At 60.6% G+C, this 229,472-nt stretch carries 216 protein-coding genes, 2 tRNA genes, 2 pseudogenes and 1 riboswitch (1 of these 221 running past the window's edge); of the genes and pseudogenes, 113 read left to right on the forward strand and 107 right to left on the reverse strand.

Going from position 1 to position 229,472, the window contains the following annotated elements:
* From QN413_RS10230 to hemP, 4 genes are all read left to right on the forward strand, one after another.
* The coding region (locus QN413_RS10230) for an energy transducer TonB (RefSeq protein WP_323496516.1) at positions 1-425 on the forward strand (425 nt) is incomplete at its 5' end.
* A gap of 12 nt (positions 426-437) precedes the next feature.
* Positions 438-1,154 carry a MotA/TolQ/ExbB proton channel family protein gene (locus QN413_RS10235; RefSeq protein ID WP_323496517.1) on the forward strand — a complete coding sequence of 239 codons (717 nt, stop codon included), beginning with the start codon at positions 438-440 and terminating at the stop codon, positions 1,152-1,154.
* A gap of 5 nt (positions 1,155-1,159) precedes the next feature.
* Positions 1,160-1,573, forward strand: coding sequence for a biopolymer transporter ExbD (locus tag QN413_RS10240; protein ID WP_323496518.1), 414 nt, complete (start codon positions 1,160-1,162; stop codon positions 1,571-1,573).
* A 135-nt stretch (positions 1,574-1,708) separates the two neighbouring features.
* Positions 1,709-1,924 (forward strand): hemin uptake protein HemP, encoded by a 216-nt coding sequence (gene hemP / locus QN413_RS10245; RefSeq protein WP_323496519.1) that lies wholly within the window; start codon positions 1,709-1,711, stop codon positions 1,922-1,924.
* Positions 1,925-2,120: 196 nt separating this feature from the next.
* Here hemP and QN413_RS10250 read toward each other — a convergent pair whose 3' ends face one another.
* A complete protein-coding gene (locus QN413_RS10250; RefSeq protein ID WP_323496520.1) occupies positions 2,121-2,528 on the reverse strand; it encodes a heme-binding protein in 408 nt (135 codons plus the stop codon).
* A 162-nt stretch (positions 2,529-2,690) separates the two neighbouring features.
* Between QN413_RS10250 and QN413_RS10255 the strand changes: the two genes are divergently transcribed.
* Positions 2,691-3,401, forward strand: coding sequence for a Bax inhibitor-1/YccA family protein (locus QN413_RS10255; RefSeq protein ID WP_323496521.1), 711 nt, complete (start codon positions 2,691-2,693; stop codon positions 3,399-3,401).
* 81 nt (positions 3,402-3,482) lie between these two features.
* Here the strand turns inward: QN413_RS10255 and rlmD are convergent, their stop codons facing one another.
* Genes rlmD through surE form a run of 4 tightly spaced genes read right to left on the reverse strand, consistent with a single transcriptional unit; the run spans position 3,483 to position 7,486 of the window.
* Positions 3,483-4,916, reverse strand: a complete 1,434-nt coding sequence (rlmD, locus tag QN413_RS10260) for a 23S rRNA (uracil(1939)-C(5))-methyltransferase RlmD (RefSeq protein ID WP_323496522.1) — start codon at positions 4,914-4,916, stop codon at positions 3,483-3,485.
* A gap of 46 nt (positions 4,917-4,962) precedes the next feature.
* Entirely contained in the window at positions 4,963-5,916 is a 954-nt protein-coding gene (locus tag QN413_RS10265; protein WP_323496523.1) for a peptidoglycan DD-metalloendopeptidase family protein, read from the reverse strand.
* 10 nt (positions 5,917-5,926) lie between these two features.
* Entirely contained in the window at positions 5,927-6,709 is a 783-nt protein-coding gene (locus tag QN413_RS10270) for a protein-L-isoaspartate(D-aspartate) O-methyltransferase (RefSeq protein ID WP_323496524.1), read from the reverse strand.
* Between the two features lie 9 nt (positions 6,710-6,718).
* The gene (surE, locus tag QN413_RS10275) at positions 6,719-7,486 is read right to left on the reverse strand and encodes a 5'/3'-nucleotidase SurE (RefSeq protein WP_323496525.1); all 768 of its coding nucleotides are present in this window, start codon (positions 7,484-7,486) and stop codon (positions 6,719-6,721) included.
* 126 nt (positions 7,487-7,612) lie between these two features.
* On the opposite strand from surE, the gene QN413_RS10280 reads away from it, so the two are divergent.
* On the forward strand, positions 7,613-8,599 hold the full coding sequence (locus tag QN413_RS10280; protein ID WP_323496526.1) for an NADPH:quinone oxidoreductase family protein: 987 nt from the start codon (positions 7,613-7,615) through the stop codon (positions 8,597-8,599).
* A 157-nt stretch (positions 8,600-8,756) separates the two neighbouring features.
* On the opposite strand, the gene QN413_RS10285 is transcribed toward QN413_RS10280, so the two are convergent.
* The 10 genes from QN413_RS10285 to uvrC all read right to left on the reverse strand — a co-directional run bounded on the left by QN413_RS10285 (position 8,757) and on the right by uvrC (position 17,508).
* Positions 8,757-9,095 (reverse strand): H-NS histone family protein, encoded by a 339-nt coding sequence (locus QN413_RS10285; RefSeq protein ID WP_323496527.1) that lies wholly within the window; start codon positions 9,093-9,095, stop codon positions 8,757-8,759.
* Between the two features lie 140 nt (positions 9,096-9,235).
* A tRNA-His gene (locus QN413_RS10290) sits at positions 9,236-9,311 on the reverse strand.
* 30 nt (positions 9,312-9,341) lie between these two features.
* Complete coding sequence (locus QN413_RS10295) at positions 9,342-11,255, reverse strand: SurA N-terminal domain-containing protein (protein WP_323496528.1); 1,914 nt, start codon at positions 11,253-11,255, stop codon at positions 9,342-9,344.
* 87 nt (positions 11,256-11,342) lie between these two features.
* Positions 11,343-11,418 (reverse strand) — tRNA-Val (locus QN413_RS10300).
* 16 nt (positions 11,419-11,434) lie between these two features.
* Positions 11,435-11,707: an HU family DNA-binding protein gene (locus tag QN413_RS10305; RefSeq protein WP_187052611.1), complete on the reverse strand. Its 273-nt coding sequence runs from the start codon at positions 11,705-11,707 to the stop codon at positions 11,435-11,437.
* A gap of 251 nt (positions 11,708-11,958) precedes the next feature.
* Positions 11,959-13,044 (reverse strand): tartrate dehydrogenase, encoded by a 1,086-nt coding sequence (locus QN413_RS10310; protein ID WP_323496529.1) that lies wholly within the window; start codon positions 13,042-13,044, stop codon positions 11,959-11,961.
* 22 nt (positions 13,045-13,066) lie between these two features.
* Positions 13,067-13,954, reverse strand: a complete 888-nt coding sequence (locus QN413_RS10315) for an alpha/beta hydrolase (RefSeq protein ID WP_323496530.1) — start codon at positions 13,952-13,954, stop codon at positions 13,067-13,069.
* 62 nt (positions 13,955-14,016) lie between these two features.
* The gene (locus tag QN413_RS10320) at positions 14,017-14,892 is read right to left on the reverse strand and encodes a DMT family transporter (protein ID WP_323496531.1); all 876 of its coding nucleotides are present in this window, start codon (positions 14,890-14,892) and stop codon (positions 14,017-14,019) included.
* A gap of 13 nt (positions 14,893-14,905) precedes the next feature.
* Positions 14,906-15,472 carry a CDP-diacylglycerol--glycerol-3-phosphate 3-phosphatidyltransferase gene (pgsA, locus tag QN413_RS10325; protein WP_187052614.1) on the reverse strand — a complete coding sequence of 189 codons (567 nt, stop codon included), beginning with the start codon at positions 15,470-15,472 and terminating at the stop codon, positions 14,906-14,908.
* Positions 15,473-15,528: 56 nt separating this feature from the next.
* The gene (uvrC, locus tag QN413_RS10330; RefSeq protein ID WP_323496532.1) at positions 15,529-17,508 is read right to left on the reverse strand and encodes an excinuclease ABC subunit UvrC; all 1,980 of its coding nucleotides are present in this window, start codon (positions 17,506-17,508) and stop codon (positions 15,529-15,531) included.
* Between the two features lie 74 nt (positions 17,509-17,582).
* Here uvrC and earP point away from each other — a divergent pair, with 74 nt between their 5' ends.
* From earP to QN413_RS10345, 3 genes are all read left to right on the forward strand, one after another.
* Complete coding sequence (earP, locus tag QN413_RS10335; RefSeq protein WP_323496533.1) at positions 17,583-18,707, forward strand: elongation factor P maturation arginine rhamnosyltransferase EarP; 1,125 nt, start codon at positions 17,583-17,585, stop codon at positions 18,705-18,707.
* A gap of 128 nt (positions 18,708-18,835) precedes the next feature.
* The gene (efp, locus tag QN413_RS10340) at positions 18,836-19,390 is read left to right on the forward strand and encodes an elongation factor P (RefSeq protein ID WP_068632364.1); all 555 of its coding nucleotides are present in this window, start codon (positions 18,836-18,838) and stop codon (positions 19,388-19,390) included.
* 189 nt (positions 19,391-19,579) lie between these two features.
* Complete coding sequence (locus QN413_RS10345; RefSeq protein ID WP_323496534.1) at positions 19,580-20,443, forward strand: TIGR00730 family Rossman fold protein; 864 nt, start codon at positions 19,580-19,582, stop codon at positions 20,441-20,443.
* Here the strand turns inward: QN413_RS10345 and QN413_RS10350 are convergent.
* From QN413_RS10350 to pncB, 5 genes are read right to left on the reverse strand one after another with little or no spacing between them, the layout of a single operon-like run.
* Positions 20,431-21,639: an MFS transporter gene (locus QN413_RS10350; RefSeq protein WP_323496536.1), complete on the reverse strand. Its 1,209-nt coding sequence runs from the start codon at positions 21,637-21,639 to the stop codon at positions 20,431-20,433. The genes QN413_RS10345 and QN413_RS10350 overlap by 13 nt on opposite strands.
* Entirely contained in the window at positions 21,636-22,997 is a 1,362-nt protein-coding gene (locus QN413_RS10355) for a DNA recombination protein RmuC (RefSeq protein ID WP_323496537.1), read from the reverse strand. The genes QN413_RS10350 and QN413_RS10355 overlap by 4 nt, the downstream gene beginning before the upstream one ends.
* Positions 22,998-23,006: 9 nt before the next feature.
* Positions 23,007-23,993 carry a D-glycerate dehydrogenase gene (locus QN413_RS10360; protein WP_323496538.1) on the reverse strand — a complete coding sequence of 329 codons (987 nt, stop codon included), beginning with the start codon at positions 23,991-23,993 and terminating at the stop codon, positions 23,007-23,009.
* A 21-nt stretch (positions 23,994-24,014) separates the two neighbouring features.
* The gene (locus QN413_RS10365; protein WP_323496539.1) at positions 24,015-25,352 is read right to left on the reverse strand and encodes a sodium:proton antiporter; all 1,338 of its coding nucleotides are present in this window, start codon (positions 25,350-25,352) and stop codon (positions 24,015-24,017) included.
* 25 nt (positions 25,353-25,377) lie between these two features.
* Positions 25,378-26,586, reverse strand: a complete 1,209-nt coding sequence (pncB, locus tag QN413_RS10370; protein WP_323496540.1) for a nicotinate phosphoribosyltransferase — start codon at positions 26,584-26,586, stop codon at positions 25,378-25,380.
* A gap of 213 nt (positions 26,587-26,799) precedes the next feature.
* Between pncB and QN413_RS10375 the strand changes: the two genes are divergently transcribed.
* On the forward strand, positions 26,800-27,033 hold the full coding sequence (locus QN413_RS10375) for a CsbD family protein (protein WP_187052622.1): 234 nt from the start codon (positions 26,800-26,802) through the stop codon (positions 27,031-27,033).
* A gap of 43 nt (positions 27,034-27,076) precedes the next feature.
* Positions 27,077-27,481, forward strand: coding sequence for a hypothetical protein (locus QN413_RS10380; RefSeq protein WP_323496541.1), 405 nt, complete (start codon positions 27,077-27,079; stop codon positions 27,479-27,481).
* 68 nt (positions 27,482-27,549) lie between these two features.
* Here QN413_RS10380 and QN413_RS10385 read toward each other — a convergent pair whose 3' ends face one another.
* Complete coding sequence (locus tag QN413_RS10385) at positions 27,550-28,014, reverse strand: thioesterase family protein (protein WP_323496542.1); 465 nt, start codon at positions 28,012-28,014, stop codon at positions 27,550-27,552.
* A 186-nt stretch (positions 28,015-28,200) separates the two neighbouring features.
* Between QN413_RS10385 and QN413_RS10390 the strand changes: the two genes are divergently transcribed.
* Positions 28,201-28,752 (forward strand): phasin family protein, encoded by a 552-nt coding sequence (locus QN413_RS10390; RefSeq protein ID WP_187052625.1) that lies wholly within the window; start codon positions 28,201-28,203, stop codon positions 28,750-28,752.
* Between the two features lie 142 nt (positions 28,753-28,894).
* A complete protein-coding gene (locus tag QN413_RS10395) occupies positions 28,895-29,650 on the forward strand; it encodes a 3-hydroxyacyl-CoA dehydrogenase (protein ID WP_323496543.1) in 756 nt (251 codons plus the stop codon).
* A 24-nt stretch (positions 29,651-29,674) separates the two neighbouring features.
* Here the strand turns inward: QN413_RS10395 and QN413_RS10400 are convergent, their stop codons facing one another.
* Positions 29,675-30,601, reverse strand: coding sequence for a YihY/virulence factor BrkB family protein (locus QN413_RS10400; RefSeq protein ID WP_323496544.1), 927 nt, complete (start codon positions 30,599-30,601; stop codon positions 29,675-29,677).
* 86 nt (positions 30,602-30,687) lie between these two features.
* On the opposite strand from QN413_RS10400, the gene dnaG reads away from it, so the two are divergent.
* Positions 30,688-32,619 carry a DNA primase gene (gene dnaG / locus QN413_RS10405; protein ID WP_323496545.1) on the forward strand — a complete coding sequence of 644 codons (1,932 nt, stop codon included), beginning with the start codon at positions 30,688-30,690 and terminating at the stop codon, positions 32,617-32,619.
* Between the two features lie 193 nt (positions 32,620-32,812).
* On the opposite strand, the gene QN413_RS10410 is transcribed toward dnaG, so the two are convergent.
* The gene (locus QN413_RS10410; protein WP_323496546.1) at positions 32,813-33,055 is read right to left on the reverse strand and encodes a hypothetical protein; all 243 of its coding nucleotides are present in this window, start codon (positions 33,053-33,055) and stop codon (positions 32,813-32,815) included.
* On the opposite strand from QN413_RS10410, the gene rpoD reads away from it, so the two are divergent.
* Positions 33,048-35,276 carry an RNA polymerase sigma factor RpoD gene (rpoD, locus tag QN413_RS10415; protein ID WP_323496547.1) on the forward strand — a complete coding sequence of 743 codons (2,229 nt, stop codon included), beginning with the start codon at positions 33,048-33,050 and terminating at the stop codon, positions 35,274-35,276. The genes QN413_RS10410 and rpoD overlap by 8 nt on opposite strands.
* Positions 35,277-35,379: 103 nt before the next feature.
* Positions 35,380-36,609, forward strand: a complete 1,230-nt coding sequence (locus QN413_RS10420; RefSeq protein WP_323496548.1) for a multidrug effflux MFS transporter — start codon at positions 35,380-35,382, stop codon at positions 36,607-36,609.
* A gap of 25 nt (positions 36,610-36,634) precedes the next feature.
* On the opposite strand, the gene QN413_RS10425 is transcribed toward QN413_RS10420, so the two are convergent.
* Positions 36,635-37,573 (reverse strand): LysR family transcriptional regulator, encoded by a 939-nt coding sequence (locus tag QN413_RS10425; protein WP_323496549.1) that lies wholly within the window; start codon positions 37,571-37,573, stop codon positions 36,635-36,637.
* A 107-nt stretch (positions 37,574-37,680) separates the two neighbouring features.
* Between QN413_RS10425 and hpaH the strand changes: the two genes are divergently transcribed.
* From hpaH to QN413_RS10445, 4 genes are read left to right on the forward strand one after another with little or no spacing between them, the layout of a single operon-like run.
* Entirely contained in the window at positions 37,681-38,484 is an 804-nt protein-coding gene (gene hpaH, locus QN413_RS10430; RefSeq protein WP_323496550.1) for a 2-oxo-hept-4-ene-1,7-dioate hydratase, read from the forward strand.
* A 7-nt stretch (positions 38,485-38,491) separates the two neighbouring features.
* Complete coding sequence (locus tag QN413_RS10435) at positions 38,492-39,964, forward strand: aldehyde dehydrogenase family protein (protein WP_323496551.1); 1,473 nt, start codon at positions 38,492-38,494, stop codon at positions 39,962-39,964.
* Positions 39,965-39,976: 12 nt separating this feature from the next.
* A complete protein-coding gene (locus tag QN413_RS10440; protein WP_323496552.1) occupies positions 39,977-40,885 on the forward strand; it encodes an extradiol ring-cleavage dioxygenase in 909 nt (302 codons plus the stop codon).
* Positions 40,882-41,832, forward strand: a complete 951-nt coding sequence (locus tag QN413_RS10445) for a fumarylacetoacetate hydrolase family protein (protein ID WP_323496553.1) — start codon at positions 40,882-40,884, stop codon at positions 41,830-41,832. Before QN413_RS10440 ends, QN413_RS10445 begins: the two co-directional genes overlap by 4 nt.
* Here QN413_RS10445 and QN413_RS10450 read toward each other — a convergent pair.
* The 5 genes from QN413_RS10450 to thiC are packed head-to-tail and all read right to left on the reverse strand — an operon-like array spanning position 41,789 to position 47,574.
* Positions 41,789-43,477, reverse strand: coding sequence for a bifunctional hydroxymethylpyrimidine kinase/phosphomethylpyrimidine kinase (locus QN413_RS10450; RefSeq protein ID WP_323496555.1), 1,689 nt, complete (start codon positions 43,475-43,477; stop codon positions 41,789-41,791). The two genes, QN413_RS10445 and QN413_RS10450, sit on opposite strands and share 44 nt — an antisense overlap.
* Positions 43,474-44,328 carry a thiazole synthase gene (locus tag QN413_RS10455; protein ID WP_323496556.1) on the reverse strand — a complete coding sequence of 285 codons (855 nt, stop codon included), beginning with the start codon at positions 44,326-44,328 and terminating at the stop codon, positions 43,474-43,476. The genes QN413_RS10450 and QN413_RS10455 overlap by 4 nt, the downstream gene beginning before the upstream one ends.
* Positions 44,329-44,344: 16 nt before the next feature.
* Entirely contained in the window at positions 44,345-44,632 is a 288-nt protein-coding gene (gene thiS / locus QN413_RS10460; RefSeq protein WP_323496557.1) for a sulfur carrier protein ThiS, read from the reverse strand.
* Positions 44,629-45,666, reverse strand: coding sequence for an FAD-dependent oxidoreductase (locus QN413_RS10465; RefSeq protein WP_323496558.1), 1,038 nt, complete (start codon positions 45,664-45,666; stop codon positions 44,629-44,631). The genes thiS and QN413_RS10465 overlap by 4 nt, the downstream gene beginning before the upstream one ends.
* A gap of 12 nt (positions 45,667-45,678) precedes the next feature.
* Positions 45,679-47,574 carry a phosphomethylpyrimidine synthase ThiC gene (gene thiC / locus QN413_RS10470; protein WP_323496559.1) on the reverse strand — a complete coding sequence of 632 codons (1,896 nt, stop codon included), beginning with the start codon at positions 47,572-47,574 and terminating at the stop codon, positions 45,679-45,681.
* A 79-nt stretch (positions 47,575-47,653) separates the two neighbouring features.
* A riboswitch (TPP riboswitch) is annotated at positions 47,654-47,756 on the reverse strand.
* A 169-nt stretch (positions 47,757-47,925) separates the two neighbouring features.
* Between thiC and QN413_RS10475 the strand changes: the two genes are divergently transcribed.
* The 3 genes from QN413_RS10475 to QN413_RS10485 all read left to right on the forward strand — a co-directional run bounded on the left by QN413_RS10475 (position 47,926) and on the right by QN413_RS10485 (position 49,658).
* The gene (locus tag QN413_RS10475; RefSeq protein WP_323496560.1) at positions 47,926-48,654 is read left to right on the forward strand and encodes a Coq4 family protein; all 729 of its coding nucleotides are present in this window, start codon (positions 47,926-47,928) and stop codon (positions 48,652-48,654) included.
* Between the two features lie 22 nt (positions 48,655-48,676).
* Positions 48,677-49,150: a C40 family peptidase gene (locus tag QN413_RS10480; RefSeq protein ID WP_323496710.1), complete on the forward strand. Its 474-nt coding sequence runs from the start codon at positions 48,677-48,679 to the stop codon at positions 49,148-49,150.
* Between the two features lie 64 nt (positions 49,151-49,214).
* A complete protein-coding gene (locus tag QN413_RS10485; RefSeq protein WP_323496561.1) occupies positions 49,215-49,658 on the forward strand; it encodes a universal stress protein in 444 nt (147 codons plus the stop codon).
* Positions 49,659-49,672: 14 nt separating this feature from the next.
* Here QN413_RS10485 and QN413_RS10490 read toward each other — a convergent pair whose 3' ends face one another.
* Complete coding sequence (locus QN413_RS10490; RefSeq protein WP_187052642.1) at positions 49,673-49,888, reverse strand: hypothetical protein; 216 nt, start codon at positions 49,886-49,888, stop codon at positions 49,673-49,675.
* Positions 49,889-49,971: 83 nt separating this feature from the next.
* Entirely contained in the window at positions 49,972-50,934 is a 963-nt protein-coding gene (locus tag QN413_RS10495; RefSeq protein ID WP_323496562.1) for a helix-turn-helix domain-containing protein, read from the reverse strand.
* Positions 50,935-51,126: 192 nt separating this feature from the next.
* Between QN413_RS10495 and QN413_RS10500 the strand changes: the two genes are divergently transcribed.
* Together QN413_RS10500 and QN413_RS10505 are read left to right on the forward strand one after the other, a co-directional pair.
* Entirely contained in the window at positions 51,127-52,197 is a 1,071-nt protein-coding gene (locus tag QN413_RS10500) for a carbon-nitrogen hydrolase family protein (protein ID WP_323496711.1), read from the forward strand.
* 143 nt (positions 52,198-52,340) lie between these two features.
* Positions 52,341-52,973 (forward strand): annotated as a pseudogene (locus QN413_RS10505) (phenylacetaldoxime dehydratase family protein).
* A 76-nt stretch (positions 52,974-53,049) separates the two neighbouring features.
* On the opposite strand, the gene QN413_RS10510 reads toward QN413_RS10505, so the two are convergent.
* Both QN413_RS10510 and orn read right to left on the reverse strand, forming a co-directional pair.
* Positions 53,050-55,020, reverse strand: coding sequence for a DEAD/DEAH box helicase (locus QN413_RS10510; RefSeq protein ID WP_323496563.1), 1,971 nt, complete (start codon positions 55,018-55,020; stop codon positions 53,050-53,052).
* Positions 55,021-55,284: 264 nt separating this feature from the next.
* Positions 55,285-55,917 (reverse strand): oligoribonuclease, encoded by a 633-nt coding sequence (gene orn, locus QN413_RS10515; protein ID WP_323496564.1) that lies wholly within the window; start codon positions 55,915-55,917, stop codon positions 55,285-55,287.
* A 58-nt stretch (positions 55,918-55,975) separates the two neighbouring features.
* Between orn and QN413_RS10520 the strand changes: the two genes are divergently transcribed.
* The 3 genes from QN413_RS10520 to rsgA are packed head-to-tail and all read left to right on the forward strand — an operon-like array spanning position 55,976 to position 58,593.
* Entirely contained in the window at positions 55,976-57,247 is a 1,272-nt protein-coding gene (locus QN413_RS10520; protein ID WP_323496565.1) for a M48 family metallopeptidase, read from the forward strand.
* 27 nt (positions 57,248-57,274) lie between these two features.
* Positions 57,275-57,616, forward strand: coding sequence for a 4a-hydroxytetrahydrobiopterin dehydratase (locus tag QN413_RS10525; protein ID WP_323496566.1), 342 nt, complete (start codon positions 57,275-57,277; stop codon positions 57,614-57,616).
* A 26-nt stretch (positions 57,617-57,642) separates the two neighbouring features.
* A complete protein-coding gene (rsgA, locus tag QN413_RS10530) occupies positions 57,643-58,593 on the forward strand; it encodes a ribosome small subunit-dependent GTPase A (RefSeq protein WP_323496712.1) in 951 nt (316 codons plus the stop codon).
* Here rsgA and QN413_RS10535 read toward each other — a convergent pair.
* The 8 genes from QN413_RS10535 to rpsP form a co-directional block, all read right to left on the reverse strand.
* Positions 58,587-59,624, reverse strand: a complete 1,038-nt coding sequence (locus QN413_RS10535; protein ID WP_323496567.1) for a TraB/GumN family protein — start codon at positions 59,622-59,624, stop codon at positions 58,587-58,589. The two genes, rsgA and QN413_RS10535, sit on opposite strands and share 7 nt — an antisense overlap.
* Entirely contained in the window at positions 59,624-60,712 is a 1,089-nt protein-coding gene (gene hisC / locus QN413_RS10540) for a histidinol-phosphate transaminase (RefSeq protein WP_323496713.1), read from the reverse strand. Before hisC ends, QN413_RS10535 begins: the two co-directional genes overlap by 1 nt.
* 5 nt (positions 60,713-60,717) lie before the next feature.
* A complete protein-coding gene (locus QN413_RS10545; RefSeq protein ID WP_323496568.1) occupies positions 60,718-61,719 on the reverse strand; it encodes a CobD/CbiB family protein in 1,002 nt (333 codons plus the stop codon).
* A gap of 40 nt (positions 61,720-61,759) precedes the next feature.
* On the reverse strand, positions 61,760-62,488 hold the full coding sequence (locus QN413_RS10550; RefSeq protein ID WP_323496569.1) for a CoA pyrophosphatase: 729 nt from the start codon (positions 62,486-62,488) through the stop codon (positions 61,760-61,762).
* Positions 62,489-62,679: 191 nt separating this feature from the next.
* Positions 62,680-63,072 carry a 50S ribosomal protein L19 gene (gene rplS, locus QN413_RS10555; RefSeq protein ID WP_187052653.1) on the reverse strand — a complete coding sequence of 131 codons (393 nt, stop codon included), beginning with the start codon at positions 63,070-63,072 and terminating at the stop codon, positions 62,680-62,682.
* 113 nt (positions 63,073-63,185) lie between these two features.
* Positions 63,186-63,941: a tRNA (guanosine(37)-N1)-methyltransferase TrmD gene (gene trmD, locus QN413_RS10560; protein WP_323496570.1), complete on the reverse strand. Its 756-nt coding sequence runs from the start codon at positions 63,939-63,941 to the stop codon at positions 63,186-63,188.
* A gap of 31 nt (positions 63,942-63,972) precedes the next feature.
* A complete protein-coding gene (gene rimM, locus QN413_RS10565) occupies positions 63,973-64,524 on the reverse strand; it encodes a ribosome maturation factor RimM (RefSeq protein WP_323496571.1) in 552 nt (183 codons plus the stop codon).
* Positions 64,525-64,537: 13 nt separating this feature from the next.
* Positions 64,538-64,801, reverse strand: coding sequence for a 30S ribosomal protein S16 (gene rpsP / locus QN413_RS10570; RefSeq protein ID WP_187052656.1), 264 nt, complete (start codon positions 64,799-64,801; stop codon positions 64,538-64,540).
* A gap of 206 nt (positions 64,802-65,007) precedes the next feature.
* Between rpsP and QN413_RS10575 the strand changes: the two genes are divergently transcribed.
* Positions 65,008-65,532 (forward strand): GNAT family N-acetyltransferase, encoded by a 525-nt coding sequence (locus QN413_RS10575; RefSeq protein ID WP_323496572.1) that lies wholly within the window; start codon positions 65,008-65,010, stop codon positions 65,530-65,532.
* A 9-nt stretch (positions 65,533-65,541) separates the two neighbouring features.
* Complete coding sequence (locus QN413_RS10580) at positions 65,542-65,988, forward strand: hypothetical protein (RefSeq protein ID WP_323496573.1); 447 nt, start codon at positions 65,542-65,544, stop codon at positions 65,986-65,988.
* A gap of 36 nt (positions 65,989-66,024) precedes the next feature.
* Here QN413_RS10580 and QN413_RS10585 read toward each other — a convergent pair whose 3' ends face one another.
* The 5 genes from QN413_RS10585 to hda all read right to left on the reverse strand — a co-directional run bounded on the left by QN413_RS10585 (position 66,025) and on the right by hda (position 70,760).
* Entirely contained in the window at positions 66,025-67,035 is a 1,011-nt protein-coding gene (locus QN413_RS10585; protein WP_323496574.1) for an anion permease, read from the reverse strand.
* 14 nt (positions 67,036-67,049) lie between these two features.
* The gene (locus QN413_RS10590) at positions 67,050-67,694 is read right to left on the reverse strand and encodes a DUF47 domain-containing protein (RefSeq protein ID WP_187052660.1); all 645 of its coding nucleotides are present in this window, start codon (positions 67,692-67,694) and stop codon (positions 67,050-67,052) included.
* Positions 67,695-67,788: 94 nt separating this feature from the next.
* A complete protein-coding gene (folK, locus tag QN413_RS10595; protein ID WP_187052661.1) occupies positions 67,789-68,391 on the reverse strand; it encodes a 2-amino-4-hydroxy-6-hydroxymethyldihydropteridine diphosphokinase in 603 nt (200 codons plus the stop codon).
* A complete protein-coding gene (gene pcnB, locus QN413_RS10600) occupies positions 68,388-70,058 on the reverse strand; it encodes a polynucleotide adenylyltransferase PcnB (RefSeq protein WP_323496575.1) in 1,671 nt (556 codons plus the stop codon). The genes folK and pcnB overlap by 4 nt, the downstream gene beginning before the upstream one ends.
* A gap of 15 nt (positions 70,059-70,073) precedes the next feature.
* Positions 70,074-70,760, reverse strand: a complete 687-nt coding sequence (hda, locus tag QN413_RS10605; protein WP_323496576.1) for a DnaA regulatory inactivator Hda — start codon at positions 70,758-70,760, stop codon at positions 70,074-70,076.
* A gap of 133 nt (positions 70,761-70,893) precedes the next feature.
* Here hda and purM point away from each other — a divergent pair, with 133 nt between their 5' ends.
* Both purM and QN413_RS10615 read left to right on the forward strand, forming a co-directional pair.
* Positions 70,894-71,946 carry a phosphoribosylformylglycinamidine cyclo-ligase gene (purM, locus tag QN413_RS10610; protein ID WP_323496577.1) on the forward strand — a complete coding sequence of 351 codons (1,053 nt, stop codon included), beginning with the start codon at positions 70,894-70,896 and terminating at the stop codon, positions 71,944-71,946.
* 51 nt (positions 71,947-71,997) lie between these two features.
* Positions 71,998-73,113, forward strand: a complete 1,116-nt coding sequence (locus QN413_RS10615; protein WP_323496578.1) for an AI-2E family transporter — start codon at positions 71,998-72,000, stop codon at positions 73,111-73,113.
* Positions 73,114-73,128: 15 nt separating this feature from the next.
* Here QN413_RS10615 and yccS read toward each other — a convergent pair whose 3' ends face one another.
* The 4 genes from yccS to murJ all read right to left on the reverse strand — a co-directional run bounded on the left by yccS (position 73,129) and on the right by murJ (position 78,444).
* Positions 73,129-75,405: a YccS family putative transporter gene (gene yccS / locus QN413_RS10620; RefSeq protein ID WP_323496579.1), complete on the reverse strand. Its 2,277-nt coding sequence runs from the start codon at positions 75,403-75,405 to the stop codon at positions 73,129-73,131.
* Between the two features lie 128 nt (positions 75,406-75,533).
* Positions 75,534-75,962, reverse strand: a complete 429-nt coding sequence (locus QN413_RS10625) for a VOC family protein (RefSeq protein WP_323496580.1) — start codon at positions 75,960-75,962, stop codon at positions 75,534-75,536.
* Positions 75,959-76,807: a transglutaminase-like domain-containing protein gene (locus QN413_RS10630; RefSeq protein ID WP_323496581.1), complete on the reverse strand. Its 849-nt coding sequence runs from the start codon at positions 76,805-76,807 to the stop codon at positions 75,959-75,961. Before QN413_RS10630 ends, QN413_RS10625 begins: the two co-directional genes overlap by 4 nt.
* A 74-nt stretch (positions 76,808-76,881) precedes the next feature.
* A complete protein-coding gene (gene murJ, locus QN413_RS10635) occupies positions 76,882-78,444 on the reverse strand; it encodes a murein biosynthesis integral membrane protein MurJ (protein ID WP_323496582.1) in 1,563 nt (520 codons plus the stop codon).
* Between the two features lie 108 nt (positions 78,445-78,552).
* On the opposite strand from murJ, the gene rpsT reads away from it, so the two are divergent.
* Positions 78,553-78,867: a 30S ribosomal protein S20 gene (gene rpsT / locus QN413_RS10640; protein WP_187052670.1), complete on the forward strand. Its 315-nt coding sequence runs from the start codon at positions 78,553-78,555 to the stop codon at positions 78,865-78,867.
* Positions 78,868-78,993: 126 nt separating this feature from the next.
* Here rpsT and QN413_RS10645 read toward each other — a convergent pair whose 3' ends face one another.
* The gene (locus QN413_RS10645) at positions 78,994-79,311 is read right to left on the reverse strand and encodes a DUF3579 domain-containing protein (RefSeq protein WP_323496583.1); all 318 of its coding nucleotides are present in this window, start codon (positions 79,309-79,311) and stop codon (positions 78,994-78,996) included.
* 157 nt (positions 79,312-79,468) lie between these two features.
* Between QN413_RS10645 and QN413_RS10650 the strand changes: the two genes are divergently transcribed.
* The 5 genes from QN413_RS10650 to kynA all read left to right on the forward strand — a co-directional run bounded on the left by QN413_RS10650 (position 79,469) and on the right by kynA (position 84,634).
* Complete coding sequence (locus tag QN413_RS10650; protein WP_323496584.1) at positions 79,469-80,674, forward strand: aspartate aminotransferase family protein; 1,206 nt, start codon at positions 79,469-79,471, stop codon at positions 80,672-80,674.
* Complete coding sequence (gene argF / locus QN413_RS10655; protein WP_323496585.1) at positions 80,671-81,603, forward strand: ornithine carbamoyltransferase; 933 nt, start codon at positions 80,671-80,673, stop codon at positions 81,601-81,603. The genes QN413_RS10650 and argF overlap by 4 nt, the downstream gene beginning before the upstream one ends.
* 207 nt (positions 81,604-81,810) lie before the next feature.
* Positions 81,811-82,461, forward strand: coding sequence for an arylformamidase (kynB, locus tag QN413_RS10660; RefSeq protein ID WP_323496586.1), 651 nt, complete (start codon positions 81,811-81,813; stop codon positions 82,459-82,461).
* Positions 82,458-83,771: a kynureninase gene (kynU, locus tag QN413_RS10665; RefSeq protein ID WP_323496587.1), complete on the forward strand. Its 1,314-nt coding sequence runs from the start codon at positions 82,458-82,460 to the stop codon at positions 83,769-83,771. Before kynB ends, kynU begins: the two co-directional genes overlap by 4 nt.
* 26 nt (positions 83,772-83,797) lie before the next feature.
* Positions 83,798-84,634, forward strand: a complete 837-nt coding sequence (kynA, locus tag QN413_RS10670; protein WP_323496588.1) for a tryptophan 2,3-dioxygenase — start codon at positions 83,798-83,800, stop codon at positions 84,632-84,634.
* Between the two features lie 7 nt (positions 84,635-84,641).
* Here kynA and QN413_RS10675 read toward each other — a convergent pair whose 3' ends face one another.
* The 15 genes from QN413_RS10675 to QN413_RS10745 all read right to left on the reverse strand — a co-directional run bounded on the left by QN413_RS10675 (position 84,642) and on the right by QN413_RS10745 (position 115,544).
* Positions 84,642-85,814 (reverse strand): Wadjet anti-phage system protein JetD domain-containing protein, encoded by a 1,173-nt coding sequence (locus QN413_RS10675; protein ID WP_323496589.1) that lies wholly within the window; start codon positions 85,812-85,814, stop codon positions 84,642-84,644.
* On the reverse strand, positions 85,811-89,185 hold the full coding sequence (locus QN413_RS10680) for an ATP-binding protein (protein WP_323496590.1): 3,375 nt from the start codon (positions 89,183-89,185) through the stop codon (positions 85,811-85,813). Before QN413_RS10680 ends, QN413_RS10675 begins: the two co-directional genes overlap by 4 nt.
* Positions 89,178-89,858, reverse strand: a complete 681-nt coding sequence (locus QN413_RS10685) for a DUF4194 domain-containing protein (RefSeq protein WP_323496591.1) — start codon at positions 89,856-89,858, stop codon at positions 89,178-89,180. The genes QN413_RS10680 and QN413_RS10685 overlap by 8 nt, the downstream gene beginning before the upstream one ends.
* 17 nt (positions 89,859-89,875) lie before the next feature.
* Positions 89,876-91,324, reverse strand: a complete 1,449-nt coding sequence (locus QN413_RS10690; RefSeq protein WP_323496592.1) for a DUF3375 domain-containing protein — start codon at positions 91,322-91,324, stop codon at positions 89,876-89,878.
* A 2-nt stretch (positions 91,325-91,326) separates the two neighbouring features.
* Positions 91,327-92,388, reverse strand: a complete 1,062-nt coding sequence (locus QN413_RS10695; RefSeq protein ID WP_323496593.1) for a PDDEXK nuclease domain-containing protein — start codon at positions 92,386-92,388, stop codon at positions 91,327-91,329.
* A gap of 193 nt (positions 92,389-92,581) precedes the next feature.
* The gene (locus QN413_RS10700) at positions 92,582-93,766 is read right to left on the reverse strand and encodes an FAD-dependent monooxygenase (RefSeq protein ID WP_323496594.1); all 1,185 of its coding nucleotides are present in this window, start codon (positions 93,764-93,766) and stop codon (positions 92,582-92,584) included.
* Between the two features lie 5 nt (positions 93,767-93,771).
* Positions 93,772-94,023 (reverse strand): DUF6587 family protein, encoded by a 252-nt coding sequence (locus tag QN413_RS10705; protein ID WP_323496595.1) that lies wholly within the window; start codon positions 94,021-94,023, stop codon positions 93,772-93,774.
* Between the two features lie 15 nt (positions 94,024-94,038).
* Positions 94,039-95,934 carry a ferrous iron transporter B gene (feoB, locus tag QN413_RS10710; protein WP_323496596.1) on the reverse strand — a complete coding sequence of 632 codons (1,896 nt, stop codon included), beginning with the start codon at positions 95,932-95,934 and terminating at the stop codon, positions 94,039-94,041.
* Positions 95,927-96,238, reverse strand: coding sequence for a FeoA family protein (locus tag QN413_RS10715; protein ID WP_323496597.1), 312 nt, complete (start codon positions 96,236-96,238; stop codon positions 95,927-95,929). The genes feoB and QN413_RS10715 overlap by 8 nt, the downstream gene beginning before the upstream one ends.
* 100 nt (positions 96,239-96,338) lie before the next feature.
* Complete coding sequence (locus QN413_RS10720; protein ID WP_323496598.1) at positions 96,339-99,209, reverse strand: aconitate hydratase; 2,871 nt, start codon at positions 99,207-99,209, stop codon at positions 96,339-96,341.
* Positions 99,210-99,313: 104 nt separating this feature from the next.
* On the reverse strand, positions 99,314-101,392 hold the full coding sequence (locus QN413_RS10725) for an HlyD family efflux transporter periplasmic adaptor subunit (RefSeq protein WP_323496599.1): 2,079 nt from the start codon (positions 101,390-101,392) through the stop codon (positions 99,314-99,316).
* Positions 101,393-101,427: 35 nt separating this feature from the next.
* Positions 101,428-102,780, reverse strand: a complete 1,353-nt coding sequence (locus QN413_RS10730; RefSeq protein ID WP_323496600.1) for an efflux RND transporter periplasmic adaptor subunit — start codon at positions 102,778-102,780, stop codon at positions 101,428-101,430.
* A 34-nt stretch (positions 102,781-102,814) separates the two neighbouring features.
* Positions 102,815-103,600 (reverse strand): efflux RND transporter periplasmic adaptor subunit, encoded by a 786-nt coding sequence (locus tag QN413_RS10735; protein ID WP_323496601.1) that lies wholly within the window; start codon positions 103,598-103,600, stop codon positions 102,815-102,817.
* Entirely contained in the window at positions 103,597-105,498 is a 1,902-nt protein-coding gene (locus tag QN413_RS10740) for a TolC family protein (protein ID WP_323496602.1), read from the reverse strand. The genes QN413_RS10735 and QN413_RS10740 overlap by 4 nt, the downstream gene beginning before the upstream one ends.
* 35 nt (positions 105,499-105,533) lie before the next feature.
* Entirely contained in the window at positions 105,534-115,544 is a 10,011-nt protein-coding gene (locus QN413_RS10745) for a cadherin-like domain-containing protein (RefSeq protein WP_323496603.1), read from the reverse strand.
* Between the two features lie 299 nt (positions 115,545-115,843).
* Here QN413_RS10745 and QN413_RS10750 point away from each other — a divergent pair, with 299 nt between their 5' ends.
* A complete protein-coding gene (locus QN413_RS10750; RefSeq protein ID WP_323496604.1) occupies positions 115,844-116,344 on the forward strand; it encodes a pyridoxamine 5'-phosphate oxidase family protein in 501 nt (166 codons plus the stop codon).
* Between the two features lie 107 nt (positions 116,345-116,451).
* Here QN413_RS10750 and QN413_RS10755 read toward each other — a convergent pair whose 3' ends face one another.
* From QN413_RS10755 to QN413_RS10770, 4 genes are all read right to left on the reverse strand, one after another.
* Positions 116,452-119,061: a bifunctional aconitate hydratase 2/2-methylisocitrate dehydratase gene (locus QN413_RS10755; protein WP_323496605.1), complete on the reverse strand. Its 2,610-nt coding sequence runs from the start codon at positions 119,059-119,061 to the stop codon at positions 116,452-116,454.
* A gap of 118 nt (positions 119,062-119,179) precedes the next feature.
* Positions 119,180-119,818 (reverse strand): hypothetical protein, encoded by a 639-nt coding sequence (locus QN413_RS10760; protein ID WP_323496606.1) that lies wholly within the window; start codon positions 119,816-119,818, stop codon positions 119,180-119,182.
* 28 nt (positions 119,819-119,846) lie between these two features.
* A complete protein-coding gene (locus QN413_RS10765) occupies positions 119,847-120,842 on the reverse strand; it encodes an HpcH/HpaI aldolase/citrate lyase family protein (RefSeq protein ID WP_323496607.1) in 996 nt (331 codons plus the stop codon).
* 34 nt (positions 120,843-120,876) lie between these two features.
* Complete coding sequence (locus tag QN413_RS10770; RefSeq protein WP_187052692.1) at positions 120,877-121,863, reverse strand: malate dehydrogenase; 987 nt, start codon at positions 121,861-121,863, stop codon at positions 120,877-120,879.
* 331 nt (positions 121,864-122,194) lie between these two features.
* Here QN413_RS10770 and QN413_RS10775 point away from each other — a divergent pair, with 331 nt between their 5' ends.
* The 16 genes from QN413_RS10775 (at position 122,195) to QN413_RS10850 (ending at position 131,733) form a co-directional block, all read left to right on the forward strand.
* A complete protein-coding gene (locus QN413_RS10775; RefSeq protein ID WP_323496608.1) occupies positions 122,195-123,244 on the forward strand; it encodes a tyrosine-type recombinase/integrase in 1,050 nt (349 codons plus the stop codon).
* Positions 123,245-123,333: 89 nt separating this feature from the next.
* Entirely contained in the window at positions 123,334-123,549 is a 216-nt protein-coding gene (locus QN413_RS10780; RefSeq protein WP_323496609.1) for a hypothetical protein, read from the forward strand.
* Between the two features lie 4 nt (positions 123,550-123,553).
* Positions 123,554-123,964, forward strand: a complete 411-nt coding sequence (locus QN413_RS10785; protein WP_323496610.1) for a hypothetical protein — start codon at positions 123,554-123,556, stop codon at positions 123,962-123,964.
* A 203-nt stretch (positions 123,965-124,167) separates the two neighbouring features.
* A complete protein-coding gene (locus tag QN413_RS10790) occupies positions 124,168-125,535 on the forward strand; it encodes a hypothetical protein (RefSeq protein WP_323496611.1) in 1,368 nt (455 codons plus the stop codon).
* Positions 125,513-125,683 (forward strand): hypothetical protein, encoded by a 171-nt coding sequence (locus tag QN413_RS10795; protein WP_323496612.1) that lies wholly within the window; start codon positions 125,513-125,515, stop codon positions 125,681-125,683. The genes QN413_RS10790 and QN413_RS10795 overlap by 23 nt, the downstream gene beginning before the upstream one ends.
* Before the next feature lie 636 nt (positions 125,684-126,319).
* On the forward strand, positions 126,320-126,760 hold the full coding sequence (locus tag QN413_RS10800; protein ID WP_323496613.1) for a hypothetical protein: 441 nt from the start codon (positions 126,320-126,322) through the stop codon (positions 126,758-126,760).
* A 96-nt stretch (positions 126,761-126,856) separates the two neighbouring features.
* Positions 126,857-127,171 carry a hypothetical protein gene (locus QN413_RS10805; protein WP_323496614.1) on the forward strand — a complete coding sequence of 105 codons (315 nt, stop codon included), beginning with the start codon at positions 126,857-126,859 and terminating at the stop codon, positions 127,169-127,171.
* 109 nt (positions 127,172-127,280) lie between these two features.
* Entirely contained in the window at positions 127,281-127,547 is a 267-nt protein-coding gene (locus QN413_RS10810) for a hypothetical protein (RefSeq protein ID WP_323496615.1), read from the forward strand.
* A gap of 80 nt (positions 127,548-127,627) precedes the next feature.
* A complete protein-coding gene (locus tag QN413_RS10815; RefSeq protein WP_323496616.1) occupies positions 127,628-127,801 on the forward strand; it encodes a hypothetical protein in 174 nt (57 codons plus the stop codon).
* Entirely contained in the window at positions 127,798-127,995 is a 198-nt protein-coding gene (locus tag QN413_RS10820; RefSeq protein WP_323496617.1) for a hypothetical protein, read from the forward strand. The genes QN413_RS10815 and QN413_RS10820 overlap by 4 nt, the downstream gene beginning before the upstream one ends.
* Positions 127,996-128,072: 77 nt before the next feature.
* Positions 128,073-128,621 carry a hypothetical protein gene (locus QN413_RS10825; protein WP_323496618.1) on the forward strand — a complete coding sequence of 183 codons (549 nt, stop codon included), beginning with the start codon at positions 128,073-128,075 and terminating at the stop codon, positions 128,619-128,621.
* A gap of 1 nt (position 128,622) precedes the next feature.
* Positions 128,623-129,024, forward strand: a complete 402-nt coding sequence (locus tag QN413_RS10830) for a hypothetical protein (RefSeq protein WP_323496619.1) — start codon at positions 128,623-128,625, stop codon at positions 129,022-129,024.
* A 163-nt stretch (positions 129,025-129,187) separates the two neighbouring features.
* The gene (locus tag QN413_RS10835) at positions 129,188-129,631 is read left to right on the forward strand and encodes a hypothetical protein (RefSeq protein WP_323496620.1); all 444 of its coding nucleotides are present in this window, start codon (positions 129,188-129,190) and stop codon (positions 129,629-129,631) included.
* Positions 129,632-129,764: 133 nt separating this feature from the next.
* Positions 129,765-130,106, forward strand: a complete 342-nt coding sequence (locus QN413_RS10840) for a hypothetical protein (RefSeq protein ID WP_323496621.1) — start codon at positions 129,765-129,767, stop codon at positions 130,104-130,106.
* Between the two features lie 372 nt (positions 130,107-130,478).
* Complete coding sequence (locus QN413_RS10845; protein ID WP_323496622.1) at positions 130,479-130,685, forward strand: hypothetical protein; 207 nt, start codon at positions 130,479-130,481, stop codon at positions 130,683-130,685.
* Between the two features lie 754 nt (positions 130,686-131,439).
* On the forward strand, positions 131,440-131,733 hold the full coding sequence (locus QN413_RS10850; RefSeq protein WP_323496623.1) for a hypothetical protein: 294 nt from the start codon (positions 131,440-131,442) through the stop codon (positions 131,731-131,733).
* 680 nt (positions 131,734-132,413) lie between these two features.
* Here the strand turns inward: QN413_RS10850 and QN413_RS10855 are convergent.
* Positions 132,414-133,316 (reverse strand): hypothetical protein, encoded by a 903-nt coding sequence (locus tag QN413_RS10855; RefSeq protein ID WP_323496624.1) that lies wholly within the window; start codon positions 133,314-133,316, stop codon positions 132,414-132,416.
* Positions 133,317-134,105: 789 nt separating this feature from the next.
* Here QN413_RS10855 and QN413_RS10860 point away from each other — a divergent pair.
* The 22 genes from QN413_RS10860 to QN413_RS27330 all read left to right on the forward strand — a co-directional run bounded on the left by QN413_RS10860 (position 134,106) and on the right by QN413_RS27330 (position 156,289).
* A complete protein-coding gene (locus QN413_RS10860; protein ID WP_323496625.1) occupies positions 134,106-134,540 on the forward strand; it encodes a hypothetical protein in 435 nt (144 codons plus the stop codon).
* Positions 134,541-134,647: 107 nt separating this feature from the next.
* Positions 134,648-135,952: a terminase large subunit domain-containing protein gene (locus QN413_RS10865; RefSeq protein WP_323496626.1), complete on the forward strand. Its 1,305-nt coding sequence runs from the start codon at positions 134,648-134,650 to the stop codon at positions 135,950-135,952.
* A gap of 9 nt (positions 135,953-135,961) precedes the next feature.
* On the forward strand, positions 135,962-138,268 hold the full coding sequence (locus tag QN413_RS10870; RefSeq protein WP_323496627.1) for a hypothetical protein: 2,307 nt from the start codon (positions 135,962-135,964) through the stop codon (positions 138,266-138,268).
* 61 nt (positions 138,269-138,329) lie between these two features.
* Positions 138,330-138,728: a hypothetical protein gene (locus QN413_RS10875; protein WP_323496628.1), complete on the forward strand. Its 399-nt coding sequence runs from the start codon at positions 138,330-138,332 to the stop codon at positions 138,726-138,728.
* A 28-nt stretch (positions 138,729-138,756) separates the two neighbouring features.
* Positions 138,757-138,969 (forward strand): hypothetical protein, encoded by a 213-nt coding sequence (locus QN413_RS10880; protein ID WP_323496629.1) that lies wholly within the window; start codon positions 138,757-138,759, stop codon positions 138,967-138,969.
* A gap of 9 nt (positions 138,970-138,978) precedes the next feature.
* On the forward strand, positions 138,979-139,434 hold the full coding sequence (locus tag QN413_RS10885; RefSeq protein ID WP_323496630.1) for a hypothetical protein: 456 nt from the start codon (positions 138,979-138,981) through the stop codon (positions 139,432-139,434).
* 122 nt (positions 139,435-139,556) lie between these two features.
* Positions 139,557-141,533, forward strand: coding sequence for a hypothetical protein (locus QN413_RS10890; protein WP_323496631.1), 1,977 nt, complete (start codon positions 139,557-139,559; stop codon positions 141,531-141,533).
* A 42-nt stretch (positions 141,534-141,575) separates the two neighbouring features.
* Positions 141,576-141,938, forward strand: a complete 363-nt coding sequence (locus QN413_RS10895) for a hypothetical protein (RefSeq protein ID WP_323496632.1) — start codon at positions 141,576-141,578, stop codon at positions 141,936-141,938.
* 24 nt (positions 141,939-141,962) lie between these two features.
* The gene (locus QN413_RS10900) at positions 141,963-143,033 is read left to right on the forward strand and encodes a hypothetical protein (RefSeq protein ID WP_323496633.1); all 1,071 of its coding nucleotides are present in this window, start codon (positions 141,963-141,965) and stop codon (positions 143,031-143,033) included.
* Between the two features lie 168 nt (positions 143,034-143,201).
* Positions 143,202-144,167, forward strand: coding sequence for a phage major capsid protein (locus QN413_RS10905; RefSeq protein ID WP_323496634.1), 966 nt, complete (start codon positions 143,202-143,204; stop codon positions 144,165-144,167).
* 120 nt (positions 144,168-144,287) lie between these two features.
* On the forward strand, positions 144,288-144,851 hold the full coding sequence (locus QN413_RS10910; RefSeq protein ID WP_323496635.1) for a hypothetical protein: 564 nt from the start codon (positions 144,288-144,290) through the stop codon (positions 144,849-144,851).
* A gap of 18 nt (positions 144,852-144,869) precedes the next feature.
* Positions 144,870-145,571 carry a hypothetical protein gene (locus QN413_RS10915; RefSeq protein ID WP_323496636.1) on the forward strand — a complete coding sequence of 234 codons (702 nt, stop codon included), beginning with the start codon at positions 144,870-144,872 and terminating at the stop codon, positions 145,569-145,571.
* 5 nt (positions 145,572-145,576) lie between these two features.
* Positions 145,577-147,181, forward strand: coding sequence for a hypothetical protein (locus QN413_RS10920; protein ID WP_323496637.1), 1,605 nt, complete (start codon positions 145,577-145,579; stop codon positions 147,179-147,181).
* Complete coding sequence (locus tag QN413_RS10925; protein WP_323496638.1) at positions 147,181-147,738, forward strand: GNAT family protein; 558 nt, start codon at positions 147,181-147,183, stop codon at positions 147,736-147,738. Before QN413_RS10920 ends, QN413_RS10925 begins: the two co-directional genes overlap by 1 nt.
* Entirely contained in the window at positions 147,654-149,057 is a 1,404-nt protein-coding gene (locus QN413_RS10930) for a hypothetical protein (RefSeq protein WP_323496639.1), read from the forward strand. Before QN413_RS10925 ends, QN413_RS10930 begins: the two co-directional genes overlap by 85 nt.
* A gap of 4 nt (positions 149,058-149,061) precedes the next feature.
* Positions 149,062-149,667 (forward strand): hypothetical protein, encoded by a 606-nt coding sequence (locus QN413_RS10935; protein WP_323496640.1) that lies wholly within the window; start codon positions 149,062-149,064, stop codon positions 149,665-149,667.
* An 8-nt stretch (positions 149,668-149,675) separates the two neighbouring features.
* Complete coding sequence (locus QN413_RS10940) at positions 149,676-150,005, forward strand: hypothetical protein (RefSeq protein WP_323496641.1); 330 nt, start codon at positions 149,676-149,678, stop codon at positions 150,003-150,005.
* 8 nt (positions 150,006-150,013) lie between these two features.
* A complete protein-coding gene (locus tag QN413_RS10945) occupies positions 150,014-151,954 on the forward strand; it encodes a hypothetical protein (protein ID WP_323496642.1) in 1,941 nt (646 codons plus the stop codon).
* Entirely contained in the window at positions 151,954-154,134 is a 2,181-nt protein-coding gene (locus QN413_RS10950) for a lytic transglycosylase domain-containing protein (protein ID WP_323496643.1), read from the forward strand. The genes QN413_RS10945 and QN413_RS10950 overlap by 1 nt, the downstream gene beginning before the upstream one ends.
* Before the next feature lie 46 nt (positions 154,135-154,180).
* Complete coding sequence (locus QN413_RS10955; RefSeq protein ID WP_323496644.1) at positions 154,181-155,716, forward strand: tail fiber domain-containing protein; 1,536 nt, start codon at positions 154,181-154,183, stop codon at positions 155,714-155,716.
* 7 nt (positions 155,717-155,723) lie between these two features.
* Positions 155,724-155,963 (forward strand): hypothetical protein, encoded by a 240-nt coding sequence (locus QN413_RS10960; RefSeq protein WP_323496645.1) that lies wholly within the window; start codon positions 155,724-155,726, stop codon positions 155,961-155,963.
* A gap of 38 nt (positions 155,964-156,001) precedes the next feature.
* Positions 156,002-156,289, forward strand: coding sequence for a spike base protein, RCAP_Rcc01079 family (locus QN413_RS27330; protein ID WP_416352167.1), 288 nt, complete (start codon positions 156,002-156,004; stop codon positions 156,287-156,289).
* A gap of 52 nt (positions 156,290-156,341) precedes the next feature.
* On the opposite strand, the gene QN413_RS10965 is transcribed toward QN413_RS27330, so the two are convergent.
* Positions 156,342-156,806 carry a hypothetical protein gene (locus tag QN413_RS10965; protein ID WP_323496646.1) on the reverse strand — a complete coding sequence of 155 codons (465 nt, stop codon included), beginning with the start codon at positions 156,804-156,806 and terminating at the stop codon, positions 156,342-156,344.
* Positions 156,807-157,262: 456 nt separating this feature from the next.
* Between QN413_RS10965 and QN413_RS10970 the strand changes: the two genes are divergently transcribed.
* From QN413_RS10970 to accD, 19 genes are all read left to right on the forward strand, one after another.
* Positions 157,263-158,018 carry a GntR family transcriptional regulator gene (locus QN413_RS10970; protein ID WP_323496647.1) on the forward strand — a complete coding sequence of 252 codons (756 nt, stop codon included), beginning with the start codon at positions 157,263-157,265 and terminating at the stop codon, positions 158,016-158,018.
* A gap of 144 nt (positions 158,019-158,162) precedes the next feature.
* Entirely contained in the window at positions 158,163-158,609 is a 447-nt protein-coding gene (gene sdhC / locus QN413_RS10975; RefSeq protein ID WP_187052694.1) for a succinate dehydrogenase, cytochrome b556 subunit, read from the forward strand.
* Positions 158,610-158,619: 10 nt separating this feature from the next.
* Positions 158,620-158,985: a succinate dehydrogenase, hydrophobic membrane anchor protein gene (sdhD, locus tag QN413_RS10980; RefSeq protein WP_187052695.1), complete on the forward strand. Its 366-nt coding sequence runs from the start codon at positions 158,620-158,622 to the stop codon at positions 158,983-158,985.
* Between the two features lie 4 nt (positions 158,986-158,989).
* A complete protein-coding gene (gene sdhA / locus QN413_RS10985; protein WP_323496648.1) occupies positions 158,990-160,798 on the forward strand; it encodes a succinate dehydrogenase flavoprotein subunit in 1,809 nt (602 codons plus the stop codon).
* A gap of 48 nt (positions 160,799-160,846) precedes the next feature.
* Positions 160,847-161,548 (forward strand): succinate dehydrogenase iron-sulfur subunit, encoded by a 702-nt coding sequence (locus tag QN413_RS10990; RefSeq protein WP_187052697.1) that lies wholly within the window; start codon positions 160,847-160,849, stop codon positions 161,546-161,548.
* A gap of 10 nt (positions 161,549-161,558) precedes the next feature.
* On the forward strand, positions 161,559-161,873 hold the full coding sequence (locus QN413_RS10995; RefSeq protein ID WP_323496649.1) for a succinate dehydrogenase assembly factor 2: 315 nt from the start codon (positions 161,559-161,561) through the stop codon (positions 161,871-161,873).
* An 18-nt stretch (positions 161,874-161,891) separates the two neighbouring features.
* Complete coding sequence (gene gltA, locus QN413_RS11000; RefSeq protein ID WP_323496650.1) at positions 161,892-163,202, forward strand: citrate synthase; 1,311 nt, start codon at positions 161,892-161,894, stop codon at positions 163,200-163,202.
* Between the two features lie 176 nt (positions 163,203-163,378).
* A complete protein-coding gene (locus QN413_RS11005; protein WP_323496651.1) occupies positions 163,379-163,519 on the forward strand; it encodes an entericidin A/B family lipoprotein in 141 nt (46 codons plus the stop codon).
* A 161-nt stretch (positions 163,520-163,680) separates the two neighbouring features.
* The gene (locus QN413_RS11010; protein WP_323496652.1) at positions 163,681-164,649 is read left to right on the forward strand and encodes a LysR family transcriptional regulator; all 969 of its coding nucleotides are present in this window, start codon (positions 163,681-163,683) and stop codon (positions 164,647-164,649) included.
* A gap of 42 nt (positions 164,650-164,691) precedes the next feature.
* Complete coding sequence (leuC, locus tag QN413_RS11015; RefSeq protein ID WP_323496653.1) at positions 164,692-166,143, forward strand: 3-isopropylmalate dehydratase large subunit; 1,452 nt, start codon at positions 164,692-164,694, stop codon at positions 166,141-166,143.
* 36 nt (positions 166,144-166,179) lie between these two features.
* Entirely contained in the window at positions 166,180-166,845 is a 666-nt protein-coding gene (gene leuD, locus QN413_RS11020; protein ID WP_187052703.1) for a 3-isopropylmalate dehydratase small subunit, read from the forward strand.
* Positions 166,846-166,887: 42 nt separating this feature from the next.
* Positions 166,888-167,988 carry a 3-isopropylmalate dehydrogenase gene (leuB, locus tag QN413_RS11025; protein WP_187052704.1) on the forward strand — a complete coding sequence of 367 codons (1,101 nt, stop codon included), beginning with the start codon at positions 166,888-166,890 and terminating at the stop codon, positions 167,986-167,988.
* Positions 167,989-168,070: 82 nt separating this feature from the next.
* Complete coding sequence (gene asd / locus QN413_RS11030) at positions 168,071-169,243, forward strand: aspartate-semialdehyde dehydrogenase (RefSeq protein ID WP_323496654.1); 1,173 nt, start codon at positions 168,071-168,073, stop codon at positions 169,241-169,243.
* A 164-nt stretch (positions 169,244-169,407) separates the two neighbouring features.
* Positions 169,408-172,128 (forward strand): FimV/HubP family polar landmark protein, encoded by a 2,721-nt coding sequence (locus tag QN413_RS11035; RefSeq protein ID WP_323496655.1) that lies wholly within the window; start codon positions 169,408-169,410, stop codon positions 172,126-172,128.
* A gap of 27 nt (positions 172,129-172,155) precedes the next feature.
* Entirely contained in the window at positions 172,156-172,968 is an 813-nt protein-coding gene (gene truA, locus QN413_RS11040) for a tRNA pseudouridine(38-40) synthase TruA (RefSeq protein ID WP_323496656.1), read from the forward strand.
* Positions 172,965-173,654 (forward strand): phosphoribosylanthranilate isomerase, encoded by a 690-nt coding sequence (locus tag QN413_RS11045; protein WP_323496657.1) that lies wholly within the window; start codon positions 172,965-172,967, stop codon positions 173,652-173,654. The genes truA and QN413_RS11045 overlap by 4 nt, the downstream gene beginning before the upstream one ends.
* Before the next feature lie 54 nt (positions 173,655-173,708).
* Positions 173,709-174,989: a tryptophan synthase subunit beta gene (trpB, locus tag QN413_RS11050; RefSeq protein WP_323496658.1), complete on the forward strand. Its 1,281-nt coding sequence runs from the start codon at positions 173,709-173,711 to the stop codon at positions 174,987-174,989.
* A complete protein-coding gene (trpA, locus tag QN413_RS11055; protein ID WP_323496659.1) occupies positions 174,986-175,843 on the forward strand; it encodes a tryptophan synthase subunit alpha in 858 nt (285 codons plus the stop codon). Before trpB ends, trpA begins: the two co-directional genes overlap by 4 nt.
* Before the next feature lie 30 nt (positions 175,844-175,873).
* Entirely contained in the window at positions 175,874-176,746 is an 873-nt protein-coding gene (gene accD, locus QN413_RS11060; protein WP_187052711.1) for an acetyl-CoA carboxylase, carboxyltransferase subunit beta, read from the forward strand.
* A gap of 19 nt (positions 176,747-176,765) precedes the next feature.
* Here accD and QN413_RS11065 read toward each other — a convergent pair whose 3' ends face one another.
* Positions 176,766-177,326 carry a YggT family protein gene (locus tag QN413_RS11065; protein WP_323496660.1) on the reverse strand — a complete coding sequence of 187 codons (561 nt, stop codon included), beginning with the start codon at positions 177,324-177,326 and terminating at the stop codon, positions 176,766-176,768.
* A 49-nt stretch (positions 177,327-177,375) separates the two neighbouring features.
* Here QN413_RS11065 and QN413_RS11070 point away from each other — a divergent pair, with 49 nt between their 5' ends.
* From QN413_RS11070 to QN413_RS11085, 4 genes are all read left to right on the forward strand, one after another.
* Positions 177,376-178,023: an LON peptidase substrate-binding domain-containing protein gene (locus QN413_RS11070; protein ID WP_323496661.1), complete on the forward strand. Its 648-nt coding sequence runs from the start codon at positions 177,376-177,378 to the stop codon at positions 178,021-178,023.
* Positions 178,024-178,227: 204 nt separating this feature from the next.
* The gene (gene lysS, locus QN413_RS11075) at positions 178,228-179,793 is read left to right on the forward strand and encodes a lysine--tRNA ligase (RefSeq protein ID WP_323496662.1); all 1,566 of its coding nucleotides are present in this window, start codon (positions 178,228-178,230) and stop codon (positions 179,791-179,793) included.
* Complete coding sequence (locus QN413_RS11080) at positions 179,790-181,070, forward strand: Hsp70 family protein (protein ID WP_323496663.1); 1,281 nt, start codon at positions 179,790-179,792, stop codon at positions 181,068-181,070. The genes lysS and QN413_RS11080 overlap by 4 nt, the downstream gene beginning before the upstream one ends.
* Positions 181,071-181,099: 29 nt before the next feature.
* Positions 181,100-181,609, forward strand: coding sequence for a M48 family metallopeptidase (locus QN413_RS11085; RefSeq protein ID WP_323496664.1), 510 nt, complete (start codon positions 181,100-181,102; stop codon positions 181,607-181,609).
* Positions 181,610-181,611: 2 nt separating this feature from the next.
* Here QN413_RS11085 and nagZ read toward each other — a convergent pair whose 3' ends face one another.
* The 23 genes and pseudogenes from nagZ to QN413_RS11200 form a co-directional block, all read right to left on the reverse strand.
* On the reverse strand, positions 181,612-182,685 hold the full coding sequence (nagZ, locus tag QN413_RS11090) for a beta-N-acetylhexosaminidase (RefSeq protein WP_323496665.1): 1,074 nt from the start codon (positions 182,683-182,685) through the stop codon (positions 181,612-181,614).
* Positions 182,682-183,074, reverse strand: coding sequence for a holo-ACP synthase (gene acpS / locus QN413_RS11095; protein ID WP_323496666.1), 393 nt, complete (start codon positions 183,072-183,074; stop codon positions 182,682-182,684). Before acpS ends, nagZ begins: the two co-directional genes overlap by 4 nt.
* A gap of 13 nt (positions 183,075-183,087) precedes the next feature.
* The gene (locus QN413_RS11100) at positions 183,088-183,846 is read right to left on the reverse strand and encodes a pyridoxine 5'-phosphate synthase (protein ID WP_323496667.1); all 759 of its coding nucleotides are present in this window, start codon (positions 183,844-183,846) and stop codon (positions 183,088-183,090) included.
* Between the two features lie 21 nt (positions 183,847-183,867).
* Complete coding sequence (gene recO / locus QN413_RS11105; protein WP_323496668.1) at positions 183,868-184,641, reverse strand: DNA repair protein RecO; 774 nt, start codon at positions 184,639-184,641, stop codon at positions 183,868-183,870.
* 3 nt (positions 184,642-184,644) lie between these two features.
* A complete protein-coding gene (gene era / locus QN413_RS11110; protein ID WP_323496669.1) occupies positions 184,645-185,688 on the reverse strand; it encodes a GTPase Era in 1,044 nt (347 codons plus the stop codon).
* Positions 185,685-186,392, reverse strand: coding sequence for a ribonuclease III (gene rnc / locus QN413_RS11115; protein WP_323496670.1), 708 nt, complete (start codon positions 186,390-186,392; stop codon positions 185,685-185,687). Before rnc ends, era begins: the two co-directional genes overlap by 4 nt.
* 26 nt (positions 186,393-186,418) lie before the next feature.
* Positions 186,419-186,766 (reverse strand): DUF4845 domain-containing protein, encoded by a 348-nt coding sequence (locus QN413_RS11120; protein ID WP_323496671.1) that lies wholly within the window; start codon positions 186,764-186,766, stop codon positions 186,419-186,421.
* Between the two features lie 31 nt (positions 186,767-186,797).
* A complete protein-coding gene (lepB, locus tag QN413_RS11125; protein ID WP_323496672.1) occupies positions 186,798-187,769 on the reverse strand; it encodes a signal peptidase I in 972 nt (323 codons plus the stop codon).
* A gap of 5 nt (positions 187,770-187,774) precedes the next feature.
* A complete protein-coding gene (lepA, locus tag QN413_RS11130; protein ID WP_187052723.1) occupies positions 187,775-189,586 on the reverse strand; it encodes a translation elongation factor 4 in 1,812 nt (603 codons plus the stop codon).
* A gap of 532 nt (positions 189,587-190,118) precedes the next feature.
* A complete protein-coding gene (locus QN413_RS11135) occupies positions 190,119-191,648 on the reverse strand; it encodes a DegQ family serine endoprotease (RefSeq protein WP_323496714.1) in 1,530 nt (509 codons plus the stop codon).
* Positions 191,649-191,769: 121 nt separating this feature from the next.
* Positions 191,770-192,840, reverse strand: coding sequence for a MucB/RseB C-terminal domain-containing protein (locus QN413_RS11140; protein WP_323496673.1), 1,071 nt, complete (start codon positions 192,838-192,840; stop codon positions 191,770-191,772).
* Positions 192,841-192,861: 21 nt separating this feature from the next.
* Entirely contained in the window at positions 192,862-193,173 is a 312-nt protein-coding gene (locus tag QN413_RS11145) for a hypothetical protein (protein WP_323496717.1), read from the reverse strand.
* A 177-nt stretch (positions 193,174-193,350) separates the two neighbouring features.
* Positions 193,351-193,578, reverse strand: a pseudogene (locus QN413_RS11150) (sigma-E factor negative regulatory protein); the annotation flags it as partial.
* Between the two features lie 13 nt (positions 193,579-193,591).
* A complete protein-coding gene (gene rpoE / locus QN413_RS11155) occupies positions 193,592-194,284 on the reverse strand; it encodes an RNA polymerase sigma factor RpoE (RefSeq protein ID WP_323496674.1) in 693 nt (230 codons plus the stop codon).
* Positions 194,281-194,766 (reverse strand): hypothetical protein, encoded by a 486-nt coding sequence (locus QN413_RS11160; RefSeq protein WP_323496675.1) that lies wholly within the window; start codon positions 194,764-194,766, stop codon positions 194,281-194,283. Before QN413_RS11160 ends, rpoE begins: the two co-directional genes overlap by 4 nt.
* 13 nt (positions 194,767-194,779) lie before the next feature.
* Positions 194,780-196,024, reverse strand: a complete 1,245-nt coding sequence (gene fabF, locus QN413_RS11165; RefSeq protein ID WP_323496676.1) for a beta-ketoacyl-ACP synthase II — start codon at positions 196,022-196,024, stop codon at positions 194,780-194,782.
* A 58-nt stretch (positions 196,025-196,082) separates the two neighbouring features.
* The gene (gene acpP, locus QN413_RS11170) at positions 196,083-196,322 is read right to left on the reverse strand and encodes an acyl carrier protein (RefSeq protein ID WP_187052728.1); all 240 of its coding nucleotides are present in this window, start codon (positions 196,320-196,322) and stop codon (positions 196,083-196,085) included.
* 99 nt (positions 196,323-196,421) lie between these two features.
* Positions 196,422-197,165, reverse strand: coding sequence for a 3-oxoacyl-ACP reductase FabG (gene fabG, locus QN413_RS11175; RefSeq protein WP_323496677.1), 744 nt, complete (start codon positions 197,163-197,165; stop codon positions 196,422-196,424).
* 39 nt (positions 197,166-197,204) lie between these two features.
* On the reverse strand, positions 197,205-198,158 hold the full coding sequence (fabD, locus tag QN413_RS11180; RefSeq protein WP_323496678.1) for an ACP S-malonyltransferase: 954 nt from the start codon (positions 198,156-198,158) through the stop codon (positions 197,205-197,207).
* Positions 198,159-198,189: 31 nt separating this feature from the next.
* Positions 198,190-199,167, reverse strand: a complete 978-nt coding sequence (locus tag QN413_RS11185; protein WP_323496715.1) for a beta-ketoacyl-ACP synthase III — start codon at positions 199,165-199,167, stop codon at positions 198,190-198,192.
* Entirely contained in the window at positions 199,167-200,219 is a 1,053-nt protein-coding gene (plsX, locus tag QN413_RS11190; protein WP_323496679.1) for a phosphate acyltransferase PlsX, read from the reverse strand. Before plsX ends, QN413_RS11185 begins: the two co-directional genes overlap by 1 nt.
* A 97-nt stretch (positions 200,220-200,316) precedes the next feature.
* Positions 200,317-200,499 carry a 50S ribosomal protein L32 gene (rpmF, locus tag QN413_RS11195; protein ID WP_007830466.1) on the reverse strand — a complete coding sequence of 61 codons (183 nt, stop codon included), beginning with the start codon at positions 200,497-200,499 and terminating at the stop codon, positions 200,317-200,319.
* Positions 200,500-200,620: 121 nt separating this feature from the next.
* On the reverse strand, positions 200,621-201,169 hold the full coding sequence (locus tag QN413_RS11200) for a YceD family protein (RefSeq protein WP_323496681.1): 549 nt from the start codon (positions 201,167-201,169) through the stop codon (positions 200,621-200,623).
* A 36-nt stretch (positions 201,170-201,205) separates the two neighbouring features.
* Here QN413_RS11200 and QN413_RS11205 point away from each other — a divergent pair, with 36 nt between their 5' ends.
* Genes QN413_RS11205 through QN413_RS11215 form a run of 3 tightly spaced genes read left to right on the forward strand, consistent with a single transcriptional unit; the run spans position 201,206 to position 203,714 of the window.
* A complete protein-coding gene (locus tag QN413_RS11205; RefSeq protein WP_323496682.1) occupies positions 201,206-201,787 on the forward strand; it encodes a Maf family nucleotide pyrophosphatase in 582 nt (193 codons plus the stop codon).
* On the forward strand, positions 201,784-202,542 hold the full coding sequence (locus QN413_RS11210; RefSeq protein ID WP_323496683.1) for an SAM-dependent methyltransferase: 759 nt from the start codon (positions 201,784-201,786) through the stop codon (positions 202,540-202,542). Before QN413_RS11205 ends, QN413_RS11210 begins: the two co-directional genes overlap by 4 nt.
* A gap of 2 nt (positions 202,543-202,544) precedes the next feature.
* Positions 202,545-203,714 (forward strand): MFS transporter, encoded by a 1,170-nt coding sequence (locus tag QN413_RS11215; protein WP_323496684.1) that lies wholly within the window; start codon positions 202,545-202,547, stop codon positions 203,712-203,714.
* A gap of 45 nt (positions 203,715-203,759) precedes the next feature.
* Here the strand turns inward: QN413_RS11215 and QN413_RS11220 are convergent, their stop codons facing one another.
* Genes QN413_RS11220 through QN413_RS11235 form a run of 4 tightly spaced genes read right to left on the reverse strand, consistent with a single transcriptional unit; the run spans position 203,760 to position 206,934 of the window.
* Complete coding sequence (locus QN413_RS11220; protein ID WP_323496685.1) at positions 203,760-204,803, reverse strand: S49 family peptidase; 1,044 nt, start codon at positions 204,801-204,803, stop codon at positions 203,760-203,762.
* A 12-nt stretch (positions 204,804-204,815) separates the two neighbouring features.
* On the reverse strand, positions 204,816-205,181 hold the full coding sequence (locus QN413_RS11225; RefSeq protein WP_323496686.1) for a Rieske (2Fe-2S) protein: 366 nt from the start codon (positions 205,179-205,181) through the stop codon (positions 204,816-204,818).
* Positions 205,178-205,864 (reverse strand): HAD-IA family hydrolase, encoded by a 687-nt coding sequence (locus QN413_RS11230; protein ID WP_323496687.1) that lies wholly within the window; start codon positions 205,862-205,864, stop codon positions 205,178-205,180. Before QN413_RS11230 ends, QN413_RS11225 begins: the two co-directional genes overlap by 4 nt.
* A complete protein-coding gene (locus QN413_RS11235) occupies positions 205,861-206,934 on the reverse strand; it encodes an RluA family pseudouridine synthase (protein WP_416352168.1) in 1,074 nt (357 codons plus the stop codon). The genes QN413_RS11230 and QN413_RS11235 overlap by 4 nt, the downstream gene beginning before the upstream one ends.
* Positions 206,935-207,487: 553 nt before the next feature.
* On the opposite strand from QN413_RS11235, the gene QN413_RS11240 reads away from it, so the two are divergent.
* The 10 genes from QN413_RS11240 (at position 207,488) to QN413_RS11285 (ending at position 221,747) form a co-directional block, all read left to right on the forward strand.
* On the forward strand, positions 207,488-210,736 hold the full coding sequence (locus QN413_RS11240; protein ID WP_323496689.1) for an Rne/Rng family ribonuclease: 3,249 nt from the start codon (positions 207,488-207,490) through the stop codon (positions 210,734-210,736).
* Between the two features lie 536 nt (positions 210,737-211,272).
* Positions 211,273-211,995, forward strand: coding sequence for a sugar transferase (locus QN413_RS11245; RefSeq protein WP_187052740.1), 723 nt, complete (start codon positions 211,273-211,275; stop codon positions 211,993-211,995).
* A complete protein-coding gene (locus tag QN413_RS11250) occupies positions 211,992-213,434 on the forward strand; it encodes a mannose-1-phosphate guanylyltransferase/mannose-6-phosphate isomerase (RefSeq protein ID WP_323496690.1) in 1,443 nt (480 codons plus the stop codon). Before QN413_RS11245 ends, QN413_RS11250 begins: the two co-directional genes overlap by 4 nt.
* A gap of 20 nt (positions 213,435-213,454) precedes the next feature.
* Positions 213,455-214,441 carry a GDP-L-fucose synthase gene (fcl, locus tag QN413_RS11255; protein WP_187052742.1) on the forward strand — a complete coding sequence of 329 codons (987 nt, stop codon included), beginning with the start codon at positions 213,455-213,457 and terminating at the stop codon, positions 214,439-214,441.
* The gene (gene gmd, locus QN413_RS11260) at positions 214,438-215,562 is read left to right on the forward strand and encodes a GDP-mannose 4,6-dehydratase (RefSeq protein WP_323496691.1); all 1,125 of its coding nucleotides are present in this window, start codon (positions 214,438-214,440) and stop codon (positions 215,560-215,562) included. Before fcl ends, gmd begins: the two co-directional genes overlap by 4 nt.
* Positions 215,563-215,572: 10 nt before the next feature.
* Positions 215,573-217,084: an oligosaccharide flippase family protein gene (locus tag QN413_RS11265; protein ID WP_323496692.1), complete on the forward strand. Its 1,512-nt coding sequence runs from the start codon at positions 215,573-215,575 to the stop codon at positions 217,082-217,084.
* Complete coding sequence (locus QN413_RS11270; protein WP_323496693.1) at positions 217,081-218,355, forward strand: hypothetical protein; 1,275 nt, start codon at positions 217,081-217,083, stop codon at positions 218,353-218,355. The genes QN413_RS11265 and QN413_RS11270 overlap by 4 nt, the downstream gene beginning before the upstream one ends.
* Positions 218,352-219,575, forward strand: a complete 1,224-nt coding sequence (locus tag QN413_RS11275) for a glycosyltransferase (protein WP_323496694.1) — start codon at positions 218,352-218,354, stop codon at positions 219,573-219,575. The genes QN413_RS11270 and QN413_RS11275 overlap by 4 nt, the downstream gene beginning before the upstream one ends.
* Before the next feature lies 1 nt (position 219,576).
* A complete protein-coding gene (locus tag QN413_RS11280) occupies positions 219,577-220,527 on the forward strand; it encodes a glycosyltransferase family 2 protein (protein WP_323496695.1) in 951 nt (316 codons plus the stop codon).
* Entirely contained in the window at positions 220,524-221,747 is a 1,224-nt protein-coding gene (locus tag QN413_RS11285) for a glycosyltransferase WbuB (protein WP_323496696.1), read from the forward strand. Before QN413_RS11280 ends, QN413_RS11285 begins: the two co-directional genes overlap by 4 nt.
* Before the next feature lie 88 nt (positions 221,748-221,835).
* Here the strand turns inward: QN413_RS11285 and QN413_RS11290 are convergent, their stop codons facing one another.
* The 7 genes from QN413_RS11290 to hemC form a co-directional block, all read right to left on the reverse strand.
* Positions 221,836-224,100 (reverse strand): polysaccharide biosynthesis tyrosine autokinase, encoded by a 2,265-nt coding sequence (locus QN413_RS11290; RefSeq protein WP_323496697.1) that lies wholly within the window; start codon positions 224,098-224,100, stop codon positions 221,836-221,838.
* Positions 224,097-224,537, reverse strand: a complete 441-nt coding sequence (locus QN413_RS11295) for a low molecular weight protein-tyrosine-phosphatase (RefSeq protein WP_323496698.1) — start codon at positions 224,535-224,537, stop codon at positions 224,097-224,099. Before QN413_RS11295 ends, QN413_RS11290 begins: the two co-directional genes overlap by 4 nt.
* Positions 224,538-224,565: 28 nt before the next feature.
* Complete coding sequence (locus QN413_RS11300) at positions 224,566-225,624, reverse strand: polysaccharide biosynthesis/export family protein (RefSeq protein WP_261802438.1); 1,059 nt, start codon at positions 225,622-225,624, stop codon at positions 224,566-224,568.
* A 337-nt stretch (positions 225,625-225,961) separates the two neighbouring features.
* On the reverse strand, positions 225,962-227,245 hold the full coding sequence (locus QN413_RS11305) for a heme biosynthesis protein HemY (protein ID WP_323496699.1): 1,284 nt from the start codon (positions 227,243-227,245) through the stop codon (positions 225,962-225,964).
* Positions 227,246-227,252: 7 nt separating this feature from the next.
* Complete coding sequence (locus QN413_RS11310; RefSeq protein WP_323496700.1) at positions 227,253-228,356, reverse strand: uroporphyrinogen-III C-methyltransferase; 1,104 nt, start codon at positions 228,354-228,356, stop codon at positions 227,253-227,255.
* A complete protein-coding gene (locus QN413_RS11315; RefSeq protein WP_323496701.1) occupies positions 228,353-229,123 on the reverse strand; it encodes a uroporphyrinogen-III synthase in 771 nt (256 codons plus the stop codon). Before QN413_RS11315 ends, QN413_RS11310 begins: the two co-directional genes overlap by 4 nt.
* A 12-nt stretch (positions 229,124-229,135) precedes the next feature.
* A protein-coding gene (hemC, locus tag QN413_RS11320) for a hydroxymethylbilane synthase (RefSeq protein WP_323496702.1) crosses the window boundary here: on the reverse strand, positions 229,136-229,472 show its final stretch. Its footprint extends 569 nt past the window's final position; 337 of the gene's 906 nt are visible here — the last part of the coding sequence; the start codon falls outside the window, past its right edge — the gene reads right to left on this strand; the stop codon is at positions 229,136-229,138.

Here is a 229,472-nt window from a genome sequence, read left to right on the forward strand (position 1 = left end):
AGCCGCGGCCGGTGCCAACGCCGAATGCGCCGGTTGGTGTAGTGGAGCCGCCGCCGCCTGCACAGCCGCCGGCTCCAGCCGCGCCGCCTTTGCCTCCCGCCCCCCCAGCGCAGCCGCCCGCACCGCCGGCGCCCAAGCTGGTCGAACTGAGCGCGGGCCAAGTGCAATGGATACGCAAGCCGTCGCCCGGCTATCCCGCGATGAGTAAAAAGCTCAACGAGAGTGGGACCGTGATCATCGCGGCCTACTTCAGCAGCAACGGTTCGGCCAAACGCGCAGAGATTGCGAAATCGAGCGGCTTTGAGCGGCTCGATCGTGCTGCCGCCGACGCCGTGTTGCGCTCACAAATCACCCCTATCGTTAGCGGCAACTCAGAGACAGTTTTTCTGTTCAATGCGCCAATCAGTTTTACCCTTTCCGAATAGCCTGGACCCCGAATGAACAATCAATTTGGCCTGATGAACCTCTGGAATCAGGGCGACATCGTCACCAAGGCCGTCGCCGTGATGCTGATCGGCATGTCGCTCGCATCCTGGATCGTCATCATCATCAAAACGGTCGACGTCATCAAATACAAGCGACTGGCAAAGCACTCATCGGATTTTTGGCACAGCGAAGATTTTGCGACGGCGTTGCAAAAACTCGGCAAGGACGACAGCAATCCGTTTCGCGCGCTGGCACTCGAGGGCCGTGAAGCCACTGCGCACCATCGCAACACCAAGGCGCATCTCCACGACACGCTCGATGTGAGCGACTGGGTCACGCGCAGCTTGCGCAATGGCATCGACGAGTTCACCGCACGCCTTCAAACCGGCTTGGCGATCCTTGCATCTGTGGGGTCCACGGCGCCTTTCATCGGCCTGTTCGGTACGGTCTGGGGCATCTACCACGCGTTGATGAGTATCAGCACGGCGGGCCAGGCCACCATCGACAAGGTCGCCGGGCCGATCGGCGAAGCGCTGATCATGACGGCGCTGGGCCTGGCGGTCGCCATCCCGGCCGTACTCGGCTACAACGCACTGGTACGCGGCAACAAGTTCGTGCTGACCAAGCTCAACAGCTTCGCGCATGACTTGCATGCCTACTTCGTGACCGGTGCACGCGTCCAGAGTGGCGGCAACGAAGCCATCGTCGTGCCGCTCAAGAAAGGCTGATCGACATGGCTTTCGGAACCCAAGATGAACCCGATGAAGTGATGAACGAGATCAATATGACGCCGCTGGTCGACGTCATGCTGGTGCTCCTCATCATCTTCATCATCACCGTGCCGGTAATGAAGCACGCCGTGGCCATCGATCTGCCTCGCGCCACGAGCGAGCCCGAGCAGAGCAAGCCGCAGAACATACTGTTCAGCGTGGCGGCCGATGGCACCTATTACTGGAACGAACAGAAGATAGAAGACAGCGAGTTGCCGGGTCGACTGAGCGCCGAAGCGGCCAAGGAGCCACAGCCGGAGTTGCATATCCGTGGCGACAAGGCAGTGCGCTACGAGCGAGTCGCCAAGGCGATGTCGGAAGCACGTGAAGCAGGTGTGCGAAAGATTGGCTTTATCACTGAGCCGGATCAGAAATGAAGCGCTTCGCAAGTCAATTTAGTTGATCGCCACGATTGACTTTGTATTTGAGAATAGTTATCATTTACTTATCGATTCAGAAGCAGGCCTCAGACGCGGTTTCGTTAGTCAGCCTCACCCGTGCAAAGGATTCATATGCCAACCCCAGCCAAGGCGTTTACCGTTTTGAACCATCCATCGCTCGACAACTCGGGGCGCGGCACAAGTCAGACGACAGCTTCCAGTCCAGCAGCAGGCCTGGTCGAAAGCGCAGAACTTCTTCGCGGCAACAAAACAGTCGGCATCCTGCACAACGGTTCGCTTTACCGGCTGCAGGCCACCAAACTCGGCAAGTTGATCCTCACTAAATAGTTAGGGACCGACACGCCACTGCGCAAGTTTCATCGTGGGGCGACTCAAGGAGATTCATCTCCGAAGGGTCGTTTTTTGCTAGCCAACGGTTCGCCGACCAGCCAAGCTTTTTTTCACGCTGAACGTTCATGAAAAACGCCGACTCAAGAGTCGGCGTTTTGCCTTTGTCAGCGAGCGGAACTCGACGCCTGGAGGATCAAAGCCCCAAGGCGGCGATCCCGGCCTTCGCGATTTGCGCATCTTCATTCGACTTCACGCCGCTCACGCCGACAGCGCCGATCACGATGCCGTCTTTCACGATCGGAACGCCACCTTCGAGCAAAGCATGGACGCCGGGCACAGTCAAAAATGCAGTGCGACCGCCGTTGATAACGTCTTCATACCCTTTGCTCTCACGACGGCCTAACGCGGCCGTGTGGGCCTTGGCTGGCCCGATGTGCGAGGAAAGGGCTGCGGCGCCGTCCATACGCTGAAGCCACAGCAAATGTCCGCCGTCATCGACGATGGCAATAGTCACGGCCCAGTTGTTTTTGAGCGCTTCGGACTCCGCTGCGGCGGCAATGACCTTGACGTCGGCGAGTTCGAGGAATGATTTGGTTTTCATGGTCAAAAGCAGGATGTGAAAGGCGAAAGCATAACGGCGAGAGCCCGCCAGCTCTTACATTCCGTAGCTCTACGCGAATGTAGATTTTTGTCTCGCAACGCTCTTGCAGCCCCCTAGAATGCGCCCACCTGCTGGCTAGCAGCAATCCAAGGAGTTTCAGCAATGAACGACCGCGTCAAGACCCTCGAAACCGCCGCCGGCCAAGGGCCATTCGGCCAGACCTTGCCACAAGCCGACCGACAGCGCGTATTGCGCAACACTTACTGGTTGCTTGCGCTCAGCCTCATTCCAACCGTGCTCGGCGCCTGGTTCGGCGTGGCCACTGGTATTACTGGCGCACTTACCGGAGGGCTCGGCTTGATGGTGTTCCTCGGCGGTGCGTTCGGCTTCATGTTCGCCATCGAGAAGACCAAGAATTCCGCCGCCGGCGTGCCGGTACTGCTCGGTTTCACCTTCTTCATGGGCCTGATGTTGTCGCGGCTTATCGCGATGGTTCTCGGCTACAAAAACGGGTCCGAACTCATCATGACGGCCTTCGGCGGGACCGCCGGTGTGTTCTTCGTGATGGCCTCGCTGGCCACCGTCATCAAGCGCGACCTGTCGGGCATGAGCAAGTTTTTGTTCGTCGGCGTACTGGCGCTGTTGATCGGTGGCGTCATCAACGTCTTCGTCGGTTCGACCACCGGCATGCTGGTGATGTCGGTCGCGGCCATCGGAATCTTCTCGGCCTACATGCTGTATGACCTGAAGCAGATCATCGACGGTGGAGAGACGAACTACATCACCGCGACGCTGGCGCTATATCTGGACCTGTTCAACGTCTTTCAGAGCTTGCTCGCACTGCTCGGGATCTTCGGCGGGGAACGCGACTGACAGCGATGTCGGATTACGCGCAACAGCACAAGACGACGCGCCAATAGCGCAATGAATGAAAAGGGCCTTCGAGCCCTTTTTTCATGCAAGTTCGAAAACCGCGATCGACTCCACATGTGCCGTATGCGGGAACATGTTGACCACGCCAGAAAACGTGCATCGGTAGCCCGCCTGATTCACCAGCAGCCCCGCATCGCGTGCCAAGGTCGACGGATTGCAGCTCACGTAGACGATGCGTTGCGGCGGCGCCCAGCCATCGGTACGCAGTTCGGGATTTTCGTGCAGTTCGACCATCGCCTTGGCCAGTGCGAACGCGCCTTCACGCGGTGGGTCGATCAGCCATTTGTCAGCCGCACCGTCGGCCACCAGCATGGCAGCAGTCATCTCGAACAGATCGCGCGCAACGAACTTCGTCGCTGACAACGCGCGGCGGCTGGCCGTCGCGGGTCGATTCGCCTCGAAGTTGGCTGTGGCACGCGCCACCAGCGTGTCGCTCCCTTCGATGCCCAGCACCTCGCGCGCCACACTGGCAAGCGGCAACGTGAAATTTCCAAGGCCGCAGAACCAGTCGATCACGCGTTCGGTCGGCTGCACATCGAGGAGACGCAAAGCACGCCCGACCAGCGACCGATTGATGTGCGGATTAACCTGCGTGAAGTCGGTCGGCTTAAAGGGCATCGTGATGCCGAACGCCGGCAGGTCGTAAGCCAGCGGCGTGCCGCCCTCTTCCAATAGCTTCACGGTGTCCGGGCCTTTGGCTTGCAACCACCATTGGACGCCGCGGTGCTCGCTCGCGAATGCCTTGAGCCGCTCGACGTCTGCGGCCGAGAGAACGTGAAGGTGTCGCAGCACCAGCGCGATCACGCCGAGACCACCATCAGGTGCATCGCCGCAGGCCAACTCGATCTGAGGACAGGTCTCGCGCGCGTCCATCGAACCGATCAAGGCACGCAGTGGCATCAGCATGTCGCTCACCTGCTTCGGCAGCACGGGGCATATCTTCATATCCGCCAGATACCGGCTTTTTCGCTCATGAAAGCCGATGAGCACCGTGCCTTTCTTGACCACATGGCGCACCGACAAGCGTGCGCGATAACGGTAATGCCAGGCCGGTCCTTCGAGCGGACGGAGCATGGTCTCGGGCTTGACCTTGCCGAGGTGCCAAAGGTTGTCTTCCAGTGCGCGCTGCTTGACCGCCACTTGGGCAACCGCGTCGAGATGCTGCATCTTGCAGCCGCCACAAGCGCCGGTGTGCATGCCGAAGTGTGGGCAGCCCGGCCGCACCCGCTGCGACGACTCGCGACGAATGGCCGTCACCGTGCCCTGCTCCCAATTGTTCTTGCGGCGGTGCACATTGAACTGCACTTCTTCGAAAGGCAGTGCGCCTTCGATGAACACCACGATGCCGTCGGCGCGGTGCGCCACGCCCTGAGCTTCGAGGTCGAGCGACTCGACGTTCAGCCACTCGGGCTCGGGATAAATCTTCGTCTTCTTTTCTTCAGTCTGTTCCGTCATGCCGCGATTGTCTCAGTGAGGCATGCACAAACCGGCCGGAGCACGCTTAACGAGATGGCAAATACCGCGCCGGATCGACCGGCTTGCCCTGACGCCGAATCTCGAAGTGCAGCTTGACGCGGTCGGCGTCGCTGTTGCCCATCTCGGCGATCTTCTGTCCCTTTTGCACCGACTGGTCTTCCTTGACGAGCAAGGTCTGGTTATGAGCGTAAGCCGTCAAATAGGTGTTGTTGTGCTTCAGGATGATGAGGTTGCCGTAGCCGCGCAGGCCGGCGCCGGCGTATACGACACGTCCGTCGGCAGCCGCGATGATGGGCTCGCCCACCTTGCCGCCGATGTCGAGTCCCTTGTTCTTGGCTTCATCGAAACCGGCGATCAGCGAGCCTTGCGCCGGCCAGATCCAGCCGACGTCTTCATCGCCCGATGCGGCCGCAGCAGGCGTCACGGAGGACGTGGTGACGGGCGGCTTCGTGGGCGTAGCCGCAGCGCTTGCCTGGCCCGTTGCCGCCGGCGTTGGGGCCGTTGCGGATCCGGCCGCAGGCGCGGGCCCACTGATCGTCGATTGCGGCACCACGGGGCGTGTAATGACGCCTGATGCGTCGGTGCTACTCGGTCCGCCCGCGACTGCAGTGCTGCCCGGCGGAATCACGCGGAGCACCTGCCCAACTTCGATCAAGTCCGGGTTGTCGAGGTTGTTCCACTTCGCGACGTCTTGCCAGCGCTGACCGGTGTCGGTCCCGATGCGACGAATGGTGTCGCCCGGCCGCACGGCGTAGTAGCCCGGCTTGCCGTAGTTCTCGATACCCGCCAGCGGCTTGCCATTGGCATCGGTGGTGACGAGCGGGCCGCCAGGCGTTGTGGGCGTTGCCGATGGCGCCTTGCTCATCGTGCCGCGGTCTTCGACCGGTGCGGGTCCGCGCGGTGCGGCACAACCCGCGATCACGAGCGACAAGACCAGCGCAATGCCGGTAACCCAGCTCCGACTTCCAATACCCTGCATGTGTTCTTCCTTAAGCGATTCCGGATTTTAGGGGGACAAAGTTAACCGCCTCGAGAACGCGGCGCTCGATCCCCCGAGCCGTCTTGTCGATGACAACAAGGGCTTGACCTCCGCCCGCAGATTGCGTCGGCGCGACGATGCGGCCACCCACCGCGAGCTGTGCGATCCATGCCTCGGGCACGGCCTCGCCACCAGCCGCGGCGATGATCCCGGCATAGGGCGCGCCCCTGGCATATCCAACCATGCCGTCACCGAACAGCAAGTGCACTGTCGCGAGCCTGAAGTGCCGCAGATTGGTCCTCGCCTTCTCATGCAGACCGCGAAGCCGTTCGATGCTGTAGACCTCGATCGCGACGTGGCTCAGCACGGTCGCCTGGTAGCCGCAGCCGGTGCCGATTTCAAGCACACGGCCCAGCTTGTCGTTCGGCTTGCCGACCAGCGCCGGGGCACCGAGGAGCAGTTCGATCATTCGCGCCACGACGTTGGGCTTCGAAATGGTTTGGCCCAGCCCGATCGGCAAGCTGGTGTCTTCATACGCCTGGTTGACCAGCGCGCTGTCGACAAAGCGATGTCGCTCGACCGTACCCATGGCACGCAGCACCCGCGTATCGGCAATGCCCTGTGCAGCGAGCCGCTGCACCATGCGCGCCCTGATGGCATCTGAAGCCATCGACGGCGTGGCCGTGATTGTGGGTACCGTCGGCCTTGACGGTGCCGCAGGCAAGCGCCCGCGCGTGGCTGCGGCGGCGGTCGGCGTGAGCCGCACCGGAAAACTGGGGCGCTGCGTGGCCACGTGCGCGCTTCAGGCGTCCGCCGCGCTCAAACGCGATACAGAGTCGCGCCAGGCACCGAGTTCGGCATGGTCGGTCAGGTCTATTTGCAACGGCGTGAGCGCCACATGCCCTGCCGCAGTCGCATGAAAGTCGGTGCCCTCACCACTGTCTTTTGCACCACCTGCGCCGGCGATCCAATACATCGTTTCGCCACGCGGGCTGTCTTGAGTGATGACTTTTTCTGCCGAGTGACGTCGGCCCAAACGACACACCTTGAGCGGCTTGATTTCGTCGAGCGGCCGGTTCGGAATGTTGACGTTGAGCAAGAACGCGCCACCGTCGAGCATGCGTTCGCGCTCGATGCGTTGCACCAGCAAGCGGGCGATCTGTGCCGCTGCATCGATGTGTGCCCAGCCTTTTTCGATCTGCGAGAACGCTATCGCGGGAATGCCGAAGAGATAGGCTTCCATGGCCGCGCCGACGGTACCTGAATAGATCGTGTCGTCACCCATGTTGGCACCGTTGTTGATGCCGGAGACGACGAGGTCGGGCCTGTAATCCAGCAGTCCCTTCAGCGCGATGTGGACGCAATCGGCCGGCGTGCCGGTGACATAGCGAAAGCCGTTGTGCGCGTCGCGCACGTAGAGCGGCGCTGCGAGCGTGAGCGCGTTCGACTTCGCGCTGTTGTTGTGTTCGGGTGCGACGACTTCGACATCTGCGATGTCCTTGAGCGCGGCGTGCAATGCAACGATGCCCGGCGCCTGGAAGCCGTCGTCGTTGGAAATGAGTATTTTCATGACGTCGGAGAGTACGCTTTATTGTAAGTGGCGGCTGCGTCACGGCAGGGACAACGGCACTCCAACACGCCGCCTATCATCGCCCGCATTTGCCCCACCGATCCCCCGGACCTCAGGAGACACAACATGCATGCATGGCTTTGCGAAAACCCTATCGGCGTCGATGCGCTGACATGGAAAGAACTGCCGACGACGCCGCCCGGCCCCGGGCAGGTCCTGATAGAGATCAAGGCCGCCAGCCTGAATTTCCCCGATCTGCTGATCGTGCAGAACAAATACCAGATGAAGCCGCCGCTCCCATTTGTCCCCGGCTCCGAATACGCGGGCATAGTTCAGGCGGTGGGCGAAGGCGTCACGCATCTGAAGGTCGGCCAAAACGTGGCATGCCTGTCGGGCACCGGCGGCTTCGGCACGCACACCCTGGCACCTGCAGCGCTGTGCATGCCGCTGCCAGATGGATTCGGCTATGTCGACGCAGCGGCATTCATCATGATTTACGCCACCTCTTGGCACGCTCTGATAGATCGTGCGCAATTGAAGGCTGGCGAGACGGTGCTGGTGCTTGGTGCGGCTGGTGGTGTCGGCACCGCGGCCATTCAAATTGCCAAAGCTACGGGCGCCAAAGTGATTGCGGCCGCATCGACGGATGAGAAATGCGCGCTTTGCAAATCGATCGGCGCCGATGCGACGATCAACTACACCACGCACGCATTGCCCGGCGGCTTTCGCGATGCCGTTAAGACGGCCACCGAGGGCAAAGGCCCCGACGTTATTTACGATCCGGTCGGCGGCGATTTCGCCGAGCCCGCATTTCGATCGATCGCGTGGCGCGGTCGTTATCTGGTTGTCGGTTTTGCGTCTGGTCCGATCCCATCGTTGCCATTGAATTTGATGCTGCTCAAAGGTGCATCGTTGGTCGGCGTGTTCTGGGGCGATTTCGCCAAACGGGAGCCCAAAGCCAATGCTCAGATGATGGCCGAATTGGCGCAGTGGTACGGCGCGGGCAAGATCAAACCGGTTATCGACAGCACGATGCCGATGTCAGAACTCAAAGCCGCCTACGCGCACATGGGCTCACGTGGCGTCAAAGGCAAACTGGTGATGGTTAACTGATATGCCGGCGACGCCGTTCACGCGGCGCTGCAATAGCGACGGCCCTATAGTCTTTCGGCAATACCGCTGCGCCGCAGCATCGGCTGAAACCGTCCACCCATGAAAAAGCCCGCTGAAGCGGGCTTTTTATTACTTAACCGATTCCTCGGGTGAAGCGTCAGATCTCGAAATCCGAAAGCGATTTTCCGGCGGCCAGCGCTTCAGTCACCCAACGCGGCTTGCGCCCTCTTCCGCCCGACCATGTTTCACCGGCCGGGCCCCTGTATTTGGCAACGCCTTTAGCGGCAGGTACGACGTTCGGCCGTTTAGCCGGGCCACGCCCAGTCAGCTTTAGGTCAGCCGCCGAGATTCCGTATTCAGCGATCTTCTTGCGCAGCTCTTCGACAACGCCTGCACGTTCATGATTTCGCAGTTCTTCTGCTTGCTTGCGCAATTGGGCGATCTGTTCATCATGCTTCTGAATCTGAGAATTGAGATCGGCGAGGGTGGAAGCCATCAGAATATTCCTTGGATTGAATGAGTCAAGGCGAAAATTCTAATTCAATTTGCAATTGCGAAATCGATCGGCAATAAAAAAAACGCGCCGGTCACAGGAACCGGCGCGTTTTCGCAATTTTTTCAATTTTCACATAAATCTGGGGTGGCTGATGGGACTCGAACCCACGACGACCAGAATCACAATCTGGGACTCTACCAGCTGAGCTACAGCCACCGGAGAGCGCGCAATTGTAGCGTCAAAAGGCTATCGAATCGCTGGCAGCGCCGAATCGGCGGGCTTCTTCGCCACGATTTCCGCTTTGAACCTTTGCTTCAGCATGTCGTAGTACGCCGTGCTTTCGGCACTGGCAACCGCTTGGGCGATTTGTCCGGCCTCTTGTTGGGCGACCTCCGGCGTCGGGGCAGCGCGAGGAATGCTTTTGAGGACGTTCACCACCGCATAGCCTTCAGCGCCCAGATCGACACCCATCAACGCCGGCAGTTTGGTCGTGTCGGCGCGAAGTGCGGCCTCGACGACCGGGATCGGTTGCGACTGCACATCCAGCCGCGACACGGTAACCGGTGCGCCGAAGGTTGCAGCTTTGGCATCCGCTTGCCATGCCGCCAGCTTGGCAGCGCCCTCGGACTTGGCCAGGGCCGATGAACGCTCAGCCAGCAGTTGTGTACGCACCTTGTCTTTGACCTCGGCGAAAGGCAATGTGCGCGCCGTGGCGTACTGTGTCACACGGCCCGCAGCGAGCTGGTTGGCGCCGACCTCGATCGCGTCCGTGTTGTGCTTGCGTTCGAGCGAATCGGGCGTGAATAACGCGGCCAGGAAATTTCGGCTCGCCAGCGCGCCGGTCGCGCCCGGGGCGGGCGTGCGCTGCACGTCCGCAGCTTTCAGGATCAAGAGCTTGAGCTTGTCCGCTGCAGGTTTCAAGCTGTCCGGCTGCTGGTACACGAGATCCTTGAACGCATCAGCGGCCTTGGCAAACTCCACGGTGGCCTGCTGGGTACGCAAGTCGTTCTCGACGCCAGCACGGGCTTGTTCAAAGGGTTGAACCGACGATGGCTTGATGTCGGTCAGTTTGATGATGTGATAACCGAACTGCGTCTCGACCACATCGCTGATGTCGTTCTTCTTGAGCGCGAACATGGCATCTTCGAAGGGCTTGACCATGGCGCCGCGCATCACGAAATCGAGGTCGCCACCCTTCTCTGCCGAACCGGGATCCTGCGAGTTTTTGCGTGCAACTTCGGCGAAGCTGTTGGGCGCCTTCTTGACTTCGGCCAGCAGCTGCTCGGCCTTGGCCTTGGCCTTCTCGCGATCCGCGGCGGGCGCAGTGGCGGGTGCAGTGATGAGGATGTGGCTCGCGCGTCGCTCTTCCTTAGTGCCTAGCCGATCCTTGTTTTGCTCGTAGTAGCTCTTGACGTCGGCCTCATTGAGCACGATGTTCTTTTTTGCGGCGTCCATGTCGAGCACGATGTACTCGATGCTCGCCTGCTCGGGCCGCTGGAACTGAGTAGCGTGCTGGTCGTAATAGGCCTGCAAGTCGGCGTCGGTCACCGTCAATTTAGCTGCAAAGTCGGTCGGATTGAAGCGCGCCACCTGGACTTCACGCTTGTCATAGAACGCATTCAACGCCGCATCGGCCTGGCCTCGAGTCGCGAAGGCCGTACCCGATACGCCCAACAGCACTTGCTGGGTAGAGAGGTCCGAACGCACAGCTGCTTCGTACTGCTCCGGCGTGCGGCCAGTGGCACGCATGAACTGCGCGCGATCGAACTTGCCATCTGCACCGCGAAACGATGCCAGACCCGTGTCCTCGGCGAACAGGCGCGACAGGCGCTCTTCCGACACGGTCATGTTGCTCTTCGCCGCCGCGGCAGCGAGCACACGGTCTCGCACCATGCGCTCGAGCGTTGCATAGCGAGCAGCGCCAGTGTCGAGCAGCGCAGCATCGACGCTCGGGTTCTGCTGACGAATGCGATCGATCTCGTTGCGGTGTTCCTGGTCCCATTGAGGTTGCGTTATCGCCTGGCCATCGACCGTAGCGACCTTCTCGCCCTGACCGTCGCCCTGGTAGCGCTCCACTCCGAACAACACGAACGAAGGAATGATCAACAAGAACAAGAACACCATCACGAACTTGTTGTACTTGCGGAAGAAATCGAACATTGAAAACTCTCTTTCACGACCACGTGTGCCGGTCGGCTCTGCAATAAAAAAGGCGAACAACCTGTTCGCCTTTGCATCGGATCGTGGTGGTGGGTGCTGAGGGGCTCGAACCCCCGACCTACGCCTTGTAAGGGCGCCGCTCTACCAGCTGAGCTAAGCACCCCACCGGAAACGATGTCTCAGTTCAACGCGTCTTTCAACGCCTTGCCCGGACGGAACTTCGGAATCTTGGCGGCTTTGATTTTAATCGCCTCGCCGGTGCGCGGATTGCGGCCTATGCGGGCTGCTCGTTTGCCAACGGCAAAAGTGCCGAAACCAACGAGCGAAACGGAGCCGCCCTTCTTGAGCGTGGTGCGAATGGCGCCGATGGTGGATTCCAGCGCGCGGGTAGCGGCTGCTTTGGAAATGTCGGCGTTCTTCGCGATGTGCTCAATCAGTTCGGTCTTATTCACAAGGGCCCCTTGTAGGTATTGAAAATTGATCGGGTGTCGTCAGCGGCGCAGCCATCCTCTCGGCGACACGAATGCCGTTTCGTTCTGGCAAGAGAATGGGCTTTCTGACGAGTCGACAGCGCACTGCCGAAAAAGATTACAACCACTGCTGTACGGGGTGTCAATACGACACGACGCTGCTCAGCTCTGTGAGGGTCGCGATTTTAGGGGCGTTTTCGCGAACTGCTTTCAAGTCCTTTTGAACTGTTGTCTCAAAGCGCCGCGGCGATCGCTTTTCCCACGTCGGCGGTGCCGGCGTCGCCGCCGATGTCCGCTGTGCGCGGTGCGCCGCTCTGCGGTGCCAGCACCTTTTCGATGGCTGTGAGAATCGCGTCATGCGCGTTCTTGTGGCCGAGGAATTCGAGCATCATTGCACCGCACCAGATCTGGCCGATAGGATTGGCGATGCCTCTGCCGGCGATGTCCGGCGCCGAGCCGTGCACCGGCTCGAACAACGATGGCGTGGTGCGTTCGGGGTTGAGGTTGGCGCTCGGTGCAATACCGATGGTGCCGGTGCAAGCCGGACCCAGATCCGACAGGATGTCGCCGAACAGATTGCTCGCAACCACCACGTCGAAAAAGTCGGGGCGCTGCACGAAGTGCGCAGTCAGGATGTCGATGTGAAACTTATCCAGCGTTACTCCCGGGTAGTTCTTGGCCATCTCGACCACACGCTCGTCCCAGTAAGGCATGGTGATCGAGATACCGTTCGACTTGGTCGCGCTGGTGAGGTGCTTTTTGGGCCTCGACTGCGCCAGTTCGAAAGCGAACTTCAGCACGCGGTCCACGCCGACGCGTGACATCACGGTTTCCTGCACCACGATCTCGCGCTGCGTGCCTTCGTACATGCGCCCGCCGATGCTCGAGTACTCGCCCTCGGTGTTCTCGCGCACGATGTACATGTCGATCTCTCCGGGCAGCCGCGGCGAGCCGTCGCGGCGCACCACCGGCGCGATGATGCCGGGCATCAGCCGCGCGGGCCGCAGGTTGATGTACTGATCGAACTCTCGTCGGAACAGCAACAGCGAGCCCCACAGGGACACATGGTCCGCAATTTTTTGCGGCCAGCCAACGGCGCCGAAGAAGATCGCGTCATGCCCGCCGATCTGCTTCTTCCAGTCGTCCGGCAGCATCTTCCCGTGCTTCTCGAAATAGTCCCAGCTCGAAAAATCGAAGTGGTCGAACTTAAGATCGATGCCGAACTTGCGCGCAGCAGCATCGAGCACACGCAGGCCTTCGGGCATGGTCTCCTTGCCGATGCCGTCGCCGGCAATGACTGCGATTCTGTGACTGGTCATGATCTCTGTCCTTGTGGGTTGGTTATGTTTTGTTCAGGGGCGAAAAGAAGTCGAATGCTTCGGCGAGCACTGCATCGGGCGCTTCTTCAGGGACGTAATGGCCGCACGGTATCGAATGGCCCGACACGTGGTGCGCGACCTCGCGCCACAGCGCCAGCACATCGAAGCATTTGCCGACCGCGCCATGTTCGCCCCACAGCACGCGCAATGGCGACGCGAGCTTGCGGCCGGCAGCAACGTCCTCGCGATCGTGCACGAGGTCGATCGTGGCCGATGCCCGGTAGTCGGCGCAGATCGATTCGGCCGTGCCATCGATGCCGATGCAACGCTCATATTCCGCCATGACCTCCGGCGCGAAAGGTGCGAGCCCCGCGTGCCGCCCGCCCATCACGCTGCGCACATAACGGACCGGATCAGATGCGATGAGCGCCTCCGGCAAGGGCGGCGGCTGGATCAAGAAGAACCAGTGCCAATAGGCACGCGCGAACGCTTCCGAAGTGTTCGCGTACATCGACAGCGTCGGGGCGATGTCGAGCAGCAGCATGCGATCGACTGCCTCACCATGATCGGCGGCGAGCCGGTGCGCCACGCGCGCGCCGCGGTCGTGCGCCAGCACGCCGAAGCGTGAAAATCCGTGATGCGCCATCACGGCCATGGCATCGAGTGCCATTTCGCGTTTGCTGTAAGCGACATGGTTTGCATCGTCGGCCGGTCGCCCCGAATCGCCATAACCGCGCAGGTCCATCGCGATGACGGTGAAGCGCTCTGCCAGCGCAGGTGCCACACGGTGCCAGATGACATGCGTTTGTGGATGACCGTGAAGCAGGAGCAAGGGCGCACCGCTGCCGCCGATGCGGCCGTGCAGCACGACGCCTTCTCTCTGTACGTCGAAGGGTGTGAACTGAGTCATCGCGCTGAACATCATCGGATTGTGCGTCGCACGGTCACCTGCATGGAATCGTCAGCGCCGGTTCAGCGTTCCGCGCGCACTACCAGGCTGACACCGATGGCGGTCAGCGCGATACCTGCCAAGGTGACCGCGGTGATCGGCTCATCGAACAGCAGCCATGCCATGACGGCTGTGCAAGGCGGCACCAGATAAAGCAGGCTTGTTACGGCTGTCGCAGTGCCGCGCTGAATGAGGATGTAGAGCAACGAGCTGCCGCCCAATGTCAGTGCCAACACCGACCACGCCAAGGCGCCGATCGAATGCGAGTTCCACTGAATCGCCTCGGATTCGAGCATTGCGAAAGGCAAGGTCACGATCAGCGCCGCGCCGAGTTGCACCACGCTGGCGCTGCGCACATCGCATGGCGCCAAAAACCTCTTTTGGTACAGCGTGCCTGCGGTGATGCAGAGCAATGCGAGCAAGGCGAGGCTCATCGTGACGCCCGTCACCTCGCCGCCCTGCCCGACTTTGCGAGCCACGACAAGGACCAGTCCGGCGAAGCCGAGCAACAAACCCACCCATTGGCGGCGGCTGACGGCGCCGCCTCGCATCGACATCCAGATAGCCGTCAGCACAGGCTGGACCCCGACGAGCAATGCCACCAACCCCGAGCCCATGCCGAGCTTGACTGCAGCCCATACGCCCCCGAGATAACCCGCCTGAATGAGCGTGCCTGTCACCGCGAGATGTCCCCATTGGGAGCGCGATGCAGGCCAGGTCACGTGCGCCAGCCGGACCCATGCATAGAAGCAGACAAGCGACAGCGCGTAGCGCATAGCGAGAAACTTGAACGGCGGCGCGAAGGGCATGCCGTAGCGCGCAACGATGAAGCCGGTACTCCATATCAAGACGAACACGACCGGCATCGCTCGCAACCAGCCCGCGCCGCGGGCCGTCATGTTCTCGCGAAAGTCATTTGGCCCGCGCCCTGATCTCCGGAATGGCTTTCTGCAGGTAGTACACCATCGACCAGACCGTAAGCACGGCAGAAATCCAGATCAGCCAGTGACCCCACAACCCGGTGTCGATCAGGCCGAAGAGCCTTCCGTTGAACAGCAGGAACGGTATTGCGACCATCTGCACAACCGTCTTCACCTTGCCGAGCATGTGCACGGCGACGCTTTTTCCCGCCCCTATCTGCGCCATCCACTCGCGCAACGCAGAGATGGCGATCTCACGGCCGATGATGATGAGCGCGACGAACACATCGGCCCTTTGCAGATGTACCAGCACGAGCAGCGAAGCACAGACCAGAAACTTGTCGGCCACGGGATCGAGGAATGCACCGAAAGCCGATGTCTGGTTGAGCTTGCGTGCCAGGTAACCGTCGAGCCAATCGGTCAAGGCGAAGATGATGAACATCACCGTCGCGATCAAGTTGCGCATCGGCTCGGCGATGGGCAAATAGAACACGCCGACGATCAACGGGATCGCGACGATGCGCGTCCAGGTCATGATGGTCGGCAGAGTCCAGAACATCGGTCGATTGTGACGTGGTTCGATGACGGGGTTACGGCGCTTCTTGCAGACCTGTGTCAGTGAAGCGCCCGATAGATCTCTTCGGCCAGGTCCGTCGCAATGCCGTCGACCGACGCGATGTCTTCGACGCTCGCTGCCGCCACACCCCGAATGCCGCCAAAACGTTGCAGCAAACGCGCACGCCTCTTGGGACCGATGCCCGGAATGTCTTCGAGCTGACTGCCGCCCACACGCACCTTGGCGCGCTTGGCACGCATGCCTGTGATGGCGAAGCGATGCGCTTCATCGCGGATTTGCGCGACCAGCATGAGCGCGGCGGAATCGCGGCCCAGGTAGACCTTCTCGCGCCCATCGGCGAACACCAGTTCTTCCAGCCCGACCTTGCGCCCCTCGCCCTTTTCGACACCGACAATCAGCGAAAGTGGAAGCCCCAGCGCGCCGAAGACTTCGCGCGCCATCGACACCTGGCCTTTGCCGCCATCGACCAGCACCAGGTCGGGCATGCGCGCGGCACGGGTTTTGGCGGGCGCATCGGTGCCAGCGCCGCTCGCATCGCCCGCGGTCGGCGCATCCGTCTCTGCCGCCATGACTTCAGCCAGCTTGCTGTAACGACGGTGCAGAACTTGCCTCATGGCGGCGTAGTCGTCGCCCGGCGTGATGCCCTCGATGTTGTAGCGGCGGTATTCGCGGTTCTGCATTGTGTGATGCTCGAACACCACGCACGATGCCTGCGTGGCCTCGCCGGCCGTGTGCGAGATGTCGAAGCACTCGACGCGGAAGTTGTCGAGATCGTCAGGAGCGAGTTCGAGCGCATCGGTCAGTGCCCGCGTCCGCGCTTGCTGGGAGCCTTCTTCGGCCAGCAGGCGCGCCAGCTGCAGGCCGGCATTGGTCTGCGCCATTTCCAGCCAGCGCCGACGCTGCTCGCGCGGCTGGAACACGGCCGTGATCCGCGTGCCCGACTGCTGCGACACCGCCTCGATCAGCTCGCGGCTGACGAGTTCGCTCAACACCAGCGTGGCCGGCACCGGCACGTCGATGTAATGCTGTGCGATGAATGCCTCGAGCACCTGGACCTCGACCGAATCGACGGCAGCAGCCGGTGCGCCCGTATCGGCTACATCGGCTTGCTCGGCTTCGAAGTCATCGCTGTTGATGGCGGCCGCGTCTTCCACATGCACGGGGAAGTAGGGCCGGTCGCCGAGGTGCCGACCACCGCGCACCATCGCCAGGTTGACGCAGGCCTTGCCGCCCTGCACCTTCACCGCCAGGATGTCGACGTCCTTGTCCGAGGCGATCTCGATCGACTGCTGGTGCAACACGCGCGACAGCGCCGACATCTGGTTGCGCAGCTCGGCCGCCTGCTCGAACTCGAGCCGCTCCGCGTGGCTCGTCATGCGGCCTTCGAGCGCAGTCAGCACGAGGTGCGTGTCACCCATCAAAAAGGCTTCGGCGTTGGTCACGTCGTGCGCGTAGTCCTCGGGCGTGATGTTGCCGACGCACGGCCCGGTGCAACGCTTGATCTGATACAGCAGACACGGCCGCGTCCGGTTCGCATACACGGTGTCCTCGCAGGTGCGCAGCTTGAAAACCTTCTGCAGGAGCTGGATCGTTTCTTTCACCGCCCACGCGCTCGGATAGGGCCCGAAGTAGCGATGCTTGCGATCGGTTGCGCCGCGGTAGTAGGCGAGGCGCGGAAACGTGTGCGAAGCGATCTTCAGGTACGGATAGCTCTTGTCGTCGCGAAAGAGAATGTTGTAGCGCGGCTTGAGCGACTTGATCAGGTTGTTTTCGAGCAGCAACGCCTCGGCTTCCGAGCGCACCACGGTCGTCTCCATGCGCACGATCTTCGAGATCATGTGGCCGATGCGCGTGCCGCCGTGGCTCTTCTGGAAGTAGTTGGCGACCCTCTTCTTCAGGTTGCGCGCCTTGCCCACATAGAGCACGGCGCCCGCCGCATCGAAATAGCGGTACACGCCCGGCAATTGCGGCAGGGCCGCCACTTCACTCAACAGTTGATCGGAATGCACGTCTGACATGGCGGCTATTGTGGCGCGGCGGCACGGGCTACATCAGCCATGCCGCGCGTCGGCCCTGACGCTAAAGTGCCCGCATGCAATGGGACATCTTCTGCAAGGTCATCGACAATCACGGCGATCTGGGCGTGTGCTGGCGCCTGTGCTGCCAGCTTGCAATGCGCGGGCAACGTGTCCGCCTGTGGCTTGATGAGCGGTCAGCGCTGCAGTGGATGGCGCCGAAGGGACGCGCCGGCGTAACGGTCATCGACTGGAGTGATCCAGACGCAGTGAAGGCCGCCGCCTCGGACACCTCTTCCGACGTACTGATCGAGGCCTTCGGCTGCGACCCGGCGCCCGAACTGATCGAGCGTTTTGCAAACGCGCAAGACGCCACTGCATTGCCGCAAGGACGCCGGCCGTGGATCAATCTGGAATACCTCTCGGCCGAACCCTATGTCGAGCGTTTGCACAGTCTGCCCTCTCCTGTCTTTCGCGGTCCAGGCGCCGACCTGACCAAGCGCTTCTTCTATCCCGGCTTTACGGCAGGCACTGGCGGGTTGCTGCGTGAACCCGACCTCATGGCCGAACGCACACGATTCGATCGTGCAGCTTGGCTGGCGCAGCGACAGATCGACTGGCATGGCGAACGATTGATTTCTCTCTTCTGCTACGAGCCCCCCGCCCTCGCTGGTCTGCTGAACCAGTTGGCGACCGCGATGGAGCCGACGCGGCTGCTAGTGACTGCCGGCCGTGCGACCTTGGCAGTGCAAGCGTGCCTGTCGAGCAATGCCAAGCATGATGCCGCTTCAACAAGCGAAGGCGCCTTGTCCATCTCCTACCTGCCGCATCTCACGCAGCCAGATTTCGACAGGCTGCTGTGGTCTTGCGACCTCAACTTCGTACGAGGCGAAGACTCCTTCGTGCGCGCCCTCTGGGCCGGCGCGCCCATGGTCTGGCAGATTTATCCGCAGGACGACGACGCGCACCACGTCAAGCTCGGCGCATGGCTCGACTGGCTCGATGCTCCACCGTCGCTGCGAGCGTTTCATAGGACATGGAACGGCTTTGGCGGTGTCGATTCTGGCGAAGCGGCACTGCCCGCACTCGAAGCCGAAGCGCTCGCTGAATGGCAGGCCACGATCAACGCGGCGCGTGACCGCCTCCTCGCACAAGACGACCTCGTCACCCAACTGATGCAGATGTGCGCCGGGAAAAGCTAAAATAGCTGGCTTTGCGGTCAGACCGCCGAACCCGCCGCGGGAACCATGCATCACCAGGTCGCACTGGACAAAGACCGCCACACTGGCTTTCCGATGCACCGAGCGGCCCAACATCCAGAGACCCTGATATGAAAATCGCTCAAGAAATCCGCGCCGGCAACGTGATCATGCACGGCAAGGACCCCATGGTCGTCCTCAAGACCGAATACAGCCGCGGCGGCCGCAATTCCGCCACTGTCCGAATGAAGCTCAAGAGCTTGGTCGCCAACTTCAACACCGAGCAGGTTTTCAAGGCCGACGACAAGATCGACCAGATCGTGCTCGAGAAGAAAGAGTGCACCTACTCGTACTTTGCCGACCCGCTGTACGTCTGCATGGACACCGAGTTCAACCAGTATGAAGTCGAAGCCGAGAACATGGGCGACGCGCTCAACTACCTTGAAGACGGCATGACACTCGAAGTCGTGTTCTACGACGAGAAGGCCATTTCGGTCGAACTGCCGACCAGCGTCGAGCGCGAAATCACCTGGACCGAGCCTGCCGTCAAGGGCGACACGTCGGGCAAGGTGCTCAAGCCGGCCAAGATCTCGACCGGCTTCGAAGTACCGGTGCCGCTCTTCGTGGCGCAAGGCGACAAGATCGAAATCGACACACGCACCGGCGAATACCGCAAGCGCGTCTGAGCGCTCCTTTAGCGTTTCGCCCGCTGTCGAAAAAGCTCCCTCGGGAGCTTTTTTTATGTCTTACCCGACCTTCTCTCTTGCCCAGTCTCTGACCGTTCCCCAAGCTGCCGAGTGAGCTGGCCCGTATCCTGCTGTGGCCTCTCCTGCAGACGCAGCAAGCACAATCAGCAAGACTCCCGGAGCCAACGCATGAACAACACACACAACCTCCACGACAAACGCCTGGCCGACGCCTGGGCGACGCTGCAAACCCACTCCGACAAGGGCTTGCCGCTCGATCCGGACCCGTCCCGCCTTGCGTTCGCCGACCCGGAATTCCTGTTGCGCCGCGAGACCCGCGGCCTTCGCATGCAGCTGGAGCTGATGAAGCCCGACATCGAGATGCGAGCGCACGGCATCGAGAACACCGTGGTCGTATTCGGCAGCGCGCGCTTTCGGAGCGAAGAAGAATCCGGCGCGCTGATCGCCCAGGCGGAAGCGGCGGGTGACGACGTCGCCGTGGCTCGGCTGCGCCGTCTGGCACGCGGTTCGCACTACTACGAGCAGGCTCGAGCCTTCGGCAAGATGGTCGCGCAGTACAGCAACGACAAGGAACCGGAAGACAAGCTCTTTATCTGCACCGGCGGCGGCCCCGGCATCATGCAGGCCGCCAATCGAGGCTCTTACGAAGGCGGCGGTCTCAACATCGGCCTCGCCATCGCCCTGCCGATGGAAGAGGAACCCAACCCGTACGTCACGCCAGCGCTGAGCTTCAAGTTCCATTACTTCGCGATCCGCAAGATGCACTTCATGATGCGGGCGAAGGCACTGGTCGCGTTCCCCGGCGGCTTCGGCACGCTCGACGAGCTGTTCGAGGTCATCACGCTGGTCCAGACCAAGAAGTCGAAGCCGGTGCCGATCGTGCTGTTCGGCTCCGACTACTGGAAGCAGCTGCTCAACTTTGATTTTCTGGTGGACGAAGGCGTGATCTCGCCCAACGACGTCAAGCTCTTCGAATACGTCGACGCACCCGCCGATGCTTGGCAAGCCATCAAGGCTTTCTACAAGCTCTGAGCCGTCTGTGCCTCCGGTGCCGGTGCTTCGGGCGGCGGCACCTTGAGGCCCCATACAGAGCGCGTGCCGGCAGCCACCACGCCGCCGACGATCCAGAACACGCCCGCCACGCCGATCAAAGCGCCAGCCGCACCAAATAGCATCGGCATCGCCACGCTCGATGCGTTCAGCGTCATCAGGCGCAAGCCGAGTGCCTCGCCGTGACGTGAATGCGGCGTTGTCTGGTGCAGCATGCTCATCACCATCGGCTGCACTGCGCCCAGTGCCAGGCCGAGCGCGACCGAGCAGCAACCCATGCCGAAGGCCGTGGTCATGAATGGATAGACAGCGAACACGAGCGCTGTGACGACGTTCGATACGGTGATCACGCTGCGCTCGCTGGCACGTGATGCAATGGCCGGCAGCACCACGCGCACGACGGCTGCGGCCACCGCGAACGCACCGAGGATCGACCCGATGACCGAGGCACTCAGGCCGCGTTGGTGACCGAGAAGCGGCAGCACGAATGTGTGGACGTCCCACGACGCGGACTGCAGCCAATTGACGAACAACAGCCGACGGAACATCGGCTCCGACAACAGATCCCAGGCGCGCGGCTTCGTTGCGCCGAGGACCGACGGCGGCATCGGCAGGTCGCGTGCACTGCGCGCCAGCCACCAGCAGGCGAGCGGCAGCAGCGCCAGCAGTCCGAATGCCACACGGTAGCCGACGATGTCGCCGGGCGCGCCGCCCGCATGGTCGATCAGCAGACCGACGGCGAACGGACCGACAAAATTGGCGGCAGCCGGCGCGATGGCCAGCCAGCTGAAAACCTGCTTCAACTGAGCCGGACTTTGTGCAGCGCGGCCGACGTGTCGTTGCAATGCGATCACTGCGATGCCGGTTGCGCCACCGGTGAGAAGTGCGGCGACGCACAACGCCGGAAAGACCGGAAACGCCGCACACAAAGCAGCGCCCAGTGCCGCAGAGACAACAGCGATCAAGAGAGGCTTGCGCAAGCCATGCCGGTCTGCGAAACGCCCGGCCGGCAGCGCCAGAAAAACCTGCGTCAGCGCGAACAGCGCCAGCATGACGCCGACGGCCGCCGGGCTATAGCCCTGCTGCAGCGCGAGCAGCGGTGCGGCGAGACGCGTGCCGGTCATCACGGCATGCAGGCAGACCTGCGCCAGGATCAGGCGCAGCAGTTCAGCTGTCACGGCGTCTCATCATCTCCCTCGAGGGCCGGTGGCAGCAGCACCTGCGCCTGGGCTTCAGGCAACGCCTCTACCTGGCGCAGCGCGCGGTGCATGACATTGCTGCGCGTCTGCGCCTGGTCCAGCGTGTTGAGCACCGTCTGCGCCTGGTTCTTGACGCGCGCGAGCACATCGCCGAACTTGCCGAACTCGGCTTTGACCGCGCCGAGCACCTGCCACACCTCGCTGGAACGCTTTTCGAGCGCCAGCGTACGGAATCCCATCTGCAGCGAATTGAGGATGGCGAGCAAAGTCGTCGGACCCGCCAGCGTGATGCGATGCTTGCGCTGCAGCCCCTGCATGAGGTCAGGGCGGCGCAGCACCTCGGCATACAGCCCCTCGGTCGGCAAAAAGAGGATCGCGAAGTCGGTGGTGTGCGGCGGCGCGATGTACTTTTCTTCGATGGCCTTCGCCTCCAGCCAGATGCGTGCCTCCAAGGCACGGCCAGCCAGTTCTGCGGCGATCGGGTCGGCGCGCTGCTGCGCGTCGAGCAGGCGCTCATAGTCTTCGTTGGGAAACTTGGCATCGATCGGCAACCACAGCGCGTCTCCTTCTGCGGTGCGGCCCGGCAGCCGGATGGCGAAGTCCACCGTATGACGCGCACCGGGACGCGTCACGACCTGCGCGGCGTACTGGTCGACAGTGAACACCTGTTCCAGCAGCGCACCCAGTTGCGCCTCGCCGAAGATGCCGCGCGTCTTGACGTTGGTGAGCAAGTGCTTGAGATCGCCCACGCCCTGCGCCAGCGTCTGCATTTCGCCCAGACCCTTGTGCACCTGTTCGAGTCGGTCGGCCACCTGCTTGAAGCTTTCGCCGAGGCGCGCCTCCAGCGTGCTTTGCAGCTTCTCGTCGACGGTCTTGCGCATCTCTTCGAGCTTGGCGGTATTGCTCTGCTGAAGCTGCGCGAGCTGCGTTTCCATGGTGGTGCGCACCTCGGCCAAGCGCCGTGCGTTCGATTCCGAGAGGCCTTGCAACTGCGTGTTGAGCGTGTCGGCCAGGGTCTTTTGCAGCATTGCCAATTGCTGGCCGAACGCGTCGATCTGCGCGTTCTGCGTGCGGGTCGATTCGGCACCCTGCTGAAGCAAAGCATGCTGGAACGTCGCGAAGACCTGTGCCGTTTCCTGCCGCGTGCCACGCGCGTTCTCGCCGATCTCTCGGCGTAACTCGCGCTCGATGCGCTCGTTGCCAGCGCCGAGCGTCGCGATCAGTTCGGTGTGATCCTGCTTGGGCGCACGACGTGCCAGCAACCAGACGAGGAGCACCAGCTCGACAGCCGCCAGCACCATCGACACGAGAAGGATCAATGGGAAATCGAATGGCATGTCGACGGTTTATGTTCCTGCCGGGGCCAGGGGTGTGACTGGCGTCACCGGCCCCTTGCCCTCGAAGAACGCGATCAGGTTGTCCGCTGCCAATTCGGCCATGGCACGCCGCGTCGGTACCGTCGCACTGGCGATGTGCGGGGTCAGCACGACATTCGGCACGGTGAGCAGATCGGGATGCACTTCGGGCTCGCCTTCGAACACGTCGAGGCCCGCCGCGGCGATGCGCTTGTCGCGCAATGCAGCAGCCAGCGCCGCATCGTCGACGATGCCGCCGCGTGCGATGTTGACCAGCGTGGCGGTCGGCTTCATCAGCGCAAGTTCAGCGGCACCGATGGTGTGATGCGACGCTGGTGTGTAAGGCACCACCAGCACCACGTGATCGGCGGTCTTCAGCAATTCTTCCTTGCCCACATAGCTGGCCTTGCACTCGGCTTCGAGTGCAGCGTCGAGCCGCGAACGGTTGTGATAGATCACCTTCATGCCGAAGCCGTGCGCACCGCGTTTGGCGATGCCCTGTCCGATGCGACCCATGCCGATGATGCCGAGCGTGGCGCCATGGATGTCGGAGCCCGAAAACATGTCGTAGGCCCACTTCGTCCACTTGCCGGCGCGCAAGTAGTGCTCGCTCTCGGCGATGCGGCGCGCAGTGGCCATCAGCAGCGCGAAGCCGAAGTCGGCGGTGGTTTCGGTCAGCACGTCGGGTGCATTGGTGCCCGTGACGCCGCGAGAGACCATGGCCTCGATATCGAAGTTGTTGTAGCCGACGGCCATGTTGGCGCAGATCTTCAGCTCGGGGCAAGCGTCGAGCAACTCGCCATCGATGCGCTCGCTGCCGGTGGTGAACACGCCGGCTTTGCCCTTGAGTTTGTCGATAAGCCGGGCTTTCGACCACACGTCGTCGGCCTGATTGGATTCGACGTCGAAGTGCTGCGACAGGCGATCGATGGTCTCGGGAAATATGGCTCGCGCGATCAGGATTTTTGGTTTGCTCATGGTGATCCTTTCAGTGGACGTTCAGCGAAAAAACAGGAACGTGCAGACGACAAAAAGCGGCAGCAAGATGGTGCACGACCACGCGATGTAGCCGAAGAAGCCCGGCATGCGCACGCCCCGGCTCTCGGCGATGGCCTTGACCATCAAGTTCGGTGCATTCCCGATGTAGCTGACCGCCCCCATGAACACCGCGCCAGCCGAGATGGCGGCCAGGGTCGATGCGCGTGCGGTCATCAGCACGTCCGCGTCGCCGCCGGCGGTGTTGAAAAAGACAAGGTAGGTGGGTGCGTTGTCAAGAAACGCGCTCAGCAAACCGGTGGCCCAGAAATACATCGGCGGGTTCGGTTCACCACCGGGCAGCGTGACGGCTGCGACCACCGCGGCGAACGGCCCAGCCGCCCCTGCCTTGAGCATCATGATGACCGGCGCGATGGTCACGAAGATGCCGGCGAAGAGCTTGGCCACTTCGCGCATCGGCTCCCACTCGAACTGGTTGGCAGCGTGAACCGGGGCGGCGGTGAGCTTGAGCGAAATCAGCGTCAGCACCACCAGGCCCACATCGCGCACCAGTCCCGGCAGCCCGACCGACGTGCCGTACACATCGAACACCATGTCCGACTTCCACAGGCCGCTCATCAACACCAATCCGATCACGCCGGCCAGCAAAATGAAGTTGACGCCACCGTCGATGCCGATGCGCCCGGTGTCGGGCGTCGGGTCTTGCGGCAGCACGCCTTCTTTGCGGTACCAATGGCGGTCTAGCAAATAGAAGATGGCGAGCAACGCGGCGACCAGCAGCAGTGTCTCGGGCAGGATGTTGCGCGCAGTCCAGAAGAAATCCACGCCTTTCAAAAAGCCGAGGAACAGCGGCGGATCGCCCAGCGGCGTCAGCGAGCCACCGATGTTCGACACGATGAAGATAAAGAACACCACCGTATGCACTTTGTGCACCCGGTTGTCGTTGGCGCGGATCAGCGGACGTATCAACAACATCGAAGCGCCGGTGGTGCCCATGACGCTCGCCAGCAGCCCGCCGATAGCAAGGATGGCCGTGTTGGTCCGCGGGTCGCCGTGCAGATTGCCGCTGATATGAATGCCGCCCGATACCGTGAACAGCGCGACCAGTAACAGGATGAACGGAACGTACTCAGCGAGCAATGCATGCACAAGCTCATGCGCAGCCGACGAGGAGCCGAACACGGCCATCAACGGCAACAGAAACGAAAGCGCCCAACCCAACGCCACCTTGCCGTAATGCCCGTGCCAGAAGTGCGGCGCAATGAGTGGCAGCAATGCGATCGACAGCAGCAACCCGGCAAAGGGCAGCGCCCACATCACGGACAGCGTGGCTCCTTCCATCAGCGCTGTCCCGTCGTGCGGGCCGTCACGCGGGCTGCTCGATCTCAAACACCTGGCGCAGGTAGGCCAGATATTTCTCGTCTTCGCACATGTTCTTGGATGGTGTGTCCGACAGCTTGGCAACCGGCTGGTCATTGCAGCGGATCATCTTGATCACGATCTGCAGCGGCTCGTAGCCGAGGTCGTTTGTCAGGTTGGTGCCGATGCCGAAGGCGAGCAGGCACCGCCCGCGAAACTGCTGGTAGAGCTCGATGGTGCGCGGCACCGTGAGTCCGTCGCTGAAGATGAGCGTCTTGGTGCGCGGGTCGACACGGTTGGCCGTGTAGTGCGCCAGCATGCGCTCGCCCCACTGGAACGGGTCGCCGCTGTCGTGTCGCGAACCGTCGAACAGCTTGCAGAACAGCAGGTCGAAGTCGCGCAGGAAGGCGCTCATGCCATACACATCGGACAGTGCAATGCCGAGGTCGCCGCGGTATTCGCGCCCCCACATTTCGAAGCCGAAGACCTGGCTGTCGCGCAGCCGCGGGCCGAGCGCCTGACACGCCTGCAGGTACTCGTGCGCCATGGTCCCGAGCGGGATCAGGCCGAGCTTCATCGCGAAGAGGACATTGCTGGTGCCGGCGAACTGCGGCGGCTCGCCGGTGATTCTGGCGGGCACCAGTACCGGACCGAGCTTGGAGCTCAGCGTGCGCAACACCTCTTCATGCCATTCCTTGGAGAAGCGTCGGCGCGTGCCGTAGTCGGCGATCTTCAGATCGACCAGACCCTCGCCCTGCAGTTGCTCGATCTTGTTCTCCAGCCGGCGCCGCCCCTCGTCAACATCAGCCTGCGGCTGGGTGTTGCGAAAGTAGACCTCGTTGACGATGGCCAGCACCGGGACCTCGAACAGGATCGTGTGCAGCCACGGCCCCTTGATGCTGATCTCCAGTTCGCCCGACGGCTGCGGGACGATGTCGATGTACTTCTCATTGAGCTTGAACAGTCCGAGGAAGTCGACGAAGTCGCTTTTGATGTAGCGCATCGAACGCAAGTAGTCGAGCTCGGCGTCGAGAAACTGCAGGGAGCACAGCGAGCGCACTTCATCGCGAATCTCGTCGGCAAAGCGAGCCAGATCGACGCCGGGGTTGCGGCACTTGAAGCGGTATTCGACCTGCGCCCCAGGAAAGTGGTGCAGAACGACTTGCATCATCGTGAACTTGTAGAGGTCGGTGTCCAGCAGGCTTTGAATGATCATGGTGCAGCGCGTGTGTCTCTCTTCAAGGTGCAAGGCTTTGCGACTGGGCGTCGACGATGACGTCGCTAGGGGTGGCTCGATTATCACGGGGCGCGTCGGCATGTGCCTACGGTCGGTTGCCGGGGCGTCCTACCGGCTCGCAACCATGACGCTACGTACATTTTCTCCACGGCAACAAGGCACGCCGGACCATCCAAACCGAAGGAGAGAGTCATGAACAAAGACACCGTTGAAGGCAACTGGAAACAGCTCAAGGGCAAGCTCAAGGAGCAGTGGGGCAAGCTGACCGACGACGATTTCGACGTCATCGCCGGCAAGCGCGACCAGCTGCTCGGACGCATCCAGGAGCGTCACGGCATCAGCCGCGACGAGGCCGAAAAGCAGGTCAAGGATTGGGAGGGCCGCGATGGCCGTACGCCTGACGCACTCTGGTTCGAAAAAGTCTGAACCGCTGAATCTTCAATTTATCAACTCAACGAGGGAAACTCTCATGAAAAAACATCTGCTCATGCTGGCACTCGCATCGTCTTGCTTCGTGATGACGCACGCCAGTGCCATGACAAAGGACGAGTACAAAGTCGCCAAGCAAAAAATCGAATCCGACTACAAGGTCGCCAAGGCGCAATGCGACACGATGAAGGACAACGCCAAGGACGTGTGCATGAAGGAAGCCAAGGGCACGGAGAACGTCGCCAAGGCTGACCTCGAGCAGCAATACAAGCCGAGCGACAGCCATGCTCGCAAGGTCGCTGAAGAAAAGGCCACGATGACCTACGACGTCGCCAAGGAAAAGTGCGACGACCAGAAGGGCGACGCCAAGAGTGCATGCGTGAACCAGGCCAAGGCCGATCACGACAAGTCCAAGGCCGACATGAAGGCGATGAAGAAAGGCTGATCCAGCGGTCGTCCTTTGGGACGGCTTTTTGGCGATCAGCAAGAAAAAGGCGCTTAGTGCGCCGTTTTTTATTCCGCTCGGAGTTCTTCGACAACGCGCCGCAACGCCTCGGGCAAGGGCATGGGCCTCTGCGTCGAGCGGTCAACATACACATGCACCAGGTGCCCTTGTGCTGCAGCCATCTCGGCGCCCCGGGCGAACAGTGCGATCTCGTATCGAACACTGGAACTGCCGGCCTGTGCGACACGCAGGCCAGCTTCCACCGTTTGCGGAAACGCCAGCGGCGCGAAATAGTTGCATTGCGTCTCCACAACGAAGCCGATGATCTGGCCCGCGTGAATGTCCAGTACGCCGCGCTCGATGAGCTCCCCATTGACCACGGTGTCGAACCAGCCGTAGTACACGACGTTGTTCACGTGGCCGTACATGTCGTTGTCGGCCCAACGCGTGGGGATGGCCCTGAAAGTGCGGTAGGCGCTGCGACTCTGAGGTTGGGGACGGGCAATGACAGGAGGCAGTGGACGTTCGCTCATGGCACCGAATTCTGCCAGCCACTGCATCGGCAGGCGTTTTAGAAAGCCTGTTCTAAATTGCTGCACAGCAGCAAAAAACGCTTGAAAGCTTGAGTCAGCTGCCTATACTTCAGTCCATGCTGCACCGCAACATAGACGGCTCGGCAACGTACCAAGCACCCCTTTTCAACACTACTGGAGATCATCATGGCCCTCAACGCTGACCAACTCATCGCTTCGCAAAAAGCTTCGCTCGAAACCCTGTTCGGCCTGACCACCAAGGCATTCGAAGGCGTCGAGAAGCTGGTCGAACTGAACGTGACCGCCTCAAAGGCAGCACTGACCGAAGCTGCTGGCACCGCCAAAGCCGTGATGGGCGTCAAGGACGCGCAAGAACTTTTGGCTCTGCAAGCCAGCCTGTTCCAGCCTCTCGCCGAAAAGACCGCTGCCTACAGCCGTCACCTGTACGACATCGCTCAGGGCACCAGCGCCGAATTCACCAAGGCATTCGAAGCCAAGGCCGCCGAAACGCAAGCCACCATCGTCGGCATGGTCGACAGCGCTTCGAAGAACGCACCTGCAGGCTCTGAAACCGCCGTCGCCATGATGAAAAGCGCTGTGGCTGCCGCCAACAACGCATTCGAATCGGTGCAGAAGGCTGTCAAGCAAGCTTCCGACGTTGCCGAAGCAAACTTCACGGCCGTGTCGACGCAAGCCGTCAACGCTGCCAAGACCGCTACCGCCAAGACCAAGCGTTAATTCACAAGTTGTCTCCTTGGGTCCTCACGGATCCAATTCAGGGCCCTGTTTTCGGACAGGGCCCCTTTTTTTGTCCGATCGCTTTTGTGCACCCTGCAGGCGGCGTCTTCGATAATGCGACCCTCACTATTTGGAGATACGCATGCAGATCGAAGGCAAGGTTTTCATCGTCACCGGCGGCGCGTCGGGGTTGGGCGAGGGCACGGCGCGGATGCTGGCCGCCAACGGTGCCAAGGTCGTGATCGCCGACATGCAGGACAAGGGTGAAGCGGTCGCACAAGACATCGGCGGCGTGTTCGTCAAGTGCGACGTGAGTAAGGAAGCCGACGGGCAAGCCGCTGTTGCTGCCGCGCTCAAGCTCGGCAAGCTTTTCGGCCTCGTCAACTGCGCCGGCATCGCGCCGGCCGAAAAAACGGTGGGCAAGAACGGCGCGCACGCGCTGGCTGTTTTCAGTAAGACGGTGACGGTGAACCTCATCGGTAGCTTCAACATGATCCGCCTCGCGGCCGAAGCCATGGCCAAGAACGAGCCCGAGTCGACCGGCGAGCGCGGAGTGTTGATCTCGACGGCTTCCGTGGCCGCCTACGATGGGCAAATGGGCCAGGCCGCCTACGCTGCGTCGAAGGGCGGCGTGGTCGGCATGACACTCCCGATCGCGCGCGATCTTGCGCGCAACGGCATCCGCAACATGACGATCGCTCCCGGCATCTTCGGCACACCAATGCTGTTCGGCATGCCGCAAGACCTGCAGGATGCGCTGGCCGCCAGCGTGCCGTTTCCGTCGCGCCTCGGCACGCCGGAGGACTACGCCAAGCTCGCGAAGCACATCATCGAAAACGACATGCTCAACGGCGAAGTGATTCGCCTCGACGGGGCGATCCGGCTTCCGCCGCGGTAAGTGCCTCGCCCATGACTGTCCGCGTCAAGCGTCGTCTCCAACGCCGATGCGGCCTTCGATCGGCTCGGTGCTTCCGGTGCGCTCCAGCCGTTCATATTGCGAGATGACCTGGGCGCCGAAGAGCACCAGCGTCGCAGCGATTTCCAGGCTCAGAAGCACCACGATGGCCGTCGTCAGCGAGCCGTACACGACATTGACTTGCGACAGCGACGAAAAGTACCAGACCAGGATGCGTCGCGTGACTTCCCACAGCAATGCCGCAGTGATGCCGCCCAGCAGCGCGTGGTGCAGCGACAGCCGTCCGACCGGCATCACCAGATAGAGCGAGGTCAGCATGAAGATCTCGCCGCCGAGGCCAAGCAAGTACAGCAGCACGCCCGACACACCTGAGAGCGACCAGCTGCGCCCGAACAGGTCGACGCTCGATTGCCCGATGAGCTGCAGCGCGCCCGACACCAGCGTGACCAGCAGCAGCCCGACGCACAGGCACAGGATGTAGACGTAGGGCATGACCACCGACAACAGCGCATGGCGCCGATGAGTCGATTTTCGGTGATGGAAGATCACTGCCATCGCCGCTTCGAGCACAGTGAAGGCCAGCGAGCTGAAGAAGATCATCGTCACCAGCAGCACCGGCCCAAGCACGTCACGATGGTCGAGAAAATTCGACAGCTCCTGCACGACGGCCTTCGACTGGCCCGGCAGCAGCCATTCGAGATAGCGGCCGATCGTCATGAGCAACTCGCGCTGATCTATGAAATGCGACAGCGCGATGACGCTGACGATCAGGAGAGGGACGATCGACAACAGCGCGTAATAGGCGACCGCGCCCGCGAGCAGCAAGCCCTGGTTGGCGCGAAAAGCCTTGAGCGCGTCCCAGATGAAACGGAACGGATGGCGCAGCAGCGGCGCCGCATGACGGACTGCTTGTTGTAAAGGGCGAGGGGTCATGAGGCGGGGATGAACCGGATGAAGAAGTATGCCGGCTGAGCGCGGGGCCGCGAGCGCATGCGTATGATTTGGCGCTCCCGTCCCACATGACCATCCCCGCCTCTTTCATCCAGGAACTCATCGCACGGGCGGACGTGGTGGAGATCGTCGGACGCTATGTGCAGTTGAAGAAGGCCGGCGCCAATTTCATGGGGCTGTGTCCGTTCCACGGCGAAAAATCACCCTCGTTTTCAGTGAGCCCGACCAAGCAGTTCTATCACTGCTTCGGCTGCGGAGTGCATGGTAACGCGATCGGTTTTCTGATGGAACACGCTGGCATGGGCTTCGTTGAAGCGGTGCACGATCTGGCCGGCCAATACGGCCTGCAGGTGCCTGAAGACGATGCCTCGCCGGAGGAGCGCGCCCGCGCCGCCGGGCAGCGCCAAAAGCAGGCGACTTTGTTCGACGTGCTCGAAAAAGCCGGCGAGGCCTACCGCAAGCATTTGCGCAATGCACCGGGCGCCATCGACTACCTGAAGCGCCGCGGCGTCTCTGGCGAGGTCGCCAAACAGTTCGGCATCGGCTATGCGCCGGCCGGCTGGCGCGCGCTGGCCAGCGTCTTCCCCAACTACGACGATCCGTTGCTCGCAGAGAGCGGGTTGGTCATCGTCAGCGAAGGCACGCAAGGCGTGAACGCGGAGCAGGCCAGCGAAGGCGAAGCGCGACGCTACGACCGCTTTCGCGACCGCGTGATGTTCCCGATTCGCAACGTCAAAGGCGAGTGCATCGGCTTCGGCGGACGCGTGCTGGGCGACGAAAAACCCAAATACCTCAACTCGCCCGAGACGCCGGTATTCAGCAAAGGCCGCGAGCTCTACGGCTTGTACGAAGCACGCGCAGCCTTCCGGGAGCGCGGCTTCGCGCTGGTGACCGAGGGCTACATGGACGTGGTTGCGCTGGCGCAATTGGGCTTTCCGAACGCCGTCGCCACGCTCGGTACGGCCTGCACGCCGGAGCACGTGCAAAAGCTTTTTCGCTTTACCGAATCGGTCGTATTCAGCTTCGACGGCGACGCGGCCGGCCGGCGCGCAGCGCGCAAGGCGCTCGACGCTGCGCTGCCATATGCGAACGATGTCAGGAGCATGAAGTTCCTGTTCTTGCCGGCCGAGCACGACCCCGACAGCTTCATTCGCGAGTTCGGCGCCGACGCTTTTGCTCGCTTCATCGACGACGCGACACCCTTGTCGCGCTTCATGCTCGAAGCCACGCGCGAAGGTTGCGACCTGGCAACCGCCGAAGGGCGCGCTCACATGACCAGCAACGTGCGACCGCTGTGGGGCGCCCTGCCCGACGGCGCCTTCAAGCGCCAGTTGCTGGGCGACATTGCAGGCATGGTTCAGATGGGCGTCGAGGCGCTGAACGAACTTTGGGGTTCGACGGCAGGGCCTCGAAATGCGCCGCCATCCGCGTCCGCGCCGACAAGTCGTTACAGAAACGACGGCGACCGAACCGCATCCGATGGTCGATATGGCGGCAAGCCATCGCAAAGTCGGCCGCCGAGCCGCGGGCGCGTGCTGCCGCTCACCCGCCCCGACCTGGCGGTGCGGCTGCTGCTTTCGAACATGACCGAATGGGAAGGCCTCTCGCATGAACAGCACGCCATGCTGTGCGACCTGCCCGGTGAACACGGCCGTTTGTTTGCGTGGCTCGACAGCCAACTGCACGAGCACGGAGCTCAGCCGTGGGCGGCGTTGCGCGAAGGCCTGCGCGAGCAGCCGTTCGAGGGGCTGGCGACGCGGCTCATGACAGCCCCCGACGGCGGCCCGATCGGCGATCCCGAGGGAGACCAGGCGGCCGATGCAGCGCGCGAACTGCGCAGCGTGCTCGACTTCATGCTGGACGATCGGCTAAAAGCGCAGCAGAGCGAGGCGATCGCGGCGGTCGGCACCGACCCGCAGGCGCTGGAGCGCTACAAAGCGCTCGAATCGCGCCGGCTGACGCTGCGCGCTCGCCTGAAAAGCAACACAGACACTGCTTGAAAAAAGTGCAGCGCGCTATAATGTCAGGCTTCGCTATCAGCGAATTCGGCAAGAGCGACAGCAGCACCTCCGGTCCGGCCCCATGCGCAATGCACTCCCCTAGCGGGAACGGGCCAATACACCGCAAGGACTGCACACCAAATGTTCGCCCGACATCTTGCCGGTGTGCTTAGTTAGTTTGGCCCATGAGGATTCATTTCCTCTGTGCCCCCTTGTATGCCTGCACCGGGTCTGTGGTGCGCGTGTGATTCCGCTTGTTAATTCTTGATGTTCGAGGTTGTATGCCCAGTTCAAAGAAGCCTGCCGTGTCCGCCAGCCACCCCGCTGCTAAAAAACCGTTGAAGGCGACCATTGCACCCTCAAGTGCAAAGGTAACCAAAGCGGGTGCCGCCGCCTCAAAGCCGGCTGCCGCAACGAAAGTGAAAACAGTGCCCACGACCAAATCGAATCCTTCCGCCGACCTGAAGAAGCCCGCTGCAACCGCCGTAGCTGCGACGCCAGCCGCACCCGCTCCAAAGAAAGTGGGCCGTCCGCCCAAGGCAGCCGCTGCTTCAGGCGCGGCTGCACCCGCTGCCACCGGCGCCAAGCGCGGCCGAAAGCCCAAGGCTGGCAACGAAGCACCCACGAGCGACGTCGACCTGTCGGACATAGAGGACGATCTGGCCGGTGAACCCGTCGTGACGTCGACCGAAGAAAAGGTCAAGCCACTGCGCATGAAGATCAGCAAGGCGAAAGAACGCGCCTTGATGAAGGAGTTCGGCCTCGACGAGACCGTGCTGTCTGAAGAAGACCTGGCCAAGCGCCGGTCGCGCCTCAAGACCCTGATCACGCTCGGCAAGACCCGCGGCTATCTGACGCACGGAGAAATCTCCGACCACTTGCCCGACAAGCTGGTCGACGCCGAAACGATGGAAGTCGTGGTCACCATGCTCAACGACATGGGCGTGGCCGTTTACGAGCAGACACCCGATGCCGAAACGCTGCTGCTGAACAACACGGCGCCGACTGCCGCGACCGTCGAAGAAGCCGAAGAAGAAGCGGAAGCTGCCCTTTCGACCGTCGACAGCGAATTCGGCCGCACGACCGACCCTGTTCGCATGTACATGCGCGAAATGGGCACCGTCGAACTGCTGACGCGTGAAGGCGAAATCGAAATCGCCAAGCGCATCGAAGGTGGCTTGATGGCGATGATGGAAGCGATCTCCGCATCGCCCGCCACCATCGCCGAAATCCTGCGGCTGGCCAACGAAATTCGTGCCGGCGTGGGCAAGGCCGTCATCACCACCTTCGTCGACGGTTTCTCGAACCCCAACGAAGCCGACGACTATGTGGCCGAAGAAGACTTCGACGAGTTCGACGCTGAAGACGACGACGACGGCAAAGGCGGCTCCAAGGCGCTGACCAAGAAGCTCGAAGAACTCAAGCGCGATGCGCTCGAACGCTTCGACCGCATGGCCACGATGTTCGAAAAGATCCACAAGATCTACGAAAAAGAAGGCTACGGCACGCCGTCGTATGTCAAGGCGCAAGCGGCCCTGAGCGAAGAGCTTATGACCATCCGCTTCACCGCAAAGACGATCGAAAAGCTGTGCGACATGGTGCGCAGCCAGGTCGACGATGTGCGGAAGAAAGAGCGCGAGCTGCGCCGCATCATCGTGGACAAGTGCGGCTTTCCGCAGGACGACTTCATTCGCGACTTCAGCGGCTACGACAAGAACGGCAACCGCGTCGCCTCCCACCTGCTGAACCAGAAATGGGTCGAAAAGCAGGCGGCATCCGGCAAGCCATGGAGCGTGGTGCTCGCGCGCAACATCCCACCGGTGCAGGAACTGCAGCAAAAGCTCGCCGACATCCAGGCGCGCGTCGTGGTGCCGTTGCCTGAGCTGAAGGACATCAACAAGCGCATGAACGAGGGCGAATATTCGTCGCGCGCCGCCAAGAAGGAAATGATCGAAGCCAACTTGCGCCTTGTGATTTCCATCGCCAAGAAGTACACCAACCGCGGCCTGCAATTCCTCGACTTGATCCAGGAAGGCAACATCGGTTTGATGAAGGCGGTCGACAAGTTCGAATACCGTCGCGGCTACAAATTCTCGACGTACGCGACCTGGTGGATTCGTCAGGCCATCACGCGATCGATCGCCGATCAGGCCCGCACCATCCGTATTCCGGTGCACATGATCGAGACGATCAACAAGATGAACCGCATCAGCCGGCAGCATCTGCAGGAGTTCGGATTCGAGCCCGATGCATCCATCCTGGCCGCCAAGATGGAGATCCCGGAAGACAAGATCCGCAAGATCATGAAGATCGCCAAAGAGCCGATCTCCATGGAAACGCCGATCGGCGACGACGACGATTCGCACCTGGGCGACTTCATCGAGGACAGCAGCAACACGGCGCCGATCGAGGCTGCCATGCAGGCTGGCCTGCGCGACGTGGTCAAGGACATCCTCGACTCGCTGACGCCACGCGAAGCCAAGGTGTTGCGCATGCGCTTCGGCATCGAGATGAGCACCGATCACACGCTCGAAGAAGTCGGCAAGCAGTTCGACGTGACGCGTGAGCGGATTCGCCAGATCGAAGCGAAGGCGTTGCGGAAGTTGAAGCACCCGAGCCGTTCGGACAAGCTGCGTTCGTTCATCGACACGCTCTGACCCCGCGGATCCCGTTACAAGGATCTCGAGCCAAAGCGCCCGCTGCGCCCTTCACAGGGTGCCGGGCGCTTTTTTTATCGCACGACAACAAAGAGAGACAAGCATGAATCCGGACGCCGCCAAACTCTGGCAAGCCCCCCGATGGGCGCTTGCCGCGCTGCTGGCTGTGCTCGGCATGGTTGGGCCGTTTTCGATCGACACCTACATCCCGGCGTTCTCGGGCATCGCGCAATCGATCGGGGCGACGCCTGTCGAGATGCAGCAGACGCTGTCGGCGTACCTCTTCGGCTTCGCCTTCATGAACCTGTTCCACGGTGCGCTGTCGGACAGCTTCGGGCGTCGGCCGGTCGTGCTGTGGGGTATGGCGGTGTTCACGCTCGCGTCGCTCGGCTGTGCGCTGTCGCAGAATATCGGCCAGCTCGTGCTGTTCCGCGCGCTGCAGGGCCTGTCGACCGGTGCCGGCATCGTGGTGTCGCGTGCGGTGATTCGCGACATGTTCCCGCCCGCCGAGGCGCAACGCGTCATGTCGCAGGTCACGATCTATTTCGGCGTCGCGCCGGCCATTGCGCCCATCGTCGGCGGCTTTTTGTTCGTGCACCTGGGTTGGCACAGCGTGTTCTGGTTTCTGGTGGCGGTAGGCTGCGTACTGTTTACCGCCAACTACAAGTTGCTACCCGAGACGCTGCACGTAAGTCATCGGCAGCCATTCGAGTTCAAGCACCTGATGCGCGGTTATTGGGACTTGTGCTCTGACCCGCGCTTTCTGCTGCTTGCGCTGGCCAGCGGCGTGCCGTTCAACGGCATGTTTCTTTACGTGCTCGCTGCACCGGCTTTTCTAGGTGACCATTTGCAGCTCGCGCCGACGCAGTTCTTCTGGTTCTTCCTGCTGACCATCGGCGGCATCATGTCGGGCGCATGGGTCAGCGGCCGTATGGCCGGCAAGGTCACACCCAAAAGGCAGATTCGCGACGGCTTCCTGATCATGCTGGTGACGTCGATCGTCAACGTGGCGGCCAACGCCGTCTTTGCGCCGCACGCGGCCTGGTCGCTGTGGCCGATCGCCTTCTTCGCGTTCGGCTGGGCACTGATGGTGCCGGTCGTCACGCTGCTGGTGCTCGACCTGCATCCCGAACGCCGCGGCATGGCGTCGTCACTGCAGGCCGTGATCGGCTCGACTGCCAACGGCATCGTCGCTGGCGTGATCGCGCCGCTCGTCATGCACTCGCCATTGGCGCTTGCGGTGACGTCGATCCTGATGCTGTCCATCGGGCTCGTGGCGTGGGTCTGGCTGCATGGCCGCTGGCCGGAGATCGGCCGGCGCATCGCGGTCTGAACAGACTGACCAAGGCGCAGGCAAGTCACCCGCGCCTGGACGACGGCGTGAAGCGCGGGCCTTCGGCCTTCATCCACTTTTCCAGCGCTTCCGCGAAGCCTGCAGACGCCGGTGACGTCACGCGGCGCAGCGGCCGGTACAGGCAGACGTGGCGCATGACTTCGGGTGCAGTCACACGACGCATCACCAAACCCCAGCGCTCACCCGCCCACACGCCGACATAGGCCGGTGACAGCGTCGCTGCCAAGCCCGCCGCGGCAATGCCGAGCGCAGTCGAGATGTTATCGACCACGTCGATTGGCGTGATGCGCTCGTCTTCCGGCAGACCGAGCCGCATCTGCGCCACGCTGCGTTCATGGTCGCGGCCAGCGGTAACGAGCGCATGCGCGCGCAGGTCGCGCCAGCGCAGCGTGCGCTTGGTGGCGAGCGGGTGGTCCGGCGCACACCACAACACCCAGGGACTTTCGAACAGCGGCACGCGCTGCACGTCGTCGCCGGTCGGCCTGTCAGGACCGATCGCCAGATCGACATCACCGCTCGCGACCATCTCGACGAGTTGCTCGACCGCGGCATCTCGAATGCGGACTACGACCTTGGGCCGCAGCCCTGCGTAGTCGCGGATCGCGCGCGGCAGCATGGCGCTCGCGATGACCATCGGCGCCGCCACGCGCACCAGGCCGGCGGCGCGATTGCGCAGATCGGCGGCCGCGGCTTCTGCCAAGCGAAGGTGCTTGAGCACGGGTTCGATGGCGCCGAGAAACTCCTTGCCTGCTGCGGTCAGCGCGACGCGGCGCGTGCTGCGCTCGAACAACTTGAAGCCGGCAGACGACTCGAGTTCGACGACGAGTTGACTCACTGCCGATGGCGTGAGCGCCAGTCGATCGGCCGCGGCAGTAAAGCTGAGCGTGTCGGAAACGGTGGTGAATGCGTCGAGTTGGCGCAGTGTGTAGCGGGGCAATGGCATCGTTCGATTATCCAGCCCAGCTACGCAATCGACCCAAAAGCATCGATTGTCTTCATGGCCGCTAGCAGGGAGACTTGCGACCGTTACAACGAACGAGAGACAACGCAATGCTCGACCACGCGACACACAAGACGCTCGCGCTCGCGCTGCACGAATCCGAACGCAACCGCGTGCAGGTCGAACATTTCTCCAAACGCTATCCGGCGATGGAGATCGCAGACAGCTACGCCATACAAAGGGAATGGGTCGCCCTCAAGCTGGCCGAAGGTCGCACCATCAAGGGCCACAAGATCGGCCTTACATCGCGCGCGATGCAGGTGTCTTCGAACATCACCGAGCCGGATTACGGCGCGTTGCTCGACGACATGTTCTTTCGCGAGGGTGCCGACATTCCGGCCGCACGATTCATTCTTCCGCGCGTCGAGGTCGAGCTCGCCTTCATGTTGCAGCGCGACCTGCGTGGCCCCAACGTCAGCATCTTCGACGTGCTCGCAGCGACCGACTACGTGGTGCCCGCCATCGAGATCATCGATGCGCGCATCGAGCAGGCCGATCGCATCACAAAAGTACCGCGCAAGGTGTTCGACACCATCGCAGACAACGCAGCCAATGCCGGCATCGTCATGGGCGGACGGCCGGTCAAACCCGATGCGGTCGACCTTCGCTGGTGTGGCGCCCTGCTCTACAAGAATGGGGTCATCGAAGAGTCGGGCCTGGCGGCTGCCGTGCTCAATCATCCGGCCAACGGCATCGTGTGGCTGGTCAACAAACTGGCAGAGCACGACGAAGGATTGAAGGCCGGCGAAGTCGTGCTGGCCGGCTCTTTCACGCGGCCCGTGGCCGCGGCGGCGGGCGATGTTTTTCACGCCGACTACGGCCCGCTCGGCGCCATCGCATTTCGATTCGTCTGAACCCGCCATGACATCCATGATCCACGTCGCGGGTATCCACGTCTCGCCCGACCACTACATCGACGGCCAGCGCGTCGCATCGACCGAAACCTTCGAGCTACGCTCGCCGATCGACCAGCGCGTGCTGGGCCATATCAGTGAAGGCAGCGATGCCCAGGTCGACGCCGCCATCACGGCAGCGCAGCGCGCATTCCCTGCCTGGGCCGCACTTGGCGCCGAAGGCCGCAAGCCCATCCTCGACCGCTTCGCCGACGAAATCGGCAAGCGTGCAGACGCCTTCTGCATGCTCGAATCGAACGATGCCGGCGTGCTGCTGTCGCGCATGAAGCATGGCGTCGTGCCACGCGCGATGCTCAACATCCGCTGGTTCGCCGAGCACGCACTGACGTTGCAAGACAGGCCGATCGATACCGAGCAGGCGACGCACATCGTGCGGCACGATGCGGCCGGCGTCGTCGCCATCATCACGCCGTGGAACGCGCCGCTGATGCTCACGACCTGGAAGCTCGGTCCGGCGCTGGCCGCGGGCAACACGGTCGTCGTCAAGCCGCCGGAATGGGCGCCGCTCACCTGCTCGATGCTGGCCGACGCGGCCCATGCGGCTGGCCTGCCGCCGGGTGTTCTCAACTTCGTGCAGGGCGCGGGCGCAACCACGGGCGCGCGTCTGGTGAGTGATCCGCGACTCGCGCGCGTTTCGTTCACGGGATCGGTCGGCACGGCCAAACGAATCGCGCAAGCCGCTGCGGCCAATCTCGTGCCATGCAGCCTCGAACTCGGCGGCAAGTCGCCCTTCATCGTGCTCGAAGATGCCGACCTCGACGGCGCGGCTGCGACGGGTGCGCTGATGTACCGCAACGCCGGTCAGGTGTGTCTCGCGGGCACCCGCTTTCTCGTCCACTCGAAGGTCGCCAACACCTTCGTCTCGCGCATGCGGGCGCATGTCGAACAGCTGACCGTCGGCGATCCGCGCGAGGCTGCAACGGAAGTCGGCCCCATCATTCATCCGCGCCAGGTCGAGCGCGTGAAAGCGTTCGTCGAACGTGCCGTAGCCGACGGCGCCGAGTTGCTGTGGGGCGGCGCAATGCATCCGTTCGGCGCGCAGTATTTCCAGCCGACCATGCTCACTCATGTGAAGCAGGATTCGGAGATCGTGCAGAACGAAGTCTTCGGCCCGGTGCTCACGCTGCAGACCTTCGACGACGACGCCGAGGTCATCGCGATGGCCAACGGAACCGACTACGGCCTCGGCGGTGTCTGCTACGGAGAGGTGGCGCATGCGACCGCCATTGCCATGCAGGTCGCGACCGGTTTCATCTGGGTCAACTCCTTCGGTATCCGCGATCTGGCGGCGCCGTTCGGCGGCATCAAGCGCTCCGGTGTCGGACGCGAAGGTGGCGACTGGAGCTTCGAATTTTTCTGCGACGTGAAAGACGTCGTGGTGCCGAAGAAGCCTTTCAAGGCCAGCTTCAGCCACCGTTGAAAGGAGAACGACATGGCACAGATCGTCGGCGCCGCACTGGTGTCGCACCACCCCGGCTTGATGCAGGACGACGACTTCCGCGTGAAGATGGGCGACGGCGCGGACTCGGACCTGATCGCTGGTTACCAGCGCCTGCGCGACCGCATCGACGCGGTACGGCCCGACACCTTCGTGCTGTTCGATACGCACTGGTTCACGACCGGCTATCACCTCATCGACGGCGGTGCGCACATGCAAGGCACCTACACATCCGACGAGATGCCCTGGTACCTGCACGGCCAGCACTACGACTACCGCGGATCGCCTGCGCTCGCGGAGCTCATCGAAGAGGTCGCGGTGGAACAGGGCGTGATGAGCAAGGCGATCTATGACGAAGCGTTGCCGCGGCACTACGCGACCATCAACGTGGTCAACAAGCTTGTGCACGGTGAGCGGGTGGTGTCTGTCAGCACCTGCCAGAACTGCCAGCCGCGCCACTACCTCGAGTCGGGCCGCGTTGTCGGCGAGGCGATCCGGCGCATGGGCGCCGACATCGGCGAGCGCGTGGTGCTGCTGGCTTCAGGGGCGCTGAGTCACAAGTTCAATGAGATCGACTGGGTGCAGAAACATCCGCGGATGTACCACGAGGCCAACGTGTCACGGCCATCGAACGTGGCGGCCGACAAGGAAGCGATCGCGCTGCTTGCGCAAGGACGGCACGACCTCGTCCTCGACCAATGGGACAGCAAGTTTCGCCCGCTGCCGTGGGAAGGTTTTGGCGGCCATTACCTGCAGATGATCGGTGCGCTCGGTGGCGCCGATTGCCGCAGCAAGGGGACCGCGTTGTCCGACTACGAGAACGCACGCGGTACCGGCAACGTCCACATGTGGTTCGACATCGAGACCACCGAGGCGAAGACAACGCAAGAGGCTTTGGCATGAGCAAGTACCTGCACGAATTTCCGTTCGCGGAACTGCCAGCGGTGATGCGCGGCCCGCGGGTCGAGCGCCGCCGTGTGCTGAGCCATGGCTCGCCATACTGGGGCACCGTGATCGACGGCGACACGCTGCGACTCGACGACGGTCGCGACGTCGCGCTGGCCGATGTCACGCACCTGCCACCGTGCGAGCCGACCAAGATCATCTGCGTGCACCTGTCGTACAGCTCGCGCGGCATGGAGACGCGCAACAAGGCCAAGCCGACGGAGACGCCGACCTATTTCACCAAGCCGCCGACCGCGATGAACGCGCACGGCGGTGAACTCGTGAAGCCTGCCGACTGCAGCTACCTCAACTACGAAGGCGAGCTCGCCGTCGTCATCGGCAAGGTATGCCGCAACGTGACGCCCGACGAAGCCTGGGACTACATGCTCGGCTTCGCACCGGCGCTCGACATGGGACTGCAGAACTTTCGCGACACCGACCAGGGCTCGATGCTGCGCGTGAAGGGCGCCGACGGGATGCTACCGATCGGCCCGGGCCTGGTGACCGGCGTCAACATCTTCGACCAGACCTTGCGCACCTACCGCAACGGCCTGCTCGTTCAGGAGGCCCACATCGGCGACGAGATGGTCTGGGGACCGCACTACATGGTGGCCGACATTGCACGCCACATCACGCTGATGCCCGGCGACGTGGTGCTGACCGGCACGCCGTGCCATTCACGATCGGTCGATCCGGGCGACACCGTCGAAGTGGACATCACGGGCATCGGGCGGCTGACCAGTCATGTGGTCGCGGGCTCGGTGCCACGCGCTTCTGCCCTCGGCGTCGGCCACGCACCGACCGATTCAGACGAAGTGCGGCGCGTGGCGATGGGTCACGATCCGCGGGTGCCGGATCGCTTCAAGGACAACTACCGGGCGGCGGCGCAAGTCCCCAACCGTTAGGCAGGCTCGGGTGCGGCAGGGGCAGCAGCGACTCTTGCTGAGCTTGCTCCGGTCGCTTGTGCTTCTTCAATGCCGTGGTTGCGACGCCTTCGCGCAATGCCGTCGCCAGCACCGGCACGGTGGTCGTCGCGTCGACACCCAACGCGCGCACGACGCACACGCCCGACACACCGCACGCGGCCGCCTCACTCACCTGCCCCGGCTGCAAGATGCCGCCAATCGCAACGACTGGCGCACCGGCCATGGCGTTCCACCAGCGCAGGTTGTCCAGCCCTTGCGGGCGCCACGGCATGTCTTTGGTGAGCGTCGGCCACACCGGCCCGCACGCCACGTAGCGCGGCGCCAGGGCACGGGTCCGGCACAGCTCCCACAGACTGTGCGAACTGATGCCGAGTGCGAGTCCACTGCGCAGCAGCTCGCCGCGACCCGCCTCACCCAGCGCCAGTAAGTCGTCCTGCCCGAGATGCACGCCGCTGGCGCCCAACTCCTGCGCCAGCGCCCAGTGGTCGTTGATGAACAACTCCGCCTTCGCCGCGCGGCAAGCCGCCACGCTGCGCGCGATTTCGTCGCGCAGCATCGCCGTCCAGCGCGCGTCGGGCGCTTGGGCTGGATTCGCGGCATCGAACAGCGGCGGCGTCTTGATGCGCAGTTGCACCGAGCGCACACCGGCGGCCAGCACCTGTCGCACGCGTTCGGCGCTGTCGACGATGGCGTAGAGACCCAGCAACGGATCGTCGCTGCGGCGTGGTGCCGCGAAGCAGGCCGCCTCGCCCCACGACATGCGCGGCAACAGCGCAGGGTCGGCGTGAAAGCCCGGCCGTGCGATCACAGGTCCTGCGCCGGTGCCTGCCGCATGACCGCTTTGGAGCGCCTGCGTGGTCGCCATCTTCGCAAGGACGAGCGCATCGGCCGCGACGTAGCCGAGTGCCAACGCTGCGGCAACACTGCTCGCGAAAGTGCAGCCGGTGCCGTGGTTGTGCGTCGTGTCGACACGCGGCGATGCGAGCCAGCCGGCGGCGTGCTCGGTGTCGATCCAGTCGAGTGCCTCACGCTGCGCACTCTGCACATGGTCCGTGCTGTCGCCGCCGGTAATGCAAGCCGCCGCAGCGCCGCACGCGCGCAGTCGTCGGGCGAGTGCCGGCACGTCGCTGCGGCCAGCGTCATCGCTATCGCCAAGGCCGCTGTCTTGCGCCTCCAACAAACGATGCGCCTCGCGCACGTTCGGCGTGACGACCGTGGCGCGCGGCAGCAGCAGCGCACGGTAGGCCTGCAACACGGCCGCGTCGGCGAACGGCGCGCCACTGCTGGCCGCCAGCACCGGGTCGACGACCAACCCGACCGGGTGATCGCGGCGCAGCCGGTCGATCCAGCGCGCCACGCATTCGATCTGCGCCACACCGCCCAGCAAACCGGTCTTGATGACCAGCGGCGGCATGTCGGCAGCGAGTGCTTCGAGTTGTGCGTCGAGCCACGCGACCGGCAGCGGCTCGATGCGCGCGACGCTGCGCGAGTTTTGCGCGGTGACAGCCGCCACCACCGGACACAGGTGCACGCCGAAGGCATCGGCGGCGCGCTGATCGGCTGCCAGCCCCGCGCCGCCGCCGCTGTCGGTGCCGGCGATGCTCCAGATCACCGGCGGCCTCATCGCGCGACCTCGCCGATCAGAAATGGTTGCCCACCCACCGGCGTGCTGGCGACCGCGAAGTCTTGCCGTGCCATGACGCCGGCTTGCCAGCCACCGCGCCCGGCCTCGACGGCATGCCGAAACGCACCGGCCATTCGCACCGGGTCGCGCGCTTGTGCGACCGCAGAATTCAACAGCACCGCGTCGAAGCCCATCTCCATCGCCAATGCCGCGTGCGAGGGCGCACCGAGGCCGGCGTCGACGATCAACGTCGCGTCGGGCAGCCGCTCGCGCAAGGTGCGCAGGGCCCAGGGGTTCAACAGCCCCTGCCCCGAGCCGATCGGCGCGCCCCACGGCATGAGCACGGCGCAACCCGCATCGAGCAATCGCCGGCAGGTGACGAGGTCGTCGGTGCAATACGGCCACACTACGAAGCCGTCGCGAACCAGCGTCTGTGCAGCGACCAGCAGTTCGGCCGGGTCGGGCTGCAGCGTGTGCTCGTCGCCCACGACCTCCAGCTTGATCCACCGGGTGTCGTACATCTCACGCGCCATGTGCGCCAGCGTGACCGCGTCGCGTGCGGTGCGACAGCCGGCGGTGTTGGGCAACAGGCGGGCGCCCTGTCGCAGCAGTGCCTCGCGCACGATCGTCATGAAGCCGTTGTCGCCACCGCCGCCATCCGTTCTTGCCATCGCCCGCTTCAGGCCGACGGTGACGACCTGCGTACCAGCGGCAGCGATGGCGTCGCGCAGCGTGTGCGGCGATGGATAGCCGGCCGTGCCGAGCAAGAAGCGGCTGCGCATCTGCACGCCATCGACCGTCCAGAAGTCGTCGGATGCAGTGGCGGCGGGTTGCGTGGGTTGTTCTGTCATCACAAGTCTCCCCGGCTCAGCCGCCGACGATGGGTTGAAAAAACAGCACGACATCACCGCTTTGCAGCACGCGCCGGTCGCGTTGTCCGCGCGGCACGAAGTCGCCGTTGATGGCCGTGCCCATGGCCAGCGGCGCGTGGCCCAGCGACTGCATCAATGCAGCCAGCGTCATGCCGGCAGCGACTTCGCGAGGTGCACCGTCGAGTTGCACGGTGATCGTTGCGATGGGCTTGCCGGTATGCATGTCGGTTTGGGTGGCGTCGGTCACGCGGTTCAGGTCGTTCATGTCAGTCATGTCGTTCATGCAGCAAGCGCCTCTTCCACCAACGCTGGCGCCAGCAGCCAGCCATGCCTGAACAGTCCGTTGATGCGCACCAGTCCGTCGCGCACTTCCACCACCGGCGCATGGTCCGGTAATGCGGGTCGCAGGTTACGGTCGAGCCGCAGGATGCGGGCTTCGGCGAGCGCGGGCAGGATGCTGTGCGCCGCGGCCATCAACTCGACCGCGCTTTGCAACGACACCGGCGAACGGTCTTCGCTTTCGATCTCGCTCGCGCCCACGACGACAACGTCACCGGGCCGCGGCACGACATAGACGCGGTGCCGAGGATGCAGCAGTCGGACGGGCCGCGTCAGCCCGAGTCCCGGCGCATGCAGCCAGACAGTTTCACCACGAACGCCGCGCACCGGCAAGGCGGGCCGCGCGCCCACGCCGCGCACGTCGAACACCGTGTCGAAGCGCTGCCAGCCGAGTCTCTCGACGTGCAGGGCGCCGGGCTCGAGGTCGGTCACGCGGCGCTGCCAACACCAGCGCACACCGGCCGCGCCGTCGTGCAGTGCCGCCATCGCGGCGGCAGCGTCGATCTGCGCTTCACCCGGCAGCAGCCATGCATGCGCCACGCTGGCGAGCGCCGGTTCGAGCGCTGCCAATGCGGCTGCATCGAGAGTCTCTGCCGGCATCAGCCCGGCGACTTCGTGGTTGCCAAGGCGGGCGAGCACGCGCTCGGCGCTGCCCTTGTCGGCGCGGTGCGCGAGCATCAGACTGCCGCGTTCCGCGAAGTGCGGCGGCCCCGGAAGCTGCCGCACGATGTCGCGCCAAAGCCCAATGGAACGCAGGCCCCGCACGGCGATGTCGGCGGTCGCGTTGTCGAGTTCGGCCAGCGGGCTCAACATGCCGGCCGCGGTGAAGCCGGCGGCACCCTGGCCGTTGAAGCGCGCTACCGCGTCGTCGGCCGGATCGAACACCGTCACCGCATGGCCGGCGCGCGACAGCTGCCAGGCGAGCAAGCGCCCGAGCAGCCCGGCACCGGCGATGCCCATGCTTTTGGCGTGCGCCATGGAAGGCGCCACTCAGGCCTGCGGCACGATCGGAATGTAGAGCTCGCCGCCGGCTGCCTTGAACTCGCTTGACTTGCTGGCCATGCCCGCATCGAGCGCCTGTGTTTCGGTCAGGCCGCGCAGTGCCGCGAACTCGCGCACCTCCTGCGTGATCTTCATCGAACAGAATTTCGGGCCGCACATGGAACAGAAGTGCGCGACCTTGCTGCTGTCTTTGGGCAAGGTCTCATCGTGGAATTCGCGAGCGGTGTCGGGGTCGAGACCGAGGTTGAACTGGTCCTGCCAACGAAAGTCGAAGCGCGCCTGCGACAGCGCATCGTCACGCGCCCGTGCGCCGGGATGGCCCTTGGCCACGTCGGCCGCGTGGGCTGCGATCTTGTAGGCGATGATTCCCTGCTTCACGTCGTCGCGGTCCGGCAGGCCCAGGTGTTCCTTGGGCGTGACGTAGCACAGCATGGCGGTGCCGGCCCAGCCGATCATGGCGGCGCCGATGGCGCTCGCGATGTGGTCGTAGCCCGGCGCGATGTCGATGGTCAGCGGCCCGAGTGTGTAGAACGGCGCTTCGTGACAGGTCTTCAACTGCTCGTCCATGTTGGCCTGGATCAAGTGCATCGGCACGTGGCCCGGTCCTTCGATCATGGTCTGCACGTCGTGCTTCCAGGCGATTTTGGTGAGCTCGCCCAGCGTGTGCAGTTCGGCAAACTGGGCCTCGTCGTTGGCATCCGATGCGCAGCCCGGGCGCAACGCATCGCCCAGCGAAAAGCTCACGTCGTAAGCCTTCATGATGTCGCAGATGTCTTCGAAGTGCGTGTAGAGAAAGCTTTCCTTGTGGTGCGTGATGCACCACTTGGCCATGATCGATCCGCCGCGCGACACGATGCCGGTACGCCGCCCCGCCGTCAGATGGATGAAGCCCAGGCGCAGTCCGGCATGGATGGTGAAGTAGTCGACGCCTTGTTCCGCCTGCTCGATCAGCGTGTCGCGGTAGATCTCCCAGGTGAGGTCTTCGGCCACGCCGTTCACCTTCTCGAGCGCCTGATAGATCGGCACGGTGCCGATCGGCACCGGGCTGTTGCGCACGATCCAGTCGCGCGTGGTGTGGATGTTGCGGCCGGTCGACAGGTCCATCACGTTGTCTGCGCCCCAACGGATCGACCACACCAGCTTTTCGACTTCTTCCTCGATGCTCGAGGTGACTGCCGAATTGCCGATGTTGGCGTTGATCTTGACCTTGAAGTTGCGCCCGATCGCCATCGGCTCGACTTCGGGATGGTTGATGTTGCCCGGGATGATGGCGCGGCCACGGGCCACTTCGTCGCGCACGAACTCGGGCGTGATGATCTTGGGAATGTTCGCGCCCATCGGGTTGCCGGCGAGGCGTTTTTCGCGCGCCGCATCGGCCATGTACGGCGCCATCCATTCGCGCTTGCCGTTCTCGCGCAACGCGACGTATTCCATCTCGGGCGTGACGATGCCGCGCCGCGCGTAGTGCATCTGCGTCACGTTGCCGCTCTGGCCGGCACCGGTGCGGGCGCGCCGTGGCGTGCGTTGCAACGAGGCGGCGCCGGCACGCAATTCGGCAATGCGCTGGGCATCGCGGTCGGCATGCGTCGCCCCGTCGTCCAGCGCCAGATGCAGGCGGCCTTCATAGCTTTCGGTGTCGCCGCGCTCGGCCACCCACATATCGCGCACGCTCGGCAGTCCGCGGCGCACGTCGATGTCGATCGTGGCATCGGTGTAAGGGCCGGAGGTGTCGTAGAGCGAGACGCGCTCGCCATTGGTTAACGCCACCTCGCGCACCGGCACGTTGAGGTCTGGGCGGCTGCCGGCGATGATGCCTTTGGTGGAAGCGGGAAAGGGTTCGCGGGTGAGCGCGAGAAGAGACGCGAACTTGTCGATGGCATTCATGCGGGGCACTCCTGGTTGCAAGACAACGGGTGCTCCGCGATGGCTCCGGGACAGCGCCCGTCATCGGCGGACGGGCACACAGGGGAGTCGCAGCTCTTCTTACGCTGGTATGAACCAGATCAAGTTCGCGGGTTCGGACTGACCATCTCAGCACGCGCTTGCGTGCACCCCGGAGCGGGGCCGATTCTGGGCATGGTGCGCGCGGAAGTCAACCAGCAATGCCCCGCCTGACGGTCTTCCACCGCAACGTTGGGGCGGTGAAAATAAGTCCTGCCCGGAGACCGCGAGACTGCACGGTGTCTCCTCAGTGACTTCTCAGTGATTGCGCTGTGGGCTGTTCAAGAAAAAACCATGACGACTTCAGCATCTCCCACACCGTACAAACGCGACTTCCCGACAGCGTTCGGCGCCATTCGCAAGCTGCTCGCCGATGGCAACGACACGACACAGGTGTTCGTCATCATGCGAGCGCTCAACGGCCCGGCACCGCGCCATAACTACGCTCGCTTGATGCACACGCCGGCTGGCAGAAAGCTTGCCTACCGCCGCGTCGAACTAGCGGAGCGATTCTCCGATCCGGCCTTCATCGCGAGCTTTGCGCCGGGCACCGTCGGCGCCGAGTACCGCGCGTTTCTTGAACGAACCGGATACAGCGCCGCCGGTCTGGCAGAGATATCCAATCTCAAACGTGAGCCGCTGGTCGAAGACCCTTACGCATGGAGCGCAAGGCGCACGCGCGACGTGCACGACATCTGGCACGTGCTCACCGGCTACAAGGCCGACGAGAGTCTGGGTGAAGCGGCGCTGGTCGCGTTCAGCTTCGCCCAATCGGGCGGACTGGGCTGGGCCTTTATTGCGTTGGCTGCCTCCTTGAAGAGTCTGCGCGTGACTGGAAATTCCGTGTTCGCGCGTGCGGTGATCGAAGGCTGGCGCAACGGCCGCAAGGCGGCGTGGCTACTGGGTGAAGACTACGAGTTGCTTTTGCACGAGCCGCTCCCCGCAGCGCGCGAACGCCTCGGCATCGCGCCTCCGACCCGCTATGTGTCGGCGCAAGGCGTGCTGGCCGAGCATCTCGCCTGATGGCGCTCGTTCGATGACGCCTATGCGGCGGCTGCCCGGCTCGGCGCTTCTCCTGGCCGCCGCATTGCTCGCGGGTTGTGGCAGTCAGCAAACTTCAGCGCCCCGCGCGCCACGCGCCGCGCTGTCATCGGAGCAAGCCAACGACATCGCGATCCATGCACTCGGTCTGGTCGGTACGCCCTATCGATATGGTGGCAATACGATCGAAGGCGGCTTCGATTGCAGCGGCCTCATCGGCTATGTCTACCGCTCCCGCATGGGCGCCACGCCGCCGCGCACGGTGGCGCAACTCTCCGACTTCGGCGATCCGGTAGCGACACGCGAACTCCGCTCCGGCGACATGGTGCTTTTCGGAAGCGGAAGGCCGACGCATGCCGGCATCTACGTCGGTGAAGGGCGCTTCGTGCATGCGCCTTCGACTGGTGGTGAAGTACGGCTCGACCGGCTCGACGGTCCTTACTGGTCGCGGCAGACGCTCAAGGTGCGGCGGCTTTGATGTGCGTCAAACCCGATGACATCGCTCGGCCGCAAGATCGCGCCAGACACTTGAGGATCGATCCATGTTCAAACGCATTCTTGTAGCCACCGACGGCTCTACGTTGTCGAAGAAGGCCGTGCGCGCTGCCATCACGCTGGCGGCGCTGCACGACGCGCAACTGGTCGCGCTGACCGTCGTGCCGCGCTATCCGACGAGCTACCTCGATGGCGCGATGGCGTTTTCTGCCGAGGAGATCGCAACCACCGAAAAGCGCTGGGCCGACTCCGCGCAAGCCGTGCTCGACGACATCGTTACGGCCGCCGAGGCCAAAGGCGTGGACATCAAGACCGCGACCATGAGTTCCGATCAGGTGGCCGAATCGGTGATCCGCGCGGCACGCAAGCATCGCAGCGAGCTGATCGTGATGGCATCCCATGGCCGCAAGGGGTTGAAGCGGTTGCTGCTGGGCAGCGAGACGCAGCATGTGCTCACGCACTCTTCTCTGCCGGTGCTGGTGCTGCGCTGAAGCTCATCTGAACATCAAGGAAGCAACCGCTGCCACAACGGCTTGCGCTTTGGCTCCAACGCCTCCAACGTCCCGTTGATGGTCGTGGCGCCGGCGAAGCGACGTCGCGCTTCCTCCTCGTGCGCTTGCGCCACATGACGTGCCCCCTCGTCGCCATGCATGACCGCGCGGCGCCAGTTCAAGGTGCGCGCGATGAGGTCTTGATCTGTGAGTTGGTCGGGTTGTGTCATGCCCGGATTGTCAGTTACATATTAGTTACAAATAGGGAACTTTCGCACGGCTGAGGGCTAAAAGCGGGCTGTGCGCCTCAGCGTCATTGCATCCGTGAATTACGCCACTCGCGCGGTGACCGACCGAAGCGCTCACGGAACGCGCGGCTGAAATGCGCGGCGTCGTTGAAGCCTCGCGCATAGGCGATTTCGCCTACGGGGCGCCCCGCCAGTCGTGGCTCGAGCAGGTCTTTGCTGCATGCTTCGAGCCGGCGTTCCCAGATGTATTGCGAGGCGGTGAGCGGCTCGCTCTTGAAGACCCGATGGATGTGGCTGGCCGACACACCGAGCTCGGCGGCCAGGCTGCTCACGGACAACGTCGGGTCGGCCAGTTGCTCGTCGATGCGGCGCTTCACGCGCGCCAAGTGATAGGCCGTCAGATTGCTGAGGCCGGGTGCGCGCGCCGCCGGCAAGGTCTGCAGACCCGCGACAAGAATGCTCTGCACGCCGTTGGCCACGGCGAGCGCTGAAGCCGGCTGCAAGGTGTCGATGTCTTCTCGCAGCGTCCGAATCATGCCGAGCAACAGGTGCCCGGCGCCTTCACGGCCGGACACCGTCGTGGCGGTCAGTGTTTCGGTGTTGCGCAGTTCGCTGCGCAGACGCTCGCCCGGCAGCTTGAGCACGATCTGCTCGAACGCATCGTCGAAGCGCAACTCGTAGGGCTGAGTGCTGTCGTACAGCGCAAAGTCGCCGGCCGACAGCACCGCGTCGCGGCCGTCTTGCCGCACCACCCCTTTGCCCTTCGCCTGGATGCTCACCAGAAAATAATCGTCCGACGAGCGCGCAATGTGGCCTGCGGTGCGTGTCACGTTCTGTGCGCTCGACGTCACCACCGACACGTCGAGGCTGGGCAGCGTGTGCTGCCGGATGCTGCCTTCGAAATTGCCTGCCTCGTCCGGGCGCACCGGATCGCATCCGAGCTGCACGTAGACGTTGCAGATCATGTCGGTCCAGTACGCGAGTCGCTGGTTGCGGGGAACCGCGTCGGTGCTGAGCAATTGATTCATGGATAAGTCCCGAAGTGCGCTCCAGAAGTGCGTTCTCGAAATGCGTTCTGCCACGCTGGAACAAGAACGCCGCGCGTGTCGGACAAAGTGTTTGCTGGCGGCGAACTTACGCTTCAAGCAACCCGCATGCCATCGCGCAAACCCGAAGCGCACGGCGCGGCCGATCCTTCCAACCCGCCAGGAGAAACCAACATGCCCCGTGCTGCCCATCCCAAGTTTCGCGTCGCTGCCGTGCAGGCGGCGCCGGTGTTCCTCGACCTCGACGGCACCATCGACAAGACCATCGACCTGATGGCCGACGCTGCCGCGCAAGGCGTCAAGCTCATCGCGTTTCCGGAGACCTGGCTGCCCGGCTATCCGTGGTGGATCTGGCTCGATTCACCAGCGTGGGGCATGCAGTTCGTGCAGCGCTACAACGACAACTCGCTGGTGGTCGGCTCACCCGACTTCGACCGGCTCCGCGATGCGGCGCGCAAGCACAAGATCTGGCTGTCCACAGGCTACAGCGAGAAAGCTGGCGGTAGCCTCTACATTGCGCAGATGCTGATCGACGACCAGGGCAACACGGTGCAGACGCGCCGCAAGCTCAAGCCCACGCACGTCGAGCGCACGGTGTTCGGCGAAGGCGACGGCTCCGACCTGACGGTGTGCGAAACAGCGATCGGCAATATCGGCTCGCTCTGCTGCTGGGAGCATCTGCAACCGCTCAGCAAGTACGCCATGTACGCGCAGAACGAGCAGATCCATTGCGGCGCATGGCCGAGCTTTTCTCTCTACCGCGGCGGCGCATACGCGCTTGGAGCCGAGGTCAACAACGCGGCAAGCCAGGTCTACGCGGCGGAAGGCCAGTGCTTCGTGATCGCACCCTGTGCCACCGTGTCGCCGGCGATGAGCGACCTGCTGTGCACCGACGCGGGCAAGAAGCAGATGCTGCTCACCGGAGGCGGCTTTGCGCTCATCTACGGCCCGGACGGCTCGCCAATGGGAACCAATCTCCCGGAAGACCAGGAAGGCCTGGTCATCGCCGACATCGACCTCGGAATGATCTCGCTCGCCAAGGCGGCGGGGGATCCGAGTGGGCACTACTCGCGACCCGACGTCACGCGCCTGCTGTTGAACAAGACACGGCGTGAGGCGGTGGTTTTCGAGCGGACGGCCGAGCGCGAATCGGGTGCGTTCGAGGTGGCTGCGCCGGTCGCCCCTTCGCCCGCCGTTGCCGCGGAATCCATCTTGCAGAGCGCGCGCGTCCCGCTCGCTGCCTGACCGGAACCGAGCCACGGAGCAACGCATGGAATCCGCCATCGCAGAGCATTTGAAGTGTCCGCGTACACGGCATCGCCGGGTCGAGGACGACTACGCACCGCCCTACCCCGATCGCATCGCCGCGTGTCGAGCACTACGAGACCATGTTCAACACGCCCGATCGCTTCGAAGGCGTCGGCATGGTCATGGGCGAACTCAGCGGCGAACTGCAGGAGCACGGCTACTGGGGCTCGATGCGCGACCGCATTCCACTGTCGCAGACCGATGCGATGTCGCCGTCGGGCTCGCGCGCGGTCGTGGCCGGAGCGCCGCTGCCAGGCCAGCGCGTTTGAGTCGCTGGTCACCAGAACATCGCGATGATCCGCTCCGGTCAGGAATGGACCGACACCGCGGGCACGGAACGCACGATGTATGTCGAAGAAATGGAGCCCGTGTTGCGCGAAGGCATGGACTTTCTGCGCGACCGGGGTTTGTCGATCGGCTGCTACAGCAACCGCTACATGACCCATCTCGACGCCGCGGGTGCGCCACTGCAAAAGTCGTTCGGTCTCAGCTATTGGCGGTCATTGGCAGACATGGAACGCTGGGCCGAATCGCATCCGACGCACGTGGCGATCTTCGGCGGCTTCATGCGCTACGTGCAGGCGCTCGAGTTCCAGGTCAAGCTGCGCGTGTATCACGAGGTCTCGGTTTTGAAGGCGGACGAGCAGCGCTACGAGTACATCAACTGCCATGCACGCACCGGACTCATGAACGGCTTGCAACATGCGAGTTGAGTAGACAACGAAAGGCCCGCCGTCTTGCGAGGGCGGGCCTTTCGATCAAGCGCCATTGCGGGCGCTGACATTCGGTTTAGCGCGTCGGCTTGAACGGAGCGCGCTTGGCAGCTTCACGAGGAACGAACACCTTGCCGGCACCACCGTGGCCTGCACCATGACCAGCGCTTGCGCCGCGGGGCGCGAAGCCCTCGCTGCGACCACCGCCAGCACCACCGCGCGGTGCGCCGTCGCCGAATCCGGGCTTGCGACCGTAGCCGCCGCCTTCTTCGCGAGCGCCACCACCGAAGCCGGCATTGTTACCGCCGCCGAAGCCGCTGTTGCCGCCACTGTTGCCCTGGTAGTTGCCACGCGGGCCCGGTGCGCTCGGACCACGCGGAGCGCGGTCGTTGAAGCCGGTCGCACCAGCGTAGTTGCTGCTGCCGCCACCAAAGCCGCCGCCATTGCCGCCGAAGCCACCACGATGGCCGCCAGCGCCACCACCGCCGCCGAACTTGCGGTCACGCGAATGGTTGTCACGGCTGTCGCGGGCACCGCCGCGGAACTCGCCCATCGGCGGGCGCGATTGCGGCATGCGCTGTTGCGGTTCCAAGCCGGGAATCGTCTCGGAGTTGAACTGCTGACGGCTGTACTGCTCGATGTCCATGATCTTGCGGCGATCGCGGAATTCGGCGAACGTGATGGCCAAACCATCGCGCCCTGCACGGCCGGTACGACCGATGCGGTGGGTGTAATCCTCGGCCTTCATCGGCAAGCCGAAGTTGAAGACGTGGGTGATCGTCGGCACGTCGATGCCGCGTGCGGCCACGTCCGTTGCCACCAGGATCTGCACCTGGCCCTGGCGCAGTGCCATCAGGCGACGATTGCGCAGGCCCTGGCTCAGCGCGCCATGCAATGCCACGGCGCTGAAGCCGGTTTGCTGCAGGTCGGCGGCGAGGCCGTCGCACTCGACTTGCGTGCTGGCGAACACGATCGCCTGGTTGATGGTGGTGTCACGCAACCAATGGTCGAGCAGCTTGCGCTTGTGCTGGCTGTTGTCGGCCCAGAACAGCACTTGCTTGATGTTCGCGTGCTTTTCTTGCGGGCTGTCGATGGTGATGCGCTGGGGTTCGCGCATCACGCGCTGGGCCAGTTGCTGAATGCGCGGCGCGAAAGTCGCGCTGAACATCATCGTTTGCTGACGCCCGATCGTGAGCTGGTTCACTTCTGCGAGATCGTCGGAAAAACCGAGGTCAAGCATGCGGTCGGCTTCGTCGACGACCAGGAACTTGACCTGATCGAGCTTGATTTGCATCGAGCGCTGCAGGTCGAGCAAACGACCCGGCGTAGCGACGACGAGGTCGGCGTTCTGCAGCTTGGCGATCTGCAACTGGTAGGGCATGCCGCCCACCACGTTGGCGATGCGCAGGCCGCGGCAATGCTTGACCAGCTCGATGGCGTCGTGTGCGACCTGCTGCGCGAGTTCGCGCGTCGGGCACAGGATCAAGGCGCCTGGCGTGGCAGCCTTGAAGTTGCGGTTGCTGGTCGGGTCTTTGCGCTTCGGCTTCTTGAGCGGCGCTTCACCGCGGGCAGCAGCTTCAGCGGCCTGGCGCTGAAACTCGGCCTTGGCTTCGGCTTCGGCCTCTGCCTGGCGCTTGAGCAGCGTGTGCAGCACAGGCAGCAGGAAAGCGGCGGTCTTGCCGCTGCCGGTCTGGCTCGACACCATCAGGTCGACGAAACGTGCAGCGCCGTTTTGATCGACATCGCCACCCATGGCGAGCGGAATGACCTTGTCTTGCACCGTGGTCGGCTGGGTGAAGCCCAGGTCGGCGACGGCGGCGATCAGTTCAGGTGCGAGGCCGAGACGGACGAAGCCGTTCGGCAGCGCAGGCGCTTCCACGATTGCTTCATCAGCAGCGGTAGCGATTTCGTTGTTTGGTTCGACATCCGACGCAACTGCGTCGAGTGCTTCCAGGATGGGTGCTTCCGACACGGCGTCGGGAGCAACGGAAAATTCAGTGGATTGCACAGGCGCGAATTCGCCCTGCGCTTCAAAAGCGTCGGTCATGATTCAATCTTCATACGCGAGCGCTGCCGTAAGCGGCGCTCCGTTGGTGGTTAAAAACATCAACCATCCAACGACATTCAGCAGAGGCTTTCGCCAGGGCTGCGGCCTTTTTGATTTGCAGCCGGAACCAGAGAAACTGGTTACCGAAAGCAATCGGGCGCGGTGTGCAAGACAGGGAGATGCAAGAGACGCTGCCGTTGCCACCAAAGGCTCACCGCAGCGAAGCCATCGATTATCGCATGGCTCCGGGTTTTTACCTAATCGTCAGTCGGTCAAACGCAGAAAGGTGGTGCGGTAATGCGCCAGCTCTTCGATCGACTCGTGCACGTCGGCCAAAGCGGTGTGCGCTTGCTGCTTCTTGAAGCTGCTGTACGCACTCGGCTTCCAGCGCTTGGCCAGTTCCTTCAACGTGCTGACATCAAGGTTGCGGTAGTGAAAGTACGCCTCGAGCTTCGGCATGTACTTGACCAGAAACCGCCGGTCCTGACCGATGGTGTTGCCGCACATCGGCGAGCTGGTCTTGGGAATGTATTTAGAGATGAACTCGAGCATCTGCTGCTCGGCCGCCGCTTCGTCGAGCGTCGACGCTTTCACCTTGTCGACCAGGCCGCTACGGCCATGCGTGCCTTTGTTCCACGCATCCATGGCGTCGAGCACTTCGTCGGTCTGGTGAATGACCAGCACGGGGCCTTCGATCCGAGGCGTCAGATCAGGACCGGTGACGACAACGGCGATCTCGAGCAAGCGCTCTTTTTCCGGATCGAGGCCGCTCATCTCGCAATCGAGCCAGACCAGGTTCAGGTCGCTCTTTTTAAGCGTTACGGGCGCTGCGGCGGACGTCGGTGTCGCAGTTGCAGCAGTGGTCGGAGCACCAGTCGAATCAGTAGGTTCAGGCATCGGGGGATTGTCACCGATGACCTGCGAGGCGCAGGTGCGGGGACTAAACTCGTGGCCCATGTCCTCATCGATGATCTTTACTGTCGCCTTCGCCGCTGCGCTGGTTGCCGGCCTGCTCGTGAAGTTCTGGCTCGCCTCACGGCAGATGCGCCACGTCGCCCGGCACCGCAACAACGTGCCGACGCCGTTCGCTCAAACCATCAGCCTCGCGGCGCACCAGAAAGCGGCCGACTACACCATCGCCAAGTCGCGCTTCGGCTTGATCGAAATGGCGTGGGGCGCCGTAATTTTGCTGGGCTGGACGCTGCTCGGTGGCCTCGATGTGGTCAACAAGCTGCTGCTCGCTTGGCTTGGCGGCGGCATGACCCAGCAATTGGCGCTGCTCGTCGCGTTCGCGGCGATCGGTGGCTTGCTCGAACTGCCCTTCACGCTCTGGCAAACCTTCAGGTTGGAAGAGCGCTTCGGCTTCAACAAGATGACGCTCAAGCTGTGGCTGGCCGATGCAGTGAAGTCGACGGTGCTGGGCACGGTGATCGGCCTGCCCATCGCTGCGTTGATCCTCTGGCTGATGGGCGCAGCCGGCACCTTCTGGTGGCTTTGGGCCTGGTGCGCGTGGATGGGTTTTAACCTGCTGCTCATGCTGATCTACCCCAGCTTCATCGCGCCGCTCTTCAACAAGTTCAAGCCGCTCGACGACCCCACGCTGCAGGCGCGCGTGACCGCGTTGATGAAGCGTTGCGGCTTCGCGGCCAAAGGCCTGTTCGTGATGGACGGCAGCACGCGCAGCGCGCATGCCAACGCGTACTTCACCGGCTTTGGTGCAAGCAAGCGCGTTGTGTTCTACGACACATTGCTACGCCAGCTGAGCGCCTCCGAGGTCGAGGCCGTGCTCGCACACGAACTCGGACACTTCAAGCACAAGCACATCGTGAAGCGACTGGTCGCCATGTTCGCCTTGAGCCTCGCAGGCTTCGCGTTGCTGGGTTTGGTCTCGTTGCAGAGCTGGTTCTTTGCCGGTCTGGGCGTGCAGCCCAACATGGGTTCGCCCAACAGCGCGTTGGCCCTGCTGCTTTTCATGATCGCTGTGCCGGTCTTCGGCTTCTTCGTGGCGCCGCTGTCGGCACGCCTGTCGCGCAAGCACGAGTTCGAAGCCGACGCGTATGCCGTCTCGCAAAGCAGTGGCGCCGACCTGTCTGCCGCACTGCTCAAGCTCTATCAGGACAACGCCTCGACGCTCACGCCTGACCCGGTGTTCGTCAAGTTCTACTATTCGCATCCGCCCGCCTCCGAGCGCCTGCAACGCATGGCGCTCGTGCCGGCAACAGCCTGACCCTGAAAGCGCACCATGAGCAACAGCATGTTCAAACCCAAAGATTGGAAAGTCTTGCCGCGCAGAGCATTGACTGCGACCGAGATCGTCGCCAGCCTGTCGAAGCTCGCCGGCTGGAAGCTGAGCGGCGACGGCGCGGATGTTGTCATCGAAAAGACGTACAGCTTCAATAACTACTTCGAGACGATGGCGTTCGTGAATGCGCTGGCCCTCATCGCCCACATGCAAGACCATCACCCCGATCTGTCGGTGCACTACAACCGATGCGTGGTGCGCTTCAACACACATGACGTGAGCGGGCTTTCAGCTACCGACTTCGACTGCGCCCGCCAAGCCGATGCGCTGCTGTCGACCGCTTCCACCGCATGAGAATTGCTGCATGAGCCATATCAGGTATCGCGCCATTGGCTAAGCAGCCACGCGATCTTCCCGGCGGCGCCACCCTGCGCGATGGCCTCGTCATCGCTGCCCACGGTCGTCACTGCCTCGTCGAAACGCCCGAGGGCGAACGCCTCATTTGCCACCCGCGTGGCAAGAAGAGCCAGTCGGTCGTCGGTGACCGCGTGCGCTGGCAAGCGACCGAAGACGAAGGCACCATCGAGCAGGTGCTGCCGCGTCGCAACCTCTTCTATCGGCAAGACGAGATCCGCACCAAGTCGTTCGCGGCCAACCTCGACCACGTGCTGATCCTGATCGCCGCCGAGCCTGATTTTTCAGAGCATCAACTTGCGCGAGCGTTGATCGCTGCCGAGGCTGAGCGCATCACACCGATCATCGCGCTCAACAAGAGCGACTTGGCGCTGCCCTTCGAACGCGCCTGGGCAAAGCTGTTGCCTTACCGGCGAATGCAGCATGGCGTGCTGCCGTTGTCTCTGAAGGCATCGGGCGAGGCCGATCGCGAATCGCTGATGAAGTTGCTGGCCGGTAAAACCACGCTGGTACTCGGCCCTTCGGGCGCGGGCAAGAGCACGCTTATCAACCTGCTGGTGCCCGGCGCCACCGCACTGACCCGCGAAATTTCGCAGGCGCTGAATTCGGGCAAGCACACCACCACCAGCACGACCTGGTACTGGGTCGATGCCGACCACACCACCGGACTGATCGACTCGCCGGGGTTCCAGGAGTTCGGCCTGCATCACATCTCGCCGACGCAGCTCACCGGCCTGATGCCCGATATCGCCGCGCACGCGAACAACTGCAAGTTCTACAACTGCACGCATCTGCACGAACCGGGCTGCGGTGTCATTGCGAATGTAGAAACCGCCGACAAACCGGGCGCCATCAGCGCGACTCGCTACAAGATATACGGCGAATTGTTTGCCGAGTTGAGCCAGACGCGCTACTGAGCAGGCAGTGAGTTAGGAGCGGCGCGCGGTAGGACAGCCGCACCCGATGCGAACGCCACGCGCTCCACCCGGTAGCCGCGCTGGCGCAAGAGCCCTGGCAGGCCGGCGGGCCCGATCATGTGAAGCGCGCCCACCGCGGCGAATACGCTGCGGCCTTTTTTGTGCAGCGCATCGATGGCACCAGCGAGCGCCGGATTGCGGTCGTCGATCAAGCGCCTGATCGCGGCGATCTCTTTTGGCGTGGTCATGCAATCGCACCACTGTGCGTAGCTTTCGAGTCTGGACAAATCCGACTCCGCCCAGGTCGTCAGCAGCGTTCGGGTCAAGGCTTTGGAGCGATCTCCTTCCAGCGCGTCGAGCGCATCCGTGATCTCGTCGACGTCGACCACCGCATCCGGACCAAGCATCGCATCGGCCTGTACCTCCGGCGTTTCGAGCGAGACGATCGGCTTGCGTTCGGCGCGTGCCTGCTCGGCCAGCATCTGGTCGGCACCGTACTCGAAGTACAAGCCATCGGCACGCAGGCCGATCAATTCGATGGTGCTCAGCAACATCGAGGGGTGCATTTTTCCGACCAAGGTTTCGGGCAGGCAAACGCGTGCCAGCTGCGCATTCACCCGCGGCACGAGCGCCGTCGGCACGTCGCCAGCGTGGCGCGAGATAAGCTTCGCGAATCGCTGCTGGATCGAAGGATCGTCGACGTCCATTTCCAGCGCGAGCGTCTTGCTGGCGCGCAAGGCCGCAGCAGTCTTTGGTCCCGGCAACGCCCAGTCCTGCTTGTTGATATGGATCGTTCCATAGAGCCATGACGTGTGGCTGGCCGTACTGATGCGCCAAAGAAAACCGCGATCGCGCGGTTCGCCCAGCGTCGGCGTCAGCTGACCTGCAGCCAGTTTCGGCGCGGGCGGACATTCGGCCCCATGCGCCGCGCTCGCCCACAGCGAAAGCCACGCGACGACGAACACTAAGGCAGCGATCCAGCGACCACCGTAGCGGCGACCATGATCGACACCGAGACCGGCGCAGGACATCAGCCGAGCACGGTCTGCAGCGCATCGATCAGCGTGCTGCACTGATCGCGCGTGCCAATGCTGATACGCAGGTACTGGTCGATGCGCGGCTGTGCGAAATGGCGCACAAGCACGGCCCGTTCCCGCAGCGCGGCAGCGAGCATGGCTGCATCGTGATCAGCATGGCGCACGAAGACGAAGTTGGCTTGTGACGGCAGCACTTCGAAGCCCAGATCTTCCAGCTGCAAGCTGAGGCCCTCGCGCGTGTCCATCACCGCTTTGCGCGTGGATTCGAAGTAGCGCTCGTCCTCGATCGCCGCGACGGCGCCAGCGCTCGCGAGGCGATCGAGTGGATACGAGTTGAAGCTGTCTTTGACGCGCGTCAACGCGTCGATCAGATGCGACTGTCCGCAGGCGAAGCCGACACGCAATCCGGCCAGCGAATGCGACTTCGACAAAGTTCGCACCACGAGCAGGTTCGGATAGAGCGCCACCAGCGGCAATGCACTTTCGCCGCCGAAGTCGACGTAGGCCTCATCGACCAGCACGACGCGATGCGGGCAGGCCATCAGCAATTGCTCGATGCGCTCGAGCGGCAGGCCGATGCCGGTCGGTGCATTCGGGTTGGCTATGACGATGCCGGCACAGCCGTCGACAGACTGCGCGCGCGCAGCTAGCGCATCGACGTCGATGCGCAGGTCATCATCCGCTGGCTGCAGCTCGCAGGCGATGCCATAGAGCTGCGCGTACACCTTGTAGAAGCTGTAGGTGATGTCGGGAAGGAGCAGCGGTTCAGCCTGCTGAAAGAAAGCAAAGAACGCGTGCGCAAGCACTTCGTCCGATCCGTTGCCGACGAAAACCTGCTGCGCGTTCAACCCATGTCGATGCGCGATGGCTTCACGCAACGCCATCGAAGTCGGATCGGGGTAGCGCTCCAGCCCGCTTTCAGACGCACGCTGTATCGCATCGATGGCAAGCGGTGACGGCGGGTACGGGTTCTCGTTGGTGTTGAGCTTGACGAGGTTGTCGATGCGTGGCTGCTCGCCGGGCACGTACGGCTGCAGTGCCGCGATGCGCGGGCTCCAGAAGCCCGACTTCGGCGCGCCCAACGCGGTCAACCAAGCAGGCGCGCCAGCGTCAACAGCGCCAGCAACACCATCCACATCACGACCGATCGCCACACCAGGCCGACCACACTGCGTAGATGCGCCGGCTCGGGCTCGCGGCCCGGCGTGCTTCCGCTGTCGAAGGTGCGCGCGCTCAGCAGAGGGTCGCCGGCCTGGGCGCGCTGCAACGGATCGGTGATCGGCACCGGGCTGAGCGTACCGCCGCCTAGCCGCACATTCACTGCGCCCGAGGTCGCCGCGAGGATCACGCCGTCGTTCGGATCAGGGAAGCGACTCGCGTCGTTGCGCCAGCAATCGATCGCCTCTTCGAAGCTGCCGACCACCGCGAAGCCGAGCGCCGTGATTCGCGCCGGTAGCCAGTCGATGGCGCCCCACGCACGGTGCGCCGCCTGTTGCACCCACACGCTCGACGGCTGGTTCGTCGCGCCGCTCTTGTGCGCCCAATAGCGCGCCACGAACTCGCTCATGCGATAGAAGACAGCACCGGCTGGCCCCAACCCGAACGCGGCCAGAATCGAAAACCACGCCAGCACGCCGAACACGTGTCGGTGAGCAGCAATGACCGAATGCTCGATCACATGACGCACGATTTCGCTGCGCGGCAAGTCGGCTGCGTCGACACGCTGCCAATGCGCCAGCAGCGATCGGGCGAGCGGCTCATCGCCATCGTCGAGCGCATCGCGAATGCCGGTGAAGTGATGGCTGAACTGCCGAAAGCCCAAGGTGACATAAAGCACCGCGATGCTCCACAGTACGGCAAAAGGCAAGCCCAGGGTGAGCACCAAAAGCCAGTGCACGCCGAGTGCGATCAGCGTCGGTATGAACACGGAAATGGCCCATGCGATCCACCCGTGATGCGGCTTGCCCGCGTCGAAATTGCGGCTGATCCAGCGCGTCCAGGCGAGCACGCCGCCGTAGATCGGGTTATGAAAGGCGAGCGGCCGCACCTGTTCGATCAGCAACGCGCACAGGATGGCAAAAAAGCTCATCCTTCGATGATAGCGACGAGGGCTTTTGCGACAACGGTTATCAGGCGATCATGAAGCGATAGAGATTGCGCAGCATGCCGGCCGTGGCGCCCCAAACGAAGCGCTCGTGCGCACCGTCCTGGTAAGGCATCGAGAACCACTCGCGCCGCTGCGATTCGCCATCGGATGATTGCCACACAATGCTGTGACGACGGTGGTTCGCAGGGTTCATGAGGAACGCCAGCGGCACTTCGAACGAGTCCGCGACTTCGTAGGGGTTGATTGTGAGCTCGAACCCCGGCTTTACCAGCGCGACCACTGGCGTGATGATGAAAGAAGTGCCAGTGGTGTAAGTTGGCAAGCTGCCCAGCACCTCGATGAAACGCGACTCCAATCCGACCTCTTCCCACGCTTCGCGCATCGCCGCCGCGGCGACGTTAATGTCTTCCGGATCGACGCGGCCACCCGGGAACGCCACCTGGCCGGAGTGGGTCGACAGATGCGTCGTGCGCTCGGTCAGCAGCACCGTCGGCACCTCGCGCATGACAATCGGAACCAGCACCGCTGCCTGAGCCGGCACGCGGTCGGCAAAGCGCGGCTCGCGCCGCACTTCAGGCGACCAGTTTGGCGGCGTCCCAAAGCGCGCACGCAACGCGAGGTCTGTCAGCTGCGACGCAGCGACTACGGGCAACTGGTGGTCGACGGCCATAACGGGCACGGTGCGTGGATCGAACGATGGCATGGGCACGAAAGGCGCCGCGTTGATCGGTTCGATAGGGTCGGATTGCATGGAAAAAAATAGGGATCGGCTTAGATGGTGAGAGCCTGAAACGGCACAAAAGACGCAGAGGTCACAGAACGCACCAACCATAACGCGCAACGACGAAGACTGCCGTCGCGTCCGACCAATCGAGGCGCCAATGCAAAAAGCCGCCATGACGGCGGCTTTTCGATGCACAGGAACAAATGCCTGCAGGCTGCTTATTGCGCCGCGGCTGCCGGTGCGGCAGTCTTGCTGCGAAGTTGCAGCTTTTCCTTGATGCGTGCTGAACGACCGCTGCGCTCGCGCAGGTAGTACAGCTTGGCGCGACGGACGTCACCGCGGCGCTTGACTTCAATGGCGGCGATCAGCGGGCTGTAGGTCTGGAACGTACGCTCCACGCCTTCGCCGCTCGAAATCTTGCGCACCGTGAAGCCGCTGTTGAGGCCGCGGTTGCGCTTGGCGATCACGACGCCTTCGTAGGCTTGGATACGCTTACGGGTACCTTCGACGACGTTCACGCTGACGATGACCGTGTCACCGGGCATGAAAACGGGGATCTTTTTGTCGAGGCGGACGATTTCTTCCTGCTCGAGGGTTTCGATGAGATTCATGACTTTCCTGATGTCGATCGTGCTCGCGCTACACAAAAGGCGTTTGGCGGGTTCGACTCTGAAAGAGTCGAGGTACGTCACGCGGCCGGGCAGAGGATCGAGGGAGCCTTAAATTATAGCTTTTTCTTCAAAGCCGTCTCGTCGGCCGCATCCAGACGACCAGCTGCGCGCGCTGCCTCGATAAGCTCGGGGCGTCGAGCCGCCGTGATCGCAAGGCTTTGATCGCGCCGCCAACGCTCGATCTGCATGTGGTGACCAGACATCAACGGCGTTGGGACGCTCACGCCGTTCCATTGCTCGGGGCGCGTGTAGTGCGGGCAGTCCAGCAAGCCATCGAGGGTCGGGTTGAAACTGTCCTGCGCATGACTGGCCTCGTCGCCGAGCACGCCAGGTTGCAGACGGGCGACGGCATCGAGCAAGGCCATCGCGGCGATCTCTCCACCCGACAGCACGAAGTCCCCGAGGCTGATCTGATGCGTGACGCGCGCATCGATAAAGCGCTGGTCGATCCCTTCGTAGCGGCCGCAGATCAAGACCGCGCCGTCGCCGGCAGACCAATGCTCGACCGATGCGTGGCGCAGAACTTCGCCAATCGGCGAGAACAGCACGACCGGTACGGCGACGGACGAGTCTCCGCGGGCAGCCAGCGCCGCATCGAGACAGGCCATGAGCGGTTCGGCCATCATGACCATGCCCGGACCGCCGCCAAAGGGTCGATCGTCGACGCGCTTGTAGTTGCCTTGCGCAAAATTGCGCGGATTCCAGAGGACGACCTCGACCTGCTTCGATTCGTAAGCGCGACGCGTGACACCGCTCGCGAAGAAGGGCGCGAACAGTTCGGGAAACAGCGTGATGAGGTCGAAGCGCATGGCGGTTCGATGAGCGACTAACGCGCGGCGCCTAGTACTCGGGCTGCCAGTCGACCGTGATCAGCCGGCCGGCAAGGTCGACCTTGTCGACGTAGACGGACACGAACGGCACCATGCGTTCAATCGGCTTGCCGTCTTCTTCAGCGGTCAACACCAGCGTGGTTTGCGGACCCGTCGCAAGCAGTTCACGCACGCTGCCGAGCGCTATGCCTTCGCGATTGACGACGTCGAGACCGATCAAATCGACCCAGTAGTACTCGTCTTCAGCCGCAGTCGGAAAGCTAGAACGCGGTACGAAAACGCGCGCGCCTCGCAGCGCTTCAGCCGCGGTCCGGTCAGGCACCTCGTCAGAGTGCGCGACGACCCAATTGGAATGTTCTTTGGCCTCGCGAATCGCGAGCTTGAAGGGGCCGGAAGTTCCGCCAGGCGGCTGGATGAACCAGCGCTTGGAAGAAAAAAGCGCCTCGGGTTGGGCGCTGTGGGGCATGACCTTAAACCAGCCTTTGATGCCCCAGGCATCGGCAATGCGCCCCACCTCGATCGCGTCCGCCGGCAGTGCGGCGGCTTCGAGCGTGGGCAGCATTACCTACCGCCGATCAGGCTGCTGCCTTGGGTGCCGCAGCAGCGGCTTGCTTGACCAGACGCATCACGGTCGGAGAAGCCTGTGCGCCGACGCCGGTCCAGTAAGCCAGGCGGTCCGATGAAATGCGGATGCTCTCTTCGTTTTCCTTGGCGGCCGGGTTGTAAAAACCCAGACGCTCGATGAAACGGCCATCGCGGCGAACGCGCTTGTCCGACACGACGATATTGAAAAACGGACGGCCTTTGGAGCCGCCGCGGGAGAGTCGAATGACGACCATGATTTATCCTTCGGGTGGTGCAGCAAGCCGGGAAAATCCCGATAACGCTTGCACACGGTGTTCTTCCAGCGTCGAGACACGCGACATGGCCACCCGGCCAGCGACACGCTGAAAAGCCCACGATTATAGCCCGCCCACCTGATTTTCAGACTCGGCCCGTCCCGCCGCCGTACCTCGTCCACCACAAATTGCCTCGCAGGCTCCTGATGACCACCATTCGCCCCAGCCGTGAAGACGATCTGCACGCCATCACCGCGATCTACGCCCACCATGTGCTGCACGGCACAGGCACCTTCGAAACCGATCCACCCACGGTGGCAGACATGACCGCGCGCCGCGCCGATGTGCTGTCCAAAGACCTGCCCTATCTGGTGGCAGAAGGCGACACCGGCGAGGTGCTCGGTTTTGCGTACTGCAATTGGTTCAAGCCACGGCCGGCGTACCGATACTCGGCGGAGGATTCGATCTATCTCGCCGAGAGCGCCCGCGGCCAGGGACTCGGCACTCAGTTGCTGGAGGCGTTGATGCGTGCAGCCGAAGCGGTCGGCGTGCGCAAACTCATCGCGGTCATCGGCGATTCGGCCAACCTCGGCTCGGTCGGCGTCCATCGAGCACGAGGCTTTTCACACGTCGGCGTGTTGAAGGATTGCGGCTGGAAGTTCGGTCAATGGCGAGACGTGGTGTTGATGGACAAGGTTTTAGGCCAGGGCAGCGACACCGCGCCGGAGTAAAAAGGCGCGATGAAAAACAAGACCCTGGCCGCGTGGCTTGCCTTTGTCGGCGGCCCGCTCGGCCTGCACCGCTTCTACCTGCGTGGCCTTGGCGACATGCTTGGCTGGCTTCTGCCCATTCCGACAGCGCTGGGCCTCTACGGCATAGAACGCGCGCGGCTCAACGGTCTGGATGACCAATGGAGCTGGCTGCTCATCCCATTGATCGGTTTCACCATCGCTGGGTGCGCGTTGACCGCGATCATCTACGGCCTGATGACGCCTGAAAAATGGAACGGGCGCTTCAACGCCGGAGCGGCACCCGATGCACCTTCCGGGCAAACCGGATGGCTCACCATCGGCGCCATCGTCGTGTCGTTGCTGATCGGCACGACGGTCCTCATGTCGAGCATTGCTTTCAGCTTTCAGCGCTACTTCGAATACCAGGTCGAAGAAGGCCGAAAGATGTCGCAGTAACTTTTCGCCCGCTGCGCGCCAGCCCTCGATCGGCTGCTAAAAAATCTGCAGGCTGATCCAGTAGGCGATTGCAGCGACGAAAGCCGATGCAGGAATGGTGAAGACCCACGCCCACACGATGTTGCCCGCCACGCCCCAGCGCACGGCACTGGCACGCTGAGTGGCGCCGACGCCGACGATAGCGCCCGTGATGGTGTGCGTCGTCGACACCGGAACACCCAGAGCGGTTGCAAGAAACAAGGTGAGCGCCCCACCCGTCTCCGCACAGAAACCGCCGACCGGCTTGAGCTTGGTGATCCGCTGCCCCATGGTCTTCACGATGCGCCAGCCGCCGAACATCGTGCCGAGCGCGATCGCGGTGTAGCAGCACACGATGGTCCAAGTCGGCGGACTGGCGTCGTTGGCATTGGCATAGCCGGTGGCGATCAGCAGCATCCAGATGATGCCGATGGTTTTTTGCGCATCATTGCCGCCGTGGCCCAGGCTGTAGGCGCCGGCCGAGACGAGTTGCAGCCGGCGGAACCACCGGTCGACCCGCGATGGCGTCGATCGGCGAAACACCCAGGCGACCAGGATCATCATGAAGGAGCCGAGCAAAAAACCGAGCAGCGGCGACACGAAGATGAAGGCCACGGTCTTCCAGATTCCCGAAGCCACCAGCGCACTCGAGCCGGCCTTGGCGATCACCGCGCCGACGATGCCACCGATGAGCGCATGCGAAGAACTGCTCGGAATGCCGTAGTACCAGGTGGCGAGGTTCCAGCTGATGGCGCCGATCAGCGCACCGAACACCACGTGCACGTCGATCACGCTCGGCTGCGCGATGCCTTTGCCGACAGTCGCCGCCACGCTCAGGTGAAAGACGAAGATCGCCACCAGATTGAAGAACGCCGCGAAGACCACCGCCTGCCCCGGCTTCAACACACCAGTCGACACGACCGTCGCGATCGAATTCGCGGCGTCGTGAAACCCGTTCATGAAGTCGAACAGGATCGCCAGCACGACGAGCAAAACCACGACCCACAGGCTGACCTGAACTGCTGCCATGCGCGCTTACCGGTTCACGAGTTCTCGAGGACGATGCCCTCGATCACGTTCGCCACGTCTTCGCATTTGTCGGTGATGGTTTCGAGAAGTTCGTAGATGGCCTTCAGCTTGATGACTTCGCGCACATCGGGCTCTTCGCGAAAGAGCTTGCTCATGGCGCTGCGCATCACGCGGTCGGCGTCGGATTCGAGCCGGTCGATCTCTTCGCAGGTCTTCAGCACCGCCTCGGCCACGGCCGGGTCGGCGATCTTGCCGAGAAACTTGACTGCGTCTTTCAGGCGGTCGCAGCACTTAACGCTGAGCGCGGTGAGTCGCACGATCTCGTCGGTCATGTGGCGCACGTCGTACAGCGCCATGGTTTCGGCAGAGTCCTGGATCAGATCGGCCACATCGTCCATCGTGTTGATGAGCTTGTGGATCTGCTCGCGATCGATCGGCGTGATGAAGGTCTTGTGGATCAACCGGTTGACGTCGTGCGTCACGCGATCGGCTGCACGCTCGGCATTGTCGACATCGCGGTTGTATTGCTCACGCAGGTGGACATCGTTGTAGTTGGCAACGAGATTCTCGAAAGCACGTGCGGCCTCGACGATGCGCTCGGCGTGCTGGTTGAACATCTCGAAAAAATTCCCCTCGCGGGGCAGCAGCTTGCCGAACATAGCGCTCTCCTGAATGCGCGGCTAACACACGTTCATGACGCCGCTGTGAAAAACCGCGCAAGTGTAATGGCCGGCCGCGAAGGCGGCCGCGCGCTCAGACGATGCGCTTGACCACCTGGCCCGAGACACGCGCCAGCGCGGCAGCAGGCACCTTGTCGGGCGCGATCTCCGCCAGTGGCTTGAGCACGAAGGCGCGTTCGCGCATGCGCGGATGCGGCAGCGTGAGCGTGTCGCTGTTGCGCACCGTGTTGGCATACATCAACAGATCGAGATCGAGCGTGCGCGGTGCATTGGGAAACGGCCGTTCGCGTCCGGCAGCTTCTTCGAGACGCTGCAACGCAGCGAGCAACTGCTCGGCATCGAGGCCGGTGCGCAAGGCCACAACCGCATTCACGAAATCCGGCCCTTCTGCATTGACGGGCTCGCTACGGTAGAGCGACGAGCGTGCGGTGACGACGGTTCGCTGCAACGCGCCGAGCGCAGTCATCGCCTCTTGCACCGTGGCCGCTGCATCGCCCAGGTTGGCGCCGAGCCCGACGTAGGCAGACACCGTCGGGTACTCGTCCCGGCCCCGCCGCACCGGCGCAGCCGAACGCTTCGACGGCGCGCCCTTGCCGCTGGCGGCACGCCGGGGCGGCGCGCCGCGTGGCGGTCCGCTGTTGGGCCGTCCGGCCGGACGCGCTGGAGATCGGCTCATGCTGCTGCAGCGCCCCCATCGCCCTCTGCACCGCCGTCGCTGCCTTCGCCGCCACCGCCCGCGCGCGGCTTGCGCCGGCGACGTCGTTTGCGCGGTGCAGCCGTACCCTCGCCCTCTTGCGGGAACTCACCGCCCGGCGCATCGGCCTCATCGCGTTCACCGCGATCACCGCGATCGTCCTGGTCACCGCCGATACCACGAACATCCTGCGGCTCACGCGGCGCGTTCGGCGACGCACTGTCCTTCGGCAGCGGATCGCGGACGCGCACCCGTTGTCTCGTTTTCTGTTCGTCGCGGACCTGGTCCATCAGGTCTTGCCGGCGCAGGTCGTCTGCCGTGCTGAATTCCTGCCACCACTCGCCGATGGCCTCGCTGATCTCACCGACATCGGCGCGCAACCGCATGAAGTCGAACGCGGCGCGAAAGCGTGCCTGTTCGACCAGGCTGTACGGCGTCGCGCCGCTGCGCTTGTCGAATCGCGGCTGCATCATCCAGATTTCTCGCATGTCGGCGGCCAGCTTGCCGCGACCCGACACGTCGCCGATGCGCGAATTGAAGACATCGTCGATCGCGTCCTGCAGTGCCGGATAGGCCGGCTGGCCGCGTTGTCCGTTGCGGCCTTCGAGTCGCGCTGCCCAGCCGTCGCGCACATCGGCCCACAGCACGCAGGCCAGCAAGAAGCTCGGCGCCACCGGCTTTCCTTCACCGACACGGCGGTCGGTGTCGATCAATGCGGCTTTGACGAAGGCCTGGTCGGCCCGCTCGACCACCACATCGAGCAGCGGATAGATGCCCTTGGCGAGCCCGAGCTTGCGCAGCTGTGCGACTGTTGCAATCGCGTGCCCGGTTTGCAGCAACTTCAGCATCTCGTCGAACAAGCGGCTCTGCGGCACGTCGGCCAGCAGTTTGCTGGACTCGATCAATGGCGCGGCCGTTTTCGCTTCCATCTTGAAGCCGAGCGCAGCCAGCTTGGCCGAGAAACGGATTGCGCGAATGATGCGCACCGGGTCTTCACGGTAGCGCGTGGCCGGGTCGCCGATCATCCGGAGCGTCAGCTTCTGCGCGTCCTTGATGCCGTTGTGATAGTCGACGACCACCTGATTGGCGGGGTCGTAGTACATCGCGTTGACGGTGAAGTCGCGGCGCGCCGCGTCTTCTTCCTGCGGGCCCCAGACGTTGTCGCGCAGCACGCGGCCGCTGGCGTCGACCGCATGTTTCATGCTGGCCAGTTCGCCCTTGCTGGTGCGCTCGTTACCGGCGACCTGCTCGGCGGCGGCGTTGTCCATGTAGGCGCGAAAGGTCGAAACTTCGATCACTTCATGTTCGCGGCCACGGCCGTACACCACGTGCACGATGCGAAAGCGCCGGCCGATGATGAAGGCGCGGCGAAAGAGCCCCTTGACTTGCTCCGGCGTCGCGTTGGTCGCCACGTCGAAGTCCTTGGGCCGCAGGCCGAGCAGCAAGTCGCGCACTGCACCGCCGACGACATACGCCTCAAAGCCGGCCTGTTGAAGCGTGGTGACCACGTTTTTTGCGCGCTCATCGACCAGTGCCGGGTCGATCCCGTGCACCGATGCGGCGACCTCCTGGCGCTTGCCGAAGCGGCTTTTGCCGCGGGAGCCGTCGGCGGATTTGCCGAGCAGTTTGTCGATGAATGTCTTGATCATTGTGTTTGGTAGCTCTTACTCATTTTCAAGCATCGCGCGAATCAACGGGATCGTGATCGCGCGCTGCGTTTGCAGTGCATAGCCGTCGAGCTGATCCAACAGCTCCATCAGGCTTCCCAGGTCGCGGCTGAATCGATGCAGCACATAGTCGAGCACATCGTCCGACAACATGACGCCGCGGGCATCGGCGGCCTGGCGCAACACCGCGCGGCGCTCGGGTTCGCTCAACACCTGCAAGTGAAACACGTGCCCCCAGCCAAGCCGTGTGCGCAAGTCTTCACGCAACGGCAAGTCGGCCGGCGGCAGCGCGCCCGCTGCCACCACGCCACGCTGAAGCGTCTGCGCATTGACGAACCAGTTAAAGGCCGCGTGCTGCTGCACCGCCGTGTAGAGATGGACGTCGTCCATCAGCACGGCGCTCCATCGCTCATCGAACTCGATCGGCTCGATCACACCTGCATGCAGCCAGCCGACGGTTGCGCCTTGCTCCCGCAACGCGACCCGAACCGATTCGAGCAAATGCGTCTTGCCGCTGCCGCCTTCGCCCCACAGGTACGTCGGAACCGGGGAATGCAATGCGGGGCCTGCACCGGCACCGACCCACAACTGCAGATGCCGCAGCGTCGCTTCGTTCGGGCCCGCAAAGAAGCCCGCGAAGGTCGGACCTGTGGCAATGCCGATGTCGAGCGCCAGCTGTTTCATCCCGGAAGGTTCATGGAGGAGGCCAATGGAGCGAGGTGTCGCGGCCCTTAAAATCGTGAGGAATTCTATCGGCCCGGCCACCATGGTCGCCGGCGCCTGTCTCTGTTCAGCCCTCTTCTTCTATCGACCGCCCATGACTTCTTCTTCGTCCACCCCGCTCAGCTACAAGGATGCCGGCGTCGATATCGATGCCGGCGACGCGCTGATCGAGCGCATCAAACCGCTCGCGAAGAAGACGATGCGCGAAGGCGTTTTGGCTGGCATCGGCGGCTTCGGCGCACTCTTCGAAGTGCCCAAGCGCTACAAGGAGCCGGTGCTGGTGAGCGGCACCGATGGCGTCGGCACCAAGCTCAAACTGGCTTTCGAATGGCAGATGCACGACACGGTCGGCATCGACCTCGTCGCCATGAGCGTCAACGACGTGCTGGTGCAAGGCGCCGAGCCGCTTTTCTTTCTCGACTATTTCGCCTGCGGCAAGCTCGACGTCGACACCGCGGCAGCCGTGGTCGGCGGCATCGCACTGGGTTGCGAACTCAGCGGCTGCGCGCTGATTGGGGGCGAGACGGCCGAGATGCCGGGCATGTACCCGAACGGCGAATACGACCTCGCGGGCTTTGCCGTCGGCGTTGTCGAAAAATCGAAGATCCTGACCGGTCAGAGCGTCCAACCCGGCGACGTGGTGCTCGGCCTCGCCTCGAGCGGCGTGCATTCCAACGGGTTCAGCCTGGTGCGCAAGGTGATCGAGCGGGCGCAGCAACCCGACGGTGACGGCTTGCCCGCGACGCTCGATGGTCAGCCCTTCCGCCAAGCGGTGATGCAGCCGACGCGGCTGTATGTGAAGCCGGTGCTCGCAGCGCTCGCTGCCCATCCGATCAAGGCGCTGGCACACATCACCGGCGGCGGTTTGCTCGAGAACATTCCGCGCGTGCTGCCAGAAGGCACCGCCGCGCACCTGAAGAAGGGCAGCTGGCCAAAGACCGAGCTCTTTGCGTGGCTGCAAAAGATCGCTGGCATCGACGACATCGAAATGAACCGGACCTTCAACAACGGCATCGGCATGGTGGTCGTGCTCGACGCAGCCGAAGCCGCCGCCTGCGCCGAAACGCTGCGAGCCGCCGGTGAAGCGGTGTACGAGATCGGCACGATCGCCGCGCGCGGCGATGGCGCTGCTGTCGTCGTGGCCTGAGCAGACGTCAGTCCGTCCGTCTCTGTCCGCCCGTTTGCATCACACCGGCACATGGCCCGTTCGAACAAGTCTCCCGAATCTGCAGTTCTCGCTCGCAGCAGTGCGCAGCCGCCGCGCGTCACAGCGGCCGAGCGACCTGCGTCTCGCACCGTCGTGATCGCGAGTTACCTGCTCATCACCGGCGGACTGCTGCTGGTGATGTGGAAAGACCTGCTTCCCGGCCTGCTGTTCGTTTGCATCGGATTTCTTGCGACCCGCGCGTTTGCGCGCGGTATCGAGAGTCTGGTGCGCCGCGCTCTGCCCGCCCGCATGGGTCATCCGATCACATCGACCTTGCCCGGCGTGCTCGCGGCTGCTTTCGTGGTGCTCGCCCCCATCGGGCTGGTCGCGCTCGTCTTCGCCGAGGCGCGCGAGTTCGTTCTCAATGCGCCGGAGCAATACAAGGAATTGCTGGATTACATCGCGCGCACCGTGCTCGAACTGAAGCTCAAGCTGCCTGAGACAGTGAGCGTGTATCTGCCCGACGGCGCTGCGGAGGTTCAGCGCATGGTTGCCAGCTATTTGCGTACGCAAGCTGGCGCGCTGGCGCTCACGGGCCGGGCCTGGCTGGGCGGATTGCTGTTCGCTTACGTCGGGTTGATCGTCGGTGCGCTGGCCGGCGTCTCGCGCGGGCATCTGATGCAAGGTCCGCTGGCGACGCAATTGGAGCAGCGCATACGGTTGTTCGGCGAAGCCTTTCGGCAAATCGTCGCAGCCCAGTTCTGGATTGCAGCGTTCAACACGCTGCTTACCGCAGGCTTTCTCTTGCTGCTGCTGCCGTTGTGGGGCATGCGTCTGCCATACGAGCCGGCGCTGATCACCTTGACATTCGTGGCGGGGTTGGTGCCGATCGTAGGCAATCTCTTGTGCAACACGGTGCTGACGCTGGTCGGCCTGTCGGTGTCGCCTGCGGCTGCCGCTGCATGCCTCGTATTTCTCATCGTGATCCACAAGGGCGAGTACGTCATCAACGCCAAAGTGGTCGGCACCAAGACACACATGGCGGTGTGGGAGTTGCTGGCCGTGATGTTCGTGGCCGAAGCGGTTTTCGGGCCTGCCGGGCTGGTGGCGGCACCGCTGTTCTATGCGTACCTGAAGAAAGAGCTGGAAGCGAATCGGCTGGTGTGAAGCGGCGATGTCTGGTCAGGTGGCCGCTGCAGCCGGGTTCGGTACCGGCGTGGCTTCCGGTGCATCCGGGTCCATCCACTTCGCCGCATGGCTGCGCAGTGCATCGAGCTGCAACCAGATCAACGCGAGCTGCGTTCGCACCAGACGAACTTGCGCATCGTCAGCGCCTTCCGTGATGTCTTCGGCCAGTGCATTGAGAGCTGCGCGCGCGGCCAATGCAGCCGGCGTCTCGTTCCAGTAAAGATTGCTGCCGCCAAGCCCCTCGGTCAAACGTTCTAACGCCAGCGCAGCCTGTTCGGCCGCTTCGCGCAAGACGACCGCACGCGGTACGTCCCGCAACACCTCGCGATGGGCGCCGAGCGCCGACAGATAGCTCAGCATGGTGTGCGACTGGATCAAAAAGCGCAGGGCCACGCCGGCACGCGGCCGCACGAAATTCGGCTCACGGAACATCTCGGAAACTGCCGTCGACAGCGCTGCATCCGAGTTGTGCGCATTGCGTCGTGCAAGACGGTAGTCGAGATCGTCGCGGGCGCCCGAACGATATTGCTCGACGATCTGCCGCAGATAGCCCGCGTGGTGCCGCATCGCCAGCGCCGCCAGTTCGTGAATGCGCCGACCCTGCCAGTGCGGCAGCACGAACAGCACGGCGAGCCCGGCGATGATGCTGCCGATGGCAGTGTCGAGCAGGCGCGGCACGATCAACACCTCGCTGTCGCCGACCTGGTTGAAGCACATCAGCACCAGCAAAGTCATCGCCGCGGTGGCAACGAGATAGCGCGTGGTGCGCGTCGCGAAGAAGAGCACGCCGGCGGCCACGGCGATCATCGATTGCAGCAATGGCTGCGGAAAAAGATCGAGCAAGGCCCAGCCCACCACGACACCGATCACGGTTCCGGCGATGCGCTGCCCCATTCGCGCAACGGTGTCGCCATAGCTTTGCTGGCAGACGAAGAGCGTGGTGAGCAAAATCCAGTAGCCCTGCGCCGGATGGATCGCGCGCATTACGCCGTAACCGACGGTCAGCGCAATGGCCAACCGCATGGCATGGCGAAACAGCGGTGCGCGCGGCGTGAACTGCCGTTGCACGCGCTCGGCGGCATCGCGCCAGGAGCGCGGCGACCGGTCGAGCAGGCTCATGTCGGTGCGGCCGAGGCCCGCGGCCGGGTGCGCGGTGTTGCTGGCGCCGGCCAGTTGACCGTCGAGCTGCGCGAGGTTGCGCGCCAGCGCTTCGACGGACGGCAGCAAGGCCGCCCGCGCCGCGCGATCCTCTGACTTGACCGCGTCCGGGGAATGCGCGTCCGCTTCGGCGCGCGCATGTTCAAGGGCATTCCGCAGTTCGGCTAGCGCCTGAACGCTGTAGCCGTCTGACACGAATGGCTCGCGCCGCGCGATCGACTGCCCCAGTTGTTGGCAGGCGCGCCCCTGCAGCCCGAGCACACGCTGGCAGCGATAGAGCAGGTCGCTGTGAAAGAACGCATCGGCCAGCGCGTTGTAGTCATCGTGAGACGAACTCGCCCGCTCGTGCACATCCTGCGCGATCAGGTACAGGCCGCGATAGCGTGCGATGCGACCGGTCGGCGCCCGTGCGCCGATGCGGCGAAAGATGCTTTCCTTGGCATTGTTGAGTTCGGTCACCACGGTCGCATTGAGCTGCGCCAACGCGAGCCGTTTGTGCTCGATATTGACGTCCCGCAACGGCTCGAACAGCGACGCCTTGAACTGCACGTAGTCACCGAGCACGGTGAAGAGCCGCACCAGCATCGCCTGCACGGGTTGTGCAGGAAACATGGCGCACCACGCCACCGACAGCACGCCGTACCAGGCAGCGCCCGCCAGCAAGAGCAATGGTTCACGGTCGTGCGGCACTCCGGAACTCAGCGCGTTGTCGGCGGCGAGCGTGGCGTACAGCGCCAGGATCAGCGTTGCGTAAGCGATGGCTTTGTAGCGCGCTCCCACGGCGCCGAGCATCGTCAACACGAAGGCTGTCAGCGCCAGTGCGGCGATAAACAGCGGCGGCCAATCGAAGAGGAATTCGACCGAATAAGCCGCCGCCGCGAAGCAGGCCAGCGTAACCACCTGCGCCCGAAACCGGCCGCGCCAGCTGTCGTCGGTTTCGGCCAGCGCGCTGGCGATGGCACCAAGAAAGAGCGGGATCATCACGTCCTGCCGCTCGGTCAGCCAGCAGGCGGCCATCAGGCCGCCGAGCGCGAGCAGCACGCGCAATGGTTGGGCGCGCGCAGCGAGCGCGCGCCAATGCTGGCGCAGGGCATGGAAGGACGAATTGGACATAGCCATGTAGTGGCGCAGGATGCGTGCCAAGTTGCTGCGACCCCAGTTTGCGACTGCCGCCGCGCTACCCATTTGATAGCGTCATCTGCAGGCGCAGCGCGCGCGGTGGTTGGTTTTGGCGGCGACGCCTAGACGTAGCCGCAGAAGCGCAGCGCATGACCGTCGGGTTCACGAATTGCGAACTCGCGCAGGCCCCAGGGCTGCGAGACGGGTGATTCGGTCACCGTCACGCCGCGCTTCAGGTAAGCCTCGTGCAAGCCGTCGACATCGTGGCCGACGTGGATGACGATCTCGCCCCGCCACTGCCGCGTCTCGCGCGCATTGCATTGCCAGAGGCGGATGTAGACCGGGTCACCGTGGGTGCGATCCCCCTTCTTGACGCGCGCATAGCTCGGCGGTTCGCCAGCGATGAAGTCAAGCTCGAAGCCCAGCACGTCGCAGAAATAGCGTGCGGCACGCGCCGCATCGGCCACGGGCAACAACGGCTGGATGCCGTGGAATCGATGCAGCGTGCCGAGGTCGACAACGCCGAGCCGCGGAACAGGCGCGGTGCTCATGCCACGCGCCGCAGCGTGGCCACACGCTCGGCGATGACGTCGATGTCGAGCGCGTCGTCGGCGTTCGTCAGGTAGGTTCCGAGATCGCGCACCGCCTCCGAGGTATTGCCCTGCTCGGCGTGGGCAAGGCCGCGGTCGCGGTGCTCAGACCATGCGTCCGGCAACAGGGCCACGAGGCGATCCTGCACCGCGATGGCGCGTTGCCAGTCTTCCTGCGTGCGATGCACTTCCTTCAGATTGCGCAGCATGCGCGCGATGATTTCACGGGGTGCCGCGGGCTGCAGGTACAGCCCGAGCGGCACATCGAAATCGTCGACCAGGCCATTGCTGCGCTTGTACGGCTCGAGCCGCTCGCCGAGTTCTTCGCGCGAGAGTGATTTGCCGGTGAAAGGGTCGATCACGACCTGTCCTTTCGGCAAGGTCACCTTCAACATGAAGTGACCCGGAAAGGCAACGCCGCGTGCGTGCAGCCCGAGCCCCTGCGCCAGCTCCATCCACAGCACCGCGAGCGAGATCGGGATGCCGCGGCGGGTGCGCAGCACGGCGTTCAGATAGCTGTTGTCCGGGTCGTAGTAGTCGTTGACGTTGCCGCCGAAACTCAGATCGTGAAAGAAGAACTGGTTGAGCAACCGCAGCCGTTGGAGCGGCGCGGCATCTGCCGGCAGGCGGCGCTTGAGCCGGGCCAGCAATTGGTCGACATCGCCGAGCACCTGTTGCACATCGAGCTCGGGGTACTCATCCTGCGCCAGGCTAGCGGCGGCTTCGAGCAGCGGAAAGTGGTCGTCGCTCTGCACGAGCGAGCCGAAATACTCAAGAGCGGTGGGCGCTGAAAAGCGGAGGGACATGTGTCTTTGTAGTGGAGGCATCCGGGAGCGTCAAGCTCTGACGCACGGACCCGTTCAGCGCTGCGTCGACGAGCTCAACGCCGCATGAAGCTGCGAAGCTTGACGCCGACCAGCGCCAGCGTTGCAAAGTAGAGGGCCGCGGCACTCACGACGATGCCTGCCAGCAGCCCGACACGCAGCAGGCGCTGTTCGCGCAGGGCGATCCAGTCGAAGTGCTGGTTGCCCCACACAAGCAGCGCGCCCAGCACCACTGTCCCGGCCAGCACTTGCGCAATGAAGCGGCCCCAACCGGGTTCAGGCTTGAAGCTGCCGGCCCGGCGCAGGCCGATCAGCAGCAGCAGCGCATTCACCAGCGTCGCGATACCGATCGACAGGGTCAGCCCCGCGTGCTGCATCTGCGGCACCAGAAAAATGTTGAGCACCTGCGTCAACGCCAGCGCGCCGAGGCTGATGCGCATTGGCGTGCGCATGTCGTGCCGCGCGTAGTAGCCGGCGGCAAGCACCTTGATGGCGACGATGCCGAGCAGACCGGTGCCGTAGCCCATCAAGGCCGCCGTGGTGCGCTGCACGTCGAGCGCGCTGAACGCGCCGTTGTGAAAAAGCACCGCTACCAGCGGCTGCGGAAACACCAGCAGCGCGACGGCGCACGGCACGGTGAGCAGCACCACGAGGCGCAGGCCCCAATCGAGCATCGCCGAGTAACGGATGTCGTCCTTGGCGGCACGCGCGGCGGCGAGTTGCGGCATCAGCACCACGCCCAGCGCCACGCCGAGCATCGCGCTGGGGAACTCCATCAGCCGATCGGCGTTGGTGATCCAGGTAACGCTGCCTTCGGCCAGATGCGATGCGATCTGCGTGTTGATAAGCAGCGAAATCTGGGCGCCGCTGACACCGATGAGCGCAGGCAGCATCAGCCTGAGAATCTTGCGCGTGGTCGGGTCGGCCCATGCAGCTCGGAGGGCGGCCCATCGCACGCCGATGCGCGGCAGCATGCCGAGCGAGCGCAGCGCAGGAATTTGCAGCGCCAGTTGCAAGATGCCGCCGACCATCACGCCGATGCATTGCGCATAGATGGGCTCGATGCCGTAGCGCCTGAAAAGCGGCGCACCGAGCACGATCGACGAAATCAGCGCCAGGTTCAGCAAGACCGGCGACGCGGCGGGCACGACGAACTTACGCCACGTATTGAGAATGCCGCCCGCCAACGCCACCAGCGACATGAAGCCGATGTACGGAAACATCCAGCGCGTCATGACGACCGCGCTGTCGAAGCCGCCCGATTGCTTCAGTCCACTGGCCATCGCCCACACCATCAGCGGCGCGGCCACGACGCCGACCACGCACAGCACCACAAGGGTCCAGGTCAGCAACGTGCCGACGTGGTCTATGAGCTGCTTGGCGCCTTCGTCGCCGTGCTCCGTCTTGCAGGCGGCCAGCACGGGTACGAAGGCCTGACTGAAGGCGCCTTCGCCGAGCACGCGACGAAACAGGTTGGGAATGCGAAACGCGACGTAAAAAGCGTCGGTGAGCGCGCTGACGCCGAACACCGAGCTCATCAGTACGTCGCGCACGAGGCCGGTGATGCGCGAGGCCAGGGTCAGCAGCGAGACGGTGGAGGCAGAGCGAAAAAGTGACACCGGGCGAGTGTATGTGCGCACCGTGCCGCTGCGGATGGCGTCTTGTCCGGCCCCGCCTATAATAGAAGGCTTTGCTGCATCATCCTCAGACACTAAAGGATCCGAATCATGGCATCAGCCAAACCCAAGAAAAAGAACCCCCGCCTCGCATCGGGCCGTAAACGCGTCCGTCAGGGCACGAAACTGAACGCTGCGAATACCTCGCTGCGCTCCAAGTACCGCACCGCTGTCAAGAACGTCGAAAAGGCTGTTCTGGCCGGCGACAAGACCAAGGCGACCGAACTGTTCGCCAAGGCACAAAGCATTGTGGACACGGTTGCCGACAAGGGCATCTTCCACAAGAACAAGGCAGCTCGCGACAAGAGCCGCCTCTCGACGAAGGTCAAGAACCTCGTCCTGGCGCCTGAAAAGGCCGCCGCCTGACACCAGTCAGGCAAACAGCCCGGACGGGTCTCCCGTCCGCCGTTTGATCGGGGTGCGCTGCAGCAAAGTGAAAAAACCGCCTTCGGGCGGTTTTTTCATGTCTGCGCTCTTTGCACTATGTGAGTTCTAAGCCTTCTTGGTATCCGGCACGCCGCAAACCTCACCGACCTGCAACCCGTTGTCGCGGGCGAAGTTCATGACGAAGTCCCAGGCCATGACCTCGTGCTCGCGCAGTTCGCGATTCACGATCACGCATTTGACGCCGTTGATGGTGGTCGGAACGCACCAAGGCGAATAGCTCAAATGATCGCCTGGCACGGCGCCGCCTGGCCTGAACGAACTCATGACGCCCGCCAGACGTTCGGCCCAATCGCTGGGGCGAAATGCACGGCCATCACTCGTGATGCCTTGAACAAAGATGACTTGAGAGGCGGGGGAGTCCATGAATCGGGTTGAACTGCAACAGGATGCTGCAGTGCACCATGATTTTAGCCATGCGCTCTGCACAGGACGTGCCAAGGGCATTGCTGTGATGCGGAATCGTCACCGCTTGCGACGATGACGCCGCCTAGAATTCCCCTTCCTTTTTCCGGAGTACCGCATGAGCGCCCCAGTGCAACCCACCTCGCCCCACGTCATGAACACTTACGGTCGGCTGCCGATCGCGCTGTCGCACGGCCAGGGCTGCCGAGTCTGGGACACCAACGGCAAGGCTTATCTGGACGGACTGGGCGGCATCGCGGTCAACACGCTCGGCCATAACCATCCAGAGCTGGTGCCGGCGTTGCAGGACCAAATTTCGAAGCTGATTCACAGCTCCAATTACTACCACGTGCCCGGCCAGGAGCAACTGGCCGCCAAGCTCTGCGAACTGTCGGGGCTGACCAACGTGTTTTTCTGCAGCACCGGTCTGGAAGCCAATGAGGCGGCCCTCAAGCTGGCGCGCAAGTTCGGTCATGACAAGGGCATCGAGCGACCTGAAATCGTCGTCTATGAGCACGCCTTTCATGGCCGCAGCATCGCCACGCTGTCGGCCACCGGCAACCCGAAAATTCAGGCCGGTTTCGGCCCGCTGGTTGAAGGCTTTATCCGTGTGCCGTTGAACGACATCGAGGCGTTGAAGAACGCCACCCAAGGCAATCCGAACGTCGTCGCCGTGTTCTTTGAGGCCATTCAGGGCGAAGGCGGGATCCACCCGATGGCGCTGGAATACATGAAGCAGGTGCGCGCCCTGTGCGACCAGAAAGACTGGCTGATGATGATCGACGAGGTGCAGTGCGGCATGGGTCGCACCGGCAAGTGGTTCGCGCACCAGTGGGCCGGCATCTTGCCCGACGTGATGCCGCTGGCCAAGGGCCTGGGCTCGGGCGTGCCGATTGGTGCGGTGGTGGCCGGCCCGAGGGCCGCGCACATCTTCGGCCCGGGCAACCACGGCACCACGTTCGGCGGCAACCCGCTGGCGATGCGTGCCGGCGTCGAAACCATCCGCATCATGGAAGAGCACAAGCTGCTCGACAACGCCGCTAAGGTGGGCGCTCATTTGAAGGCGGCGTTGGAGCGCGAGTTCGAAGGCTTGGCGGGCGTGAAGGACGTGCGCGGCCAGGGGCTGATGATCGGCATCGAACTCGATCGTCCCTGCGGCATCATCCTGAATCGCGCTTGCGAAGCGGGCCTGCTCCTGAGCGTGACGGCCGACAGTGTGATCCGCCTGGTGCCACCGCTCATCCTGAGCACGGCCGAGGCCGACGAAATCGTCGCCCTGCTCGCACCGCTGGTGAAAGCCTTTCTGGCGGAGCCGATCAAATGACCGCAGCCACCAGCCAGCCGGTTCGCCACTACCTGCAGTTCTCCGACTTCACCGCGGACGAATACGCCTATGTGTTCGAGCGCGCGGCGATCATCAAGCAGAAGTTCAAAGCCTACGAAAAGCACCAGCCGCTGACCGACCGCACGATGGCGATGATTTTCGAGAAAGCCTCGACCCGCACGCGCGTGAGCTTCGAGACGGGCATGTACCAGCTCGGCGGCAGCGTGGTGCATCTGACCACCGGCGACAGCCAGCTCGGCCGCGCGGAGCCGATCGAAGACAGCGCGAGAGTCATCAGCCGCATGGTCGACATCGTGATGATCCGGACTTTCGGGCAAGACAAGATCGAGCTGTTTGCCGAGCACTCGCGCGTGCCGGTCATCAACGGCCTGACCAACGAATTCCATCCGTGCCAGATCCTGGCCGACATCTTCACTTTCATCGAGCACCGTGGCTCGATCAGGGGCAAGACGGTGGCGTGGGTCGGTGACGGCAACAACATGGCCAACACCTGGCTGCAGGCCAGCGAGATCCTCGGCTTCAAGGTTCATGTGAGCACGCCGAGCGGCTACGAAGTCGACCAGTCGGTCGCCGGCATACGCTCGACCGACAGCTACAAAGTCTTCGAGGACCCGATGGAAGCCTGCCGCGGCGCCGACCTGGTCACTACCGACGTCTGGACCAGCATGGGCTTCGAGGCGGAGAACGAAGCGCGCCGTGCCGCGTTCGCCGATTGGTGCGTCGACACGGAAATGATGGGCGCGGCGCAACCCGACGCGCTCTTCATGCACTGCCTGCCGGCACACCGTGGCGAGGAAGTCGAAGCCGATGTCATCGACGGGCCCCAATCGGTGGTGTGGGACGAGGCGGAGAATCGCCTGCACGCGCAAAAAGCGCTGATGGAGTTCTTGCTGCTCGGCAAGCTTTGATTTCTTGCGAAGGAAGCTCTGGACCGCGGCACCACGTTCGTGAGGGTGGCGTGTGCCGTAGGTCATTTCCCCGGGATGCGCGGGCATATCGTTCCACAAGGACTTCTTGACGGCACAGGCTAACGCTCGTTCGGCCGTTCACTCAGTCACATGCGCTGTTGGAAATAACCGACACCACGACCCCTTGCGCGGCGCTAACTTCGCTGCATGACTTTCTCTTCCACCGCGCTGCGCCTCTGGGACATCTCGCCGCCGGTTTACGCAGGGGCACCGGTGTTCCCCGGCGACACGCCGTACCAACAGCGCTGGGCCGCCAGCATTGGGCCGGGTTGCCCGGTCAACGTGAGCGAGATCAAGCTGTCACCGCACGTCGGCGCGCATGCCGATGCACCCCTGCACTACGACGCTGACGGCGCGAGCATCGGCGACCTCGATCTCACACCCTTTCTCGGGACTTGCCGCGTCATTCACGTGATCGCGCGCGGTCCGCTGATCGAGTGGTCGCACATCGCGCATGCGCTCGCCGACCTGCCGCCGCGCGTTCTGGTACGCACCTACGAACATGCACCGGTCGATCGTTGGGACGGCGACCTAGCCGCCTACGCGCCGGCCACCATCGAACGGCTTGCCGCGCTCGGCGTGCTGCTCGTCGGCATCGACACGGCGAGCATCGACCCGGCCGACAGCAAGACGCTCGACAGCCATCAGGTCATCCGCCGACTGAATCTTCGCGTGCTCGAAAACCTGGTGCTCGACGACGTTCCCGAAGGCGACTACGAATTGATCGCGCTGCCACTCAAACTCGTCAGCGCCGATGCCTCCCCCGTTCGTGCCGTCCTTCGCCAATTGCCCCAATGAGCTCCACCACCATGACACTCGACGACTGCCGCGCACTCGACCGCGAAGACCCGCTGCGCAACCTGCGCGACCAGTTCACTCTGCCCGAGGGCGTGATCTACCTCGATGGCAACTCGCTCGGTGTGCTGCCGAAATCGGCCCCCGCGCGCATTGCAGAAGTCGTCACGAAGGAATGGGGCGAAGGCCTCATCCGCTCGTGGAACACCGCAAGCTGGTTCGACTTGCCGCAGCGGCTCGGGGACAAGGTCGCGCGGCTTATCGGCGCAGCACCGGGCGAAGTTGTCTGTACCGACAGCACGTCGATCAACCTGTACAAAGTGCTGTTCGCGGCGCTGAGTCAGGTCGCGCAGAGCGGATCGAACCGCAAGGTCGTGGTGAGCGAGCGCAGCAACTTTCCGACCGACCTCTACATCGCCGAGTCGCTCTGCCGCGAGCGCGGCTTCACGCTCAAGCTCATCGAAGCCGCCGACCTTGCCGCATCGCTGACCGACGAAGTGGCCGTGCTGATGCTCACGCACGTCAACTACCGCACCGGCGCCATGCACGACATGAAGGCCGTCACCGCGGCCGCGCATGCCGCCGGTGCGCTCACCGTCTGGGACCTGGCGCACAGCGCTGGCGCCGTACCCGTCGCGCTCAATGAATGCGATGCCGACTTCGCAGTCGGCTGCAGCTACAAGTACCTGAACGGCGGCCCCGGCGCGCCGGCTTTCGTCTGGGTTCACCCGCGGCACGCGGGCCAGTTCGAGCAACCTCTGTCCGGTTGGTGGGGCCATGCCGCGCCGTTCGAATTCACCCCGCACTACAGGCCTGCACCGGGTGTGAGCCGATACCTTTGCGGCACCCAACCCATCGTCTCGCTCGCCGGCCTCGAATGCGGTCTCGACACCGTCCTCGCGGCCGAAGCCTTCAACGGCGGTTTCGGCAGCATGGCTGCATTGCGCACCAAATCGCTCGCGCTCACCGATGCGTTCATTGCGCTGGTCGAAGCACGTTGCCCCGATCGCTTCGCGCTCGTCACGCCGCGCGACCACGCGCAACGCGGCTCGCAGGTGTCCCTCGCCATGGCGGATGCCGCCGAGGCGGATGCCAACGCGGCCTACGCCATCGTGCAGGCCTTGATCGCACGCGGCGTGATCGGCGACTTTCGCGCAGGCGATGCGCAAATGCCGCACATCCTGCGCTTCGGCTTTACGCCGCTTTACCTCGGCTTCGAAGATGTCTGGCACAGCGTGGAACACATCGTGCAGGTGCTCGAAACCGAAGAATGGAAACGCCCCGAGTTCAACCGGAAGAACGCGGTGACCTGAAACACCAGGAGCACCGGAAGCACGCCATGAGCACCGAAAAAATCGTCGCGCAAGAGAAGGCGCAACTCGACTTCAGCACGTCGATGAGCTACGGCGACTACCTGCATCTCGACGAGATCCTGAACGCGCAGCACCCGCTCTCGCCGACGCACGACGAGATGCTCTTCATCATCCAGCACCAGACCAGCGAGCTTTGGATGAAGCTCATGCTGCACGAGCTGCAAGCCGCCATCGCCTGCGTCGCTTCAGGGGAGTTGCCGGACGCTTTCAAGATGCTCGCGAGGGTCACGCGCATCATGGAACAGCTGGTGAGTGCATGGACCGTGCTGTCGACGATGACGCCGCCCGAGTACAGCGCGATGCGCCCGTACCTTGCCAACTCCAGCGGCTTTCAGAGCGCGCAGTACCGCTGCATCGAGTTCGCGCTCGGCAACAAGAATCCCGCAATGCTCAAGCCCCATGCGCATCGGCCCGATCTGCTGGCCCAGGTGGAAGCGGCATGGCGCTCGCCGTCTTTGTACGACGAGTCGTTGCGACTCCTGGCACGTCAAGGTCTCGCAGTGCCAGCCGACCATCTCGATCGCGACTGGACGCGGCCGTATGAATCCAGCGATGCAGTCGAAGCGGCATGGCTCGTGGTGTACCGCGATCCGCGCGCGCACTGGGATCTGTACCAGCTAGGCGAGAAGCTGACCGACATCGAAGACGCTTTTCGCCTTTGGCGCTTTCGGCATGTGACCACGGTCGAGCGCGTCATCGGCTTTAAGCGTGGCACTGGTGGTACGGGGGGGGTGAGTTATCTGCGCAAGATGCTCGACGTGGTGCTGTTCCCGGAGATCTGGAAGCTGCGTACCGAGCTTTGAGCGTTGGTCAATCCAACGCTGCCAAAGTGCCCTCGACCCAAGACAACCCTATTCGCTCTTGCTCGAGGCGCAAGCCTTGGCGAATACGGTTGTCGCGGAGATCGTCGTAGAGCGCTTTCTCCTCCGGCCTTAATCGCGGCAAGTCACGTAGCGTTTGCGCGCTCTCGTCGCCCCACTGCGATTCGAAGGCCATCAAGGTCGCACGGTCCATCAAAAACGACTCGACATGCTTGAGTCGAGCGCGCAATTGATCGAGGATGGCAAAGCCATGGGTGTCGATATCGCCCCAGTAATAGACCGGAATTCCTGCTAGCCACTCCGCCTGGGCCAACATCTCGAAGCCATAGCCAGCACCAAAAATCACCATGCTGCGCTCGGTCAGTGGAAACGACAGAAAGTTGATCTCGTTCTCCGTCACGAACACTCGCGACAGGCCGAGGTCGAGCCGACTGAAGCTGCCCGCATCCAGTGTGATGTCTTGCGCCGGCGCCGGATCACCCATGGCACGCGTCGAGTCGAGCAATCGAAACCTGACGCGAAGCGGTTTGTCGCGAAAGCCATAGCGCAAAGCGAATGCGTTCAAGCCGGAAGCCGTCATATTCACGGCCTCAGGCGGCAGCACGAGATCCAGACACTCGGCAAGCACGGCCCGATGCGCCTCGATGAATTTGGTGTGAACACCAGCAATGTCGACCTGACGCAGATACACGTCTGGCCGCGGATTTGCTCGCAGCCAGGCCACGATAGCCAACAGCCGTGGCCACTCGGCCGACAGCTCCAGCGCCCGCAGCGGTCGCCTTGCGAGCCAGGCCAGCAACTGCGGTTGGTGTTCGCGTGTGGCATCGACCAACGCCATGAAGCGCACGCTTTCTTGCAGTTTGCCGATGAGCTTCAGCGCGTCTTCCAACGTGTCGATCCATGCCTCTTCGGGTACCGCGTTCGCACCCAGCACCCGGTGTCTGAAGTCTCGCATCACGATTCTGTAGCCCGACGCGCGAACTTCCCGACTCCAGTTACGCACTTCATCGAACTTATCTGTCATTTCCGCAGATGTCGGGGCTTTGAGCATCAGTCGTCTCGGGAAGAGCGGTGTTCCTGTGACGATGCTGGCGAGCAGATCACCACGCTCCCACAGCTTGAGCAACTGCAATTTCAAATTTGCTGGCTGCGTCCAACTCATCCTGCCGCCTTCGCTTTCTCGACCTGATATTCCTCGATGGAGAGGTTTCGCAGCCTCGACGCGCGACCCTCTTCGTTGTGTACGAAGCCCACGCTGGAAACAAAGGGTTCGATGATGTGGATCTTCTGCAGTGGCGTCACGATCAACAACTGCAGGTTGAGTTGTGCAAACAGTCTCAAGCCGTATTGGGCGGACTCGTCGGAACCGCGACCGAAGGCCTCGTCGATCACTACAAACCGAAAAGTTTTGGATCGCACTGCGCCCCACTCCAGACCGAACTGATAGGCCAGGCTCGCAGCCAGGATCGTGTAGGCCAACTTTTCTTTCTGACCGCCTGACTTGCCACCCGAATCGGAATAGTGCTCGTGCTCGGCGTCGCTTTCGCGCCAACGCTCGCTCGCGGCGAATACGAACCAGCTGCGCACGTCCGTTACCTTGCCGGTCCAGCGGCGGTCTTGCTCCGACAACCCCTCGCGCCCCCGAAAGCGTTCGATGATCCGTCTGACCTGCAAAAACTTGGCCTCCGAATACTGAGCATCGTCGGACCCCGTCACCGTGCCGTCCGTGCAGGCGCGCAGTTCAGTCTGGAAATCCCGAACGTCTGCATCGGGTGTGGCTTGCGCTTCGAGCACGATGTAACGCCCAGCGTTGTAGTCGATCTGCGTCAGCGACTCGTTGATGCGGGCGATGCGATCCTTGATGGTCTTGCGCTCACGCTCCAACTGCGCGTTAAAGGTGGCGACTTCACGAATCGTGTTCTCGTTGAGCAGTTCCTTGAAGCGCGTCTCGAAGCGGGGCAGTCCGTCCGTCTGCAGGCTCCGCAGCATCTCCTGGTACTCGAATGCCGCCTCGACGTTGGCGTCCACCTCGGCGGTTTCGAGTTTGTAGGCTTCCTTGTATGCCGCCATGGCCTGAATGACTTTGTCGCGCAGTCGTTTGGCTTTGAGGCCTTCGGCATCGATCGCTCTCTGCAACCCGTCGCGCAGGTCGCGCTCGGAGTTCTCGCAAGACTCGACCGTCAATTGATGCTCACCCAGTGTTTCCGCGCGCAACGAATCCAATTTCTTGAAACAGGCCGCATGCACTAAGAAATCCGGCTCCTCCAGCGTAGTCCGGGTCTGCACGCGCTGGCCATCGGCGGTGTCTCTCTTCTGCTCGGTCTTCGACCGCTTGTCGCGCTGCTTCTGCAGCTCGACTTCCTTGTTCTGCATCTGAACCACGAGTGCGTCCAGTTGGCCAGTCAGCGTTTTCAGCAGATCCGACGCTGCCTCGATCTCTTCTTTCTCGTCCTGCAACCGGGATACTTCAGTCGCGACGGATTGCCAATCGAGCTCGACAAAATCAGCATACATGTCGAGCTTCGACAAGGCGTTGGATCGCTCTCTCAATCTATTCTGTTCGATCTGAATGGCGGCAATGCGACCGCCAAGATCCGCCAGTTCACTCTCCAGCTGCCGGGCCTTGGTCTCCAGTGCGGCGATCTTGGCGGCATTGGTCCACCCGAGCACGTAACGACTGCGGTCGTCCAGGCGATGACGGTCATCCTTCTCGTGACGCTCGCCTTTGGCCTTGATCTGCCCGGCACGGGTGATCGCATGTGTCTCGCGACGAAATTGCTCTTGTGTGGCGCAGCACGCCACATCAAAGCGGTGAGCAATTTCGCGCTCAATCCACTCGTAGAACGGAGAGTCTGGCTTGATCGACACCTTGCGCGCCAATGAATCCCGATGAAGCCCAGGCAGATCGCCACGCGAGCCACTGCGCACGCGAAAGTAAACAATGCGGCCCCGAAGATGAGTCTTGTCGACCCATTCGGTCACGTGCGCGTAATTCTTGTCCGACACCAGCAGCGACAGGCCAAAGCTCCTCAAGAGGCGCTCGGCCGCGCCCTCCCAATCACGCTCGTCGTCCCGCACTTGCAAGAGTTCGCCGGCGAAGGGCATCGCATCGGCAGCGAGTCCGAGCGCCTGACACAACGCACCGCGCATAGCGATCTGTTCCGCCGGGATATTGCTGCGCCTAGCCCGCAGGCTCCGGATCTCGCCTGTCAGCGCGGCGTGCTCCGCCTTGCCCTGTCGCATCGTCACGCCGTTTTCGGTAGCGTCGTTTTGCAGTTCGCTTTCGCGATCCTGCGCCGCTTGCTTCATGCTCTCCAGGTTCTGACGCTGCACCAGAAAGTCGGCAGCGGAACTCATCTGAAGCAAACCGACAGATCGCGCAAGCTGGTTGTAATTGGTCGCCTTGATGCGTCGCTTTTCCAAGTCGATCTGCCGAACGTGGATCGCGCTTTCGAGCTGACCGAGACGGTCTCCGCCGTTCATGGAAATGCTTTGTCGAAGTGTCAGTTCCTGTTCGTATTGCGCATCGCGAGCAATTTCGCTGAGCTGCACTTGATCGTTGTACCGTTCCCATTCCTCGTTCAACAGGTTGATGCGCGTGTCGAGCAAATCAAGCTTCAGGCCGGCGAAGTACGGTCTGAGCGCCTCGCGACAACGCCGCAGTTCATCGGCGCGCACGACCAGCAACGCATGGCGGTCGCAATCGGCGACTAGCGGCGTCAGCAGCTCGACCTGGCGCTTCGCCTTGAGCACCGCTTCGTGCGCGCGGTTCAAGTCATCGAAGTGGCCGATCAATGCCGCGATGCGTGGCACCACATCGAACGGCTCCAGCATGTGACTGCGCACAAAGTCGGTCAGATTGCCGACCGACTTCATCGACACGGTCTGGTGAAACAGTTCGAGCGCCTGCTCGTTTTCGATTCCGAAGCGGCGGCGAAACCAGGCGCCATACGGCGGAAAGCCATCGAACAACTCAGCGCCGGCAGTACGAAGCTTTTTTCGCAACGCGGGGATGTCGGTTCCGAAGTTGGCAAAGTCGGCAGCTATGGAGAGGTCGCATTCCGCTCCCACGAAGAAGCGCGCGGGCTGGCCCTGCGCATCCTTCATCCAGAACACCTGCGCGATGGTGACGGTCTGGTCATAGCCAGCGTTGTGGAACACGCCAAGGATGACGCTGTAGCCGTTGTGGTCGCGCAGCGCAACCGGCTTGGCCGCGCCACTCACTTCGTTGCGCTCGGATTTGTAGTGACCGAGCACATAGGAACGCAGCGTGCGCTCTTTGTTGTCGGCACCCGCCGCCTTGTTGTAGGCAATGCGATGCGCGGGCACCAACAGCGTCGTCACCGCATCGACCAGGGTCGATTTTCCCGAGCCGATGTCGCCAGTTAGCAGGGCATTTCGACCGCCGGGATGAAGCACCCATACGCGTGCGTCGAAGGTGCCCCAGTTGAAAACTTCAAGCCGCTGCAAGCGAAAGCCGGAGAGTGCGTCATCGGTCGCGAAGTCCAGGCTGCCTGTCAAACGTTCAGTCATCGCCAACGCCATCGATGCCGACATGCAACTGCACGCGGTAAGACTCGAGCTTCGCGTCGAACTCGGCCAGCCATTGCGCATCGACAAAGGCCTTGAGAATCCGCCGAACCTCGAACGATGGCGCTTGCCCGCTTGGTGCACCGGCGGCCGGCTTCAGCTTTCGCAAGAAGCCGAGGTCTACGATCTTTCCAAGATGCGTCTCGATCTGATCTACCACCCTCGACTCGTTGCTGTTGTCGGGCAAAAATACCCTGGTCATTTCAACGATCTGGTCACGCGAAAGAATCAGTCGGGTTTCACCGCCACCGGCGTCGAACTCGGCCAGTTTTTTGCGCAGCAGCGCCAGCAGCAAACTGACCATCAAGCCCAATGGCCGCCTTGTGATCAACCGCGGCAATGGTGCGGCGGACGCGTCATCCGCATCGTCGGCAAGCGGCGTGCGCGAACGCAAGAAGGCATAGCCCTCCGCTTCGTCCTGCACCAATTCCAGCCCCAGCACAGCGACATAGTCGCGAACCCGAAACTGCAAGCCGTAGAGCGCACTCCACAAATTTGCGGCAGCTTCGCGGTAGATCACCCCCTTCAGGAGCGGAACGACCAGCGCCGACAGATCAGGCTCGGGAGCGCTGGCGGTTGGTGCTGACTTTGCCTTGACATCCTCATCCTCATCCATCGCTTTATGCCTTCACGCTATCGAACGAAAATCACGCGTGGCAGACGTGCCCGCCGCGGATGCGAAATCGCGTCGCGCCCCATGCTGTTCCAGACGATCAGATCCTCGTTTGTTTCGTCAACGACGGCGCCGAAGGTTTCGTCCGCCAACTGCAAATAGGCCACGAGTTCCGCGAGTCCGTGGTGCAGTGGATGCATCTGCGTCATCTCTTTCAATGTCACTTGAGTGCGCTCTTGCAAAGCCTTTCGCACATGCCGTTCCAGCTGTGCCTTGTCGACCACCACTTGCGAGAAAAGCGCTGCGGCATCGCCGTCGGACTCACCCGTGTCCAGTGCGACGTCTGCGATCCTGGGCTTGAGCGCCGGTGCATAGAGTGGCCGCTCCATCGGCAGTTCGATATTGACCGAGGTGCTTGCAATGCGCATCACTTCGCCGGGGAGCGGCGCCTCGCGAAGCGTCAGCGCCTTGGACTCGATGCCGCGCAGGATGTCCATGATCCTGCGATTTTCCAGCCAGGCTTGATCGTCGAGAAAGCGGCGCAATTGCTGCGAGAGTTGCGCGACAGTGCGTTGCGTGTGCTCGCCCGCCTCGATCCAGTCGTAGTGCACACGACGCGTACGTACGTCGGGTTTGAGTTCTGCGACGGCGGGCAACGTCAACACGCGCTCCAGCAAAGCCGAAAGCTCGTCTTGCCTAAGACTCGACAGCAAGAAGTCCCAGAACGCCGTAAAGCTGCGGCCCTGATCAGAATCGGCAATCGCGTCACGTTCACCCATGATCTGTTCTAGCAACTCTCCTTTGCCGCCTTCCCATAACGTGATGCGCTCGCGCACACGTCGATCGAGACCGCGAAAGTTCTGCTCCACTTCCCGGAAGTCGGTCATCAACTCACGCGCCAAACTCGCGAATTGCTGGAATCGTTCTTTCAGCGCTGTATCGTCGAGAACGGGAATGTTGCCTCCTATGACTCTGGCGATATCGCTGTCGATTTCGTCGCGGCGCCGGTGCAGTTCGGCAATGCGTACCACCGGGTCGGTTTCGCTGCCCTGGCTCATTTGCTTGAGCAACTCGAACAGCGTCAGCAAGCGCGACTCGGTTCCGACAAAGTTCCGCTCCGCAAGCGTGCCGAGCCAGGCGATCGCCTTCTCGGTGGCGGGCATCAGATCGAACTGTGGCTCGTCTGTGCCCGCGGCGTAGAACTTGCGCATCCACCCTTTGTCGTTGGCGGTCCAGTCGTTCAGATACTCGAGCGCAGATTTGGGAAAGGCGTCTGCGCCGATCCTCTCGCGCAGACCGAACAGTTCGTCTTCGAGCGTTTCGGCCAAGTCAGCCTGAGCCATCACGCGCACGTTGGGAGCAATGAATACGCGGTGCAAAAAGGCAGCGATCAAGACGGCATGATCCGAGCGCAAGAGGCGCCACGCCGGATGGTTTTGCCGCAGCACGTCGAGCGTGGCGTAGTCCATGCTCACTCGGCAACGTCCCCGTCGCCATGGTACTGCTCAAGCTCCTGCTCGATTTGCTCAATGGTCGGCAGACTCGACTGCAGTTCCTCCGGCAGCGATGCAACCAGCTGGTACTCCGCGACGCCGATCGGTTTGTTGGAGTCGCGCAACGCGTACTCAGCCACCACGCGGTTCCGGGTCTTACACAGCAGCAGGCCAATCGTTGGTGCATCGAGCGCCGATTTGAGCTGCTCATCGACCGCCGTCAGATAAAAGTTCAATTGGCCCGCGTGCTCGGGCTTGAACGCACCGGCTTTGAGTTCAACCACCACATAGCAGTGCAGCTTCAGGTGATAGAACAGTAGATCGATGAAGAAATCGTCACCACCAACCTCCAACGGAACCTGACGGCCGACATAGGCAAAGCCCGCACCTAGCTCCAACAAGAAACGAGAGACGTGTTGGACCAACGCCGCTTCGATTTCTCGCTCTCCAGCCTCCTGTCCGATGCCGAGAAAATCGAAAACGTAGGGGTCTTTGAGCGCCTGCTGCGCTAGGTCTGAACCGTTTGGCGGCAGCTGCGCCGTAAAATTGGTAATCGCTTTGCCCTCTCGTTCAAGCAATCGTGTTTCGATGTGGATATTGAGGACGCTGCGTGACCAGCCTTGATTCACCGCTCGCTGGGCATAGGCCAGACGCTGCTCGGGGCGTTTCAGCTTGCTCAGCAGAACCAGGTTATGCCCCCAAGGCAATTGTCCAACAGCCTGTTGGACAATTGACTCCTCAGGCCACGCCTCGGCAAACGCGCGCATGTACATAAGGTTGGCGCGCGAGAGACCCCTCATGTCCGGAAACGCGACACGCAGGTCGTGTGCCAGCCGCTCGATCACTTTCGCGCCCCACCCTTGCTCCGCCTGCCGAACCAGAATGTCGCGGCCAATCTGCCAATAGAGTAAGACGAGTCCACGCGTCACAGTCGCTGCAGCACGCCGCTGAGCGCCATCGATACGTGCCTTCAGCTCGACCAGCCACTCGGCGTAGCCTTTTGGGACGCTGCTCACAGAAGGAAGACTCGAACGGGTCACAGAAAATCTCCATGGTCGGGTGCTCAACCCTTTTCCAGACGGCCGCCTCAACGGCGATAAAGCGAACAAGCTCTGGAATATGCACTGGTTCTTCCGAAGCCCCGCGCACGGCAACTGAAGCGATGCGCAAGTTCATCGTGCGCGAGCTTTACTTCTTGAAGTATTCAGCGGGCCCTGGCACCGCTCTCAGCGTTCATCCCGCATAAAGCCAAGGTTGATCGAGCAAACGCGCGCCCAGCGTGCGCATCGCCATGTCGCGACCAAGCCGCACCGGCCCGACCGCATGAAAGATGTCGCCGTTGCGCCGCGCCCTCGCTTGCACGCGTGCGTTGCGCTGCCAGCGTGCCTCGGCGTAGCGGCGGAAGGCGGCCGGCACGTCTAGCGCGCTGCCGTCGCGCAGGGCATCGGCCAGCGCCATCGCATCTTCGACGGCCATGCCGGCGCCTTGCGCAAGGTAAGGCAGCATTGGATGCGCGGCATCGCCGAGCAAGGCGATGCGGCCGTCCGCCATGTCGCCAGCCGAAGTCAGCGGGGCACGATCGAACAAGGTCCACGCGCGCCATGAGGGCATGGCTTCGAGCAGCGCCTGCAATGCTGCCCCCGTGTTGCCGGTGGCTTGCTTCAGGGCGTCGAGGCTGCTGGCCTGATCCCAGTCGCGCGCGTCGCCTGCGGGTGCCGACTCTGCGACGACGATCACGTTGAGCGCAGCACCTCCGCGCACCGGATACGCCACCGCATGCAGCTGCGGCCCGAGCCAGACATCCACGCGATCGACGTTGCGCAGCACAGCCGGCAGCGACGACATCTCGACCAGCGCGCGCCAGGCCGTGTGACCAGTGGCGCGCGGCGGCACGTCGTTCGGCACGACCTGCATGCGCACCACGCTCCACAAACCGTCGGCGCCGACGAGCGCATCGCCTTCCCAGGCGCGCGCGTCGTCGGTCGCCACACAAACGATGTCGTCGCCCGTTGCGATTTCGGTGATGCGTGCACCGCCGTTGAGAGCGTCGCTCGCATCACGCGTGCGCACGGCATCCACCAGCATCGAGTGCAGATCTGCCCGGTGCACGCACAGGTAAGGCGCTCCGTAGCGCTCCTGCATCGTCTCGCCGAGCGGCAATTTCGCGATGGCGGCATGGCTGCCGGCGCTGCGCACCACGAGCGTCGTCGGGCGTGCAGCGATGGCCGCCAGGGGCACGCCAAGGCCGAGCGCCTGGAGCCGTCGTGTGGTGTTCGGGCCGAGCTGCACGCCAGCACCGATTTCATGGAAGGCATCGGCCTGTTCGAGCACCTCGATGCGATGGCCTCGACGCGACAGCGCCAGCGCGCTGGCCAGTCCGCCGATGCCGCCGCCCGCGACGAGGATGCGCGCGGGCATCGACCTCAGTGCGTTGTGAGCGGCTTGGCGTCGGCCTTGCCGCAAGCGCCACAGGTGTCGCAGGCGCTGCAGCCGGAGCTCTTCGCGAGCGATGCCGCGAGCTGGTCGGCACGCGCCTGATCGACCAGCCCCGCACGCTGCGTGCCGCTGGCCAGCTTCTGCGCCGCGCTGCGGCGCCAGCCGGCAGGCATCCAGCGCCACGTCGCATACAACGCGGCAAAAGCGACGATCAATGCGACGACGATGTTCTGGGTCATATCAACTCCGACTGTTCAGCCCCAACCAAGGGCCACCGCGATGCGGTAAGTGATGAAGCATGCGCCATACGCCAATGCGAACAGATAGCCCGCCATGATCCAGACGTATTTCCAGCTGGCCGTCTCGCGCTTGACGGCGGCCAGCGTCGAGATGCATTGCGGCGCAAAGACATACCAGACCAGCAACGACAACGCCGTCGCCAGCGACCAGGTGTGCGCGATCAACGGCTGCAGCTGGCTCGCAACTTCTTCGCCGGTCGCCGAGAGCGCATACACCGTGCCGAGCGCACCGACCGCCACCTCACGCGCCGCCATGCCCGGCACCAGCGCGATCGAGATTTGCCAGTTGAAACCGATCGGCGCGAAGATGTGCTCGAGCACGCCGCCGATCATGCCGGCCAGGCTGTACTGAATAGCGGGCCCGGTCGCACCATCGGGCGGCGACGGAAAGGTCGATAAGAACCACAGCAGGATGGTCAGCGTGAGGATGATCGTGCCGACGCGTTGCAAGAAGATCCATGCGCGCTCGTACAAGCCCAGCGCCAGATTGCGGATGCTCGGCCACCGATAGGCCGGAAGCTCCATCAGCAACGGCGAGTGCGACTGGTTGTCCCTGAAGCGCTTCATGACCCACGCCACCGCCATCGCCGACACGATGCCGAAGACATACAGCGCGAACAACACCACGCCCTGCAGGTTGAACACGCCGGCAACGCTGCGCTCCGGAATGAACGCCGCGATGAGCAATGCATACACCGGCAGCCGCGCTGAACAGGTCATGAGCGGCGCGATCATGATGGTCGTCAAGCGGTCGCGCCAGTTGCTGATCGTGCGCGTCGCCATCACGCCCGGAATAGCGCAGGCGAAGCTCGACAGCAACGGAATGAACGAGCGCCCCGACAGGCCGACGGTGCCCATCACGCGGTCGAGCAGGAAGGCCGCGCGCGGCAGGTAGCCGGAGTCTTCGAGGGCGAGGATGAACAGGAACAGGATCAGGATCTGCGGCAGGAAGACGATGACGCTGCCAGCCCCGGCAATCACGCCATCGGCCAGCAGACTTTGCAGATGGCCCGCGGCCATGTGCGTCTTGACGAAGGTTCCGGCCGCTTCGGTGACCGCCTTGATGGCGTCCATCGGCACGTTGGCCCAGCTGAACACGGCCTGGAACATCAGGAACAGCGTGACCGCCAGCACCAGCATGCCCCACAGCGGGTGCAGCACCACCCGGTCGATGCGGTCGCTGGTCGCCAGGCTGTCCATCGGCTCGCGCACCGCCAGGCCGAGGATGCGGCGCACTTCACGCTGGGTTGCCAGCACATCGTCCAGCGCAGGTGCTTGCCACGGCACCGGCGCGGCCGCTGCCACGGGCGTGTCGAGCGCGGCCAGCAATGCCTGGGCACCGTCGTTTTGCACGCCGATCGTTTCGATCACCGGCACGCCGAGTTCGCGCGACAGCACAGCCGTATCGACCGTGATGCCCTGCTTCTTCGCCATGTCGGCCATGTTCAGCGCCACCACCATAGGCAAGCCGAGCTTTTTGGCTTCGAGCACCAGCCGCAGGTTGAGTCGCAGATTGGTCGCGTCGGTCACGCACACCAGCAGGTCGGGCAAGGCCTCCTTGCTGCGGCCGGTGACGACGTCGCGCGTCACGGCTTCGTCGGCACTCAGCGCATTCAGGCTGTAGGCGCCCGGCAGGTCGAGCACGAAGATGCGGCGGCCGGCGGCAGTGCGCAGCGTGCCTTCCTTGCGCTCGACCGTCACGCCCGCATAGTTGGCGACCTTCTGGCGACTGCCCGTCAACAGATTGAAAAGCGCGGTCTTGCCGCAGTTCGGATTGCCTAGCAAGGCGATGCGACCCGGCTGGCCTTTGGGCGCGAAGCCGCCGGGACCGCTGATGACGGCGTCAACCATGGTGCTCGGCGCCCGGTGTCACGCGAATAAAGGCGGCCTCGTAGCGGCGCAGTGCGAAGGTCGTGTGGCCCAGGCGCACTGCAAGTGGCTCGCGCCCGGGCGCGCCGCTGGCCACGATGCGAACCGCCTCGCCCGGCACGAAGCCGATTTCGGTCAGTCGCAGCACCAGCTCCCGGTCTTCCGCACCCGTCGGGCGCAGCAGGTCCAGCACGGTCGCCCATTGATGGCTAGGAAGCTTGTCGAGGCTGAGCGCGCTCGACGGCAAAGCGGCCGCCGATGCCGCAGCAATCGTTGTTGTCGTCACCCGGATATCCACAGATCAAAACGAGAATTATTCTCGAAAACTCGATCGAGGTGGAAAAAGCGGTTATCCGCCCGACGATTTACGCGTTTTCAGACCGGGCTCAAGCCGCCAAAAGTTGCCTCAACACGAACGGCAAGATGCCGCCGTGCTTGTAGTAATCGACCTCGATCGGCGTGTCGATGCGCAGGCGCACCGTGACCTCCTGGTGCGAGTTGTCGGGCCGATGAACCACCAGCTTCACGTCCATCTGCGGCTTGAGTTCGCCGCCGATGACCACGTCGATGCGCTCGTCGCCAGTCAGCCCCAGGGTCTGCCAGGAGTCGGCGCCGCGGAACTGCAGCGGCAGCACGCCCATGCCGACCAGGTTGGCGCGGTGGATGCGCTCGAAGCTGCGTGCAATCACCGCTTTGATGCCCAGCAACTGCGTGCCCTTGGCAGCCCAGTCGCGCGATGACCCCGTGCCGTACTCCTCGCCGCCGAACACGACCGTCGGAACCCCGAGCTCGATGTACTTCATCGCCGCGTCGTAGATGAACATCTTCTCGTTACCGGGCTGAAAGCGCGTCACGCCGCCCTCTTCCTGCGTGCCCTTGTCGTCGGGCGCAATCATCAGGTTCTTGATGCGCACGTTGGCGAAGGTGCCGCGCATCATCACGTCGTGATTGCCGCGGCGCGAGCCGTAGCTGTTGAAATCTTCCTTCTTCACGCCGTTGGCCTTGAGCCAGATGCCCGCAGGCGAACTCTCTTTGATGGAGCCGGCCGGCGAGATGTGGTCCGTGGTGATCGAGTCGCCGAAAAGCGCCATGACCCGCGCCGACTTGAATCCCGCATCGGCGGCGTGCGGTTTCATCTTGAAGCCGGCGAAGAACGGCGGCTCTGCGATGTAGGTCGACTCGGGCCAGTCGTACACCTGGCCACTCACGCCTTTGATGCTGCTCCACAGCTTGCCGGGGTTCTCCTTGATCTGCTCGTAGTTCTTGCGGAACGACTTGGCATCCATCGCATGGCGCAGGTTCTCGTCGATCTCGGCCATCGTCGGCCAGATGTCGCCGAGGTACACGTCCTTGCCGCCCTTGCCCTTGCCGACGGGTTGCGTCATCAGGTCGACCATCACGTTGCCGGCGATGGCGTAGGCCACAACCAGCGGCGGTGACGCCAAAAAGTTTGCCTTGAGATTCGGATGGATGCGCGCTTCGAAATTGCGATTGCCAGACAGAACGGCAGCACCGATCAAATCGTTCTTGCTGATGACCTCGTTGATCTCGGGCGACAGATCACCGGAGTTGCCGATGCAGGTCGTGCAGCCGTAGCCTGCCAGGTAGAAGCCGAGCTTTTCAAGATACTGCAGCAGGTCTGCCTTCACCAGATAGTCGGTCACGATGCGCGAGCCGGGTGCTAGCGACGTCTTCACGTGCGGCTTGACGGTCAGCCCTGCCAGCACCGCCTTCTTGGCCAGCAGGCCGGCCGCCAGCATCACGCTCGGGTTCGATGTGTTGGTGCACGAAGTGATGGCGGCGATCAACACGTCGCCATTGCCGATGGTCACGCCGCCGGGCGGATCTTTGGGCGCCGATGCCGCACTATGCGCAGCCGCCTTGGTCGACCGGTTGGCGACCATCTCGACGACCTCTCTCGGCGCGCCGGCCTGGGTCGGCGGCTGCTCTTTTTCTTCCACCGATACGCCATCGTGTGCCAGCGGATAACGCATCTTCAGTTTGTTGGCCGGCTGGTTGAAACCGTTGGCGTCGTTCGGCTTGCTGAACAGCTCGGAGAACTTGGTGGACATGTGACCGAGGTCGATGCGGTCTTGCGGGCGCTTGGGGCCGGCCAAGCTGGGCGTGACCGTGCCGAGGTCGAGCCGCACGATCTTCGTGTAGTTGAGTTCACCCGGCGCCGGCATGCCGAACAGGCCCTGCGCCTTGTAGTAGGCCTCGAACAACTCGACTTCCTGGTCGGTGCGACCGGTGCCCTTGAAGTACGCGACCGTCATTTCGTCGACCGGAAAGAACCCCATCGTCGCGCCGTATTCGGGCGCCATGTTGCCGATGGTCGCGCGGTCGGGCACCGCGATCGAACCGGCGCCGGGGCCGAAGAACTCGACGAACTTGCCGACCACTTTTTCGCCGCGAAGAATGGCGGTGACGTAGAGCACCAGGTCGGTCGCCGTCACGCCTTCGCGCAGCTTGCCGGTGAGCTCGAAGCCGACCACGTCGGGCGTCAGCATGTAGACCGGCTGACCCAGCATGGCGGCCTCGGCCTCGATGCCGCCGACGCCCCAACCGACTACGCCGATACCGTTGATCATGGTGGTGTGGCTGTCGGTGCCGACCAGTGAATCGGGGTAGTACACCGGCACATCGGCCTTGTCGTTCGGGCTTGTGTAAACACCGCGCGCGAAGTATTCGAGGTTCACCTGATGCACGATGCCGAAGCCCGGCGGCACGACCCGGAAGGTGTCGAAGGCCTGCATGCCCCACTTCATGAACTGGTAGCGCTCGTTGTTACGTTGGAACTCCAGCTTCATGTTGAGATCGAGCGCCTTGGGCGTGCCGTAGTAGTCGACCATCACCGAGTGGTCGACCACCAGATCGACCGGCACCAACGGCTCGATCGTCTTCGGTGATTTGCCGAGCGCCGCAGCCACGCTGCGCATCGCAGCCAGGTCGGCAAGGAGCGGCACGCCGGTGAAGTCCTGCAGCACCACGCGGGTGACGACGAAAGGAATCTCGTCGGTGCGCTCGGCGTTGGGCGACCAGTGGGCCAACTCGGCGATGTGGGCCGCCGTCACCTTCTGGCCATCGCAATTTCGGAGCACCGATTCGAGAATGATCCGGATCGACACCGGCAGTTTTTCGATGCCCGGGTACGCCTTGGCCAGTTCCTTCAGCGACCAGAACTTTCCGGATTTCCCCGAAGCAGTTTTGAACGTCTTGAGGGCGGAAGAGAAAGCGTGAGCGGCGTCGTGGGCCATGAAAGAACTCCTTGGTTCGGTCGTTGTACCTTGTCCAACTCAAAGATAGCAGGCTTCGAAGTCAACGCTTGTAGTCGGGACACCCATCAGCACCGCCCGAACGCTCAAAGCCCCGACTGCTGTATCAGCACCGACAGCGCACTGTCGATCCAGCCTTTCGCCAGGCTCTCATGCGTGCCGTCGAAATGCACGCGCACTTCATGCACGGCCTGCACCGGTGCAGCGCCCTCGCCTTCGACAAGCACCCGAAACCACGCCTCCGCCGGCTTCAGGTCCTTCTTCGGCGAGGTCGGGTTCAAGGTGATCGGTCCGCCGTGGTCTTGTGCAAGCAGCAGGTGCGGCAACCGGTTGACGGGGCTGTTGTCGATGGCTGTCACCGTGCCTTCGAGCTTCTGCGTCCGGCCTCTGACGATGACGACCGCCTTTGCGCCCGTCGACAAGCGCTGCCGATCGCGCTCCGACACCAGCGCTTCGACGCGCCAGCGGCGCCCGTCGACCACCATGGCGATCAGCTGCGTCGGGCCGACCCACGTGCCCGCGCGGAGGTCAGGGTCGACATCGCGCACATCGCCGTCACGCGTGGCCACGATGCGCAGGCGGAGCAGTTCGGCCTCGCGCGCACGGCGCTCCGCGTCATAGCGTGACGCGAGCTGTTCGGCCACGGCCAGCCGCGCAGCGCCGTCTTCGACCATGCCGAGCGCACCGCGTGCCGAGCGCGCATAGGCGGCAGACAACGCAGCCGCCTTGTCGCGTTCTTCGCCTTGATTGGGCGCGTCGAGCTCGACCAGCACGCCATCGGGTCGAATCGCTGCGCCGTTGCGAAGAGTGACGCTCTCCAGCCGTGCGGCGTAGGGCGAATACACCGGCTGCTCCGACGCCGCCTTCAACACACCGGGTGCCGAGATGCCGGAAAACAAAGGCAGGAAAAGCACGAGCGCGAAGGCCACGATCAGCAGTGCCCACACCACCGAGCGTCGCCGTGGAATCTCGGCCCGCCTCTGCCACCACACGCGCAACTCCGCGTAGATCGGCCGACCCAGAAACACCGAGATTTCCACCACGAACAGCAAAATGCCCAGCGCCTTGAAGAAGGCGTGATAGACCACCACCGCGATGCCGATGAACAGCACCAACCTGTAGATCCAGGTAGCGAATGCGAACGACACCAGGAAGCGCCGGAACGATGGCGTAAGCACCTCGCTCGAAGGCTCAAGCAAACCGGGAATCCAACGTCGCAACACGCGCCGAGCCTGCTTGCCGGCGCGCTCGTGCAGCACCGGGAAATCGAGCGCGTCCGTCAACATGTAGTAGCCGTCGAAACGCATGAAAGGGCTGGCGTTGACCAGCAGCGTCAGCACCCATGCGGTGGTCGCCAAAAAGAACAGCGCGTTGCGGAAGTTGCCGTCGGGCATGAACGCCCACAAAAAAGTGGACCACGCGGCGAGCACAAGCTCGGCTGCGATGCCGGCGGATGCGATGGCAAAGCGATGACGCGATCGTTCCAGCTTCCAGCTCTCACCGGTGTCGGTATACGGCATCGGCCACATCACCAGCAGCGCCACGCCCATGTGCCCCACCCGCACACCGTGGCGTGTCGAAACGATGGCGTGCCCCAGTTCGTGCAGCAGCTTCGAGAACACCAGCGCGGCAGCGAAACCGACCACGCCATCCCAGCTCAATGCGCCGCGCAGGTTCGCTTCGACCACGTCGAGCTGGCGCGCCGCCAGCACGATGCCGGTGAGCGCCGCGAGTCCGGAGATGCCGACGAACCAGCCGCTGAACAACCAGCGCACCCACGGCATCGCCACTGCGAGCCAGTGCGCTGGCCGCACCAGCGGAATGCGGATGAAAAGATAGTTGTTGAGCAACCAGCGCCACAGCGGCATCGCCGGCTTCTGGCGTGCAGTTCGTAGCAATTGATGCTGCATCAGGAAACGGATGAGCTGCTCGACATCGTCCGCCACCGGCGCCAATGCTGTCGAAGCGTCGATGTCCTGCGCAATGGCTTTTGGAGAAGCCATGTCCCAGCGCTGCAGGATCTCGAACTCGAGCCAGCCGATGCGAAAGAACAGGTTGCGCACCGGATCGCAGATGTGCCATGCGGGTGAGCCGTCACGATTCGATCCCGCCCCGTGGATCTGCAACTCTTCACGCAATGCGGGCCATGGCGCGGGTTGGGTCATCGGGGCGGTGAGCGCAGCGCGCGGCAACTCCGCGCTCAGCATCCGCACCACTCTCGCACCGCCGCGAAAGGCCGGCGGAACATCAGGTAACCCAGCACCGTCCAGTCGCCTGAAATGCGCGCCGTGCCCCGCAGGCCGATGCGAGCCTGCGCCGATGTGCCTTCGACCGTGCCGCGCAGCAGATAACTCGCCACGCCGTTAGGCGCCTCGATCACCTGGTAGCCCGCATAGTCGAGCCGCGCTTCGACCGGATCGAGCGGCGCCACGCGCATGAAGAGCGTCATGGCCGCGCCGGGCTTGAGGTTGACGGCTTCGTTCACCGGCGCCCAGGCCTGCAGGCCCAGCACGGCCGGGTCGGCGAGCAAGCCGACGCGCTCGCCGGTCTGCACGGGACGACCAGCCCAGTCGTTCGGGTCGGAATACACGAACACGCCAGCGCTCGGCGCCTTGATGAGCAACTGGCCCATCTCGCGCTGCAGTGCGTCGACATCGACCTGGCGCTCGCGCAGCTTGCCCTCGGCAATGTTGAGTTCGGCCTTGGCCGCCTGCGTTTCGATGGCACGCTGCGACGCCTGCAGCAGGTCGACCCGCGCTGAAGCCAGCGCCGCCTGCGCCACCGCCTGTCGGTTGTAGATCGTGCTGTCGTCGAGCTCGGCCAGCACCGCGCCGGCTTCGACCGGCGTGTTGGGCTTCACGACCATGCGCTTGATGACGCTCTCTCGCGGCGACGAAATCACCTGGCTGTGGTTGGAAACCACCTCGGCTGGCACCAGCGCGTATTCGCGGACCGGCACCAGCAATGCCAGCGGCAAGGCGATCAGCGCCCAGCGAAATGCGCGTCGCGCCCACAAGCCCGACCACAGGGTGCCGACCGATCGGCGCCGCTCGGTCAGTGCCCACCATGCGTGGCCGTACATCGCTGCGGCCTGCAGCAAAAGAAACTCGGGCGCACCGGCATCGAACTCGGCCGGCCAAGGTGTCTCGCGCCCCAGGAGAAGCGCGGCACGTGCCCGGCCATCGGGCCCGGCGAGCGACATCACCCAGACGTGGTCGGGCATCCAGTCGGCCCACTGCGCGGCCAGTGCAGACGGCAGCATCGCCGGCGACAACGCAAGAACACGCGCGCTGGCCGGCAAGCCATCGAGTTGCTTTCGAACATGGTTGGCCACGTCTGCGAGCCACAGCGCATAGGGCGAATTGGCGTCGATATCGGCCAGGCCCGAATGCGCTGCCAGCCGCGTGCGCCGGGCGCCGAAAAATCCGACCAGCGCCGCTTGCCGGTAGCTTGCCAGTGCATGGGTCTCGTTGCAGAAAATGAAGGCGAGGTCGGCCGCGCTGGGAGCCGCGTGCACCTTCGCTGCCAGGGCGTGAAACGCAAGGTCTGTCACGAACTATCTCCGGGAGGGCAGCCCGCGCACGCCCTCACAAGGCCGACGGCGCGCGCACTTGCCCGCTCATGCCGGGCAGCACCACACCGGTGGTGCTGGCAAGTTCGGTCTCGATCTCGACGGTCTGGCTCACCGCATCGACGCGGGCGGCGATGCGCGTGACCTTCAAGGCGACGACACCACCGGTTTCGTCGACCTTGCCGTCGAGCTTTTCGCCCGTCTTCAACCACGCGAGCCATTGCGACGGCACGTTCATGCGCGCCTTGAGCGGGCCACTGCCCACGAGCTCGATCACGGGTGCACCCGGGTTCACGCCCTGCCCCACCTTGACGTGCACGCGCGCGACCTTGCCCGCGAACGGCGCGACGATGGCGCACTGCGCCACTTGTGCCTCGAAGATCTGGACCTGGCTTTGCGCTTTGTTCACGTTGGCCGCAGCCAGCTCGACTTCGACCTCGGCGGCCGACTGCAGGCCCTGCAGCTTCTGCTTGGCCTCGTACTGCACGCGCGCTGCCTCGTGCTCCGCCCGTGCAGCACCACGGCGCGCCTGAACTTCGGCGCAGTCGAACGACGCCACGACCTGACCGGCCCGCACGCTGTCGCCCAGACCGACCGGCACCTTCGCGATGCGGCCAGCGACCGAGGCTGAAAGAATGCTCTCCTGCGCTGCGACGACTAGAAAGCGGACGGGTGCGACGTTGGCCGACGCCGCAGCCGGCTTCGCCTGTGCGAAGGCGCAAGTGCCCAGGCACACCCCACCCATCCAGAGCACCAGCGCGGCGGCCAGCTTTGCCGGCCTTGCCGAACGACACACCGTCATGGCTGCTGCGCCACGGTCGACTCAGTGCGCGCGGCACGACGCACATCACCGATGACCGACAACGCCGCCGCCTCGGCGAAGGCGCCGAGCGAGCGGTCGCTGCCCTCGCTCGGCAGGTAGCTCACGTAGTTCTGCTGCAGCAGTTGCTTGCCGGCCGGGTCGGTCAGCGTCATGCGCCACTGCGCACGCATCGTCGCTTTCGATTCCATGCGCTGAAAGCTCAGCGTCAGCACCAGTGCATCGGCGCCCTGCCCGGCCACGAGTTCGTTGCGCACCACGATGCGCTCGACCGCGCTGCGCACCGCCGCTTCGTTCACGCCACGCGGCAGGTCGGCGATGCGAACCGACACCGGGCGGCTCGCCAACTGCAAGCCGATCGGCTTCAGGAAGACGCTCTTCTCGCCGTCGAGCAGGCTCGCATCGATCGCCTTTGCCAGCGTCGGAATGTCGGTGCCGGTGACGGTGTCGGGTAGCAGGTCGACGCCGACCGAGTTCAGCACGCGGCCATAGGCGGCCTGCGTCGCGGCATAGGCGGTGGCGAGCTGAAAGCGCGACACCAGCGCACGCGAATCGGTGCGCAGCGACTCGAGCTCGCTCTCCAGCCGGTTGCTGGCACCAGCGCGCGACACGCTCGACAGTCGCTGGTCGACACGGCTCGATTCGGCTGCGAGGTCCTGGTCGACCACCGCGAGCTTGTAGCGTTCCACCGACACGCGCACCTGGGTGAGTACGGCCATTGCCAGCGCCTGGCGGCGGGCCTCGTCGGTCTTCTGGCGCGCCTCGTTCGTGCGGTTGATCGCGGGTATCGACGCCAGTCGAAACAGGTCCATCGACAGGTTCAGACCGGTGTCGGACCAGTTGCTGTTGTAGAGATAACTGTTGGAGTCGTAGCGTGCACCGGCGTAGAGGTTGAGGCTCGGGAACAGGGCCGCGATCTGCTTTCTGGTTTCATACACACCGATGCGCGCCTTGTAGTCTTCTTCGCGCAATTCGGGCCGGTTGGTGAGGGCCGCGATTTCGAGCTTGTCGATGTCGACAGCGGCAGGTGCGAGGCTGTCTTCTGTGCTCTCGACCAGCGTGAACTCGGTCCCGGGCGGCAGGCTCATGAGGGCTGCCAGCTCGCGCTTGGCGAACTGCATCTCTTGCCGCTTCGCATTGACCAACGACATCGCATCGAGCAATGCGCGCTGGTAGCTCAGGCCTTGCGTGGGCGGTAGCACGCCGGCGCGTTCGGCCTCGCGCGACTTGCCGAGCGCGTCGTCGATGCGCGTCGCGAGCTGATCGGCATCGGCCAGCAAGCGCTGTGCGCCGAGTGCGCGCCAGTAGGCGTTGCGCACGTCCTGCACGATGTTTTGCAGGATCTTGCGGCGGCGCTCGTCGGCGATATTGACCTCGTCGCCGGCCTGCTTGGCTCGAAAGTAACTGATGCCGAAATCCAGTGCGTTCCACGACAGCGTGGCGCGGCCGTAGTAGTGCGAACGCGTCTCAGAGGTCGACGGCCGCAGGCTGATGACGCGGTCTTCGATGCCGACGCTGGTGCCGCCCGAATCGTTGCTGCGGTCGTTGTAGCCGGCTTCGGTGACGAGCTTGGGCAGCATGTCCATGGCGGATACCTCGAGCAGGCCGCGCGCCAGCGTGGTCTCCATCATCTTCAGGCGATAGTCGAGGTTGTATTTGAGCGCCCGTGCCAAGGCATCGGAATAGCTGATTCGACCGCTCACCGGAACCTGGTCCCTGTACATCTGCTCCTGGTCGCTTCGCACGCGCTGTGCCACTTCTTCAGGCGTGACCTTGACGGGGTTCATGCTGCAACCTGCCAGACACAGTGCCGCGGCCAGTGCGGCCCATGTCGGTTTCGACGGAAATTTCGTTGTCTTCACGATGTTGTTTTCGTTCATGGTTCCGGGGGCTTGAAAAACGAGGGAGCGCCGCTTCATCGCGGCGCGGCGGGCACTTTGACGCGCACCGGTTCCCGATGGTGTTGCTGCACCTTGACCCGGTCGCGCACCGTGCCGCGTTGAACGGCGTTGGCGTGGAGCCGGTCAGTGAAAGACCGTGCGGGCGGGGCTGTCGTCGCGATAGGCGGCACCACTGCTTGCGTCGATGCATCTGCACCCGAAATGACGATGCGCTCACCGGAAAAGCCGTTGAACCGACCGAACAGCGCATTGCCGTCACCGTCGAGCGCGCTTCCGCCGAGGCCCTTCTTCGCCAGCGTCAACTCGATGTCGCGCACCATCGCCAGCGAGAACGCGACGCCGTCGCGGCTCACATGCTCGGCCGGGTCCATGTACTGCGTGATGCCGAAGTTGTAGATGCTGTCGTCGCGGCGATCTTCTTCGTAGGTCTGGTCCATGCCGCCCGCAACCCGTGTCGCGATGCCGTCCGTGAATGTCTGGCTCAGGCGCTGCGACTCGCGCACCGCCAACTGCACGAACAGCGCGGGCTGCATGCCCTGCGTGATGGTGCGCACCGGCGTGCGGAAGTCGATCGGCCAGATTTGGTCGCCGGCCGGTGGCAGCCGCGACGACGCGCCTTTGATCGTGACCACCAATTGCGCGACGCTGGTGCTGCCGTCCGAATCGGTGATGGTGTAGCTGAACACCTCCGTCAAGGTCTTGCCCTCGCCGAGCGCTGCCACGCGGGCGTTGCTGCCGTTTATTGCGTACGTGTAGCTGCCGTCAGCGGCCAGGCGCAACGAACCGTAGGCGCCGGCCAGCGGCGCACCGCCGACCACGCCGGCACGGCCTTCGAACGAGAAGCCGCTGACAGGCGTCGGCGTGTAATCGGCACCGATGCGATCGGCCACGTCGCCGGGCCCGCGGCCAGGGCCACCGACGAGGTTGCCTGCCACCGTGGCGCCCGGCAGGGCAGTACCGATCGAGGCGGCGTCGCTGCGCGCGGTCGGCACGTCGTCGACGACCAACACGGTCAGCGTGCCACTGGTGGTGTAGCCATCGCGGTCGCGCACCGTGATGGCGATCGGGTCGGTCACCGGACCACCGCCGTGCTGCTGCCTGCCGCCGAGCGTGTAGCTGTAGCCGACGACGCCGGTCGTTGCGTCGTAGCCGGTCAGGGTGATCTGCCCGATGCGGGTGTCGATGACCACCGGCACACCGCCCAGATTGCCGAGCTGCCCCGGCGTCACCGTGGTGCCACCGACCACGATGCTGTCGAGCCCGTCGGGCGCGCCGATGACGAAGTGGCCGTTGGCCGTCTCGCTCGTGTCGGCCACATCGCCCAGGCCGTGTTCGCTCACGTTTGCCTGCCCGGTTGTCGTGGGCCCATCGCTATCGCCCTTGCCAGCGCTGCTGCCGTTGGGGATGTTCAGCGTGGGAACGTCGTTCGTCCCGTTGATGGTGATGGTCAGCGTGGCCGTCGAAGCGTCGCCGTCTGCATCGGTGATGGTGTAACGCATGGTCTCGGTCAGCGTCTCGCCGGCGATCAGGTGTTGCACCGCCGGGTTGCTGTTGTCGAGCGTGTAGCTGTAGCTGCCATCGGGGTTGACGACGATGTGGCCGTATGCCGTGGTCAGTGGACTGCCGACGGTACCGTTGGTGCCGCCGAAAGCGATGCCCGTCACCGGCACGCCGTTGGCGTTGTCGGCACCGTTCAGGTCGTTGCTCTTCACGTTGCCGATCACCGTAGCCGGTCCGTCTTCGGTCACCGCCGCAGCGTCGTTGGCCGCGACCGGCACGTCGTCGACGATGCGCACCTGCAGCACACCGCTGCTGGTGCCGCCGCCCGCATCGAGCACCGTGAGCGCCACTGCATCGACGCTTTCGGTTGCTCCCGGCTGCGCCACCTGGCCGGTCAGCGTGTAGGTGTAGACGATGTTGCCGGCGATCGGCACCGCACCGTTCAGCACGACGCCGTTGAAGCCGGTGAGGGTCAGCGTGCCGTCGGGCGTGGTGATCGTGATCGGCGTGGTGCCGAGTGCCTGCAGCTGCGCTGCGGTGACGACCGTGCCACCGATCGTGACCGACCGCAATCCATCGGCCGCGGCGACCGCGATGGTGCCGGTGTTGCGCTCGCTGGTGTCGGGGCCGCCCAGCCCGTCGACCAGTCCATGCTCGAGCACATCGGTTTGCCCAGTGGCTGAACCGTTGCCATCGACCGGCACGATCGATGGTCCGGCTGCTGCGTCGGTATGGCCCTGGATGGTGATCGTCAGCGTCGTCGGCGACGTGTTCCCGTCGCCATCGGTGATGGTGTAGTTCACCACCTCGGTCAGCGTCTGGCCGGTCTTCAGTGCGTTGACGGTCGGGTTGGTGTTGTCCAGTGTGTAGACGTAGCTGCCGTCGGCATTCAGCGTGACCGTGCCGTAGGCGGTCGCGAGCGCGTTGCCCACGGTGCCGTTCGCTCCACCGAAGCCGACCGCCGTCACCGGGCCGCCCGCGGCGGGGCCGTCCGCGCCGATGCGGTCGTTCGTGGACACGTTGCCACCGACCGTGCCGGGCGTCGCGTCTTCGGTGATCGTGGCCGTATCGGGCCGCGCCGTGGGCACGTCGTTGACGATGCGAACGGTCAGCGTGCCGCCGGCCGTGCCGGTGCTCGGCGCACTGGCCAAGTCGGTCACCACCAAGGCAATGGTGTCGACGCTTTCAGTGGCGCCCGGCGGCTGCGATTGCGTGGCGTTCAGCGTGTAGCTGTAGGCCAGGCTGCCGCCTGAAAAACCGGTGAGCGACAAGGTGCCCTTGCCCGTGTCGATGACGATCGGCGCGGCCGACGTCAAGGCGGCGAGCTGCGCTGCGGTCACGTCGACGCCGCCGACATCGATGCTCTTCAATCCGTCCGGTGCACTCACCGTGATCGAGCCGGTGGTGGTGCGGCTTTGCCCGCCGGGACCGTCGGGTGTCAGTCCCGATTCGAAGACAGTCGCCTGACCCGTCGCAGCGCCGTTGCCATCGACCGGCGTGATGGCCGGTGCGCCATCGGTGTGACCCTGGATGGTGATGGTCAGCTGCGCTGTGTCGGTGCCACCGTGGCCGTCCGACAGCGTGTACGTGTAGACCTCGGTGAGTGTCTGCCCGTTCTTCAATGCGTTGACCGTCGGGTTCGCGTTGTCGACCGCGTACGTGTAGCTGCCGTCGGCGTTGAGTACCAGCGTGCCGTACGCGCCGGCCAGGCCGGACCCGACCGTGCCCGCCGTGCCGGTGCCGGCTTCAGACCCGGTTCGCACGGCGCCGATCAGCAGATCTGCGGTGCGGTTGTCGACGTCGGTGTCAGCCACATCGCCGGCCGCGCCGAGCGCGATCACGTTGCCGGTGATCGGTGCGGTGTCTTCACCGACCGAGCGTGTGTCGTCGTGCGCGACCGGCAGATCGTCGACCGCGGTGATGCGGAGGGTGCCGGCCAGCACGTTGCTGTTGAGCGCTGCGGGTCCGCCTGCGTTGGCGCCGCCGACCTGCGTGTTGTTCCCGTCGTTCACCACGATGGTGTAGCTGCGGTTGCGATTGGCCGGCGTGTCGTAGTTGGTCGGGTTGTCGTTGCTGCTGCGATAGGCCACGCGCTCGATGGCGTCCTGGACTTGTGCCGCCGTGGTGCTCGGGCCGAAAGTGATGACCAGCGGCGTACCGCCGGTGCCGCCACTGACCGAGAAGCCTGCCGGAAGCGGCGTGCCGGAAAGCCCGGAGACGACCAGTTCATCCCCGGTGAAGTAGGTCGCGCCCAGGCTGACGGTGACGCTGCCAGAGCCGAACGCGGGCAGGCCCGGCGTGGTCGACAAGTCGACGTCGTACAGGGTCGCGGAGCCGGCAGTGACCAGCCGGACCTCGGGCACACCGGGCGTGTTGGCCGCATTGGGATATTCCGCCACGTCGCGAACGCCCGTCGTGCCGCCCAGCACCGGTGCGTCGTTGGTCGGCGTGACGGTGACGTCGAAGGTGCGCGTCGTGACGAGATGGTTGTCCGTGCCGTTCTCGTACGAATAGACGCCGTGGTCGTTGTTGCTGCTCGGCGCCAGCACGCCGGGTCGCGCGCCCGTGTTCCCGTTGTCGTCGACCACCACGGTCACCGCGAAGGTGCCGTTCCAGTCGGCCGAAGTGCCCGGGCCGCCCGCATCGGGGTCCGGCAGCCGAACCACGATGGCGTCGACGCGGTTGTTGATCTGGGTCAGCGTGCCGGTCAACACGACCGACAGGCCATCGCCAGAAATCACAGCCGTGCCGCCGGTACCGCCGACGGTCGTGATCGCGAAGCCCGACGGCACCGAGACGGTGGCCGTCAGGATGCTCGTGGCCTGCGCATCCTGGTCGCTGATGTCGATGTTGTTGAGCGTGACCGTGCCACCGGCCTCGGCCACCGTGAGCGGTGTGCCGTCGATGTGCGAGGGGTCGTTGAGGGCCGACGGAAACACCGTGCGGTAGCCCCGACTCACGTTGGCGCTCAGTGCTGCGATGTCGCTGGTCGTCGCTGCATAGGGGTCCACCGCCGTGGTCGGCACGGGTGTCGTTCCGTTGGCGGGCAGGCTCGCGTTCTCGCCGCCATTGGCGGCCGTGCCGGTCAGGTTGCCCAATGCATCGCGCAAGCGGTCGTCGGCAATGACTTCGACGTGATAGCCCTTGTCGGTATTGGCCAGCGTGCCCTCCAGCGCCACCTCCAGGCCATCCAAATAGCTCTGCACCTGTGCCCGCGTGCCACGGATGACCAGCGCGCTTCCAGTGCCGCTGTAAACGCTATCGACGCTCAGGCCCGCGACCGCGTGGTCCGACTGGATGACGACCGCGCCGACGTAGGCTCCGGCGGCCAACGGCGTGCCGTTGGTTTCGGTGATGCGCACGGTCACCTGCAGGAAGTCGACTTCCCCGGTGGTCACGTCGGCGGTGTTGCCGGCGCCGTTGTCGATGTCGTTGGTGATGTCGAGGTCGTTGACGTCGAAGCCGGTGACGGCGGAAGGTGCGGAGCCGCCGGTGAGAAACAGCGGCGTGTCGGCCACGGCGCCACCGGTAAGCGACACGACGGGCGCATCGTTGACCGGCACGATCGTCAGCGCGATCGTCAGGTCTGCCGGCACGTTCGAAACGCTGCCGCTGCCGACGTCCCCGCCGATGCGTGAGCCGCTGTCGTCGACCGACATGCGCAAGGTGACATCGCCAGCGGCCGTGCCATTGAGGTCGTTGTTGACGTTCAAGGCGCTCTGGTAAGTCAGCCCGGTCGCCGCGCCGCTGTTGAGCAGAAACTCGATGTCGCTGGCACGGCCGGTCAGCACCAATGTGCCGGTGTTGTCGCCCTGCACCGTCACCGCCTGATGGCCGCTCAGCGTGACGCTTCCCTGCGTCGCACTGCCGCCCACGCCCAGGGTGCCGCTGGGCACCGTGAATGTCACGCTCACGGGTGTGTCGAATGCAGCCGACTCCGCGTCCGACACGGCGAAGCCGCCGCCGATGTAAGTGGGCTGGTCTTCGTAGACGGTCTGCGATGAAGGCGCGCTCGTCGCGACGGCTTCGTTCACGTCCGATGCATACACACGCACCGAGGCCGCCGAGATGTTCCCGACGATGTCGCCGGTGGTCGGCACCGCGTTGCCGTACCACGTGTACGCGGTGGTCGGCACCGGCGCATCGGTGGTCGCCGGGTCGACGGTGTCGTTCAACGTGCCGCCGTTGGCGCCTGTGGTCAACACGCCCGCACCATCGCGCAAGCGGTCGTCGGCGATCACCTGGACCTGGTAGACCGCGTCACGGTCGCTGCCGAAGGTGACGGTGAGCCCGGCGAGCGCCGTATTCACCTCGGCGCGCGTGCCCCTCAACGTGAGGTAGTCGCCTGCGCCGTCTTTGTCGCCATCGCGTGTGGCGCTTCCCAGTGTGGTGGTGTCGATCGTCACGCCCGTGTAATCACTGGTGCCGAAAGCCGTTCCGGTGCTGTTGAGCAGCCGCACCGTCACCTGGATGAAGTCCTGCTCACCCGCCGTGATAGCAACCAGGTCGGGGTCGGCGACGCTGAAGCCCGCGACCGGGTTGTCGGCTGCGATCGTGCTGGCGAGAGCGATCGGGCCGGCCGGTGCCGTCACCACCGGTGCATCGTTGGTCGGCGTGACGTAGATCCAGAACTCGGTGTTCGCCTGTTCGCCGCCGCCGTCGGACAGCGCGAAGGTGAACTTGTCGTCTTGCCCGGTGGCATACGCCGTACCGGCGGTTTCGGTGCCGTCGTGCACGTAGAAGACCCGGCCGGCTTCGATGTCTGCCTGGGTGAACGACGAGTTGACACCGAGCACTTTGACCGTCGCGCCGCCATCGGTGGAGTACGCGACGTAGCCGTGTACCGGCGCGCTCGTGATGCGGTATTGCACCTGTGTGGCGGTGCTGTCGGGGTCGTAGGCCTGCAAGAGCGCCGAGCTGATGACGGCTTTGCCGCCTTCGTTCACATAGAGCGGATCGTTGGTCGGCGCATGGTTGGATGGGGCTGCGATGGCATTGGGCGAGTCCGACGGCACCGTCGGATCGGCCAGGTCGGGCCTTGCCGCGATCGTCGGCGGGTCGTTGACGTTGGTGATCTGGATGTTGACCGGGCCGGTGTTCGACAAAGCGCCCCAACGGTCGACGGCGTGCACGTTGAAAGAGGCGCTGCGCGTCTCCGAGCCGTTGCTGACGAAGCGCAGGCCCGTGGTGCCGGCGTCGCCGGTGATCAGCGATGCATCGATGAGCGTGGACCCGACGACGACGCTGTTCCAGTGGCCGCCGCCATCGGTGGAGTACTGCAGGATGCCGCCTGCTGGCGCAGTGTCGATGACGAACTTCAGCGCGTTGGCGCCGGTCGCATCGTTGTTGATGGCGTAATTGTTACCGCCGCCCACAAGCGTCGTGGTGCCTTCGAGGTAGGGCTCGCTGGTCGCGTCGTCCGGGTCTGAAATACGGAGTTGCCCCGTCGTGATGCCTACCGTCGCGCCTTCGGCGACCACCGCGGCCGACCCGCCGGTGACCACCGGCGCGTCGTTCACCGGTTTTATGAAGAAACTGAAGGTGGTGGTCCAGTTGTCGGGGTGCACGGTACCGGGATTGGCAGGGTCCGCTACCAGCACGCCGGCCGACGCAGACAGTCGCACGCTCGACTCGAAGTCTTCGCTGTCGGGGTTGTGTTCGTAGCGGACCGCACCGTTGTTCAGGTCGGCCTGCGTGAAGGTGTCGTACGCATTGAGCTTGATCCAGCTACCGCCGACCAGACGCTCGATAGCGCCGTTCCAGTTGGGGTCGCTGACGCCGTCGAGCCCGAGGATGGTGTAGACCACCTGCGACGGTGGCACGCCGTCGACGGTGTAGCTCAAGCCCGGCGCGGCCGTGAAGTCGGAGCCGGTCCCGCCTAGAACCACCGAGCCGTTTTCGTCCAGCACACCACGCGCCGACCCCGAGGTGTTGGTGCCGGCGTACGAGGAATCCGCGTGCGCAGCGAGGTAGGTCGGCGCCGTGAACTGGGAGGTGTTTCCGGTCGGCGTCGGCTGCAGGTCGATGGTGAAGTTGAAGGTGTGCAGCTGGTCGTCCGCCAGATTGCCCGGCGTGCCGAGGTCGTCGTAGACACCGCCCACGCGCTGCAGGCTGGTGCCGTCGCTGTTCCAGCGCAGGCTCTGCGTGTTGTCGACCAACTGGAAGTCGAAGGTGTCGGTGTCGCCTGCGACCGCGCCTTTCGTTTGCACGTACTCCACGCGACCGGCGCGCACGTCGGCCATGGTGAACACCCCGCCGATGGGCAGCAACTTGCCGTTGAGCAACAGCGAGCCCTGATCGAGCCCGGCCTGCGACGTGACCGCGAAAGTCAGCCGGTCGTCGCTCGAGTCCACATCCGTCGCGTTGAGCAGCGCGGTCGTGAGCGTAACGGCGTACGGCCCGCCGTACGTTCCCAGGGAGTCCCCCGCCGCCGTCACCGTAGCGACCGGCGTCGGCGACGACGTCAGAACCGGGTCGTCGTTGATAGGGCGCACGTTGATGCCGATGTGGGTCGTGCCCGTGACGCCAGGCGTGCCCGTGCCGCCGCCGCCGTCTGCGACCACCACATCGAAACCATCGGCGTACGGATAGGGCGTCGAAGGGTCCTGGTCGCGGTTGCCGGTGTTGCTGTAGGTGAGTCCGCTGCGCGCCGTGTAGGCGAAGGTGAAACCGGCCGTGATGTCGTCCGACGTGACCAGGTGTCCGGTGCTGTACGTGACGGTCGAGCCGTCGGTCCGCGTGATCGTGCCTGCGAAGAAAAGCGTGCCGTCTGTCGGCAGCGCAGTAAGGCGAACGGTGAGCGTGCCATCGGCATCGTCGCCACCGCCCGAAGCAGTGATGAAGCTGCCGACATCCGACTGCGCTGTGGCACCGTCGTGCGCATTGGCAGGCTGGCCTTCGTAGATGTTTCCCGAGCCCGCGGCCGTTGGCAGCTGGTTGAACGGCGTGATGTTCAGCGTGATGGTGGCGGGGTCTGAAAGGTTGGCGGGCGTCGCGCCGTCGTTCACCTTGACCGTGAAGCTGTCGGCGGTGTTCTGGTCGGCGCCGATGCCGGTGTGCACGTAGATCACGTGGTTCGCGATCACATCCGCCTGCGTGAAGACCGAGCCCACGCCGAGTCGGTTGCCGTCCAGCGAGAGATAGCCGTAGCGCGGGTTGCCCGTGACCGAATAGACGATCTGTCCGGGCGTTTGCGTCGGTGTCGCGGCATCGACTTCCGGGTCGCGGGCGTTGAGCGTCGTGGCAGTCAGTACCGTGCTGCCCACCTCGGCCACGCTTTGCGACGAGTCGCCCAGAACGGTCGGGTCATTGGAAGGCGTGACCGTGACGGACAGCGTCTTCGTCGCGGTGAGGGACGGCGTCGCCGAGTCGGCAACGGTCACCCTGATGACGGCTTGTGCGGCGGTCACACCGAGTTCGGTGTCGGTCGCATGAAAGACGATGCCGTTGAGCCAGGAGTTGGCCGCTGCCACGGTCCCGCTGAAGGACAGCGACGACGCGGCAGTGCCGGTGGCGCCCGCCGTCAGGCCGCCGACGATCGTGTCGGGATTGCCGTCTGCCGCGCCGTTGACCAGGCCGTCGACGGACACGGTGACGGACACGTTGCCCGAGGCATCGGCAATGGTCCAGCCGCTCAACTGCACCGCGTCGGCGCCGGGTGCATTCAGCGTGCTCGGCTCGGCGACGTTGAGCTTGGTCACGGTCGTGTCGACCGTCGGCTGCGCAAGCAGGCCGTCGTATCCAGCGTCGGCGAAGGGCTTGGCCTCGATGTGGCCGACCGATGCTTCGAGCGTCCAGTCGCCGCCCAGCCGCGCCGCACCGGTTGCGTTGGTCGAGGCCGCGATGTCGGCACCGGTCAGGCTTGCCATCTGCAGCAGCAGGCCATTGCCTTGCTGGGCCACGTCGCATCCGTACAAAAGGATGTCGCCATTGGCGGTCAGGCTGGCGCCGATGGCTTGCCATGCCGCGGCATGTTCGGCGATGTTGTCGGTCGTGATCGTGCTGTTGCCGAGCGTGATTTCGCCGGCAGCGCCGTGGCTCACGATCGACAGCGCGCTGATATCGGTGCGACCCCTGAGCGCGTTCGCCAGTTGCGTTGCGCCGTCGGAGTTCGCGTCGATCAGGATGACATCGCTGCCCTTGGGCAACGCGCCGACGATCTGCTGCCAGTCAGCCACGCTCTGGTCTATGACGTATACGACGTGAGGAGCGGTGTCGGTCGGCGGTGCAATCGCCAAGGCGGCGATGGAACGGTCGGCAGACTCCGTCAATACCGCGGGAGTGCTTTGGGTGCTGTGGTCCGCGGCATGGTCCACACTGCGATTGGCCGGCGGCAGGAGCGGCGAAGCAGGTGCAGCAGCGGGCAGAGGAGGCGGCGCCTCGGCGTGATGGCCGTCGGTTGAATCTGCGGAATGAGCGGCGGCTGCCACCACGAGCGCGGCTCCGTCGAACAGTTGGCGACTTTCGAGTGCGTAACGGTGCGATTGCGGCCGAAGAAGTGAAGCGAGACGGGTCAGGGGCAGCATTCGTGGGATCCACTCAACACTTAAGCATTCACAGTGGCACTGCAATGCTTGCAAGAGTTGTCAACAAGAGGTGAATGTTAGTGCTCATTGTGTAAATAACCCGCGTCGGCACTCGACTTGATCCTCGAACGTTGTGTTCATGACGAACAAACGAACGCCTTCGTACTAATTCATGGTTGTGTACGTAAGACCTCGTTCGTCAGCATGGGATGACACAAGGTCGCGTCATAGGCAACTGTTCGCAGCGCCACCGGGCTCGTACGTTCGGTTTTTCAAACCTCACTGGCAGACCACCGAACATGACCACCACCAACGAACACGACAAGCTTTTCGACCTGATAAAGGACACACGCTTCGGCATGCTGACCCACCGCCATAGCGACGGTCAGCTGCACAGTCACCCGCTGACCACGCAGAACAAAAAGGTCGATGAGGCCTCGACGCTCTACTTCTTCGTGCCGAAAGATGGCGACATCGCCAAGCACGTGGCGAGCGACGGCAGCGTGAACGTGGCGTATGCGAACACCGATGCCGACAGCTATGTGTCTGTCACGGGTCAGGCGTCGCTGCTGGAAGATCAGGCCAAAAAGAACGAGTTGTTCAACCCTGCCGCCAAGGCGTGGTTTCCCAAGGGTCCGACCGACCCGAACGTGGGCTTGCTCGCCGTCAAGATCCTCGATGCGGAATACTGGGACGTTACCGACAGCAAGATGGTCCAGCTCTTCAAGATAGCCAAAGCCGCGATGACCGGCGATCCACTGAAAGATCTGGGCGAGCACAAGAAACTGAACGTGACCTGAGGCTCCGGATCCGGTCGCCGTGCAGCGACGAAGGCCGGTACGCGGACAAAAAAAAGCCCCGCGTCGCGGGGCTTTTTTTGTGGATAGGCGCTGCGGTGGCCGTCAGGTCAGGCCGCCACGGTGTCCGCCACCGCCTGATATTCCTCGATCTTGTCGAAGTTGAGATACTGATAGATCTGTGCGCTCGACGCATCGAGCACGCCGACGCTGTCCATGTACTCGGCCTTGGTCGGGATGCGACCGAGGCGCGAGCAGATGGCGGCCAACTCGGCGCTGCCCAGGTATACGTTGGAGTTCTTGCCCAATCGGTTGGGAAAGTTCCGGGTGCTGGTCGACATGACCGTCGCGCCTTCGCGTACCTGCGCCTGGTTGCCCATGCACAGCGAGCAGCCCGGCATCTCGGTGCGTGCACCGGCATTGCCGAACACGCCATAGTGGCCTTCTTCGCTCAACTGCTGCGCGTCCATCTTGGTCGGCGGTGCGATCCACAGCTTGACCGGAATGTCGCGCTTACCTTCGAGCAGCTTTGACGCCGCACGGAAGTGACCGATGTTGGTCATGCACGAGCCGATGAACACTTCGTCGATCTGTACGCCCGCCACGTCGGACAGCGTCTTCACATCATCCGGGTCGTTAGGGCAGGCACAGATCGGTTCATGGATGTCGGCTAGGTCGATCTCGATGACGGCGGCGTAGTCGGCATCGGCGTCGCCCTTCATCAACTGTGGATCTTTCAGCCAGGCTTCTTGCGCAGCGATGCGGCGCGCCAGGGTGCGGCCATCTGCATAGCCTTCGGCGATCATCCAGCGCATCAAGGTGATGTTGCTGTTGATGTACTCCATGATCGGTTCTTTGTTCAGGTGCACCGTGCAGCCTGCCGCCGAGCGTTCGGCCGATGCGTCACTGAGCTCGAAAGCCTGTTCGACCTTGAGGTCGGGCAGGCCTTCGATCTCCAGGATGCGGCCTGAGAACACATTGACCTTGCCTTGCTTGGCGACCGTCAACAGGCCGGCCTTGATGGCGTACAGCGGGATCGCGTTGACCAGGTCACGCAAGGTGACGCCGGGCTGCATCTTTCCCTTGAAGCGCACCAGCACCGACTCGGGCATGTCCAACGGCATCACGCCGGTGGCGGCAGCAAAAGCCACCAGGCCGGAGCCGGCCGGAAAGCTGATGCCGATCGGAAAGCGCGTGTGGCTGTCGCCGCCGGTGCCGACGGTGTCGGGCGTCAGCAGGCGGTTGAGCCACGAGTGAATCACGCCGTCGCCGGGACGCAAAGACACACCGCCGCGCGTGGCCATGAAGTCTGGCAACTCGTGGTGCATCTTGACGTCGACCTTCTTCGGGTACGCCGCGGTGTGGCAGAACGACTGCATGACGAGGTCGGCGCTGAAGCCCAGGCAGGCCAGGTCTTTCAGCTCGTCACGGGTCATCGGGCCGGTCGTGTCTTGCGAGCCCACGCTGGTCATCTTCGGCTCGCAATACGTGCCAGGGCGTACGCCCTGCTGATTGCCGTCGACCACTGGCAGACCGCAGGCGCGGCCGACCATCTTTTGCGCAAGCGTGAAGCCTTTGTGCGTGTCGACCGGGCTGATCGGCAAGCGGAACAGCGTCGACACCGGCAGGCCGAGCGCTTCACGCGCCTTGGTCGTCAGGCCGCGTCCGATGATCAAAGGAATGCGGCCACCGGCGCGCACTTCGTCGAACAGCACGTCGCTCTTGACCTGGAACTCGGCGATGACCTTGCCGTCTTTCAGCGCGCGGCCTTCGTACGGACGCAGCTCGACCACGTCGCCCATTTCCATCTGGCTCACGTCGAGCTCGATCGGCAGCGCTCCCGAGTCTTCCATCGTGTTGTAGAAGATCGGCGCGATCTTGCCGCCCAGGCAGACGCCGCCGAAGCGCTTGTTGGGCACGTACGGGATGTCTTCGCCGGTGAACCACAACACCGAGTTGGTGGCGCTCTTGCGGCTGGAGCCGGTGCCGACCACGTCGCCGACATAGGCCACGAGGTTGCCACGGGCGCGCAGGTCACCGATGAACTTCACCGGGCCGCGCTTGCCGTCTTCTTCGGGCAAAGCACGCTCATCGAGCCCGGGGCGGGCGTTCTTGTGCATGGCCAACGCGTGCATCGGGATGTCAGGGCGGCTGAAGGCATCGGGCGCCGGCGACAGGTCGTCGGTGTTGATTTCACCGGGCACCTTGAAGATGCTGACGGTGATGCTTTGCGGAACTTCGGGCCGGCTGGTGAACCATTCGGCATCGGCCCAGCTTTGCAGCACGGCGATGGCGTTGGCATTGCCCTTGTCGGCCTTTTCCTTGACGTCGTGGAACTGGTCGAACATCAATAGGGTTTTCTTCAAGCCTTCGGCCGCGACCGGGCCGACTTCCGGGTCGTCGAGCAGGTCGACCATCGGGCCGATGTTGTAGCCGCCGAGCATGGTGCCGAGCAGTTCGGTCGCACGGGCACGCGACATCAGCAACGTCTTTTCGGTGCCATGCGCCACGGCCGCTAGGTAGCTGGCCTTGACCTTGGCCGCGTCGTCGACGCCGGCCGGTACGCGGTAGGTGATCAGGTTGAGCAAAAACTCGCCGTCTTTCGACGTCGCGTTTTTCATGAGCTCGATGACTTCGGACGTTTGCTGCGCGGTGAGCGGCAGCGGCGGAATGCCGAGTGCAGCGCGCTCGGCAACATGATCAACGTAGGCTTGCAACATCTTTTTCTCCAGAACGGGGCAGATCGGGACTGCCGGAAAGCAGGGGCGGAAAGCGGAGCCGCTCGAGCGACAAGCAAGAGCCGCGCCGCGGGACAGGCCCCCAGCGGTAGGGCAGCGATTACTTCTTGACGGGCTTTTTCGCGGTCGAGGCCGGAGCAGGAGCGGCCGCCTGGGTCGCAACTTCAGTGCTCTTGGTATTGGCTGGGGCATCCGCGCCCTCGAACAAGCTCTTCGGCGGGTTCTTCTTCATTTCTTCCGCAAACGCGACCTGCTCTGCCGTCTGGCATTCGTCGGCGATGCGCAAGCCGGCCGACTGGTTCATCAACATCGACTTGTTGCCGAGCTGCAGCCACACCGCGCCCTGGCGCGGGTCTTCGAGGCGAATGGCGCCGGTGCGGCTTTCGACCGGGTGCATGCGGAAACGCTGATTCTTGGTGCTCACGGAGAAATAGCCCGGCTTCTTTTCGTCGAGCTGCACCGACACATCGGCGCCGAGTTCGCACTGCGCGCGGCCGACCGAAACGCGACGGGCGACGGCCAGATCGGCCTCGGACAATTCGACGTCGACTTCCTGGCTCACAGGAGTGACTTCTTCGACCGCCTTGGCGGCGCGCCGCGTGACTTGGTGCTTTTTCGGAGCGTGCTTTCCGGTGGTCGACTTGGCAGCGGTCGTTGCGGCGGGCTTGTCCCTCGTTTGTGCAATGGCTGCCAACGGCAAGGCCAGCGCGAGGGCGGCGATCAGAGCGAGTTTTTTCATGGGGTCTCCTTGATGAGGTTCGTGGGGTTCAGAAAGCCGGGCCAGCAAACCAGGCTTGGGCTTCAGAGGGGAGCGCGCGCCCGGTAGCGTGCGCGCGCGCGAGGACTTGCCAAAAATGGCGATAGCTGGCGCGGTCGTGCAGCGCGCCTTCGAAGCTGACCGGCGCCCAGTCGGCGCCGACTGCGGCCAGCAAGATTCTCGTCGCGACATCGATCTGCGCTTCGTCGGGCGCAAACGCGTCGAGGATGGGGCGAATCTGGTTCGGGTGGATGCTCCACATGCGGGTGTAGCCGAACAGGGTCGCCGCTTTTTTTGCGGCGGCGCGCATCGCATCGATGTCGCTGAATTCGGTCACGACGCAATGCGACGGCACCTTGCCGTACGCATGCGCCGCCGAGGCGATGGCCAGCTTGGCGCGCACCACCAGTGGATGAACGAACTGCCCGATGGCACCCATGCCATCGGCCGGAATCGCGCCGGCATGTGCCGACACGAAATCCATCAGTCCGAAGCTAAGCGACTGCACTCGTGGATGCGCAGCGATCTCGAAGGCGTTGTGCACTGCCAGCGGCGATTCGATCAGCACGTGCAGCGGAAGTGCCTCTGCATCGACCGCGTCGAGTGCAGCGACGGCTTGCAGCACATCGGCGATCGACTCGACCTTCGGCACCATCAGATGGCTCAAGGTGCCCGCGGCGCGACCGGCGATGGTCATCACGTCACCCGGAAACGCGGGATGGTCGACAGGATGCACCCGCACACCCACGCGCATGCCGGGCTTGGCGCCCAACGCGAGTTCGGTTACCAGCGCAGCGTGTTCGGATTCACCGCCGACCGGCGCGCCGTCTTCGCAGTCGAGCGTCACATCGAAGACACAAGCGCCGAACTCTTCGGCCATGTCGGCCTGGAGTGCGAGGCTTTTTCTCATGCGGACTTCGACGCCACTGTAGTGATCGCAGACCGGCAGCACGATCGCGCCAGCCTGCGCACCCAACAGCACGTCGCCGGGATGGGCTGTCTTCATGTCTGGCGCCGCAGCTCGAGCATCGGCGACGCGATCAGAGCAGGTGAGCGACGCCGGCTTGTTCGTCGGTCAGTTCCTTGAGCGTCTTGTCGATGCGTTCCTGGCTGAAGGCGTCGATCACCAAGCCTTCGACGATCTTGTATTCACCGTTTTCACAGGTGACCGGGAAGCCGAACATGACGTCCTTCGGAATGCCGTATTCGCCATTCGACGGGATGCCCATCGTCACCCATTTGCCGTGGGTACCCAGGGCCCAGTCGCGCATGTGGTCGATGGCGGCGTTGGCAGCCGAAGCTGCCGACGACGATCCGCGCGCTTCGATGATGGCTGCGCCGCGCTTGCCGACGGTCGGCAAGAAGGTGTTGGCGTTCCATTCCTGGTCGTTGATCATCTTGGCGACGCTCTCGCCGTTGATGGTCGCGAAGCGATAGTCGGCGTACATCGTGGGCGAGTGGTTACCCCACACCGTCAGCTTCTCAATGTCGGCCACCGGCTTACCGGTCTTGGCGGCGATCTGACTGGCAGCGCGGTTGTGGTCCAGGCGCAGCATGGCGGTGAAGTTCTTGGCAGGCAGGCCCGGTGCGCTCTTCATCGCGATGTAGGCGTTGGTGTTGGCTGGGTTGCCGACCACCAGAACCTTGACGTTGCGGCTGGCGACGGCGTCGAGCGCCTTGCCTTGCGCCGTGAAGATCGCGCCGTTGACGGCCAGGAGTTCAGCGCGCTCCATGCCCGGCCCGCGGGGGCGCGAACCGACCAACAAAGCGTAGTCGGCATCCTTGAAAGCTGTCATCGGATCGCCATGGGCTTCCATGCCGACCAGCAGCGGGAAAGCGCAATCGTCGAGTTCCATCATCACGCCTTTGAGCGCTTTTTGCGGGCCTTCAACCGGCACTTCGAGCAGTTGCAGGATGACCGGTTGGTCTTTGCCGAGCATTTCGCCGGAAGCGATGCGAAACAACAGGGCATAACCGATTTGACCGGCTGCGCCGGTGACGGCAACGCGGACGGGTTTTTTGCTCATGGGGAGACTCCAGAAGGTGAGAAACAGGTAGCTGACGGGTGTCGGGAGGCGCAGGGCCGGCCGGCATTTTATGCCCATTCGAGGTTTCGATGGCGCCCGTCTTATGTCTTAAAATATAACAGTCATTAGTGTACACTAACTTCCTGCTAAGTCATTGATTTCATTGAAATCCTGATTTTCCTGATTTGGATATGACCCCCTTCTTATGTCGCCCAAACCGCGTTTTTACCGTAAATTTGCGCTGTTCGTTGTGCAAAAAGTGCTACACCCGTACCCCACCCCGTAGCCCTGTGTACAGCCTGCAAAAAACCACCATTTTACGGAGCAAATCATGTCACTCTCACTACGCGGCGATGTTTGGTACTGGCGCAAAAAGATCAACGGAGTAGCCCAGGTTCGCTCGACCAAGACAGCAGACAAGAAGGTTGCGGAAAGGCTTGCAGCTAAGTGGGAACATGAGGCGCACGAGGAGATTGTCGTTCACGGTGTGGTGCCGATTACTGTGGGCTTGCTTGCAAAGCAGTACCTGCACACCAAGGAAGGGTTGACGACGCACAACGCGATTGCCTCACAGCTAAACCGATTCAAAAGCCTGTTCCAACATCAAGTAAAAGACGTGCGGCTTGCGGATGTACAAAAGGTCATCAACGCAGGACGTGATAAGGGCAACAAGGAATCAAGCCTTTCCATCACCGTCAGTTACTGGAACATCCTGATGAACTTTGCTGCGAAGCAAAAGTACACAGTTGGACCCAAACTGGAACCCATCAAGAACTTCAAACCAAAAGAGCGTTTTCTTACTGAAGCAGAAGAGGCGGCACTGATCGAGGCCGCTAAGGTGCCCGACGAAGGCACTATTGGATTGAACGAATCAGGCAGGTTCTACAGGGCAATCAACAATGACTTGCTCATATCGTTGCTCGACCTAGGATGCCGCTTCAACGAGGCAGCAAACCTCACTTGGAGCCAGATAGACTTGGAGCGCAACACAGTCTTCATCAAGCGCAGCAAACGCGGGATCGATAGCACGCACTACATGAGCCAACGTCTTAAGACAATCATGCAACTGCGGTGGGATGCGCGTGAGGATGACGATCACGTGTTCCCAACAAAGGTAGGCAAGTACAGTGAGGCGGACTGGATGAGGCGCTTGCGTAAGCGGGCAGGATTGAGCAGCGCTAACGGTACAGTCACCCTCCACACACTGCGCCACACATACGCAAACAGGATGACGCAAAACGGGATGACGCTCCCAGACATCAAGGCGCTGCTTGGGCACTCAAACATTGCCACCACCATGCGCTACATCAAAACTGATGCACAGGACGTCGCTAAGCGTGCGCTAGCTGTGCAAGCAGCAGTTGCAGCAAAGCAGAAATAAAACGGCTTGTAGACCCCCTACAACGCGCCTAGTGCGCGTTTTCTTTTGGCTGTACGATCTGTGCTTTCTTAAAGAAAGGTTGTGCCTGCATGGCTGCAACTGAGGAAGAGACATTCCGGCTGCTCAAACGCACTCCGTTCAAGGATGTACTTGAAGCCATGAATGGCATGACCACAAAGCGCAAGGGCGATCTAATCTTGAAGAAGCACAACTGGACACCCGACGAATTCTTGGCAAAATGCATCGAGCTGATAGAAGCATCCGTTCAGCAGTACATCAAAGACAACCCACAACCAAAAGGATAAAGCAATGGCAACTGCATTCGACCCCTCAAAGTATCAACTAGATCAGATTCCGCAGATCATCGAGGAACTTCAAGCTCACCTGCTGAGCAAGCGAGCAGAGACACTCACTGCCGCTGCTACCGCTTACATGACTGCGGTACACAATCACAAAATCTCGTTACTTGAAGCTGTGCAAGCGTTGGACACAGTGGAGAAGCTAGCGGCTGCAGGTATCACGTTCTCATCAGGTAAATCGTCTGAGAAGAATGGTCCGATCAGTGCGAAGCCACGTCGTGCACGTCTGCCCTTCCCGAAAGAATTCGTAATCAAGAATCCTGAGCCCAAAGGCCGTGAATTGAAAGAGTACACAGTCGGCAAGGTTCCGGTTCCACAGTGGGTCTATAGAGGCATAGAAGCAGGCACGATTAAGCCGTAATTGCTTCGTGATCTGATAAATACATAGCTAACGCAAGGTTAGTGGTTCCTACAAGTTCCTGAGTTTTTCATTTTTAAATCCACTAAGCCCTAAGTCGAAAGACTCGGGGCTTTTTCATTTCCGCAAGCTTTTCATTGATTCTTTGATAAATACATTTGTTAACGCAGGGATGCGTTGGCGATGAAACAACTCAAAGGAATTCCATGGAAGCAACAAAGACAGTTGGCCGAGCGCCAGCGTACACCCCAAATATAAAAGACAAGCGAGTCCTGAAACGGCTTCAAACCGCATACGGATATGCACGCGCAGTATTCGATGAAGTAACACCTACACCCAAGTCGCAGCTATCCATAGCAAAGCGCTTCGGACAAGCACAAGACGCACTGGGCCAGTTCCTACGTGCTCAACTACTTGTGTGCGTGGACCATCACTACTCACACGCAGCAGGCGTATCCAAGAAGTACACAATCAATATTGAAGGTGCAGCACTCATCAAGGAAGTGCTTTACAGCAACAAGCAAGTTACCTTCACTCCGGTTGAAGTAACGCAGATCGACAACAGCCCTGAGCCACGTAGATACTTTGATGAGTTCGTTGTTATCAAGATGCTCGAACAGGAACACAAAGAAGAACTTGAGTCGAAAGACTTCAAGTACGAAGACAAAGCAAGTCGTCTTTGGAATGCACTGCAAAGTGTGAAGTCCTGCTACAAGCGCCCATTGCTTGAGAAGTACGGATTCAACTACCACTACGATATCAGATGCTGCGCACCAACACTTATTCATCAGCACGCACAGCAAGTCGGACAAATGGATGAGTACCTGTTTGGTATTCAAGGCTTTCTTAAAGACAGAACAGCATTCCGCGACATGCTCACAGCAGATGCAGAACTTGAAGAGTTCGGAGCAAAGACAAGCAAGATACTTGTCAATGCATTGTTCTGCGGCGCACGCCTTGGCAACTCTAAAGAGTTCGCACTTAGCCGTTTACTTAATCACGACAAAGCACGCATTGAGTTCTTGAAGCAACACGACGAGTTGACACAGCTTCGCGCAGACATCAAGACTTGTTGGAAAGCAATCACTCCATTGTTACCACGCAGATACATCAACGACAAGAACGGAACATGCCGTCGTCTTCCTGTGTCATCGAAACAGAAGTGGTGTGTCTACTTCGAATTAGAAAGACGTGTCTTAGATGCAGCACGCATGTTCATGAAGAAGACAGATAACAAGTGCTTTCTTGAACATGATGGTTGGAGTACAGAGAAGCAGATAGATGTTCCAGCTATGCAAGCGTTCATTGAGAAGCAGACAGGCTTCAAGATAGAAGTAGACACTGAGTTCGCTGCTGCTGCGCATCAACGAGCAATTGAACCCACTCCTGAACTTTCGCTTTGCTCTGTTCCTCGCGAGTCAATTGCATTTCTTAAGAGAGACGATCATTTAAATAACTCTCTACCGCTTATCCCCCATGTATATGAGATCTTTTGTGCAGCACCTAAAACAACTACATGGCTTCAACAATTTATAAAAAGGAAACAACTAAATGAAGAAAGACACCCGCACTAACCAAGAGAAGGCAACACTCGCGAAAGAGTTCAAGTACCTGTACTGGAAGCAGAAGCAAACAGCACGCATGGACGGCATCGGCGAAGTAGACAGCATCGGTGCAAACGGACAACGTTTAGCTGTGAGGAGAAACCCAAATGCACGATAACCAAGACGAGACATTCAACAGACTAAAGCGCAACTCATACGAGACAGTCTATGACGACATGCAGAAATTCCTTCAAACTTCTCGAGATCAAAAATCGATACAAAGTGCACTTGCAAACTGCCGAGCGTGCTTACCAAGACACGGCTGGACTCACGAGGAATATCTAGCTGAAGGTACAAGACGTGCTGACGTAGCACGCGGATTATGACCCTACGCACTGATGCCATCAACATTGCCATGCAAGGGTTCATGCCAAGCTTTGAACAGTTCCGCATAGGCACAACTACCCCTTACCAGTTACGAGCTGCGCTAGACGCTGCATTGCACGTCTACGAGGCATACATGCACTCACACATCGATCCGTGCCCTAAGCCTAGTTAGATAAATAACTTTGAAGGTACAAGTTATCAAAAGGTGCGAGGTTTTTCCGTTGATCCGGGAATTCATTTTACTCGCATCCCTCTCCGTAACTTCCTTTGCGCAAACAGACTTCAGTGATTAGAAACTGTCAGCGCTAGCCACCAAATGCAATGTGCACGCGGTGGCTTTTTTACGTCTGCAAATAATTGGCGCATAACCACCATGAAAGTTGACAAAGTAGATAAATACTTTTAGCACAACAACAAGGAGTCATTGATGCCAACACTAAACCCAAGCGCCAATCTAACTGAAATCACAGCCAAATTAAAGCGCAGCACATTAGAACGCAAGACAAGCAACACAAGCACAAGCGAGTTAGTTGCAATCACTACAGAGCTTTATCCCCAAGAGATCGTCCTGGCTGCACAGACGGCACTTACAGAGAAAGTAATCACACCGTACTATCTTGAAATGTACGAGTACGCGATTGCATGTCAGTCTGCCAACTGCTCCATCCTCACTAGTCAATACAACGGCGTCCTGCTAACACACAACAAGATCACCAAGTTCCTAGCAAGCATGAGCGTTACGGATGCATTCAACATCAATGATCCATTCGTTATGAAGACATTCTTAAAGTTTCACACCGACCGTATAAAGCAATCAACGGAAGTGTTCGAGTTTGTAGCCGCGATCCTAGCTGGCAGTGATAAATAACATGCTCGCAACACTTATCTTATTGCTTGCAGCAGTGTTCATAACAACACAAATCATCGACATCGTAATCATAACAAAACTAAATCAAGGAGATTTATGAGTTTACAGAATCCATTCCACAACATCTTTGGCTCCGCTGTATATAACCAGCAACAGCAAGCAGCCAATCAAACCCAGTACGACGCTATAAGTAATGAAAAATTGCGCAACAGCTACAACAGCAATGCCCAATTCCACTACGCACAACAGAGAGCAGACTTAGAAGCACAGCGCGCAGCTATAGAGAAGCAGCTAGATTCATTGCCACTTGCAGGTCCAACACCAAGTGAGTTAGAACAATACGAGTCACTACGCTATGCATGGTCCGAGTACCAACTAGTTCGTAAGTTGGCGTTGGGAGGTAAGTCATGAGAGAGTTTCAACTTCTTATAGGCGCAGTCCTCTTCGTCGCATTCATTGTGGTAGCAGGAGCAAACACAGAGCCTCCACCTAGACATGCTCAGACACGTAGTTTCATACCATGATCGATAAGCCAACACCTAAGAAGCAGTACATCTTCAGCAGCTTCGATCATACAAACAAGTTGTTTGGCCTCTTAGTCAATCAAGAGGCAAAGCTGGATTGGCTATATGCAAGAGTTGATAGCGCACACGAACAAGGCTTCGACTACAACTTAGAGTCAATCGGCTACATGTCCAACAAGCACGCGCAAAGATGCAGAGAGATTGCATTCGCAACAGCACTCAAGACTGGCTATAAGCCATTTCCAAAAGGCACATCCAAATGAGCAACGAAACTAGCGAGGATAAGTTGGTTAGGCACATAAAGCGTCTAAGCTTCTTTGACCTTTATCCAAGGATTCCGGACATGGCACACGCCGCCAGATTGGGCGGCATTGACACAAAGTACATAAGGATCCTTCAAGACATTATTTTAGATGCAACCGGTTGGACGGCAGAGGAATATCGTGCTGCACAAAGACAGCAACATCTAAAAGAAATCAACTCACCAAAACTAACAACAAAGGATACAACACCATGAAGACATACGAAGAACTATCAGCAATGGCAGCAGCACTTGAAGCCAATACACAACGCAGCGCATACGAGACCAGAGCCAAGTCCTATCAAGACATAGTAGACCAGGCATTTGGTATCGACATCCGTTCACCATTGCAGAAGCAGGTAGCGGAATTCCTAGAAGCCTTAGAAGAAGTCGGATTGTCGAATCAATAAACAACCAATTAAGCAAAGGTCGCGCAATTTAATGCAAGGGCGCAATATACAAGCTCAACTAACTCACAAGGTAAATCGTGAATATATTTTATAAATTTAACTCGCATGTAACTGATGCATTGGTAATTGGTGCCATCGCTACAGTAGCGGCACTGGTGCTAGTTGCTAGCCCAGCTCGTGCCCAAATGCTGCCCTCCCCCGCCCAAGCAGCGTATGCAGCACAGTTACAGCAGAACAACGCTATAGCGCAGCAAGGGCGGGTGTTGGGGCAGACGCAGCTACAGGTTCTGCAACTGCAACAGCAAAGCAGCTTCCTGCAGCAACAGCAAGCACAGCAGCAAGCATCTGCAAACAGCTACCAACAGCAAACTCAAACCTATGCACCTAGCTACACACCTTCACCTGTCACCCAAATCATTACCCCAATTAACTACGCACTGGCAGCGGCGCTTGTATCAGGTTGGGAAGCTGCGGGATTGAACACAAGAACACCAGCAGACATCGAGTACGACAGATTAGCCGCAAACAAAGTGCGATACACACAGACATGCAATACACCTAGCTATGTAAAGTTCTACTCAGATGTTCCTGCTTGCATTCGCATCCTTCAATTAACAAAAGATTGATATGAAGCTCCTGACAACAGCCATAGCCATAGCACTTGCTGTAGGCACCGTACAGGCAGTCGAGATCAAATACACAAACGACATCACACCTACTGAGCTTGCATTGATACAGCAGTGCAGGGACGCAGCAATTGCAAATGCTTCAGTTGACAGTGTTATCAGCAAAGTAACTTCTAGACGTGAGATAGAAAAAGACTGGGACCAAATGGTTTCTATCAATGATGTTACTCAGTTTAAGAAGTTTCAAGCTTTGTGTCTGTTTAAGGACGGACAAATGTACAAAGGCTCTACTGTAGCCTCAGACGCTATCGGCAACGCCAAGGAAGGCACTGTACGATGGTACCAACCAGAAACTAAGTCATGGGTCATCGATAAAGTTTGTTACCCCGGAATGGAGTGTTAATCATGCTAATCGGAATCGCAATCATCGTCTGGATCGTACTGTGCGGGTTAAGCCAAACTAGGAACCACGACGATTAAAGAATCAAACCACCACCCCACAAGCCACTAAACACAGTGGCTTTTCTTTTGACTACAGTTTTTGCATCAGTATTGATAAATACTTTATGCACCATATCGATTACACCACCCAACCAACATCACGCCATTACTGGGGCAAGGAGTGTGTCAACGGCCACGCCCAGCCAGATAGTCCAACCCACAACCTCCGCAGCGTCTCCACCAACGCCTGCATAGGGTGTGTACGGGATAGACGCCCCGCTACCGCTAACCAAACAGCAGCAGAGCGCCTAGCCCAAGTGCTGACGCTAGACCATTACAAGCGCCTCTCCGAACCCGAGCGTAAAGCGTTCGACCAAGCCAAGAGAAAGCAGTGGGTAGAGGAGAACAAAGAGCAACAAAAGCTCTATCAAAAGGATTATCAAAAGAAGCTAAGGCTAACCAATCCTGCCAAAGTCGAGCAGTACAAACAAACCCAACTAGACAAAGGCAACGGACCTAACAAGTACAAACAAAGGACTCAAGATGATACCAACCAAAACACCCTTTAACCCATTGAAGCATTATGTAGGTAAGGCGTGCAAGCATGGACATGTGGATGAGAACAATGAAAGCACCCGATACCTCACCACCAGCACCTGCGTGGAGTGTGCGAACTATAGGTACAACAAGACGCCCGAAGCCATGAACAAGCAAGCCGTGCACAGCAGGAACTGGCAGAAGAAGAACAAGGAAGCATTCGCCATCATCACCCTCAGATATAGAGAGAAGCACAGAGAACAATCCTTAGCCAACAACCTTCTCCGCTACCACGCTAACAAACTAAAGACCACGCCAGAGCAGCACGCATTGACGTTACTTAGAAGAAGAAACCACAAGCGTAGAAAAGTCGAACTAGAACTTAGAACAAGGCTTGAAACTGAGACGCTAACAAGCAAGCAACTAGATTCCATCAACCGTAGACTAGCAAACATCCAAGCTCAACTACAACAAGAAGAAGCAGTGTTGCTACATTATGTCGATTGAATACCATTACCTTAAAGACGGAGTGTGGCACACGAGCGCTAACGTAGCCGATGTACTTAACGCGAATGATGACCAGTACTTCGGTAACAGATGTAGGAAGTACCTAAACCATCGCACCGTAGAAGGAAGGTCACTTAGAAAGACTAGCACCGGTAAGTGTGTGCAGTGTATTGAGCTTGATAAGCAGCAGCAAGCGCAGCACCCACCTAGACCAAAGCGAGTATCTAAGAGTGGCAAGACAATGGGTAGGCCAATTAAGTATACAGAACAAGCAACGGAAAGAGAGCGTAGAAGATTAAGTAGACATGTACATATACAAATGAAAAAGTCTAAGTCACTCTCACCAGCACCTAGCAATGATAAGGATGAGACATGACACTAACACTTAAAGACCTCGAACGTATGGAACGTATGCACAAAGCTTTAGAAGCAATGGAAGCAATCGTTGACACTGCACACGAAAGAGAACTAGAAGAACTAACGGAACAAGAGTTAGAACAACGCATGCACAAGCACCTAGACAACATAGAAGCAATCATCAAAGCTAAGCAACACAGAGAACAAGATGACAACAGTTAGGACAGCTACACAAGCGTTTTAGCTTTAGATACTGTGCAAGTACATCGAGAGCATTACGACAGCGCACAGCAGCGATATGACCCATTAAGTGAGCATTGATAGACCATTAACACTGCATTGAACCCACTTAGTGAGCATTCATTAAGTGAGCATTGAACCCACTAATTGAGTTCCGCCCTTCACACCTGGCCTGTCAGTCTTATAGTCAAAAGCTATTGCCAGAGTTATCCACAACCAATATAGAACACCATAAATCCAAGATCTTCATGGTTAGAAATAGAATCTAAGACTGGTTGACAAGATGTTCAATCAATGTCTCCAAAAGACTTCACGATATGTTCACGTTTAGAACCGTGTCTTAGCCAGGTTGACATCTAACCCCTTCGGGTCTATCAATCACTCCGTTTAACCACCTAAATACGGTGGAAAACGTGCAGGGTTGTGCATAGAGTGTGCACATGACAAACCACCGTTTATTCTCTATATAGATCAATGACTTAGCGCGCCACACTTATATACGCTGTAATCAAGGTGTCCTCTACTGTGCATCGATAGTGCAGCTACGCTCAATCGATAACGATGTCAACCACTCTGCGGCACAGTATTGAAACGGTAGCACATCATTGACATACCCTATTGATACTCTTGTCAACCGATGTGAGATGTTCTTTGAAACGGAAGGACATTGGATAAGCTGTGGATAAAGATTTCTTTGAAGTGGTGAAAAGCAAAGCGAAACCAAAAACGGGGTGGAGTGAAAGTTGCGGCCTATAGGAATAAATTTTTCTGTAAAAACCAAGAGAGTGATAAATACATTGCGCGCACAGTTGCCGCACTAAAAGGAAACAACAATATGACATCAACATCACCATCGTTAGACGCAGTAAACCAGTCAACATTAGACACACAATTGAACATTGAAGGCAAAGCACCACGCACTAAAGCAGAGAAGCTAGCACGCTGCAAACAAATTGCGCAGATCGTTAAGGATGAAAAACTAGATATCAAAATGCTTGATGAAGCTTTGATGAAGCTTTATATCATTTGATAAGAGTATTCTGCACAGCCAATAAGTTCCAATAGACCATTCTGCGCCTAGGCCATTAAAACAAAGCTTCACTAAACAAGAAGGACTTTATATGGTTATGTTTGTGCCAGGATCAGTCGTTGCAACGCGTGGGGCGTTGGCTGCGCTAGACCGTATGGATGTGAACCCCACAACGCTTATTGATAGGCATGTGTGCGGGGACTGGGGAGATTTAGGTGTGGAAGACTGTAAGGCCAACCAGAATGCTTTAACCTATGGGGCACGTATTGTTAGCGCCTATGTCGTTCAACAAGAGAAGTTCTATGTGATAACAGAGTGGGACAGATCGTATACCACCTTGATGACTGCATCTGAGTATTGAGTCTTTCGGATAATGACAAAGGGGCACAAGGCCCCTTTTCTTTTGACTACGTGTTGTATATGCCGAAGCTGTGATCGAAGCAATCGGCCAAGACAGTAAGTTCACCAGCGATCCTTCCAGCCATAAATGCATTGCTTGCTAAGTCCTCATCGTCTACGTATGTGTCGAAGTCAAGACTACCGTTGCTTTCTTTTAGTTGTATCTCGAAAGGACGATCTTTTCCGATCATGAAGCCGTTGATAGCTTCAAGTACATGCGCGCCTGTGTATCGCTCTCCGATTTTGAAGGCATATCTCAAGTATCTCATTTCGATCCTTTCTTAAGCAATACGTGCTTTGCGCAAGTCGTTTTGTTCAGCCCTTGCTTCTGCCAACTTAAGCAGTGCTCCAGCACGCTCGGTGCGTAACTGCACCAATGCGCGTCTGTCCCCTTTGGCAACTGCATTGGATATATCGTACTCAAGATTGTCGAGGTGCTGCTTTGCATTGATAACTCTGTTCTTGAGCATGAAACCTTGCTTTTTCTCATCAGTGCTTGCGGTTTCCAAGGTTTTGTTTGCATCAGCCTTAATCGCTTTACGTAGTGAGCCATACAAGTGCATGACTTCTGCTACTCTATCGGAATCAAAGCAAGTGTCTTTCAGCAGTGTTGTGCCATCCTTTTGCTTGACTGCAATGTACACACGGAGCTTTTCATCTGGCTCCCAGTCTTTCACGTCGATCTTGGTAAGTGTTACTGCGTTAGCAATGAGCTTCTGTCCTTCGAGTCCGCGTGGTTCTGGCTCGTCATCACCTCGTTCCTCACGTATAGCAAGTGTCCGCACGCCTTCGAGTCCGCCATTGTCTTTCAGGTACTGCACTAGGTCGGATGTCTTACCACGTGCGTACTCAATGACTTTGGACATGACGCTAACTGCCTTGTGGTCCATGGCTGCAAACACGTAGCGCACGAAGATACTTGCGTCCTTTGTGTCTTCGCGTAGCTTGTTAGTCTTTTCAACCTCGACCTTGAGCGTGTACAGCAACGTCCTACCTTCGCCCCCTGCATCCATCATGTTGCAGTACATGGTGAATGCTTCTGCAGTTAGCAACCCGAGCTTGGTTCTGTAGCCCTTTTCTGTTTCGCTTGCCTCTTTGCGAATGCGGTTGACGATAATGAGTGCTTCATCTGCATCAAATTTCTGACCTTGAATAACTGCGTTCATTTCTTCTAGTGTGTTCATTTCTCTTCCTTTAAAACTCATTACACGCAGCAGTGCTTCTCATGTGACTAATTTCACATTCGTAGTTACTGCGCAATGGGTACCGGTTCGTTGTTTGTTTGCGCTGAACCGATGGATCTAATGTGCCTATAAAGCTTTCGTTATGCAACTTTGCAAAATTGAATATAGGCCCGTAATGGAATTGAAAAGAGCATTCCTCGATTTAGCTCAGAAACATTAAAAACGGCTCCAGAGTTTCTTTTGCTCAAGAATTAAGCACACCTATACGAATCAGACACTTAGCGCAGTGTGTCTGTCGGAAACAACACTACGGCTTCGGAGCTGGTGGCTTGGGAGGCATGTGTGCGGCCTCGAACTGGGCGAGATCGATCCCTGCGTCTCGCAAGTGTTTGGCGGTCCTGGGGTCTATGCCCTGCCCCTTCGCTAACGAGCGCTTAGCGGAGCGTTTAACGTCCGCTAGGGACTGTTTCGTGCTGAGACGAGTGCTTGCCAAGTAGCAGTAGGAGCGCACGCGCCCGTTATAGCTGGTTACAAGCGCTTCAAATGGGAGCCAACGCTCCGGGGCCATTGCTTCCGTAGCAGCAATCTTTGCAGCCCATACAGGGTCTTGCTTCATCTCTTCTAGTTTGGCTAAGCGCAGTTCATGTTTCTTCTCTGCTTCAGCTAGTTGAGCAGGGAATTCAGCACTAAACAGCTTCGGTGAAAAGCCGAGCAGCCATAAGTTTTTTTCGAGTTGGGTACATCTTGCCATTGGGTAGATAAATACTTATCTTAAAGGGATACATACCAATGGCAAGAAAGCTCAAGCCAACAGAATTAGTTTCAGAACGCACACCATCCTTCTCGCTCGCAGAAGTTGAAGGGTTGTTGAACACTGACAACTACAAACGCGCACTCGCTATCAGTGAATTGCTGCTGAAAGTTTTCCCTCATGCTAACAATACTGCGCCAACAGGCGGACAGTTAGGTGCGGGACGCATATTGAATGCATTTGAAGTTGCGTTTGAAGCAGTAAATGGAAATGCACGCATGGTAATGTGGGCAGATGAGGACTTTCCTGCCTTTGCCCACGCATATGCAAAGATTGGTGCCGCAGTACCAAATGCAAATACCAATATTGGTCAGGTCATCATCCAAAGCGCAGTGCCTTACAGCCCGCTTAATGACCAGAACGTCATCGATGCGTCTATCAATATTGATCTTGATCTAGGCGACGAAGAATGAAGGGCGCGCTAGTCGCGCCTTCGCTTGCCCTTGCACCTACAAACGTTAGCGGATACAAGCCTCGGAAAGCATTCCTAGCATTTCATGCACGTAAACACACACGCGCAGTGCTTGTTATTCATAGACGAGCAGGAAAGACCGTAGCATGTGTTAATGACTTAGTTGACAAAGCATTGATGACTACAAAGCCGAATGCAATGTTCGCTTATGTCGGTCCTTACGCGAAGCAGACTGCACAAGTTGCATGGGCATACTTGGTTGAAGCTGTAAAGCACATGCCTGATGTAAAGGTTCATGAAACAAAGAAGCAAGTAACCTTCATCAACCGAGGAAAGCATAAGTCAACAGTCGCATTGTTCGGTGCTGATAATCCAGATTCACTTCGTGGACTGTACTTTGATGGCATTGTGCTTGATGAAGTAGCAGACATGAAGCAATCAGTATGGAATGAAGTAATCCAGCCAGCACTTATTGACAGACGTGGATGGGCTGTCTTCATCGGAACACCAAAAGGTAAGGGCTTCTTCTACAAACTATGGACAGAAGCAGTAAAGCGACCTACTTCATGGTTCACTTTGATGCTCAAAGCTTCAGAGTCAAAGCTGCTTAGTCAGGACTTGCTAGATGAATACAAAGTAGACGTAGACGAAGACACATACGAACAGGAAATGGAGTGTTCCTTTACCGCAGGTATCAAGGGCGCCATGTATCCAACCCAGTTACGCGCTGCGAATGACGAAGGTAGGCTCACAGGTTTCAGCGTCGTCATAGGTCAACAAGTGCACTGTGCATTTGACTTGGGATGGCGGGATGCGACTGCAGTTTGCTTCTACCAACTAATTGGCGGTGAGCTACGTGTAGTTGATTACCAAGAATGGACTCAAACAGAGATCGCAGTCATTGTCCGCGAGATACGTGAACGCAAATATAAATGGGGTACGTTTTGGTTACCCCACGATGCCCGCGCTAAGTCACTGCAAACGGGTAAGTCGATGGTGGAAATCTTCTGGAGCTTAGGCATACAACCAAAGTTAGTTCCAGAGTTAGGTCTTATAGATGGCATTCAAGCTGTAAGAAACACATTTCCATCGATTCGGATAAATGCCGATAAGTGCGATCAGTTGATTCAGAACTTAATGGCATACAAGAAGAAAGAAATACGTCCGGGCGAATTCAGTCGAGTACCAGACCATGACAGCAGTTCACACGGCGCTGATGCATTCCGCTATATGTGCTTGGCTGTGAGTGATAGAGCTTTGGATAAAAGCTTGACGATATCAATAACGGGCAATAGCAACTCGTTAGAGAGCGCCAAACTTCAGAAAGCCATAAATATAGAAATAAACACAGGGTGGACACTTGACATGCACGTTCGTGCGAGCGAGCGTAACCGAGGCCCTACTCTCATTTAAAGGGGCTCAATGGATAGCAACGAGAAAGAACAACAACAAGCACTAGACCCAAGCAAGACTGACGCTATGCAGGTACGCATGAAGGCACAGAAGACTTGGGCTGCAGAAATCAACGCCTCCACTAAAGAGCTAGAGACATTCCATAAACGCGGTCGTGAAATTAACGATGCGTACATCTATACCGGCAAGACTAAGGCGAACGGCAAGGATCACTTATTCAACTTATGGAAAGTGACGGTCAACACGCAACGTGATGCCATCTATAGCTCCTTCCCCTCCCCTACAGCAAGCCGCATGTACTTAGACCCCAATGATGCAGTTGGGCGAGTAGCGGGTGAGTTGTTAGAGCGAGCAATGAACACGGAAGACGTTCAATCTAGCCGCGCCAGCACTGCGTACAAGAACATTGTTCAAGACTACTTGTGTATTGGCGGTGCATTTGGATGGGTTCGCTACGTAACCAAAGCATCCGACGAAGAACAGCTTGCATTAAGTGGTGATGTGGATGATGAGACAGCAGAACTACCTAACGCATCGCCATTACTTAAGGATGAACGCATCGAAGTTGACCATGTTAATTGGGAAGACGTTCGTTGGAGTCCAGCACGTACAGCAGATGAGGTTAGATGGATTGCAAGAAAGGTCTACATGCCAAAGTCTGAGTTCGAGGAACGTTTTCCTGACGCAGACAACTTTGATTATGGCGAAGATGACGAACAAGTTAATGAAGCCAAGTCAGATAACCCAAGTGGTCCACAGAACATCGTTATCCCAGAAGTAGAAGTATGGGAAATATGGGATAAGACAAGCTTGCAAGTGTTCTTCATGAGAGAAGGATGCGCAAAGATACTTGAAATCAAGGACGATCCATATGGTCTACCTGAATTCTTCCCTGCTGTATTCCTCTTTGGCAATCACACAACTGGCAACTACATCCCGAACAGTGACTACATCGATGCACAGTACCAATACAAGCAACTAAACAAGCTTACAGCGCGTATTGATGCGCTCATTGACTCTGCACGCGTGACTGGTGTTTATGACGCCAGCATTCCAGAGCTACAACACTTGATTAGCAAGGCGCAGGATGGTGAGTTGCTACCTATCGAGAAGTACGGTGCGCTAGCAGCCAACCAAGGACTGAAAGGAAGTGTTGACTTCTTACCTCTAGACCAATTCATTACAGGTCTTAACGGACTTACAGCACAACGCAATGACGTTAAGCAACAGATTTACGAGTTGACTGGCATTAGCGACATTATCCGTGGTTCTACCTCCCCTTATGAAACAAAGGGCGCGCAACAGATGAAGGCACAGTTTGCATCTGCTAGATTGCAAGCAAAGGCACGTGAAGTTGCCGAGTTCTTCAGTGGTATCTATCGAGTTAAGGGCTTCTTAATGGTCAAGTTCTATGAGCCACAGCGCTTCATAGCACGCGCAGGCACCATTAACCCTGCAGATCAACAGTATGTACAGCAAGCATACGAGTTGTTGAAGAATGAAGAAATTGCATTCAACCAAATCAACGTCAGCGTTGATACGTTGCAGCAAGACCAGTGGAGCCAAGAGCAAACCGCAGTTGTTTCATTCATTACAACAATTGGAACGATGCTGGAACAAACAGCACCACTAATTCAGCAAGACCCGACCATGAAGCCACTCATCTATCAAGCATTGCTGCTAGGTGCGTCCCGCTTCCGTGCAGCTAAGACATTTGAAGGCTTCCTATCTAGCCAGCTTTCCCAAGCCATGCAACAGCTTCAGGGACAGGCACCAGGTTCTAACCCTGCAGCAGACAAGGAAGCGGCAGCACAGCAGGCCGAGCAACAGCAAGCGCAGCAAGCCCAACAGCAAGCGGCACAAGCGGATCAAGCGAAGCTGCAAGCCACTACAGACATCGAGAAGGGCAAAGCTGCTACAGCAGTCCAGATCAAGCAGATGGAGCTAGCGGCAAATGAGCAGATCAAAGCCCGCGAAGCAGCCATTGCAGCGGCAGAAGTGAAGCTGAAGGAGCTAGAAATGAATCAAGCTGGTATTGACACAACAGGTGTCACGTTAGCTATTGGTGATGCGAACCCAACTATGCGTCCTTCTAAAGAGGAAGTAGCAGGAATGCTTGCCCAGCACCAACAACACACACAGGACCAGAGTATGCAGATGTTCCAGCAAATGATGCAGGCAATGCAATTGATGCAACAACAGTCGCAAGCATTCCAGCAACAACTGCTTCACTCACTAAGTGAACCTATGCCACCTTCTGTAGTCACCATTAAGAATGCAGACGGTACGGTAAAAATGACAGGTGAGATTAAATAAGGTCAGATTTAGCATCTACCACGCTATTTGAATAAATAACAAACTAAACAAGGGGGCACTAATGCCATATACATACTTCGTAACCAATAAGGCAAATGATGCTGCTCTAGGAAAGACAACTTTTACAGCAACAACAGCGGTCTACTTGGCTCTATCAACTACAACACCGACAGCCGGTACAGGTGCTTCTGCCACTGAGCCAGCAGGTAGTGCATATGCACGCGTAGCAGTTCCTGCAGCGTCATGGAATACAACTGCAAACGGTACAACAACTAACAATGCAGCTATCGCATTTCCAGCAGCTACAGGCGCATGGGGCACAGTGACATATGCGGTTGGTTATGACGCAGCTTCAGCAGGCAACGTCTTGTTCTACGTAGCACTAACAGCATCGCAAGCCATTACAACTGGTATGACTTACAGCTTTCCAGCAGGAAGCGCGATCCACACACTTACTTAATTCGGTGTTCGTTGCAAAAGAACTTCATATGACAGCAGCACACACAACCGAACCACTGATCTACACAACGATGGGCAATGTTCCTATCGCATCACTAGAACACCGTCCGCACTGGGAAGAAACACCCACAGCAATTGTGTTCGTTGACGAGTATTTTCTCGACGGGCAAAGCGTCAAGCGCGGCGTTAATGTCCTAAGCAAGCACGGCATTACGGGTGAAGCCGTCGCCAATCAACTCTAAGGGGCCGATATGGCAAACACTCAAGCAATGGCAACGTCTTTTAAAGGCGAACTTCTAACAGGCCAGCATAATTTTGGCGTTGGTTTCATCCGCGCTGCAACCACTGTAGACACCTTCAAAGCGGCGCTCTATGTCACTACTGCAACGATTAACGCTGCGACGACTGCATATAGCGCAACTAACGAGGTCAGCGGCACAGGCTATACAGCAGGTGGATTGACAGTAACGAATGCAACTGCACCAAGTACATCAGGTACATCTGCGATCTGGACACCATCAGCATCACTTGCATGGACAACAGTAACGCTATCAACTGCATTTGATACAGTATTGATCTACAACAGCACAAACACAAACCGTGCCGTATCGATTCATACCTTCGGTTCTCAAACCGTTACCGCTGCTAACTTTACACTCTCGATGCCAGTCAATGCAGTAGGTACTGCATTAGTTCAGATTACGTAAGTTAAGCAAGCGTGGCAGTCGTTAAAGTACAAGACTCCGGGGTAAACACCTCAAAGGCAACAACCCAACTTACAACGCTGGGTATTGTGTGGGGAGTGTCGCCATCCGTAGGCAACAAAGTAATGGTGCTCGTCACCGGCTATACAAATGCCGCAGGCGTGACAATTTCGGCTGCAGACAATTCGTCTACCCCGAACACCTATTCCAGCCGCAACTTCCAGACCACAAACGATAGCTTCACAGCACTATTCGAGGCCGACGTGACGCACGCGCTCGGTGCCACGCCGACCACGACCCTGACAATCAGTGGGGCAGGTGCGTACATGACGTATCAAGTCATTGAATGGTCTGGTCTAGTTGCTGCCGGATACGACACGGGTGCTGGAAGTGGTGCATCTTATGGCGCAGGTGCATCCAGCTTCACTTTCGGGCCGACATCGACCCTGACACAAGCAGCAGAACTGGCAGTTTCGGTTGTGCAGATCGGCAACAGCAATGCAGCCCAAGGAATCGTGCAGCCATCCGGTTGGACTGCATTGGGCTTCTGTCAGGATGATAGCGCGCTGCAGTCATACGGTGCGGCGTACCTCGTCACTGCGGCAACGACTGCACTGTCACCGACCTGGACGTGCAATGCGGGTATGGGCGGCGGCAACAGTGCTTCACTCGTTTCAACGTTCAAGATCGCTGCATCAGGTGGACTAACACTTACTGCCAACCAGTCCGCATCAGTTATCGGAACTATCAAGCCAGGTACAAGCGTGTCGGCTGCGGCGAATGCAGGCATTGGAACCGTAGGCACTACAAAAGCGACAACAACTAGCGCGCTGTCTCAGATATCGGCTGTAGGCACTTTAGGTACCGTCAAACCTTCGGTATCCGTCGCACTTGCCGGTGTGGCAGGCGTTGGCGCTGTAGGTACTGCCAAATCCGCTGTATCCGTCGCGCTAGCTGGTGTCGCAGGTATCGGAACAGTAGGAACGTTATCGACTACAGCTTCATCAAATGGAGCATTCACTAGCACCACAGCTACCTCGATGTCGTATGCAGGTGCAGTCGCAGCGAATGCGGCCTTCACTAGCACCACAACAACAGCACTGACCTACGCAGGCAAGGTAGCTGTATCTGGCGCTTATTCAAGCAGCAACACTTCGACGATGACCTACGCAGGCAGTGTCGGGGTCGCAGGTGCATTCAGCAGCACAACGACAACGGCACAGAGCTTCACAGGCGGAGTCGGGACATACGGCGCGTACAACAGCATCACAGCGTCCAGCCTGACCTACACAGGCGCGGTAGCGGTCAATGGCGCATTCAGTAGCTCGACATCTACTGTCCAGAGTTTCACTGCTGCAGTCGCAATGCCGGGAGCATTCAGCAGCACCACAGCTACCTCGATGACGTATGGCGGGAAAGTCGCGGTTGTAGGGGCGTTTAGCAGCGCTACAAGCACTTCGCAGTCCTTCGCTGGCGTAGTTGCACTGACAGGCGGATTTAACAGCGCTACGAGCACCGTGCTTACCTACAGCGGGCAAGTAACGTCAGCAGGTCAAGGCGCATTCAGCAGCACCACAGCTACATCGATGGTCTATACGGCCAAGGTAGCAGCTAACGCAAGCTTTAACAACACCACCACAACGTCCCAAAGCTTCACTGGCAATGATGCGACTAGTGGTGGATTCAGCAACACAACAGCAACATCGCAGAGCTACACAGCAAAAGTGGTTGTCGCTGGTGGATTCAGCAGCTACACGACTACTTCGATGGTCTACACAGCAAAGGCCGGACTACCAGATGTTCATGGCGCTGCGTTCCTCGACTACGCAAGACCAAAGAAATCGGAAAAGGAAGAAGAGGAAGAGTCACAGCCCAAGACGAAGGCTGATCGTGCTTTCTTAAAGAAATCTCTTGCAGAACAAAAACAAGAAAACATTCGAAGACTTCAAGAACTAGCATCCTTACGCGAAGCTGAAATTGAAGCTGAAAGACTTGCTGCCATCGCCGCACAAGAACAAGAAGATGACTTGCAAGCAATAGAGATGATTATGGAGCTAGCTTTAGAGCGTAGACGCAATCGCTTCAGAAGACTCTTGGTCTGAGCACAAGTTGATAAATACTTTCTGTAACCACCACAGGAAGTAATGCCCACATACAGCGCACTCTGTACCCAATGCGGTACGAACAACACCTATGTAAAACGCATGAAAGAGTTTGATGCGAACAAGACACCACCTTGTTCTGTCTGCAATGGACCAACGCAGCATCAAATCTTTTTCGTACCTACGTTTTCCACTGCCAACCTTGGCGAGCATCAAGGCTTCAAGTCACCGCATGACGGTCGAACATATCAAGGCCACACCTCTTACATGAATCATATGAAAGAAAACGGCTCTATGCCTGCATCGGACTACACAGGTCATGCAGAAAATGTAAGACGTAACATGACAGAGCAAGAAGACAAGAAACGCTTGGAAGTCATTGAGAACGTAGTCAAAGCTTTATAAACACCACCAACCGAGAATAACAATATGACAGACATAACCAACGATGCAGATGACTTTGAATTTGAATTAGATGGCTTTGAAACACCTTCTGAACACACCGAAGTAGAAGAACATGTACCGGAAGTCGAAGCAGAAGAACAACCAAAAGACAAACCCCGTAAGTCACTGCGTGACCAGATCGAGGATGCAGCTACGAAGAAGCGACCAGCTAAGGAACGTCTAGACCCTGCCGCAGCGCCTGCAGCTACTGAGACAACAGAAGCAACTGATCCAGATGCACCACCAGTAGCAGAGAAGGCAGTTACGGGACCAAAAGCGCCTGTTAGCTGGACCCCTGCCCTACGTGAAAAGTTTGGAACACTGCCACCAGAAGTGCAAGCGCAAATCAGCAAGCGTGAGTTAGAAATGGACAAGCGCTTAGGTGAGACAAAGCAAGAGCGCGAGATTGTTCAGAAGCTATTGGAAGTCAATCAGCCTTACGAAGCAATGTTTAAGGAAATGAATGCACATCCGTTCGATGTCTACAAAGAAGCACTCAACGGCATTCAGACATTAGCTAAAGGGACAATGCAGCAAAAGGCTTCATTCCTTGCACAACTAGTTAAAGCACATGGAGTTGATATCTACGAACTAGATTCAGCACTTACATCAGCTCAAGTTAGCAATAGTCCACAATTATCGCCAGAACTAGATAGCCGTATCAAGCCACTAGAAGACTTCTACAAGCAAAACGTTCAGCAACAACGCCAAGTAGAACAACAACGCGTTCAGCAAAGTCATACCGAAGTCGAAACATTCGCAACTGACCCAAAGAATGAGTTCTTTGATGCTGTAGCAACTGACATGAACATGCTTATGTCTAGCGGTAGAGCAACGAGCTTGAAAGATGCTTACGACCTAGCTTGCCAGTTAAACCCCGAAGTAAGACAAGCAAGAGCAAAGAGCAATCAAGAGCAGAAGCAACGCATTGCAGCTAGCAAAGCATCCCTTACACCACGTGGACCTGCAAACACTGGAAACAAGTTTAAGAACTCAAGCGGCAGAACAGACTTAAGACGTCTTATTGAGTCCCAAATCCCAGACGATTTCGAGTAAGAACATAAATAGACATGAAGGTAGTGAAATACCTTCATAGCTAGTTCAATACACGAACTGGGGCCATCTAGCCAACGAACTCTGCAAGTCAGGGCCATCATAAGCAGAACTCCTTAACGAAATGAACAGCAACTTAACCCTTGCTATACATCTTAAGGAGATATTCAAATGGCAAATTACGCAACAGATATCCTGGCAACCACGATTGCCAACTACAGTTCAGACATCGCAGACGCAGTATCCAACAGCAATGCGATTCTTGCAGCACTAAAGAAAAACGGCGGAGTTGTTCCGTTTGTTGGCGGTACTCAGATCAATCAAATGATCGATACATCAGCTAACTCGACAGCAGCTTTCTACAGCGGCACAGACGTTTTAACAGTCGCAACAACAAACACAATCGACAACGCAATCTTCGCTATCAAGCAAGCTGCGGTAACAGTTCAATATTCCGGTCTAGACGAAATCATGAATTCTGGTAAAGCAGCTATCGTTAACACGTTAGAACAGAAGATGAAGAATGCTGAAAGATCAATGAAGAACTTGATCGGATCGGGTATCTACTCAGACGGTACAGGTTTCAGCGGTAAGCAAATTACTGGTCTACAAGCTGCTATCACAGCAACTCCAGCAATCGGCGTATACGGTGCATTTGACCGTTCAGTATCGACATTCTGGCGTAACCTGAAGTCCAAAGGCGGCGGAACTGACTTCGCAGGTACTTTGGATCAAACAACTATCTGTGGTGAATTTAACAAGATGGTTTATCGTCTAACTCGTGGTACTGACGCACCGAAGTTAATCGTATGTGACCCAATCTACTACGCTTTCTTAACAGTCGCGCTTCAGAACAAGCAACAGTTCTTGCACGCTGGTACAGCAAATGCAGGTTTCTCGAATATCGAGTTCATGGGCATCCCAGTTGTTATGGAATCTAGTGCTACTGGTATCCCACCAACAACAGCTTACTTCTTGAACACTGACTACTTGTTCTTCCGTCCACATGCAAAGCGCAACATGATTTCGTTGGGTGACCGTACTCCGGTTAACCAAGACACCACAGTACACGTAATTGGTTGGGCTGGTAACTTGACAGCATCGCACATCGGTCTGCAAGGCGTAATTCAGAACTGATTTGACAAGCTAATTAAGAAGCTTCACAGCTAATTAACTAAATAAGGGGTAGGCAAGCAATTGTCTACCCTTTCGCTTTTATAGCACCACCAACCACCACCAACATAAAGGTACTCAAACATGACATTAGGAAGAACACAAGTCTACGAAGACGAACTAAAAAATTCAGGATACGAAGACAGAGACTCGCGCGGACGCCTTGCCGGATATGGCGATGCAGAAGTGAAGTTTTATAAGAAGGCAATCTACTCTTCAATTAAGACTCTCGAATCAGAAGACGGCCTGGACAAGTACGACATGATCGATCACGTAGTTATTGCTACCGCATTTGATCGCCATACGCGTGTTGATATTCCAGTTACCCAAGTCTACGCAAATAGATACAAAACTGAGTACGAAGCATTCAAGCGTGGTGAAGAAACAGCAGCACACGGCATTCCACTTGAGAACTGGCCGCAAATTCCTGAAGCCGCAGTACTTGAGCTAAAGGGTATTGGTATCAAGACAGTTGAAGCGCTAGCCGCAGCAACAGGTGACCAGATTGCCAAAGTACGCGAAGGCGCAATGTTCAAGAAACGAGCTGATGCTTATCTGAACCAAACAGTTAACGCATCGAAGGTTGAAGCTTTAGAAGCGCGTTTAGCTGCAATGGAATCTGCAGAAGAAAAGAAAAGCACAAAGTAAACAACAAGAAAGGAGCACATGGCCAAAACCCTCTTACAAATTATCAAACAAATTACGGGTGAAGAAAAACTGCCTGTGCCCCTTGTTGTCCTAGCAAGCGACGACCAAACAGTTGTCCATCTAACCTCACTTACTGTTGCGGCGATGGATGACTTAATGAATGAATTCGACTGGCAGCAAATGGTAAGGCCTTACACCTTTACCACTGTTGCAGGTACAGATACATACACATTACCAACTGATTATCTACGCGCCATCAAACAAACGTTTTGGCAGAACGCACAGAACAGACCAATGAACGGCAGCATTAACCCCGAAGGTTGGGGGTTTTTGAATCACAGCCCAAACGGCTCTGTTAATGCTCAGTTTCGTATTGTTGGCAACAGGATTCAAGTCTATCCAATGCCTGCGGCTGCTATCACGTATTCATTCCAATACATAGCAAGTTCGTGCATTTGGGACCCAACAATCCAAAACTATAAATCAGACTTTAGCTTAGATAGCGATCAACCCGCATTCAATAGCAGATGCTTGACTAACTTCGTTAAGTACAAGTACATGCAGATCATGGGGTTTGATACTCAAGCAGCTTTAGAAGACTTTAGCCAATCACTAATGATAGCTAAGGGCGCTGATGTACCTGCTCCTATCCTAAGTGCAGTGCCAGCAGGCAGTATGAAAATGATCGGGTTAGACAATCTTCCTGACTTCAGGAGCTAACCTATATGCAACGTAAACCAAGAGGGCAAATATTCATTACTGCAGATGCGCCGTCACCTACAAAGGGTTTAAACACCCGTGATCCAGTTGCGGTGATGTTGCCCACATACGCAAACATCATGAATAACATGATTGCAGCCAATGATGGTGTACGCAATCGCAAGGGCTGCCGTGTGCAAGCTAGCGGGCTAGGTCCAACAGTTGGCGCAGTCATGCCCTACAACGCAACAGGAAGCGGCACAAGCAAGTTATTCGCCGCATCTGGTACGCAAGTATTCGATGTCACTACTGCAGGCGCTGTAGGGGCGGCAGTAGGTTCTGCGCTCACAACTGACCAGCTCGACTACGTGCAATTCGCAGGCGCTGCGGGCCAGTACTTGGTGATGTGTAACGGAGCGGATGCAGCACGCCACTACGAGTCAGCGGCAGGCTGGGTGAACTGGTCGCTTGTCACCACCCCTTCTACTCCAGGTCAAGTTAGCGGCGTCGATCCAAGCAAGCTCTCTGGCGTCATTTCGCACCAGCGTCGTCTGTGGTTTATCGAAAAGAACACTACCCGCGTTTGGTACACACCAATTAACTCTATTGGTGGCGCGCTTAACCAGTTCGAGTTCGGCCCGTACTTGCCACGAGGCGGCTTTATTCAAGCTATTGGTAGTTGGAGCATGGATGCAGGCAAAGGCATACAAAACTACCTTGTAGCCGTATCAAACCAAGGTGATGCAGTCTTATATGAAGGTAGCGATGTTAGCGATGCAACCAATTGGAAGCTAACAGGTACATGGGCACTTAGCCCACCTGTCGGACGTGACTGCTTTACACAATATGGCGCTGACTTGCTGTACTTGTGCACAGACGGATTATTGCCGTTCAGCACATACCTACAAAGCACGTTAACAACGTCTGCATTGACAGATGCGATTCGTAGAACAATTCAGCTATCAGTAAGCACAACAGGAACATTGCCGGGATGGAGTCTGACTGACACAGGAAACGTAGAAGGCTTGTTAGTCCTTAACGTTCCTGCAAACGATCCATCACAAACTGTTCAAGCTGTACAGCACAAGCAAAGTGGTGGATGGAGTACGTTTACTGGTTGGCCTGCTCAATGTTGGGCTGTGCAAGGTAAGAACATCTACTTTGGCAAGAACGGCTACGTGATGCAAGCCTTTGTGGGTTACACAGATAACCAAGCAACAGACGGCACTAGTGGCACGACTTATACATGCACCTGTTCACAAGCCTATAACTACTTCGCTGATGCACTGAGATATGCAAACGCAAGAACAGTCAATAAGCAATACAAGCAGGTGTGCTTGAACATCATTAGCGCAAGTGTTGCCCCAGCTATTCGCATCGGTCTAAGCACTACGCCCGGACTTGGTGGCGGTATATCAACTAGCAGTACTGCACCACCTACAAATGGCGGTTCTGTGTTCGGTGTTGCGCGCTGGGGTACTGGTGTGTTTTCAGGAACGCAATTCCCTATCAATCAGTGGCAGTTCGTGCGTGGCGTTGGCACTAGTGCTTCGCTGCAAGTTGAAATCAAGACTCAAGCAGAGTTTCTTTGGACTGACACACTCATTCGCTTCGCTCGTAGCAGCATTTGATGCAGACGATTGTTTTCGAGACAGGACAGGTGCCCATAGCACTTGTCGATCTAGCTGCTAGGCAATGGGGTGCAGACATCACCGCATTCAAGCTTGCAGATGCGAAAGCAATCATTCTCTTTGAAGATGACTTCACCCCTATTTGTGTGACTGTATTTGACAGCTTTACAGCGTGTGGAGTTGTGCAAGCGAGTGGTGCAGTGTTTGATGAAAAGAAGGCATTAAGCAGAGCTTTCTTAAAGAAACTTTATGAGCAAGTGTTTGATGTTTGGAAAGTTAACAGAATGAACTTCTTCACTGATGTATCCAACCAAAAAATGCTAAATATGCATGAAAGACTGGGCCACGTATTCGAAGGCACCTTAAGCGAACACTACGGTGTTGGAAAGGATGGCGCAGTTTATAGATTTAACAGACGTGATTGGGAAGCCTCTATATGGCACCCACAAGCACGCACAAGGAGACAACAACAATGGGAAGTTCCGCAGCGCCAAATCCCGATCCATATGGCTTCATTGCCAGCAAAGCAGCATCTGATACCGCTACCAACAACCTAGCAGCAGCAGGGGCAGCAACTGACGCTAATCGCGTTAACCAGTACACGCCTTACGGCTCGTTAACCTACCAACGAACAAATAACTTTAACTCCACTCAATACAATAGCGACGTAACAGCGTATCAGAATCAAGTTAAAGGTATTCAAGACGGAACAGACAACTCAGCCGCCGCACAGTACTACCGTGCAAGTGGCACCTTACCAGTTGATGCCCATTTAAACTCAAATGATCCGAGATACAACCAAACAGTTTGGAACTCAACAACTACGTTAACACCTGCAGCACAAGCAGCCTTAACAAGTCAGCAAAACGTTGACTTAGGTAGATCGCAAGCAGCGGAGGCTGAAATTGCGAAGATGAAAGCCTTTTATGGCACTGACTTCGTAGCACCTAACGCAACTGACTACTCAAACAAAGCCGGTGCAGTAAACCAATCCAATGTTGGCACACTAGGTGACTATCAGTCAAATGCAGCAATCAACACAAATGCTGCTGGTGCAGTAGCTGGTGTTAACCCAGTTAATCAAAACGTTGGTGCTTACGATCCGTCTCAAGCAAATGTCTATGCCCAAAAGGCTTATGACTCGCAGATGGCACTGATGCAGCCCGGTATGGACTTAGCAACACAGAAGCAGAACAACAGTTTAGCTCTACAAGGCTTGAATCCTGGCACACAAGCAAGCAACAACGCACAGAGTCAATTGCAGCTTTCACAAGCAGCACAAAGGAATTCACTTGCAGCTAGCTCTTACCAGTCAGGCAATGACAGTGCGAGAAGCGACTATGCAACAAGATTGGCCGGTATTGCAGCAGGCAATGCAGCACAAGGACAAGCTTACGGACAAGCGGCAAACACGTTTGCAATGGGCAATACAGCACAAGGTCAGCAAAGTGCATTGGACTTGGCGAACTATGGTGCAAACATCGACAAGCTCAAGACAAACAGTGCCTTACAAGCAGCGCAAAACGCCGCACAAGCACAAAGCTACCAGCAGCAAATGAACAACTACTCAGCAGCGACACAGGCAGCTTATGCGCAGCGCGATCAGCCAGTAAACGAAATGAATGCTTTGTTGAATCAGCAGCAAATTGGTATGCCTACTTTTGGCAACTATGCGACACAGCAAACAACAGGTGGCGCAGATGCAACCAGTGCATACAACAGTTGGTTAACAGGTACGAATGCAAGCAACAACGCAAGGCAAGCAGCAAGCAGTTCAAACACTGGCGCAGCGGCTGGATTAGTTGGTGCTGGACTGGGTGCATGGGGAGCTTATGCAGGTTCGGCAGCAGGTATCGCAGCAGGCGCAATGTTCTAAATATATGAAAGACTTCGCAGCGTACTTAAAGAGTGAGATAGAGGCGATACGCGCTCTAACTGCACCAGTGCGCTTGCAAGAAAAGCCAACATTCATTAACAACCTTGTTTTCATGTACCACACCATTAGAGCAAGCGAAGACTTGCTTAAATGTGCGATAGAGAAAGCAATACCGGGTACTGAATTACACGCTTACTTAGAAGAGCATTTGGAAGAAGAAAGACAGCACGAAAAGTGGCTTGCAGAAGACTTACTTAGTGTTGGCTTTGATGTACATCTCACTTCTATTCCGCGTGAAGCAGTGCAGATGGCAGGTTCTATGTTCTACCTTGTTAGGTTAGTTCATCCCCGTGCATTGCTTGGATATATGGCTGTACTTGAGTTCTTTCCAATGCCACTAGAAGCAGTAGAGATTCTCGAAGAGATACATGGAAAGAGTTTGCTGCGTTGCTTACGCTATCACGCAGAACATGACATTGACCACGCACACGACTTAGCAGGAATGTTAGATCGTTTGTTAGAAGAAGAACAAGAACTGGTGTTTTCAAGCGCCATCGAAACTGCTCTGTATCAGCAAGCCGCAGTAGCAGGATTCAACACAAGTAATTAAGGGAATATATGGACCAATTCGACGCACAAAGTCAACAACAAGACCAAGCTTATCAACAGATGATGAATCGTCAGCGTTTGGGTAACACCATGGCTGGTATGCAACAACCTGGCCCACCGGCTGCAACGGCTATGCAAGGTGTTTCAGGAGGACTTAACCAGTTTACAGCCGCAATGAATGCACAAGCAAAGTTAAACAACCAAGGTCCGGACCCATTGGGCTCATTGATAAGCCGGAATAACAACTGGAATCCGCAGTCACCGCCGATACAAGCGCCGCCAGCTATGCCTACAGCAATGCCTAGCTACGGACCACAAGGCAACTTCAACGCTGCTTAAGGAGCAACATGGCAGACAATTACGACTATCTATCACAACAGCAAGCGTTAGCTTATCGTCTTGCACAAGCTAAACAGCTTCAATCAGCACCTATCGCTCAAGAAGGGCAAATGGTGTCTGGTCGTTATGTTTCAGCAAGTCCACTAGGACAATGGGGCGGCGCACTACAGCAAGCATTGGGTGGTTACTTAGCAGGTAAGGCACAAGGCGATCAAATTGCACTAGATAAGCAAGATGCACAGCAATACAACGAAGGCTTTGCCAAGCTGCTAAAGGCTCATGATCCATCTAACTACACAGATGCAGCAACGGCAGCAGTACCAGATGCACCAAACCGTTACCTATATCAAAACCCTAATGATGTTGGCCCTCCGATGTCTGCTAGCGGTCTTGATCCTGCAGCAACATCTACACCTGTGCCACAAGCGCAAGTAACACCTACAGCACCAACACAAGCAACACCTACGCCACTAGCTCCAGTAGCTCCAGTAGCTCCACAAGCACCGATGCTGCCTCGTGCAATGGCACAGAACCAGCCACCAGTGCAGCCAACGCCACAGCAGATCGAGGCACAAGTTACTCCAGCAGGCAATCCGCAAGATGGCGGTGCCGTGTTCGGCATGTATCCGCGTGCCGGTAGCGCACTTGGGTCATATGCAAATGACGCAAAGATTCGTACAGGCTACCAAATGACTGGTCCGAACACTGCGCAGCAAGTACAACCGTTAACACCTAGTGTGTTGACTGGTGAGCGCATGGATGCAACTACAGACCCACGCAGCCTGACGTTTGGCGGTAGCAACACTGCACCGCCTATTGACCCAAGTGCAACACCTGTTCCGCCATCCGCCCTTCCGCAAGCTCTAGCAGCAGCGCAACCACCAGTTGCACCCGCTACTCCCGCCGCACAGCCTGCAAACGCTGTAACCCCGCCTACAGCCCCCGCAGTAGCTGGTACGCCAAGTGCCAACTATGCAGGCTTCAACGAGGTTCCACCCACCACTGCTGACGCAGCTACAGCATCTGCAGGACAGGCTTTATTCTTAAAGAATGCTATGTCTGCAGATCAACTTGCTGGCATGGCACAGTTAAACGGCACAAAGAATGGTCAACTGCTAGTTCGTGCAGTTCAAGCTAAACAACTTGAAGATCAGTTGGTCGGCAATAACGGACGCTATAAGACAACAACCATTGCAGACCCGATTAATGGTGGCTTTATGCAAAGCACAGAAGACTCAAGAACAGGTCGTGTTTCAAACACACCTTTGAATGTCAGTGGGGCAAGCAAAGTGTTAGAGACAAAGGATACTCCAACCGGTGTCTTCGAACGCACAGCACAAGGCTGGAGACCAGCAGTTGATACTTCGACTGGCAAGCCTGTTATTTCTACTGCTACAGCAACAGACCAACGTGCAACAACAGAAGCAGGTACAAAGCTAGATACAGCAGTCGCATCAAATACAACTGCACTAGCAAGCATGTCTGCAGCGCAAGCCAGATTGGATCGTATTGACCAACTCTTCAAGACAACATGGACTGGACCAATTGTAGGTCACCTATTTAACTGGACGAAAGATCGTCAAGAGCTTCAAGCACTACTTGCACAAGACATTTTCGGTGAAACACGTTCAGCCGTACAAAGTGCCGGTGATGCTGGTGCTGCTCCTAAGTTCACTGGTCGTGAATTCCAATACATGGAGAAAAACGGTGGTTTGAACTTGAACACAGGCGCACCTGCCGCAGCAAACATCATTGCACAGCAACGTATCGCACTAAACGGTATGCAGACCGCGACACAGCAGTTTGGAAGAAGCTTGGCACAACGTGCACAGACTAACACTCCATCTGGCAATAACGCTGCACCTGGAATGCCTATAGCTGCACCACCAAGAGGTCAGACATTCCACGGACCTAACGCAAATGCAGCAAGTGCACTAGGACTGAACTAATGTCTATCGTTAACGATCCAAACTTCGACTCTACTGCTCACGCTTTAGAAGTTGACCGAGGCATTCCGCTAGGTTCACTAAAGGCGTTAGTTGGTGCTGAAAGTGGTGGGAATGCTAATGCCGTCTCACCAGTTGGCGCACGTGGCTTGACTCAGTTCATGCCTGCTACTGCAAAGCAATACAACGTAGATGTCACGAATCCGTGGGATAGCCTACGTGGTACAGCAGATATGCTTGGTGACTTGAATGCGAAGTACAACGGCAACTTTAATGCTGCTTTGTCTTCCTATAACGGTGGTGCACATAACGCTCAATACTTTGTAGATGGCACTGTACCAAGCACTTCGCAAGTCAGTCCAACCAACCACGCCGTAAACAAGAACTATGTGGCAGGCATTACAGCCAATATTGCAAAGAACGGACCTGACGACAACACAGCATTCGGTGCAGTACAAAATCAAGTTGCATCTATGCGTCAACAAGGCGCATCGGATACAACGATTTATAACTTCCTTGGTAAGTCACCAGTGGCAGACGCAGTGTCTGCAGCTTCATCAAATGGCATGGGTGTCTCGGACATTATCAGCAAGATTGGCGGACAGCCACTTGCCATAGTTACTGATGCTCAAAACAAGGTCAACAGTCAAGGTGCCTTAACAACCGCAGCACAAGGTGCTAAGTACGGTATTCAAGACATGTCACAAGGTGCGCAGCAGATAGGTGCACGATTGGGTGGTAATGATTCAAGACTCTCTGACTTACAAGCACAGCAAGCAGCAGCGGAACAAGACCCAACAAGACAAGCTGTAATGACCAGCACAGCAGGAACAGTGGGTAGCGTTGGTGTCAAGGCTATCCCAAGTATTGCTGCCGCTGTGATTGCCCCTGAAAGCATTCCTTTCCAACTTGCTGCAGGTGGTGCAGCTGGTGCCGCAGAAGGTGCACTAACCCCGACAACAGGAGATGGACAAATCCTCTCCAATATAGGTTATGGGGCTGCTGGTGGTGCCGTTGGTGGCGCTGGTGGTACAGCAATCGCCAGTGCGCCCCGTTTTTTGGTTAAGTCAGGACAGGCCGCTATGCGTGGCGGTGAAGACGTTGCCACAGTAGCTGGAAGACAAGCAACTCTTGCATCACAGGGCATCGATGCCAGTGCAGCACAGCTTGGCAAAGGCGCTGCAGGACTAAGCAACACGATTGAACGTAACGTGCCATTTAGTGGCGCATTGGGTGCTGATATGCGTGGTGCAGCAGATACGCAAGTAGCTCGCGCTATCACGAAGCAAATCGGCAATGAAAGTGATGTCATTAACAGTACCACTATCAAAGGCGCACAGGACAACATTAGCAAGCTATACAGCGATGCACTAGACGGTGTGCACTTGCCACTAACTCAAGGTTTTACAAACGATCTTGACGCTGTAGTGAACAAGTACACACAGGGCACATTACCGTCACTCCGCAGCAACTTACCAAGTGGTGTAGTGGATGACTTAAAGGCTCTTGCACAACAAGGGTCAGCGCCAGCAAAGCAACTGCAAGATGTACGAAGCAGCATTGGTAAAACAATGTCGAGCACTGCCACATCACCAGTAGATAAGCAGGCACTAGGCGGCATTTACGATGCAATCAACAATGTAATCGAGAAGCAGTTACCTCCAGATAACTTAGCAAAGTTCCAAATGGCAAACACTCAATATCGTGCTTTACAGCCGGTAGAGAAGATGGTTGTCTCAAGTGGAGATTCAGGTTCGGTATCAGCTCGTCAGATGCTCAACGCAATCAAGTCAGGCAAGTACGCTGATTCGTTCCAAACGGGTAACGCACCTTTCCAAGACTTAGTTACTGCATTGCAAGCTGGCGATACGAAGGGATTCAGTAATCCAATTAGTGGCGAAGTGTTACCGTTAAGTGTTGCAACAGGGCATTTAGCTGGCTTGGCAGCGATACCGGCAGGAAACATTGCACAAAGACTGCTTACCAATCCGAAGTACGCAAACATGCTGCTAGGTTTGAATCCAGTTCAACGTAACGCCTTAATCGAGTCCGCAAAGAACGTTGGCACTGGTGTTGGCGCAGCGGCAGGACAACAGATTACAGCCCCAAGCTTTAACGACATCCGCAACACACCTAGCCCACAAGACTACGCGAAGGCGATACAAGCCAAGTACAGAGCTTAAACAATAAATACAGAAGCCATTAAACAGGCTCAGGGAGACAGAACATATGGCTTTTAATGGAACAGGTGGCTTCACACTAACACTACCGCCCGCAGTTGATGGCACGCTGATTACGGCGTTGAACTACAACAGCAACAACAACGAACTGGCAGCAGGCTTAGGCAATGTCTTAGTCGCAGACGGTCAACGTCCAATGACAGGCAATTTGAAGCTTACTGATGGTACATCGACCAATCCGGGTATCAGCTTTAACAGTGAAGCATCAACTGGCGTGTTTCGTCCATCCGCAGCATCACTAGGTATCACTATTGGTGCAGTAGAAGCACTACGTATTTCACCTAACCGCAACTTGCTACTTGGTACAGTGGGCGATACAGGTGAACGTCTTATCGTTGTCGGTCCATCGAGATTAACTGGTGATACAGCAATCACAGGCGTATTGGGCGTATCTGGCGTAACCACACTAGCAAGCTCATTGGGCGTTACTGGTGCCACAACATTGAACAGTACATTAGGTGTTGTTGGCAACACAACAATGACAGGCGCATTAGGTGTTACTGCTGGTGTTGCGTTCGCAAGCACATTGACTGTGGCTGGTGCGTTAGGCGTATCAGGTGCTACTTCACTTGCAGGCTTTGGTGCATCAGGTAACGGCACAGTAGGAGGCACATTTGGTGCACTTGGTGCAGCCACATTCGGCAGCACGTTGTCATCTGGTAGCCAGTCGATTGTCGGCAACATCAGTGCAACAGGCACCATCACTGCTCCAAACTATACCGGCACAGCTTCTGCAGCTACGTTAGCAGCAAAGGCTTCAACGTTAGCAAGTGGTGGCGGTAACGGCACTGCAATGACTTTCAGTTGGTCAGGACAAAGTGGAACACCAGCATATGCATGGGGTTCAAACGATGGTGTTAATCACTATCCTTGGCAACCCGGTAATTGGTCTGTCAACTATGCTAACGGATCCGGGTATGCATCCAATGCGGGCACAGTGGGCGGACAGTCATTCCCTTATACCAATCCAACAAATCAGCCTACATACCTTTGGGCTTCAAACGGAAGTAACAACAACTTCCTAGTTCAACCAACGGCCATGGCTGTCAATTTTGCTAACTCGTGCAGTTTGTCTAACAACACTAATTCATTCCAAGGTGCCGCACCGGGATATTTTGTTAACAACGGCAACTCAGCAGTAGTGAACATGCGCAATGACGGTTCAACAGGCTTGCGTGTTGGCATTGGTGGTTACGGAGACGTAGTGTGGAACGTATACGGCTCAGACGAACGCTTAAAAGAAAACATTGTACCGTCAGCACAAGACTCTCTGGCGCTTATCAAAGCAATCGACTTCAAGAGCTTCCAATACAAGGTACTGAATCCTGGTACTTCTGAAGAGTGGCACATTGATGATGGACATGTACATGAACACGGTGTTATTGCGCAGCAGATTCAAGGACTGAATGCTGAGTGGGTAAACACAGAAGGTACATACCTACAACCAAACGTTGACACGTTGTTGTTCAGCGCACTTAAGGCAATCAAGCAACTAGAAGCTCGCTTAGCGGCTGCAGGCTTGTAATCAACATATGCAAGCTTTCTTTAAGACACTTTTCAGCGATGGCTCAAACACAGACTGCGACTTCAGTAAGGTGTTTGGTGCTATCGGTATTGCTATGTTCTTTGCTGTCAGCATCTATGCATATGGATACAAGGGCACAGCCTTCAGTCCCATTGAGTGGGCAACAGGCTTCACTGCAATACTGGCTGGTGCTGCTGGTGTGTCAAAACTGCGTGATCGTACAGCGCCACCTCCAGAAGTTAAATAAACAAACCAATAACAATATCCATTAAGGGACAACATCAAATGCCATACAACATCAATTCAGACCCATATACCCGTGTTTCAACAGACACAGCCATCTTGCACCCTAGCCGTGCTGCCGTAGTCGTACCTAGTGACACAGTGGACTTAGCAGCATACGGACGCGTATTCGTAGGCGGAGCAGGAAACGTGGTTTGCGTTCCAGTAGGACAACTAGACGAAAGCACAGTGACCTTCACAGGCGTTGTAGCTGGCACTACCCTTCCTGTGCGCGTCAGACGCGTGTGGGCTACGGGTACGACAGCGACAGCGTTAGTTCTGAACTGGTAAGCACAGCCGTAAAAAAAGCTGCCTAAGCAGCTTGTAGGGGGCCTTAGCGCCGTTATTTTTTGATCTTGGTGCTAGCGGGTGCAATCGGCGCTGCAAGCACTGCAGCAATGGTGGCGTTGGCTGCGCTGTGATCCACAACAACCTCCGTGGACTTGCGTGCACGCAGCGTGGCAGTGAGCAGCGGATCGAACTCCCCTTTCTTGCAGGCCTCCACAGCCATTTCCAGAAACTTGATTGCTTGCGCAGCATTGGCGAGCTTGTAGGAGCCGTTTTCCTTTTGGATAGCAGCAACGCCATTTTTCAAGGTCACTGCGTAGCTCCCATCCGCAAGCTTCACAAACCACAAGCCCTTGTCGGCTGCGGATTTCACAAGCTCGATCTGCTTCGTTGCACTTGCAACAAACTTGGCCTTCGCTTGTGCAAGTGGGTCCGCAAGCTTCGCAGCTTTGGGTTTGGCGTAGGCGACGGCGCCCAGTTGTTGAACGGCAGCGAAAAAAGACATTTGAGCGGGCGACATTTGGATTCCTTAGCGGTACTGGAACATCCCAGTATGTGAACTTTAGTTTCACATAGCGGTACAGGACAACCGTTTCCTGTCACCCCTTTCCGCTCATGCCTTCCCGCTTAATCACCTCTGCTCTCGTGCATACGTGCGCAGCAAGCTCCGTTTTCCACTTGTTTTTGCACGTCAACAACAAAAGGGCATACAGGGCGGCACACATTGCACAAACAAGGGGCGCAGCAAGGGGCGCAGCAAGGGCTAGGACTTGACGTTTTTTGATGGAGAACGAGACACTGCGCGACGTGCCGCTACCCTGCCCTCAAATTTTGCGTATACACCCGTTGTGCAAAAAGTGCTACACCTTTATTTTTGTGCTGTAAGTTGTTGTTTTTATTGAGCTTTTTAGGGCACTACAGTTATGTCTTATATAAGATTGAGGGCCAGCACCGCCGCGGTGCATCGTCTCATTGAATGAACAACCGCACTGTCCTCGAAGCCGTGACGCCCTCTTTTAGCCCGTTGTACCAGCAGATCAAGGCGCTGATATTGCAGAGCTTGCAAGCCGGCGAATGGAAGCCGGGCGAGCCGATTCCGAGCGAGATGGACTTGGCAGCGCGTTTCAGGGTCAGCCAGGGAACTGTGCGCAAAGCGATCGACGAACTCGCGTCAGAGAACCTCGTCGTGCGGCGCCAAGGCAAGGGCACTTTCGTCGCGACGCATGCCGAGCACCAGGTGCAGTACCGCTTCTTAAGGCTCGTGCCGGATTCTGGTGACACCGATGCAGAAGGGCCTGCCCAGCGCACCATCGTCGACTGCAAGCGGCAGCGCGCTTCGGCGGACGTGGCGCGAGCGCTGGCCTTGCGCACAGGCGACGGCGTGTTGCAGGTGCGGCGCGTGCTGGCCTATGCGGGCGTACCCACCATTCTCGAAGACCTGTGGTTGCCCGGCGCGCCCTTCAAGGGACTGACGACAGAACGCCTGAGAGCTTCCCGTGGGCCGATGTATGCGCTCTTCGAAGCCGAATTCGGCGTACGGATGGTGCGGGCCGAAGAAAAAATCCGAGCCGTGCTGCCCGACGCGCAGCAGTCGAAATTGCTCGACGTAGCACCGGGCACGCCATTGCTCAGCGTGGAGCGAGTGGCCCACACCTACCACGATGCACCCATGGAACTGCGACGTGGGCTCTACCGCACCGACACGCACCATTACCGCAATCAACTCGGATGAGATTGCCCACGCGTGCACTGTGTTGACTCCGGGGTGCCCGCTGACAGATGGTGCATTGCAATAGAATTTTGTGTGCTTTGCACTTATGCCGAATAACAAGCCGACAAGCCATCCCGCTCGAAAAGCCACGAAAGCCATCTCCCCATGACAGAGCTTGCCTCCTCCCCCCGGCCGCGGCGCCGCGAGTTTCGCAACATCAATGCGTTCACCGACCTGACCACCTACCGGCTCCCGCCGGCCGGAATCGTCTCCATCTTGCACCGCGTCAGCGGCGCCCTGATGTTCCTGCTGATGCCGTTCATCATCTGGATGTTCGATACGTCGATCTCTTCCGACATTTCATTCGCACGATTCAAGGCCGCCTTCAATAGCGGCCTTGGCTTCGTTCCGGGATGGTTCATCAAACTGGTCGCATTGGCGCTCATCTGGGCGTTTTTGCACCACTTCATCTCCGGACTGCGCCATCTCTGGATGGACACCCACCATGCGGCTGTTACCAAGGAATTCGGAAAAACCTCGGCAATCGTCACGCTGGCGCTCAGCATCAGCGTCGCGATCGTTCTCGGCCTGAAGCTCTTCGGCGCTTATTAAGGAGCACACCATGGCAGTGAACTACGGCACCAAGCGCATCGTTGTCGGCGCGCATTACGGACTTCGCGACTGGCTGAGCCAGCGCATCACGGCGAGCCTGATGGCGCTCTTCACGATCATCGTGGTGGCACAGGTAATTTTCTCGCATGGCCCGATCGGCTATGACAGCTGGGCCGGAATCTTCGCGACCCAATGGATGAAAGTTCTGACTTTCGTCGCCATCGTTTCCATGCTTTATCACGTCTGGGTCGGCATGCGCGACATCTGGATGGACTACGTGCAGCCAGTCGGCATCCGACTGACTGCCCAAATTTTCACGATCGTCTGGCTCGTAGCGTGCGCGGCCTGGGCCATCCAAGTGCTCTGGAGACTCTGATCCCATGTCGTATACCAAAGAACAAATCACCAAGCGCAAATTCGACGTCGTCATCGTCGGTGCGGGTGGCTCCGGCATGCGTGCCTCGCTGCAACTGGCGCGGGCCGGCCTCAACGTGGCGGTGCTCTCCAAAGTGTTTCCGACGCGCTCACACACGGTGGCTGCGCAAGGCGGCATCGGCGCCTCGCTCGGCAACATGAGCGAGGACAACTGGCACTACCACTTCTACGACACCATCAAGGGCTCCGACTGGCTCGGCGACCAGGACGCGATCGAATACATGTGCCGCGAAGCACCCAAGGTGGTGTACGAGCTAGAACACTTCGGCATGCCGTTCGACCGCAACCCGGACGGAACGATCTATCAGCGTCCGTTCGGCGGTCACACCGCCAACTACGGCGAAAAGCCGGTGCAGCGCGCCTGCGCCGCGGCCGACCGTACAGGCCACGCGATGCTGCACACGCTCTACCAAAAGAACGTCGAAGCACGGACCCAGTTCTTCGTCGAATGGATGGCGCTCGATCTAATCCGCGATGACGACGGCGACGTCGTCGGCGTCACCGCGCTGGAGATGGAAACCGGCGACCTGCACATCCTGCAGGCCAAGACCGTGCTGCTGGCCACCGGAGGTGCCGGCCGTATTTTCGCGGCCTCGACCAACGCCTTCATCAACACCGGCGACGGGCTGGGCATGGCGGCTCGCGCAGGCATCCCCTTGCAGGACATGGAGTTCTGGCAGTTCCACCCTACCGGCGTGGCCGGTGCCGGCGTGTTGCTGACCGAAGGTTGCCGTGGCGAAGGCGCGATTCTGCTCAACAGCAACGGCGAGCGCTTCATGGAACGCTACGCGCCGACCATGAAAGACCTGGCACCGCGCGACTTCGTCTCGCGCTCGATGGACCAGGAAATCAAGGAAGGTCGTGGCTGCGGTCCCAACAAGGACTACATCCACATGAAGCTGGACCACCTTGGGGCAGACACCATCCACAAGCGCCTGCCGTCGGTGTACGAGATCGGCATCAACTTTGCCAATGTCGACGTGACCAAGGAGCCGATCCCCGTGGTGCCGACCATCCACTATCAGATGGGCGGAATCCCGACAAACATCAAGGGCCAGGTCGTGATCCAGAAGGACGGCGACAACAGCGCGGTGGTCAATGGCCTCTACGCCGTGGGCGAATGCTCCTGCGTCAGCGTGCACGGCGCCAATCGCCTGGGCACCAATTCGTTGCTCGACCTGTTGGTGTTCGGCAAGGCTGCCGGCAACCATATCGTCGAGTTCAACGACAAGCTGAAGGAGCACAAGTCGCTGCCAGCCGATGCGGCCGACCGTTCGCTCGAACGCCTGAACCAGCTCGAAAGCTCGAGCGAAGGCGAGTACGCCCAAGACGTGGCCAACGACATTCGCGCTGTGATGCAGCAGCATGCAGCGGTCTTCCGCAAGCAAGTCACGCTGGATGAAGGTGTCGTCAAGATCGCCGACATGCGAAGGCGCGTCTCGGGCATCACGCTGAAAGACAAGTCGCGCGTGTTCAACACGGCACGCATCGAGGCGCTCGAAGTCGACAACCTGATCGAAGCGGCGCAAGCCACGCTGATTTCGGCCGCCGCCCGCACCGAATGCCGCGGCGCGCATACGGTCGAAGACTACGAACGTCCGGCCGACGACGCAGCGGCACCGCTCGGCCGCGACGATACCAATTGGATGAAGCACACCCTTTGGTACAAGCAGGACAACCGACTGTCATACAAGCCGGTCAAGCTGAAACCGCTGACCGTGGCATCGGTTCCGCCCAAAGTGCGAACGTTCTAACGCCCACGCAATACCAGGCCAATACAAGGTTCAAAAAAGGTCACCACGATGAAGCGCACATTTCAAATCTACCGCTACGACCCAGACCGCGACGCCAAGCCCTATATGCAGACCATCGAGGTCGAACTCGAAGGCAACGAGCGCATGCTGCTGGACGCACTGATGAAGCTCAAGGCACAAGACCCGACGCTGTCGTTCCGGCGCTCATGCCGCGAAGGCGTTTGCGGCTCCGACGCAATGAACATCAACGGCAAGAACGGCCTGGCCTGCCTGACCAACATGCTCACGCTCAAGGGCAATATCGTGCTCAAGCCGCTGCCCGGCCTGCCGGTGATCCGCGACCTGATCGTCGACATGACGCAGTTCTTCAAGCAGTACAACTCGATCAAGCCGTACCTCCAAAACGATTCGGTTCCGCCTGAAAAAGAACGCCTGCAATCGCCCGAAGAGCGCGAGGAGCTCGACGGCCTGTACGAGTGCATCCTGTGCGCGAGCTGCTCGACGAGTTGCCCCAGCTTTTGGTGGAACCCTGACAAGTTCGTCGGCCCCGCCGGCCTGCTGCAGGCCTACCGCTTCATCGCCGACAGCCGCGATGAAGCAACCGCCGAGCGCCTCGACAACCTCGAAGACCCGTACCGCCTGTTCCGCTGCCACACCATCATGAATTGCGTCGATGTGTGCCCGAAGAACTTGAACCCGACCAAGGCGATCGGCAAGATCAAAGAACTGATGGTTCGTCGCGCTGTCTGAGGCTTTTGCCATGCAAGTCGTTGAAAATCCGGACGTTTCGATCAGCGTGCGCGCGCTCAGCAAGCTCCGGTGGCGCTGCCGCCGCGGCCTGCTCGAGAACGACCTGTTCATCGCCCGGTTTTTCGATCGGCATGAATCTCGCTTGACCTTCGGGCAGGCACACGCGCTTGAAAGACTGATGGATCTGGCGGACAACGACTTGCTCGACCTGCTGATGCGCCGCAAAGAACCCGAAGCGGAACTGGCAACGCCGCCGGTGATGGCGCTCCTGGCTCTCATGCGGGTATCGCAGACACCCGATCCCTTATCTTCATCCCGAACTTAAATCCGAAAGAAAGTTGCAATGAAAGCTTCCGACACCAAGGCCACCTTGTCGTTCAGCAATGGCGGCGACAACGTCGAGCTGCCGATCTACAAGGGTACGCTCGGCCCCGATGTGATCGACATCCGCAAGCTGTACGCCCAGACCGGGATGTTCACGTACGACCCCGGATTCATGTCGACAGCATCGTGCCAGTCGGCGATCACGTACATCGATGGTGACAAGGGCGAGTTGCTGTACCGCGGCTACCCGATTGAGCAGCTCGCCACCAACTGCGACTTCCTCGAAACCTGCCATTTGCTGCTGTACGGAGAACTGCCCGACGCGCCGAAAAAAGAAGAGTTCACCAAGCTCGTGACCAACCACACGATGGTCAACGAGCAGATGCAATTCTTCTTGCGCGGATTTCGTCGTGATGCGCATCCGATGGCGATCATGACCGGTCTGGTCGGTGCACTGTCGGCCTTCTATCACGACAGCACGGACATCAACAATCCGAAGCATCGCGAGATCGCGGCCATCCGCTTGATCGCGAAGATGCCGACGCTGGTGGCCATGACGTACAAGTACACCGTCGGCCAGCCCTACATGTATCCGAAGAACGACCTCAGCTACGCAGGCAACTTCCTGCACATGATGTTCGCGACACCGTGTGAAGAATACAAAGTGAGCCCGGTGCTCGAGCGCGCACTCGACCGCATCTTCATCCTGCACGCAGACCACGAGCAAAACGCCTCGACCTCGACCGTGCGCCTGTGCGGCTCGTCGGGCACCAACCCGTTTGCAGCCATCGCAGCCGGCGTGGCGTGTCTCTGGGGCCCGGCCCACGGCGGCGCCAACGAAGCAGCGCTCAACATGCTGGGCGACATCCAGAAGGCGGGTGGCGTTGAAAAAATCGGTGAGTTCATTAAGCAGGTCAAGGACAAGAACTCGACGGTCAAGCTGATGGGGTTCGGGCACCGCGTGTACAAGAACTACGACCCGCGCGCCAAGCTGATGCAGGAAACCTGCAAGGAAGTGCTGCTGGAGCTGGGTCTTCAAAACGACCCGTTGTTCAAATTGGCCATGGCGCTCGAGAAGATCGCCCTGGAAGACGAATACTTCGTGTCGCGCAAGCTCTACCCAAACGTCGATTTCTATTCGGGCATCGTTCAGCGCGCCATCGGCATTCCGGTGCCGCTGTTCACCGCTGTGTTCGCGTTGGCGCGCACGGTCGGCTGGATCGCCCAATTGAACGAAATGATCGGCGACCCGGAATACAAGATCGGCCGCCCGCGTCAGCTGTTCGAAGGCTCGGTCCAACGCAACGTCAAGCCGATCGCATCGCGCTGAAGATCTTCCGGTGTGGTGATCGGTCCGGCGACGGCCTAATCAATCGCCCTTAAAAGCTGCCTGCGGGCAGCTTTTTTGCGTCTTGGCTTACAGGATCACTCAGGTCGACGACGTACTTTGTGAGATGGAGCGCAACTCCAACCGTTCGATCCACCCCCCGCTCCAAGGAGTTTGAAATGAAGAAAATTGCTGCACTGATGGCTGTCACTTTCGCTTTCGGCGTCTCGCTCGCTGGCTGCAACACTATGGCCGGCGCGGGCCAGGACATGCAGCGAGCCGGTCAGAAGATGGAGAACGCAGCCGAAAAGAAGAACTGACAGCACAGCCAGCACCGCGCGTCGGGCAAACCAGCGGGCTTCGGCCCGCTTTTTTTCATCTCGCTGCGGCATCGCCGTCATATTGGATTGCGATGGCTCGATAGTCGAAAGAGTAGCAAAATCTTCTTTTCGTCATCTCGAATCGCGATGACTGATCCGAAATGACGCTCTTGCCCCCCGCCCCTCCTTCCCCGTCTTCCGAACGCAACTTTGCCCGCCGCATCGACTTGACGTCGTTGCAGCTGTTCGTTGCGGTGTGCGAGCTGGGCAGCATCGGCCGTGCCGCAGAGCGCGAGTTCATTGCCGCGTCAGCGATCAGCAAGCGGTTGGCCGACCTCGAGGCGACACTCAACACCACTCTGCTCTATCGCCACGCCCGCGGCGTCGACCTCACGCCCGCGGGCGAGAGCCTGCTGCATCACGCACGGTCGGTGCTCTACAGCCTTGAAAAAATGCAAGGCGAGTTGAGCGAGTACGCAGACGGCGTGCGCGGCCACGTGCGCGTGCACGCCAACATTTCGGCCATCGTGCAGTTTTTGCCTGAAGACCTGGGCAGTTTCAGCCGAGCGCACGAGGCCATCAAGATCGACCTCGAAGAGCATCTGAGCAGCGAGGTGATGCGCGCGGTGCAGGAAGGTGCCGCCGACCTCGGCGTGTGTCACGTGGCGCCCGGCAACAGCGACTTGCAGAGCCTGCCGTACCGGCGCGATCGCCTTGTGCTGGTCGTTCCAGCCCATCACGCGCTGACGGTGCATGACACCATCGATTTCGTCGACTCGCTGGAGTTCGACCACGTCGGCTTGCATGCCAACAGCTCGATCTACGTCGCGATGCATCAGGCCGCCCTCGACGCGAGCCGGCCCATCAAGCTGCGCATCCACGTCACCGGGCTCGACGCCATGTGCCGCATGATCGAAAACGGCCTCGGCATCGGGGTGATGCCCGCGCGCGCCTTCGAACTCATGCAGAACGGCATCGGCCGCGGCCTCGTCGCCCTTGCTTTGAACGATGCCTGGGCAGCACGCGAAATCCGGTTGGTGGCACGCGACTTTTCGAGCTTGCCAGTGGCCGCACGCTCCCTTGTGAATCACCTGCAGGCGCCGGCTGAAACGATGCCTTTGGCGGCCTGACGGACGACATCAGAATAATTATCCCCACGAAAGAAGAGACCTATGACACGCACGCTCTACGACAAGCTCTGGGACGAACACGTTGTCCACACCGAAGAAGACGGTACGTCGATTCTCTACATCGACCGCCACCTGGTCCATGAAGTCACCAGCCCGCAGGCCTTCGAAGGCCTGCGCGTGGCGGGCCGCAAGCTCTGGCGCATCAGCTCGGTCGTAGCCACTGCCGACCACAACACACCTACGACGCATTGGGAGCGCGGCTACGACGGCATCAGCGACCCGATCAGCAAGGAGCAGATCACCACGCTGGACAGCAACATCGCCGAGTTCGGCGCAGCGGCGTTCTTTCCGTTCCTGAGCAAGCGCCAGGGCATCGTGCACGTGATCGGCCCCGAGTCGGGCGCGACGCTGCCGGGCATGACCGTGGTCTGCGGCGACTCGCACACATCGACGCACGGCGCGTTCGGCGCACTCGCACACGGCATCGGTACCAGCGAGGTGGAGCATGTAATGGCGACGCAAACGCTGCTTGCCAGGAAGGCAAAGAACCTGCTCGTGAAGGTCGATGGCAAGCTGCCGCTCGGCTGCCAGGCCAAGGACATCGTGTTGGCGATCATCGGCAAGATCGGCACGGCCGGCGGCACCGGCTACACCATCGAATTCGCCGGCTCTGCCATCCGCGACCTGAGCATGGAAGGCCGCATGACGGTCTGCAACATGGCGATCGAGGCCGGCGCGCGAGCGGGCCTCGTGGCGGTGGACGACAAGACCATCGCGTACGTCAAGGGGCGCTCCTTTTCACCCGGCACCGATCCGAAGACCGGACTCTTCATCGGTGGCCCGGAATGGGATCAGGCGGTGGCTTACTGGAAGACCTTGCAGTCCGACCCCGATGCCAAATTCGACGCCGTGGTCGAGCTCGATGCATTTCAGATCCAGCCGCAAGTCACCTGGGGCACATCGCCTGAAATGGTCGTCGACATCAACGGCCGCGTGCCCGATCCGGACAAGGAAAAAGACGCCAACAAACGCGATGCGATCGAACGCGCACTGGTCTACATGGGCCTGGAGCCCAACAAGCCGATGAACGACATCTTTCTCGACAAGGTGTTCATCGGCTCGTGCACCAACAGCCGCATCGAGGACATGCGCGAAGCCGCCGCCGTGGTGAAGAAGCTTGGCCAGAAGGTGGCTAAGAACGTCAAGCTGGCGATGGTCGTGCCGGGCTCGGGCATGGTGAAGGAACAGGCCGAGCGCGAAGGCCTCGACAAGATCTTCATCGCCGCCGGTTTCGAATGGCGAGAGCCCGGCTGCTCGATGTGTCTGGCGATGAACTCCGACCGGCTCGAACCGGGCGAGCGTTGCGCGTCGACCAGCAACCGCAATTTCGAGGGCCGGCAAGGCGCCGGTGGACGTACGCATCTGGTGAGCCCGGCGATGGCCGCTGCCGCCGCGGTACACGGCCATTTCGTCGACGTTCGGCAGTTTGCTTGAGCCATCGCTATTCAAGGAACACGCAAGGAAAACACCATGCAGAAATTCACCGTACACAAGGGTCTCGTTGCCCCTATGGATCGCGAAAACGTCGACACAGATGCGATCATTCCCAAGCAGTTTTTGAAGTCGATCCGCAAGACGGGCTTCGGCCCGAACCTGTTCGACGCCTGGCGCTATCTGGACCCGGGCGAGCCGGGGCAAGACCCTGCAAGCCGCAAGCCGAACCCTGATTTCGTGCTGAACCAGCCGCGCTACACCGGTGCCTCGGTGCTCATCGCCCGCAAGAACTTCGGCTGTGGTTCGTCGCGCGAGCACGCTCCGTGGGCGCTCGACCAATACGGCTTTCGCGCCATCATTGCACCGAGCTACGCCGACATCTTTTTCAACAATAGCTTCAAGAACGGTCTGCTGCCGATCGTGTTGCCAGAAGCGCAAGTCGCTCAATTGTTCGACGAGACTTTTGCCTTTCCAGGCTACAGCCTGACGGTCGATCTGGAGCGGCAGGTGGTCGTCAAGCCGGACGGCGGCGAGTTGGCTTTCGAAGTGCAGGCCTTTCGCAAGTTCTGCCTCGTCAACGGGCTCGACGACATCGGCCTGACGCTGCAAAAGCGGGACAAAATCAAGGCCTTCGAAACCGAGCGACTGGCGCAAAAGCCGTGGCTCGCGCACAGCCTCATCGCGTCGCCGATTTCGCATTGACGACCGTCGACCGCATCTCAACCACATAAGAAAATCGAACTCATGAAAATCGCAGTCCTTCCCGGCGATGGCATCGGCACCGAAATCGTGGCGGAAGCCATACGCGTGCTCGACGTGCTCGACCTTCCGTTCGAAATGGAAACGGCGCTGGTCGGCGGCGCGGCCTATGAAGCGCACGGACATCCGCTGCCGGAGGCGACTCTCAAGCTCGCGAAAGAATCCGATGCCGTGCTGTTCGGCGCCGTCGGCGACTGGAAGTACGACAAGCTAGACCGGCCGCTGCGTCCGGAGCAGGCGATCTTGGGTCTGCGTAAAAACCTGGGGCTGTTCGCCAATTTCCGCCCGGCCATCTGTTACGAGGAACTGGTCGGTGCATCGAGCCTCAAGCCGGAACTGATTTCGGGCCTCGACATCCTGATCATTCGCGAGTTGACTGGCGACATCTACTTTGGCGCGCCGCGTGGGCGCCGCACCGCCGTCGACGGCCACTTTCCTGGCGCCGAAGAGGCCTTCGACACGATGCGCTATTCCAGACCTGAAGTCGAACGCATCGCCCACGTCGCCTTTCAGGCAGCGCGCAAACGCAGCAAGCGCGTGACCAGCGTCGACAAGGCCAACGTGCTGGAGACGTTCCAGTTCTGGAAAGACATCGTCACCGAAGTCGGCAAGGAATATCCGGACGTCGAACTCGACCACATGTACGTCGACAACGCAGCCATGCAACTCGTCAAGGCGCCGAAGAAGTTCGACGTGATCGTCACCGGCAACATGTTCGGCGACATCCTGTCGGACGAGGCGGCGATGCTCACAGGCTCGATCGGCATGCTGCCTTCGGCGTCGCTAAATTCGAGCAATCAGGGCTTGTATGAGCCGAGTCACGGCAGTGCGCCCGACATTGCCGGCCAAGGGGTTGCCAATCCGTTGGCTACAATTCTGTCCGCTGCCATGATGCTCCGCTTCTCTCTCAATCAACCCGAAGCTGCCGACCGAATCGAGTCGGCGGTCAAGTCGGTGCTCGCCTCGGGCTTGCGCACTGGCGACATCTGGTCGGAAGGCACGAAGCGCGTCGGCACCCGCGCCATGGGCGACGCAGTGGTGGCAGCGCTTGCTTCTGCGATCACCAAAAAGACGATCACCGGCTAACCGCAGCCCGCTTCGTCACGCCCCCCGGCTCGACGAGCCGGGTGCCAAAGAGAAAACACTTTTTTGACAAGGGCACATTGAAATGACGAACGCATCCTCACAACCTCTGGTCGGCCTCGTCGGCTGGCGCGGCATGGTCGGCTCGGTCTTGATGGACCGCATGCAGACCGAAGGCGACTTCGGTCTCATTGAGCCGATGTTCTTTTCGACTTCCAACGCTGGTGGCAAGGCCCCGGCGATGGCAAAAAACGAAGGCACGTTAAAGGATGCGCACGACATCGACGCGCTGAAGAAGTGCGACATCGTCATCACCGCCCAAGGCGGCGAGTACACCAGCGAGGTCTACCCCAAGCTTCGCGCCGCCGGCTGGACCGGCCACTGGATCGATGCGGCGTCGACACTGCGGATGAACGACGACGCGATCATCGTGCTCGACCCGGTCAACCTGCCAGTAATCCAGACGGCGTTGGCCAAGGGCGGCAAGAACTGGATCGGCGGAAACTGCACCGTCAGCTGCATGCTGATGGGCGTTGGCGCGCTCTACAAGGCCGGCCTGGTCGAGTGGATGACCAGCATGACCTATCAAGCAGCTTCGGGTGGCGGCGCGCAGCACATGCGCGAGTTGCTGACGCAGTTCGGCACGCTGAATGCCGAAGTGCGCTCGCTGCTCGATGACCCGAAGTCGGCCATTCTCGAAATCGATCGCAAGGTTCTGCACAAGCAGCAAAACCTGAGCGCTGCCGAAACCGCGAACTTCGGTGCGCCGCTGGGCGGCTCGCTCATTCCGTGGATCGACAAGGACCTGGGATTGGGCAAGAACCCGGGCGATGTCGATTGGGGCATCTCCAAGGAAGAGTGGAAGGGCGGCGCTGAGACCAACAAGATCCTAGGCCAAGGTCCGGGCTTCGACATTGCACCCACGCCCGTCGACGGTTTCTGCGTGCGAGTCGGCGCCATGCGCTGTCACAGCCAGGCATTGACCTTCAAGCTGAACAAGAACGTCCCAGTCGCAGACATCGAAGCGCTGATCGCTGCTGACAACGCCTGGGCCAAGGTCGTGCCGAACACGCGTGAAGCCGCCGTCGCGCAACTCACACCGGTGGCAGTCACGGGCACGATGGACATCCCGGTCGGCCGTATTCGCAAGCTGGCGATGGGGCCAGAATATGTCGGCGCCTTCACGATCGGCGATCAACTGCTTTGGGGCGCTGCGGAGCCATTGCGTCGCATGCTGCGAATACTGATCGAGGCGTGAGCGCATTTTTGAGCGCCAAAGTAGTAGTGGGCGTTGCCTCGTCGCAACACCCTCGACACGCCGAAGTTGGCGCGCACTGGGTAGAACGGCCGCGCCGGCTTGTCAGTGCCGAATGATGGTGTTAACGTCCTCTTACACTTTTGGGCCGAGCTGCCCCTAACAGCATGACAAGACCTATGTTGCCTGCGGCCAGCGTGCCGGCCATCCGACCGACCAACAAGTTGGCCGGTTGCGGCCAGCTGTCGCTCCTCAGTGTCGCCATCGCGCTCGCACTCGGCACTGTCAGCATCGACGCCAGCGCGCTGGCGCTTGGTCGACTGAACGTGCAGTCCGCTCTGGGCGAACCGCTTCGTGCCGAGATCGATGTCACCGAGATCACTGCTTCTGAAGCCGACGGCATGAAGGTCGCCATCGCCTCGTCGGAAGCGTTTCGCGCCGCCGGTGTGGCCTACAACCCTGCACTTTCGGACGTTCGGGTGAGCCTGCAACGGCGCGCCGATGGCCGCTACGTGGTTCGCCTGACCGGTACCCGTTCGCTCAGCGATCCGTTTGTCGACCTGCTGGTCGAAGCCAACTGGAGTGCCGGGCGCATCGTGCGCGACTACACGGTGCTGCTAGACCCACCTTCCAGCCGTCAGGCCGCCGCGCCCGTGGTGCCGCTGGCGCCGCAAATCAGTGCAGCGCCGCCCGTGCAACGTGCTCCACCCGCGGCTGTACCCGCCGTTGTGCCCCCGGTGCCGCGCCGCGAGCGTCCGGTCGCAGTCGCACCCGCGCCTGCAACGGCGGCCGAAGCGCCACTACGCACCGGTACCGGCTCGGGCAGCACGGGTACCGGTGACCAGGTCACGGTGCGCCCCGGCGACACGGCCAGCAAGATTGCAGGCGCATACAAGCCTGCCGACGTTTCGCTCGACCAGATGCTGGTAGCGCTGCTGCGCGCCAACCCGAACGCGTTCGTCGGCGGCAACATCAATCGCATGAAGGCCGGCGCCGTGCTCGACGTGTCGGCCGGTTCGCAAGCGGCAAACGTGCCACCGGATGAAGCCAAAAGAACCGTCACCGCGCAGAGTCGCGACTTCGGCGAATACCGCCGTCGTCTGGCGGAAAACGCTCCTACGGCGCGCGTTGCCGCTGCCGACAGGCAAGCCGCGGGCAAGCTGCAAGCCAACGTCGAAGACCGCAACGCAGCCGCGGCATCCCCTGACAAGCTCACCATTTCACAAGGCACTGCGGCAGCGCGTGCGAACGAAGAAAAGCTGGCGCGTGACCGTCAGGCGCAAGACGGCAAGAGCCGTGTTGCCGAACTGTCGAAGAACATCACCGAACTGAACAAGCTCCAGGCGGCCACGGGCACTGGTGCGACAACGGCAACGCCAGGGACACCCGCAGCACCTGCACCTGCACCTGCAGCGGCACCTGCAGCGGCACCGACCCCGGCAGCTACTGCTTTGCCTGCTCCGTCCCCCGCGCCCGCTGCTGCGCCCGCCCCCGCAGTTGCCGCGACGCCGGCAGCAACCGCGCCAGCGACGCCGACCGCAAACCCAACGACTGCATCGACCACCGCGCCCCCGACTCCGGCCGCCACGACCCCTACACCGGCAGTGCCTGTTGCCAAGGCCACGCCGCCCGCTGCTGCGCCAGTCGAGCGCGGCTTCTTCGCCGAGCTGATGGACAGCCCGCTCATGCTCGGGGCTGCTGCACTGATCGCGCTGCTTATCGCGTTCATTCTTTATCGCGTGCTAGGCCGCAAACGGCAAGACGCGGGCGACAGCGTGTTTCTCGAGAGCCGCATGCCGAAAGACTCGTTCTTCGGCGCCAGCGGCGGCGAGTCGGTCGACACCAAGAACCGCGGCAACTCGGTGGTGTCGTCGCTCTCGTATTCGCCGAGTCAGCTCGATGCAGGCGACGTCGATCCGGTTGCGGAAGCCGATGTTTACCTCGCCTACGGCCGCGATTTGCAAGCCGAAGAAATTTTGCGCGAAGCCCTTCGCGTGAATCCGGAACGCGCGGCCATTCACCTCAAGCTGCTTGAAATCCACGCCAAGCGACGCGACCTGCGCGCCTACGAAGCGCTGGCGACCGACGTGCACAAGCTGACCGGGGGCACCGGCAACGACTGGAACCGCGTCGTCGAGATGGGCAAGGAACTCGATCCGGGCAATCCTCTGTACGAAGCCGGCGTGCGCAGCGTTCCGCTGGCAGACACCACGCCGCAGCCGCTCAGCGATAACGAGATCACATTGCCGATCGTCAAGGCACCGACATCTGCTGCGCCCGCAGTGGCTCCGCCGCCCGCCTTCGTCCCATCCGTCGCACCGCTGGACTTCGACCTCGACCTGAGCAAGCCGCCGGCACCCAAGCCTGTGGCAGCACCCGTCAGTGCCAGCTTGCCGTCGGTTTCGGCGCCTTCGCTGAGCCCGGTCGCCATGCCGTTCTTGCCGAGCCTGAACGACACATCGCGCGGAAAGCCGGCGGCCACCACGGCGCCGGCACCGTTCAGCCACCGCGATGTGCTCGATCTTGAAAATGACTTTGATACCGCGCCAGGTGCCCTGGAGCCGGTGACCCGAGCCGTTGGCCTCGACGACGAGCACACGCAGCCCGCCACCTTGCGCGCTGGACTGCCGGGCGACTCGGGCTTCATCGAGTTCGACATGAGCTCGCTCGCCGGTTTGCACCGCGCGCCGAGCGACACCGAACCCGGTCGCCTAGAACCGCTCGACGAAGGCGGCGAAAGCCCGCATGCGGTCAAGCTGTCGCTGGCCCGCGAACTGCAGGCGCTCGGCGACGTCGAAGGTGCGCGCTCGCTGGTCGAAGAAGTCGAATCCGAGAGCTCGGGCGAACTCAAGTCGCAGGCCAAGCATCTGCTCGCCCAACTCCATTGAGTGCTGGCGCGGGCCGATGATCGTGTCGTGAGACTGGCCCTCGGCGTTCGCTATAACGGCCAAGCCTATGAAGGCTGGCAAAGCCAACTCTCTGGCCGCACGGTGCAGGACAAGCTCGAAACAGCGCTCGGTAAATTGGCCGGCAAGCGAATTTCGACTTTGTGCGCCGGCCGCACCGACACCGGCGTCCACGCACTGATGCAGGTCGTGCATTTCGACACCGAAGTCGAGCGCGAACTGGTGTCCTGGGTGCGCGGCACCAACCGCTTCCTGCCTTCTGACATCGCGGTGCAATGGGCGCATCCGGTGCCCGACGCTTTCCATTGCCGCGCGAATGCCGTGGCTCGCCGCTATCTCTACGTGCTCTCGCAGTCTCCGGTGCGGCCCAGCCTGGATTCGGGCCGCGTCGGCTGGTCGATGTACCCGCTCGACGGCAACGCGATGCGTGCTGCAGCCGCGCTGCTGCTCGGCTCACACGATTTCACCTCGTTTCGCGCCTCGTCCTGCCAGGCGCGATCGCCCGTCAAGGACATGCGCCGTATCGTCATCACGCGCCATGGCGAAAGCGAGCGTTGCCGATGGCACTTCGAGTTCGAGGCCGACGCCTTCCTACACCACATGATTCGCAACCTGATGGGCTGCCTCGTGCGCATCGGGCGCGGCGACGAAAAACCCGAATGGATGCTGACCGTGCTCGAAGCGCGCAGCCGCATGGCCGCAGCACCGACCTTCTCCCCGGACGGCTTGTACTTCGTGGGACCGTTGTACGACGCCAAGTGGGGCCTGCCGGCCGAAGCCACCTTACAACCAGGAGGCGGCCCCTATGATGAGTCGCCATGACCCGAACCCGAATCAAGATCTGTGGCCTCACGCGTGAGCAAGACGTCGACGAAGCCGTCGCCGCCGGCGCAGACGCCGTCGGCTTCGTGCTGTACGCGGGAAGCCAACGCGGGGTAACGCCGCAGCGCGCTGCAGTGCTGGCATCGCGCCTGCCGCCCTTCGTGACGCCCGTGCTGCTCTTCGTCAACGAAGACCCAGCCCAAGCCCTCGCCGCACTGGCTACCGTACCGGGTGCCATCGCGCAGTTCCACGGCGACGAAACGCCGCAGCGATGTTTTGAGTCGAGTGGCACGGGGCGTTATCGCTTCATGCGCGCGGCCCGCATTCCCCTTGGCTTGGCCGGGATCGACTTCGACCTCGTAAAATACGCTTCCGATTTCTCTCACGCCCAGGCCATCCTGCTCGACGCGCATGTCGACGGTTACGGCGGTGGCGGCAAGGCATTCGATTGGTCACTTCTTCCACCCGCCGTCGACGCTCACCTCGTCTTGAGTGGTGGACTCACACCTGCAAACGTGGGCGATGGCATTCGCCAGTTGCGGACATGCGGCAAAACGCTGTCCGTTGATGTGAGCTCCGGCGTCGAAGCCGATGCACCCGACGGCATGACCGTCAAGGGCATCAAGGACGCCGACAAGATCCGCAACTTCGTGACGGCCGTCCGGGCCGCCGACGCTGCTTCCTGATTCCGCCGCACCGCCTCGACAGGCCGGGCGCGGCCCAACCGATCGAGACCCTTCATGCAAAGCACCTATCAGCAACCTGACGCCACCGGCCACTTCGGCATCTACGGCGGAAGTTTCGCGAGCGAGACGCTCACACATGCCATCGCCGAATTGCGCGATGCGTACGCGAAGTTCAAAGACGATCCAGCCTTCCTTGCCGAGTTCCACTACGAGCTGAAGCACTTCGTAGGGCGACCATCGCCGATCTACCACGCCGCGCGCACCAGTCGTGAAATGGGCGGCGCGCAGATCTACCTGAAACGCGAAGATCTGAACCACACCGGCGCACACAAGATCAACAACGTGATCGGCCAGGCGATGCTCGCCCGGCGCATGGGCAAGCCACGCATCATTGCGGAGACCGGCGCCGGCCAGCACGGCGTGGCGACCGCGACCATCTGCGCGCGCTACGGCCTCGAATGCGTGATCTACATGGGCAGCGCCGACGTCCAGCGCCAGAGCCCCAACGTCTACCGCATGAACCTTCTCGGCGCCACGGTGGTGCCGGTCGAATCGGGTAGCAAGACACTGAAAGACGCGCTGAACGAAGCCATGCGCGACTGGGTCGCCAACGTCGACGATACCTTCTACATCATCGGTACGGTGGCCGGACCGCACCCCTATCCGATGATGGTGCGCGACTTTCAGAGCGTGATCGGCACCGAGTGCATCGGCCAGATGCCGGCCATGCTGGCTGCGGATGGAATGACCGGAGAAGCTGAAGGCAAGCAACCGGATGTGGTTCTGGCCTGCGTCGGCGGCGGCAGCAACGCGATGGGCATCTTCTACCCTTACATCCCGTTCGCGAATACGCGCCTCATCGGTGTCGAAGCCGCGGGCGAAGGCCTCGACAGTGGCAAGCACTCGGCGTCGATCCTGCGCGGCAGCCCCGGCGTGCTGCACGGCAACCGAACCTACCTGCTGCAAAACGAAGACGGCCAGGTGACCGAAACGCACAGCATCAGCGCGGGCCTGGACTATCCCGGCGTAGGACCAGAGCACGCCTATCTTTCGGACATCGGCCGCGCCGAATACGTCGGGGTGACCGACACCGAAGCACTCGAAGCCTTCCACTATCTTTGCCGTACCGAAGGCATCATTCCGGCGCTGGAGCCCGCCCATGCCCTGGCCTACGCCATGAAGCTGGCCAAGACGATGCGCAGCGACCAGTCGATTCTGGTCAACCTCTCGGGACGCGGCGACAAGGACATCGGCACGGTGGCCGACTTGGCAGGCGTCGACTTTTACGACCGACCCTCGATGCGCGGTTTTCAGGTGAAAGGAGGCAAAGCATGAGCCGCATTGCCGCCACCTTCGCTGCTCTCCAAAAAGATGGGCGCCGAGCGCTCATTCCGTACGTCACGGCCGGCTTTCCGTTCGCCGACGTCACGCCGGAGCTGATGCACGGCATGGTCGCAGCAGGCGCCGACGTGATCGAGTTGGGTGTTCCCTTCTCCGATCCGATGGCCGATGGCCCGGTCATTCAAAAGGCCGGCGAAGCTGCCCTCGCTTTAGGCGTCGGCATGAAGCAGGTGTTGGCGATGGTCAGCGCCTTCCGCAGGCAGGACACGATCACGCCGGTGGTGCTGATGGGCTACGCCAACCCTGTCGAAAAGTACGGCCTGGTACACGGCGCTGGCAGCTTCATTCGCGACGCAGTGGTGGCCGGCATCGATGGATTGCTTATCGTCGACTACCCGCCCGAAGAGTGCGAAGACTTCGCGGCACGACTGCAGGCAGCCGGCATCGATCTGATCTTCTTGCTGGCACCGACGAGCACCGAAGCGCGCATGGCGCAGGTGGCTCGCATTGCAAGCGGCTACGTCTACTACGTCTCTTTAAAGGGTGTGACGGGCGCAGGCAACCTCGACACGGACGCTGTCAGCAAGATGCTGCCGCGCATCCGCCAGCACGTGAGCATTCCGGTCGGCGTGGGCTTCGGCATTCGCGACGCGCACACGGCACAGGCGGTCGGCGCTACGGCGGATGCCGTCGTGATCGGCACGAAGATCATCCAGTTGATCGAGACCCAGCCGCGTGAACGAGTGGTGCCTGTGGTCAGCGAATTTCTCGCAGGGATCCGCGATGCGCTTGACGCCCTGCCCGCCTTGACCACGACCACGACCGCCAGCGGTTCGGCTGGTCGATAATCTTGTCTGGCTTCCCTCCAGGACTGAATCATGAGCTGGCTTGAAAAACTGCTACCCGCGAAGATCGCGCAAACCGACCCGAGCGAGCGCCGCCAGGTACCCGAAGGGCTCTGGATCAAGTGCCCGAGCTGCGAAACGGTGCTCTACAAGACCGACCTCGAGCACAACCAGAATGTCTGCCCGAGTTGCACCCATCACTTTCGAATCGGCGCGCGCGCACGGATCGACAGCTTCCTCGACGCTGAAGGCCGCTATGAAGTCGGCCAGGAAGTGTTGCCCGTCGATGCGCTCAAGTTCAAGGACAGCCGCAAGTACACCGAGCGCCTGAAAGAAGCGCTTGAAAACACCGGCGAGACCGATTCGCTCGTGGTCATGGGCGGCTCGGTGCACAGCATCAGCGTGGTGGTGGCTTGCTTCGAGTTCGAGTTCATGGGCGGCAGCATGGGCAGCGTCGTCGGCGAGCGCTTCGTGCGCGGCGTGCAAACGGCCATCGAGCAGAAAGTGCCGTTCATTTGCTTCACCGCCACCGGCGGCGCGCGCATGCAGGAAGGCCTGCTGTCGCTGATGCAAATGGCCAAGACCAATGCATCGCTCACCCGACTCGCCAAGAAGGGCTTGCCGTACATCAGCGTGCTGACCGACCCCACGATGGGCGGCGTGTCCGCTGGCTTCGCATTCGTCGGAGATGTGGTGATTGCCGAGCCGAAGGCGCTGATCGGCTTTGCCGGGCCGCGCGTCATCGAGTCGACGGTTCGCGTGACGCTGCCGGAGGGTTTTCAGCGCTCGGAGTTCTTGCAGACCAAAGGCGCGATCGACTTCATCAGCGACCGCCGCGAACTGCGCAAGACCATCGCCAGCACGCTGGCCATGCTGCTGCGCCAGCCGGCGGACGCGGTCGTTTAAAAGCTGTCGATCGGGCTGGCTAGCGGCCCAGCATCCAGGCCCAGCCCATCGCATTGCCGAGCAGGATCGCCGCAACCTGCAGCAGCACGATCGCCACGAGCGGCGACAGATCGACGCCGCCGATCAGTGGAATGAAGCGGCGTAACGGCCGTACCAAAGGCTCGGCGAGGCGCGCAATGAGATCGAGCAGCATCGCATTGGCGCCTGGCACCCACGACAGCACCGCGTAGACGACCAGCAACGCGGTCAGCCCCGACACCGCTAGTTGCGCGAGTCCGATCAGAGAAATCAGCGGCAATACCGTGATCTTGCTGAGGTTTCCAAGCAGCAGCCACAGCAGCAAGAACTTCACCATGACCAACAGCCAAGCCGCTATCGGGCTGGCGATGTCCCAACGCTTGTACGACGGCACGATGCGGCGCAGCGGCATCACGATCCAGTCGGTTACTGCGAAGACGAAGCGCCCCAGCGGGTTGCCGAAAGGCACGCGGTGATACTGCATGTAGAGACGCAGCAGGCATGCGCCGCCGAGCAGGCCGACGATGACGTCGAGCAAAAACGAGGGGATCTGATAGAGCATGGCGCGAAGTCTTGAGCGGAATGCGATGATAGCGACGCAAGGTGCATCGATGACGACACAACCCCTTCTGCTCTCTCTCCCTTTGTTCCCGCTGGGCACAGTCCTTTTTCCTGGAGGCCTGCTTCCGCTGCGAATCTTCGAGGTGCGTTACCTCGACATGATCGGCAAGTGTCACAAGGCGGGCACGCCTTTTGGCGTGGTAAGCCTTAACCAGGGCAGCGAAGTCCGCAAGGCCGGCGCTGGCGCCGAGAGTTTTGCATCGACCGGCGTGCTGGCTTCGATTCGAGAGCTGACTACGCCGCAAAGCGGCTTGCTGGAGATCGAATGCGTCGGGACACAACGGTTTCGCGTGATCGGCACCGAGCTGCAAAAGCATGGCCTCTGGACCGCCGAAGTCGAAGCGGTGCCCGACGATCTGGCACTCGCCATCCCTGAAGACCTGCAGCACACGACCATGGCATTGCAGCGGCTGGTGAACACTCTGGAAGAGCGCCGCGCCGCCGAGGGCGAAGAAGAGGTTCAGTTGCCGATCGGTAAACCCTACCGCTTCGACGATTGCGGCTGGGTCGCCAACCGCTGGTGCGAGTTGCTGCCCGTGCAGCCCACCGTCAAACAGCGCTTGATGGAACTGGACAGTCCGCTGATGCGACTCGAATTGGTCAGTGATTTGCTCGCACGTAGCGGCATCGCTGAATAGCTTGCTACTCTTTTGATAGCGCTCGACGCAGATTCGGCGCCCGTTTCGACCCGATTCGCAGCAGGGACCTTGGGCTAAAATTCTGGCCTTTCGCGCTGGCGCTGCTCCCATCGCATCTGCTTCAGCTATTCGCTTGCTGCGCCACGCCCGACTCTTTACTTTCTTCGCATCTCTGCATCGCACAGCCCTCGCCTCTCAGCCTCCATGTCCGACCATCTGATCCCCGCCACGCCGACGCCCGTCGCGCCAGCCGCCGTCACCGCGCCCGCAGTCGACGAGAACCAGCTCATTGCCGAACGCCGCGACAAGCTCGGCCTGATGCGCAGCGCCCAAGCCGCCGGCAAAGGCGTCGCGTTCCCCAACGACTTCAAGCCGGCCGATCGCGCATCGGCGCTGATGGCGTCGCATGGCCTCACCGAACCCGATGCGCTCGAAGCGCAGGCCGTGCCAGCCAGTGTGGCCGGTCGCATGATGCTGAAGCGGGTCATGGGCAAGGCAAGTTTTGCGACCGTTCAGGATTCCACCGGCCGCATCCAGCTGTACGTGACGCGTGATGGCATCGGCGAAGAAGCCTATGCCGATTTCAAGCGCTGGGATTTGGGCGACATCGTCGGCGCCGAAGGCACCATGTTCAAAACCAAGACTGGCGAGTTGTCGGTCAAGGTGAGCAAGCTGCGCATGCTGACCAAGAGCCTGCGCCCGCTACCAGACAAGTTCCACGGCATGGCCGACCAGGAACAGAAATACCGCCAGCGCTACGTCGACCTGATCACCGACGAAGCCGCGCGCGACCGCTTCAAGGCGCGCAGCCGCGCCGTCAGCGCATTGCGCGAATTCATGGTCGCCAACGATTTCCTCGAAGTCGAAACGCCGATGCTGCATCCGATTCCAGGCGGTGCCAACGCCAAGCCGTTCAAGACGCACCACAACGCGCTCGACCAGGAAATGTTCTTGCGCATCGCGCCCGAGCTATACCTGAAGCGGCTGATCGTCGGCGGCTTCGAGCGCGTCTTCGAGATCAACCGGAGCTACCGCAACGAGGGCATCTCGGTGCGGCACAACCCCGAGTTCACGATGATGGAGTTCTACGCGGCGTACTGGAACTACCAGGACCTGATGGACTTCACCGAGCTCATCATCCGGACCATCGCGAAGAAAACCGTCGGCAGCGAACAGTTGAGCTATGGTGGCAAGTCGGTCGACTTGAGCCAGCCCTTCGAGCGCTTGACGATCCGCGAAGCCATCCAGAAACACACCGACGCAGGCGATAACGTCGACGACATCTCCTGGCTCACCCATGCGCTGCGCAAGATCGGTCTGAGCGAGGACAAGAACAAACTCTCGCAGCGCAGCCTCGCCAGCCTGCAAGTCATGTACTTCGAAGAAACTGTGGAAGAGAAGCTTTGGCAGCCGACCTTCATCATGGAACACCCGACCGAGATATCGCCTCTCGCACGCGCCAACGACGACCGACCTGAAGTGACCGAGCGCTTCGAGCTCTACATTACCGGTCGCGAGTTCGGCAACGGCTTCAGCGAGCTGAACGACGCCGAAGACCAGGCGGCGCGCTTCAACGCGCAGGTCGCCGCCAAGGACTCGGGCGACGACGAAGCGATGTTCTACGACCACGACTTCGTGCGGGCGCTCGAGTACGGCATGCCGCCGACCGGCGGTTGCGGCATCGGCATTGACCGCTTCATGATGCTGTTGACCGACTCGCCGAGCATCCGCGACGTCATCCTGTTTCCGGCGTTGCGGCGCGAGGCTTGAACGCGCTCGCAACCTCCATCGGCATCGACTTCGGCACGTCGAACTCGGCGGTGTCGTGCGCGATTGGCGATGGGCCGGCACGTCTGTTGCCGATCGAAGGCGACGCGACGACGTTGCCGACCGCATTGTTCTTCAATGCCGAAGACCGCACGACCCACTTCGGTCGCGATGCCATGGCGCACTATCTCGCCGGCACCGACGGCCGCCTGATGCGCTCATTGAAGAGCTTGCTCGGCAGCGCGCTGATGCAGGAAACGACTGCGGTGTACGACGGCCTGCTGAGCTTCCAGGACATCATCGCGCGCTTTCTGCATGAGCTCGGATCGCGCGCCGAAGCCGAACTCGGCCATCGCCCCGAGCGCGTGGTCATCGGGCGCCCGGTGCACTTCGTCGACGACGACGACAAGCGCGACCGCAAGGCCGAAGACAGCTTGCGACACGCCGCCCGCTCGGCCGGTTTTAGAGATGTCGCCTTTCAACTGGAACCGATCGCTGCAGCCTTCGACTACGAGCAGCGCGTGACGCGTGAGTCGATCGTGCTGGTGGTCGATATCGGCGGCGGCACATCGGACTTCACTATCGTCCGGGTCGGTCCCGATCGCATCGCACGGGCCGACCGCAGCGACGATGTGCTCGCTACCAGTGGTGTGCACATCGGCGGTACGGATTTCGATCAACGGCTCAACCTCGAGCGCGTGATGCCCGAGCTGGGTTTTCGTCATCTTGGGCCCGACGGCCGCGAGGTGCCGAGCAAAGTCTTCTTCGACTTGTCGTCCTGGCATCTCATCCACTGGCTGCAAACGCCGAAGGCATTGAGCCAGGCGCAGTCTCTGCGGGTGAACTACAGCAATCGGCACTTGCACGAGCGGCTGATGACGGTACTCGACGAGCGCTACGGTCACCGCATCGCCAGCGAAGTCGAGCAAGCCAAGATCCGCGCCTCGATCAGCGGTGAGGCGACCGACATCGATCTGTCGTTCGTTGAAGCGGCATTGCACGCCACGCTGTCGCAGGCTGACATGGAACAGCAGCTCGCCGCGCCGCTCGAAACGGTGATCGCCTGCGCACACGCCTGCGTCAAGCGGGCCGGGCTGCGAAGCAACGAGCTCGATGCGATCTACCTCACAGGCGGTTCGTCTGCGCTGCGCCCGTTTCAGCACGCGTTGCGCCGCAGTTTTGCCGGCGTTCAGATGATCGAAGGCGACCTGTTCGGCGGCGTTGCAGCCGGCCTGGCGTATGCGGCGCGTGCGCGCCAGCGGGCGCCTCTATCGACATGATTGCGGCATGACTGCGACATGAACGCCGCATGAAATACCTCGCGGGCTATTCACCCGGCGTGCTGGCGCAAGTCCAGCAGCGCCTGGACGATGGAAGCCTAGGCACCTTGCTGCTACAGCGCTACCCTTCTGTGCACGAGGTACGAACCGACCGCGCGCTCTACGACTATGTGACCGATCTCAAGAGCGAGTTCATGCGCAAGGCAGAACCACTGTCGAAGGTGGCGTTCGACAACAAGCTGCATGTCATCCGCAACGCGCTCGGAACGCACACCACCATCTCGCGCGTGCAAGGCGGAAAGCTCAAAGCCAAACGCGAAATTCGCGTGTCGAGCCTGTTCAAGGAAGTGCCGATCGAGTGGTTGCGGATGATCGTCGTGCACGAACTCGCGCACATGAAAGAGCGCGATCACGACAAGGCGTTCTATGCACTGTGCACGCACATGGAGCCAGACTATCACCGGCTCGAGCTCGATCTGCGGCTGTACCTCACCCACCTGGATGCGGGTGGGGCGCGCTTGTGGTTGTCTGGCGCCTGACCTCAGACCGCGCTGGCGATCAAGTCGCGCGCGCGCAGATAGCCTGGAGAGCTGGTGAGGTGCTCCCACTGCAGCGCCGCCGTCGTCGGTAGCAGCGCACGCCTCCGCGCTTCTCCGGCAGCGCTCGGTTGCCAGCGACCATCCGTTTGCGCAGCGGCCATCCCACCCAGCAATTCATCCAGTGGCGCTCCGTCACCCACACTCTGGTTACACAACAGTGCCAAGTCGCAGCCCGCACCGAGCGCGGCCAATGCGGCATCGACATAGCTCAGCAGTTCGCCATCGATCCGGCGCGCCGCTTCCATGCTCAGGTCGTCGCTGAAGACCGCGCCGTCGAAGCCGAGCCTCCCGCGCAGGATGTCCTGCAACCACTTCGCAGAGAAGCCGGCTGGGCGCGCGTCGACCTTCGGATAGATGACGTGCGCCGGCATCACCGCAGCGAGCGCACCGCCAAGCCAATCGAACGGCCGCGTGTCCTCGGCAAGGATCGCCTTCAAGCTGCGCCGATCGATCGGGATCGCGACGTGCGAGTCCGCCTTGACGAAACCATGCCCCGGGAAATGCTTGCCGCAGTTGGCCATGCCGGCTTGCAGCAGTCCATGCATGACGCTCTTGGCCAGCAAGGCGACCACCCGCGGGTCGCGATGAAAACTGCGGTCGCCGATGACGCTGCTTTCGCCGTAGTCGAGGTCCAGAACAGGAGCGAAGCTGAAGTCGACGCCGCAGGCGCGCAGTTCGCTCGCAAGCACATAGCCAACGGCCGACGCCCGCCGCGTCGCCTCCATCGGATCGCGCATCCACGCTTCGCCAAGCGAGCGCATCGATGGCAGGCGGGTAAATCCGTCCGTTCGAAAACGCTGCACGCGACCGCCCTCGTGGTCGACACAGATCAGCAGATCGGGTCGGAGCGCCTTGATGTCGGCGTTGAGGGCGGTGAGTTGCGCTCGGTCGTGCCAGTTACGCGCGAAATGGATGACGCCTCCCACGAGCGGGTCGGCAAGCCGGCGATGGTCGGCCGCTGTCAGCTCGGTGCCGGCCACGTCGATGATGAGAGGGGAATGTATGGCGTCGGTCATGCTTTTTCCACGACCACGAAGCTCGCGGCGTAATCGGTTTCGTCGGTGACTGTCACATGGGCGGTGAGCCCCTCGGCCTCGAACCAGTCCTTGAGGCCGCCGTGCAGCACGATCACCGGCTTGCCGCTTCGCAGGTTGGCGATCTCGCAGAGGCGCCAGCTCATCGGCATGCGCATGCCGGTGCCGATGGCCTTGCTGAAGGCTTCCTTTGCAGAGAAGCGCGTAGCGAGATAGCTGATGCCGCGCTTGGGCCAGCGAACGCTCCGGCTTTGCCAGATAGCGAACTCGGCGTCGCTCAACACGCGACGCGCAAAGCGTTCGCCCTGTCGCTCGTAAGTGGCCGCGATGCGGCGCACATCGCAGATGTCGGTGCCGATGCCGTAGATCACGGGGCGTCGACGATCACTTCGCCTCGGCGATGCAGCGCAGGTACTCCAGCGTGGCGGACGTATAGCCGAGCTCGAGCGCGTCTGCGACGAAGGCATGGCCGATCGACACTTCGCGCACACCGCGTACCGCGCGCAAGAAGTCGGTCAGGTTGTCGCGGTTCAGGTCGTGCCCGGCATTGACTTCGAGCCCCACCGCCTGCGCTGCGCGCGCCGTATCGACGTAGAGCTGCAGCACGCCAGCCGCGCGCGAAGTGCCGCGCGACGAGGCATAGCCTTCGGTGTAGAGCTCGACGCGGTCGGCGCCGACCGCCTTGGCTGCGGCCATCATGTCCGGCTCGGGGTCCATGAAGAGGCTGACACGCACGCCGAGCGCCTTGGCTTCCTCGATCAACGGGCGAAGCCGGTCGGCATCTTCAGGGAACACCCAGCCGTGATCGCTGGTCGATTGGGTTTCGCTGTCGGGCACGAAGGTCGCCTGGTGCGGCCGCTGCTCCCGCACGAAGTCCATCAGGTTGTGAAAGGGGTTGCCTTCGATATTGAATTCGACGTCCGGCCAGTCTCTCGCCAGCAGCGCCGACAGGTCGTACACGTCCTGCGCACGGATGTGACGCGCGTCAGGTCGGGGATGCACCGTGATCCCGCTGGCGCCGGCGTCGAGGCACATCGACGCGGCGAACAGCACGCTCGGAATACCGAGCTCGCGCGTGTTGCGTACCAGCGCGACCTTGTTGAGGTTGACCGAGAGGGCCGTGGTGTTTGAACGCGTGGTCATGGGTATGCAGGATCGATTCGATCAGAGGGCTTGCAGGTCTCGCATCATCTGCCGGGTGCGCAGGGTGGACACGCCACAATGGTAGTTGAGCAGGACACGCAATTGACTACGCAATGCGGCGTTGCTGCCGACATTGAGCGTGGCAATGCACCGCAGGGTTGCGGTGAATGGTGTGTGATCGTCCAGCGCCGCCTGCAGTGCCTGCCATTCGGCGCCGGTCAACGCGGCATCTTGTGCTTCAGCCTGACGCAGACCGGCCTCGGAAACCAGCGTGTAGCGCAGCTCAGGCGCCAACGATGACAGCGTCATCGTCTGGGCGTCGAGCGCAGGCAGTAGGCCGACCTCGCGCAGCAGCAACAGTTCGAAAGCTCGAAGCGCCGCTGCCTGGGTAGCGGCCTGCGCGCCTGCATGCTCCCCGGCAAGCACCTCGACGACCCCTGCGTATGAATCGAAGAGAGATTCGTGGGCATCGTCGCGCGCCAGCAGGCGCAGCAAGAGCTCGTTGACATACAAGCCCGAGAGCAGCGACTCGCCGGTCGGCATGACATGGCCGCCGACCCATTCGGCACCCTTGAGCGCGCGGATCTCGGCATCGCCGCCGTAGTTCAACAGAAGCGGCTGCAGCGGCAGAAGCACCGGGCGGAAGTTGGAAGTCGGCCGCTTCGCGCCCTTGGCCACCAGAGCGATTCGACCGTGGTGCCGGGTGAAAACTTCAAGAATCAAACTCGACTCGCTCCAGTCGTAGCGATGCAGGACGTAAGCCGGCTCGTGAGAAACGCGATGCCCCGTCGCCATCCTTCACTCGTAGCCGAACGACCGCACACGGGCCTCGTCGTCGGCCCAGCCAGAGCGGACCTTGACCCAGAGCTCGATGAACACCTTGGCGTCGACCAGCCTTTCGAGCTCGACGCGCGTCTCCATGCCGATGCGCTTGATGCGCTCGCCCTTGTCACCGATGACCATCGCCTTGTGCCCGTCGCGCTCGACCACGATGGTCGCGGCGATGCGGAGCAGCCGTTTCTGGCCCTTGCGCTGCGGCGGCTCCTCTTCGAACTTGTCGATGATGACGGTCGAGGTGTAGGGCAGCTCGTCACCGGTCAGGCGGAACAGCTTTTCACGGACCAACTCGCCTGCAAGGAACTTCTCGCTGCGGTCGGTGAGTTCATCTTCGGCATAGAACCAGGCTTGCTCGGGCAGGTACTTTTCGCAAATGGCGAACAGGCGCTCGACATCCCTGGCGCTCTTGGCCGACATCGGGACGAACTCGGCAAACGCATGTCTTGCCTGCATCGTCTGCAGCCAGGGCGCGATGTCGCCGCGGCGATGGATGTTGTCCAGTTTGTTGGCAATCAGCAGGGTCGGGATGTCTTTTGCAAGCAGCGCCAGCACGCGCGCGTCCGCCGGCGTGAAGCTGCCAGCCTCGACCACGAACAGGATCAGGTCGACGTCGGCCACGGCACCCAGCACGGTCTTGTTGAGCGACTTGTTCAACGCGTTGGCATGCAGCGTCTGGAAGCCTGGCGTGTCGACGAAGACAAACTGCGTGGCGCCGACCGTGCGCATGCCGGTGATGCGGTGCCGCGTGGTCTGCGCCTTGCGCGAGGTGATGCTGATCTTCTGGCCGACCAGCGCGTTGAGCAGAGTCGACTTGCCGACGTTGGGCTTGCCGACAATGGCAATCAGGCCGCAATGGCGCGGGCCTTCGGCGGTCGGTGGAGCGACGGAAACACCGACGGCGTGCGAATCGTCCGCATCGCCTTCGGTGTCGGCTTTGATGGGCTCGTCGGGTTGGATAGGGTCGGTTGCGGGTTCGGTCGGTTCGGTCGTATCGGTATTGGTCATGCAGCTTTCGTGCTTCGGGCTTTGAGTTTGATCAGCATCGCGGCAGCAGCAGCCTGTTCGCCAGCGCGGCGCGAGCCACCGATGCCGCGTTCGGTCAGGCCCAGTTCTTCCACCGCGCATTCGACGTCGAACGTTTGCTTGTGGGCCGCGCCCACGGTGCCTGCCACGCGGTATGCAGGCAGCTTCATTTTGTGGCCCTGCAGCCATTCCTGCAATTCGGTCTTTGGGTCCTTGCCGACTGCGTCCATGCGCGGATTGATCTCGACGGCCTCGAAGAGCCGATGCACCAGCGCCTGGGCAGCCGGATACCCGGCGTCGAGGTACACCGCGCCAATCAGCGCCTCCAGCGCGTCCGCCAAAATCGACGGGCGTGCCGAGCCGCCGGAGCGCGACTCGCCTTCTCCCAGCCGCAGCAAGGGCGCGAATCCGAGTTTGATCGCCAGTTGGTGCAGCGTTTCCTGCTTGACCAGATTGGCGCGAACGCGCGAAAGGTCGCCTTCTGGCAGGCCGCCCAGCTTGACGTAGAGAAGATGCGCGACTGCCAGATTCAGCACCGAATCACCCAGAAACTCTAGGCGCTCGTTATGGTCCGACGAAAAGCTGCGATGCGTGAGAGCGAGCTGCAACAGGCGCGCATCGGCGAAGGTGTACTGGAGGCGCGCTTGCAGCGCCGGGAGGCCGCCGTCCGCCTTGAGAAGCGGCACGTTCGGCGAGGACTTCTGCGGCGGTTTCAGCGCGACTGACCTTTGTATCGCATGAGAAGCACAGCGGGGCCGAACAACGGGATCTCGCGCTCGTACGAATACGAGACGACCACTTTGTCGCCATCTTTCTTGACGTCGAGGTCCTTGCCGCTCAGCTTGAAATCGTCGATGGCCTGGGAACGATCGAAGATGGCGCGAACCTCTGGCACCGTGTTGCCTTCCTTGGCCTTGTTGGCTGCCTTGTCGATGGCCTGGTATTCGATAAGAGTCGGAATCACCTGCGCGACGACAACCCCTACGCACGCCAGCACGACCGCCACGAACAAAAGTCCGATGAACGAAATACCGCGCTGCTTGTATTGACCAGTCTTCATGCCCTCTTACCCCTCGAATGGATGGATCTAGTTATTGGAACGCACCGATGCGTTTGAGATTGCCGAAATTCATCCAGATAAAGAACGCTTTTCCAACGATATTCTTGTCGGGAACGAAGCCCCAATAGCGGGAATCCAGCGAGTTGTCGCGGTTGTCGCCCATCATGAAATAGTGACCCTCCGGCACTTTGCACACGACGCCGTCGACACTGTAACGACAATTTTCACGGTTGGGGAAGGTCATGATCTCAGCCTCCGACAAACCCGCTCTGCGACTGTCGTCGTTCAGCAAGTAGTGCTGCCGGCCGACCAGATCCTCTTTGTATTCCTTCAGGTAGCGCATGGCTTCCTCGTCGAAATACTCCGGGACGGCGTCCTTGCTGATCGGCTTGCCGTTGATGGTCAATTTCTTGTTCAGGTATGCGACCTCATCACCCGGCAGGCCGACCACACGCTTGATGTAATCGAGACTCGGCTGTGGCGGATAGCGGAACACCATCACATCGCCGCGGGCCGGCGGCGTGCCATCGGTCAGCTTGGTGTTGATGACGGGCAGCCGCAGGCCATAGGTGAATTTGTTGACCAGGATCAGGTCGCCCGTAAGCAGCGTCGGCATCATCGAACCGGACGGGATCTTGAAAGGCTCGAACAAGAACGAGCGCAGCAGGAACACGACCAGGATCACGGGAAACAGGCCGGCGGTCCAGTCGAGCCACCACGGCTGCATGAGCAGCCGCTCGCGCGCCTTTACATCGACCGTGTCGACTTGCGTGATGCCCTTGCCGGCCAGGCGGGCGTTGCGCTCGGCCAATGACGAGTCGATGGCTTCGGCCGCACGTCGACGCTTGGGCAGGAAGTAAAAACGCTCAGCCAACCAGTAGAGACCAGTGACAACGGTTGCTAGGAACAGCAACAACGCGAAGTTGCCTTCGACGGCGCCGGAGTACCAAGCGCCGATGTAGCCTGCAAAGGCCGCGAGGATCAGGGAAGTGAGGAGTGCCATGGTGGTTAGTCTTCGACTTGCAGGATCGCCAGGAAAGCCTCTTGCGGGACCTCGACGGAACCGATCTGCTTCATTCGTTTTTTGCCCGCTTTCTGCTTCTCGAGCAGCTTCTTCTTGCGGGAAATATCACCGCCGTAGCACTTGGCCAGCACGTTCTTGCGGAGCGCTTTGATTGTCTCACGCGCAATGATGGTGACCCCGATGGCAGCCTGGATCGCGACGTCGAACATCTGGCGCGAAATGATCTCTCGCATCTTCGAAACCACCGCTCGGCCACGGTACTGCGACTGGCTGCGATGCACGATGATCGACAACGCATCGACCCGCTCGCCGTTCAACAGGATGTCGACCTTGACGACGTCCGACGCGCGGTATTCCTTGAACTCGTAGTCCATTGAGGCATAGCCGCGACTCACCGATTTCAGTTTGTCGAAGAAGTCGAGCACGATTTCGCCGAGCGGCATTTCGTACGTCAGCATGACCTGCCGACCGTGATACGCCATGTTCATCTGCACGCCGCGCTTCTGGTTGGCGAGCGTCATAACGGCGCCCACATATTCCTGCGGCATATAGAGATGCACCGTAACGATCGGCTCGCGAATTTCCGACATGCGGCCGACGTCGGGCATCTTTGAGGGGTTCTCGACCATGATGACTTCGCCGTCGTTGCGCACCACCTGATAGACCACGCTGGGTGCGGTCGTGATCATGTCCTGGTCGAACTCGCGCTCAAGGCGTTCCTGCACTATCTCCATATGCAGCAAGCCGAGAAAGCCGCAACGAAATCCGAAGCCAAGCGCCTGGCTCACTTCGGGCTCGTAGCGCAGCGACGAATCATTGAGCTTCAATTTTTCGAGCGCGTCGCGCAGCGATTCGTACTCGCTCGCTTCCGTCGGATACAAGCCTGCAAAAACCTGCGGCTGGATTTCCTTGAAGCCCGGCAACGCTTCCGTCGCCGTTGCCGCTGCGCCGCCCGTGCCGGTCTTGATGAGCGTGACAGTGTCTCCGACCTTCGCAGCCTGCAACTCCTTGATGCCAGCAATGATGAAACCGACCTCGCCTGCTTCGAGCGATGGCCGCGCTTCGGTTGCTGGCGTGAACACGCCAAGGCTGTCGGCGTTGTAGCTGGCGCCCGATGCCATCATCTTGATGCGCTCGCCCTTGACCAATCGACCATCGACGACGCGCACCAACATCACGACGCCGACGTAGGCGTCGAACCAACTGTCGACGATCATCGCGCGCAGCGGGCCATCGGGGTTGCCGCGCGGTGCGGGCATCCTCTTCACGACGGCTTCAAGAATTTCATCGATGCCCATGCCGGTTTTGGCAGAGCAAGGAATCGCATCGGTCGCATCGATGCCGATCACGTCTTCGATCTCGGTTCTCGCGTTGTCGGGGTCCGCGTTCGGCAAGTCCATCTTGTTGAGCACGGGCACGACGTCGACGCCGAGGTCGAGCGCGGTATAGCAATTGGCAACGGTCTGAGCTTCGACACCTTGCGATGCGTCGACGACGAGCAGCGCACCTTCGCATGCCGACAACGAACGACTCACTTCATATGAGAAGTCCACATGGCCCGGCGTATCGATCAAATTGAGGTTGTAGACCTGTCCATCTAGCGCCTTGTAATGCAACGCAGCGGTCTGCGCCTTGATGGTTATCCCACGCTCTTTCTCGATGTCCATCGAGTCCAATACCTGCGCCTGCATCTCGCGCTCCGCGAGACCGCCGCAACGTTGAATCAGCCGGTCTGCGAGTGTCGATTTGCCATGGTCGATGTGAGCAATGATCGAAAAATTTCTGATGTGATTCATCAACGGGGACGCTTAAGTACTTGAATTGGCTCGCGCGCAGAAGGCGACAGGCAAGAAAAAAGGGCGCGTCTTCCGGAGACGCGCCCTGAACCAACAAGCAATGGCAACTGCAGTAGTTGGAACTTCATTGTAGGCAAAAAGGAGAGCACGCACATCCAGGAACCCGGTCCGAATAGGTCGTTGCAGGTCAGCAACATGAAAGTTATAAACAGCTTATCAACAATAACTGTGGATCACTCACTGAACAACTTGTGGGCGATCTGTGGACCGCCGGTGGACTGTTCCGTGGAATACCGCATCGTGGAGACGACATGGCTGCTTATGCATCAAGTGGCGTCTACCGAGGTTCCATTCTACCGAAACCGGTTCTTAGCCCTAACTAAAAGTTAGTGATTGCAAACAAACAGGCAGCTGTTTCGATTGAAAAATTTTTGTTACCGACTCTGTTTTCGTTTCAACGGCGCCTCGAAAATGCCGAAAACCCGACTGCCGAGCGGGGCCAATACGTCCCGGCGATGAACATGGGTGCAGATCAGCGCGCCGGCCGAATCAAGGCGTATTGAGCCCATTCGCCGCGGCGCACCAACACCGTGACTGCTTTGCTCTTGTCGGCCTTGCCAATGGCATTCTCGAATTCATGCACATTGCCGACCTCGGCATTTCCGACGGCAAGGATGACATCGCCCTCCTTGAGACCAGCACGCGCTGCGCCCTCGGTCGCCGTGTCGATCTTCACGCCGCCCTTGAGCTTGAGCTCCTTCTTCTGGGCGTCTCCGAGTTCGCTCACTGCGAGTCCAAGCGACTTTGCAGCCGCCGAAGTCGGTGCGACCTTGGGCGCTGGCTCTTCTTTGTCCGACACGCGTTTTGCAGGCTTGTCAGGCTCAATTTCGGCGATTGTCACCGTCAGGTCTTTGGCGCTGCCGCGGCGGAACACCGTCAGCGTGCTCTTGGTGCCGGGCTTGGTGTTGCCCACCAACCGCGGCAAATCACTCGGCTTGTCGATCGCCTTGCCGTCGAACTTGGTGATGATGTCACCCGGTTCGACGCCGGCCTTCTCTCCCGGCGAGCCCGCTTCGACGCTGCGCACCAGTGCGCCTTGCGCTTTGCCCAGCCCGATCGATTCGGCAACATCCTTGCTGACCTGATCGATCTGCACGCCGATGCGCCCGCGGGACACGCGACCCGAGGTCCTGAGCGCGTCGCTCACGCGAATCGCCTCGTCAATGGGGATCGCAAAAGAGATGCCCATGAAACCACCAGAACGCGAATAGATCTGGCTGTTGATGCCCACGACTTCACCGCGCATGTTGATGAGCGGTCCACCCGAGTTGCCAGGGTTGATCGCCACGTCGGTCTGGATGAACGGCAGGTACTCACCGGTGTCGCGCTGCTTGGCGCTGACGATGCCAGCCGTGACCGTGTTCTCGAGACCGAACGGCGAACCGATGGCCATCACCCATTCGCCGACCCGGAGCTTGGAGATATCGCCGACCTTCACCGCCGGTAGGCCGGTCGCTTCGATCTTGACCACCGCCACGTCGGAGCGTTTGTCAGCGCCGATGAGCTTCGCTTTGAACTCGCGCTTGTCGGGCAAGGTGACCATGACCTCAGACGCATCTTCGACCACATGCGCGTTGGTCATCACATAGCCGTCTGCCGTCAAGATGAAGCCCGAGCCCACACCACGTGGTCGCTTTTCTTCAGGGACCGGCTGCTGCGGCCGATTAGGCTTGGGTGCGCCACGCGGCGTGCCCGGTGTGGCACCCGGAGCACCGGGCGCGCCGGGCGCGCCGGGAGGAGGCTGCCCGAAGAAGCGGCGAAAGAACTCCTGCATCTCTTCGTCCATCTCGCCATTACCAGCGCGCTGTGCGACTTTTTCGATCGTCCGGATGTTGACAACTGAAGGCCCGACCTGGTCGACGAGATCGGTGAAATCCGGCAGCGTGCGCGTTTGCGCCTGGACTGACGTGACCGGTAAAAGCGATGCAGTCGCAGCAGCAACCATCAAGGCGCAAACGAACAGGGAGGCGCGAAGTTTTTTGCCCTCGGCATAGAACATCATCATCGAATTTCTTTCAATAGAGGGCAGCGGAACGGTGCTGTGAAATGAACGCTACCAGTTTGGTTCAGCACGGTCGAGTGAGGGGAGATCGAAGAACTCCATGCGGCCGCGCTGATGGCGCTCAACGCGTCCGCACAAGACTCTGAGCAAAGGTATCGAGCGTCTGCGGCGGCACTTCGCCGACCACTGTCAGCCACCAATCTCCGCCCTTGTCGACCAGACGACGGGTCATCGTGTAGGTAGCGCCGAGCATCAATACAACTTCCTGCGGCTGACGCTGCGCGTCGTACGGCTCGATAAAGAGCGAGACCGAAGCAAGACCGTCGGAGAACGTCCACTGCACGGTGCGCTCGCGCGCGCCGGCGCCACCCATGACCCGTCGGTAGCAGCTGGTCGGTTTGAAGCCTGCCACGGGCGTTTTAAGCGCCCAGCCTTCGGCCATCGGCGTGGTGCGCTCGAGTTCGGACTTCTCGACGCGGTAGCCCGCAGTGCTCTGCATCATTTGCGAAAGCGCATGCACCTTGACCGGCGCGTCGAGCTGCAATTCAGAAAAAGCCGACTGCTCCACGACTTTGCCATCGCCGTCGACAGTCTGCAATTTGACGACGAGGCCGGACCGGTGTTCACTCCAGATCCGATAGCCGAAGCGAAGGCTGTCGCGCGGTACCAGACTGATGACGTCGGTGTCGAAACCTGCGACCCGATCGTGTCCCAGCACGCGCACGCCGTAAAAGTCGGCGATGGAAGAATCGGGCGCGCCGAGCAGATTGGGAAACAGCTCCAGGCTCTCGCGCTTTTCGCTCTTCACGACTTTGGTGTCGGGAAGAAAGGTCATTATGTGGTCGTTGCGCCGGAACGTGGACCGCGCGGGCCCGGTCAGTGCCTCAACGCGCTCCAACTGCAGGTCGCCTTCGCACGCGTGCCAGATGCGCGCGCTCGAAAGATTGCCCGCTGAAGCCGACACCACGAATGTGCCCACGTAACTCCGCTCGCGTGATGCCGTGTGCAGGCGTTGCAGCCATTCGACGACACCGAAGCTCGCAAGGTTCGGCGCCTCACCGACAGGTGCTCGGGTCATCGGCTTTTTCGCAGCCGGGTCGCTGCGCAGTTGCGCCACCGCGAACTGCGTCACGCACAGGGCAACGAACACGACTGCGAGCCTGCGCGCAGGAATCGGCATCGAAAGATTCATCGGTTCGATCGACTGCCGATGTCAGCGCGAAGGCGCTTCGAAAGTCGCGTTGCGCAGGAAGCCCGAAGGCATTTGCGATGCGCCGCCGGCCTGGCGATGCGCCTCGAGCAGTTCGTCCAGTCGCGGGTCGCGCAGCATCACCTGAGGATTGCCGTTGCCGACCATCACGCGGGTTGCAGAGAGGGCGGTCAGGCTTGGCGACGGCACAGGTGTCGTGCTGGCCGACGATGTGATGGCCATATTGGCAACCGCCACGACAGGAGCGGTTTGGCCTGGCTGTGGCTGCTGTTGTTGCTGTTGTGCAAGCTGTGGACCGGCTGGCGCGGTGTTCATCGCTACCCAACTCCATCCGATCGCAGCGGCGGCGGCAATCGAAGCCGCACCTGCCACCAATTTCCAGCGGAACACTGGCTCGTTGGCAGCCTCGATCCGATTTGGTAGCTGCGTTTGAATTTGCGGCGGCATAGGCTGCGCAAGCCACACCTGCGCGGGCGCTGCCAGGACAATCGGGTCCTGGGACACCCGCTGCCGGAAACGGGCAAGAAACATCGTGCTGTCGCTGCATGGCGCATGCGTTCCGGCCCGCAGCACGTCACCCACGAGGTGGTAGCTCTGCCAAGTTGCGCGCAAATCTTCTTCCTCGGCGGCTCGGGCGACGACGGCGACAAATTCTTCGCCTTGCAACTGACCATCGGCAAGGGCGGAAATTTGTTCGAGGACTGTTTTTGACTGGTTCATTTCATTCACCTGCTTACCAACGCTTGCCGGACTGGTTGTCCAGCATCGGTTTAACCCGGGCCGATATGGCCTCCCGCGCGCGAAAAATCCGCGACCGCACCGTGCCGATCGGGCAATTCATGACCTCGGCAATCTCTTCGTAGCTCATGCCCTCGATCTCGCGCAGCGTGACCGCTTGGCGCAATTCGGCCGGCAGTGCTTCCATCGCGGCCTCGACGGCGCGGGCGATTTCGGCGGCCGCCAGCACGGTTTCGGGGGTCTCGTCGCTGATTGGTTCGTTTCCGGGCCGGTAAGTTTCATCGTCGTCGTCGGAACCAGGACGCAATGCACTTTCGGAGATGGTCGGATCGCGCTTCATGTCGACCAGAGCCTTCTTGGCGGTGTTGACAGCGATCCGGTAGAGCCAGGTGTAGAACTGCGCATCCCCCCGAAACTGGTGCAGTGCGCGATACGCCCGAATGAATGTTTCCTGGGCAATATCTTCGACCAGGTCGACGTCGCGAACCATGCGGCCGATCAGCCGTTCGATGCGTCGTTGGTACTTGATGACCAGCAGTTCGAAGGCCTTTTGGTCGCCGGCTACCGTCCGCTGGACGAGTTGAAAGTCGACTTCGCCGGGTTTGGGCGCGGCGGCCACGTCCTCTGCGCCATCGGTCGCAGCACCCACATGAGGAACGGGCGCGACGGGGGGAGGCGTTTCGCTCATGGCGCTGCAACCACCGTGCCGGCGGGGTCGACGGCGGTAGCGGGAGTTTTAATGGGTGCGCCGGACAACGCACGCGAGTAAACCGCGCGGCGCAGATCTTGCCAACGCTCAGGCCGGCCCCGGCGTTCAAGCCACAGCCAGCGCACGCGTCGAGTCGGCTCATCGAGTCGCACCAACAACAAGGATTGCAGATCCAGCACAACCACGATTCGCGCCACTTTGCGCGATGCCAATCCAGAAAGAGACCAGTCCTGCCCGTCGAAAACGAGATCGATGGGCTGCACCGGGCCCAACGTCCGTCGCGCAGCCGTCGCAGTCAAGACCACGCTCGCAAGAATCAGCACATGCCGCCAACCGACATGTTCGAACTGAAAAAGCGCAGCGCCCGCGCAGCAAGCGCCAGCAACCCATAGCACCGTCAGGAGCCGCGTCGCGCTGCGCGAACGCCCCACCGGGTAGCTCACCGACGGGGCGCTGTGCATGGGAGAGCGGCGCTCAAGCGCGCTTGAACACCAGCGTGCCGTTGGTGCCGCCGAAGCCAAAGTTGTTTTTGACAGCCACGTCGATCTTCAGGTCGCGCGCTTCGTTGGCACAGTAGTCCAGGTCGCACTCCGGGTCCTGGTTGAAGATGTTGATGGTCGGTGGGCTCTTTTGATGGTGGAGCGCGAGCACCGTGAAGACCGATTCGATGCCTCCGGCGCCGCCCAACAGATGGCCGGTCATCGACTTGGTCGAATTCACGACCAACTTTTTCGCATGCGCGCCGAAAGCATTCTTGATGGCGTTGGTCTCATTCACGTCGCCGATTTGCGTCGAGGTGCCGTGCGCATTCAGATACTGCACTTCATCGGCGTTCACGCCCGCGTTGGTCAGGGCCATGGCCATCGAACGGCGCGGTCCGTCCACGCTCGGCGCGGTCATGTGATAGGCGTCCGCACTCATGCCGAAGCCAGAAATCTCAGCATAGATCTTGGCGCCGCGCGCCTTGGCGTGCTCGTATTCTTCGAGCACCACCACGCCGGCGCCCTCGCCCAATACGAAGCCGTCTCGGTCTTTATCCCAGGGGCGCGATGCCGTCTTCGGATCTTCGTTGCGCGTCGACAGTGCGCGCGCGGCCGCAAAGCCTCCAATGCCAAGTGGCGACACGGTCGCTTCGGAGCCGCCGGCCACCATCACATCGGCGTCGCCGTACTCGATCATTCGAGCCGACAGACCAATGGCATGAAGACCCGTGGTGCAGGCCGTGACGACCGCAATATTCGGGCCCTGAAAGCCGTACTTGATCGACACGTGACCTGAGATCATGTTGATGATCGACGCCGGCACGAAGAAAGGTGAAACGCGGCGGGGGCCACGGTTGACCAGTTCAGCGTGCGTGGCTTCGATCATCGGCAAACCGCCGATGCCCGAACCAATGTTGCAGCCGATGCGGGTGGCTTCTTCGGGCTCCAGCGCATCGCCGGTTTTGAGGCCGCTGTCTTGTACTGCCTGCATGGCTGCCGCCATGCCTAGGTGAATGAAGCGGTCCATATGACGCGCTTCTTTCTCCGAGATGTACTTCGTGATGTCGAAGCCCTTCACTTCGCCGGCAAACTTGCAGGCAAAGGGACTGGCGTCGAAGGATGTGATGGTGTCGATGCCCGAATTGCCGGCCAACAAGTTGGTCCAGGATTCGGCCACCGTGTTTCCGACAGGAGCGATGCAACCGAGTCCGGTCACGACGACGCGGCGTTTGGTCATGCCGGCAACCTTTCTGGGAGCGTCGGGCCGGGAACATGCCCTCGGCCCAACCGGCCGTTCAGGCCTTTTGATTCTTGGATGCGTAGTCGACGGCGTTTTGAACCGTCGTGATTTTTTCTGCGTCTTCGTCAGGGATCTCGATGCCGAATTCGTCTTCGAGTGCCATCACGAGTTCGACCGTGTCGAGCGAGTCAGCACCGAGGTCGGCCACGAAAGACTTTTCGTTGGTGACCTGGGACTCTTCCACGCCGAGTTGTTCGGCAATGATTTTTTTGACACGTGCTTCGATATCGCTCATTTGATTCCCTCTGGGGGTTGTAAGTAATCGGTGGATTTTAGCCGGGCGGATTGTGGCATTTGCCGCACCGCCCTCGCGGGAAAAGATTGCGCCGGACAACTACATGTGCATGCCGCCGTTGACGTGCAGTTCTTGCCCCGTCACGTAGGCTGCCTGGGGTGAAGCAAGGTAGGCGACCGCATGCGCGATGTCTGAAGGCTTGCCCAAGTGTCCCAACGGAATTTGGGACAGCAGCGCTTGCTGCTGCGCCGGCGGCAAACCGGCAGTCATGTCGGTCTCGATGAAGCCGGGTGCAACGCAATTGACTGTGATGTTACGGCTGCCGAGTTCGCGCGCCAATGCGCGCGTCATGCCTGCCACACCCGCTTTGGCGGCCGCGTAGTTGGCTTGGCCCGCGTTACCCGACGCGCCCACCACACTGGTGATGCTGATGATGCGGCCGTAGCGCTGCTTCATCATCGGACGGATGACAGCGCGGGACACGCGAAACACTGCTTTTAGGTTGGTGTCGAGGACGGCATCCCAGTCATCGTCTTTCATGCGTATCGCGAGGTTGTCCCGCGTCACGCCGGCGTTGTTCACCAGGACGTGGATCGCGCCAAAGGCCGTCACGATCTCTTCGATCAGTGCTTCGACGGCCGGGGCATCGTTGACGTCGAGCGAGCGACCACGTCCATCGAAGGCCGCCAGCGTCGAGCTGATTTTGGCCGCGCCGTCGTCGGTGGTTGCGGTGCCGATAACCTTCAGGCCGCGCTGCGCGAGTTCAAGCGCGATGGCGGCACCGAGACCACGCGACGCGCCGGTGACCAGGGCGACCTGTCCTTCGAATTTTGGAGTGCTCATATAAACGGGAGTGCTGCAGGCTGTCTGCTGTCGGGCCGGTCAGCCGGCGAGCGAGTGTTTGGTTTCGGCGAGCGTCGCTGGGTCGTATACGGACCCCGCTATCAACTCGGGAGCGATGCGCTTTGCCATTGCCGCCAGTACCCGGCCCGGCCCGCACTCGATAATGGCGCCGGCGCCGCGTGCTTTCAAGGCCAACACAGTTTCGACCCAGCGAACCGGACCGGCCGCTTGCCGCACCAGCGCGTCGCGAATGCGATCGGCATCGGTTTCAACATTCACATCGATGTTGTTGAGCACAGGCATCTGCGGCGCCGAAAAAGCGACCGTCGCAAGTTTGGCGCGGAGGGCTTCAGCCGCCGGCTTCATCAGACTGGAATGAAAAGGCGCCGACACCGGCAACAGCAGTGCGCGCTTGGCCCCGTTCGCCTTGAGCAGTTCGCACGCCTTGTCGACCGCGGCTTTGCTGCCGGCGATCACCGTCTGCATCGGATCATTGAAATTCACGGCTTCGACGATTTCGAGGCTGCGCGCACCGAAGGTCGCAGTCGCTTCAGCGCAACCTGCGATGACTTTGGCACTTTCCATGCCCAGCACTGCGGCCATTGCGCCGGTGCCGACGGGGACCGCCTTCTGCATCGCTTCGGCGCGAAAACGAACCAACGGCGCGGCCTGCGCCAACGTCAACACGCCGGCGGCCACCAACGCGGAATATTCGCCAAGCGAATGGCCCGCCACTGCGTCAGGCATCGCGCCGCCCTCTGCCCGCCAAGCACGCCATGCGGCCACACCCGCAACCAGCATCACGGGCTGGGTGTTGGTGGTGAGCGCGAGCGCTTCTTTCGGACCGTTCTTGATCAACGCTCCGATGTCTTCGTCCAAGGCATCGGAGGCTTCACGAACAGTTTCGCCGATCGCAGGATGGTCGCCCCAACCGTCGAGCATGGCCACGGCTTGAGAGCCTTGCCCTGGAAAAACAAAAGCGAAAGATGTCATATTTTTATGTCTCCGACGAAGCCGCTGCGCGCTACAAACTCAGTAGCACCGCGCCCCAAGTGAAACCGCCGCCGACGCCTTCTAGCATGACGGTGTCGTTCTTCTTAACTTTGCCGGAGCGCACGGCTTCATCAAGCGCCAGCGGAATAGAAGCGGCCGACGTATTGCCATGCTCGTGCACGGTGACGATGAGTTTCTCAAGTGGCAACTTCAGCTTCTTGGCCGTGCCTTCCATGATCCGGATGTTGGCCTGATGCGGAATCAGCCAATCGATATCGGCTTCTGTCTTACCCGCTTTAGCAAGTGTGGCTCGCGCCGCATCTTCCAGCACGCGCACGGCCAATTTGAAGACAGCCTGGCCATCCATGTGCAGTAGCGGTGTTCCAAGCACCTTGCCGCCAGAAACGTGTCCCGGGACGCACAGAATGCCGACATGCTTGCCGTCGGCATGAAGATCGCTCGCAAGAATGCCGGGCTGGTCGCTGGCCTCGAGGACGACAGCACCGGCACCGTCGCCGAACAGGACGCAGGTCGTCCGATCATTGAAGTCGAGGATGCGGGAGAACACCTCGGCGCCGATGACCAGCGCGCACCTCGCGGTTCCGGTCTTGATCAGGGCGTCGGCCACTGTGAGCGCATAAACGAATCCACTGCAAACCGCTTGAACATCGAAGACCGGGCAACCCGCGATGCCCAGTTTGTGCTGAAGGATCGCGGCGGACGAAGGGAACACCATGTCCGGCGTCGATGTCGCCACGATGATCAGGTCGATGTCGCTGGCCTTGCGACCGGCCGATTCCAGCGCGTGTTTTGCAGCCTCGAGCGCGAGGTCACTGGCACCGATATGTGGCTCTGCAAAATGACGGGCATGGATGCCCGTGCGATCGATGATCCACTGGTCGGAAGTCTCAATACCCCGCAGCGCCAGATCGGCTGCGAGTTCGTCGTTGGTCACCCGGCGCGGTGGCAAAAAGCTGCCAGTACCGGTGATGCGTGAAAAAGGAATCATCAAGCGTGAAGTGCCGCAGGTGCGACCTTCGCCGTCGAATCATGCCGAGCAAGCAGAGGCGCGGCATGGGCGATGCGGGTTCGCACGCGATCTAGCAAGTTGTTGCGAGCGGCATCATAAGCGCGATCCAAAGCGTGCCCGAAGGCCACTGCATCCGCAGAACCATGGCTCTTGAACACCAAGCCACGCAAGCCCAACAGCGCAGCGCCGTTGTACCTACGGTGATCCAAGCGACTTTTAAATGCTTTTAGAACCGGATACGCAACGACGGCCGCGGCTTTGGTGAAGATGTTGCGCGAGAACTCTATTCGAATGAACTCACCAATCATCGACGCTACGCCTTCGCTCGCCTTCAACGCGACGTTGCCAACAAAACCGTCGCACACCACGATGTCGGTCGTTCCCTTGAATATATCGTTGCCTTCGACGTTGCCGTAGAAGTTCAAATCCTGCGAATTAGCAGCCGTTCGAAGCAATTGACTGGCTTTTTTTATCGTGTCGCTTCCTTTTATCGCTTCTTCACCGACGTTTAAGAGTCCCACCGTCGGGGATTCGTTGCCGGTAAGCGCCGACACGAGCGCGGAGCCGAGCACCGCGAACTGGAGCAGGTCCTCTGCATCGCAATCGATATTGGCACCCAGATCAAGCACGGTGGTGGCACCACCTTTGATGTTCGGCAACTGCGGCGCAATGGCAGGCCGGTCGATGCCATCCATTGTCTTAAGCAAATAGCGGGCGATTGCCATCAAAGCACCCGTGTTACCTGCCGAGATTGCGGCTTGCGCGGATCCATCCTTCACTTGTTGGATGGCGACCCGCATAGACGAGTCCTTCTTGCGCCGCAAGGCGACTTCGATCGGGTCGTCCATTGCCACCACTTCGCTTGCTTGGATAAGCGTCGCCCGCGGGTGTGAGAAACCGGTCAATGCAGCCGGTGCGCCCACCATCAGCAGAGCGGCTCCGGTATGCCGATCGAGAAAGGCACGACAAGCTGCAAGCGTGACGCTGGGACCGTGGTCGCCGCCCATGCAATCCACGGCAAGCGTGATCACAGGCGACACAACGGATGAGGCAGAAGACGTAGCCATCAAAACAAAGGCCCGACGCTACGGAAAAAGTAGCATCGGGCCTTGGCCTTGGCGTGCGAAATCAGGCTTCGGACTTGTTCTTGAGCACCTGACGGCCACGGTAGAAACCGTTGGGGCTGATGTGGTGGCGCAAGTGCGTTTCGCCCGTGGTCGGCTCGACGGCGATGCCGGGAACCACGAGTGCGTTGTGCGAACGATGCATGCCGCGCTTTGAGGGCGACTTTTTGTTTTGCTGGACGGCCATGATGGCTCCTGGGCTGATAAGGGGGTGAGTGGATGCGCTTCAGGGCTGCAGGCCCCGAGACCGAAAGTGGCGCACGCGAAGCCCATGATTATAGCCCAGGCATTGAGGTTTCGCCAGTCGGCTACTCGCCCTTGCGTGGTCGCAAGGCGCCGAGCACGGCAAACGGATTGGGCTTTGCGGCCTCGGACTCATCGAAATCCGCGTCGACCACAGACAGTTTGACGGGCACAGGACAAACGTCGTGCACCGGGGTAATAGGGATTTCCATCAGCAACTCGTCTTCGACAAGCTCCTGCACGTTGAAATCGCGGCTGGTCACGAGGAGGTCTTCTTCGGAGCCATCGTCCTCGGCTTCAGCGGTGGCCTCGTCCGCCACGAAGCGGAACCAGCGGTCGACCTCCAGTTCGGTGTCGACCGGCGTCAAGCATCGCTGGCAAACCAGTGGCACGGCGGAGCTGGCGACGAGATGAAGCCAAGACGCCGTACCGCCGGTCGCGCCGGGGCGCTGTGCGCCGTGCGCTTCCCATCGGACAACAATGTCGTCGGCCGGGTCGGCAAGTTCGGACACTAGGCGCGGGTATGTTGCAATCAGGTCGACTGCCGCGAGCGTGCCTTCTTCAGCAGCAAAGCCAGCCACATCCAGCCGCGTGGGGGCGAATTCTCTGTTCATTAGCGCCAGTCTAGCGCTCCCGCACAATCGCGGTTCATGCAACGCACTCTCATTCTGGCTTCCACATCCCGATACCGTCGCGAACTGCTCGACCGCCTGCGACTGCCCTTCGAAGTTCACGCACCCGATGTTGACGAAACGCCACATTCGCAAGAGACGCCAAGAGCGCTTGCCGAGCGCCTCGCGCTTGAAAAGGCGAACGCCGTCGCCACCCGATTTCCCGAAGCCATAGTGATCGGTTCCGATCAGGTCGCCGACCTTGCCGGCGAAGCGCTAGGCAAGCCCGGCGACCATGCGCGCGCCACGGTCCAACTGCGGCGCATGCGCGGCCAGACACTGATATTCCAGACAGCAGTGGCGGTCGTGTGCCACGCCACCGGCTTCGCTCAGCGCGATATCGCTCCGGTGCGCGTCGTCTTTCGCGAACTCGACGACGACGCCATCGAAAACTATTTGCAGGCAGAACAACCGTACGACTGCGCCGGCAGCGCCAAAAGCGAGGGCCTAGGTATCGCGTTGCTCGACGCCATCGACAGCGACGACCCGACGGCTCTCGTCGGCCTGCCGTTGATTCGGACCTGCCGCATGTTGCGCGCCGCCGGGATCGAACTGCTTTGACGCCCGGCAAGCTCTATCTGGTCCCGGCGCCGCTCGACTTCGGTTGCGACGTCCAAGCGCCGCTGCAGGACGCGCTTCCGCTCGGCACGCTGCAGACGGCTGCGGGCATTACCCACTGGATCTGCGAAAACGCGAAATCTGCGCGGGCTTACCTGAAACGCATCGACACCGTGGCACCACTGGCTGCACCGTTGCAGGCGCAGCAGATCCAAGAACTACCACGGGAAGTTCACAAGAAGGGCGACCACGCCGGCCAATTCGATGCCAAGCCGCTATTGAAAGCTGCACTGGAGGGGCATGACATCGGTCTGCTCAGCGAAGCCGGCATGCCCGCTGTGGCCGACCCCGGCTCGTCGGTCACACGCGCTGCGCACGAGTTGGGGATTACCGTCGTGCCGCTGACAGGCCCGGTATCGCTGTTGCTGGCGCTCGCAGCCAGCGGGTTGAACGGCCAGAACTTTGCCTTCGTCGGCTACCTCCCGCAGGATGCAGATGCCCGCAACCAACGCATTCGCGAGCTCGAAACGCTGGCGTTGCGCACTGGGCAAACGCAGCTCTTCATCGAGACACCGTATCGCAACACTGCGATGCTCCAGGCGTTGACGCAAACGCTGCAGCACAACACACGGCTCTCAGTGGCCCGCGGCTTGACCTTGCCGACGGCGAGCGTTCGAAGCGACACGGTTAAAGCCTGGCGCGCCAAGACGATCGCCGTGGATGAACGTTTACCCGCGGTCTTTGCGATCGGACGCTAGCGTTGGGTGCTGCATCAACCATCGTTCGGGCAGTCGAAGGCGTCACCGCCATCACCCGTTGGGCGATCCGCTCGCAGTTCTTTTTCTCCGGGTTCATCTTCGCGACTTGGGGCGTCCATGTGCCGACCGTAAAGGCGCACTACGCCATCGACGAGGCGCAGTTGGGCTTTGCCATGCTCGCCGCCGGTTTCGGCGCGCTGGCCGGCTTGTCGCAGGCAGGCCGCCTGATCGGCCGGTACGGCGGGGGGATCGTTGGCGCGCTGTGCGGATGCGTCTATGCGCTGCTGCTGGCCGGCCTGCTCTCGATGCCCGGCTACGCGTCGCTGCTGCTGTTGCTGGCCGGCTTCGGCCTCGTGACGAGCGTGTTCGATGTGGCAATCAACACCGAAGCCGCGCAACTCGAATTGCGCAGCGGCAAGACATTGATGAGCGGCATGCACGGCATGTTCAGTCTCGGCGGCATGGCAGGCGCCGTCAGCGGCAGCGCAGTGCTCGCTGCGGGTTTGTCGCCTCGCTGGCACCTGATCTTGGTAGCGGCCGTGATGGCGCTCGGCATCGGTTTGTCCGCAGCTTGGATGTCTCCGAAGGCGCCCGCGACGAGCGCGCCGCCTGAGTCGGGCTCTCGGCTGCCGCACGGCGCACTCATGATCCTGGGTGTGCTGGCCGCGCTCGGATTGATTGCCGAAGGCGCCATATACGACTGGAGCGTGCTCTATCTGCAGCAGGAGCTCGGCAGCCCGCAGCAGCAGGCGGCGCTCGCGTATGCGAGCTTTTCGGGAGCGATGGCGGCGGCGCGTTTTGCTGGAGATGCCATGCGCGCTCGTTTTGCGCCGGCCGTTCTGCTGCGCTGGAGTGCGCTGCTGGCAGCGGCATCGATGTCCGTCGTATTGATCACCGAGATGCCGTGGCTCGCTCTGGTCGGTTTTGCTGGCGTAGGCGTGGGCTTTGCCAACGTCGTGCCGATCCTGTTTTCCGCTTCGGCACGCGTGCCTGGCGTCGAACCTGCGCGCGGCATCGCAGTCGTATCGGCTGCAGCCTATCTGGGATTCATGGCCGGGCCACCGGTGATCGGCCTGCTTGCCCGACTCGGCTCCCTCACTGCGGCTTTGTATGTCGTCGTCGTGTTCGCCGTGGCGCTGGCGGCTTCAGCCCGCTACGCCGACGGCCGCTGAATTTGCCAGCGACCGAACTTGGCCTGACGCGGCTTTCAGCGCAACTTATCGCAGAGCAGGCACTGTGTGCAGCGCACGAATCGAGGCATCGCCCATCGCAGCGCCGAATTTCTTGGCGAGCTTCTCGGCCACGTTGTCGCGGCGCGTGTAGTCGATGACTTCTTCGGCCTTCACGATTTCGCGCGCCACGTAATCGACATTGCCCAGCTGGTCGGCCAGGCCAAGATCGATGGCTTGCTGACCGCTCCAGAACAAGCCACTGAACAGGCCCGGCGTGTTCAGCTTGAGCCGATCACCGCGGCCGGTCTTCACCACGTTGATGAACTGATCGTGGATCTGGTCGATAAGTTGTTGCGCATGCGCGCGTTGCGCGTCGTTGACCGGGCTGAACGGATCGAGAAAGCCCTTGTTTTCGCCGGAAATGATCAAACGTCGCTCGACACCGAACTTCTCCATGGTGCCGGTGAAACCAAAACCGTCCATCAACACGCCGATGCTGCCGACGATACTTGCCTTGTCGACGAAGATCTTGTCGGTTGCCGCAGCGATGTAGTACGCAGCCGAGGCACAAGTTTCTTCAACTACGGCGTACACAGGCTTGTTGTACTTGGCCTTCAGCCGCTTGATCTCGTCGCTGATGATGCCGGCCTGCACCGGGCTACCGCCGGGCGAGTTGATCAGCAGCACCACCGCCTTCGCTCCATCGTCCTCAAACGCGGTCTTCATCGCAGCGACCACGAATTCGGCGCTCGCATCGGCGCCGTTGGCGATCTCGCCCTTGATCTCTACGACTGCCGTGTGCGACGTGGTCTTGGCGGTCGTCGGCGTGGCGCGCGACACTCCGAACCACACCAGGAAGATGAAAAAGAGCAACCAGCTCAGCCGCACGAACGTCTTCCAGCGGCGCGTCGCCTTTTGCTCTTTCAACGATGCGAAGGCAAGCTTCTCGAGTGTCGCGCGCTCCCAACCGATCGTCTGTGTCGGATCACCTCTGCCTGTGTTCTTCGGAGCGCTGTGGGGAGGTGGAACGGGCGCTGCGGGATCAAAAGGCTCAAAACCTTCAGGTTCCGTGCGGTTCGGGTCGGTCATGTGGAAAACGGCTTAAAAGGCCAGAGGTTGGAGGTTCCAATCAGTATGCCAGTGCACCACGCCGCCACTCTCGCCGAGGGTGATCTTGACGAGGCCACCGCGGCACGGTCCACCGGCGCATTCCCCAGTGTGCGGCGCATAAACGGCACCATGCGTTGCGCACATCAGCCACTGACCGCTGTCGTCGAAAAATCGGTTGGGCTGGAAGTCCATTTCCATCGCGACATGGCTGCACCGATTCAAGTAGGCATGCGGCACACCATCAAAGCGGACCGCGAAGCCACGGCAGGTCTCGCCGGCATAGACGACATCGAACGGCACGGCACGGTCGCCTTCCACGAGGTCGGACGAGTTGCACAAGGGAATCGCCTGGGTCATGCGTTGGCTGCAAGCCACCCCTGCAGGTCCGCAACCGAATGCGCAGTGTGGAGAGGCTTGAACGCATCGAACGCCGCCGGTTCATGGGCGCCATAACTCACGCCGACGCTGGGACAGCCCGCGTTGATCGCCAACTGAAGGTCGTGCGTCGTGTCACCGATCATCAAGGTGCGCTCAGGCGCAACGTCGAGTTCTTCCATGAGTTCGAGCAACATGCGGGGATGCGGCTTGCCCGCAGTCTCGTCGGCCGTGCGCGAGGCGTCGAAGCGATCGCGCAGCGCTACCGTTGCCAGCGCATCGTTCAATCCGCGACGCGACTTGCCGGTGGCGACCGCGAGCTTGTGGCCGCGCGTGCGCAGCGCGTCGATCATCTCCAGCACGCCATCGAAGAGCACCAGATCGTCCTGGTGCTGCAGATAGTGATATCGGTAGCGGGCACCCAATTCGACGTACTTTTCTTTCGGAACGTCGGGAGCGGCGCGCGCCAGCGCTTCCGCAAGCCCCAGGCCGATGACCCAGGCCGCGTCGTCCTCGCTCGGCTTGGCGCCGCCGACGTCGATCACCGCCGCCTGGATGCAGCGCGCGATGAGACGCGTGGAGTCGTAGAGCGTGCCGTCCCAATCGAAGGCGATCAGGTCGAAGCGGAGGGGTCTGGAGGCGCGCGAATTGATGGAATCGGTCATGCGTGGGATGTCGGGGGCGGATGTTGAGCGAGTGCGTCGAGTGCCGATGGCGGCATCAGCGCGTGAAGTTCGGGGGGAAGATCGGTCTGCAGTGAAACGCGCTCGCCGCTTGCCGGATGTGTGAACTGAAGACGCCAGGCATGCAGAAACATTCGCTTCAGCCCGAGTTTCGCCAAAGCGCGCTGTCGGTCGGATTCGCCGTACTTGTCGTCGCCCGTGATCGCATGGCCAGCCGAAGCCAGATGAACCCTGATCTGATGGGTGCGTCCGGTCTTGATGGTCACGGCGAGCAGCGACACCGGTGCCGCATCTCCAGGCAACGTGAGCCGCGCGAGCACTCGCACCAGCGTAACGGCGCGCATTGCATCCGGGTGGTCCTTGGCAACCACCCGCACGCGGCGCTCTCCAGCCTCCGGCGCGCCGTCTTTGCCGGGCAGCAGGTATTTGGCGAGTGGCGAGTCCAGCACCTTCTTATTCGCAGGCCAGGCTCCTTCGACGAGCGCCAGATAGGTCTTGCCAGTTTCACGTTCGCGAAATTGTTCTTGCAACGCGGTCAGCGCGCTCCGCTTTTTGGCGACCAGCAGAATTCCGGACGTATCGCGATCCAACCGATGCACGAGTTCCAGAAACTTCGCCGTCGGACGCGCGCTGCGCAATTGTTCGATGACGCCAAAGCTAACGCCGCTGCCGCCATGCACCGCCACGCCGGCAGGCTTGTCGATCCCGAGCAAGGCGTCGTCTTCCAGCAGCACCGGAAACTGCCTTCCCGGTGCGGGCCTGGCTGCGTTTTCTTCCACGTGTGCAGAAATGCGCACCGGCGGTAGCCGCAGCACATCGCGGAATGCGATCCGGGTCTCGGCTTGCGCCCTGCCCTTGTTGATACGCACTTCGCCGGAGCGGATGATCCGGTAGACGTGGGTCTTGGGCACGCCCTTCAAATGGCGGAACAGAAAGTTGTCGAGTCGCTGCCCGGCCGACTCTTCATCGACTGTCAAAAATTTGACAACCGAATCCGGCGAGCCCGTTTCAGTGGCCTCGGAGGCCGGCTTCACGCCTATAATGTTTTTCACCAGCGCGGTCATGTAAGTGCTTGATTAGACAGAAGTTTAGAGCACCCAAACCCGCGTTGTGAGGTCGATGCCGCTTTGGTGTTGAGTTCGCAAGCCAAGCGCAACGGCGCACGGCGGCGGGCAAAACATCCAAGTCAAGCCGACGCCCACGAAACACCGATACGGAATACCCAGCAAATAGCCTTCCAGCTTTTTGCGGATCGAAGCGAGTCCCTTGTGTTGATGCTGCTGATTCAGATCTGCCTGCGCTGCCCCACCTGGCTAATGCCCGGTTGGCCAGTGGCCTCGGGCATTGAATCGCCTGCAGCGCGCGCCACCCTTGCGCACCCCGCCGTCGAACCGATGGCAAGTCAACACCGAATCTGGCTCGCACCCATCCACGCGCCCCCACCCCGCTTGTCGTTGAGCTGACGCTCAAACGGCCGACCGCGCTCGTCGTGGAAGGCTGGGACATTCGGGGCCAAGCGGCAATTCCTTCGTTTCGCAGGCGTCGTCCGTGCATCGTTGGCTCGTCATGAGCCGGTCAGAACGATACGAACAAGGACAACCCAATATGAAGCGGATGTTGATCAATGCCACGCAGCCTGAAGAGCGCCGCCTGGCCATCGTCGATGGGCAAAAGCTCCTCGACTACGAGATCGAAATCGAAGGACGCGAGCAGCGTAAAGGCAACATATACAAAGCCGTCGTGACGCGGGTCGAGCCGTCGCTCGAAGCCTGCTTCGTCGACTACGGCGAAGACCGCCATGGCTTTCTGCCGTTCAAGGAAATCTCCAAGCAATACTTCGCCGAAGGCGTGTCGGCCAGCCAGGCCCGCATCCAGGACGCTATCCGTGAAAGCCAGGAACTGGTCGTTCAGGTTGAAAAGGAAGAACGCGGCAACAAGGGCGCTGCCCTGACCACCTTCATTTCGCTGGCCGGCCGCTATGTCGTGCTGATGCCGAACAACCCGCGTGGCGGTGGCGTTTCGCGTCGCATCGAGGGCGAAGATCGGGCTGAGCTCAAGGAAAACATGGACCAGCTGGAGTACCCGAAGGGTGCCAGCATCATCGCCCGCACCGCCGGCATCGGCCGCTCCGCACCTGAACTGCAGTGGGACTTGAATTACCTGCTCAAGCTGTGGACGGCCATCGACGGCGCATCGAAGGGCGCGAAGGGCGCCTTCCTGATCTATCAAGAGTCGAGCCTTGTCATCCGCGCTATTCGTGACTACTTCAATCACGACATCGGCGACATCCTGATCGACACCGACGACATCTACGAGCAGGCGCAGCAGTTCATGGCGCACGTCATGCCCGAGCACGCAGCCCGCGTGAAGCGCTACCGCGACGACGCGGCGCTGTTCAGCCGCTTCCAGATCGAGCACCAGATCGAATCGGCCTACGCGCGCACAGTGCAATTGCCGAGTGGCGGCGCCATCGTGATCGACCACACCGAAGCACTGGTGTCGGTCGACGTCAACTCGGCCCGAGCCATCAAGGGCGGCGACATCGAAGAAACCGCCACCCGCACCAACCTCGAAGCCGCCGATGAAGTGGCTCGACAGATGCGCCTGCGCGATTTGGGCGGGCTGATCGTCATCGACTTCATCGACATGGACGAGTCGAAGAACCGCCGCGAAGTCGAAAGCCGCCTGCGCGATGCGCTGCGCCAAGACCGTGCACGTGTTCAGTTCGGCTCGATCAGCAAGTTCGGCCTGATGGAAATGAGCCGTCAGCGCCTGAAGCCGGCACTGAGCGAAGGTTCGTCGATTCCTTGCCCTCGCTGCGGCGGCTCTGGCCACATCCGCGATACGGAATCCAGCGCGCTGCAGATCCTGCGGATCATTCAGGAAGAATGTCTGAAGGACAACACGGCCGCGGTGCACGTTCAAGTGCCGGTCGAAGTCGCTTCGTTCCTTCTGAACGAAAAGCGCCCCGAAATCGCCAAGATCGAACTCAAGCAGCGCGTGACCGTGCTGATGGTGCCGAACAAAACGCTCGAAACGCCGAACTACCGTCTCGAGCGCCTGAAGCACGACGACCCGCGCCTCGACCACATCGAAGCCAGTTACAAGATGGCCGAAGAAATCGAAGACCCGACCTCGGTCACGCGTCGCTCTCAAGAGCCGACCAACAAGCAAACGCCGATCATCAAGGGCGTGCTGCCCGATGCGCCGGCTCCGGTTGCAGTGCCCAAACCTGAAGTCGTGCGCGCAGCACCCGTCGCGGCTCCGGTGGCGGCGGCGCCAGCCCCGGTCGCGCCTGTTGTGATTGCCAAGGCGCCTGCAGAAACCGGCTTCTTCGCCAAGCTTAAGAGCTGGTTTGCCGCACCAGCAGCACCCGTGCCGGTACCAGAACCTGCCGTCAGTCCGGTGGAAGCGGCCAAGCCGGCGCGTCGCGACGGACGTCCGTCGCGCGATGGAGAAAGCCGCGGAGCGCGTGAAGGCGAGCCGCGCCGCGGTGGACGCGGTGGCGAAGGCCGCGACCGCGGTAATGGTCGCGATGGCGAACGCCGCGGTGGACGCGGCGGTGAGCGTCGCGACGGAGAGCGTCAAGGCGGAGAACGCCGCGAGCCGCGCGAAGGTCAAGCCGAAGTACGCAGCGAAGCGCAAATCCGGGAGCCTCGCGAAGCGCGTGAGGGACGCGAACCACGGGAACCGCGCGAAGGCCGCGCCCCGCGCGATGGCGAGCGCCGTGGTCGCGGCGGACGTCGCGATTCGGAAGTGCGCACGGACGCCCCTGAAACCATGGAAGGCACTGCGCTGGAGAGTGTGGCCGCAACGCCGCAAGCACTGGCTGGTGAGCCTGGCGCAGCGCCATCCGAACGCGCGCCGCGCGGACGCGGTGAGCGCCGCGATCGCTCGGACCGCAACGACCGTGGCGATCGAAACGATCGCAATGCAGATGCGCCGCGTGATCGAGGCACCGATGCGCCGAACGACGCCGTCGCCGATGGCAGCGTCGAGGGCGCTCCGAGCGGCGAGCGCAGCACGCGTGGCGGACGTGGCGACGAGCGGTCGTCCCGTGGTGAACGCGGTGAGCGGGGTGAGGGCCGCCGTGAACGGCGACCGGAAGACGGCGCTCGCCCTAGCGAGGACCCGGCTCAAGGAGCAAACCCTGAACTGATGGGCGAGCCCTCCGACGCCAATCAACAGGGCGACGCGATCGGCACCGAAGCGCCACGGCGCGAAGGCGACGACCGTCGCGGCCGCTCGCGCGACCGGTTCGGTCGTGACCGCCGCGAAAGGGCGCCACGCGAAGGCGCGGAAGAGGCTGGCGTTACTGCGCTTGCTCCGGAGTCGCTCGTGCACGCTGAGTCGTCTGACGAGCGAGCCGAGCCGCTCGCACCGACGTCGTACTTTGCTCCCTTCCGGGCAGCGGCAGCCCAGGCATCAGCCCCTGTCGCACTTGCTGCTGAGACGCCGCAATCGGCGGGCGGTGTTGCTGAAACAACCGCAATCGCTACGGCGCCGGTACCAGCGCCAGCAGCAATCCCGGCGCCTACACCCGTGAAGGCATCGACCGCTCCTCAAACTTCACGCGCTCTGCCGAAGGTTCAACCGTTCGAACTACCTCTTGCGGAATTGGCGCAGGTCGCCGAAGGCTCCGGACTGCATTGGGTGAACTCCGATGCCGCACGGATCGCCCAGGCACAGGCAGCCATGGCTGCGGAGCCGCGGCCGGCGCACGTGCCGCGTCCTCGCCCACCCACTGTTGTGCTGGAAGAAGGCTCTCTGGTGCTGGTCGAGACGCGTCGCGACCTTGCCGGCATGACGCTTCCGTTCGAGCAAGCCGCTCAGCAAATCGACTCGGCGCGCTAAGAAAGCGCTTTCCGTTTCACCGAAAGGGCGGCACTTGCCGCCCTTTTTTTGTTTGAGGCCAGCCATGAACACCGGCCGCGCTGGTCGGGCACTGGTGCTGCAAAGGCAATCTGTCGCTCAATGGCTTAGCACTCGCTTAGCTCCACAACCGGTAAAGACGCCGGCTGCATCCCGCTGCCGAGCCATACAACCAGTGGAGAGTCGTTTCGGCCCGATTTGTTCCCTCACAGGTTTTTGAGTCGATACGGGTAATCCACGAGAACTAATTGGCATAACGGCGCGCCAAAGCAACATTTTTTGTCCGGCCCCATTAACATCTTGTCATACAAAAGGACTACACTAAATCCATCGAATGTTGCGGCGCATCAACCCGTTGCGACATCGTGGGCAGAGGGTAACTCTCCGATGTTGGTCGGAAGATGTACGGCATTTGCTGACAACACAAGCCCAAGCGGATGTGTTCGAATTCTTTCGTATAGTAGTAAAGCGTTACACTGCCGCGCTGGTGGGCAGAAACCCTTTTTAGGGGGACTTTCATGTTTCGTACCGACTCGAACGCAGATGGCAATGTCGTGCGGCGCCCGACGCCAGGAGGTGGCGGTTCGCCAGCCTTCCCGGCCCCGGTCCAGCCCAAGCGGCTTAGCACTGCTCAGCGTGTCACCAAGCGCGCTGTGGATGTCCTTGGCGCGCTCGTTTTCTTCGCATTGTTCGGTCCGCTCTACCTCCTGGTGGCACTTTGCGTAGCGGTCAGCATGGGAAGACCCGTGCATTTCTGGCAAAACCGGCTTGGCGAAAGAGGCCAGCGGTTCCGCTTCTACAAGTTTCGCTCCATGGTGCACAACTCGGAAGAAGTGCTCGACGATTACCTGAGTCGCAACGACATGGCCCGCACAGAATGGGACACGTTTCAAAAGCTCGAGAAAGATCCACGCATCACGCCACTGGGGCAATTCATTCGCAAACTGAGCCTCGACGAAATTCCGCAATTCTGGAACGTGTTGAAGGGTGACATGAGCCTCGTCGGCCCGCGCCCTTGCATGGAACGTCAGCGTTCGTTGTATGGCAAGCATTGGCCACATTACTGCTCGATGCGCCCTGGAATCACAGGTCTGTGGCAAGTGAGCGGGCGCAACAAGCTGTCTTACGCCAAGCGCGTAGAACTCGATGCGCAATATGTCAACAACTGGTCCTTAATGTTCGACGTCCAGATTCTGGTTCGGACAGTCAAGACTGTGATTACGGGAGACGGATCGCGATGAATCCAATCAAGCCGGTCATCTTGTGTGGCGGCGCAGGGACCCGGCTTTGGCCCTTGTCGCGCAAGGCGCTTCCCAAGCAGTTCGCACCCTTGCTCAATGGCAAGAGTCTGTTGCAGCTGACGTTGGAACGACTGCGTGTACTCAACGCCGAAGTGATGTGCGTCGCTGCAGAAGAGCATCGCTTCCTTGTCCAGGAAGCGATCGATGCAGCCGCAGTGCACGGCACCCAATTGCTCGAACCAGTCGCACGCAACACAGCTGCTGCTATGGCTATCGCTGCCCTGCTGTGTGAGCCGGATCAGTTGATGTTGTTTGCACCGGCCGACCACCACATCCCCGATGCGGAAGGCTTCGCCGCTACGGTGCGCAGCGGCATCGAAGCTGCGATGGCCGGCAACATCGTCACGTTCGGAGTGGCGCCTACTTTCCCAAGTACAGGCTATGGCTACATCCGCCAAGGCGACGCGCTCGGTTTGGACGGCGACATGGCGATCGCGCGCCGTGTCGATGCCTTCATCGAAAAACCGGTGGCTGCGGACGCCGTTCAGTTGGTATTGGCCGGCGGTAATTTTTGGAATGCGGGCATCGTGCTGGTTAGGGCCAACGTCCTGGTAGATGCCCTGCGCGCACACGCGCCCGACATCCTGGAAGCCTGCAAATTGGCCACCGCTGCGCCTGAGCAGGATGGCAGCTTCCTGCGAATGAACCGAAGCGCATTCGAGAGTTGCCGCAGCCAGAGCATCGACTATGCGGTGCTGGAACAGTGCGACCACGTCGCGGTCGTCCCGTTCGCAGGGGTCTGGAGCGATGTGGGCAGCTGGAACGCAGTTGCAGAGCTCTATCCGGAAGATGCTGACGGAAACCGGGTACATGGTCACGGCTTTTCAGTCGACTCGCGTAACACGTTCATCCATGCACCGAACCGTCCAGTCGTTGCGCTGGGCACCGACGATCTCATCATCGTCGACACACCGGACGCAGTGCTTGTTGCCCACGCGAGCAACGCAGAGCAAGTGAAGAATGTCGTGAACCTGCTTGTTTCCAATGGGCAGGTTCAGGCCACCGAACACAGACGCGTCGCGAGACCCTGGGGGGCGTACGACAGCGTCGACAACGGCGAGCGTTTCGAAGTCAAGCGGCTGAGTGTCAAACCCGGTGCAAAGCTCTCACTGCGCATGCATCACCACCGCGCCGAGCATTGGGTGGTCGTCAAAGGCACCGCTCGCGTGACACGCGACAACGAAACGATCCTGCTGCGCGAGAACGAATCGATCTTTATCCCGCTTGGTAGCGTCTATCGACTCGAAAATCCGGGAAAGATCCCGCTCGAAGTGATCGAAATCCAGTCCGGGAGCTATCTCGGCAAAGACGACATCGTGCGCTTCGACGACAACTACGGTGTCGTCATTCCTGTCACCGTGCCGCGTAAGCACGCATAACCGACCGCCTGGAGCACCTCATGAGCCTGCCATCCGACACATCGAAGCGAATTTACGTTGCCGGCCATCGCGGCATGGTGGGTAGCGCGATCGTTCGCGAACTGCACCTTCGCGGATTCATGAACATCGTGACGCGTACACGCAGCCAACTCGATCTGACCAACCAGAGCGAGGTCAAAGCCTTCTTCAAGAGCGAGGCCGTCGACGAGGTCTACATGGCAGCGGCCAAGGTCGGCGGCATCCACGCCAACAATACCTACCCTGCCGAGTTCATCTATTCCAACCTGATGGTGGAAGCCAATGTCGTGCATGAAGCTTGGCGTGCAGGCGTCAACAAACTTTTGTTTCTTGGGTCGAGCTGCATCTATCCGCGACTTGCGCCGCAGCCGATGGCAGAGAACGCGTTGCTGTCGGGTTCGCTCGAACCTACCAATGAGCCATATGCCGTCGCCAAGATTGCCGGCATCAAGCTGTGCGAAAGCTACAACCGTCAATACGGCACCGACTATCGAAGCGTCATGCCGACCAACCTGTATGGTCCCGGCGACAACTACCATCCGGAAAACAGCCACGTGCTGCCGGCGATGATCCGTCGATTCCACGAAGCGAAACTGGCTGAAACGCCGCAAGTCGTCATCTGGGGCACAGGCTCTGCCAAGCGCGAGTTCCTGTACGTCGACGACATGGCCAAGGCCTGCATTCACGTGATGGATCTGTCCGCGCACACGTACAAGGCAAACACCGAGGTCATGCACAGCCACATCAATGTCGGCACAGGTGAAGATCTTTCGATCGCCGACCTTGCGCGCCTGGTCGCCAAGGTCGTCGGTTATGAGGGCGAGATCGTTCAGGATGTGAGCAAGCCCGACGGCGCGCCGCGCAAATTGCTGAACGTCGACAGGCTGAACAATCTTGGCTGGCAAGCCAGTACCGAACTCGGAGCCGGCATCGCACTGGCTTACGAAGACTTTATCGAAACCACGCAATCTGTAGAGCACGCCCAATGACTTTGAAGAAAGCCCTGATCACCGGGATCACCGGCCAGGACGGCTCGTACCTTGCGGAACTGCTGCTTGAAAAGGGATATGAAGTGCATGGCATCAAGCGCCGCGCTTCCTCGTTCAATACCGAGCGCATCGATCATTTGCTTGAAGACGCACCGAACCACGATCGCCGTTTGCATATGCACTACGGTGACCTGACGGACACCAGCAATCTCACCAGCATCATCCAACAGGTCCAACCCGACGAGGTTTACAACCTCGGCGCGCAAAGCCATGTTGCAGTGAGCTTCGACTCGCCTGAGTACACCGCCAATGTGGACGCGATGGGCACGCTTCGTTTGCTCGAAGCGATTCGAATTCTCGGACTGCAGCACAAGACCCGCTTCTACCAGGCGAGTACCAGCGAACTGTATGGTCTCGTTCAGGAGATTCCGCAGCGCGAAAGTACGCCGTTCTATCCACGCAGCCCGTACGGCGTGGCCAAGCTCTACGCTTACTGGATCACCAAGAACTACCGAGAGGCCTACGGCATGTATGCCTGCAACGGCGTACTCTTCAACCACGAGAGCCCGCGCCGTGGAGAAACGTTCGTTACCCGCAAGATCACGCGCGGACTGGCCAACATCGCTCAAGGCCTAGAGCAGTGCATACACATGGGCAACCTGGATGCGCTGCGCGACTGGGGCCATGCGCAAGACTACGTCCGCATGCAGTGGATGATGCTGCAGCAAGAGGAGGCACGCGATTACGTCATCGCGACCGGCGTGCAATACAGCGTGCGCGAGTTCATCGCAAAGGCAGCCGAACAGTTGGGCATCACGCTCGACTTCGTCGGCAAAGGCGTGGAAGAGAAAGCGATCGTTCGCAAGATTACCGGGGATAAGGCGCCTGCCGTCCAGGTCGGCCAGGTTCTAGTACAGGTCGAAGCTCGTTACTTTCGTCCCGCCGAAGTCGAAACACTGCTGGGTGATCCTTCGCTGGCAAAATTGGATCTCGGATGGGTGCCCCAAATCACCCTCGACGTCATGGTTGCCGAGATGGTGGCAAACGATCTCGACCGCGCCAAACGATATGCCTTGCTGAAGACACACGGCTACTCGATATCCGTCAGCAAGGAAGATTGAGCGCATTCCCATGGTGATTTCTCTACGCCGTTTTGCGAGCAACGCCGCACTTTCCGTGCTTCAGGTGCTTGTCTCCGGCGTTATCCTTTTCCTGTTGTATCGCTATCTGCTCAAGCACCTCGGTGCCGAGCAGTTGGGCCTGTGGTCGGTGCTGCTGGCCAGCACGTCGTTCGCGCGACTGAGTGATTTCGGATTGACCGGCGGCGTCGTCAAGTTCGTCGCTCGTTATCGCGGCAAGGACGACCCGGTCGGTGCCTCGGAAGTCGTTCAGACCACCGTGTTGACCATCGCCGTGGTGATGGGCGTGGTGCTGTTGGCACTCTATCCATTGCTCATCCACATCCTGAACTGGACGCTTCCCGCAGCCTCTATTCACGAAGCACGCAGCATCCTGCCGTGGGCTGTGTTGAGTGTTTGGGTCGGGGCCATTGCCGGTGTGTTTCAGGCAGGAATCGACGGCTGCCAACGCGCGGGCTTGCGGCACATCATCTCCATTGGCGGAAACGTCTTCCTGATCGTTTGCGTCATCTGGTTCGTGCCCAAGTACGGTCTGGAAGCTTTGGCTCGCGTGCAAGTCGCGCAATGGGTTGTGGTCGGCATCGCCAACTGGGTTTTGTTGCGTTTCCTGATGAAGGAACTCCCATTGCTCCCATGGCGCTGGTCGAAGCCGCGTTTCAAGGAAATGCTTGGCTACGGCCTCAACTTCCAGTTCGTGATGATCGCCGTCATGCTGTGCGACCCGGTCACCAAACTCTTGATGAGCCGGTTTGGTGGATTGAGTTCGGCAGCGTATTACGAGATGGCTAGCCAGCTCGTCATCCGTGTTCGGACGCTTCTCGTTTCGGCCAACGCAGTCATCGTTCCTGTCATCGCTGAACTCCAGGAGAAGTCGCCGGAGAAGTTGCGTGACGTTTACGTCCGTGCCTATGAAACGGTGTTCTTTCTGGCACTGCCGGTCTATGCGGGCATGTTCTTGCTTTTACCGTTGGTGTCGGACGTCTGGATCGGCCACGTCGAACCGCAGTTCATCGTCTTCGCCGCCATCCTGATCGGCACCTACTTCCTGAACAATCTGGAAGTACCCGCGTATTTCGACAACCTCGGGACGGGCGAACTGGGCTGGAACAGCGTGGCGCACTTCACTATGGCCGGGCTGAACGCCGCCTTGGGTGCGTTGTTCGGCTACCTGTGGGGCGCCGTTGGCGTCGCAGCAGGCGCATCGATTGCATTGCTGGTGTCGAGCGCCATGGTGCTGTGGTTTGTCAACCGCAAATACAAGGTGCCTATGCGGCAATTGATCCCGCGCGATCACCGTCTGATCGCCGTGGTGATCGGCTGCGTCACGATCGCCGGCATCGCCTGGCTGGCGTGGATCCAGACCCAGGGCCTCAGCATCCTCACGAACACGGGCATGGCGGTTGCGGCATTCGTCGTCGCGTACGTCGCGGTCGGCTGGAGGCATCCGTACCGCCATCAACTCGAGCGCTCCTGGCGCGACCATTTCTCGGGGACCGCCAAATGAGTACAGCCGTCGCATCGCCCATCTCGATCTCGCTCTCTTCGCTCCGCGTGATGTGGATCGCTATGGGAATGATCGCGGCCGTCAAGATCAATGTGATCGGCGAGATTTATATCGGCGAGGTGCTGGCACTTGTCGCGCTGCCATTCCTGTTATTGAAGCGCAGAGTCGACAGGAACGTCGCTTTTGTTATCGGCCTCGCGGTGTTCTGGAGTGCGGGGCAGTTCATCTCCGACCTGATCAACCAGACCGATCGCAACCTGTCTGTGAAGGGTGTATTGGCACCCATCGTGTTCGCGGCCACCATCGGCTCGACGATGATCCTTTTCGATCGCTACCCAAAGCGCATGCCATCACTGTTGCTGGGCGTTGCCCTCACGCTTTTCGTCGATGTGATCTTCACGCCTACGCCTGAGCAAATCTTCGAGCCCTGGAAATGGGGATACGGCGTCGCCACACTCGGCATAGGCTTGGTCTGGCTTTCGTTCTTCCGTGCGCGAAGCCTGTTGCTCATGAGCCTCGCGGTGCTTGCCTTCTTTGTCGCATGCATTCTTGCCAGCGCGCGGTCACTCGCCATGATCCCCCTCGCAGGTTTCGCGGCTTACGTCTTCTGGCACACCGACATTGCACGCGGTTTCAAGCGCTGGCTCACCGGCCGCTTCGGGCCTCTCAAGATCGCGGCGCTCGTCATCGCTGTAACTTGGGCACTGAACACCGGGTTGACAGCGTTTTTCTCATCCGGCGTGCTGGATCCGTTCCTTGAACCGACAGTGTCGGCCAAATACAAGCAGCAGGCTTCCGCCGACGTGGGGCTGCTTCTTGCCGGGCGTTCTGAATCACTCATTTCGATCCAGGCCTACCTCGACGCACCGATAGTCGGCCACGGTTCGTGGGCACAAGACAAATCCGGCTACATCTCGCGCTACACGGCGCTGTTGTACAAGCTGGGCATCAGCGACAACCTGAATAACGACGACGCGACCGACCTTGCGCTCATTCCTGCGCACTCGTATCTTTTCGGTGCCCTGGTGTGGAGTGGCTTGGCAGGCGGCATCTTCTGGATTGCCTTCACGTTCCGCGTCATAAAGCGATATTTGAAGTTCGCTACGCGCCTTCCGCTCTACTTTCATGTGGGCTTGGTCAACTTGCTCTGGAACCTATTTTTCTCCCCCTTTGGTGCCGACGCACGCTGGGCCGTCGCGGTGTTTATCGCGGCGCTGTTTGCGTGTTGCAACCAGTTGGGCAGAACCACCACTCAGTCGCCAGCCGCGTGAAACTCCTGCATCTCGTTTCCTCGATCGATCCCCGTGGCGGCGGCATTTCCGAAGGTGTCGTCCGCCTACAAAGCGCCTTGTCGCGGGCCGGCCATGAAGGCGAAATCCTTACGCTCGATGCGCCGGACGAGCCGTTCGTCAAAGCGTTTCCCGGGAAGATTCACGCGCTCGGCCCTTCGCGCGCCACTTATGCCTACACCCCTGGGCTCACCCCTTGGCTACGCCAGCATGCGAGCGAATACGACGCCGTCATCGTGAATGGCCTCTGGCAGTACACCGGCCTGGGTGCTCTGCGGGCGCTGGGTGCGCTGGGCGATGCCGCACCGCCTTATTTCGTTTTTCCGCATGGCATGCTGGACCCTTGGTTCAAGCGACGCTATCCACTCAAGCACCTGAAGAAATCGCTGTACTGGGCACTGGCGGAGTACCGGGTCTTGCACAACGCGGCCGCCGTGCTCTTTACGTGCGAAGAAGAAAGATTGCTCGCACGCGAATCGTTCTGGCCCTACCGCTGTGAAGAGGCAGTCGTGTCCTACGGCACTTCAGAGCCACCCGCTGAATCGAGCCACCTCACCGAAAGCTTTCTTCAAACCTTTCCGGCGTTGCGGGAAAAGCGACTCGTGCTTTTCCTGGGTCGTATCCACGAGAAGAAAGGTTGCGATCTTTTGATCGACGCCTTCGCGCAGGCAGCAGCCCGTTCGCCCGATGTTCATCTCGTCATGGCCGGACCTGACCAGGAAGGCTGGGTCGACGCTTTGCAGGCGCGTGCCCAGGAACTCGGGATCGCCAATCGCATCACTTGGGCCGGAATGCTCTCGGGTGACGTCAAGTGGGGTGCCTTCTATGCCTGCGAAGTGTTTTGCCTGCCGTCGCACCAGGAGAATTTCGGGATCGCCGTGGCCGAGGCACTTGCCTGCGGTCGACCCGTGCTGATCTCCGACAAGGTCAACATCTGGCGCGAAGTGGCTGACGATGCCGCCGGCCTCGTCGATACCGACACGCTGCCAGGCACTCAACAGCTGCTGCAACGCTGGCTCGATGCGACGCCGGCAGAAATGGCCGCGATGAGATCAGCCGCACGGCGCTGTTTCGAGCAGCGGTTTCGCATCGAGCAAGTCGCACAGAATCTGGTCCAGGCGATTCGCCAGTACGCGCCCAGCCTGTCGGTTGCGGCGACTGCTCAGAGTCCTGCGCAGGATGTGCAGGACATAGGCGTTTGAAATGACAGCGCCTTTGGGGTTGTGCGTGGTCGTGCTCACGCACAACGAAGAGCAGCACATCGAGCGCGCCCTGAAAAGCGTGGCGGGTATTGCGAGCGAGGTGTTCGTCATCGATTCCGGATCAACCGATCGCACAACTGAAATCGCAGGACAGCACGGCGCCACTGTGCTGTTTCATCCGTTCGTCAATCAGGCGCGCCAGTTTCAATGGGCGCTCGACCACGCGCCAATCACCGCCGACTGGATCATGCGGCTCGACGCCGACGAAGTGATCGAGGCAGATCTCTCGGCCGAGATCGCGAGGAAGCTTCCACACCTGCCCAAAGAAGTCGTCGGCATCAACCTGAAGCGAAAGCACATCTTCATGGGCCGCTGGGTGCGACACGGCGGCCGCTATCCGCTCGTGCTGCTTCGCATATGGCGTCGTGGTCTGGGCCGCGTCGAAGATCGCTGGATGGACGAACACGTGCTCGTTCGCGGTGGCCGCACCGAAACATTCGATGGCAGTTTTGCGGACGACAACCTGAATGACCTGAGTTTCTTCACGCAGAAGCACAATAAGTACGCGACGCGCGAAGCCATCGAAGTCCTCAATCAGCGGCATAACCTGTTCCCGCACGACGACGGCATGAGCAAAGACAGTGCATCGACGCAGGCGTCGGCCAAGCGCTGGATCAAGGAGCGTGTGTACAACCGCATCCCCTTCACGGTCAGCGCCCCTGCTTATTTCATCTGGCGTTATGTTTTTCAGCTCGGGTTTCTCGACGGCCGTTCCGGCTTGGTTTATCACGCACTTCAAGGGTTTTGGTATCGGTTTCTGGTTGGTGCGAAGGTGATGGAACTTGAGCGTGCCACCGCCCACCTTAACGACAAGAATTCAATGATTGCCGAGTTATCGCGCCTCACGGGCCACACTCTGGCGCGTCCGCCCGCTGAAGGCGCTTCTCGGTGAAGATCCTGGTTTATGGAATCAACTTCGCACCTGAATTAACCGGCATCGGCAAGTATTCAGCGGAGATGGCCGCCTGGTTGGCGGCTGCGGGCCACGAGGTGCGGGTTGTCACCGCACCTCCCTATTATCCAAAATGGGCGGTATGGCCCGGCTATCACGCTGGCCGGTACAGCAGTGAGATATGGCAAGGCGTGACCGTGTTCCGTGCGCCGGTTTGGGTTCCACGCAAGCCGACCGGGCTGACGCGCGTAATTCATCTCGCCAGCTTCGCGCTGGCCAGCATTCCGTCGTTGCTGGCGCAATGGCGCTGGCGACCCGACGTGGTCTGGCTGGCCGAACCCCCCCTTTTTTGCGCACCGGCCGCCGTCGCCTTCGCACGACTCGTTTCAGCCAAAGCATGGCTGCACATCCAGGACTATGAAGTCGACGCCGCGTTCGACCTTGGTCTTCTCAAAGGCCAGTGGGTGCGGCGTATGGTCATGGGCGGTGAGCGCTGGCTGATGCGTCGCTTCGATCGTGTGTCGACCATTTCCGAGCGGATGCTCCAGCGCGCAAGCGACAAGGGCGTCGATTCATCACGGCTTGTCTCGCTGCCGAACTGGGTCGATGTTTCGGCGATTCGACCGTTGACCCACTCTAGCCCGTACCGCGCGGAGCTCGGCATTCCCGACGACGCGATAGTGGCGCTCTACTCGGGAAACATGGGCGGCAAGCAAGGCCTGGAAGTGCTGTCCGAAGCAGCCAGCCATTTGAAAGCCGTGCCCGGTATCGTGTTCGTGCTGTGCGGCAACGGCTCGGGGCGCGCTGACCTGATGCAACGCTGCAGCGGACTTCCGAATGTCAAGTTCATCGAACTGCAGCCGCTCGAGCGGCTCGGCGATCTGTTGGGCCTTGCCGACATTCACCTGTTGCCGCAACGCGCCGACGCTGCCGATCTCGTGATGCCTTCCAAGCTCACCGGCATGTTGAGCAGCGGTCGCGCGGTCATCGCCACCGCGCATGCCGAGACCGAACTGGGGAAGGTCGTCATGCAATGTGGCGCGCTCGTACCACCGGACGACGCCAAGGCGTTGGCCGACCGCATCGAGTGGCTGGCGGGGCAGCCCGAGCTGCGACGCGAGATGGGCGTGAAGGCGCGGCACTACGCTGAAACGTGCATCGCCAAAGACGCGGTGCTTGCGAAGTTCGATCGCGACCTGCGCACCTGTCGGGCGAGCTGATCGACCAGGCGACCTGGTCAACGCCGACGATTGCACCGCAATATCGACAAAGACACCAGACAATGAAAAAGGGCCTTGCGGCCCTTTTTTATTGCTCCTCTGGAAGGATGCTCTCGTAGTTGTAGTTGGTGTACCGGTAGCGTCCGTACTTGTAGGCCCCATAACCTTGCCGGCTCGGTTCGATCGCATTCAGCAAAACGCCGTTGGCCGCCTTGCCGCCCAGCGCCAGCCGGCGCGTGGCCTCCTTCAACTCGCCCATTGTCGAGGTGTGCGCACGGGCCACCAGCAGCACCGTGCCTGCATGCGTCGCCACTGCGGCGGTATCGGCTGCCACCAGCACCGGCGGCGTATCGATGATCACCAGGTCGTATTGCTCGGAGAGCTTTTCAAGAATCGTGTTGAACGAGTCGGACAGCAGCAGTTCACCCGGGTTAGGCGGCAGTTGCCCGGTCGCCAGCAAGTCGAGATTTGGAATGACCTGCTTGTGAACAGTCTGCTGAATCGTCAAGCTGCCGGCGATGAGTTCAGAGAGGCCGCCGTGGCGCTGCAGACCCATGTACTGATGGATGTGTCCACGGCGCAGATCGGCGTCGATCAGCAGCGTGCGTTTACCCGCTGCGGCCATCAGCGCCGCGAAGTTTGCGGTGACGAAGCTCTTGCCGACGCCAGGTGTCGCGCCGGTAATCATCACCCGGTTGTTGGGCGACTCGAGCATCGCGAACTGCATGGCGGTGCGGAGACTGCGCAGGCTTTCGATCGCCAGATCGTCCGGCCGCTCGATGGCGAGCAACCTGACGCCGGTCGCACCGGTCAGTCGACGTTGCGCGATGCCCTTTTGTGCCGGGCTCAAAGGAATGCTCGAGAAAACCGGCAGTCCGATGTTCATTTCCAATTCATGCGGGTCACGAATGCGTTGCTCGACCAATGCATTTCGGATGAAGGCAGCCAGGATGCCGAGGAACAGGCCCAGCACCAGAGCGATGAGCACGATCATGCTGCGCTGTGGCTTGACTGGCGAATCCGGCACGGTCGCACTGTCGAGCAGTCGCACGTTGCCGACCTTGCCTTCTTTGACCAAACGCAGTTGCAGCGCCTGATTGAGCAGGGATTGATAGAGCGTCGTGTTGACGGTCACGTCGCGTTGCATGCGAACGGCATCTTGCTGAATGCCCGGCAACGCCTTGATGCGTCCCTGGACATCGTTGATGTCGCGGCTGAGCGCTGCCACCTGCGCATCGAGAGTCTGGACCAGCGGGTGATTGGACGTGAAGCGCGCTTCGAGTTCACGACGACGTTGCTGCGCCTCGAGCAGCTTGGTCTGACGGTCGACGGCGGTTGCCAGCACCAGCTTGGCTTCTTCGTCGAATGCGACGGTGCCCTTCTGGTTGCGATAGCTGTTGTAGAGCTGCTCGGACTCCTCGAGCTGGCGCTTGTACTGCGGCAGTTGAACATCCAGGAATGCCAGCGTCTTTTGCGCTTCGGCCGCTTTGCGCTCGATATTCTGGCGAACGTACTGGCTGCCGATCGCGTTCAGGATTTGCGTGACCTTGATGGGATCAGGATCTTGCAGCGTCGCGCTGATCACGCTCGTTTGCTTGCCCTTTTCGGCCAGCACCAGTCGAGACTGTAATGTCTCGATGGTGGCTTGCTTAGACAAACGAATCACGCGGAACTGCGCGCCGGCTTTGCCCAGCAACTCCGCGACGGTGAACTCGATCGGGCCTTGTGGCGTGTCGGCCTTCAGCAGTGCTCCGACCTTGCCGGTCAGCACTTCGCTCCAGCCCTTGTGTTCCAGCGTGTAGGCGCCGTCGCCCTTGGCCGTCAGGATGAACTCGCTTGGCTCCAGAGAAGGCGGCACCTCGAAGCGTGAGACAACGATCTTTTCGGTTCCCGACACGTAGCCGCCAAAACCGAGGAAGCCCGGGTTAGAAAGTTGCGTCGCGTGACGCGACAGCCATCCACCAATCAGCGGCGCATAGCGCGGATAGGCGTCGACATACAGCTTGGTCGCCTCCACCGCCTGGCCGACGATCATTCGTGAGCGCAAGATTTCGATCTCGGCGCTGGCCGGAGTTTTCACGTCGAACTGCGCATTGGCCTCGCCCAGGAAGCTCTTGTTGGCGTTGTTGTTCTCTTCTTCGACCTGGATCAGCAGGTTCGACTCGTAGATAGGCTGACTCAACAAGGCGTACGCGACGCCGATGGCAAGCACCACCGCAGTGATGGCTGCCACCAGCCACTTGTTGGCAAGCAGAATGTCCAGGTAGTGACCAAGATCGACGTCGTCGTCATCGCCACGGCTGGAGGTGCTGGACGGAGTCAGCGTCGAATGGGAGGTGAGTGTGGAGTTCATCGGCTGGATGCTTTTGTAATGCGTTGGACCCAATGCCGGGCACCGGCTTCTATTTGCGCGAGAGATGCTTGAAACACTTCGCGTGGTCGGCGGTACGGATCAGGCACGTCCTGCCCGTTCTGTCCGGCCATCTGAAAAACTTTTCCGTTGGTGAACGGATAGCGCTCGTGCATGGCACGCCGCTGGTTGCGCTCCATGACAAGAATCACGTCGGCACGCTGGCACATGTCGAGGCTGATTTGGCGCGCCCTGTGCGCGTCGATGTCGATGCCCTTCTCGCGCATCAACTCTTTAGCTACCGGGTCCGCCGGATAGCCGACCAACGCACCCAGGCCGGCCGAACTCACGTCGCGCCCGGGCAAGGCAGCAGCCATCAGGCCTTCGGCCATGGGACTGCGACAGATGTTTCCGGTGCACACGATGAGGATGTTCCACATGGGGTTGTTGTTGCGCGACCTGAACCTGTTACTTGTAGGTTCCGCGAACCAGATTCGCGCCCTGCGCCGACGGCAGGATCAAATTGACGATGCGACTCCAGCGCACCAACTCGACCGGGTCGACAAAGACGACGTCCTTGGGTTGCAAGGCGAAGCCATCGGCCATCGCCAACGCCAATGCGTTGCGTGCATCGAGATGGAAGATCGCCTGTCCGCCTTTTGGAAGGTTGCGGACCACGTAGATCTGACGCGGATTGGCCGTACCCAAGTCGACGCCTCCGACTTCGCTCAGTGCGTCGTTCAGGCTCAAACGACCATTTCGCATCAGCACGGCGGCTGGGCGCAACACCTCGCCCATCACGGAAATCTTGCTGTCTTCACGGTTGCGCACGGTCACCATGTCGCCGCTGCGCAGCGGAATTCGCGTGGGGTCAACACCCACCTCAGCCATACCCATCAAGTCGATCGACGTTGTTACACCATCGCGGGTCAGTGTCACGAAAGACCGGTCTCCTGTCGGCGTAATGCCACCAGCACGGCTGATGGCTTCAGGCAAAGTCATCGGAATGTCGGTAAAAACTTGCAGGCCCGGAACACGCACTTCGCCTTCGACATAGGCGCGCTTGCTACGAAACGCTTGAACGCGAACGTTGACTTGCGGCTCCTTGAACACGCGCTGCAGTCGTTTGGTGACAACGTCTTCGAGTTCCTGCACCGTCATCCCCGCCACCTTGAGGGTGCCGGCGTACGGAAAGCTCAGTTGCCCGGTGTTGGACACGATAAAACCCGGTGCCGGCGAGACGCTGGCGGGGTCAGCCACGGTCGTTGCAGGAATCGCACTCGAAATGATTTCTGGATGGTCGAAAACGGTGATGCCAACGACATCGCCGGGACCGAGGCGGTAGACCTCGGGTTCGCCGAGCAGTTTTGCGACGTCCTGAGGAAGCGTTGTACGGCGCGATGAAGTCAGCGTACGCAGAAGCTCAGGATTGATCTCCGAGACAGAGCCTTCGGGTGGCAGATCAGGATTGACCACTCCACCACTTGCCGCATTGGCCTTGGCTGCATTGTCTTTGACCTCACGCACGGCGCTGCTGGTCGATTCATAGCCAGGTCCAATCGCGGCGCAACCCGACACCGTAAGGAGTACCAGGCCAGACGCCGCCAACGCGACAGATGTGTAAATTCGTTTCAATCCGGACCCCCGAAATCGCAGTAAAAATGAATACTTTTGCAAACAGTTACGACTGTACATCACGTAACGCCAAAACCTCAAGTTGTTTCGGGGTGTACATCGTTTGATGGAGAAACGTGAACTTTTGCACTAATTGCAAAAATCCACAAAATCTCGCTTTTGCCCTTTTCCAGTCACGTTTTCTAGCTATCGAATAAATAGCAACGCGCTCTGAAAAAGTCTGGTGCGATCAGGGCGTTTCTGTCTGCGCAGCGCGTTTCCACGCCACGGTTGCCTGATCGGTGTCGTCACGCGCCTCAGCGAGGGTTGCGAGTGCCTGCCAGGAGCGCCTGTAAAGGCCTGCGTCCTGCAGGCCATTGCCGGCTTGCGTCAGCAATTGTTGGGCCTTGCCCCAAAGCTGCCGCTTCATGCAGGCCATGCCCGCGAGGTACTGCAGGTTCGGGTCGCGCGGGTTGTTGCGCTGCGCCAATTCGATGCGCGCGAGCCATTCCGCGTCAACAGAGTCCAGCCCCGCTTCCAGAGCGCGAGCCAGCTTCACGCGCAGACTGTCGCCCACGCTCTGCGGCTGTTCGACCATTCGGGTCCAGGCCGGCAACAACCAGCCTCGGGCAATGGCGAGGTCGCCGCGCAACAGCGCCATGCGCTGAGCACCATGGATCGCAACCTCGGGCATTTCTCGCTCGGAGGGCTCCAGTTGCCCCCAGGCGCTAATGAGCTGCGCCGGATCGTGCGCACTGGAGAGCAACTCGGTCGCCAGGCCGCGCACGATGCTCTCCGCCGCTGCATTTGAAAACGCCCGGTGCTTGGCCAATAGCCGCGCTGTCTCGAGAGCCTCGAGCGTGCGCCGGTCGAGGCGCGCCGCCTTGAGCCGCAAGCGCAGCGCCAGGGTGCGCCGCTGCGCGCCTTGGGGCAACTCCTCGAGCCGCGCCAGCGCCGCCGGCGCGTCGCGGTCTTCAAGTGCCCACCGCGCGGCGCGCAACTGGACACCTTCGCGCGTCTCGGGTGCCGGCAACGCATTGCGATCGACACTTTCGTTCAACGCCTGCTGCAAATGTGCGTCGCGGGCGGGCCGGTCTTGCAGGGCTTGGGCGCTCTCTGCCGCCAGAAGATGCGACAGCACCCTCACTTGCTGCGCCTGAGGTAGCCGGGCGTCGAGCGCGGCAAGTGTCTTTTCCTGCATCAATGCTGCTTGCGCCGCCTTGCGGGCGCGCGAGAACCGACCGGCAATCAACTGCGCCAGAGCGTCGAGCAGGGCGCCATAAAGGGCTCGCTCTTTTTGCTGCATCCGCCATTGCCGCGCCTGCACCGGCAACGAGAACAAAGCCGACAGGCCGCGCAACGCGAGGTGCAGCAGCATGAAGGCGGCCACCAGAAGCAGCAGCACAAGGTTCAGCGACAGGTCGACTCGCCATGGCGGCCAGAAGACGGTGATCGTGCCCTGGTTGTTGCCCGCGAACAGCGCCACGGCCGCCGCAATGCCGAAAAGCGCCAGAAGCCAAAGAGCAGCACGCATCGGCAGTTCAGCGTCCTGCTGCGGCGGTCGCGATGGCCGCCAGCGTGTCGTCGATGCGCGGCGGCTCGGTCGACTTGACCTGCGCCTGCAGCTGCTGCACCAGCGTTGCCGCGGCCTGCGTACGGCGCGACGCGGGGTCGAAGTACCGGTTCAGCGTGGCCGATACCGTGCCCAGCTCGGTGCGGGCGTTGTCGACCTGGCGCGACATCAACGCCAACCTGACATTGAGCAACTTGAGCTTCAGGTTTTCGCGCAAGAAAAAGGTCTGGTCGGGTGCGAGCAGCACGGACTCCGGTCGCTCGATGCGCCCGACGCGCAGCAACGACCGCGCCTCGCTTCGCGCGATCAGCAGCGCGCGTTGCCACCAGGGCGCGTCCGTCGGCACAGGTTCGGCCTCCCATGGATTGGCGCCCGCCCCACGCATCGCGACCGCGTTGACCGTCGGCAGATCGTCGACGCCGCGCGTCAGGTCGTCGAGCTTGCGCAGGGCCTCGCCGCTGTCGGTACTCGCAGTGCTGCGAATGCGGTCGGCATCGCGCTGCATCGCGCGTTGCAACGGCGCGAGCCGCGGTTGCGCAGCGCGCGTGATGCGCAGATCGCCGGCCTTCAACGCGGCGAGCAAAGGCTCGGTATTGCCCGTGACTTCCGCCTGCTGCAGTGCCAGCCGCACGGCGGATTCGATGTCGACGACCAGGTTCTCGTCGCGCGAGCGCGACAGGCTCTGCATCAGGTCTTCGAGTTGCGAGCGCTGCAGAGCAACTTCGCCGACACGCGTTTCTGTGAGCGCGAGGCGAGCGGCCGTGTCGCGCACCGTCTCTTGCGCTTGCCGGGCCAGCGCGCGCGCTTCGGCCGCTTGCATCAAGGCATCGGCGCTTTGACGCGCCAGTTGCTCCTGCATGCCGCTGACTTTTTGCCACAGCACGATACAGAGCACGAGCGCGAGAAGCGCCACGATGGCGAGCAAGCCAACGACGATGCGGGACAGCATCGCAGCCGCGATAGAAGGTGAGACACCGAGCGGGGCACGAACCGTTGCCGGCGCAGATGCAGGTTGGGCGATAGGCGCTATCGGCTCTGGCGAAAGATCGTCCGACGGGAGGGCAGCGCTCATGCCAACGATTCTATCGAGGCGACCAGCGCTTCTTTGAGCGGTTGAGAGAGCACGACCGTGCCAAAACCCGTTGCCCTCGCCGCCTCAGCGATGCGCGCGTGCGTCGCGACCGCAAGCGCCTTGCCCCATAAAGTATTCGGCAACGCGCGTCGCAGATTGCCGATCGCTTCCGAGCTGCTGAAGAGCCAGATCGCGCCGCCCTCCGCGCCGTCGGCAGCGATGGCCAGCGCAGCGCTGTCGAATGCTGGTGGCAAGCGACGGTAGGCCACCACGGTGTCGTAAGACGCCTGCGCCATTTCGATCTCGTGCGCCAACCAATCGCGTCCTGCGGCATTACCGGCCGCATCGCCGCCGCGAACGATCAGCAAGCGCGCGCCCGGCGTTACCTGTGGGCGCACCAGAGCCCAAAGCGCTTCAGAATCAAAATTGCTGGTGGCCGCATCCGGCGCATCGATGGCACCTGACGCTACCCCTGCGTTACGCAGCGCGCGTGCGGTGCCGGGGCCGGTCGCCCAGCAGCGCAGCGTCACCGGCACCTCGCCCGGTCGCAGACGGAAGAACTCTTCCACCGCGTTGGCACTGACGAACATCACCGCGGCGTAGCCCGCGGCCCGCGCCCATGCTGCGCGCAAGGGCTCGAAGTCGGCCACCGGCGCGATGTCTATCAGCGGCAACGCCACGGCATCGAGCCCCGCGTTGCGCAGGTCATCGACCCATCGAGTGGCTTCCCGCGCCGGCCGCGTGACGATGACGCGCGTCGCACTCATGGCGGTGTGCCTTCAGTGCGCGCCGGCCGCACGCAGCAGCACAGCGGCCCGGTTGCCCAACGCCGCCGCAGCGTCGAGGTCGCCGGCCTCGGCTTCCGCATGGACCGCGACCAGCGAGGCGCTGCCCTCCGGATCGCCCCAGGCCGCATCGATGCGCAAGCCCCCGCCCCGCTGCCAGCGGGCATGCGCCGCGAGTGGCATCGAGCAGCTGCCGCCCATCGAGCGGCTGACGGCGCGTTCGGCCGCCGTGGCGAGCCAGTCGGAGCGGTGCCCCAAGGGCGCCAGTGCCGTGATCAGGTCTTCACGGTCTGCGCGAATCTCGATGCCGAGCGCACCCTGCCCGGCGGCC

It is taken from the genome of Variovorax sp. LG9.2 (assembly GCF_035018885.1).
Classification (GTDB): Bacteria; Pseudomonadota; Gammaproteobacteria; order Burkholderiales; family Burkholderiaceae_C; genus Variovorax.

What these genes read in the sequence shown, in the direction of transcription:
- QN413_RS10235 (WP_323496517.1), top strand. Translation starts at nt 438, where the DNA reads ATGAACAATCAATTTGGCCTGATGAACCTCTGGAATCAGGGCGACATC.
- QN413_RS10240 (WP_323496518.1), top strand. Translation starts at nt 1,160, where the DNA reads ATGGCTTTCGGAACCCAAGATGAACCCGATGAAGTGATGAACGAGATC.
- hemP (WP_323496519.1), top strand. Translation starts at nt 1,709, where the DNA reads ATGCCAACCCCAGCCAAGGCGTTTACCGTTTTGAACCATCCATCGCTC.
- QN413_RS10250 (WP_323496520.1), bottom strand. Translation starts at nt 2,528, where the DNA reads ATGAAAACCAAATCATTCCTCGAACTCGCCGACGTCAAGGTCATTGCC.
- QN413_RS10255 (WP_323496521.1), top strand. Translation starts at nt 2,691, where the DNA reads ATGAACGACCGCGTCAAGACCCTCGAAACCGCCGCCGGCCAAGGGCCA.
- rlmD (WP_323496522.1), bottom strand. Translation starts at nt 4,916, where the DNA reads ATGACGGAACAGACTGAAGAAAAGAAGACGAAGATTTATCCCGAGCCC.
- QN413_RS10265 (WP_323496523.1), bottom strand. Translation starts at nt 5,916, where the DNA reads ATGCAGGGTATTGGAAGTCGGAGCTGGGTTACCGGCATTGCGCTGGTC.
- surE (WP_323496525.1), bottom strand. Translation starts at nt 7,486, where the DNA reads ATGAAAATACTCATTTCCAACGACGACGGCTTCCAGGCGCCGGGCATC.
- QN413_RS10280 (WP_323496526.1), top strand. Translation starts at nt 7,613, where the DNA reads ATGCATGCATGGCTTTGCGAAAACCCTATCGGCGTCGATGCGCTGACA.
- QN413_RS10285 (WP_323496527.1), bottom strand. Translation starts at nt 9,095, where the DNA reads ATGGCTTCCACCCTCGCCGATCTCAATTCTCAGATTCAGAAGCATGAT.
- QN413_RS10295 (WP_323496528.1), bottom strand. Translation starts at nt 11,255, where the DNA reads ATGTTCGATTTCTTCCGCAAGTACAACAAGTTCGTGATGGTGTTCTTG.
- QN413_RS10310 (WP_323496529.1), bottom strand. Translation starts at nt 13,044, where the DNA reads ATGACCAGTCACAGAATCGCAGTCATTGCCGGCGACGGCATCGGCAAG.
- QN413_RS10315 (WP_323496530.1), bottom strand. Translation starts at nt 13,954, where the DNA reads ATGACTCAGTTCACACCCTTCGACGTACAGAGAGAAGGCGTCGTGCTG.
- QN413_RS10320 (WP_323496531.1), bottom strand. Translation starts at nt 14,892, where the DNA reads ATGACGGCCCGCGGCGCGGGCTGGTTGCGAGCGATGCCGGTCGTGTTC.
- pgsA (WP_187052614.1), bottom strand. Translation starts at nt 15,472, where the DNA reads ATGTTCTGGACTCTGCCGACCATCATGACCTGGACGCGCATCGTCGCG.
- uvrC (WP_323496532.1), bottom strand. Translation starts at nt 17,508, where the DNA reads ATGTCAGACGTGCATTCCGATCAACTGTTGAGTGAAGTGGCGGCCCTG.
- earP (WP_323496533.1), top strand. Translation starts at nt 17,583, where the DNA reads ATGCAATGGGACATCTTCTGCAAGGTCATCGACAATCACGGCGATCTG.
- efp (WP_068632364.1), top strand. Translation starts at nt 18,836, where the DNA reads ATGAAAATCGCTCAAGAAATCCGCGCCGGCAACGTGATCATGCACGGC.
- QN413_RS10345 (WP_323496534.1), top strand. Translation starts at nt 19,580, where the DNA reads ATGAACAACACACACAACCTCCACGACAAACGCCTGGCCGACGCCTGG.
- QN413_RS10355 (WP_323496537.1), bottom strand. Translation starts at nt 22,997, where the DNA reads ATGCCATTCGATTTCCCATTGATCCTTCTCGTGTCGATGGTGCTGGCG.
- QN413_RS10360 (WP_323496538.1), bottom strand. Translation starts at nt 23,993, where the DNA reads ATGAGCAAACCAAAAATCCTGATCGCGCGAGCCATATTTCCCGAGACC.
- QN413_RS10365 (WP_323496539.1), bottom strand. Translation starts at nt 25,352, where the DNA reads ATGGAAGGAGCCACGCTGTCCGTGATGTGGGCGCTGCCCTTTGCCGGG.
- pncB (WP_323496540.1), bottom strand. Translation starts at nt 26,586, where the DNA reads ATGATCATTCAAAGCCTGCTGGACACCGACCTCTACAAGTTCACGATG.
- QN413_RS10375 (WP_187052622.1), top strand. Translation starts at nt 26,800, where the DNA reads ATGAACAAAGACACCGTTGAAGGCAACTGGAAACAGCTCAAGGGCAAG.
- QN413_RS10380 (WP_323496541.1), top strand. Translation starts at nt 27,077, where the DNA reads ATGAAAAAACATCTGCTCATGCTGGCACTCGCATCGTCTTGCTTCGTG.
- QN413_RS10385 (WP_323496542.1), bottom strand. Translation starts at nt 28,014, where the DNA reads ATGAGCGAACGTCCACTGCCTCCTGTCATTGCCCGTCCCCAACCTCAG.
- QN413_RS10390 (WP_187052625.1), top strand. Translation starts at nt 28,201, where the DNA reads ATGGCCCTCAACGCTGACCAACTCATCGCTTCGCAAAAAGCTTCGCTC.
- QN413_RS10395 (WP_323496543.1), top strand. Translation starts at nt 28,895, where the DNA reads ATGCAGATCGAAGGCAAGGTTTTCATCGTCACCGGCGGCGCGTCGGGG.
- QN413_RS10400 (WP_323496544.1), bottom strand. Translation starts at nt 30,601, where the DNA reads ATGACCCCTCGCCCTTTACAACAAGCAGTCCGTCATGCGGCGCCGCTG.
- dnaG (WP_323496545.1), top strand. Translation starts at nt 30,688, where the DNA reads ATGACCATCCCCGCCTCTTTCATCCAGGAACTCATCGCACGGGCGGAC.
- QN413_RS10420 (WP_323496548.1), top strand. Translation starts at nt 35,380, where the DNA reads ATGAATCCGGACGCCGCCAAACTCTGGCAAGCCCCCCGATGGGCGCTT.
- QN413_RS10425 (WP_323496549.1), bottom strand. Translation starts at nt 37,573, where the DNA reads ATGCCATTGCCCCGCTACACACTGCGCCAACTCGACGCATTCACCACC.
- hpaH (WP_323496550.1), top strand. Translation starts at nt 37,681, where the DNA reads ATGCTCGACCACGCGACACACAAGACGCTCGCGCTCGCGCTGCACGAA.
- QN413_RS10435 (WP_323496551.1), top strand. Translation starts at nt 38,492, where the DNA reads ATGACATCCATGATCCACGTCGCGGGTATCCACGTCTCGCCCGACCAC.
- QN413_RS10440 (WP_323496552.1), top strand. Translation starts at nt 39,977, where the DNA reads ATGGCACAGATCGTCGGCGCCGCACTGGTGTCGCACCACCCCGGCTTG.
- QN413_RS10445 (WP_323496553.1), top strand. Translation starts at nt 40,882, where the DNA reads ATGAGCAAGTACCTGCACGAATTTCCGTTCGCGGAACTGCCAGCGGTG.
- QN413_RS10450 (WP_323496555.1), bottom strand. Translation starts at nt 43,477, where the DNA reads ATGAGGCCGCCGGTGATCTGGAGCATCGCCGGCACCGACAGCGGCGGC.
- QN413_RS10455 (WP_323496556.1), bottom strand. Translation starts at nt 44,328, where the DNA reads ATGACAGAACAACCCACGCAACCCGCCGCCACTGCATCCGACGACTTC.
- thiS (WP_323496557.1), bottom strand. Translation starts at nt 44,632, where the DNA reads ATGAACGACATGACTGACATGAACGACCTGAACCGCGTGACCGACGCC.
- QN413_RS10465 (WP_323496558.1), bottom strand. Translation starts at nt 45,666, where the DNA reads ATGGCGCACGCCAAAAGCATGGGCATCGCCGGTGCCGGGCTGCTCGGG.
- thiC (WP_323496559.1), bottom strand. Translation starts at nt 47,574, where the DNA reads ATGAATGCCATCGACAAGTTCGCGTCTCTTCTCGCGCTCACCCGCGAA.
- QN413_RS10475 (WP_323496560.1), top strand. Translation starts at nt 47,926, where the DNA reads ATGACGACTTCAGCATCTCCCACACCGTACAAACGCGACTTCCCGACA.
- QN413_RS10480 (WP_323496710.1), top strand. Translation starts at nt 48,677, where the DNA reads ATGCGGCGGCTGCCCGGCTCGGCGCTTCTCCTGGCCGCCGCATTGCTC.
- QN413_RS10485 (WP_323496561.1), top strand. Translation starts at nt 49,215, where the DNA reads ATGTTCAAACGCATTCTTGTAGCCACCGACGGCTCTACGTTGTCGAAG.
- QN413_RS10490 (WP_187052642.1), bottom strand. Translation starts at nt 49,888, where the DNA reads ATGACACAACCCGACCAACTCACAGATCAAGACCTCATCGCGCGCACC.
- QN413_RS10495 (WP_323496562.1), bottom strand. Translation starts at nt 50,934, where the DNA reads ATGAATCAATTGCTCAGCACCGACGCGGTTCCCCGCAACCAGCGACTC.
- QN413_RS10500 (WP_323496711.1), top strand. Translation starts at nt 51,127, where the DNA reads ATGCCCCGTGCTGCCCATCCCAAGTTTCGCGTCGCTGCCGTGCAGGCG.
- QN413_RS10510 (WP_323496563.1), bottom strand. Translation starts at nt 55,020, where the DNA reads ATGACCGACGCTTTTGAAGCGCAGGGCGAATTCGCGCCTGTGCAATCC.
- orn (WP_323496564.1), bottom strand. Translation starts at nt 55,917, where the DNA reads ATGCCTGAACCTACTGATTCGACTGGTGCTCCGACCACTGCTGCAACT.
- QN413_RS10520 (WP_323496565.1), top strand. Translation starts at nt 55,976, where the DNA reads ATGTCCTCATCGATGATCTTTACTGTCGCCTTCGCCGCTGCGCTGGTT.
- QN413_RS10525 (WP_323496566.1), top strand. Translation starts at nt 57,275, where the DNA reads ATGTTCAAACCCAAAGATTGGAAAGTCTTGCCGCGCAGAGCATTGACT.
- QN413_RS10535 (WP_323496567.1), bottom strand. Translation starts at nt 59,624, where the DNA reads ATGTCCTGCGCCGGTCTCGGTGTCGATCATGGTCGCCGCTACGGTGGT.
- QN413_RS10545 (WP_323496568.1), bottom strand. Translation starts at nt 61,719, where the DNA reads ATGAGCTTTTTTGCCATCCTGTGCGCGTTGCTGATCGAACAGGTGCGG.
- QN413_RS10550 (WP_323496569.1), bottom strand. Translation starts at nt 62,488, where the DNA reads ATGCAATCCGACCCTATCGAACCGATCAACGCGGCGCCTTTCGTGCCC.
- rplS (WP_187052653.1), bottom strand. Translation starts at nt 63,072, where the DNA reads ATGAATCTCATCGAAACCCTCGAGCAGGAAGAAATCGTCCGCCTCGAC.
- trmD (WP_323496570.1), bottom strand. Translation starts at nt 63,941, where the DNA reads ATGCGCTTCGACCTCATCACGCTGTTTCCCGAACTGTTCGCGCCCTTC.
- rimM (WP_323496571.1), bottom strand. Translation starts at nt 64,524, where the DNA reads ATGCTGCCCACGCTCGAAGCCGCCGCACTGCCGGCGGACGCGATCGAG.
- rpsP (WP_187052656.1), bottom strand. Translation starts at nt 64,801, where the DNA reads ATGGTCGTCATTCGACTCTCCCGCGGCGGCTCCAAAGGCCGTCCGTTT.
- QN413_RS10575 (WP_323496572.1), top strand. Translation starts at nt 65,008, where the DNA reads ATGACCACCATTCGCCCCAGCCGTGAAGACGATCTGCACGCCATCACC.
- QN413_RS10580 (WP_323496573.1), top strand. Translation starts at nt 65,542, where the DNA reads ATGAAAAACAAGACCCTGGCCGCGTGGCTTGCCTTTGTCGGCGGCCCG.
- QN413_RS10585 (WP_323496574.1), bottom strand. Translation starts at nt 67,035, where the DNA reads ATGGCAGCAGTTCAGGTCAGCCTGTGGGTCGTGGTTTTGCTCGTCGTG.
- QN413_RS10590 (WP_187052660.1), bottom strand. Translation starts at nt 67,694, where the DNA reads ATGTTCGGCAAGCTGCTGCCCCGCGAGGGGAATTTTTTCGAGATGTTC.
- folK (WP_187052661.1), bottom strand. Translation starts at nt 68,391, where the DNA reads ATGAGCCGATCTCCAGCGCGTCCGGCCGGACGGCCCAACAGCGGACCG.
- pcnB (WP_323496575.1), bottom strand. Translation starts at nt 70,058, where the DNA reads ATGATCAAGACATTCATCGACAAACTGCTCGGCAAATCCGCCGACGGC.
- hda (WP_323496576.1), bottom strand. Translation starts at nt 70,760, where the DNA reads ATGAAACAGCTGGCGCTCGACATCGGCATTGCCACAGGTCCGACCTTC.
- purM (WP_323496577.1), top strand. Translation starts at nt 70,894, where the DNA reads ATGACTTCTTCTTCGTCCACCCCGCTCAGCTACAAGGATGCCGGCGTC.
- QN413_RS10615 (WP_323496578.1), top strand. Translation starts at nt 71,998, where the DNA reads ATGGCCCGTTCGAACAAGTCTCCCGAATCTGCAGTTCTCGCTCGCAGC.
- yccS (WP_323496579.1), bottom strand. Translation starts at nt 75,405, where the DNA reads ATGTCCAATTCGTCCTTCCATGCCCTGCGCCAGCATTGGCGCGCGCTC.
- QN413_RS10625 (WP_323496580.1), bottom strand. Translation starts at nt 75,962, where the DNA reads ATGAGCACCGCGCCTGTTCCGCGGCTCGGCGTTGTCGACCTCGGCACG.
- QN413_RS10630 (WP_323496581.1), bottom strand. Translation starts at nt 76,807, where the DNA reads ATGTCCCTCCGCTTTTCAGCGCCCACCGCTCTTGAGTATTTCGGCTCG.
- rpsT (WP_187052670.1), top strand. Translation starts at nt 78,553, where the DNA reads ATGGCATCAGCCAAACCCAAGAAAAAGAACCCCCGCCTCGCATCGGGC.
- QN413_RS10645 (WP_323496583.1), bottom strand. Translation starts at nt 79,311, where the DNA reads ATGGACTCCCCCGCCTCTCAAGTCATCTTTGTTCAAGGCATCACGAGT.
- QN413_RS10650 (WP_323496584.1), top strand. Translation starts at nt 79,469, where the DNA reads ATGAGCGCCCCAGTGCAACCCACCTCGCCCCACGTCATGAACACTTAC.
- argF (WP_323496585.1), top strand. Translation starts at nt 80,671, where the DNA reads ATGACCGCAGCCACCAGCCAGCCGGTTCGCCACTACCTGCAGTTCTCC.
- kynB (WP_323496586.1), top strand. Translation starts at nt 81,811, where the DNA reads ATGACTTTCTCTTCCACCGCGCTGCGCCTCTGGGACATCTCGCCGCCG.
- kynU (WP_323496587.1), top strand. Translation starts at nt 82,458, where the DNA reads ATGAGCTCCACCACCATGACACTCGACGACTGCCGCGCACTCGACCGC.
- kynA (WP_323496588.1), top strand. Translation starts at nt 83,798, where the DNA reads ATGAGCACCGAAAAAATCGTCGCGCAAGAGAAGGCGCAACTCGACTTC.
- QN413_RS10675 (WP_323496589.1), bottom strand. Translation starts at nt 85,814, where the DNA reads ATGAGTTGGACGCAGCCAGCAAATTTGAAATTGCAGTTGCTCAAGCTG.
- QN413_RS10680 (WP_323496590.1), bottom strand. Translation starts at nt 89,185, where the DNA reads ATGACTGAACGTTTGACAGGCAGCCTGGACTTCGCGACCGATGACGCA.
- QN413_RS10685 (WP_323496591.1), bottom strand. Translation starts at nt 89,858, where the DNA reads ATGGATGAGGATGAGGATGTCAAGGCAAAGTCAGCACCAACCGCCAGC.
- QN413_RS10690 (WP_323496592.1), bottom strand. Translation starts at nt 91,324, where the DNA reads ATGGACTACGCCACGCTCGACGTGCTGCGGCAAAACCATCCGGCGTGG.
- QN413_RS10700 (WP_323496594.1), bottom strand. Translation starts at nt 93,766, where the DNA reads ATGCCCGCGCGCATCCTCGTCGCGGGCGGCGGCATCGGCGGACTGGCC.
- QN413_RS10705 (WP_323496595.1), bottom strand. Translation starts at nt 94,023, where the DNA reads ATGACCCAGAACATCGTCGTCGCATTGATCGTCGCTTTTGCCGCGTTG.
- feoB (WP_323496596.1), bottom strand. Translation starts at nt 95,934, where the DNA reads ATGGTTGACGCCGTCATCAGCGGTCCCGGCGGCTTCGCGCCCAAAGGC.
- QN413_RS10720 (WP_323496598.1), bottom strand. Translation starts at nt 99,209, where the DNA reads ATGGCCCACGACGCCGCTCACGCTTTCTCTTCCGCCCTCAAGACGTTC.
- QN413_RS10725 (WP_323496599.1), bottom strand. Translation starts at nt 101,392, where the DNA reads ATGACCCAACCCGCGCCATGGCCCGCATTGCGTGAAGAGTTGCAGATC.
- QN413_RS10735 (WP_323496601.1), bottom strand. Translation starts at nt 103,600, where the DNA reads ATGACGGTGTGTCGTTCGGCAAGGCCGGCAAAGCTGGCCGCCGCGCTG.
- QN413_RS10740 (WP_323496602.1), bottom strand. Translation starts at nt 105,498, where the DNA reads ATGAACGAAAACAACATCGTGAAGACAACGAAATTTCCGTCGAAACCG.
- QN413_RS10745 (WP_323496603.1), bottom strand. Translation starts at nt 115,544, where the DNA reads ATGCTGCCCCTGACCCGTCTCGCTTCACTTCTTCGGCCGCAATCGCAC.
- QN413_RS10750 (WP_323496604.1), top strand. Translation starts at nt 115,844, where the DNA reads ATGACCACCACCAACGAACACGACAAGCTTTTCGACCTGATAAAGGAC.
- QN413_RS10755 (WP_323496605.1), bottom strand. Translation starts at nt 119,061, where the DNA reads ATGTTGCAAGCCTACGTTGATCATGTTGCCGAGCGCGCTGCACTCGGC.
- QN413_RS10760 (WP_323496606.1), bottom strand. Translation starts at nt 119,818, where the DNA reads ATGAAAAAACTCGCTCTGATCGCCGCCCTCGCGCTGGCCTTGCCGTTG.
- QN413_RS10765 (WP_323496607.1), bottom strand. Translation starts at nt 120,842, where the DNA reads ATGAAGACAGCCCATCCCGGCGACGTGCTGTTGGGTGCGCAGGCTGGC.
- QN413_RS10770 (WP_187052692.1), bottom strand. Translation starts at nt 121,863, where the DNA reads ATGAGCAAAAAACCCGTCCGCGTTGCCGTCACCGGCGCAGCCGGTCAA.
- QN413_RS10775 (WP_323496608.1), top strand. Translation starts at nt 122,195, where the DNA reads ATGTCACTCTCACTACGCGGCGATGTTTGGTACTGGCGCAAAAAGATC.
- QN413_RS10780 (WP_323496609.1), top strand. Translation starts at nt 123,334, where the DNA reads ATGGCTGCAACTGAGGAAGAGACATTCCGGCTGCTCAAACGCACTCCG.
- QN413_RS10785 (WP_323496610.1), top strand. Translation starts at nt 123,554, where the DNA reads ATGGCAACTGCATTCGACCCCTCAAAGTATCAACTAGATCAGATTCCG.
- QN413_RS10790 (WP_323496611.1), top strand. Translation starts at nt 124,168, where the DNA reads ATGGAAGCAACAAAGACAGTTGGCCGAGCGCCAGCGTACACCCCAAAT.
- QN413_RS10795 (WP_323496612.1), top strand. Translation starts at nt 125,513, where the DNA reads ATGAAGAAAGACACCCGCACTAACCAAGAGAAGGCAACACTCGCGAAA.
- QN413_RS10800 (WP_323496613.1), top strand. Translation starts at nt 126,320, where the DNA reads ATGCCAACACTAAACCCAAGCGCCAATCTAACTGAAATCACAGCCAAA.
- QN413_RS10805 (WP_323496614.1), top strand. Translation starts at nt 126,857, where the DNA reads ATGAGTTTACAGAATCCATTCCACAACATCTTTGGCTCCGCTGTATAT.
- QN413_RS10810 (WP_323496615.1), top strand. Translation starts at nt 127,281, where the DNA reads ATGATCGATAAGCCAACACCTAAGAAGCAGTACATCTTCAGCAGCTTC.
- QN413_RS10815 (WP_323496616.1), top strand. Translation starts at nt 127,628, where the DNA reads ATGGCACACGCCGCCAGATTGGGCGGCATTGACACAAAGTACATAAGG.
- QN413_RS10820 (WP_323496617.1), top strand. Translation starts at nt 127,798, where the DNA reads ATGAAGACATACGAAGAACTATCAGCAATGGCAGCAGCACTTGAAGCC.
- QN413_RS10830 (WP_323496619.1), top strand. Translation starts at nt 128,623, where the DNA reads ATGAAGCTCCTGACAACAGCCATAGCCATAGCACTTGCTGTAGGCACC.
- QN413_RS10835 (WP_323496620.1), top strand. Translation starts at nt 129,188, where the DNA reads ATGCACCATATCGATTACACCACCCAACCAACATCACGCCATTACTGG.
- QN413_RS10840 (WP_323496621.1), top strand. Translation starts at nt 129,765, where the DNA reads ATGAACAAGCAAGCCGTGCACAGCAGGAACTGGCAGAAGAAGAACAAG.
- QN413_RS10845 (WP_323496622.1), top strand. Translation starts at nt 130,479, where the DNA reads ATGACACTAACACTTAAAGACCTCGAACGTATGGAACGTATGCACAAA.
- QN413_RS10855 (WP_323496624.1), bottom strand. Translation starts at nt 133,316, where the DNA reads ATGAACACACTAGAAGAAATGAACGCAGTTATTCAAGGTCAGAAATTT.
- QN413_RS10860 (WP_323496625.1), top strand. Translation starts at nt 134,106, where the DNA reads ATGGCAAGAAAGCTCAAGCCAACAGAATTAGTTTCAGAACGCACACCA.
- QN413_RS10870 (WP_323496627.1), top strand. Translation starts at nt 135,962, where the DNA reads ATGGATAGCAACGAGAAAGAACAACAACAAGCACTAGACCCAAGCAAG.
- QN413_RS10875 (WP_323496628.1), top strand. Translation starts at nt 138,330, where the DNA reads ATGCCATATACATACTTCGTAACCAATAAGGCAAATGATGCTGCTCTA.
- QN413_RS10880 (WP_323496629.1), top strand. Translation starts at nt 138,757, where the DNA reads ATGACAGCAGCACACACAACCGAACCACTGATCTACACAACGATGGGC.
- QN413_RS10885 (WP_323496630.1), top strand. Translation starts at nt 138,979, where the DNA reads ATGGCAAACACTCAAGCAATGGCAACGTCTTTTAAAGGCGAACTTCTA.
- QN413_RS10890 (WP_323496631.1), top strand. Translation starts at nt 139,557, where the DNA reads ATGGTGCTCGTCACCGGCTATACAAATGCCGCAGGCGTGACAATTTCG.
- QN413_RS10895 (WP_323496632.1), top strand. Translation starts at nt 141,576, where the DNA reads ATGCCCACATACAGCGCACTCTGTACCCAATGCGGTACGAACAACACC.
- QN413_RS10900 (WP_323496633.1), top strand. Translation starts at nt 141,963, where the DNA reads ATGACAGACATAACCAACGATGCAGATGACTTTGAATTTGAATTAGAT.
- QN413_RS10905 (WP_323496634.1), top strand. Translation starts at nt 143,202, where the DNA reads ATGGCAAATTACGCAACAGATATCCTGGCAACCACGATTGCCAACTAC.
- QN413_RS10910 (WP_323496635.1), top strand. Translation starts at nt 144,288, where the DNA reads ATGACATTAGGAAGAACACAAGTCTACGAAGACGAACTAAAAAATTCA.
- QN413_RS10915 (WP_323496636.1), top strand. Translation starts at nt 144,870, where the DNA reads ATGGCCAAAACCCTCTTACAAATTATCAAACAAATTACGGGTGAAGAA.
- QN413_RS10920 (WP_323496637.1), top strand. Translation starts at nt 145,577, where the DNA reads ATGCAACGTAAACCAAGAGGGCAAATATTCATTACTGCAGATGCGCCG.
- QN413_RS10925 (WP_323496638.1), top strand. Translation starts at nt 147,181, where the DNA reads ATGCAGACGATTGTTTTCGAGACAGGACAGGTGCCCATAGCACTTGTC.
- QN413_RS10930 (WP_323496639.1), top strand. Translation starts at nt 147,654, where the DNA reads ATGGGAAGTTCCGCAGCGCCAAATCCCGATCCATATGGCTTCATTGCC.
- QN413_RS10935 (WP_323496640.1), top strand. Translation starts at nt 149,062, where the DNA reads ATGAAAGACTTCGCAGCGTACTTAAAGAGTGAGATAGAGGCGATACGC.
- QN413_RS10940 (WP_323496641.1), top strand. Translation starts at nt 149,676, where the DNA reads ATGGACCAATTCGACGCACAAAGTCAACAACAAGACCAAGCTTATCAA.
- QN413_RS10945 (WP_323496642.1), top strand. Translation starts at nt 150,014, where the DNA reads ATGGCAGACAATTACGACTATCTATCACAACAGCAAGCGTTAGCTTAT.
- QN413_RS10950 (WP_323496643.1), top strand. Translation starts at nt 151,954, where the DNA reads ATGTCTATCGTTAACGATCCAAACTTCGACTCTACTGCTCACGCTTTA.
- QN413_RS10955 (WP_323496644.1), top strand. Translation starts at nt 154,181, where the DNA reads ATGGCTTTTAATGGAACAGGTGGCTTCACACTAACACTACCGCCCGCA.
- QN413_RS10960 (WP_323496645.1), top strand. Translation starts at nt 155,724, where the DNA reads ATGCAAGCTTTCTTTAAGACACTTTTCAGCGATGGCTCAAACACAGAC.
- QN413_RS27330 (WP_416352167.1), top strand. Translation starts at nt 156,002, where the DNA reads ATGCCATACAACATCAATTCAGACCCATATACCCGTGTTTCAACAGAC.
- QN413_RS10965 (WP_323496646.1), bottom strand. Translation starts at nt 156,806, where the DNA reads ATGTCGCCCGCTCAAATGTCTTTTTTCGCTGCCGTTCAACAACTGGGC.
- QN413_RS10970 (WP_323496647.1), top strand. Translation starts at nt 157,263, where the DNA reads ATGAACAACCGCACTGTCCTCGAAGCCGTGACGCCCTCTTTTAGCCCG.
- sdhC (WP_187052694.1), top strand. Translation starts at nt 158,163, where the DNA reads ATGACAGAGCTTGCCTCCTCCCCCCGGCCGCGGCGCCGCGAGTTTCGC.
- sdhD (WP_187052695.1), top strand. Translation starts at nt 158,620, where the DNA reads ATGGCAGTGAACTACGGCACCAAGCGCATCGTTGTCGGCGCGCATTAC.
- sdhA (WP_323496648.1), top strand. Translation starts at nt 158,990, where the DNA reads ATGTCGTATACCAAAGAACAAATCACCAAGCGCAAATTCGACGTCGTC.
- QN413_RS10990 (WP_187052697.1), top strand. Translation starts at nt 160,847, where the DNA reads ATGAAGCGCACATTTCAAATCTACCGCTACGACCCAGACCGCGACGCC.
- QN413_RS10995 (WP_323496649.1), top strand. Translation starts at nt 161,559, where the DNA reads ATGCAAGTCGTTGAAAATCCGGACGTTTCGATCAGCGTGCGCGCGCTC.
- gltA (WP_323496650.1), top strand. Translation starts at nt 161,892, where the DNA reads ATGAAAGCTTCCGACACCAAGGCCACCTTGTCGTTCAGCAATGGCGGC.
- QN413_RS11005 (WP_323496651.1), top strand. Translation starts at nt 163,379, where the DNA reads ATGAAGAAAATTGCTGCACTGATGGCTGTCACTTTCGCTTTCGGCGTC.
- QN413_RS11010 (WP_323496652.1), top strand. Translation starts at nt 163,681, where the DNA reads ATGACGCTCTTGCCCCCCGCCCCTCCTTCCCCGTCTTCCGAACGCAAC.
- leuC (WP_323496653.1), top strand. Translation starts at nt 164,692, where the DNA reads ATGACACGCACGCTCTACGACAAGCTCTGGGACGAACACGTTGTCCAC.
- leuD (WP_187052703.1), top strand. Translation starts at nt 166,180, where the DNA reads ATGCAGAAATTCACCGTACACAAGGGTCTCGTTGCCCCTATGGATCGC.
- leuB (WP_187052704.1), top strand. Translation starts at nt 166,888, where the DNA reads ATGAAAATCGCAGTCCTTCCCGGCGATGGCATCGGCACCGAAATCGTG.
- asd (WP_323496654.1), top strand. Translation starts at nt 168,071, where the DNA reads ATGACGAACGCATCCTCACAACCTCTGGTCGGCCTCGTCGGCTGGCGC.
- QN413_RS11035 (WP_323496655.1), top strand. Translation starts at nt 169,408, where the DNA reads ATGACAAGACCTATGTTGCCTGCGGCCAGCGTGCCGGCCATCCGACCG.
- QN413_RS11045 (WP_323496657.1), top strand. Translation starts at nt 172,965, where the DNA reads ATGACCCGAACCCGAATCAAGATCTGTGGCCTCACGCGTGAGCAAGAC.
- trpB (WP_323496658.1), top strand. Translation starts at nt 173,709, where the DNA reads ATGCAAAGCACCTATCAGCAACCTGACGCCACCGGCCACTTCGGCATC.
- trpA (WP_323496659.1), top strand. Translation starts at nt 174,986, where the DNA reads ATGAGCCGCATTGCCGCCACCTTCGCTGCTCTCCAAAAAGATGGGCGC.
- accD (WP_187052711.1), top strand. Translation starts at nt 175,874, where the DNA reads ATGAGCTGGCTTGAAAAACTGCTACCCGCGAAGATCGCGCAAACCGAC.
- QN413_RS11065 (WP_323496660.1), bottom strand. Translation starts at nt 177,326, where the DNA reads ATGCTCTATCAGATCCCCTCGTTTTTGCTCGACGTCATCGTCGGCCTG.
- QN413_RS11070 (WP_323496661.1), top strand. Translation starts at nt 177,376, where the DNA reads ATGACGACACAACCCCTTCTGCTCTCTCTCCCTTTGTTCCCGCTGGGC.
- lysS (WP_323496662.1), top strand. Translation starts at nt 178,228, where the DNA reads ATGTCCGACCATCTGATCCCCGCCACGCCGACGCCCGTCGCGCCAGCC.
- QN413_RS11085 (WP_323496664.1), top strand. Translation starts at nt 181,100, where the DNA reads ATGAAATACCTCGCGGGCTATTCACCCGGCGTGCTGGCGCAAGTCCAG.
- nagZ (WP_323496665.1), bottom strand. Translation starts at nt 182,685, where the DNA reads ATGACCGACGCCATACATTCCCCTCTCATCATCGACGTGGCCGGCACC.
- QN413_RS11100 (WP_323496667.1), bottom strand. Translation starts at nt 183,846, where the DNA reads ATGACCACGCGTTCAAACACCACGGCCCTCTCGGTCAACCTCAACAAG.
- recO (WP_323496668.1), bottom strand. Translation starts at nt 184,641, where the DNA reads ATGGCGACGGGGCATCGCGTTTCTCACGAGCCGGCTTACGTCCTGCAT.
- era (WP_323496669.1), bottom strand. Translation starts at nt 185,688, where the DNA reads ATGACCAATACCGATACGACCGAACCGACCGAACCCGCAACCGACCCT.
- QN413_RS11120 (WP_323496671.1), bottom strand. Translation starts at nt 186,766, where the DNA reads ATGAAGACTGGTCAATACAAGCAGCGCGGTATTTCGTTCATCGGACTT.
- lepB (WP_323496672.1), bottom strand. Translation starts at nt 187,769, where the DNA reads ATGGCACTCCTCACTTCCCTGATCCTCGCGGCCTTTGCAGGCTACATC.
- lepA (WP_187052723.1), bottom strand. Translation starts at nt 189,586, where the DNA reads ATGAATCACATCAGAAATTTTTCGATCATTGCTCACATCGACCATGGC.
- QN413_RS11135 (WP_323496714.1), bottom strand. Translation starts at nt 191,648, where the DNA reads ATGATGTTCTATGCCGAGGGCAAAAAACTTCGCGCCTCCCTGTTCGTT.
- QN413_RS11140 (WP_323496673.1), bottom strand. Translation starts at nt 192,840, where the DNA reads ATGAATCTTTCGATGCCGATTCCTGCGCGCAGGCTCGCAGTCGTGTTC.
- QN413_RS11145 (WP_323496717.1), bottom strand. Translation starts at nt 193,173, where the DNA reads ATGAACACCGCGCCAGCCGGTCCACAGCTTGCACAACAGCAACAACAG.
- rpoE (WP_323496674.1), bottom strand. Translation starts at nt 194,284, where the DNA reads ATGAGCGAAACGCCTCCCCCCGTCGCGCCCGTTCCTCATGTGGGTGCT.
- QN413_RS11160 (WP_323496675.1), bottom strand. Translation starts at nt 194,766, where the DNA reads ATGCACAGCGCCCCGTCGGTGAGCTACCCGGTGGGGCGTTCGCGCAGC.
- fabF (WP_323496676.1), bottom strand. Translation starts at nt 196,024, where the DNA reads ATGACCAAACGCCGCGTCGTCGTGACCGGACTCGGTTGCATCGCTCCT.
- acpP (WP_187052728.1), bottom strand. Translation starts at nt 196,322, where the DNA reads ATGAGCGATATCGAAGCACGTGTCAAAAAAATCATTGCCGAACAACTC.
- fabG (WP_323496677.1), bottom strand. Translation starts at nt 197,165, where the DNA reads ATGAGCACTCCAAAATTCGAAGGACAGGTCGCCCTGGTCACCGGCGCG.
- fabD (WP_323496678.1), bottom strand. Translation starts at nt 198,158, where the DNA reads ATGACATCTTTCGCTTTTGTTTTTCCAGGGCAAGGCTCTCAAGCCGTG.
- QN413_RS11185 (WP_323496715.1), bottom strand. Translation starts at nt 199,167, where the DNA reads ATGATTCCTTTTTCACGCATCACCGGTACTGGCAGCTTTTTGCCACCG.
- rpmF (WP_007830466.1), bottom strand. Translation starts at nt 200,499, where the DNA reads ATGGCCGTCCAGCAAAACAAAAAGTCGCCCTCAAAGCGCGGCATGCAT.
- QN413_RS11200 (WP_323496681.1), bottom strand. Translation starts at nt 201,169, where the DNA reads ATGAACAGAGAATTCGCCCCCACGCGGCTGGATGTGGCTGGCTTTGCT.
- QN413_RS11205 (WP_323496682.1), top strand. Translation starts at nt 201,206, where the DNA reads ATGCAACGCACTCTCATTCTGGCTTCCACATCCCGATACCGTCGCGAA.
- QN413_RS11220 (WP_323496685.1), bottom strand. Translation starts at nt 204,803, where the DNA reads ATGACCGACCCGAACCGCACGGAACCTGAAGGTTTTGAGCCTTTTGAT.
- QN413_RS11225 (WP_323496686.1), bottom strand. Translation starts at nt 205,181, where the DNA reads ATGACCCAGGCGATTCCCTTGTGCAACTCGTCCGACCTCGTGGAAGGC.
- QN413_RS11230 (WP_323496687.1), bottom strand. Translation starts at nt 205,864, where the DNA reads ATGACCGATTCCATCAATTCGCGCGCCTCCAGACCCCTCCGCTTCGAC.
- QN413_RS11240 (WP_323496689.1), top strand. Translation starts at nt 207,488, where the DNA reads ATGAAGCGGATGTTGATCAATGCCACGCAGCCTGAAGAGCGCCGCCTG.
- QN413_RS11245 (WP_187052740.1), top strand. Translation starts at nt 211,273, where the DNA reads ATGTTTCGTACCGACTCGAACGCAGATGGCAATGTCGTGCGGCGCCCG.
- QN413_RS11250 (WP_323496690.1), top strand. Translation starts at nt 211,992, where the DNA reads ATGAATCCAATCAAGCCGGTCATCTTGTGTGGCGGCGCAGGGACCCGG.
- fcl (WP_187052742.1), top strand. Translation starts at nt 213,455, where the DNA reads ATGAGCCTGCCATCCGACACATCGAAGCGAATTTACGTTGCCGGCCAT.
- gmd (WP_323496691.1), top strand. Translation starts at nt 214,438, where the DNA reads ATGACTTTGAAGAAAGCCCTGATCACCGGGATCACCGGCCAGGACGGC.
- QN413_RS11265 (WP_323496692.1), top strand. Translation starts at nt 215,573, where the DNA reads ATGGTGATTTCTCTACGCCGTTTTGCGAGCAACGCCGCACTTTCCGTG.
- QN413_RS11270 (WP_323496693.1), top strand. Translation starts at nt 217,081, where the DNA reads ATGAGTACAGCCGTCGCATCGCCCATCTCGATCTCGCTCTCTTCGCTC.
- QN413_RS11280 (WP_323496695.1), top strand. Translation starts at nt 219,577, where the DNA reads ATGACAGCGCCTTTGGGGTTGTGCGTGGTCGTGCTCACGCACAACGAA.
- QN413_RS11290 (WP_323496697.1), bottom strand. Translation starts at nt 224,100, where the DNA reads ATGAACTCCACACTCACCTCCCATTCGACGCTGACTCCGTCCAGCACC.
- QN413_RS11295 (WP_323496698.1), bottom strand. Translation starts at nt 224,537, where the DNA reads ATGTGGAACATCCTCATCGTGTGCACCGGAAACATCTGTCGCAGTCCC.
- QN413_RS11305 (WP_323496699.1), bottom strand. Translation starts at nt 227,245, where the DNA reads ATGCGTGCTGCTCTTTGGCTTCTGGCGCTTTTCGGCATTGCGGCGGCC.
- QN413_RS11310 (WP_323496700.1), bottom strand. Translation starts at nt 228,356, where the DNA reads ATGAGCGCTGCCCTCCCGTCGGACGATCTTTCGCCAGAGCCGATAGCG.
- QN413_RS11315 (WP_323496701.1), bottom strand. Translation starts at nt 229,123, where the DNA reads ATGAGTGCGACGCGCGTCATCGTCACGCGGCCGGCGCGGGAAGCCACT.